The sequence below is a fragment of the Paenibacillus hemerocallicola genome (genome assembly GCF_006265175.1).
GTDB lineage: Bacteria > Bacillota > Bacilli > Paenibacillales > NBRC-103111 > Paenibacillus_AB > Paenibacillus_AB hemerocallicola.
In genome coordinates this window covers 1-177,407 of sequence record NZ_VDCQ01000011.1, presented here as the reverse complement: position 1 = coordinate 177,407, position 177,407 = coordinate 1, and the positions used below count along the sequence as shown (strand labels likewise).

Genomic DNA, 177,407 nt, shown 5'->3' with positions numbered 1-177,407 from the left:
ATGGCAGTGTCCGCTTGTGCAAGCTTCACCTCTAGATCGGCAGTATAGGAAACGGGCGCCCCCACCGCTTCGATCGCTTTTATCGCGGCTTCGATTGCTTCAGCCTTCTCGTTGTTAACGGGAGCTTGTGCTTTTACGCTCACGGTGAATGTACGAATTTCCGAGTACCCGTTCAAACTGACTTGGACCGTCAACGTTACGACTGCATCGGGCTCGCCCGCTACCGGCCTGACGACTACGCCGGTCAACGGATTAACGACCGCCGGTTTGTCGGGCGTCCATACAATGGAGTCTACGAGGCTGCTCGTCGTCCGCAGCGTCAATGTTTTTGTGACCGAGGCCGCGTCGTCTCCGCTTTGGTACCCGATCTCCAAGTTCAGACGCTCCTGAACGACTTTTTCCTTCCACCCGTTCACGGTTTCTTTGGCTGCGGTCAGCTTGTTCAGGTTCAAAATTTCCGAGTCCAGGACGCCATGCAATTTGGCTATTTCCATAGCAACGCCCGCTTGGACAAGCTTTTCTTCCAAGTCTGCGGAGTACGTTATTGGCCTTCCCACGGCTTCGATGGCTTCGACCGCGTTCGCCAATGCCTTGTATTTGACCTCTGATTGAATGTTCGGATCTACTTGAATCGAGCTGCTTCCTTCCGTCTTGACCTTGGCTATCGCGTCGGGCGAACCGCTTAGGGTGACGTCGGAATCCGCATTAATCGTGCTTACGTTCGTGTCCTCGCCAAGATTCAATTTTGTGCCGCTTGCCGAAGGATCCACATTCACACTTGACACGCTGCCTTGTCCGCTTAGATCAACTGTAGTGTTTTGTCCCGTCACGTTGACCGATGAAAGCTTCGTTCCGCTGCCTGTATTTACTTTTGCATTTTTGGCCAAAGAAAGCTTATTGATTACAGTGGGTAGCGGGTTGCCGTTCGACGGAGCTTGGATGCTCACTTGCGCTCCCGGCGCATCGACCGTTACTTCGTCGTCGATATTTCCTTTGAGAGTCAGACTTCGGCCCGATGCCGAAGAAGCAAGCTTTATTTTTCCGAGCTTCCCTGTCGTAGAAGACGACTCCAGCACCGCCTGCGATTCGACAGTCGTATTTTCCACCGACGTGCCGTCCCTTGTCTCGATTCGCACATCTCTTCCGCCGTTATTTACCGCATTAACTCTCAATTGCTTAATGACCGTCTGCTGCAGCTTGATCGTGTTGACGTCGCCGGAGAGTACCTCCAACACTTCGGGAACGATGTGCTGAATGGTCACTTCTCCTGTCGGACCGGGATCGATAATCAGACGCTTTACAGGTGTATCGGGGCCATTCTCTGAGCCGTATGTGCCTGATGCCGTTATGGTAACCGTCTCTTGCGCAACGCCGCTGGTCAGTTGACGTATTACCGTCTCGATCGTGTCGACGCCGCTTCCTGTGTCGTTTTCATTGCCGTCGGTTCCTTCGGTTGATCCGGAATAGCCCCCGCCAGAAAACATGCTGTCGATCAGAACGGATTTGCCGGTATCTCTTCCTTTATAGGCGAGCTTATATGTCGTACCCGGCAGCTGTCCGGCAATCGTAAGCACGACGATGTTCGAGGCGCCGCTTTTAAGCGCAGCGTCCGTGACGGTTAGCCCTTTGTCAAACGAATAATCGGACTTTCGTACCGTTTTGACGGCCGAACCGAATGTTACCTCAATCGCGGTCAAGCCGACCGCCCGGATGTCCATGATGTCCACATTTTCGGCTACTTCCTCGGCAGCCTCCGGTTTTACCGGTTTTGCGCCCGTTATAAGCGCCTTTGCCGCATTCACATAATTCTCTTTATGAAGTTGAAACTCGTAGGCTAATCGCGCCAATGCTTGACGCTCCGCGTTTTCCTTCGGATTAAAGGCAACGGTCCCATCCCCGTTGTCTATCCCATCGACAAATCCGATGCGATGCGCTAAAGCCACATGCGGTCTCGCCCATTCGGATACGATGGCCAAATCGGTCAGGCTTGATTCGGCGGGCAATTGCTTCGCCGTCGCTTCAAGACCCAGCCCTCGAATAAAAAATACGACGAGCTCCTCGCGTGTAACGAGCGAATCCGGAGAGAATGCCGTATGGGAATAGCCTTCGACAATCCCGGCTTCGGCGAGCGCCCCGACATACCCTCGATACCAGCTGTCAGCCCGTACGTCCAGATAAGAAGCCGCCTTATCCGGGCTTTCCTCCAGCCCCAATAATAGCGCAATAATTTTGGCGAGCTCGGCTCTTGTCATCGCTTTCGAAGGTTGAAATCGTTTGTCCTCATAGCCCAATAAAACGCCAGTCTTCGCCAGCTGGTTAATTTCTCGCGATGCATACGAATCCGCGATGTCCTTGAACCGCTCCTCCTCCCCGTGAGCGATCGCCGGCATAAGTACGCTGAATAGCATCGTCACAGCGAGAACTTTTCCGATGCTGCGCCGTTTGAAAAATGACATAAACTCTCCTCCGCTTGGTTCCATTGAACTAGGTATAATGACTCATATTAGGATTATATAACAGAAGCGGGATAACAGTTTGTGAAATCCGATACAATTTATAAAAAAAACGTAGATTTATCATCATCCGAGCGATGTACTGCCTCTTACCCATTGTCCAAACAAAAAAGCCCGGTGGCCGTCAGGTTGTTTGCAGCCTGTCGGTGACCGAGCCTTTTGTTAATTGTTTCGTACCGACTCCTATCTCAACTTATGCAAATACTGCATAAAAGTTAATATTCGACATTCGGAACCTGTAAAATTGTATGAAGTCGAAAGGAGACAACAAATGAAAAGTATCTTAGAAGAACTCTATCACGGAAAGATTAGACCTGATGAGAATATTATTTCTAGAGACCCACAATATCGCTCCATACACAGAAAAATATCCGAGTCATTGGATAAATGGAAGGGAATGCTTTCCGAAGAAGACTTCAATGAACTCGAAGCTTACTGGATTTATATCATCAAGCTAGCGGGATGAACATGACCGCTTCTTTTGCCTCCGGTTTTAAGCTTGGGACAGCAATCATGATCGAGGCGTTATCGGGGGATGACGGATGAGCATCTCTCCTCCTATATGAAAAACTTGCTTCAAAGCAATTCCTCTTCTTTCCAAAAAAATCATTGGAAATACGTGGGTGTTGACTTATACTTCGTATATTATTGATTTCATCAAGGAGGAGTCTTATGAACGTAATATTGCTCGGACTTCCAGGTGCCGGTAAAGGAACTCAGGCGAAATCGATTACCGATCATCTGCATGTACCGCATATTTCTACAGGCGATCTGTTTAGAAAAGCTTTGAAGGATCAGACGGAGCTTGGTTTACTTGCCAAAGAGTATATGAGCAAGGGAGAATTAGTGCCCGATGCGGTAACGATAGGATTAGCGCTTCAGCGCCTTAATCATACAGACAGTGATAGAGGTTTTCTCTTGGACGGATTTCCCCGGAACGTTGTGCAAGCAGATGCACTGGAGCAATATTTAAAAAGTCAAGCCAGACACGTCGACCACGTCATCTATGTTGAAGTTGATGAAAGCATCCTGCTGGACAGATTGACTGGACGAAGAGTCTGTTCGGGCTGCGGTGCTTCCTTTCATATGATTCATAACCCTTCTGCAGTCATAGACCGTTGTGACTCCTGCAATGGAATGCTGATCCACCGTGAAGACGATCAAGAAGCAACAGTAAAAGAACGACTTCGAATAAACAAAGAGCTAACAGACAGTTTGACGGAGTACTATACCGTGAAGGCGCTTTTGCGAACTATCGACGGTTCCCAGGATATTTCAGTGGTATCGAAGGAGATACTTGACTTGCTCACAAACTAACCAAATAAGACCTGAATTGGCCCCTGACCGAGAACCGATCCTTTGAATTCGAATGAGGAAGTAATGCTAGCCAAATAACATTGTGCCATACAGTTTCCCATCGTCGTGATCATGCTGAAAGTTTAAGTAAAATAAGCTCAGACAGGAGCCCGAAATGCAAACATGCATCAGACCGATCCAAGCGCACGAGCTTGACGATTTATTCAGATTAGTCGAGCAGTTTTCTACATCTTTTGAACCCGATAAAGTACAATTCCAGGAAAGCATGAGTCAGCTCTTATCCGATGAAGCCGCGTTCTTAAGAGTTGCCCTGCATGATAGCAAATTGATTGGATATTGCTTGGGTTTCGATCATTATACTTTATATGCGAATGGCCGTGTATCGTGGTTAGAAGAAATCATGGTCGACGAGACTTATCGAAATCAGGGAATCGGGAAACAGCTTATGGACTGTTTCGAAGAATGGACAAGACTCCGCAAATCGCAACTCATTGCGCTGGCAACCCGTAGAGCGGCAACATTTTATAAAGGACTCGGATACCAGGAGTCGGCCGTCTATTTTCGCAAGCTTCTATAATTGTTAGGACTGAAAAGACTGGCAGGATTGCCGCAGAAAAAGAAGATTTGCACAATGAGGAGGGCATGCATTGATTTACGTAATTCGACACGGACAAACGGATTTAAACAAAGAAGGAAGACTTCAAGGCAGACTGGGATTGCCGTTAAACGAAAATGGGATAAAACAAGCCGAATCTTTAAGAGACGACCTCAAACCTATAAAATTTGATCATGTATTTTCCTCACCACAAGAAAGAGCAATGCAAACAGCAGAGATCGCAACGGGTAAAAAAGCAATAATGGATATTAGACTTGATGTTTTTGATCTGGGCGAAGCTGACGGCCTGAAGAAAGCCGAAGTAAGAATGACCGGAGTCGTTCCGGATTCCAGTGTCTATAAAGGCGTTGAAGAAATCCGTGTCTACATGAAAAGAGTTTTTGGATTTATGCGCGAACTTGAGAATGAATATGGCGGAAGGGATTTAAACATTTTCCTATCCGGCCACAGGTGTACGACCGGTTGTATTGGCGCTTATTTCGAAGGTATGCCTGAAGATGGAAATATTTTAAGATTCTCTTCGAACAACGGAGAATATAAAGTATATCCCTTTTAACCTGACTCGTCATATATAAGCTGATCCGGGAACGAGAAAATGGCTATTCAATCGATTCATGCTCCAAAATCGAGTATTGCAAAGAATCATGCCACTTCCCTTTATGAAACATATGCTCTCGGAGGCGTCCTTCGTACGTCATTCCAATCTTTTTCATAACTCCTGACGAGCCGTCATTTTCGGGACGACAAGTTGCATATATGCGATGCAATCCCAGCTCCCTGAACCCGAAACGAATCATTTCCATGGCGGCTTCCGAGGCGTACCCTCTCCCCCAATAATCGGGGTTAAGGCAATAGCCGATTTCTCCCTGCAGATCCGATACGTGGATCCCGACACCGCCGATTAAGCCGCCTCCCGCTCGAAGCGTTACGGCCAATTCGAAATCGACGCGCGGTAATTGATTCTGCATCTCAATGGATCGTTGAATGAAGGCTCGCGTCTGCTCCTCCGTGTTAGGGCCCCAGATCATATACTTGGTGACCAAAGAGTTCGATGCATAAGCATGAACAGACTGACAGTCGGTATCGATGAAGTCTCGTATGATTAATCGCTCGGTCCGGAACTCCAAGAGAACATCCCCCTTCATAGCCAAAATAAAAACCTCCTCAGCCATATACTAGCCAAAGAGGTGTGTGATTGCTTTCTCGCTGAATCCTGCGTGTGTGGAGACGACTTCAACATGTCAAACCGCTTCACAGGATTCGCTTGAAAATGGGCTGTGATCCAGCGCTGTACTGCCGAGGACCGGACTCGAACCGGTACGGGGTCGCCCCCGCAGGATTTTAAGTCCTGTGCGTCTGCCATTCCGCCACCCCGGCATAACTTGTACAATCTATCAATCTAGGAAACAGATTGATGATGGGCCCTGAGGGACTCGAACCCCCGACCAATCGGTTATGAGCCGACCGCTCTAACCAACTGAGCTAAGGGCCCTTATTCGGGAAAAACTTATTGCGGGGGCAGGATTTGAACCTGCGGCCTTCGGGTTATGAGCCCGACGAGCTACCGGGCTGCTCCACCCCGCGTCGTTGGAAAAACCGTCCTTTGTGAACAGCGACAAAAATAAATATACACCATATCCGATTAGGATGTCAACAAATATTTAATTATTTTATTGCTCCGGTTAAAGCTGGTACCGGACTCCGAAGCGCCCCTTCCTGGACCGGTACACCTCCACGGATTGCGGGCACTCGTAACCGTAGATCCACCAGTCCTCCTCCATGCGCTTGGCCAGGCAGCCCGCTTGGAATTTGCTCTCATACAGTTTGACCCAATATACCCATCTCATGAGGTTCGATCGTTCCTTTCCTTTATGTTCTTCTTTTAATAGCATATCCCAACTTGCCGATTTTTTTACGGGCTTCCGCCCAAAACGACGAGAAAAAATCCCCGAACATCTCCGGGGATTGTATAGGATCTGCTATTATTTCAGAATCAGCCTGCGTTTTCTTCCGGCAGCAAAGGGGTTCTCCCTTCCTCCTCCGACCGTTCCTCCTCATCGCGCAATCGATGCGCGATCCGGCTTGCGGCGGAAGCCGCGATGCTTGCGACCAAGTCGTCCAGAAACGTGTGCACGTTTTTGCCTACCTTCGTATCGAGACGTTGGATGATGCCTATTTTATGCTTATCCAGATGACCGAACGTCGTAACCGCGATACTGCCATAGCCGAAAACGGAGCCGAGCGCAAGCGTCTCGTCGCAGCCGAACAGCCCTTCGTCCGTCTCCACGATCGATTGCAGCGGCTCGGAAAGCAACTTCTTCTCCGCCAGCTGATCCAGCTCGATCCCTACCAAGACGGCGTGCTGAATCTCGCGCTTCTCCAGCACCGCGCGTACGCTGTCCAGGCACGACTCCATCTTCAATCCTATATTGTAAGGAGATTGCATTTCGTAAACGATCAGCGCGATATCTTCCAATTGTACGCCGCGTTCCGCAAGCTTGCGCAGAGCGGCTTCCTTGACCTCTTTGCTATGAACCCGTTTTCGCACGGAAATCTCACCTTTCCTGTCATGTATATCCCATTATAGCATGAATCGTTCAGCCGCATGGGACAATTCGGATTTCCGCAGCAATGCCGAAAGCCGGCCCGCATAATCGCGACCCGGCTGTCTGCAACACGAATTTAGCCCATAGGTATTGCCATCGTTTTGCCGCCGCCCGGCATAACGTTGATCGGCGCGTCCGGATTTTCCTTCATCTGCTTCAGCGCCGCGTCGCCTGCTGTTTGCCATTCCTTCAGCGCCTCGCGTACCGTAGACGTACCCTCTATCGCTTTCTTGAAATATTGCATCCCCATCGAGTTGACTTGCCCGATGTTCTGGTATTGGCGGTACAGCTTGCTCATTTCGTTTTCCATCGGAACCGGCTTGAGCGAATAAAACGCCTTGATGTTATACTGCATGCCTTCGCGAGGTTGAATATATTTGGCGCGGGAAACGAGCTGATTGACGCTCTTCGATTTCAGCCTTGCCCAATCCTCGCCGTTGATGAATTTGATGAACTTCCAGGCATCGGCAGGGTTTTGCGCCTTGGCATTAATGCCCATCAAGCCGTTCAAATAAACGTTGCCGCCCACATCCTTCGCCTCCGGATGAGTCGGCATCGTAACGATGTCCCAATCGATCGGCGTGTAGCCTTTGATGCTGGCCGCGCTCTTATTGGCGCGAATGAGTTCGTTGATCGAGTATTGCTGACCGATCGTCATCGCCAGCTTGCCGTTCATGAACGTATTGTTCTGGAACGGGTTGTATTCCCCGCTGTCCATGGCGGCCCGTCTCACCGCATCCATCTTGCTGTAATCGACCGGCTCGGGGAAAATTTTCTCCTTGCTCAGCTGGATCATCGTATTCCATACCTTTTCCCAGCCATCGGAGTCGACCGTCATCTTCTCGGCATTGTCGCTGAACATGCGCAGCTGCAGCGGCGCCGAGTACGTACCCATTTCATAGAACAAATTTTCTTTCGAGCCGTAGCTGTACTGGTTGAACGAGAAGCCGTACACCCGGTTCTCGCCTTCGCCCTTGGAGACCCGACGCGCCAGATCGAACATTTCGTCCCACGTCATGCCGTCCTTCGGGTACTGTACGCCGGCGTCGTCGAACGGTTTTTTGTTATACAGCAGCACCTGCGAAGAGAACGTGGGGGCCAGTGCGAACAGCTTGCCGTCGCCGAGCGATTTGATGCCGTCGATTACGGCCGGAACGACATCGGACAAATCGAATTTATCCTTCGTAATATCCGTATCCAGCTGCTTGAGCATGTTGCCCGAGATCAAATCGGGAAGCTGATCGTAATTCATCAGGATCACGTCCGGCGGATTGGGCCCGTTGATGATCTCCTTCATTTTCTCGTTCGGATCTTCCCGCTTCTCCCCTTCCGGTCTTCCGCCGTACCGGTATTGATCCGGATTCATCGCCGAGACGATCTCGATTTTGATATTCGGATTGTTGTACTCGAAAATTTCCGTGAACTGCTGGCGGAAATACTCGTCTTCCTCTCCATAATATTGCGTAGCGATGCGGAGTACCCGCTCCGTCTTGTCGTCCGCTCCGCTTCCTTTATTACATGCTGCCAATATCGGCACGGTCAATGTAGCTATCATGGTCAGGCTGGCTACGGTTTTGAGCCACTTCGGTTTTGCTGTATTCACTTCTTGTTCCCCCCCAATTGATTTGGCGATTTGATCGTAATCGTCTTGCCGTCGAATTCCATCGTTGCCTTATTCGTTATGTCAAGCGCCTGCAAAAACTCTTTGGGGATTTGCAAGCGTCCCGCCCGGTCCAGTACGACGTATTCCTCGTGGCCTTCCTTGATGCCTTTACCGGATTCGTCGCCTTCTTCCCCTTCCGCGCCGAGATTCGGATTCCGCTTCACGAACTCCGTGCTCGTCAATCCGTCCCGAATGGCTACGACCCGGTCGACCTTGCCGGCAAGCGTCAGGTCATGCGTAACGATCACGATCGTTACCCCGAGCTCCTTCGTCAGCCTGCGGAAAATATTCATGATCAGATCCGACGTCTGCGTGTCGACGGAGCCTGTCGGTTCGTCGGCCAGCAACAGCGAAGGCCTGTTGGAAAGCGAGATGGCGATCGCCACGCGCTGCTGCTCGCCGCCTGACAGCTGATACAGCTTGTTGTGGAGACGTTCCTTCAATCCTACCCACTCGAGCAGCTGCTTGGCATATTCCCGGTCCACTTTTCCGTTCAGCATCATCGGCATTTCCACATTTTCCAGCGCCGTCAAATACGGAAGCAAGTTTCGCGCATTGTTTTGCCAGATGAATCCGACCGTCTTTCGTTTGTATTCGACCAGCTGATCGTCGGTAATTTTCAGCAAATCCCATTCGCCGACGCGTACTTGACCCGCGGAAGGGCGATCGAGGCCGCCCAATATGTTGAGCAGCGTCGACTTCCCGCTTCCGCTGTTGCCTATGATCGCCATCATCTCGCCGGACTCGACCGATATGTTCAGTCCCTGCAGCGCGACGACTTCGATTTCGTCGGTTTTGTAAATTTTGACGAGCCCTTCGCAATGAATCATCGGTTACCGCTCCTCCCCCAGCTTGACCGCTTGATGAACTCTCAACCGGCGAATGTGCAGCAGGAGCAGCGTCGCTCCCGTTACCATCATGAAGGCAACGACACCATACAGCTGATACATGTCCTTCGCTTCGAACACGACTCGGAAAGGCGGTACTTGCAACTTCGCGTTTTCCGCGGTTTGCAGAAACGGCAGGAACAGAACGCTCGTCAGCTTGCCTATGCCGAAGCCGAGCGCGATCGACAGCCCGGCAGTGAACGCCTGCTCGAGCAGAAGCATGCCGGTAAGCTGCTTGCGCGATAGCCCCATCGCCCGAAGCACGCCGAATTGAACGACCCGGCTCGACAAGTTGAAGAACCAGTACAGCACGTAACCGATCAGAGATACCAGCACCGACACGAGGAAGCCCAGGCTCAATATGCCGAATACGCCGCCGCGCGACGGATGCTTGCTCTGCGTGATCAGTTCGTTGCGCACGTCCTTGTAGCTTACGAGCTGGATGCCTTTCGCCTGCATCGACTCGATGATCGGAGCCAGCTTGGCGCCCGGTTCCATCTTGAGCCAGACGTCGTACGGCGTGATCGGAGCCTGATCGAATATGTAATCGAGATTGGCGATGAAAAACGGCGATTGGTCCGGATATTGCGACGGCCAGTACGGCACGATGCCGACCACGACGAATTCGACCATCTGCTGCTGGATGGCGATCGAGATCAAATCGCCGGCTTTGAGCTGATGCTTCTGCGCGAACGATTCCGGGATAATGACCGACTGCTCGTATGCTCCCAGCAGATTCAAATATTGACGCGGATTCGCCGGGAACAAATCGTTGCGGAACCAAGCCACCTCGGCGAAATCGATATTGTCGATGCCCATGACCGTACCTTGGCCCAGCGATTTGCCGGATACGACGATATTTCCTTTCGTTTGCAGAACCCGTGCGGCATGCTCTACGCCTTCCATAGTCCGGTACATCTCGAACGGAGGCTCGATAAACAATACCTTCGAGTTTTGCTCGCCTCCGCCGGAGCCTCCGCCCTGGCCTCCTTGACCGCCTTGGCCTCCTTGACCGCCTTGGCCTCCTTGGCCTCCCTGACCTCCCTGTCCCCCTTGACCTCCGCTTCCCTGGCCTTGACCCTGGCCTTGACCGCCTCCTTGCGAAGGTGCCGGAGCCTCCGAATAACCTTCCCATACGGTTTGCAGGATGACATCGGTGCCGTACTGGTACAGCGTCCGCTCCGTCGAGTTCAAATCGATCGTTCGGGCGGCGGAAGAGTTGTATACGCCGAGTCCCAAAGTCAAAATGAGCAGCAGCATAAGCGGATAATACGCCTTGGACGACCGCGACAGCTGCGTGAGCGTTAAATAGATCGGCACGGGCAGAAACGTTTTGCCTAGCCAGTTCGCAAGCTTCAGCAGCCAAGGAAACAGCCTAAGGAAAAACAGGCCGAGCGCGAAAATGGATAGCGCCGGAACGAAGAACAGCAAAGGATGCACTTGCAGCTGATCGTTCGTCAGCCCGGTTCTCGCCGCCAAAATCTGAACGTTTTGAAACGTATAATAGCCATACCCGGCCAAGGCGATGAGCAAAATATCGAGAAACCATCTTTGCCACACCGGCTTGCGGTCCGAACGGGCCAATTGCTGCTTGTAGCTGACGATGGACGATCTGGCGAACGAGACCGCTGGCACGACGCTGGCCACGATAGCGAGAGCTACCGCGGCGGCGCCGTACAGCAGAGCCTCCTTCGTTACCCCGACCGGTACCGCTTTTCGGTCCACGAAGGCGAGGAAGCCGTTGGAGGAGCCGATCCCCTTGGCCATCATCCAGCCCAGCATCGGTCCGATGACGAGCGCGATACCCCCGAGCAGCAAACCTTCCAGCAAATACACCCAGATGATTTGCCTCGTGCTTCCTCCCCGGCTCCGCAGCACCGCGATATCGCTCCGCTGACGATCGAGCGATTGGCGGGCGTTCATGACGATATAGTAAAAGACCATGGCAATCATCGGAGCCGCCAGCGTGAACAGCATCATCTGCATTTGCAAGCTTTGCTTCTTGAACTCGGAAAGCATATCTTTAAACGAAAAATCGATCTTCGTTTCCTTCAGCTTCTGATACAGCGTAATGTCGAGCCGGTCGAGCTTGCGCGACAGGTCGGACAATTGGCTTGTCTTGATCTCTCTCAAGTCGAAGGCGTAATACCAGTTCGCCAAGTTGAGCGGAATTTTTTTCTGCTGCAGCAAATCGTTCTGAAAAACTTCTTCGCTTATGATCAAGCTGTTCAACAAACCTTCGAAGCCTTGATACCAATACGGATCGTCCTCCTGCTTCGGCTTGAACGTCCCGACGACCTTCACCTTCAGAGGCGCGATCCCGAGTCCTCCCGTTAACGGGTAGTTGAATTCATCCCCGACACGGAAGTCGTTGCGGTACATCGCCTCCTCGAATACGATCGCTTCGATGACCCCGTTTTTCACTTGATCGGAGAACGGATTGCCGTTCGACATCTCGACATGGTCGGCCAAGCCGCTCCACGAGGAAATCGTCATTTGACGCCTTTTGCTCGGGTCCGTTTTCGTCGGGTCGACCGGGGTTACTTGAGAGCCTCTTATCGAGTACGTCTTGACGTACGTATTGACCGGAAACCCGATCTGGCTCGGAATATCTTCCTTGATATACGTATCGACATCTTTCAGCGATTCGAGGTCCGCCTTGTCGGAGCCGACCGCCTGATACCGGATAAGCGTCGAGCCGGGCGGCAAGCCGTCCGTATTTTCAAGCAGCGTATTGGCGACGACCCTCTTGAGCGAGCCGTCGGAGTACATCGGAATGCTGGTCGTGAACGAAACCGCGACAATGAGTCCGAGCAGCGTGCTCAGCGTCATCCAGCGGTTGTTCCACATCTTGCGGTACAAAAATCGGAGCATTGGCATTGGCGTTATCTCCCCACCACTTTTTGCCCCGGCTGCAGGCCTTTGACGATTTCCACTTCGGTGGACGTTTGTTGGCCGATCTCGACGTCGACCTCCCGTTTGTTCCCTTTCTCGTCTACGACCTGGACGTAATTTCGTCCGGAATAAGTGCGTAGTGCCGCGGCTGGAATGACGATGGCATTCTCTTTGCGCTGCGTAATGACCGAGATGCTGAGCGGCGTACCGCGGTTCAGTCCTTGCGGAAACGAATCAAGCTCCACGAGCAAATAATTGTCGATCGAATCGATGACCTTCTGCTGGCCTTGGCCTCCCGTGCCTTGGCCCTGACCCGTCTCTTTCTTCGGAAGCGGCAGCTGCTTCACCTTGCCCTTGTGCTGACCGGCCGAATTGATGTCGACGACGACCTCCATGCCGACGGCCGCTTTCTTCAGATCGTCGGCCGTCAATTCGGCGGCGACGGTAAGCACATTCAGGTCGGCAATGATGGCGATATCGTCGTAAGCCTGGATATTGTCGCCCTTCTTGACCGAGACGGAGACGATCGTTCCGTCAAACGGGGCAGTCAGCTTCGCCTTGAAAATCGATTGGTCGAGCTTGGCGAGCTCTTCCTTTTTCAGCTCGAATTGGATCTTGGCCTGCTCGAGCTCTTCGGCCGATTTGGAGCCGTCATTTTTGCGCAAAATTTCGATCATTTTCAGCTCTTCGCTGCGCTGCTGCAGTTTTTTCTGCCGCAAATCGCTTTCCAGCGTCGTCACATCCAGCTCCGCGATCAGTTGGCCGGCCTTCACGGCGTCGCCGGTCTTCACATAAATGTCCTTCAGCCTGCGGCTCTCTTCTTGCGTAAAATACAGCGTTTCTTCCTTCGTCGACATCAGCCTGCCGACGCCCCGCAGCTTCGTCTCCAGCGTCGTCGTCTTGACGGCGTATTCCGGCTTCGCGGAGAGCTTCGGCGGCGTGATCGCGGGGAGCGTCTCTTCCTCGGCTTCCTTCGGAAGCAGCGAACAGCCCGACACGGTCAACAGGGACGCGGCGAGTACGATGGATACAACCGTCTTGGACCGGATTCCGGACCGTTTATGTATGAATGAATTTTCCGTCAACCATTTGATAGACATGGTCGGCTACCTCCAAAATCGTAGGGTCGTGGGTCGTCATGCAAATGGTTACCTGCTCGGTCCGGATAATGTCCCGGAACACGGCCATAACCTGCGCCCCCATTTGCGAATCAAGCTCCGCGGTCGGTTCGTCCGCCAGCAGCAGCGTAGGCCGATGCGCGATCGCCTTGGCTATGGCGACACGCTGCTGCTCGCCGCCCGACAGCTCGAACGGGCGGTGGTGCATCCGTTTGCCGAGTCCGACGAGCTCCAAACAATGCTGCACTCTAGGCTTCCACTGGGAACGCGGCACTCCGGCCATGCGGAGCGACAGCTCGACGTTTTCCCAAGCGGACAATAGCGGCATGAGCGCAAACGATTGAAAAATAAATCCGATTCTTTTCCTTCTTACTTCCGTCCGCTTATCATCGTTCCATTCGTGGAACGGGTTGCCCATAAAATAAATTTCGCCTTTGTTCGGCTGGTCCAGCCCGCCGATCATATTGAGCAGCGTCGTTTTGCCCGAGCCCGAGCGTCCCCGAAGCATAACCAACCGGTTCGGCAATAGCTCCATGTCGATTCCTTTCAACACGTGGAGCTGCTGTCCGCCTACCTGAAACGATCTTTCAACCCGGCTTACGGTCAATATCGGCTCGCTCGCGACCGGCTCTCCCACGCCCGTCGGTACGTAATACGGTTGCGAATCGTCGCGGGCATGCGCCTCGGCAGCGGCCGCACTCTCCCGCAGCGCTTCCGGCCCATCTGCCGTCATGTCCCCGGCGTTTTCAGGCAGCGGATCGGTAGGCGTCGTTTCCCTTTTTGTATTTGCGGTGACACGCTTTAGCCAGCCCATCCCCTGACTCTCCCTCCTATCTGTCGTTCATATAGAGTTCATACAAAGGAATAGACGTCGCTCGGGCGAAAAAAGTTACATCGATTTCAATAATTTTGCAAAATCTACCTACACAAATTTTCAGCCCGGTTCGAAATGCCGCTCTGCAAGACGTGTTAGGTTTTTGCAAGCTCGTTATGTGCAATGGATTAAGCAACTTTCATTACGGGAATAGGAAGGAAAAACGTCATTGAGGAATAGAATCCGTCTCGTTAGCGAACAGTTGGGGGCCGTCGCGAAAGGACACAATGCCGCGCATGAGCTAGGGATTACCATATGGCACGGGGACAACAATCATCGGGGATACTGCGGCGATCGTTGGCGGCAAAAGAGCAACATCCTTGAACCGTTTGAACAGACCTCGAGATGGCGCCTTCTCTTTTGTCCCTCCGAGCATCCATGCATAACCTGTTTTGTCGCGCGGCATACTTTGGAGACACTTAGAAATAAATGAAGCGAAAATACCGCCCGAAAAAATCCCTAGTATTTCTGTAAGAAATACAGTACAATACCCGTATATAGGTTCATGCAGCGGAAGGGAGTCTGGCGCATATGATGAAGAAAAAATGGATAACGATTCCCGCTATCGCCATTGTAGCGGTTATTATAGCGGTATACGGGCAAAAGGATCGGGCAAACGTAGCCGAAGCCAAACCGTACGTGCCTCAGCCTCTTATCGTTCTGAGCGGCGATACCATTACGTATAATGCCGCGCCGGATTGCCACTGAATCAATACGCAGCGACAGGCGTCCTTCGGGGCGCCTTTTCATGTTGCCGGAAGGCCGGTAGCGCAAATACGACATATACGTCACATCGACCGCGAGCCGCTATTCAGCGACAACCTACTCGATGTAGTTCAAATAAACGGTACCATATATACGGAAAAGAGCCCCTTGTGCATATTCCGCACAAGAAACTCTTCCCGCCTTTCGCGATAATGACGCTTTCCACGCCATGCCGGCTCTCTCGTCTTACTCCGCCGCTATCCTCAAGCGGTAAAACCGCGCCGCATTCCCGCCCCACACGCCCGCTCTCTCCGCTTCATTCCAGCTTTCGGGCAACAATGCAGCTAGCGATTCATACACTTGCCCATAATTCGCTGACAACAGGCATACCGGCCAATCGCTTCCGTACATGACCCGTTCCGGCCCGAAGGCGTCCAGAACGGTCTCGACATACGGCTTCCATGCCTCGACGGTCCACGGAACCGCTTCGGCCTCCGGTACCATGCCGGACAGCTTGCACATCATATTCGGGTAGTCGGCCAGGCGCATAACGCCGTCTTTCCATGCTTGGAACGAGACGCCGTACACCGGCTTGGCGATATGATCGATGACCGCATGAAGCCCGGGGACCTGTTCCAGCAGCTTGACCGCACTTTCCAACAGATGGGGCCGAAGCTGCAAATCGATCGGGAACCGTTCCTTCTCCAGCAGGCGCATATGCCCGACTACTTGCTCCCGGAGCAGCCAATCGGCGGGCAAATCCTGAATCATCGGCCGGACGCCGATAAACCGCGGATGACGGCGCAGTTCGGTCAACTGCTCCCCGAACGACGGGGATTCGAAATCGAGCCATCCGACGACGCCGGCTATAGTCGGGTACATATCGCTCAGGGCCAGAAGGTATCGCGTCTCCTCGACCGTTGGCGCGGCCTGAACCGCTATCGAATATTCCATCCTATATTGACGGAGCAGCGGTTCCAACCTGGCCGGCAAATAGTTCTCGTACAAAATCCCTTTATCCGGCCGCAGCCAGCCATAGTCCCCGCGTACGGGTTCCCAGTAGTGCTGATGGGAATCGACTCTCATCGGGCTCCCCACAAGACGTCGGTGTAGAAATAGTGCGGTCCGGGAGAGGACGTATTGCGAACGGATATCGGCAGCACGTAAACCTCCAGCGGTTTGCCGGCTCTAACGGCTTCGATCTCCACTTCATGAATTCCGGCAGTCAACACGAGCTCGACCAGCTGCTTGCGCGGCGCGCGATGGTACGCCGGCATGAACTCCAAGGTGTCTCCGCACTCGATCACGGCTTGACCGTCCAATTTCATCGTCACCGGACCGTTTGCCGCGGCGATCAGCCGGATCTCTCTTTCGACCGGATTGTACAAGGTCGACTTCGCGCGGTATACCCCGTCCACTTCTTCTCCGACGGCGCTTTTCCAATCGAGACGGTTGCCCGCTATATAGGCATCGGTCCCTTCCCCGCCATCGGGGCCGGCCAAAGTCCAACGCGAAGCCCTGACAAGCGTAAAAGCGACCCGCTGTTCGGCCCATGGAGAGTTATCGTGGCTTCGCTTCCATACAAACTCGAGTCGGTTGACCGCTTCCACCGCGTCCGATGCGAGAATTTCCGCCTCCCAGCGGAAAGCTTCGCCGGGCTGAAGCGTAACCGAGCGTTCGCCTGGACCCGACCAGCCCTCAGGCAGCTCCAGCGCGACGCTGCCTTCCAGAGCGACTCCCGAACGGTTCGTGAACTCGAACCGAAGCACGGCGGATTCGCCCGTCCCGATCGCCGGTCCATTTTGCCCATAATCGATCACAAGCTCGGCATCGGGACTTTGAATCGACCCTTCCGGCAGCAAGTAACGGTTGGATGTCGCTTTGCTCTCCCATAGATCGCGCAGCGCGTAACCGTCCGTAATGCCCCGATTCCATGAGGTCGGCAGTTCCGAATGAACCACGATGTCCGTATCCCAAGCGGCCAAAATTTGCTTGCCCACGCGGATCGTACGGCGCGTAAGCTCGTCGAGATTTTTCGGCGCCGGAAATCCTTTGATCGGCGGACTGACGACTACACGGTCGCCGACCGGAGCGACCCATTTCTCGGGAAGTCCTTCAGGCCCGAGCAGCATGCCGAGTATCGCGCCGAGCGTAGCGGCCGTACAGTCCGTATCGTAACCGCAATTGACCGATTTCAATATCGCGTCCTCGAAATTATCGCCATACAGCCAGCCGAGCATCGTGAAGGCGATGTTTTGCGGAGCGTCGGTAAAATTGGGGTTGCCGTGGTGCTTCAGCACGAGCTCGCGCGCCTCGGTCCAGCCGTAGCCTTCCTTATGCCAAGCAATCAAATCTTTCAAGGCAAGCGCCGTCCGGCAATCGGCGGGTATATATTTCAAGCCGATCTCGATCAGCCGGTCCCGGTCCTTTTCCATGAAGATAGCGCTTTCCAACGCCGCAAAAAACATTTCCCCATAGACACCCTCGCCTCCGGCATGATCGACGATCGCATCCTCGTATGCATAGCGGGCGGCAACCTCGGGCGCGCCCGGCGCCGCCATCGCCCATATCTCGGAGCGGATCGGGGAACCCATGCAGTTCGTGAACGGGTTGTTGAACCAGCCGGCCACCGGCGGCAGCAGTCCCCTGCGCAAATTGGAAAGCGCATAACCGTATTCGTCGTAAGGGAAAAACACGTGCTCCACCCACTCTTGTCCCAGCTCGCGCGCGGTCAAGGCAGGCCCGTACTGCTCCAAAGCGTGAAGCCACACCAGCTGCAGATCCAGATCGTCGTTCTCGAGCGGCCCGTCCGGCAGCTTCGGATAGAAGGTCAGCTGCAGCAGCTCCTTCTTGCCTTCCACGGGCGCACCCAGCGTCCCCCCGATATTTTTGCCCAGCCAACCGCCGTATACGATCCGGTAATACTCTTGCTCGTTCAATACGCTCGTCATGTGCGTAAACCTCCTGCAACCGATTTGGAGATGTTATAATGATTCCATCACGACTTCATTATAGAAACGTTTGTCATGGCGATCCATGAACGAGATTGCGTTTTTTATACAAAAAACATCGGAGGAAGTCATTCCATGTACTATTCCATGTCCCGCTTGTCGATTCTGGACGTCAGATGGGCGGACCTGCTCGACACGCAAAAGAACGCCTCCTTTTACCGCGAGCATTACAACCCGTATTACGAGCTGATCGTAGTCGCGGAAGGCACTGTAAATTTGCGGGCCGGTGACGACCGGATGACGCTCTGCATGGGTGAATCTTATTTGTTGAAGCCTTGGGAGCCGCACGGAGGTTGGGAAAGCGACGGGGCGAACGGCAAATTTTATTGGGTGCAATTTTCGTGCACGCCGGGCATGAACGAATTCGTGTTGAATCGCGCATCCGATCTTAATATTGTCCATGCCGAACGTACGGAGCTGAGAACGGTTGAAGTCCGACACGAGGATCAACTGATTATCCCCCGACTCTATCGGAGCCGGCACCGCTACAAGCTGCTCGATCTGTTCGATCAGCTGCGCGAGACGATGGAGCGGCCGGAAGGCTACTTCCGGTTTCAGGCGACACTGCTGCTTGCCGAAATGCTTCGCGGGATCGCTACCGACTTTTTGGAGCATAGCCACCTGGATACCGCGTTCCCGATTTCCTATATTACGTTCCGCAAGCTGGTCAATCTGTTGAATAACTCGTACGAGCGAGAGATGACGAAGCAGGCGCTGGAGCGGCTGATGGACCGCAAATACGAGTATTTGTGCCAAGTGTTCAAGAAGTACGCGGGCACGACGATCAACCATTATATTCAGCAGTTGCGCGTTCAGCGTGCCAAACATTTGCTGAGGCATACGGACAAAAACGTCAAGACGATCGCCAAGGAAGTCGGGTACGAGGAGCCTTTTTACTTCAGCCGCATGTTCAAAAAGATCGAAGGCGTCTCGCCCCAGCATTACCGGGAGCAAGACGCGGCACCGGACAAACATACGGCCAAGTAGGCTCCGGGAATCGCGAGGAGTTAAGAGGGTTGATTCCTGTATTCCGGGGGCGTAAGCCCGGTCGCCTTCATGAAGCTCGAGCAAAAGTGGAAAAGGCTTGCATAACCGGCCTGCTGGGCGACCGCAGCCAGCTCGCTCCCTCCGTCCCTCAGGAGCGACTTCGCTTTCTCCATCCGGTAATCGGTCAAATAATCGAATAGCTTGCGGCCGGTTTTGTACTTGAAAATATAATTGGCATGGGCGAAGCTCAGGTGAACCCCGTCCGTAATATCGCGAATCGTGATCGGTTCGGTATACCGCTTCATGATTGTTCGCTTCATATCTTTCACGACCTGATCATAGAACGCTCTCTGCTCCTCGAGCAGCTGATTCCGGGCCAGAACGATCAACGAATCGATCGGCCCCACGATATCCTCGCGGCCGGTATCCGATTGCAGCTTGTTCCACAAGCTCAGGAAGAAGAGAAGCAGGCCGTTCACCGATATACCCGCTTCCACATAGAGCCGCTGGAGCGTAGCGGATAACAGGACCATAAATTCGCGGACTTCGCGGTCGGTCCACGGCGATGCCCGGCCGCTTAAATACCGCTCGATCAGAAGCAGGGCATCCGGGTTTTTCCCGGAATATATCATATCCCGGATGTCAAACAGCATTTTGTCCGAAGCCGTCAGCATCCCTTCCCTCCAATGCCGCTCCTCGCCGATCTCCTCATGCAACACGATCCGGGGCATTCTGTCGCTATATGGATTCTCCTCCAACAGCCGTTTCGTCTGCCCGTACAGCTCGGGCAATTCGGCAAACGTCCCTTCGCTGCTCACTCCGACCGACAACAGCCGAGACAAAGACAATTCCGTATCGTACACGGCCTGAAGCACCCGATCGATAGCCGGCATATCGAGATTCAGCGCCCCCCTCTCCGCACCGACGATAAGGGCAAGACATTGATCCGATAAGGAAACGATGCCGATGTAAAGCTCATGCCGATCCGGTCGCGGAGTCAACGAACGCTCCAATCGGTCCATGAACAGAAAGGAATCGGGAACGTCCGCATCCTTCGCTTGTCCGGCTGCCGAATGCACCAGAATAACGCGGAATTCGCCGTACTCGGGCGGACTTATTTCCAGCAGCTCCATCCGTTTATCGAGCGTCTCCTTGCCGCAATCGCGATAATCGCCTTGCAGCAGCCCGCGCAAAAACCGTTCCCGTTGAAGCGGAAGCGAATCCTTGATCGTTTGCAGATGCATCTCCCTCTCCTTCAGGACGGCACTTTCCCTGGCTACGTTTCCGAACGCGTTCATGATCGCCGCCGGCAGCTCCGGAATACGGATCGGTGCCCAACTCTCATCGCGTTCGTCCGGCCTCATGGCCGATTTTGCGGAATCGAAGTCGGCGCTGCGGCAGACAAAAATAAGCTGCACGCCAGGGATTCGCTCCCTCATTCTGCGTCCGAGCACATGGGCGTCCATCCCCGGCAAATGCACGTCGATCAGTACGATGTCGGGGCCGGTCCGCTCCGCTTCTTGAAGCGCTTCCAAACCGTTGGAGAACGTGCCCGCCAATTGTAGCCCGAGCGAGCTCCAGTCCGGCAAGCCGGCCGCTTCTTCGCGGTCGCGGGGGTTGTCGACGACGATAAATACTTTGTACATGCCGCACCTCTTCCCAAGGTAGATTTACAGAGTCCCCTGCAAGCGTGTGAAAGCTCCCATGTAACGATTCGACGCCGGCCGGCCGGTTTCCTTTTGATTTGGCGGAATAGCGCTGCGACAGATTAATCAAAAAAAAAGACGATTGAAAAATTCCAATCGTCATCAAGCGGTCGTTTCGGTATCGCCCACTCACCAAGTAACCTCGATCGTGCCCGTAATATGACTCAACCGTACGAAACCTTCTGCCGGATCGTAATCTAGCTCCAAATAGCGCCGTTCGCGGTGGGTATGGTTCACTTCCACTCTTTTGGACCGGAGTGCGTCAAGCGGAGGGAGCAAAGTTACTTCCGCATCCATCAAGCCGGTAATCACGATACTTCGCGCTGTATCCTTCTTGCGAGTGCGAATGGGGTGCCCTTCCTTACAGGCAACGATGCCGGAGCCGGATTGCTTGACGAATACGCGACATTCCCTGTGATAAGAAGTGTCCATTGCATAGAGGGAGCATCCGTCCTCGATTACGGCCGACAGACCCGTCACAATTGGCGCCCCTTGCGGGAACCTCAATCGGATCGTCGCAGTGGAATCCGGCTTGTACCCGCTGAACAAGTAGGCGTTATCCCTTCGCGAAACGTAGCAGTACATCGTCTTGGTCTGCTCGGCGTACATCGTACCGGCATATTGCGCGCTGTTGTCATCGAACCTGGTCTGCAGCAGCGCATATCCAAGTTCGGCGAGCATATACCGGGTCAATATGGACGCGTCCCTGTATTCCGGCCCTTGTCGGACCGGCAGATGGGAATTCGTTCCTTTTGCGAACGCCACTGTCCCCCGTACCCAAGCGATCGCCCCGCCTAGCCACTCCGGCAAGCTTCTGGATAACGCATACGCTCTCGTCTGCGTCTCCCGCTGTACGAACGCACCCGCCCTCGTATGGGGATCATCCGTCAATGCGACCGTCTCTCTGACCGACCCGCCGGACAGAAGCGGATCGTGCAGCAGCAACAAGCTCCCGGGATTATCCAGACGATCTTCCGATATGGCCGCCATATGGAGCCGCAGTTCGCCGTGTATGCCGTCATCGAGCTTGAGGTTGAGCATATCCAACAGCTCCGGGTCGGTGACGGGACCGTAGAGCAGCACTTTTCCGCCCGTTTTGACATGCCGAACGATTTCCTTTGCCCGTTCTTCCGCCATAAGCGAAGCGGCCGCGAATAGAACCGTGTCCCCTAATGTCGCCTCGCCCCGTTCTATCATCCGAGCGAAATCGGTGGTGCTGATTACCGTATTGAGCGGCAATCCCTGATTCATCGCATTCCGTACGAACCATTCGTCGAAAAAGACGAGACTCGCCTTATCCTGCCGTTCGGCGACAAGCCGGGCATTTTCTTCGAACGGATACAGCCAGGTCATGATGCCGGGTCGATCCGGAAAATCTTGAACCGCCCTGGCCAGATGCGGAATGATTTCCATCGGGCACGCTTCGTTCAATTCGCCCTTTTCCGTATCGATCGAAAGAATTTCGATTATGCCCGGGTTTTGGATCGTACCGTCCGCCCGGACCCGCCCTACCGCCATGGGACAATAAATGTCGTATGGCTCCCGGCCATAGGCGTCCCACCACGGATTTTGCCAAAACCAAGGATCGTTGGCATAGAAGCGGAACGGGAACGTCTCGCCGGGGAGCACCGCGATGCGCGACATGTACCCGGCCAGCTCCAGCCCGAAATCCCGGTTCAAGGCGCCCCATGGCGAATTTGGCGGAGGGAGCTCCACATATTTTTTGGCGTACAGCTCTCTTAACGGGACGAAGTCTTTGGCAAGCTCGATTCCCGTGCTGAAATTCGTGCCCCTTACCTCGGTCCGATAGTCCGGGCACTCTCTCTTGAAGTCGTCCCAAAACGACATCACGTTCGCCGTCATTTCCCGGTAATCCGTCCGGTCGAAGCCGTTGCCGTCGAAGTTGGCTCCGAGATACGTCCACGGGAAAAACGAAAAACCGAACCCGTTGGAAAACCAAATGTAGTCGAACTCCAGATCGGCCAAAAAATATTGGCATTGGCGTCCCAGAAACCGTCCGAATGACGTTCCCTCCGGAATGCCGTCCGGAAAACCGGCATAGTTGATTGCATCCCCCCGCAGCTTGGACCAGCAGCAGACGACCTTGTAATCGGGCCGCAACGAAACGAAATCTCCCCCGATGGGGGCCTCGTTGATTTCGCCATGCAGCTTGTATTTAAAGTCGGAATAGACGAATTCGGGCCCCGGATCGAAGGTAGCCCCCACTTGCATCGAGAACCCCTGCTCGCGTGCCAGCCGTTTAAAGGTGCGTACAACCATTTGCAAATCCCGGTATGTAACGCGCGCCGGCTGTTCCGTGTACAATCGCGCTTTTTTCGGATCGTCCGGATCCGAAATGCCGAAGCGCTCCTCGTTGGCCAACCCGATATAACGGGCCCATTCGATTTCCGAATCGTATCGGCCGTTCCAAGTCAATATTTCCGTTCCGTCGGCTACCCATAGCAGCATCGAGCCATGCTCCGCCATATGGAGAAGCGGCCGCCATTGACGGATCATTTCCGCGCATACTTGCTCCACATGCGCCGGCTCCATGCTCGCAAAAGGCTTTAACGTCGTTTCCAGCGTCACCCGGCGAAGCGAGGCCGGTTTGGTCGCTGCTCTCATGGCATGCATCTCCCCTCTGCTTATAGATTAGGATGAACGCTGCCGATTCACAAGGAGCGGTACAACGGTTTTTGGAGTAATTTTACGATTCCCGCGAAACGTGTCAATTCCCCCGGTTTTTTTGGCATATCGTCCAAGATTCCCCCCCGTGAAGCATTGTACAATGGTTGGCGATACAAACTGCCGTCGCGTCCGCCCGACGCGCGAAAGGGGATAAGACATACGTGGATAAACAATGGTCCGCTCGGTGGATTATGGACGAAGCGTTCTTCGGACTGAAGCCGATCGATTTATACCGCAAGGAGCTGGAGGCATACAGCGGTCCGAAGCATAGGGAAGATCTGAAAAACCGCCACATGCTGGCGCGCAAAACGTTCGTGCTGAAGGAACCTTTCGATAAAGCGATTCTGGACATAACGGCGGACGATACGTACAAGCTGTATATAAACGGTCAATTCGCAGGTCAGGGACCCGCTCAAGGAAATCATTATCACTATTATTACAACCGGCATGACGTTTCCCCGCTGCTGCGTCAAGGAGATAATGTCATTGCGGTTCATGTGTATTATCAAGGGCTCGTATGCCGGGCTTATAACAGCGGGGATTATCGGCAAGGACTGATCGCGGAATTGTCCGTTGACGGATCGATCGCCGTCCAAACCGACTCGAGCTGGAAGATCGAGCGTGCCCGCGAATACGAGAATGGCGGCATTATCGGCTATGACACGCAATATTTGGAACATATAGACAACCGACTCAAGCTGACGGGCTGGCGAAAAGCCGAATTCGACGATGATGCCTGGCAGCAGCCGTTCGTACATGAAGCGGACGATCACCGCTTGTTCGAACAGCCCACTCCGCCTTTGTCGGTGTACACGGTCAAGCCTGTGCGGATCGCGCCGATTGCGGGAGAAGCCGGTTACTCGATCGACTTCGGGGAAGAACGGACCGGGCAATTCACGATGAAAGCCCAAGGCAGTCCCGGGCAAACCGTTGAAATCCGCTGCGGCGAGGAGCTGCGGGACGACGGAAGCGTCCGGTACGATATGCGCTGCAATTGCACGTACAAGGAAACGTGGACGTTGTCCGGATCGGCGGATGACGAGCTGGAATTTTTCGATTACAAAGCGTTCCGTTACGTGGAGGTGCTGCCTGCCCCCGGCGTTCGTCTCGATCCCGCAAGCTTTGCCGCGATCGTGCGTCATTATCCGCTCGACGATGGGGCTTGCCGGTTCGATTCGTCCGACCCGATGCTGAATGCGATATGGTCCATTTGCAAAAACGGGGTCAAATACGGATCGCAGGAAAACTATGTCGACTGTCCGTCCAGGGAGAAAGGACAATATTTGGGAGACAACACGATCATCACCCACGCCCACGCGTATGTATCGGGAGATTTGCGCTTGTTCCGCAAATCGCTGCTCGATTTCGTGCTGCTGTCGTCGCGCGTCTGTCCCGGCTTCATGGCGGTCGCCCCCGGACACTATATGCAGGAGTTCGTCGACTACTCGCTGCAATGGCCGATCCAGCTGCTGGAATATTACCGGCAGAGCGGAGATGAACCGTTTCTGCGGGATATGCTGCCATATGCCGAGCGAATGCTCGCCTACTTTGCCCGATTCCGTAGGGATGACGGGATCCTCGTCGATGTGAAAGACAAGCCGAACCTCGTCGATTGGCCAGTCAATATGCGGGACGACTACGACTTCCGGCTCTCGAAGCCGATCGGGGACGGCTGCCACAACGTGGTCAACGCCTTCTATTACGGCGCCATGCGGGCGATACGCGATATTCGCCACATTTTGCGGCTGCCCGATACGCATACGTCCGGCATGGATAGCTTTAAGACCGCTTTCCGTCAGGCATTTCTCGATCCCGAAACGAAGTTGTTTTCGGATTCCGAGGTATCGAAGCATACGTCGCTGCATGCGAACGCCCTCCCCCTTCTGTTCGGATTGACAAATGAGGACGACCAGACGACCGTTATCGAGCTGATTCGGGAAAAACGATTAAGCTGCGGCGTCTACATGGCATACTTCGTATTGAAAGCTCTCGCCGCGGCGGGCGAGCATGGGCTCGTCTACGAGCTGATCCGCTCGGACGATCTTCATTCGTGGAGCACGATGGTAAAGGAAGGGGCCACCACTTGCTTCGAGGTGTGGGCGAAAGACTTGAAGTGGAATACGAGCCTGTGCCATCCTTGGGCCAGCGCCCCGATTCCGCTGTTCATCGAAGAAATCGCCGGCATCAAGCCAACTTCCCCCGGATGGACGGCCGTTTCATTCTCTCCCCGTATTCCGGAGGCACTCGATCGGGTGGAGCTGGAATTCCGGGTGCCTACGGGTAAGATCCGGTTCGCCTGTCATAACGGAATCTCGGAGTTAGTCGTACCCGAGGGTGTCACCGTTATTCGCAGTAGTATAACTTGAACTAAAGGTTAAACGTTCATTCCATTTTTCCCTTGCATTGGGGCTCTGAGTCGATTCTTTAGTTCATCGTAAATGGAAGAAAAAGCAGGTCGGAAGATCGGGCTCCGGCCTGCTCTGCATCTTATGATTTCACTGCGGGCTGTGCGAGCCGTTCTTCCTTTCCGCTCTTTTTTTGACGAAGCAGAAAAGTAAGCGGGATCGCAATGACGACCAACACGGTTCCGAGCATAAAAACATCCTGGATGCTTGAAGAAAGCGCCCGTACGGCGGTCTCGCCATCATTCCCGTAAGACAGTGTCCGGGATGACAAAATCGCGCTGAAAATGCTGACCGATAAAGCGGATGTCCCTTGACGGATCCAGTTCGTCACCGCGGATGCCTGGCCGGTAAGCTCGCTCGGGACGGAGGACATGCCCGCGTTCGTCACCGGCATGTGACTCATCGCGATTCCCACGTATCGGATAGCGATCCACGTCGTAATGAACAGCGTACCGGAGGTCAACGTCAGCCGGCTAAGCGCCCATGTAGAAACGCCCATCAGCACTACGCCGCTCAAGATGAGCCGGAAAGGTCCGACCTTGTTATACGCTTTGCCGACAAGCGAGGAAACGAGCGCCATCGCAAGCGTCCCCGGCAGCATGACCAGTCCGGTATGCAACGTGTTGGCGCCTTGAATTTTCTGCATATAAATGGGTACGAGGAACGTACCCGCATATAGGGAAATCGTGATCGCACAGTTCAGGATGAGGCTGTAAGTAAACCTGCGGATGTTGAACAGCCTCAAATTCAACAGCGGGGCGTTCACCTTCAGCGTGCGAACGACGAAATAAAAAATGACGCCAACTCCGATCGCGAGAAGAGATATCGTCTTCCACGAGGTCCATCCCCAGCTATGGCTTTGGCTGAAAGCCCCGAGCAGCGAGCTGGTGCCGATGATTACCGCGACGAAGCCGATACTATCCAGCGATACTCCTTTTCCGAGCCGGTATGATGGAATAAACCGCTGCGCCGCGAAAATAGCCATCAATCCGATCGGCACATTCATCAGGAAGAGCGCCTTCCAACCGAAATATTCCGCCAGCCATCCCCCGATCGTCGGGCCGAATGCCGGGGCCAGCATCGCCGATACGCTCCAAAAACCGATCCCGAGAGCCTGCTTTTCCTTGGGAATCACTTGATAGATGATGGTCATCGTAGTCGGCATAATCATGCCGCTGAACAGTCCCTGGACGATTCTGAATATAATGAGAGATTCCATGTTCCATGCCAATATACACAGCACGGAAGCCAGCGTAAAGCCGGCTAATGCAAGTACATACAGACGCTTGTAGCTCAGTCTGTCTCCCAAGAAGCCGATAATCGGCGCGATTACGCCGGTAGCCAGCATAAATCCCGACATCATCCACTGGACCCTATTCAAGGAGGCATCGAAATCGTCCATGAACACGGGCAGAGCCACGTTAATGGTCGTCGTGCTCAAGGTCGCCATGAAATTCCCGAAAAAGACGGCGAAAACAATGCTCCAAAACGGCGCCGCCCGCCGATCGCTGCTGCTCAATTGGTTACCTCCATCTTCGCTCTTCCTCCGTCCGCGCCTTACAAAAATCGTTTGAACGTGTGCCGTACGACATCGCCGCGGCTTATGATGCCGACCAGCACCCCGTTGCGTTCGACCGGCAGCTTCTTGATATGCTTTTTACCCAAAATGGCCGCGATTTGCTCGATCTCTTCATCCCACGAGACGGTGAGCACTTTCCTATGGGCGATTCTCATAACATTTAATTGAAGCAGACTGCGGGCCCGCTCTTCAAACTCCTCGGCATCCCCCTTTAGAACAGTCGAAAAGTATAAAACGTCAATTACAACATCCTCATGCTTGCCGATATATCGCATGATGTCCCCGTCACTCACATAGGCAACGATTTCATTCCTGTCGTTGACCACGGGAAGACCGCTTATCCTATGGTCTATAAATTTTTCGATCACGGCCCTTACGGTGTCGCTTTCCTTTACTTTGTACACGCGGCTGGTCATGATGTCATGAGCCTGCATGATAGCCCCCCGTTCATGAAACTGCTGCCGGAACCAACACGTTGTTGTATGATGAAAGTATATAATTGCATTATACAACCATGTGAAGGGATGTCAATAACAGATTCGCCCCCGTTCATTTTCCGCGGTCCATCAGGCTGCGTATCGTTTGCGCGATGGCTTGCTCGTGAGACGTCCATGAGATCGGCCCGATTTCACGTTCATATTTCTCGCCGCTCAGGACAAACGGCTCCTCCGTAAGGTACAGCATCTCCACAACCTCCTTCATCACCGGATTGAACAGCCCGATGAGCGAAAGTCCCAGACGTCCGAGCGGGAATACGGACTTGCGCTTTCCGCTGGCCTGCTGAGCGATACGCACCAAGTCGTGTCCGGAGATGACGCCCGGACCGGGAATATGCCAGTTTTGCCCATACGATTCGTCTCGCATCGCGATTTCCACAATCATATGTGCCGCGTCCGGCAAGTAGACGTACTCGCGCGGGATCGTCATGTTGCCGATAAAAGCCGTCGGCTTGCCCGATGCGATCGCCTCCATCGTTACGGATAGGTAGGACGCTTGTGCGGAAGGCCCGTAGTAGTCCGGGAGCCTCGCAATGAGCGGTTTCGCCTTGCGCCAGCGCGGGCTGAGCAGCAGCTCCTCGTAGGCCAACCGCGTCTTCCCTTTGCGGGTGTGGGGACGTTTCGGATGGTCCTCCGTCGCCTTGTCGACGGTCTTTCTGCCATAAGGATAAATGCCGTCGACGACAACGACCTTCGCTCCCATCCGCTCGGCGGCTTCCATCACGGCTTGCCCGAGCGGCAATAGCCGGGACTCCATTTCGTTATAAGGAATATTGGCGCTGTGAAAAATGACGTCAGCCCCTTCGGCCGCTCTGACGATATGGTCCGGGTTGAAGGCGTCCCCTGTCTCCAGATGCAAGCCGGACGGATTTCCGAGCTGCCGCGCCAAGCTTTCCAGCTTGCCCGTTGACCGGCCGAACGCTACGGTTTCGATGCCCCTTTTCACCAATTCCTCCGTGAGCGGATATCCTACGCCGCCAGTTGCTCCCAATACGATCGCTTTTCTCATGTTCATGTTTTTCCATCTCCTCATTTTTGTTATTGATTGATCAATTACAAATACTCAAAAAAATTTGTGTGCAATCGAGTCATAACCGGCGGCGAAATCGGGCAAAATAACATGCCGACCGCCGTCGTGGGAGCCGCTATTCCCGGCTATGAACTTATCTCTTTAGGAGCAAATCCGGCATATCCATCGCCATCGCCACGTTGCACAGCATCCCTCTTGCCAGAAAGTCGGATGTTCTCGCGTCCGCGTCGGCGATCCCGGCCCGTTCAAAAGCTTGTTGAACGAATTGCTTGATTTGGCTCATTCCCTGCTGCATCGCATTCCGGATCGAAGCATCTTGAATCGTCTGGGCCTGCATTTGAAGTAAAATCTCGTTGCGATGCGAGCCCATAATCTCCTCATAAGCCCGAATAAAGCCGGTCTCCAGCTGCTCCGGCGCCGCCGACTCGACCACTCGTTGAAAAGCTTCCAATATACGCTGATGCGATACGTCCAATGCCGCCACCAATAGCGACTCCTTGGTGAAGAAACGGTAAACGTAAGGCTGGGAAATGGAAGCGCGCTCCGCAACCTGCGCGGTGGTGGCCCGGAAATAGCCGATCTCCGCGAACACTTCGATTGCGGCCGAGACGATATCGGCACGACGACTGGCGGATGATGAAATTCCTTTGGCCATCTCGTGTACTCCTCTACTATATCTTATTATTGATTGACCAATCACAATCTTGGAGTCATTGTATTACATTCATTTGAAATTTGCAACATCCAATTTTCGAGTGTGTCCAATTTTCGAGTGGAAACCGAATTTCATCATTCGATTAAACGGACCATCCGTCCGTCTCTCTATACCTAATCAGCAACATTTTGGTCCACTATTATCGTCAACTCGTTCGTTATTGCCGCTCTCCTTCTCCCGATGCTTCCGGCAAGCATGGAGTAAAAGCATAGCAGGGGCAACGAAACGGAAAAAGGCCGCATCGGATGCGACCTTTACTATAACTGCCATTTGAAGTGCGAAGATGCAACGCTCACGCTCGGAAATTACTTCGCAACTTGAATCCGGACGGTCTCGCTCGACGTGACGCCTGCGGCGTTCGCCAGCTCGGCTCGGTACTCGTACCCGCCTGACGCCTTGCCCGCGATCGTCGTCGTCGCGGCTTGCGCATTAGGCGATGCCGCCGTCAGGCTCCGCTTGTCGATCAACTTCCCGTTCTCGTACAAGCGGTATTCGGTCGCGTTCGTCCCCCACCACATGTTCATGGACACTTTGTAGCTGCCGTCGCCGTCCCAGTTATCATGAGACAATACCGGCTTGCCGGGAGAGGCGTTCGTCACGTTTACGACCAACGGTCCGCACTTCGTCGTGCCGAAAGCGTTGATCAGCTCGCAAGTATAGGTGTAGGTTCCGTTCGGTTTCCCTTCGATCGCCGACTTTGCCAGCTGGGCGCCGGGCGATGCGTCGTTCAGCATTTGCGTGTCGATCAAGGCGCCGTTTTCATACAATTTATACACCGTACCGTTATTTCCCCACCACAAATTCATCGTCACGTTGATATTCCCGTCCTGCAGTCCGTTCGCGTGTCCGTTGTCAGCCGACAGCACCGGCTGGCCTGGAGCCCCGTTCGCGAGCGTCTGCTTCACAGTGACGGGTACGGGATTGGATTGTACCGATTTGCCGTCCATCGTCACGTTCGCGGTCAGGAGAGAGGTGCCCGCCCCCACCGCGGTAATGCCGCCTTGCTGGTTCACGGCAACCGCCGACGAATTGCTCGAGCCGAAAGTCACGACTGCTTCCGACATATCGACCGGCGAACCGTCGCTCGCATACACGCTCAAATTGACCGTGGAGGATTGGCCTGCATATAGTGTCGGTCGGTATACGGATAATGTAACTTGACTTATGCTCGGCGTAACGGTGACCGTAACATGATTCGTCTCTACCGCAGTCCCGTCCATCTCGATTTGTGCCCACACATCGGCGGTGCCGGCGTTTTTGGCCACGACTTTGCCATATACCACGTCGACTACCGAGGAATTGCTCACGAACCATTGCGGATCTCTTCTCTCCAGCTTTTGAATCGAGCGTCCTTTATCGAGCAGCCCGGTGATCGAGACGTCGGCCGTCTCGTTCTCGGCCAAAGTTGTCGACGAGACGTCAAGGCTCGCTCCCAACGGTTGGGCGATCAAGCCCGGAATTTCGATCTTCAGCAGATCCGCTTCCTCGGTCAAATAAAAGTAGCCGAAGTCGTCCTGCGCCAGCCGATTGTTTTTGCCCGCATTGCGGATGATTTGCTTTTCCTTGGTGACGGCGTCGATCCGGAAAAACTGGTTCGCCTGTGTCCCGTACACTTTGCCGTCCGTGCCGATCTCGAACTGGGTATCGCGCCATACCGCGCTGCTGTACGAACGCGAGACGAGATTTTTCCTTAAGACGACTTCACGCGTAACCGGATCGAAGATGAACAGATCGCCTTCCGCCGAGCCCCAAATGTTGCCGTCCGGTCCTACCATCAGCTCGGTAATGCCTTTCTTGCCCGGTACGGGAACCGTCTCGAATACTTTCTCCTTGTTGGCCACGTCCCAGATGAACAGCTTCGCCTCCGTCTCCGTCGGATTGATGCCGAGGCCGCCCCAAATATTGGAGCCTCCATAGACGAGTCCGTCCTTGTATGTGACCGCCGTCACGCTCTGCTGATCGACTACGTTCCAGTACACCTCGCGTTCGCTCGTCTCCAGATCGTAGATGACGAGCGCGCCGCCGAGGAAGCCGTACTTCGGCACCGTACCGATGACGAGCTTGCCTTCCTCCGGCATGACCGTCCCGGCCAAACCGCGATCCTGATGGCCGATATCCGACGCGGTAAACAAAAATTTCGGGTTTGGCTGAGTCGCCGATTGCCTGTCCCATGGCAGTGACTGGTCATATTCGTATACCCTCATCCCGGTATAGGTCACGTAATAAATTTTGTCCTTGTAGCTGTAGATACGGTCAGTCTGATTGCCCGGCACCGTCTGCTCGATGCCCACGGATTGCTTGGAATATTCCCGACGATCTCCGGTTACGGGATCGTACATCGCATTGCCGCCGACCACGAATGCGCTAGCATGGATAAGTCCGTCGTTCCCTTTGGCTACCGAATGCAAGCCGCTCGGCTCGCCATCGATCGGGATCAGCACCGACCGCGTCGCGCCCGTCGCCGGATTGTACTTGAATATTTTCCCTTCCGTAATCGCGACCAGCGAATTGCCCGGGAAGCCCGGCGTCGTAAGCTGCGCGAATGCGAATCCGTTTGCATCGACTCCCGTATCGATACCGAGGCCGGTATATTGCTTCGTGCTGAAATCGTAATGGCCGAGCTCGGAATAAGAGGTATAGTACACTTTGTCGTCATCCGGAGAAAGAGGCGAGATCAGTCTGGAAGTAACCGGCGTGCTCGTGGTGTCGAACGTGCCAGTAGCCAGATCCATCGCCAGCGTCGCTCCCGGAGAAAGGCGCATGAACAGCTTGTCTTCGACGACGCTCATGTCCCACACGAACTGGGCCGAGCCGTACTGGGACGGCAGCGCGATCTCCGTCTTCGTGCCCGTATCCCGATCGTAGCGGATCAGATGGGCATGGGAGCCTATTCCGAAATAATAGTCGTTTCTCAGCGCGTCGTAAGCGACCGAGTACAGGTAGAACTCGTCGGCCGTCGCTTTGCCCAGACTGACATAGTCGCCGGTAGCCGTATTGTATTCGAACCCTTCGTTCTTGTTGTATGTACCGCCAAAAATAATTCCGGCCGGTCCGTTTTTCAAGTCGTATACGGCGGCGCCGGGCAATTTCCTCACATAATGCACCTGATCCTCGCCGGGAACGTATTTGAACAAATTCGTCGGCGTTCCGGCCATGTAAACGGTACCATCCGGTTGTACGACAAGTCCTCTCAGATGCTCGCCCTTATAGTACGTTCCGTTCACCGTGTCTTCGACGGTTATTTGCTTGAGCACCGTTTCCGCATCCACGTCGATCACGAGCAGCTTGGACGGAATGCCCGACAACGTGGCGTAAGCGAGCGTTCTGCCTGTCGGCTCCTTGTAAAATACGGCCCGGGAAATGTCGATGTTGTGGATAAACGGTCCGAGGTTGGTCAACTCATGAGGTATCGTGCTAAGGTCGGCAATGCTCAAATGGAAATCGTCCACGAAAGTCGATCCCTTTCCTGTGTTTTGGGAGTACACCAATACACGCGCATAAGCCGCGGTGGACGGAACCGTGGATTCCACCGTAAATTCGGTCCATGCCGTCGAAGCCGACAGCGTCACGAATTTGTTGTTCAGAGCATTGTTGACCACGTCGTCTCCGGCCTGTTTGTACGTCCGGATTCCCACGTACACCGTTCCGGTCGTGTTCGTAGCCTTGAACCTGAGCTTCAGCGTGTCCCCGGCGGATACTTCGACCGGATCGCTGTAAGCGACGACGGCGGTAGCCGTGGAATTGTCCACGACCCTCATGCTGTTGCTTCCTTCATAGCTCACGCTGTCCGTAACCTCCATGACGATCCCGGACGCGCTAGATCGCAAATTCCACCCCGGTATAGCCTGCGTCTCCTCCGGCGGCAATTCGAAGCCCGGATTGGCCAGCAAATTCGGCCCTTCCGTCTGAGCGCCGGCAGTTAGCGGGCCCGCCAAGGCGGCTGCGGTCAACAGGCTCAACACCAGCATCAATCGAACCGAATAGCTCCATAGCTTGAACCTCATCATTCATCCCTCCCATTCATCTATGGACACGGGGGGGACGGTGCGTCCGCGAAGACCTGACCGTCCTCCTCCATTGCTCCCTTCATTGTCCGCTGCGTTCTTTTCGCATCGGCTGCACTTATTTGGCCTTCTGCTTGGCGACTTCCGCCTTCAGCTTCTCGTCCAGATCGCGCAGCGCGGAGTTGACGTCCGTCTTGCCTTGGGCGACATCCATGAAGCTTTGGCTAAGCAGGTTTTGCTGCGTTACGCCCGGAATATCGGTCAGCCCGGCTTGGCGTTTCTGCGTATAAGGGATAGGCGGATATACGTTGATCGCTTCCATATTCTTTTTGCCGTATACCGGATGTCCTTTGCCCAGCGCCTTCTGGATCTCCGTGTTGCTCAGCGTCGTCGTGATCCCTTTCTTGGAGTCCTCCATCTGCACCTCGTCGGACAGCATCGCCATGATCATCTCGAAGGCGTCTTCCTTATGCTTGCTCGTGCTCGTGATCGACCAGTAGGCCGGTCCCCGCTGCGGCATCAGCTTCGGCGCGCCTTCCATAATCGGATACGACACAAGATCCCAGTTCAATTCGGGCGGCAGCACCAGATAGACGCTGTGCTGGTTCGTCATCATGGCGACGTTCCCTTTGGCGAACGCTTGACTGTCGAGCGCGGCCGTACTCTCGATCGTATTGTTCGGGATTTCGTAGAAACGCTTCAAATTGTTGAACAACACCGTCCATCGAGCCGGATCGGCCAGCTTATCCTCTTTCGGATCGAGAATCGGCAGCGAGTAAGGATTGTCGCGCAGCAAATTGGTCGGATGCGAGCTGAAGCCGCGGTATACGGTGCCGCCGTCCACCCGGGTCATTTTCTTGGCCAGGTCGTACAGTTCATCCCATGTCATGCCGTTCTTCGGATACGCAACCCCGAATTTGTCGAACAAGTCCTTGTTGTAATACAGCGCCTGCGGAAAATAGGGCGGAACCGGCAAGCCGTACAGCGCCCCGGTCCGACCTACATCAAGAATTTCGTCGATAAACACTTTGTTGAACCGGTTCACGTCGTACTTCGCCTTCTTGACGAATTCGTTCAAATCGTAGCCCAAGCCCAGATCGATATAGCCGCTCACGAGCGTGGGCACATCGGTCCGGATCAGGTCCGGCGTGTTGCCCGATGCGATCAGGTCGTTGATCGTAGAGCCTTTGCCACCCGCAAAATATTCCACGGTAATGTGCGGAAATTTTTTCTTCAGCATCTCGCGGAAACGTTCGTCGAACTCCTCCGCCTTCACCCCGGCGGCCAAAATCTTCATCGTATACGGCTCTTTCGGCTTCTCCGCAACCTGTGCGCCGCCTTCGGCCGCTCCATCCTTCTTCGCGCCGCCGCAAGCGGTCGCGAGCAGCAGCACTGCCATCGACGACGCCAGACCGATCTTCATCCTTGTCTTCATATTCCCGTCTCCCCCTAATGATTGTTTCTTCATACCGTCCAGCTTCTCCCTCTCCACGTTACATCGGTGTCCTCCACCCGAAACGCCCGTTCAACGGGCCCCTATCCTCCTTTGCCGAAACCTCGCTTGCTCGAGGGTCAGCATCGCCGTTAACCCTATACTAACCCTATATTCAACATACGCCTTTTTGAAAGCGCAGTCAATCTACTTGGACTCGATTTTTGTCGTCTTTAAATTGTCTTAAAATTTTCGAGGACAAATGGAAAAAGCCGGCATCCGGGAAATCACTCCCCGAATACCGGCCTAACGGACGTTGCCAACGTTATGAGCCTATGCGATTCGTTTCATACAAAGCTTGCTCCATTCGCCTGCACATGGTCGTGCCGTCCTGCAATCCGGTCAAATAGAGCTCCAGCTCCTTCTGCAGCGCGAGCAGCTCCCGGCTGTCGAGTGGCAAATGCTCGATTAACCGGAATGACGGGATCATCTCCCGGAACATCCGGAAATGGGAAGGCTGCGGAACGGCCGCCTCCCCTTGCCATTCGGCCGCCTCTCTATGTGCGGGTATGCTCAGCGTTTGCCTGCGTATGGCGAGCTGCGCTTCGTACGAACCCAGGAAATCGGCCAACAGCGCGGCGGCTTCTTTGTTCCGCGACTTCCGATTGACGATCAGTCCGATAATGTTGAGCAAATTGCGGTTTTCGCGGACCGTGGGCAGCGGAGCCAAATCGTACGCGAAACCGGCCCGCTTCAGCTGGTTCAACGCAAAATAGGTCGTCATGATCATCGAAACTTTACCGTCCATAAACCATTCCACGGTCGTACCGTCCAGCCCCGACAGCATCGTCGGAAATACGTTCGGCTGTCCTATCAGTTCCCGGCATACCGACAAGCATTCGGTCAGCCTATCCTCCGGCAAATGAAAGAGGCCTTGCTCGTCCGGCGTAAAATCGATGCCGCTCTGCAGCAAAAAGACCGGCCAGCGGTTGCGGGACAGCAAATGGAAGCAGAACCCGAACCGCTCGTTCTCGACGGACAGCTTGCCCGCAAGTCCGATCAAATCGTCCCATGTCCAGCCCTCCGCCGGCTCCGGAATGTTCTGCTCCCGCATATGGTCCCGGTTGTAGCACAGAATGAGGGGCGAGAATATAAGCGGCCGGACGAGCAGCTGCCCGTCCATCCGAAACGGCTCGGTCGTAAACGGATAATAGTCGGGAACCGATTTCAGCGGCTCCAGCAGCTCCGTCTTCATGCTCCCGCTAAATTGCCGATACGTGTTATTGTTGATAAAAGCCGCGTCCAGCGAGCCCTCCGCCATATGCTGCTGTATGAACCCGGTATACGCGTTGGTCGGAATCATGACGGTTTGCACCCGGATATTCGGATGCCGAGCGTGGAACGTCTCGAGCAGACCGGACAGCTCGGTCTCGCGGTCGGTCGTATTGTATATGCCGAGCTTGATGACCGTATGCTCCGCAGACGGAACCCCGATCACCCGATTCCCTACGCGGGGGATTTTCTGGATCAACCCTTCCTCCACCAGCTGCTCGAGCCCTTTGCGTACCGAATTGTTGCCGAGCTTGAACCGCTTCTCCAGATCGCTTTCCGAAGGCAGATGAGTGCCGACGCCCAGCTCGCCCGTCCCGATTTCGCGCCGAAGCGCATTGACCATTTCGTCTACGCGGAATTGAGAGTTTTTCCGAACCACTTTTTTGTGCATTGCGCTACCTCGCCTCATGTTTGCGAATTGCCGCGAACCCGCCTGCTGCTATAAGGATACCGAAAACCGGTGTTGTCGACAAGACTGCTGCCATTATTTCCGAGATAAACTATAATAAGGGTTATCCGATGGGAGCGCGAACGGACATCGGTCGGCGATAAATAGTTTGTACAAAGGAGGATTACTCATGAAAATCGGGTCTGCACGAATGGCGGCTTTCGAGTGGGTCGAACGGTATGCCAGCCGGGAGGAAGGATTCATGGGGGCGTATTTCAGCGGCTCCACGGTGGGGAAGCCCGATGACGCGGAGATGCCCGTGGCCTCCGATCTCGATCTCGTTGTCGTCAACGAACGGGCCGAGCTCCCGCTCAAGCTCGGGAAGTTCGTGTACCGCGATACTTTGTTGGAGGTCACGAACGCAAGCTGGAGTCAACTCGCCTCGAAGGAGGAAGTTTTGACGTCCTATCATTTGGCCGGAAGCTTCCGCGAGGATACGATCTTCGCGGACCCTACCGGACAACTGCGCGGCATGCAAATACATGTTTCTCGACACTTTGCCGAAAAAGTCTGGGTACGCCGCCGATGCGAGAACGCCCTGCAAAAAATTTCGAATGGTCTGCGCTCCATCGACAGCTCCGCGCCGCTATGCGACCAGGTCACGGCATGGCTGTTCCCGACCGGCGTATCCGCGCACGTCATCCTGGTCGCGGCGCTCCGCAACCCCACGATTCGGCTCCGGTACATTGCCGCTCGCGAAGCGCTTCAGGGGCACGGACACGCCGACTTTTATCCGAAGCTGCTGCATTTGCTCGGCTGCGACACTATGACTCCTCCGTGCGTCGAGCATCATCTCGACGAACTCGCCCTGTTATTCGACACCGCGGCAGCCAATGCGAGGACCCCCTTCTTCTTCAGCTCGGACATCACCCCGGCGGCACGCCCGATTGCCATCGAAGGCAGTCGCGAACTCATCCATACCGGCTTCCACCGCGAAGCAATGTTCTGGATCGTCGCTACCTTCGCCCGCTGCCACAAAATATTGACCGCGGACGCCCCGGAATTGCAGCCCGCCTTCGCTCCGGCCTTCGACGCCGTCATCGCCGATCTGGGAATCCGTTCCGCAAGCGATATCCTGATACGCGCGGAAGAAAGCCTCCGATTTCTGCCCGGGCTGCTGGAAACCGCCGAAGCGGTCATGTCCGCCAACCCCGGCATCGTCGACCGATAAGCACACGATTGCTGCCGCAGTCGAAACGCCGCATAACGCAGCAGATCGCTCAAAAGAATCAAAGCGGGCTTGCGTTTCTCGTCACGAAGTACATGACTACGATAAATACGTAACACGCCAACAGAGTAGCGTTTAGAAACATGCCCGCATTGGCGGCGAATCGAACCGACCTTGATCTTCTTGCCATTATGCCGAGAATGAATCCGCAAAGACTGATCGGGCCGGACACGATCGCCAGAACGCTTTGAGTCAATATTCCCGCGATAAGCACCAGCGGGGCGGCGAAGCCTATGATTACGGAAGCCGCCGCTTGTCCGAATCGGTCCTTGGCCCCCTTATTTTTTTGGATATCCAACGCTTCTCCTCCTACATCCATACCTTCATCGTTCGTTTCGGCTGCCCGCCATGCTCCATCATAAGCTTATTTCGCACGGATGGGGAAATACAGGTCGATTTCGGAGATCGGATCATTCGGGTTCGTGTAGCGCTGGTCGTAAAACTCGAACTCATATTTTCCGGTGTGCGTACCGCCATCGTATTCGTACGGGCTGTTCGGCAGCCAATGTCCCCAAAAATGCTTGAAGCCGTCGCTAATCCCGTCCAACGGACCGCGAAGAGTCAGCACGATATAGCGCGCGGCCGGTACTTCGATTCGCGTCATGCCTTCGGGGACTTGACCTTCCTGCCGGACTTGCACCGCAGCCGTATATTCGAACGGAGCGCCGGGCGGATTATCGGGGTTTTGCAGCATAAGTCCGAAGCTGCGCCAGCCGAGCTGATCCGTAATTTCCGGGATGCGCTTGCCAAATCGGCCCCACAGCTCGGCAATGGCATTTTCCGACGGCGGCAAACTGGTGTCGAAGCGAATCGTTTCCGTAATGCCGACGGCGCTGAAGGAAGGTTTCTCGATTATTTTCGTTTCGATAATCATGGTCTCTCATCTCTCCTTATCATAATCGTCCGGGGTGACCCGGTTGCATTGCGCGAACCTGAGAACGTCAGACGTCGCCGCTTCGATATACGTGAGGCGACACGCCTTTTTGCTTGCGGAAAGCCGAATAAAACGCCTTGTAGTCGGAGAAGCCCACCTCCAGCGCGATGCCGCCTAGCGACCTGTCCGTCTCCCCCATCAGTCTGCACGCCTGCTCGATGCGCGCGTGCTGGACGTATTGATAGACGGAGATGCCGGTCGTTTCCTTGAAGAGGCTGGCAAAATAATTTTTACTGAGAAATGCCCTCCGCGCAAGCTCGCCAAGGCTGATCGTTTCATAATAACGATCGTCGAGATGCCGTACCGCGGCCTCGATGACCGAGGCATTGCGCCGCTGCTCGGGATCGGAAGCGCTTTTGCGCTGGAAGCCGCGCATGATTTTCACGATAAGCTCGATCATGAGGGCGCGGATGACCGCCTGGCAGCCGACCGGCCGGTTCGTATATTCCTGCATGATTTTGCCGATGAGCGTCTCGAATTCACGCTGCTCCTCGTAGGTCAGCCGCAAATCGGCGCGTAGCGGTTCGTCGTCCCATACGCTGCGGAACAAATAAGACATGGCCAGGCTGGAGAAATCGTGAAAGGGCAGCAGGCTGTCGTCGAGAAAACCGGGCTCGAACAGCAAATTGTACGTCACCAGCTCCCCATCCTCCTCCCCGCGGTAGAAGGCATGGGCGATGTCGTAATTGATCAGGAACAGGTCGCCTTTGCCCACCCGGTATTCCCGATCCTCCACCGCATGATAGCCGCCGCCCTCGCACACATAGCAAATTTCCACGAAATCGTGGGAATGAAACACGCGGTTCGCCATGCTCGCTTCGGAGAAACGTACTATGGCAAACGGCTCGCCATCGCGAAAAAAACGCTCTCCCCGGTATACCGTCTTCATTTCGGTTCCCCTTTCGGATGCTTCCGACCATCACACTTCATTATTTTACCACATTCGAGCCCATCGGAACTACGCGACGAACAGGATGGCGAGGATGGACACGACCGTGACGCCTTAGGTTTTTATCAGCCGTTTTGCGAGCTTTCGACGACGTCCAGCCGCGAGCAACTGATGAACGTTTCTACGAAGTCCGGCCATTTCACGCTGGACCGGGAAACGCCGAAAAGACGCATCCATTCCCGCTATGCGGCAGGTTGGACGCGTCTTCGGTTTATATGAGCATCGGCCGGAGACGAAAAAACGCTAATCCGGAAAGCGGTTGGGAGACCGGCCCGTTCCCCGCCGGATATTCGACTATTCGACTATTCGACGATTCCGGTCCGCTCCACGCCCTGCACGAACCACTTCTGGGCGATCAAATACAGCAGCAGCGGAGGGGCCACGAACCAGAACGAAGCCGCCATGTATACCTGCTCCGTAATGTTCGTATCCACATAACCCGGCACGTCCCCCATCGCCGACTGCAAATTGTCGAGCTGGAGCGGCAGCGTCGCGTATTCTTTGCCCAGAAACAGCGAAGGCAGATACGTATCGTTCCAGTGCCAGACGAACGAGAAGAGGAAGACGACCAAGATCGCCGGCCGCGCCAGCGGAAGCATGACTTTGACGAACAGGCGAAGGGCGCTTGCCCCGTCGATGCGGGCCGCCTCTTCCAGCTCCTTCGGCAGCGTGCGGAAAAACTGGCGGAAGATGATGACGAACAAGGCGCCCTTCAGCCCTTGCCCGAACAGTGCCGGTACGAGAAACGGCAGCGGCGTGCGCAGCATTTCCAATTTTTGATACAGCATATAGAGCGGGATCAGAATCGTTTGCGGCGGAATGAGAAACGTCAGCAGCACGAGGAAAAACCATAGCCCCCGCAGCGGAAAACGGAGCCGGGCCAGCGCGTAGCCGGTCAGGGAGCAGGACAGCACCTGGAGCACCGCCGCTCCGCCCGCGATCGTCAAGGAGTGCAGACCGGTCAGCGCATATTTCATAAATTCGAGACCGAACCATACGTTGGACGCATCCCATTCGATCGGAATCCATTGCACCGTCGGGTCGATCAGATCGGTCTTGCTCTTGAACATCGTGCTGACCATGTACAGGAAAGGCCGCATATACAGCACCGCGACGTTGGTCAAAATCCAATACAGAAAAAATTTGTATATGAGCCCTTCGCGGATGTCGCGCCCTAGAAGCAGCAGCTTCGCGCGCTTGCCGACGGTGCGGCCGATCGACGGCTCGCCGCCTCCGTGCCGCCTCACCGTCTGCATCAGCTCGGCCTTGTCGACGATCATTCGTGTTCCCCCTTTCCGTTATTCGGCCCGGTCGAACGCAAAACGCTTCCCGACGAGCAGCATGAACCCGATCCACACAAGCACGAAAGCGAAAAAAATCCAGCCGAGCGCGCTCGAGTAGCCGAAGCCCATAATCGGATTCGTCCGCACCTGGGCGATATAGGTCAGCAAATCGCTGAACGGCGACGTGAACTGGTCCACCGTCGTATAGATCAGATTGAGCATAATGAACGGCGCAAGCCCCGGCAGCGTAATTTTCCAGAAGCTTTCCCACGGCGTAGCGCCGTCGATTCGGGCCGCCTCGTACACCGAGGAGGATATCGTCTGTATACCCCCTACGAAGATCAGCACCTGTACGCCCGAGTACCATAGAATGAGCACGAAGTTGTTGAGCACGCCGATTAATGGCTCCGCAAGCCCGGCGGATAAATAAATCGTCAGCCAGCCGGCGACGTCGAACTGCTCCAGGATCGCCAGCTTGCCTCCTCCGCTTGCTTCAAGACGGTTCAGAATGCTGTTGCTGGACAGCACGACGGGAAGGAAGAAAATGACCCTGTAGATGGCGCGTCCGGGAAATTTCTGACTGACCAGTATAGCCACGATCAGAGCGAACAGGACGATCACGAACAAAATCAGCACGGTCTGCTTCATATACAGCGGAAGCAGCGTCGGAAACTTCTCGTCCTTCAGGAAAGCGTACTGGAAGTTGCGCAGCCCGACAAAGTCCATGCGAATTTCCGAGCCGAGAAAATTCACCTTATAGAAGCTGATGACGAAAGAATAGACGAGCGGGAACGCCATAAACACCAGAAACCCGACTATCCATACGGACATGAACATATACCCTTCCAACGCTTTGCGGGTATCCAGCCTGAGACGCTTGCGCCTGACGGGCATCATCGCGGTCCCCTCCCCTCTGCAGAGCCGGCGGCGACCACCGCATAGTCGCGCGCCGGAACGTCGACGGAGGCGTACCGGTACGGCCGGTCCGAATAGTTGACGACAACCTGCCGGCCGTCCTCGTACGTCGTCGCGTACACGCCCTCGGCGAGCTGCCGGTGATTCTCGATGAACAAATGCATGGCCGAGCCGATCGAATCGCGGTATTTGGCATACTCGCGCACGATCTCGTCCTGCCAAATATCGAACCGCGAGCTGACGAGCGTTGAGCGGACGCTCGTATATTGCAGGTCGGAGGCCGGAGCTTGCGTCACGATATAGGCCGGAATCGCCCCGTATTCGATCTGCCGGAGACGATCCGCCTGCGGGTCGGGGTGCAGGTTCGCCTCCTTGCCGGAGTAGCCGGCCAGCCCGTGAACGGCCATCGGATAAAAAGGAACCGTCTTGCCGGCGAAGACGTCATAGCCGGGGCCGATCTGGAAGCCTTGCATAAGCTGCGCGTGACCGACCGCATAAGCGTACGCCGTCTGAATGCCCGCGCGGCCCAGCTCCCCGCCGATCGCATCGAGCATCTGCTGCTGCGCGGCGATCGCTTGTCCGCGCGTGGAGACGCCGCTCTTGTTGAAATCGGAGTTCACCGTCTTCCCGCGGTACGCGGTCAGCACGAGACCGGATATGCCCCATTCTCCGTAGGCGGGGAGCGCATCGCGCAAATACCCGAGCGACGCTTCGGAACGCAGCCGGTACTGCCGGAACGACCCTATCTTCGCTTCGACGACGCCCGTGCGCAGATTGCGCAGCGCATCCTCTCTCGGGCGGAAGCCGGCGTTCCGCCCCGTGGCGTCGAAGTAGTTGTCGTACAGCAGCAGAGGCGCACCGATCGCCTCCGCATAATCCGACAGCGCCTTCAGTTCTTCGGGCTTGCCCAGGCTCGGCTCCGGCGGCAGGCGCTTCGGCCAGCCGCCCGGGAATTCGCCGCCGTTGTTCCACCCTCTCAAGGCCACGTTCATAGAGCGAACGCCCTTGTCGTAAAGCGTCCGAACGATACGCCTCGCCTCCTCAAAGGTCGTGACGGGGACCGCCTTGCGTCCCAGCATGCCGGACTCCTCGTTCGCCTGATATACCGTAATCGTGAACGGGTCTTCCTTTCCGGTCGGCGTCAGCTTCTTGGCCCCGCCGGTTTCCATCAAATAGGTGCGGTACGCTTTCGCCATGCCGACATAGTCGGCGTCCTCCCCGGCGAGGAACGAATAGACCATCCGCCGGTCCTCTCTCTTCATATAGTCGTCGATAAACTGCTTCGCCTGCGTCGAATAGGCGTTCTTCAAATAATCGTCCGGCAAGTACAGAAACTCTGCGGCCGCCCAGTTGAACGGCGTATTCAGCCCGCTCGGCGTGGCCGACAGCTTGCCGTATTCGCCGCCCCGGTCCAGCACGGCCAGGAACGCGTTGTCGTCCTGCTTGATGCCGAACACCGGATACAGTACCGGCATCGGGCTTCCGGAGCCAAGATTGACCCCCAGGTCCTCTCCGTAGACGATCTCGTTGAAGGCGCTGTCGTACGGATAATTGCGGTCGTAGAAATCGATCAGATAACCGGGACCGCTCGGAACGAGCATGTAGCCGGACTTGGTTTTGCCCCATACCGCCCCGAGGAACGGATAAGGCATAATGCTTTTCAATACGGCCGTCTTGGGGTTGTCGCGAATGCGCTCCCCGGGGATATCGACAACGAGGCTGGAGCCGGACAGTCCGAGAAGGAAGGAAAACCGCAAGTCGCCGTTCCTCAGATTGAAGGCGACCTCGATCCGCTCGCCATTCCGATACAGGCGCACCTCCGGCCGCTCGGACTGGACATTGCCCCGTTTGAACGTATTGGCTTTGGCCCCGACCTCCTGATATTCCACGATAAAGGGCGACTGGACGTGGCCTTTGTAGTCGCCGGCAACCTCCTGCGCCGCCGCTTGCTCCTTGCTCGCCGCCCCTTGCCATACGTGCCCGTTCCGTTTGTCCGTCACGGTGATCGTCCCGTTCTCCCCTTCGACCGCGAGCTTCAGCCGCTCGTTCTCCAGCACGGCCCCGCCTGTCAACGGCTCTCCCTGCGGAGGAACGAACTCCGGACCGTCGGCGCGCTTGACCGTGGCGATGCCGCAGCCGGCCAGCGCAATGAAGCAGCACGCCAGCAGGAGCAGTCCGGCCGTTCTCGCCGCAAAGCGAATGGCTTGATACCGTTCAGCCACGATAAATCAACTCCTCCCACAGCTTGGCGACGAAATCCCGCAAATCGAAGCTGAGCGTGACGTGTACGAAAATGGCGAACCAAAGCACGACAATCGTGGCCAGCGTAAGCAGCACATTGACGGCCGTTTCCTTCACGTCGTAGTTGTGAATAAGCTGCACCTTGAAAATCAGCAGCAGCGCCGTCCATACGAGCACCGCCTTTTGCACGAAATGGTAAATCACGCCTTCGCTGGCGGTCAGACCGTTGGAGAACAGCGCCAGCGGCAGCGTAAACAGCGCATAGGGGGCTAGCGCATACATCGTGCCCACGAATACGTCCTTGAACGTCCCTTCCCCGCGGTAAAGCGTGCTGACCAGATAGTTGCACAAGACCCAGCTCAGCAAAGGAACGAGCAGCACGGCTCCGATGCGAAGCGGGTCCGCCAGATGAGCCGGAACCGGGTGAAACACGAACCCGGTAAACCAGGCCTCCCCCAGCCTGGAAAGCAGGATGCCCGCCAGGACGAGGAAGCCGAACGTCCAGCTGCCGGTTTTGCCGTCCCGCAGCTCCTCGAATACGGCCAAGGGACGCTTCAGGACGCTGCCGAATCGGACCGCTTCCCGCCCGACGGACGCGACGCCGAAGCGGGAAAGACCCGGAAGGCGGGCGCCCTCGCTCGCCGCAGCAACGGGCAGGCGCCGCGCGAGCGCGCGTCGGACAAGCCACCATGCGGCGGCCAGCGACACTAGCGACACGGCTATGAGCGTAAACCGCTTTTGGAGCCAGAGCATCCGAACTTGCCAGAATGCGTCCGAATATCCTTGACCGTCCAGCGCCTGCTTGTATTCGGCCATGCTGACGTCCCAGTCGCCTCTCTTGAAGGATAGCTTGGCGAGCCCGAGATGCGCGCGGCTGTACGATTCGTTCAGCTGCAGCACGCGATTCCACGGCTCCTCGCTCTGCTCGTATTTCCCTTCCGCATACAAGGAAGTCGCTTCCAGCACCAGCTTCGAGAACGGTGTCGGGCGCAGCAGATGCACGAGATTGGTCGTATTGTCGGTGACGAGCAGGTCCCCCTCGGACGTCAGCGCCAGACCGGAGGGCGATTTCAGCTTGCCGATGCGCAGCACCCGGTCGTCCTCCCCTTCGAACGTATACAGCAATTTGCCTTGGGCGTCGTATTGCAAGATCGTATTCGTTTTCGCGTCGATGGCGGTAATCATCCCCTGCGCGCCGACGGCGACGTCGCGGAACATATACGAAGTGACGGCCGGACCGCTCTTCGAGGGTCTCGGCACGAAAAACTCCTTCTCGGGCAAAATATTCTGTCCGGCGTAATTCAGCTTTTTGATCTGCTCGGTGTCAATCGACATCGTCGTCGTGTACAAAAAACCTTGCGCATTGATCGTCACGTTCGTGATGGAGCCAGGCAGCACGTCGGACAGCCTCTCCCGCTGCTCCTTCGTATAAAACAGCCGCTGGAGCCGATCCACCGGGCTCAGCTTGACCCGGTTTTTGCCGTAGAAGCTTAAAAACTCGTTGTTTTGTCCCAATTGCAGCATCCCCTGATAAGAGCCCTTCGAGACGACGTACAGATTGTCCCTGCTGTCCACGACGAGCTTGGAAGGAACGAACCGGTAATCCTTGGGCAAATAAGCGGAATCCGGCGCCGTATAATCCCGCAGCGGCTCGCCCTCCGGCGAGTAGCGGACAATCCGGGAATTGCCGGTATCCGCCACATAGATCGAGCCCGTACGGTCGACGAACACGCCTTCTGGCGCCTTCAGCTTGCCTTTGCCCGGCAAATGCCCGATATATCGGCTGAAGGCGCCGTTCTCGTCGAGCTGGACGATCCGGTCGTTACCGCGATCGGCGATATAGATCCGGTCCTGCCCGTCCACGAACACGTCCTCGGGATTTTTGAACGTGTCCGGCCTGCCGTCCGCCTTGAGAGGCAGATCGTTCCCGAGCAGGCGCACGGGCAAGTAGGCCGGATTCAGGTTGATGACCGCGCCTTGCTCGTCGACGCTGTACGACGCGAACGGAACGGTATCCGCCGCCGCCGGCACCGGCTTCACGAACGCGGCCAGAACGGCGACGGCCAGCAGCGGCACGAAGCGTAAGGCATTCATAGTCCGTCCCCTTTCTACTTGATGCCCGAATGCGCCATCGTGTCGATGACTTTTTTCTGAAGCGTGAGGAATATGATGAAGTTGACCAAAAACATCAGCATCGTCGCCATGGCCGCCCGCCCTTGTCCGGCTACCGCATTGGCGAGCCCGTTGGTCAGCGAATCGATATAGAACGGCAGCGTCTTCAGCGTCTCGTCCTGCATGTACAGCGCGGACGGACCCGCGTCGCCCCACGTCGCCTGGAACGTCAGGATGGCTATCGTCGCTACGGCCGGCATGCACACCGGCATGACGATCCGCGCGAATATCGTAAATTCCCTCGCCCCGTCCAGCTTCGCCGCCTCGATCAGATCGTCGGGCACCTGATCCATGAACTGCTTCATCAGGAACACGCCGACCGGCATCGCCAGGCTGGGGACGATATGGCCGAGGAAATGGTTCATCAGCCCGAGCTTGCTGATCACCAGATAACGGGGGATGCCCACCGCTTCCGGCGCGAACATCAGCGACAGCACGATGGCCGAGAACAGCAGCTTCTTGCCCTTGAACCGGTGCTTCGACAGCGGGTAAGCGCTCATGCTGCTGATCAGCACCGTAGCCGCGACCATGCAGACGGCGACGACGATGCTGTTGAACAGGTAGCGGGTGAACGGCACGAACGATTGCTGCGCCGCGGCGATCAGATCGAACCAGTTGTCGAGCGTCGGCGTGCGCACCCAGAACGTCGGCGGATAGGCGAACAGCTCGTGGTACGGCTTGAATGCATGATTGAAAATGTAGACGATCGGCATCGCCATAAAAATGGCCAGCAGCGTCATGAACACAAGCAAAGTTTTTTGAAAACCGTCCATCCGCCGCATTACAGTTCCCCCTTGCTGTCGAACAATCTGGTGAACAGCCGGTTGACGGCGTACATCACGACGAGCAGCACGACCGAGATCGCGGCCGCGTAGCCCATCTCGTAGCGGATAAACCCGTAATCGTCGACATGATTCAGAATAAGATGGCCCGCATATTGCGGCGTCGGATTCATTTCCGACAGCTGGGCTCCAAGCCCTCCGGATTTCAGCGTCCCGACGATGGTCATCACCGCCGCGAACAGCATTTGCGGCTTGATGCTCGGAATCGTAATATAGCCGATCTCCTGCAGTCTGTTGCGGATTCCGTCTATTTTACCGGCCTCGTACAGCTCCTTGTTGACGTTGGAGATGCCGGCGAGCATCGCCAGAAAGCCGACCCCCATGCTGGACCACAGCGTAATGCCGATCATGATCGGCATTAGCATTTCCTTATCCTTCGTCCACAGCTTCGGGCTGTCCAGAATCCCCCATTCCAGCAGGACGCTGTTCAAATAGCCGAGCCGGTCCCCGCTGAAGATGATCATCCAGACGACCGCCATCGCCACGCCCATCGTCATCGAGGGCGAATACAGCACGAGCGTGTAAACCCCTTTCAGCCGGACGGGCAGCTGCGAGACGAGCCAGGCCAGCATAAAGCTCATCGCATACCCGCCGGGGCCGCATAGGAGCGCATAGATGAACGTGTTCGGGATGGCGTATTTGTAGAACACGTCGTCCTGGGTGAACAGGTCCCGGTAATTGGCCAGTCCCGCCCACTTCGGGAACTCGATTACGTTAAAGTGGGTCAAAGACAGCAGCATGGCCATCCCGACCGGAATGACGATAAACAGCATAAAGCAGATGACGAACGGGGCGAGGAACAAATACGAGTAGCGGTCCGCCCACAGCTCCCGCATATACGTGCGCAGCCGGCTATCGGTCGGGGCGGCCTGGGCCGCCCGTTTGCCGGTAATCGCGTTCAATTGGCTCATGGCTTGCTTCCGCCTCCTCCCGTGTACCCGTCCCATGGCTTGCTCAGCATCGGAACGTCCAGCTTCCTGACGACGCGTCCCTGCTCGTCGATAAACCCGAATTCCCGTTGCTTGCGGAACAGTTCCTTATTGATCTCGAACACCGCCGTCTCCAAGGCGTCGCGCGAGCTTGCCCCGTCGACGACCGTCTTGTTCCAGGCGAACTTGTACTGCCGGTCGGTGAAATATTCGCCCGGGACGCGCGGAACGTCCTTGTACCAGCGCAGCTGCTCCAATATTTGCGCCAGATCGTCCTTCGGCCACATCTGCTTTCGGAACGCGTTCATATTGGCCGTATTCCAGCGGTATTCCAGACCGTTGATCGTCTCCAAATCGACGCCGAACTGCGTTTGCACCGAATCGGACGTCCACCATTTCAGAAACTCCCAGCCGTCCGCCTGCCGTTCGCTCGACCGGAACAGCACCCCGGATTGCAGCCCTCCGCCTGCCCAGCGCACGATCTCGCCTTTGCTGTTCAACGTTCCGGGAATCGGCGCGATGCCCCATTGCCCGGTCAGCTCCGGTGCCGCTACCGTCAGCAGCAAATACGTATTCAGATCGGCGATGCCGACCGGCATCGTGCCGTAACGGAAATGCTGGTAAAAATTCGCCTGCCGGTCCAGGCCGTACACGACGAAATAATCGGTCAGCTGGCGGAACGCGTCGAACGCCTCGGGGCTGTCCAGACCGGACTTGAGGCCGTCCGGCGAATAATATTCCCCGCCGCGCTGGTACAGGAACGGGAGCAGATCTTCCGGCGGCAAGTAAAAGTTCATGCGGTTTTGCTGCAAAGTCGGAAGCATGGCGTATACGTCGTCCCACGTCTGCGGCACGGAAACGTTCAGCTTCGGCAAAATGTCCTTGCGGTAAAACATCATATTGAACGACTGCACTTCAGGCAAAGCGTAATCGCCCCCGTCGTAATGAAACGGCACGAGCGCACCCGGCAAAAACCGTTTCGCCGTCTGGGCGTAATCGGGAAAGCCGTTCAGGTTGACAAGCGCGTTCCGCATGGCAAAATCGATCGGCGTCCCTTCGCCGATGCCGAGCGCGACGTCCGGCTGGATGCCCGCGGCGTTGCCCAGTATCAAAATTTGCGGGTTGGGCATCAGATTGACATTCACCTTAATGCCGGTTTGCGGGGTAAAGTCCTGATCGACCATCTCCTGGATCAGGTTGACATAATCCCGGCCCCGCTGCACCCAGACGTTGATCGCATCCTTGTCCTTCCGCCCCTGCTCGGCAAAATTGTCCGTAAACGTCAACAAGAAGCGGGAAACCGAGTTTTTGATGCCGTTCCACCACGTTTCCCGAAAGGAAGGCAGCTTCTGCTGCGGGGTCGAGATCGCGATGCGATCCAGGTAGAGAGGCTGCTCGATCAGGCTCGTCACCATGCCGGACAGCTGCTCCTGGAGCGACCCGAACCGCTGCGGATTGTTGGCCAGCCGGTTCGGGTCCTGCTTGAACGATTGGAGGTCCCGGATGACGCTCGTAAAGCTGTAGCCGCTTTCCAGCTTATCCCCGTTGCGCTCCAGCAAATAGTCGCGGGTTTGCCGGAGCGCCGTCATAATGCCGTCCAGACGGTCGCCCAGATCGGGGATCGACTCGTTCAGCCGCCAGTTCATCCCTTTGTCGATCAGGCTTTCGTTCGCCACGCCGGTGGCCATCCGGACGTCGTCTCCGATGGCGCGCAGCTGCCTGACCGACGCTTCGATGGCGTCGATCGCCGGACGCTGCGGGGATACGTTGACCCGCATGCGCAGCGTATGCTCGCCTGCGGACAGCTTGAACAGGATAGGGTCTCCGTCTCCGTCGACAAGCGGGCCTCCCTGCCAGTCGCCATACTTGAACGGAACTTCCAGCAGCTCGCGGTACGGGACGACTCCGTCGATCGAGACGGTCCGGTATACGTTCCGTCCGCGTACGAACTTCTGCTCGTAAGCCGGCGAAACCCGGTAATATCCGTCCGCAGGAACGGTGAAGATCCATTCCGCCCACGCTCCCCGGCGGCCCCATTTCCATCCGCCCATCGTGTTGTAGACGACGGTGCTCTTGGCCTCCGGACTGACGATCGAGGAGGTGGACATGGCGATCTGCACGACCGGGTCCGACTTGCGCTCCATCCGCTCCGCTTCGATCATCGTCAGGGAAGGCTGCTGCTCTTGCGCTTCCCGCTCGTATCGCTCCTTTACCTCCGAGTAGCCGGGTATGCGCTCCGGCGATTTGAACACGAACCGGTCGAAGGCTACCGTTTCCTGCACGCCTTCCAGCCTCAGGACATGGTCGCCCTTCTCCAAATAAAACCGGTGCGGCTCGGGGTAGTCGTTCATATAATCGGAGACGTCCCACTGAATCCATTTGCGGATCTGCTCCTGCTTCGGACGTATCTCGTTGCCGTATTCGTCCTTCAGCGGCGGGTACGGGTCGTCCTCCCACAGCCGCTTCATCGTGATGAGCCGCGCTTCGTCGAACGGAAGCGCGCCGTCGATCGTCAGGCTGCGGATCATGTCGGACCGGTTGTCAGTATCTCCGGTCGCCAGCGGGTAATAGGACACGTTCAGTTGGTACAGTCCGCTTTCCGGAACGGTGAACCGGTACTCGGCGTATCCGCTGTCGCTGTCCCACCGGAGCGCCCGGGATACCCCGTCGATCGCCGCCGTCGACAGCGCCGCCTCCTGCGAGGCGGCTGCATAGTCCGCGGCCGGAATCGTCACGGCGATGCCCGGCGATACGTCGCGGTAGCCTTGCTTCTGCCAGTCGCGCAGCTTGGCGGCATAGGTGTTCGGCCCTCCGCCGTAATACAGGAACGCCTCGCCGTAGCGTTCCTCCGCGCTCAGGCCGGCGGAGCCGTCCTCTCCGGAAGCGGGCATCGCCTCGCCGGTGGCGAACCCGGCGACGAGCAGCAGGGCGAGCGCCGCTTTCCACAATCGTTTTCCATTCACCGGTTCCCAATCCTTTCTCCCGTGTCCGGATGAAAAAACAGCGCATAGTCCATATCGGCCGCAATCTCCACCCTTTCGCCCGGGTCGACCCGGTTGCGGGCGTCGGTACGCACCGTCAGCGTCAGCTCGCCGGTGTTCACATACAGGTAGCGGTCCGCCCCCATCAGCTCGGCGACGTCAACCGCACCGCTCATCAAGGCGGACGCATCCGACCGGGGACCTTTCAGGCCGAGATGCTCCGGCCGGAGTCCGAGCACGATATGCCGCAAGCTTGCGGCCTCCTGCCTCAGCTCGCGCGCAGTGGCCGCAGGGATCGGCATCTTGTGCCGTTTCGTATGAAAAAACAGCGCGCCGTGCTCCTCCTCGATTTTCCCCGGAATGACATTGATCGGCGGAGCGCCGATAAAACCGGCGACGAACAGATTGGCCGGGTAGTTGAACACCCGCTCCGGCGTATCAGCCTGCTGCACGACGCCGTCCTTCATGACCACAATGCGCGTTCCCATCGTCATCGCCTCCGTCTGGTCGTGGGTGACGTAGACGAATGTCGTTTCCAGGTCGCGGTGCAGCCTTATAATCTCCGCGCGCATATGAACGCGCAGCTTGGCGTCCAGATTGGACAGCGGTTCGTCCATTAAAAATACCTTCGGGCTGCGCACGATCGCCCTCCCGAGGGCGACCCGCTGCCGCTGGCCGCCGGACAGCTGCCGCGGCTTGCGTTCGAGGAACGGCTCGATATCGAGCGTACGGGCCGCTTTTTTCACCGCCGTTTCGATATCCGCCTTGCCCGTCTTGCGCAGCCGCAGTCCGAACGCCATATTTTCGAATACGTTCATGTTCGGATACAGAGCGTAGTTCTGAAACACCATGGCGATATCGCGAGCCTTGGGCGGCAGATCGTTGACCACTTCCCCGTCGATCGCGATCGCTCCCTCGCTCACGTCCTCCAGCCCGGCGATCATCCGCAGCGTCGTCGACTTCCCGCAGCCGGACGGGCCGACGAATACGACGAATTCTTTATTGCCGATTTCCAAATGAACGTCCTTCACTACGGCTTGGGAGCCGTGTGAATAACGTTTCCAGACATGATGGAGCAGCACGTTTGCCATAGAGAACCTCCTCTTCCGTCGTTGCCATTAAGAGGCGTAAGCCTTATCCCCATTATGGCAAACGGCGGAAGCCGGACGAATAGACGATTTTTTGAATAGCTTGAATCTGTTTACCGGATATTGATCGAATGGAGGAGAAGGACGCAGAGTGCCGCGGCGGGCAAGCGGAAGGGGTGGGAAAAGAAAGACAAAGACGCCCAGACGTCCGGCGGTCGCTCGGGAGAGCGCCAGCAGGCACGAACTGGACGTAAAGAGAAGCGGTCAGAGGCGGTAACTTGTCTGTGGGCGGGCGGTCCGCTCTATGCCGTCAAGCGGTGCCGTACGGCTCATCGACGGCCGTCGCCATCTCGCCGATGGCTGTCAGTGACTCTTTACCGCAGCCGGAGGCGCAATCTACCGCTTCGTAACGGTCCATTCCTTGAAATCCCATATCGTCGTATGCGCTCCATCCTTCAGCTCCATCAAGCCGCTGCCGACGGCGGAATGGAGAAACGGATTGCCGATCAGCGGCCAGCGCTCGAACCGGACGGGCTCGCCATTGACCGTGCGTTCCCCATCATACGTGATACGCAGCACGTCGCCCGACAAGGAAGTATAAGCGACCGTCGGCGCAGCCTCGGCGATGGCCGAGTCGTCCAGCCGCGTGCGAAGCAGCACCTGCCCGCGGAACCGCTCAAGCACGGCACGGATGGCCGCCTGTTCGTCAAGACCGGCATCCTCACGCTCCGCAAAGCCCGCAGGGTCGGCCGCCTCGACGACGACGCCGTTCTTCAGCCCTTCGCTGCGCAATCGGCGGTGACCGCTTCCGTCCTCCAGCCACCGGTAAGGCCGGAGCGGCCGGACGGCGATCAGCACGGAGCCTCCGTGGGCGAACAGCCAGCCGGAAGCGTCCTCCGCAAGCTGCAGAATGGCCGTCCCGGAGATGAAGCCGTCGATATAAGGATCGCGGTCGGACGGAAAAGGATCGCGAGGTCCGTACTGGTACGTCTCTCCCGACGGAATGTTCACCAGCGAGACAAGCGCTCCTTTGGCTTGAACGACCTGCTCGTAAGGCGAGGAGCCGATCCATTTCTCGACGTATCGCTCCTCCGCGCGGCCGAAATCGGGAAACGGATGATTGAAGAACAGCACGCTGGAAGGCTGTGCGGAATCCCAATCGAGCGACCACCGCCGCGTCTGCCCGGTCATGACCACATCGCCCTGCTTGCCGTCCGCCATGCTGCCGAGCGTAAATCCTTTGGCGACATAGTTGTACTTGTAGACGCCGGCGCGGCTGACATAACCGTAGCCTTTGATCCGCACGTCGGCCCCCGCCACATCGTTCGTGCGGTGATTGTCGTTTGTCGTCTCCCCGGTGCCGATGACATCGTGCGTTTCCCGGTGCTCGAACGGAGCGTCGCGGTCCTGCGCCAGCCGGACGATGCCCGCAGGCGCACGGTAGGCGGACAAGGCGTTGATGACGGCATAATGGCATTCTCCGCTCGGGAAGTCCGGCTCGCGGCCCCCGAAATAAAGCCACGCTCCCGTCGTTCCGGCCGCCGCGTTCGTAATCGTTTCCGTCGGATGGTAATCCCGCGAATGGGCTCCGGTGAATATGCCGTTCAGCCAATCGCCGGCCGTGTTCGCCAGCAGCCAGTCGATCGTCATGCCCGCCTTCCTCCGAAGCTGCGGATCAAGCGAGAAATCGTACAGCGTAGCAAGCGTGTTTATATAAAAGACGCTGTAAGTCGTCGAATCGAATTCGCCCTGCCCGTAATGCGTAATCCGCGTGAAATACCGGCCCAGGTATTCGGCGCAGCGGCTGCGGACGTCGGCTGCCCGCTCCCAGTCGGGCCAGACTTGCCCCGTCAAAAAGCCGGCCACGGCGTTCATGATGCGGTGATTCTCGGTGCCGCCCTGCAGGCTGTAATGGTCGGCCGCCGTCATGCTTTCCTTCACTTTCCCGCTCAGCGTACCGTCATACAAGTGACCGAATCGGAGCATCGCATCGATATTCGCATGGCGGAAAAACATCGCCGCATTCCCCGGATCATCGTTCGTTTCCGCTATGTGCTTCAAAGCCGTATCGGTCTCCGTGCCAAGCCCCAGCCGGGCTATGGCATGGAACATGCGTCTTCTCGGCACGTCGTCGTCCGGTACCGGGCACCGGATCGTCTGCTCCAGCAGCAGCCGGCCGCGGGCGGCAAAAGCTTCATCCTGTCCGTCAACGCCGGTGTGCGGCGTGAGGACAGCTTCTCTATCGTTGTTCATGGCTTCCGCTCATCGCTCCTCTATATCGGTATGGAATAGCGCTTTACGGGCTGTCCGGTCCTTCGTAAGCGACAATCATGTATGTTTCATTTCCCTCCAGCCCCGTAACCGTATAGCCGGTCTGGCCGCAGAGAGGCAGCGTCTGCCTGACGCCGTCCCAGCCGATCACTTCGAGCCGGAGGGCGCCGGGGGGAATCCCCGTAACCGTATAGGTAGTGCCGGGGTGGTTGGTCCAGTAAGGCCGGTTTTGCCATACCCACATTTTTTTGCCTGCGCCTTCCAGCACGTATTCTCCGCTTTGTTTCGGGTCGGCGGCCACAAGCGACATGCCCTGTGCGGCGGCAAGGGCCCGCTCCAGCGTTTGTCCGCGCTCCGTCGGCGTCCACGGGGTCAGACTCGTATTCAGACCGTACAAAGGGTCGGCCGCTTGCGATTTGAACAAGCTCCATGGAAAAACGAGCCGTGCCGCCGACGTATGGCCGTCGTTTTTCACCACGCCCACGCCGTCCCAGAATGCGGTCAGAAACCCTTTGGCCGCTTCCTCTTCGGTCACGCCGCGCTTCTTGTAGTTGAATTCCGACGTGTAAAAATGAATGTCCGCGGTAATGCCCGACACGCTTTTGATCGCATCGAAATTGCTCTGTGCGGAAAACTTGTACATCCCTTCCATAGGGGCGTATTGGTAATCGAAATACGTGTGCAGATCGATGCCGTCCAGCTTGCCGTCATTCCACAAATCGGCTATCGCCGGCCCGTAGCCTCTCAGCGTGTAATCGCTGTGGCTGTTCTGCCGGGCGAATCCGCCGGGGATCGCCTTCAGCGCCGGATCGACGGAATGGATGCCGTCCGCCAGGCCTTCCAGGGCATCGTGGTAATCCGCTTTCGGAATCAGGTTCTCGACGTCGGGCTCGTTCATCGCGGCGTACACCGTAATGCCCCAATCCGCGATGCCTTGCTCCTGCCCCCACGTGCCGTTCGGCCGGAACCGTTCCGCAAAGTCGCGTCCGATATCGTACCATTTGGCATAACCGCCGAGCGGCGTTCCCTGGCCCGCGTACGAGCCGTAATATTCGAACAGCAGCATCGGCGTAATGCCGTATTCATAAGCTTGAAGCATAAGGGCGTCGAGCCGCTCCGGCGTCGGAGCGTCGCCCGCGTAATAGTAATTCGGGTACATGTTGATTCGCGCCATGGACGCTCCGATGTCGTTCAGCGCCTGAAACTGGCTGGCGTAGGCCGTGCTTCCGTTGGCAAAGTTGCCTGCCCCGACAATGGAACCGATCTGCTGGCCGTCATCCAGGCCGTAAACGGTCGTCGCCGCGAGCCACGTGCCGGCCAGCAGCGCCAGTGCGATCGGCTTCGTCCTCCTCGTGAACGTTGACAAATCCCTTCCCCTCCTCGTCGCATCTCCTTCCCTTCTTGCCGCTTCTTGCTATTTCTTCATCTGCTTCTCCGCTTCTTTTTGCAGCTCGCTCCACTGCGCGTTGAATTCCTTCACCTTCGCCGGCACCTGGGTGTATACGTCGAAATTGTCGTTGAACAGATTTTGCCCGAGCCACGTTATGAAGCCTTCGTAAGCGACCTCGGTGCCCGGCATATTGTTCATCATGCCGACGCCCTCGTCGTTCGTTTTCTCGACCTGGTACAAGATCGCATCGGTGACGTCTTTCTTATTGATCGTTTTCTCCCACGCTTCAATATGCTCTTTTTCTTTGGGGAAAGCGGGAATCGTAATTTTTTGCTTGATCTGCTCCATCTGCCCTTCGCTGTCGTAGGCCAGGAATTTGATCAAATTCCACGCTTCCTCCTTGTTCTTGCTCGTGGAGGACAGCGCGATGCCGTCGAGCGCTCCGTAGCCCTGCTGCTTGCCCGGTCCGACCGGCGCGGGCACGACGCCGTAATTCAGGCCGGCCTCGTCGAACTGCTTCATTTTCAGCCAGGTGAACGACATGCCGGACGTTGCTTTGGCGAAGCTCGGTCCGCCGGCCAGCCCTTTCGCCTGCGTAACCTTGCCCGGAGATAACCCGTCCTTCACGACCATGTCTCGGAAAAACTCAAAACCTTTGAGCGCTCCCTGGCTGTCCAGCGTCATCAGGGTGCCATTGGCGTTGAACGTCGACCCGCCCCATGCGCCGCCGACGATATGCAGCATATTCGGCAGCGAAGCCTCGAAGGCGTGCACCTTGTTCTCGACCAGCTTGCGGCCGGCATTGAGCATATCCTCGTACGTCCAGTTCGTCTTCGGCTCCGGGATGCCGAATTTTTGAAACAAGTCCTTATTGTAAAAAATCATGAATTGCGAGTGAATCCACGGCAAGGCATAGCGCTTACCCCCGTATACGCCGCGGCTTTGCAGGGACGGGTAATATTTGGTCATGTCCACGCCGGTCTTCTTGATGTATTCGTCCAGCGGGGCGACCCAGCCTCTGGCCGCGTATTCCCCGGCGCCTACGTTGGGGCTTACGCGAAGAATGTCGATCTGCTCGCCGGAAGCGAACAGGGCGGTATTGGCGGTAATGATGTTCTCCCCTTGATTCGGCTTGACCATGTCCACCTTGACCGTCACGTGCGGGTTTTTCTCCTGGTACTTCTTGATCGCCGGCGCCAAGTCCTGATCGAACGTATCGTAAGTGGTATGCTTGATGACGAGCGTGATCGGGTCTTTCGGCTTATTCGTCTCCAGCTTGCTCTCTTTGCCCCCGTCGGCTCCCGACGAGCCCGATGAACATGCCGCCGCCGTTACCGCCAGCATGGATGCCAGCATAACCGCTGCCGGCTTTTTCAACATCTGCCCCTTACTCACATGGAATACCTCCCGTATTGGTGTTGCCCCCGAATTTGCCGGAATGCGCTGACTCCCGGCTGTTTCCAGCCTATCGCACCGGGAAGCGGTTTGGAATTGAAGCTGTTTACTTCTCCTTGAATTTGTTTACAAGTGTGATAGCGCTTACTCATAGCGTGCGGGGAAGCGGATCAGCACGGTTGTGCCCATCCCCTCCTCGGAGGAGTAGAACAACCCGAAGGCCGGACCGTACACGAGCTGGAGCCGTTCGTTCACGTTTTTGATGCCGTAGGAATGAGCCAGCTCCAACGACCGCCCGGAGCGGAAGCAGCAGTTAATCTCGTCCAGACGCTCCCGGGAGATCCCGCCGCCGTTGTCGATGACCCGGAGCACGATATCGTCGCCCTCCTTCCAGCCGTCAACCCGGATCCAGCCGTTGCCCTCCTTGTTCATGATCCCGTGATGAATGGCGTTCTCCACCAGCGGCTGAAGCAGCAGCTTCAGGCATTTATGGGCGTACACGGCCGGCTCGACGCTGATATCGTAGGCGAATTTCGTCCCGTACCGGATCTGCTCGATGGCCAAATAATTGCCGATATGCTCCAACTCGTGCCTGACGGTGACGACGTCCATGCCGCGCGACAAGCTTTGCCGGTAATATCGGCCGAGCTTGGAGACTAGATCCGTAATTTTGTCGTAATCGCGGTTTTCGGCCAGCCAGACGACCGAAGCGAGGGTATTGTACAAAAAATGGGGGTTGATCTGCGCTTGCAGGGCGCGGATTTCGGCGTTTTTTTCCTTGTAGTGGCTTTCCTGCAGCCGGTGCAGCAGCTCGTTCGTACGGGCGATCATCTCGTTGAAGCTTTCCCCCAGCATGCCGATCTCGTCGCGCGAGCGAATCTCCGCCTTGACGTCGAAGAAGCCGGAGCGGACTTTGCGCATGACTTCCGCCAGCCGTTTGATCGGACGGGATATCGAATACGCGATGCCGAGCGAGCCGACGAGCGACACCGCCAGCACCAGCAGCAGAATAACGCCGAGCCCCCTCATGATTCGGTCGCGGTCGCTCAGCAGCTCGCTGACCGGAATCGCGCCGATGATGACCCAGTCCACGCTCTCCAGCTTGTTGAATACGAACAAGTAAGGGATGCTCCGGTAGTCCCGGACGAAGCTTCCTTCCTTTTGCAGCACGGCCTGCATATACGTGTAGCTGTACTCGAACTTGCCGACCCCGCTGCGCTCCGTTCCGGAGATGACGATGCCGTTTTTGTCGATCACGTGGAAGATGGTGCCGGCCGGTACGTCGACGTTTTTCAGATACCGGTAAACGCTTTCCTCGGCGATATTGACGACTACGGTTCCGCGGTAGGCGCCGGCGGCGGAATCGAATATTTCCCGCGTCAGCTTGAGCACGTTCTCGCCGTTATGGCTCTCGCTCCCGTAATCGATCCGGTGCGTAGGCACCCAGGTCAAGCCTTTGGAGTACCGGTTGTTCGAGAAGCTTAAATATCGCCGCTTCGTTTCCTCGGCATCTTCGGCGTCCGAACGGAAATCGTCCGAAGGAATGAACAGCTCCCTTTCTTTGTTCAACAAAAACACGGAGACGATGCCCGGGTCGGACTCGATATATTTGCCGATGGCGCCCCGCATGCGCTCCTTGTCGCGGTCGTCCTGGAGAAGGCGCTCCGAAGCCAGCTCGCCGATCGCCGGATCGTTCAGAATCAGGTTCGAGATGCGCAGCAGCATATCCATGCGGGAATCGATCAGCTTGTTCGTCTGCTCCAAAATGTTGCGGATATTCTCCGTCCCTTTCTGCTCCATCTTCTCCGTAAACAGCGACAAAGAGAAGTAGGCTCCGACCGTCAGGGCGAACGTGACCATTACGGCTGTCATCAAAAAGATGCGAAAAAAGATGCGGGTGCCCAGCCAGCGGACGAACCAATTGTCCTTGCTCATGTTCATTGCTCCCGGTACTCGGTCGGATTGACGCCGGTCACCTTTTTAAACAAAGTACTGAAATAAAACGGGTCCTTCATGCCGACCTCGAAGGTGATCTCCGATACCCTCATCGTCGTGCCGCGCAGCAGGTGCTTGGCTTTCTCGATGCGCGTCCGGGTCAAGTATTCCGTGAAGGTGCAGCCCATCTCCTGCTTGAAGAGCCGGCTGAAATAGGACGTATTCATCTGCAGCTCCTCGCTTAACCGGTTAATGGACAGGTCCTCGATCCGGTAATGGACGTCTATGTATTCGACTGCCCGCTGGATGACGGAGCGCGTCTTGTTGCCCCTCTTGTCGCGCACGAAATCGGAAATTTCCGCGAACATCGTCCGCAGGCCCCGCTGCATGTCGTCCATCGTCCGGTAATGGTCGACCGCGGAATACGGATCGAACTCTTTGCCGTATATTTCTTTGAGGCGCACGCCGGATTGCAGCAGCTGCCGGAGGGCGACGGCCAGAAATTCCTTCATGTACAGCTTGATGTCGGAGATAGGCAGTCCGGCGCTGCCGCGAATGGCGGCGAATACCGCGTCCAGCTCGCCGCGGATGCCCGCCTTGTTGCCGAGCCTGACGGCTGTCGTCAGCTTCTCGATATGCTTCTCGGAGATCGTCACCCGGTCCGGCTCGTCTTCGAAATTGATGTAGTCGACCGGTATGACGCTGTTATCCCCGATCAGAAAGCGGTACTCGAGCGCCTCCAACGCTTCCCGGTATGATCCGGCTATGCCCTCCAGACCGTGCTTGACGCCTCCCAGGCCGATGGAAACCGGCATGTCCAGACTCGCGAATACGTGCGATTTCAAGCTTTCCGGCAAATCGAACAAATGGGTCTGTTCCCCGTCGTCCCCTTCGACAATGCACACAATATTGGCGTTCAGGCCGCTGAACACCAGAGCCCGCCTCCGGTTGCGCATAAAGGCTTCGATTTCGTCCCGCAGCATAAGCAGCAGCAGCTCTCCGGCATCCACGCCGTTCTGCGCGTCGGCGGATGGGATCGTGTCCGCTTCCGGCTCGACGACCCATACCGCAAACCGTTCGCCGGTCAAGGCGATCTCAAGCGATTCCAGCTTCTGTCTCGCCTCCCGCTCGTTCATGCGCCCTTCCACCAGCCGGGTCAGCACTTTCTCGCGCAGAAGCGGGAAGCTTTCCTGCAGACGCTTCATAGTCAGCTGGAGCGTCGATTCGGCCCGCCGGTGTCCGGTGACCTCCTGCTTCGCCTGGAGCACAATCTGCTCCAGCTCCCTGCTCGTAAACGGCTTCAGCATATACTTCATGGCGGAAAACTCTAGCGCCTGCTGGGCGAACTCGAATTCCTCGTAGCCGGACAGCACCACAATCTTGATATTGGGGTGAAGCTTGCGCGCCTCCCGGCACAGCTGAATGCCGTCCATGTACGGCATGTGAATATCGGTAAGCAGGATGTCGACCGGCCCGTTCTTCAGCATGTCGAGCGCAACTTTGCCGTTCTCGGCCGCCCCGACCAGCTCGATCCCCATGCCGGACCAATCCATCTTGTTCCGGATGCCGTCGCGAATAATCAATTCATCGTCGGCCAGCAGCAATTTGACGGTCATGGCCATTCCTCCGATCCATCACATTGTTTGCGGTAATGATACCGTTTTCATAAAAAACATCGGATCTGACTGCGTTCCTCCGGCGCCGCGACAACGACGCCGGAACGCCTAGCTCGATTGTACCAAATAGGGTTCTGCCGCCGGAATGGACATTTTTGCGTTTTCCTTTAAACCGTTTACACGTTCATCGGGCAGACTTTCCTTTCATTCCCGAAGAACCGTGGTTGAAGCGGCTTGATGGCCAATGAAGCCCGGATACATATCGGCGACTATGTAGCTACACAGCAGTCCCTGAACCGAATACTGCTTTTCGGTCCACATTTCTAACAAAAACCGTTCGGGAAAAAAACTGAAGTTGCTCCAATCCCCATTTCTGAGTCAAGAAAAAAACCGTTCCCGGCGTAGAACCGGAAACGGTATGCACAAGCTTACACATCACGGCGTAACGCCCGAAGCACGTCGACCTGGGTCGCCCGCTTCGCCGGACGGGCTCCGGACAGAACGGCGACTCCCAGCGAGATGACAGCGGCCAACACTGCCAATAGCGGCGGAATAAGCGAGAAGCGGAAGTCGCCGGGTACCTGTTCATTCAGAAAGGATTGAATAAGCATAGGCAGCGCTGCATTTACCGCAATCGAGAGCGCATAGGAGACGACAATGCCGATGATTGCCCCGAGCAGGCCGATGAATCCGCTCTCGAGCAGGAAAATGCGGCGAATTGTCGACGGATGCGCGCCGATCGCCTTCATAATCCCGATGTCCTGGGCCCGCTCGGTCACCGCCATCGTCATCGTGTTGAAAATGCCGATCGACGCGATCAGAACGGCGATCGTACCGACGAAGACGAGGCCGATCTTCATGATCAGAAACACCATATTGACCTGCTCCAGCTCATTTGCGATCGAATGGTTCAAATAACCTGCCGAACGAATTTGCTCGCCGATCGCCTTCACATTTTGGCCATTGTCGGCAATCGCCTGCACTCCGTTGTATGGCCGCGGCTCGTTCAGAGGCTTTGGCATCCCCTTGCCCGGCTCCTCTTTGGAGGCGTTCTGCGGGAATACGGCTCCGAGCCGCGTACCGGTGATGGACTCGATGCGCTGCAGCAGCCCCTCGTCGATGTAAATATTGTTGTCCTTGTTCCACTCGCGCGACGGCTTCTTGGCGACGCCGACTACGGTCGCGGTCAGCGGCGTCTTCTGTTCGACGCCGTTCACGCGCTGAACAACCTCCAACTGCATGCTCTTGCCGATCCACTCCTTGGCCGGGGCGGTCTGCCGCTTCGCTTGCGCAGTCGCGGCAGACACCTGCCCGGTTTCGTCGCTATCCGGTTCTGTTTCCCGAACATGGTAGCCGATCACGATTTCGTCGGCAGTGCGGGGCAGCCTACCCTCGCTGAGGCCAAAGCCCGCTTTCGTCTCGGCTTCGAAATCGACCGCTATCGTTGCGCCACCCGATACGACCGTCCCGTCAACGGTCGGCTTCAAATGTTGCTGTACGAAATTGCGATACGTTACCGCCTTGACATGCTCGACCGAGCGCAAGTATGCGATGTCCTCGGAGTTCAACACGCTGAGTGTTTTGCCGTTCGTTTCCTTGCCCCATACATCGACTGCCGTCACAAGCCGATCGCCGGTAATTTTATCGACAATGCTCTGCTGCAAGCCGAAGCCTACGGATGCGAGCACGATCAGAAAAGCGCACCCCATCGCGGTAGCGAGCACGGTCATGAACAGCCGCGATTTGTTCTTTTTCATATTTTGCCGGACGAACCGGACCTGATCTTTCCATTTCATCGTCTGCTCTCCTCATCGTTCAAGCTTGCTTGCCACACAGCCGGCGAATCGGCCTGACCGATACCGTTCGATAGAAACCCGCTGCCATGCGGCCGCGGACGAATCCGGCCGTCCTGAAGCAGAACGGTGCGATGGGCAACCTCGGCGACTTGTTCGTCATGCGTAATCATAAGGAAAGTAATGCCCTGCTCCCGGTTCAGCTCCCCGATGAGCGCAAGCAGCTGACGCTCGTTGTCGCTGTCCAGACTTCCGGTGGGCTCGTCCGCCAGCACGACGGGCGGGTTCAAGACGAGCGCGCGGGCGACCGATACGCGCTGCTGCTGTCCGCCCGACAACTCGCCCGGATAATGGCCGGCGCAATCGGACAAGCCGACCCGCTCGAGCAAATCGTTTACCCGCTTCCTCCGCTGAGCCAGTCCGACTCCTTTCAGCACAAGCGGCAGCTCGACGTTCTCGAAGGCGGTCATGCTCGGAATGAGCTGGAAGCTTTGGAATATGAAGCCGAAATGCTCCAGCCGAAAATCCGCCCACTGTCCTTCGCTAAACTTCGTTACCGTCCGCCCCCCGACCCGGATATCGCCGATAGTGGGCCGGATGTATCCGGAAATAAGATTGAGCAGCGTCGATTTCCCCGAGCCGCTCCGCCCGACGATCGCCACAATTTCTCCTTGCTTTACGTGCATGTCGATATGATGAAGGACGGGGACGATCCGTTCCCTTCCCTTTTTGCCGATTGCGAATTGATGGCTGACAGCCTGAACTTCTATCATCATGAAGCCTCCGTTTTTGAACGTTCTGCTTGCCGCAGCAGCGACCGCAAAAACTACTATAACGGAGAACACTTAAGCAATAAGAAACGAAACGTTAAAAATATCTTAAGATAATCTGTAGAATACTTATAAGATAAATGTCGCGTTTCTACAATACGAAGTTTTCAAAGTTAAATATAATTCTATACATCAGTTCCACGATTGCGTGTTTGTCCAATACTAGTATGAGGTGATTCTATGAGCAGAATCGGAATGTATGTGAAATTCACGGCCAAATCCGGTCAGAGAGACAATTTGGTGAACATCCTTTTGGAAGGCGCGGCCTCCGAGCAGCCGGTCAAGGAATGCGAGCTGTATATCGTCAATATTTCGGATACCGAGCCTGACGCCGTTTGGGTAACAGAAGTATGGAGCCATTCCGAAGCACAAGAGGCCTCCCTTGCCAAAGAAGAAACAAAAGCAGCTATACAACGCGCTATGCCGTTAATAGCAGGGGTCGAATCCATCAAGCTGACGCCTGTCGGCGGAAAAGGACTGTAATTTCTGAAGGGCTCCCACGCGGCAGCCTCTTCCGATTCGCGGCGGGCTTCTTCCTACCAAGCCCCGCCGCTTATTCGCGTTGCAATGCGTTCGGACGCGACGAACTCACTCCTTCGTCGGATTGGCTTGCAGGTTCTAATCGAACAAGCTCTCGTTCATGAGACCCAGCAGCAGCCCCGCCGAAGCGATTGCGCTCGTCCAGCCGCTCTCGATGCAATAAGGCCCCCAGCCCGTGTCTCCGTTGTTGCCGAAATATTCGTCGCGATCCATATCGTAAGCCCTCATCCATCCCCCGTTAAACCGCTGGTCCGAGCTGCGGATCTGGATTCTGCACATAAACTCCGACAAGGAACGATACAGCTCCGCGTATTTCTTGTCGCCTGTCGCCTTCCATGCTTCCCAACTGTTCATCAGCAAGAAATTGTTCGTATACAGCTGGTCGGCGATGCCTTCGCCATTGAACAGGAATACGCCTGCATCCTCTTTCCCGAACCGATTCGGGTCCGGATTGTCCGCTTCCTGGATTCCTCCGGCCGCATGCTTGTGCGACAGCAAGTAGGCGGTAATCCGTTCCAAGCCTGCAGCAATCTCGCCGGTACGGTCATGCTTTGCCAAAAAGCCGAGCGGCAGGACGAGCCTATTGAGCCCGGAAGTCCGGCTGTACATAAAGCGCAGCTCCCGGTCGTGCGCGAGCAAGTATAACGCGCCTTTCAAGGCGGTATCCAAATAGTCCCGCTCTCCCGTAACCAAGTAGGCTTGAATGAAAGCGGCATGGGCGATGCTCTCGAAGTGCGGGTTCATACTCGGCGGCAGCTCCCGCGAAGCGCGCTCGCGCCCGATAGCCGCAAGCTGCGAGCCCGTCAATACGTTCGGCCGCAGACCGGTATCGGGATTTTGCGTCGCAAGAAGCGCCTGTGCCGTCATCAGCCCGCGCCTTCCGTACTCCTCCACTCCTGTCTTGCGATACAAATAGAGCAGCACGAAGCATACCCACGCGTTATCGTCCGTGAACATCTGATCGGGCTGCTCCGCCGGGAAATCGTACCACTTGAAAAAGCCGTAGGACGGCGATTCCGGCGAAGTTTCCTGATAGCCGTTAGCGAACAAGTACTCCATCAAATTGCGGGAAACCTTCTCCCCGTATTCGTCGCCGCTATATTTGCCGTATAGATGAAAAAACAGCGCGGCGTGAGCATGGCAATCCGGCCTGCGGTCTCGCGACAAGGCGGCCGTAACGGAGTGAATATTTTCGTAAAGGCCCGCCGAGCCGTCCCGTTCAGGGAGCATGCCGGAATTCGCGAACCAGTCCACGCTTGCCGCGACGGCTTTGGCCGGCTCGGTCTCGCCGCTTGCCGCAATTTCCTGACCCCACATGCGAAACGGGATGCCGGTCTGCTCCGACAAAGCCGAGATCACGAGCGCCTATCGCCCGTAAGGTCTCAGCGCTCTTTTGCTGCGCACAGACAGCAGCGAGAACGCCGCATAGACGCATAAGCCTTGTCCAAGCTCTCTGATGAACAATCCGGGATGTGCTTGCTCGCCGCGGATGTCCGCGATATGAGTTTGACGATAAGGTCCGTATTCCAGCCATCTCTCGGTATAGATCGGGAATCCGGCCGCCATGCATCCTTCCCACTCGAGCAGCGAGCCGGCAGGCACCCCTTCCTTTGCTTCGCACACTCGCAATTTCTCCATCGTCCTGCGGTTTCTGGGAAAATCCTGCTTCCATCCGAACAGCCTGGAGCTTGGAAAATCGAACGCGCCGATCAATTCCGCATAAAGCTTTCCACCCGATTCCACATAGTTCCACAGCCTGCGAACATTCTCATGCGACAGAAACGTCTCCTCTTCGAGCCTTGGCGTACCTATCAGCATAACGGCTCCGTATAGCTCCAAGCTCTCGCTGTCCAACTGCTCCATCGAGAACGCTTTCATTCCACCGACCGCTTCATAATCGAGCGGCTCGGCCGAAAATACTGCTACCTTCATCGGCTTCTCCTCCTTGTGCTCCACTTCAGCGATATTTGTGGTTCATATGTAGTATATAAATTCCCGATTAAATAATAGCATAATTATTTTTTTTCGGTCAATTGGTTTTTTGTAGTTGAATAGAGACAAGAGAAAAGTATCGTCGCCTCCGCATGTTTATGGGTGCTGATGCGCATTTTGTTTGTAATCGAACCTACAAATAGCCCAGGCGACCTTAACCGTCACCCGGGCTTCTTGTTCTTGTATCGTATGCATGTTTGAGGCTCGGCGCCCCTTAAGGTTTCAACTGTTTATTGAACAAACGAATCAGACCGTCTTCGTCAACCAATCGGGAGAAATATTGCCCCAAGCACCCGCCCAACAGTTGTATCTCGTCAAAAGTCAGCTTTAGCCGATCCTGAGTCGCATAGTGTGGAATCAATTCCCTGTGCAGCTCCAAACGGGCGGGCTTATTAGGCAACTCGGGCTGGGCCGACTCCGTTATCCATTTATTCGCAGGCAGACTGAACGAATGGCGTCGGATGAATGATTGGCTTGGCTCGGACAACAAATAATCCGCGAAGCATCTTGCTTCATCCTTCCGGGCGGACATCGACCCTACGGCGATACCGGTGGTCAGAAGCTGCGTATCGTGGGTGCGGGACTTCGGAAGCTGAGCGATATCGAACGGGAAATCGGCGTCGATCAATTGATTCAGCCGGTAATAGGTCGTAAGAATGACCGAAACCTTCTGCTGCTTGAACAGCTTCTCGGCGTCATGCTCTCCGAATGACATCACAAGCGGGAAGAGGCCGTCTTCGTGAATGAGCTCGCGTATGAACCGCAGCAAGCCCAGCATGTCCGGATCCTCGATCGACAGGCGGCCGTTCTCGTCCCGCCGGAATTCCGCCCGGTTCTGGAGGAAGAAAATCGGCCAACGGGTATACGAGGACAAGTGGAAAAACAGGCCGAACCGGTCCGGAGAAGAGACTTTGGTCAACGCATCGCGCAAATCGTGCCAATCCCAGCTGCTGTCCGGCTCGAACAGACGGCGCTGCCGGAAATGCTCCTTATTGTAGCAAAGGATGACCGGTGAAAAAATAAACGGCCTGACCGCTACCGTCCCCTCTTCGGTCGCGAATAAATCGTTCAGGAAAGGATAAACTTCTTGCGGCTCGGGATAGTGCTCGAGCACGTGCAGGTTATCGTTTTCGCGGAAATGTGCATAGTCGATGTGGTTCAATGTAATGACGTCGACGATTCCGGATTGCAGCAGCTGCTTGACGCTTTCCGCTTGAAAGTAGGGCAGCTTCAACGGCTCGATCCGTATATGGGGATGCTCCTCCTGAAACCGTGCGATGAGCTGTCCAATATTCGCTTCCTCGTACAGGGACGGGTACACGCCGAAGCGGACTACCGTTTGCTGCGGCCGCGAGGCTACTTGGGTACCGACTCGGGGAATTTTGAGAATAAGGCCGTCATCCACCAGCTTCTCCAATACGAGGCGCACGGAGTTTTTACTCAGCAGAAATTGGTCCGCCAATGCCGTTTCCGCGGGCAAAAAATCGCCGGGCTTGTAAACTCCCTTCAGTATGTTTTGACGGATGGAGTTCATCATTTCGTTCAATCGATTCTGAAACGTATTGCGATCCGGTTTGGCCATCTGGCTTGCTCCTATAAGCTTGATTGGAATGTGCGTAGCGCCTAAAGAATCTGGTATATATAGAGTATACAAAAATGACAAAAAAATTACCATATCACTTATTATATAAACCAGATTCAATAGACGTCCATATTCCGCACCCGTGGATTTTCGCATAATCGTTTTCCAAAACAAGGGAGCGTGTTCTCTCCGGGCTCAACTTGCCAACACGTCTGTTGCCGTCACGCGAAGCCGCTAGCAGTCATCATGTTCTCACCCTTCTCAATAAATGGTTACCCAGTTTTACTTTCGTTTCTACCTCCTTATTTGGCAGCTTCACGCTAACGCGCGTTCTGACGCGTAACCCGGTTGAGAAAATTGTTCATCAACAGGGGAAGCGATATCAGGATGGGAGGATCGTCTTGACGCGGAGGGTAAAGCATCACTTCCTGATGCGGGACGGGAGTAAACGGTTTAACAACTATCGGTTCTCTCGAGCGGGTGCGCAGCGTCGTCTTCGGGAGCAGGATGTCGATCGCCTGCATTTCCCATGATACCGAGGTAGCCATCAAGTAATAGGTGCCCGGTTTGACGCCGGTAAAGCAAAAATCGCCCAATGAAGATAACAGCGTTCCGTACAAGGGGAGGCCTTCCGGTATCGGCTTGGCAAATAATCCGATCAGGATGACGCCCTCGAAAGGACTCGTCGCATGGATCGTTCCATGTAATCGGCCATGCTGATGGAACACGGGGAGTGATGTACGCCAATCGTCAAGTTGCTGCAGCGAACGGAAATAATGGTCCGCTTGTATCGTCGAGTTTCGAAATTGGGACGGCGTCATGCCTACCCGTTCGGTAAACCGGGTCGTAAAGGTTCCCAGGCTTTGCTGTCCGATCTCCAGTCCGATATCGCGAATACTCAAATTCGTGCTCAGCAGCAAATCTTTAGCCTTCTGCAGTCGGAGGGCAGATACGTAATATAAGGGCGAGAGGCCGATTCTTTCCTTGAAAATGCGCGTGAAATGATACGGACTGTAGGCTACATGTCTGGCCAGCCGGGCAAGCGGAAGCGGTTCATAGATGTTTTGATGAATATAGGCAATCACCTCGTCTATTTCGGTAACCAAGGTCGTCTCCATACTTACACCTTCCTTCATCCATAAACAGAACATGAGTTCGTATTCAGTCTACCATACTTTTGGTCCGGATGGAATCATGAAGTGTGTTGAGCTTTCCATATGCCTATCGTCGCCCCGTACTAATGGTCGCCTGCTTGCTGCAACGGTTTCGCGTTCCATTTCTCTCCCCAATGGCGCATTTTCAGCAAAATTTCGCCGTATTCCTTGCCGCTCTCCGTAAGAGAATATTCCACGCTGACCGGAACTGTCGGAAAAACTTGGCGGTTCAGAATCCCCCATTGCTCCAGGTGGCGCAGCGTGTCCGTCAGCGATTTGATGCTGACGCCGCTCAAGTTTCTCCGCAGCTGATTAAACCGCTGTGATCCTCGACACAGCTGGGCTATGACGAAATATGACCATTTGCCGCCGATTACTTGGATCGCCGCGCTGATCGGTCCGTAGCAGGGAAACTCCGCGTTATGCTCCAAATTCAAAACCCCTCCTTACTATTCGTAAGCTGGTCTGCAGGAATAAAGCATATATAAATGAAGTGCGCTCTTATGCAAGTATAGCATTTGACTTATGCTCGTGATAGGGCAACCGCGAAGCTATTCATCAAGCTTGCGTCCGCTCGACCTATCGATCATGGGAGGAACGACAAAATGAGCGCACGAAATAAAACGATTCTGGTGTTGGGAGCAACCGGCCAGCAAGGAGGATCGGCAGCCCGGCATCTGCTGCGGGACGGCTGGAACGTACGCGCCTTCACACGCGATTAGTCGAGCCGTGCGGCACAGGAACTTGCAAGAGAAGGCTGTATCCCGGTCTCACCCGCTTCGATGCCTGGCTGGAGAAAAAAGGCAAAGCCAAGTTTATCGCATTGGACGCAGACGGGGCTCAGTAGTGCGTGATCCTTGCAAATAAAAGGCTGAACCGGCACTATTTGCAATCAAAGAGGACCCGCTCCATTTTACGGATCGGGTCCTTCACCTCAAAGAAATGTCGCCGTAACGGTTATCGATCGTTTCCCGCATCAACCGCTTGATCCCTCGAATAGCCCGCTCCTCGGCTTGCTGCGCTTGAATGAGCAATGGAACGAGGGACGACGTATGCCCGTCCGACTCCAGCATCAATCGGAACAAGCGCGCAACCCGGGAATATCGTTCGGCGATCTCTCCGCTTTCCTGCCAACGGCTGCGGATTATACCGGCATACAGCCCGAGCTGGCGTTTCGCCGCGGCATAACACTGCAGCACTCCCCAAGCTCCTTCCGAATCGTATTCGCCAGACCGGAACGCTTGAATCAGAGCCTCATAGGCGTTGCGTCCGCAAGCGTACTCCGTCTCCGGGAGCATGAGATCGTGCGACTCCCATTTGTAAACGGCTTGAAGCAACGATTCCTTCATCATTTCGCGCTCGTCCAACTCGATGCGGTCTTCCAGCACCTGGTAATACCAGTATGGCGATTCGTTGAGCCCGAACTCGGCATATTCCAACGATTTATACCCGTCGCTACTCCCGTCGGAGTAGTACAAATGCCCGCTCTCGTCATTATAGCCGGTCGCGATGACGAAACCGTCTTTCCATATGACAGCCCCGATTCCGCGATCTATCGAATCCTTAATGACGGAAACCGCATGTTCCCGATACATGGGAAATGTAGCGTCAAAGCTGAAGCCGGCCTGCTGGGAAGACGTAATCCCGATAAAATCGGCGGCCAAAAAGTTTTCCGCGACCCAGTTATACGCCGTCGGAGATTCCGAAGTCAGCCTCCGGCTCACCACAAAGCGGAATGCCGTCGCCGTAAGGCCCGACAGCATCGGCTTGGACCAGGACATCCACCCTTTGTGCGACAAAATCCCGTGCAGGGCGTCCGTATAAGATTTCGCCTCAATGGTCATCCTCAAGCCGGTCAAAACCTTTGTCCCCATCCGCCATCACTCCCTTCTTACCTCGGCGAATGAACGCCCCATCTCGGCAAGGTCGAACGTTTCCGGTCCGGAAATCCGGTGGAAATGCTCCGGAACCGTTCGACCGCCTCTCCCTCCAACCGTTCGGCCGTTCTCAATATGCCGCACAGCTCTTCAATTCCGCTCCGCTTGATACGCACGGAACCGTCCCGGTCCTCCATGAAGCCGGGAATCGGAGAAACGAGCCGGACTAGCTCGCCATATAGAACGGCCGCCTCGTTCAATCGGGGCAGCGTTCCCCCTACATCTTGCAAGTAGCTCTCAATCTCATTTCGCGCGTACAGATAGGAATTCAATATATAAACGGCTCCACGCTCGTCGTATTCGCCTTTTTCCAACCCGTCGATCAAATAGGCGTAAGCAAGCTTGCCCGAAGCCATCTCCGTGTCCGGCAGCGTTTTGTGCGGAGTATCCCAGTCGCAGACCGCCATTCTCAGCGATTCGAGTACTCTGTCGCGCAGGTCGATCTGGACCCGATCGCCGAATAGCTGGACATACCAGAACGGCGTGCTGTTAATTCCGAAATTATCGTACAGCACGATCTGACTTTCCGCCGAACGTCCGTCCTGAATGAACAATACGCCATCCTCGTCATCGTAGCCGTGAATGACTCCGAATTCCGGAAGCCAGTACACGACGCCAAGCCCCCGGTCCAAACTGCGCTTCACCGATCGCAGCGCTTCCTGCCGGTAATAGCGGAATGTCGGATGTCTGACCCGCCCTCCGTCCGTTTCCGTAAAAACGCCCAGATTATCGACGGCCGGCCGATGCTCCGTGCCCCACTGCCCGTACGCCGAGACGGACATCGGCAGCAGCCGCTTGTGGACGGAGCATTTGAACGCCATGCCGCTCAATCCGGACAGTCTATATTTCGGACCTTCAAACAATCCTGCCGCGGTCAAAATCGCATGCAGACTGTCGGTAAACGACTTCGATTCCCGCTTCATCGAGATTTGCAGCATTGCACCCGACATCGTTCACTCCTCCGATTCGTTCGTGTTCAGCCGGTCCAGCGCGCTTCGGCACTTGACGCTCAGCCTCTCTTGCAGCCATTTCGGCGCCAGCAGCCTCCTCCATTCCGACACGAGCAGATGCTGGAGGAACGAGTCGGCATCATAAAACTCGACCGCATACACCAGCCCATCGACGGGGCGTATCGGAAATCCGTTCCACGACGCGCCTTTGCAGGGCTCAGCCAACAATACTTTGGCCACGAACGGTTTTTTTCCGGACGCCTTATTCTCTTCCGCCGCCTCGACGGCCGTATACTCGAACGTTTCCTCCGTAACGGCCGCCTGTCCGATCCCGTCCAACCGCAATACGAGTTCCTTACGCTGCCGCTCGCAATAGGAGACGACATAGTCGGCATTATAGCGCGAAACGAGCCTAAGCGGCCATATTCGCAGCCGGGCCGTTTCCGCCTGATCGTTGTAGGCGATGTGGACAACGCGTCGTTCGCGGATTGCCCGGGTCAACAGCTCGAAGTTTTGTAGCAGCAGCGGATTCGCTTCGAAAACGGGCAAGCGTCCGCAGCTATCGGAATCCTCCTCATCGGTAAACCGATCGAGCAGATGAGCGATGCGAGTGACGACCGGCGCATTCTCGTAATCGTATTGCCGGTAACGAAACGCGAGAAACTTTAGCACCTTCTTCTCTTCTTCCGTCATATATAGCAGAGGCAGCACGTACGTTTTGTCCTCGTAGCCGTAGCCTCGTTTTTGGGCGATATATTGCAGCGGCGCGCGCAAAGAATATTCCAAATATTCGATATCCCGCTGGGCTTGCCTTCTTGAAATCTCGAATTGCTCCGCAAGCCGGCTGCTGTTCGGATAGTTCCCCTCGCGGATTTGCTGGTCGAACCACCGGATCCGGTGCATATTGCTCATGCCTGGAACAGCTCCTCTCGACCGGAATGCATGCCATCACCTTGTGCAAGAACTATTACAACATTTGCAACCGCGAATAGGCAAGTCCTTCTTGAAAACAAAACGTCCCGTTCCTGGCAAGGAACGGGGGTCGCAGCTCCTTGCATGTCAGCCGCTAACGGCGTCTACTTTGTCCTGCGGGGCTCCCGAGCAGCGTTTGCACACTTTGACGGCTTCTCCACCCGATGTTGTGCGCGGATACAGCAGCTTGATTCGGGTATTGGCGCAAACGGGGCATGTCCCTCTTCCCCGCGAAGGCATATTCCAGAGGGCACGTCCCCTTTTCGTTTTCGGCATGGTCCAATCCTCGTTTCTCTATAGGGTTGTCGTGTTACAGCTCCAGTATAAATGAGCTGCTACGACATAAAATGTCGTAGCAGTATCGATTTGCATCCTAAATCCATATAAAATCAAATCGTTTTATTGCACAAAAAAGAGGCGGGCGGCACCCGCGCTCTCACCCGTAACTTATTTCATCATTCTGGTCCGGCGCGCGCCCGTGCCGCATTCCCGGACCTGCAAATTAAGAAACATCGCTTGCAGACGCAGCAAATCCATTCTTGCCTCATATTCCGTCCCCGGCTTCGTGAGCCTCTTCTTGTCATAATATACTGCGAACAAGCGCATCCTTCCTTCCATTATCGTATCGTTCACCGACCTTCTCCGAGCGTTGAATCGGACTTTCCCTTCGAGCCCTTTCCTTAAGCGGTTTCTCCGGCTGTTGGCGCTCTCGATAAGTACCGAAAAATGGCCTTTGCGACTTCAAGACCGAATATGGCGGCGGACTTTCCAGCGTGCAGAGCGGTGCATGCGGAGGTTCGATGCGATCCGGCGCGTATGTCTTTCCATGTCGTTTCGGGCTGCCGTACAGGCCGACCCTTTCAAGGATGGTCGGGGGTTGCGGATTCCTGCACCCTTTTTCTTTATCATTACGGGCATCGGATTCCGCGGTTTCATCTTCAGCCGTTCGGACCGACAGATCGTATTGGGGGAAATACGACGCCAGCGTCTCCGCTAAAGTTTTTCTTGCCCGGTACACCCATTGATCGACCTGATTGCCGGAGCAGTTCAAATGCACTGCCGTCTCCTTTGACGAATATCCTCTCCAATATCTCAGTATGATCGCTTTTCGCTGATTATGCGGAAGACGTTGCACCGCTTCTTCGATTTTTTCCAGCTGCACCTCGTTCAAACCGCTGCGAACGTCCCCTTTCATCTTATTCAGCAACGCTTCGACCATCGTCATATCGATCGGAATCGGATATTTTCGACGCAGCTTGTTTTTGCTTACATAGGCGATCGTCTGGCATATCCAGGCCCGATATGCTTCCCCTTCCTTGTCGCGGGGGGATTTTCGCAGGACGATCTCGAACGCCCTGTCCGCAATTTCTTCGTAATCGCCGAATTTCAATCGTCGGCCGATCCGGTCCGCTTCTTGCTTGGCTATGCGAAGTACCGCTCTCGGGAGCCACATGGTTCTGAAATGCTTCATACTTTCGTTCTCGTATCGTTGTTGCCGGATACTTTCGAGCAGGTCGTCGAAATCGATATGCCTCATCCTTTCATTGCCGGCTTCCGCGGCGGTTATTTCCCCTCACCTTATAAATGTGTTGAAAGGAACGAAATCTTATCGCTTTCCTGCAATTTTTCGAAAAAAACGTATAAACGTCTTCTTGCGCTTACCTTTGATAGTACCATAATACGAACTAATGTTCTATCAACCGATGTGAATTCCTTGTGCAAAATGCAGAATCGTTGGGTCGCCACTAAAACTAAGACAGAATAATTGGGAGGACTTTTGATGACGGGGGGCAGTTCGTTGCAGTAATAGAGGAACTGTATTCCTTTATTGTCCCGTATTCCGTTATACTCCCGAATATAACGGAGCAGGCTTCCGTTATTACAACCATTCGGGGTGATCATGATCGTGAACAGCGGTATAGCGGAACGGTTTTCCGTTATTTTGCTATCGACATTGATATTGGGATCCATAACATTCGCCGGTTCCGCTATTTGCTGAATCGCGGTCTCGCTAACGCCGGCAAAGGCCGTCAGGATGTAGCAAACGCCCTCCGTCTGCGGAACGCCTCATCTGTCGAACCATCCGCTTCTTTTCCAAACGTTCTTGTAAGCCGAGATCGATAGGACCGTCGAAAGCACTGCCCTGGAATGCGGATACGAGAACGGCTATTATTAAGCCGCGTTTTTTCCAACAAAATGAAGATGAGCCCGTCCGAATACCGGAGAACTCATCGTATTGGATCCTTTTGCAGCTCCTTTCGCTCTCATGTGGCCAGCAGCCTGACCATTTCATCCAAGTGGCTTTCCAGCGTGATCGGATCGTACAAGCCCCATTTGTGTTCCACGATATACGCGCGACCGTTCCGTACGGCCGGCAGACTGCGCCAAAGCTTGCTGTTCAGCATATTCCGGGCCCATTCCAGCGCCAGCTCGTCCGATGGCAGCGCGAGAAAAACGCGATCGCCCGCGTAATCCCCGATCGCTTCCAGCTCGATCGCCGTCCAACGGAACGTTTTATGCTTCCCGATCAGCGACTTGACCTTCTCGGGAGGCGCGAAGTGCAGCGCCCGGTACAAAGTATAGCCGAAGTTGTGGGCCCCGTATACGAACAGCTTGCGGTGGGAAGTGTCATAAATGAACGCCGTTGCCGTCTCCCCGGCCCGCACATGCGAAGCAAGCAGCTCTCTTGTCCGTTCCGCCTTCGCTTCATAACTCTCGATCCAACGTTTCGCTTCCTTCTGCCTGCCCAGCAGCTCGCCGATTTTCGTTAGCCGGTCATTAATGTCGTCGAACCAATCGAATTGGACAGCCGGCGCCACTTTGGCGAATTGCTTGAACTGCTGCCTCGGAATGAAACTTGGCAGGATAATCAGATCGGGCTTCAGCTTCAGCATCGTCTCCGTTTCGAACGGCTCCTCGATGCCTTGCACGCCGTCCGCCTCCGCTTGAAACCGGTCCAGCAATGCCTGGTACGTTCCGACCGGCTTGATCCCGAGCGACAGCACCTCGGCCAAATATTGCAGCGTAAGAATGCGGGGCTCGGACATATTGCTATGGGCGTAATGCTTGGGAGACATGCCGACCGTCTGTTTGAACCGGCGGCTGAAATAATACTCGTCCCGGAAGCCCGCTCTGGCGGCTATGTCCTTCAACTGTTGGCCGGGCATTACAAGAAGCGCTTTGGCGCGATTGATCCGCAGCTCGGTCAAATAATCGATCGGGGTCGTACCTGTCAACGATTTGAACAAAGCATTATACTGCCAGCGGCTGATCCCCGCATCCTGGGCCATTTGCTCGATCGAGATTTCTTCGTGATACGATCGGTGCATGTACGCGATCGTCCGGTTTACGGCCTGAGCCGCATCTTCCCGCGACACGCCGGGCCGGTTTTGCTCCAGCAAGCTCGCGACGATCTCCTGGAAGCGGACGTTCGACTTGAATGATTCCAACGCGCCATTATGATGTCGGTTCCGGTACAATTGCTCTACAAACTCGGCCATTCGCCAGAAAGGCTGAAACCGGACTTCTCCCGTACAAAGCAGCTCTTCTACGGTCCCTCTCGTACATGACGAATCTCCCGGCGTATCCGCTTCGAAATAAACCCGATAGGCATCCAAAACATTCGATTCGGCGGACTCCAGTTCGATGATCATGCCGGGGACGAGCACGAAGCATTGGCCCGGCAAGAGCGGACGCCGCACCCCGTCGATCGAAATCGTGCCTTGACCTTTCATAGTCGTCAGCAGACAATAAGTGCTCAGCAGCATTTTGTCGGTGCGCGCGCCGGAAAGGAGGCTCGTAAACTGGACGGCAGACAGATGGAATAAGAGCGGCCTATACGGAAACGGCGTCGGGTGCTGGTCAGTATGGTTCATCGAAAAGCCTCCGTAATTGAAAATCGTTCTCAACAAAGTATAAACGATAGGAACGTAAAAAAGAAGCCTGTCATGGATAGACAAGCTCCTACTTTGGTCGGTGAACTTTTTCCTCGGATGCCCCTGATCGGGTTGTTCCTTATTTCATGAGCAGCTTAGGCATTTCATCCAACAGCCAATCCAGCGTAATCGGATCGTAGAACGACCATTTATTGCCGACTACGTAAGCTTTGCCGTTTTTGACCGCGGGGAGGTTTTTCCAGACGGGCGAGCCGAGGAATTGTTCGGCCGCTTTCTTGACGTCGGGATTGCTGTCGTTTACGACGATAAAAATTCGATCGCCTGCATAGTCCGGCAAGGTCTCCTCCGAGATTGTCTGCCAGAGCGCATCTTTATTGCTCTCGAACAGTTTGGTCGCCTTTTCCGGACGGACGAATCCGAGCGCATCGTACATGGTCGAGCCGAGCCGCTGGTTTCCGTAAACGTACAGCTTTTTGTCCTGGAACAAGACGAACGCCGTAGCCGTTTCGCCCGGTTTGACATAAGGCTTAAGCTGGTCCCTCTTCTCTTGCGCTTTCTTGTTGTACTTGGCGATCCATTCTTCCGCTTCCTTCGTTTTCCCCGTAATGTCGCCCAACGTCCTGAGTCGTGTGAAAAGATCGACCGTGTAGCTGACGACTACGGTCGGGGCGATTTTCGACAATGCTTCCACGCCGTTCGGTTCCAAGAAGTCCGGCACCAGAATCAAATCCGGATTCAGCGACAATATCTTCTCCAGGTTTGGGTTCACGCCCTGCCCACCGATATCCTCTACGCCCTCCAGCTGTTCCTTGGAAAGAATCTGGGTCGCCGTGGCGTAATTCGTTCCGACCGCCTTAACGCCCAGCGCAGCCGTCTCGGCAGGAAAATAGTGCGAAACGATTCGCTGCGGCTTCGTCGGAATGGTAACGTCCCGACCTTTCGCATCTTTGATAACCCGAGTCGCCGGCTGAGCGGGAGCCGTCTCTTTGGGCGCGCTCGCCGCAGCCTTATTTTCTCCGGCTTCGCTCTTTGGCGCTTCGGACTTTGCTCCGCAGGCCGCCAGCAGCGAGCCCATGATTACGACGGCGCATAGCAAAGCAATAGCTTTTGTCAATCGTTGCAAGTATGTCCCCTCCGATATGATAGTGATTCTCATTTTCATCACTATTCCATAGTAAGCTACGCGCTACGGACGAGACAATGGATTTTTTGTTGGTTTTTTTGCATTCTTTTTGGTTTGCGGCGGCCGTGAGGGATCAAGAAAAAACCGGAGCGACCGCGGCTCCGGTTCAAGAACAGTCCATTTACGGTTGAAGCGCCGTTACGGATTGCAGAAACAGGCGGACATCTTCACGGGTGAACGAACCGTCCCCGTCCGCATCCAGCCTGGCGTTGGCAGCCGTTACGACATCGACGATATCGACTTTCCCGTTGCCATCCATATCAACGAAATAGATCGTTCTCGGGCTCTCGCTATTACCGGCCTCATCTTCGCTCCAATACGCGATCGTATGCATTCCGGTCATACCCAGCGGAACGGAATTCCCGGTTTGAATGATTCCGGCATCGATACGGTAATAGGTGCCCGTCAGAACTGATAGGGTGTCTTGACCTTGCAGACGCAACAACGTTCCGTCGGGCGACAAGCGAGCCGTCGTGACCGGCGGCGTTTTGTCGATGATGACCGAAATGGTGTGCGGCTGTTCGGCATTCCCTGCCGAGTCCACGCTCCAGTATTCCAGCGTATGGATTCCTTCGGTTGTCAGCTCGACCGTACGACCGATCCGCGCCTCGGAGCCGTTCAATCTATAGTAGGTTGCAATATCTTCTACCGATTGGTTGTCCTGCGAGGTCAACATTACCGTCACATCTTGATTGGACGGAACTGTCGGCGCATCATCAGTCGTCGCCGGCGGTATTTTATCGATCGTTACGGTTACTGACTGTGGTTCCTCGACATTGCCTGCACGATCCGCGCTCCAATACTCTACGGTATGGATTCCGCTCGTCAGAAGCGTGACGGTTGTTCCGGTTTGCTGAGCTCCGCCGTTTACTTTGTAGAATGTAACGGCAACCCCGGAGCGTTCATCGTTTGGCAAGAGCGTTATCGACACATCTTGGGATACGATGCCCAATGGAGCATTATCCGTAGTAACCGGCTTCGTCTTGTCGATGGTGATGGATCGGGTGTGCGGCTGCTCGGCATTCCCCACCACGTCCACGCTCCAATATACGAGACTATAAGTCCCTTCGGAAGAAAGCTGTAACGTGGTGCCGAGCTGCGCATTCGAACCGTCAACGGAATAATAGGTCGCGATTACCACGGAAGTCGAATCGTAAGTTACGAACGTTACCGTCACATCCTGGTTGACAGGAGACGCCGGAGCATTATCCGTTGTGACAGGCGGAGTCTTATCGATCGTAAACGAGATGGTGCGAGGCGCTTCGATATTGCCCGCCTGGTCGACGCTCCAATACTCGATATGATGCGCCCCTTGCTGCTGAACCGTGAAGGACCTGCCGGTCTGAGTCGCTCCGCCGTCGATCTTGTAGTGTGTAGTAATCGTCCCTGTAAAGTTGTCCGTCGGCGATAACGTTACCGATACATCCTGCGATACGATCCCCGATGGAGCATTGTCCGTTGTGACCGGCTTCGTCTTATCGATGACGACCGTCGCAGATCTAGGAGACTCTACGTTTCCCGCCGCGTCCTCGCTCCAATACGTAAGGCTATGCGATCCTTCGGATACCAATGTAATCGCGCTGCCAATCTGCGTTTCCGACCCGTTGGCCCTATAATAGGTGGAAAGGACACCGGAAAGAGAATCTGCTCCGGTCAGCGTTACCGTCACATCGCGATTGACCGGACTCGCAGGCGCATCATCACTCGTTACGGGAGCCGTACGGTCCACGCGAATACCCGTCACGCTAGCAACCGCACCGTTACCCGCGTTATCCGCGGCGCTTCCCGTAACGCTAATATTGCTGCCCTCGTCCTGGATAACGACACCCGGTTCGCAAGCGGCTACTCCGGACATAGCGTCCGCGCATTCGAAAGCGATCGAAACCGGCGAAGTATACCAGCCCCTGAGATTCGTTCCGCTTACGACGCTGCCGCTAATCGTTGGCGGGGTCGCATCCCGTTTCAGCGTTATCGACTTGGAGCCCATCCCTTCCGACGTAAACGCCGTACAAGTAAAGACAGCGCCGGCCGTATCGGTGCTTAGGGTCGAAGGATCGCAGCCCGTGTGGCTCAGGATCGGTCTGCTCGAGCTCCAATTCAAATGGACGTCCGACCGGTACCAATCGTTGTTCCCCATCATTCCCGTTACGGTCGGAGAGATCTGGATGTCATTCGAAACGAGCAGGGTTCCCCGCAAAAAATGATTGGAATCGAAATTTCGGCCGGAAATGCGGAAACCGTAAGAACGACCCTCGTATACGGGAAGAACGAACGCACCCGAACCGGCAAAATCGCCGCCGACCCCACTGTCAAACAGCGTGACGACTTGCTCCGTATTGTCGGGCTTTTGGGAGTAAGCTATCACCTTGGCTGATGCCATAAACCATGCATGAATACCGCTGTAGTTCCATTTGTAGTAAACCGACCCCGTTACCGTGGACATGGTGCTGTACGTCCACTCGCTTCCGCTCCATACCGCGCTGTTGTTATAATCGTAAGTGAATCGCATGTCGCCTGCCGGGCCTTCGACAGGTATGGCCGCAACGGTACCCGGGCCGGTTGCCGTCCAGCTTTGACCGCCGGAAAGCGCTAATCCGTCATAGGCTGCCCTTGCCGAACAGACCAGCAGCAGCGCGAAAAACAAAACCGTCGCGCCGGTCCTGGCTTTCCATATCAAAGTTATTCACCTCCTTTTGTATGATTTACTACAGGGATAATTCGACATTTATTACCAAAGTCCTATGGACGCTCAAAAAATATTTAAACAAAAATTGTGTTGACATTCCCTCAATTAGTCTTATGTAGCGGGCCAGTACAGTTATGAATCGGGTATGGCGCACCTCATTATTTTGATAGTCCATTGGTCCCCATTTGCCGCCATGCCGATTTTGTACGGAAACAAATAAAAACCGTCCAAATAAGGACGGTCACCAACCGATCGCGTTTCTTAAACGTTCTTTCGCTCGAACAAGTAAACGGACATCTTCCAAGATACGATCAGCAGCGTCAAGCAGCCGCCGACCGCCCACAGCAATATAATAGAAAGCTCTGCTTCCATAACGGTACGGATAAATGCACCGGCGTTCGCACCGCTCCATTCCATAATCCGGAGAGCGAGGACGCCGGCTCCGCCGACGGCAAAAATCACGATAAAATCGAGCACCTGCGAAATTTTGGAGCCGAAAGCGAAAAACAGCGGGAAATAGATGGAGTAAAACAAGAGCAGTACCGCAATCGCGACGGCCATCGATTTCAGATCGAACCAAGGCAATTCTCCCTCCGGAAGAACGAGACCGGCCAGCAATCGCCATATCGCCGTCAGACAAAACGCCAGCGCCATAAACATGAATATTCCCGCGTATTTCGAGGCGACTATATCTTTTCTGCGCAAAGGGAACGACACGAGCATGCGCCCGTTGTTGTTTCTCTCGTCCATCTTGCTTGCCACCACGATAAGAAAATGGCTGAAAATGGCCGCGGGGATCGACATCGGCAGCCCTTCGAAAGCACCGAGCAGGAAAAAGACAAATCCGACAAAAACGAATCCCAACCCGATAAACCGCTTCTGAATGCGGAGATCTTTAAGAAGCAGCTGGACCATTCCGGCTCCCCTCCTGCGTGTAAACGATAATGTCGTCCAGAGAAGGCTTCTCCACGATAAATGGACTTTCGAACGTATCGGCGGACACGTATTGCTTGGAGAGAAGCGCTTCGAAGCCGAGTGCGGTCTGCCGCAAGCCCTGGAAAGGAAATCGGTCCGCTTGCAGCAGAGCGAGCGGTCCTTTCACGAGCACGTACGATTCGAGCAGCTCCTCCTTCGTTCCGCAAAACTGCAGCCGCCCGCGCCCCATATAGAGGATGTAATCCGCGATCCGCTCCAGGTCCGTGCTGATGTGGGTGGAAAACAAAACCGATTTGCTGCCGTCGCGGATATACGCGCTTAAAATCGATAAAATTTCCCTGCGGAATACGGGATCGAGCCCCGAGGTCGGCTCATCCATGATCAACAGCTCAGGTTCATGAGCCAAAGCGGCGGCCAGCGCAAATTTCGTTTTCATCCCCTTCGACAGATCGCGGATTTTTTTTCGTTCGGGAAGTCCGAACTGCTGCAAATGCTGTTGAAAGACCGCATCGTTCCAAGTCGGATAAAACGACGCGATTATTTTTTTCATCTCCCGAATGGAAAGATGGTTGTAATAAAAATCTTCGTCGTAGACGAATCCGATACGCCGCTTAATCTCGCGTTCATGCTCGCGGTACGATTGGCCGAACAGAAGCACCTCCCCCGCCTTCGGACGAATCATGTTCATAATCGAGCGAATGAGCGTTGTCTTGCCCGCTCCGTTCGGACCGATCAGACCGGTTATATATCCGCTCTCCACATGGAAATTCAACTCCCGCAGCGCAAAATCCCCGCTGCTTACGCTGCATTGCCGGAATTCGACCACCCGCATCATTCGCGCTCCTCACCGTAAAATAGTTCGATCAAACTCGCCAATTCTTCCTTCCTTACACCCAGCGCCTTGCTCTCGGCAACGATACGGCGAATCCCCTCCTCCAGCTGCCTGTATTTCACTTCGCGGATCGACTCCTTGTTTTTCTCCGAAACGAACGTGCCCTTCCCCGCCACCGAGACGACGAGTCCTTCCTGCTCCAGCTCATCGTAAGCTCTCTTGGTCGTGATGACGCTGATTTGCAGGTCGTGCGCCAAATTGCGGATCGACGGCAGCGGCTCGCCTTCCCGGAGCTGACCGGACAAAATTTGCTTCTTGATCTGTTCCTTGATTTGCGCATAGATCGGCTCTCCCGATGCAAGCGATACGGAGAGGTTCATGGCATCTACTCTCTTTCAAAGGTGTTCATGTCTGTGTATATCGTATATGAACAGTATATATGATTATAATAACATGTCAAGGAGAGCTTTATTATGAATCCAAATTTTTTCCCTTTCTCCGGCTTACAATTGCGATAAGAAAAACGTCTATCGACGTATTCAAAGAGGAGCGACCGCGATTTAGAGGATGTTTTACTTGTTTTACTTGGTTCAGAAACTCGCACTTCGCTTTAACGCTTTAGCGAAGTTAAACTTTCCGAATCGATAAACCAAAACGGCAGCCTTGAACATGAATTCATGTCCGGGACTGCCGCGTTGTACTTTACTTTACATTTGAAAAGTGCACCTTTATCGACGATTACCGATTTGCTAAAAAAACGAAGGCGGGTACATCAACACGCCTCGAATCCGGCCGCCCGCTCCCTCCTTCAGCTCGTATACCATGAACACATCATCGGACACTTGAAATTGCTTCAGCTCGAATCCGTGCGCTCGCGCGGGCTTAAATCCGAATTTGGGATAATAAGTCGGGTGTCCGATCAGAAACACGAGTTCATAGCCCATTGCCGCACATCGTTTTAGTCCTTCTTGAATGAGTCTGCCGCCGATTCCTCTCTTTTGTTCGCTTGGCTTGACCGCAATAGGCGCAAGAACGATGACTTCATGATGCCGATCCCCGTCCACAACTTCGGCTTTGCTGAATAGGACATGTCCCACAAGACGTTGATGTTCCTCCGCCACGAGAGACAACTCGGGAATAAACTGCCCGGACAATCTGATGGTTTCGACCAGTCGGGCTTCGTCTTCCCTGTTCCCGAAAGCCGAGAAATTTAACTGAAACACTTGCTCGTGGTCACCGGCTCTTTCCGTTCTGATCTCCATATGCAATCCCCCCATTCATGACTTGCTTTCGTGTTTAGTGTACCTTGCAAGACAGAAAACCGCACGAAAAGCGCTCTACAGAATAGAACGCCATTATCATGCGGTTCGCTTCGGGCTATGCCCGAACAAGCCGGTTAATCGAGTATAATGCCGAAATAGGCTTTCAGCGCTTCGTCATACTCTTCTTTCGTTTGCGGCTTGAAAGCTTGTACGCCTTCGGACGTAAAAATGCGGAATTCGTCGCCGGCTATCGTATTGCGCCCTTCTTTCGTACGGATAGCCGCCATGGCGCCGCTGACGAATATCGAATCCGGAGCATGCTCGCACCAGTAGCTGGCCATCACATAATCCTGCGGCAGCTGCGGCTCTTCGGTGAAGGAGTACAGCCGGCTCCACTCGCCGTGCTTCCATTCGCACAGCATCCAGCCGAAGTAGGAATCGCGCTCCAGACGGTACAGCTCATTGCCCTGCGCATGCTCCAAACGTTCGACGATCCGGATCGGCCGACGAGGCACGATTCCGCCTACGCCGACGTCGCATAAATAGATATCCCCGCCCGCTTCGACGCCCAAGACATGATGCCGGCGTTTCGGAGGCGGATTCGGCTCGTCGCGCCAAAACCGGGCGAAATAGTCGGTAACCGCATAGCCCAGCTCTCTCAGCAGCCAGCCGAATAAGGCGTTAAGCTCGAAGCAGTAGCCGCCGCGGCGTCGAATGACGATTTTTTCATAGAGCTTCTCCACGTCCAGGGAAAGCGGGGTACGGCGCAAAATATCCAAGTTTTCATAAGGTACCGTATGCAGATGGCAATTTTGCAATTCGGCCAGAGCGTCGGCGCTTCCGTCCAGCGGACCGTTATAGCCGATGCGGTCGAGGTATGCCCGAACTTCGGGCTTTAAGTTTGCGCGATGATCATACATGCGTATATCCGCTCCTTCCCGGTCCGGAGTAAAACCGGAGGTATGTGTCCACATCATATCAAGATGCCGCGCATTCAACAAGACCGGAAAGACCGCCGTTCGGTTACGACAAATATTCCCCGACTTTCCTTCGCAAGAAGCGCACCGATTCGGCCATCTCCTCCAAGCCGTTGACTCCGTCCTCGACGGAGATCCAATTGCGGAAGCCTTTCTCGCGGAGCACGCCGAAAATGCGGTCATAGTCGTTCAAGCCTTTGCCGATAACGCCATGCGCAAGCGCCTCGGAATACCCTTTAAGCGTATAGCGCTTCAAGTCTTCCGTCGAATAGCCTTCCTTCAAGTAGCGATCGCTCGCATGCATCGTCAACAGACGGTCCTTGACGCGCTCCAAAAGCTCCAGTGGCTCCTCCCCCGCCACAAGCGCATTGGACGGATCGTAATTGACGCCGAACCAAGGGGACGAAATGCGACCGATGATGTCCAGAAACAGCTCGGATGCCTGCGCAAATTCCGGTTGCTCCCACAAGCCGTCCTTGTAATGGTTTTCCATGACGAGATGGACGCCGCGGCCCGCGGCATCAGGCAGCAGCGCTTCGATCGCCTGCACCGTCCAGCGGATTCCGTCCACCCTGCTCACGCCGGGCCGTTTCTGTCCGGACAATACCCGGCAGCTGCGGAATTCGGGCGGACCGAGAACCGCCATAACCCCGATCATCTTCTTCATCTTCTTCAGCTCGTTCTCCCGATAGGAGGAATCGGGATGCGTGAAATCGGGCGACGAGCACATCATCGGGATGTCCAGACCTTGGCGGTCGGCCGCTTCCTTGATCCGGAGCAAATAGGGCTCATCCGTCCGCTCCAGAAACAGCGGGTACAGCTCCAGACCGTCCGCTCCGAGCGTGCCGGCCTGCTCGATCCAGTCGAACAGGCTCAGCGAGCCGTCGACCAGCTCGTTCATGAACCCTTTCGGAAAAACCGCTATTTTCGCCTTTGCGCCTTGCCGTTCCGTCATCCCTTCTCCTCCTCTCCGGAATAGGGCAGCAAAATGGATTTGGCATGGACAAGCGAGTCCATCTCGTCGAACGCCCGCTTCCAATCGTCGATTTTGTACGACTTCGTCATCGGCAGCGGATCGATCTCCCCTCTATCCATGAGCAGCAGCACCTTTTCCCACATTGGCCAATTGTGGCTGAACGAGCCTTGCAGACGCGCCGCCTTCTGAATGAGCGGGTCGAGCGAGAAGCCGACGGGCGCCGGTCCCCAGCCGATTTTCGTAATTTGCCCGCCGGGCCGGACGAGCTCGACGCTCTGCTTCAAAGTAGCGGAAATACCGACCGCGTCAATAATGAGGTCGGGTCCGAAACCGTCGCCGTATCGGCGTATTTCGTCGACGACATCCGCTTCTTCCGCAACCAGCGTCCGGTCGGCTCCGAAACGCTTCGCGACATCCAGTCTGCCCCTGTCCTTGCCCGTGCCGACGACGGTTATCCGGCCCGGCGAGTACAGCTTCGCGATCTGAACGGCCATCAGCCCGATCGGCCCCGGGCCGAACACGACGACCTCGTCGCCCGGACGAATGTGCGAATGATGGGCGACTGCGTTGTACGCGACGCATGCCGGCTCGGTCATCGCCGCGGCCTCGAAGGAGACGCCGTCCGGGATGCGGTGGCAGATCGCTTCCCGGGAGCGTAAATATTCGGCCATCGCCCCGTTCTCCAGTACGCCGTAGCCGCGCCTGTCGGGACAAAGGTTGTACAGTCCGGTGCGGCAGTAGACGCAGCTTTCGCATACATAAGCCGGAGTCTCGCTGACGACTCGATCTCCTATGCGAAAGCGGGTCACCTCCGGCCCCGTTTCTGTGACAACACCGGAGTATTCGTGACCGAGCGTCACCGGACGGTTGACCGGAAAACCTTGCGAATCGTGATACATATGCAGATCGCTGCCGCAAATTCCGGCGGCCATTACCCGGATGATGATGTCCTTCGGACCTGCGATGCGCGGGGCCGGTACGTCGCGCAATTCTACCCGGCCCGGTCCGTCCGCATAATTGACAACCGCCTTCATGGCGTTCCCTCCGATTCGGCTTGACCTTTCACTTCGGCCACTACGCGACGCAAGATTTGCAGCAGCTCTTCGCGATTCGTGCTCGGCTTGAACTCCTTCTTGTCGATGACGAGAGGCGCGCCCAGAACGACAAGCGGCGCACCGCGCTTCGGCATTTCCGCCGCCTGCTTGATGGAAAGTCCGCCTACCGCCTGTACGGGAATACGAACCGCGCCTACGACCCGATCCAGATGATCGTACGGCGTCCGCTCCGGATCTTCCCCTCTCTCGTCGAAGCCGGTATGGACGATGATATAGTCCGCGCCGTTCGCCTCCAGCATTTGCGCGCATGCGACCGGATCGGGGGCGGCCATAATGTCGCCCATTACGGCAATGCCGTAATCGTTCGCCGCCCGAACGACAGCCCGTATCGTGGCCGGATGCGCTACGCCCATCACGACGACGTGCGTCGCTCCCGCCTTTGCCATCATCTCGGCTTCCAAGTACCCGCCGTCCATCGTCTTCAGATCGGCTACGATCGGGTGGTGCGGAAACGCCTTGCGCAAGGCGGCGACCGCATGAAGTCCCTCGCCCAGCAGCAGCGGGGTTCCGGCTTCCAGCCAGTCCACTCCTGCCTCCACGGCAATCTCGGCGATTTCGAGAGCTTCCTTTATGTTCGTCACATCAAGCGATATTTGTACGATCGGATTCATGGCGGCTCTCCTTTGCGGCCGTGGCCGTTATATTTCGACTATGCCTACCCATAGTCGGTTCTCTTCGTCAGCGAACGTGAACGACACTTTGCGGCTGTCCGGACTGAATGCAGGGTGCGGGTGACCGGGATGCTCCTCCCACCTGCGGACTTCGCACAATGGCCGCGATGTTCCGTTCTCCGCATCGACCAGTACGATTTTCGAACCCTGCTCATGGGTGTCGGCCACGACCCAACGGTCGTCAGGACTTGCAGCAGCGTGCCAGTACAAATAATCTCCGTTCAGGAAGCCTGAGTTTTCCCCCAATTTATCCACCCAATAAATACCGGTAGGCTTGAGCGGACTCGGATCATATTTGACGAAATAAAGCCGTTCCCCGCCGTACGCCCACATTTCGTGACCGACATACTCGACATGTGTGCCGTCATCCAATCTTTTTTGCCGGTACAAATTTTTCGCCTCGCCCGTACCGCTGTCGACCGCCCAGATCCGATCCGGAATATGCTCCGTCTTCCCTTCATGGGCGTAAAAAAGCAGATTCCGGTAAATCGGATTGATCATCGCATGGTTGGCGACATCGTACGGTTTGGCAAATCCGGGCGATATCGCTTGCCGGATGGCGCCTGTCGATACTTCGACGCTGCCGATCACCCATTCCCCGCCCCGCGACCAGTAGATACCGATCGTGGATCCGTCGTTCGTAATCGAAGGCGGCCCGTGGAATTCGCTTCCCTCCTCGAGCAAGGTTACGATTGAATGGCTCATCGTGGTCAAATCGACGCATCGGAGCGCTCTCCCATCGATGTAATACAGCTTGTCGTCCGAAGAGACGATGCCCGCTCCCCATCCCGCATCGTCTACGATCGATTGCGATCGGCCGCTATCCGTATCGAACAGCACGTACCGGCACCTTCTGCTCTCGTCGATATGCGCGCTGAGCACGAGACGACGGCTGTCCGACAGCCACGTATTGGCCGTAAAATAATGCTGACCCGTATCGCTCCCCGTTCGTCCGATCGCCTTAATCGTCCGACCGGTCCATTTGTCGCATAATGTTCGCACTTCAAGCATTTCGTCCAGACCTCCTTATTCGCGGCTGGCTGCGCTAGCGAAAATACCGGACAAGATGCTCGTAGGCTTGCCGGATTCCTTCCCGCTCCCGCTGCACGCTTCCTTTGAAATCGTGGTCCTCCAACTCGATGCAAATCGCGCCTTCGTAGCCGGCACGCTCCAGACCTTCGGCGACCCGCTCCCAGCTCACCTCCCCCCGTCCGGGTATCGCATATCGCCAAAAGCCGCCGGAGTGACTGTACTTGACACCGAACGCCGGGGACAAAATGCCGGATTCGTACCGTTCCTCCGCAAGAAGAACCGTATCTTTGCCATGACAGTGGAGCACCCGTTCACCGAATTCGGACAAAGCCCGCATATAGTCGATGCCGAGCCATACGAGATGGGAAGGATCGTAATTGAGACCGAAATGTCCGGACGGAACCGCCTCGAACATCGCCCGCCACAATTCGGGCGTACAGCCGATCGTCGGGTAGTGGGGGCCCGGCCCGGGCCAGCCTTCGATTACGATCGACACCCCTTTCCGTTCGGCGTGCCCGATCAGCCCGGGGAATGCATCCTTCCAGATGGCGAACGATTCCCGCTTTGGCATCGTCGAGTCATCCGGCACGAGACACATGAACATCAGCTTGGCGCCAAGTGCTGCGATATCGTCGATTTGACGCGTGAGCGACTGGAACGCCGCCTCGCGCTTCGCTTCATCCCGGGATAGCAAAAACCTCGTTTCCTTCGCATCGACGGAGCCGATCTGCAGCCCGTGAAGGTCGCATGCGCGCTTCATCTCATCCGTAACCGTTCCGACATCGAGCACCTCGAGTCCGAGCCCGGCCGACCATTCCACGGTATCGGGGAATGGCTGCCCGGCCATTTGACCGGGAATTCGCGTTCCGATTTTCCAGCTCATTGAACATCCTCCTCCCTCTTCTGCAGCTTTCGTTTCCAGCAAGTCCGTCCAGGATGCTTCACTCTCGGAACTGTCCTGAACGATGCGTCGACGGCTGCTCCGATATAGTACTGATACGCGGTGCCGATCTTGGATTAACTATATCGCGATTTAATTTAATCATAAAGTTATATGAGGACAATTGTAAAGATATTTCCATAAACTACGAAAGCATTAATCGCGTACAAGCTGGGGCGTTTTGGCTGGCATGGCAACACGCTGCCTGTTTATAGCGGCACTGGATTCCGTTATGGTTTCGATATTTGTTACATTTCTGAATATAACGGCAGAGGCTTCCGTTATTTCCATCTCTAGGGGGAAATTGGGCAGTGAACAGCATAATAGAGGAATGGTATTCCGTTATTTTTCGGTCGATGCTCGTTTGGAGCTTCATAACATACACCAGGTCCACTATTTTAATGAATAAGCGGTTTCGTACGTGCCGGCAATGGCGACGAGCCCTCACTCCTCATCTCAGATGCCATGTATGCGCATCCGTATCGAATAACACTGCCGTGAAAAAGTAGCCCGGGCACGACACCCGGGCAATAACCATCCGCGCCTCTGCGAACGTACGCCAAGCTCATTCGGCTATCGTTCCTGAAATATTTCTTCAATGAAAAGACCGTATGCGTTCGACTGTTCAAGTCGTTATCGCATACGGCCGATTTTCTGTTTCTATTAGATTAGCTTCCTACACCCCGTAACCGTCCGGATTCGTCCGCCACGATTGCAGCAGATCCACGTCTTCCGCCGGAATTTTGCCCAGCTTCACGGACACGTCGATTAGCGCAGAGTAGTTGGACAACGAATCGAATGCGAAGCCCGCCTCGTTGAAATTTTTGGACGCCTTGTCCAGCTGATAGCTGAAGATGGCGATAATGCCGAGCACCTCGGCTCCCGAGTCGCGCACCGCCTGAGCCGCTTTGACCGAGCTGCCGCCCGTGGAGAACAGGTCCTCGATCATGACGACCTTTTGTCCCGGCTTCACGACGCCTTCGATCACATTTTCTTTGCCATGCCCCTTCGCCTTGTCGCGGACGTAAATCATCGGCAAATTCAGCTTTTGCGCGACGAAAGCCGCGTGAGGAATCCCGCCGGTCGCGATGCCCGCAAGCACCTCAGCATCGGGATACTTCTCGCGGATCATTTCGGCGAAGCCGAGCGCGATCAAATCGCGGACCGAAGGGTGCGAGATCGTGATCCGATTGTCGCAATAAATGGGGGACTTCATACCCGACGTCCAAGTAAACGGCTGTCTCGGGCGCAGGCTGACCGCGCCGATTTCAAGCAAAGCTTCGGAAATTTGTTCGTCCAAATATCGCAATGTCATGGGAATGATCCTCTCCTTATACGGTTATCGATTCGACGATTTGTTCGAGCGCTTGCCGCGGATCTGCCGCCCCCGTAACCGGACGTCCGATCACGATGTAATCCGTCCCTTGGGCAAACGCCTCCTGCGGAGTCATGACGCGGGACTGGTCCCCGATCGCCGAGCCGGCCGGCCGGATACCCGGCGTGACGGTGGCGAACGAATCGCCGCAGCGTTCCTTGATGCGGGTCACTTCGAGCGGCGAGGCGACGACGCCGTCCAGCCCGGATTGCTTGGCCATCGCCGCATAACGAAGCACCGCTTCCTCGATCGGCCCGGCAATGCCGATCTCGTCGTTCAACACCGGCTGGCTCGTACTCGTCAGCTGCGTAACGCCGATCAAAAGCGGCTTGGCCGCGCCGGCACGTCCGGACATCGCCTGCTCGACGCCTTCGCGAGCCGCCTCCATCATCGCCCGTCCGCCCGCGGCGTGAACGTTGAACATGTCGACGCCAAGCCGTGTAACGCTGGCCGATCCGCCTTTCACCGTGTTCGGAATGTCGTGGAGCTTCAGATCGAGAAATACGTTGTAGCCCGCTTCCTTCAGCCTGACGACGAACTGCGGCCCTGCCGCATAGAATAGCTCCATTCCTACTTTCATGTAGCAGGGAATGCCTTCCAGCTGCTTGAGCAGTCGTTCCGCCCCTCGTGAATCGGGAAAATCGAGAGCGACGATGATCCGCTCTACCGGACTGCTTGTCGTTTTCATAAGCCGAAGCCCTCCTTGACGGATATGTGGTCAAATGACAGCCGGTCTCCGACAAGATTGCTTTGTCGGGAAACCGGCCACTTTGGATTACTATATTCGATTGCGATTACTTCCCTGCCGCGGTGAGAATACCGGACGGCATCGCGCGCGACGAGAAGTTGATCGTATTTAGCACGTGCAGCAGAGCTCGCACCGTATCGAGCGACGTCATACAAACGACGCCGTTTTCGACCGCCTCGCGGCGGATACGGAAGCCGTCGCGCTCCGGTGTCTTGCCCTTCGTCAGCGTGTTGACGACGAAGTGCGCCTCGCCGTTGCGGATCAGGTCGAGGATGTTCGGCGAGCCTTCGCTCAGCTTGTTGACCCGTTCCACGCGCAAGCCTGCTTTCTCGAGCGCATCTGCCGTACCGCCGGTAGCGACGATTTTGTAGCCGAGATCGAAAAATCCGCGGAACAGCTCGATCGCTTCCTCTTTGTCTTTGTCGGCTATCGTCGCGATCAGCGCGCCGGTCGGCGGAATTTTCATGCCGGAGCCGATAAAGCCTTTATACAACGCTTTGGCGAAAGTAAGATCGCGTCCCATTACCTCGCCCGTAGATTTCATTTCCGGACCGAGCGTAGGCTCGACGCGGCGCAGCTTGGCGAACGAGAACACCGGCACCTTGACGGAGACGTGGTCGTCCTCCGGCCACAAGCCGTTGTCGTAGCCCATATCCTTCAGCTTTTGTCCCATAATGACGCGGGTTGCGACATTGGCCATCGGCACGTTCGTTACTTTGCTCAGGAACGGAACCGTCCGGGACGAGCGCGGATTGACCTCGATTACGTACACTTCGTCCTTGTAGATGACGAATTGGATGTTCACGAGACCGACCACTTCGAGCGCACGAGCGATTTTCATCGTAATGTTGACGATTTTCTGCTTCAGCTCTTCGGATATCGTCTGCGGCGGGTAGACCGAGATCGAGTCGCCGGAGTGAACCCCTGCGCGCTCGACATGCTCCATAATGCCGGGGATAAGCACCGTTTCCTTATCGCAGATCGCGTCGACTTCCACTTCCTTGCCCAGCATGTAACGGTCGATCAGAACCGGGTGCTCCGGGTTGATTTTGACCGCATATTCCATGTAGCTGAGCAGTTCGGAATCGGAATATACGATTTCCATCGCACGGCCGCCCAGCACGTATGACGGGCGAACGAGAACCGGGTATCCGAATTGCGATGCCGTACCGACCGCTTGGTCTACCGAAGTGACGGTACCGCCCGGAGGCTGGGCTACGTCCAACTGGCGCAGCAGCGCTTCGAATTTTTTGCGGTCTTCGGCCATGTCGATGCTTTCCAGGCTGCTGCCGAGAATGCGCACGCCGGCTTTGGTCAGCGGAGCCGCCAGGTTGATGGCCGTTTGGCCGCCGAATTGTACGATGACTCCGATCGGCTTCTCGCGCTCGATCACGTTCATCACGTCTTCGAAGAACAACGGCTCGAAGTATAGACGATCGGACGTGCTGAAGTCGGTCGATACGGTTTCCGGGTTGTTGTTGATAATGACCGCTTCATAGCCGGCCGCTTGGATCGCCCAAACCGCATGGACCGTAGAGTAGTCGAACTCGATCCCTTGTCCGATCCGGATCGGACCGGAGCCCAGAACGACGACTTTCTCCTTCTTCGTTTCGAGCACTTCGTCTTCGGTTTCGTAGGTCGAGTAGTAGTAAGGCGTCGTAGCTTCGAACTCCGCGGCGCAAGTATCGACCATTTTATAAACCGGAACGACGTTTTGCTGCAAACGGTATGTGCGAATGTCGGCTTCCTTCGTAAAGGAGTCCGCTCCGGCCAGAGTACGCACTTCGGCGATGGCGCGGTCGGTGAATCCTTTGCGCTTCGCCTCGAGCAGCAGTTCCTTCGTCAGCTCGCCTTCCAGCTGCGATTCGAACTGAAGAAGTCCTTCCAGCTTGCCGAGGAACCACCAGTCGATGCTGGTCAAGTCCTGGATTTGCTGGAGGGTGTAGCCTCTGCGGTACGCTTCGGCGATCAGGAACAGCCGCTCGTCGTCCGGCTTGCGCAGACGCGATTCCAGCGTATCGGTATCCAGCAGGTCGGTGCCTTTCAGGAACAAGCGGTGCACGCCGATTTCCAGCGAGCGGATCGCTTTATGGATCGACTCTTCGAACGTACGGCCGATGGCCATGACTTCGCCGGTCGCTTTCATTTGCGTGCCGAGCTTGCGGTTGGCGCTCGTAAATTTATCGAACGGCCAGCGCGGAATTTTCGATACGATGTAGTCGAGCGTAGGCTCGAAGCAAGCATACGTTTGTCCGGTTACCGGGTTGACCAGCTCGTCGAGCGTGTAGCCGATGGCGATTTTGGCCGCCATTTTGGCGATCGGATAACCGGTCGCTTTCGAGGCGAGCGCCGAAGACCGGCTTACGCGCGGATTTACTTCAATTACGTAATATTGGAAGCTGTGCGGATCCAGTGCGAACTGTACGTTGCAGCCGCCCTCGATGTTCAGCGCACGGATAATTTTCAACGATGCGGAGCGGAGCATTTGATACTCGCGGTCGGACAACGTTTGGCTAGGCGCCACGACGATGCTGTCGCCCGTATGAACGCCTACCGGGTCGAAGTTCTCCATGTTGCAGACGACGATACAGTTGTCGTTGGCGTCGCGCATCACTTCGTACTCGACTTCCTTCATGCCGGCGATGCTGCGCTCTACCAGACATTGCCCGATCGGGCTGTAACGCAAGCCCGAAGCTACGATTTCGACCAGCTCTTCTTCGGTGTTGCAGATGCCGCCGCCCGTACCGCCAAGCGTGTAAGCCGGGCGGACGATGATCGGGTAGCCGATCTCATTGGCGAAATCCACCGCTTGCGGAACCGTCGTAACGATAACGCTCGCCGGTACCGGCTGCTCGAGCTCGCGCATCAAATCGCGGAACAGGTCGCGGTCTTCCGCTTTCTCGATCGAAGTGAGCTGCGTGCCTAGCAGCTTTACGTTCTCTTTCTCGAGCACGCCCGCTTTCGCCAAAGCGACCGCCATGTTCAGGCCGGTTTGACCGCCGAGCGTCGGCAGCAAGCCGTCGGGCTTTTCCTGGCGAATGATTTGCGAGACGAATTCCAGCGTAATCGGTTCGATGTATACTTTGTCGGCCATATTCGTGTCGGTCATAATGGTAGCCGGGTTGCTGTTGATCAGGACAACCTCCATGCCTTCCTCTTTCAAAGCCTCGCACGCTTGCGTTCCGGCATAGTCGAACTCTGCGGCCTGACCGATGACGATCGGTCCGGAGCCGATGACGAGTATTTTTTTCAGCGATTTATTTTTTGGCATATGCGAGTTCCCCTTTCCGTTGCGATGCGGACGAGCCTCCGCGCGCGGCTACGATTTCAGCCTGTCTCGGCGCGCGAGGATTTTGTTCCTTGAAGCTGTGGATCATCGTGATGAAGTCGTCGAACAAGTAGCTCGAGTCGAACGGTCCCGGAGCCGCCTCCGGATGGTACTGCACCGAGAATGCCGGGTGCGTCTTATGTTTCAGGCCTTCGATCGTTTTGTCGTTGTTGTTGATATGCGTCACGATCAGATCGGTACCGGAAATCGATTCTTCCTTCACCGTATAGCCGTGGTTTTGCGATGTAATGTAGCAGCGGTTGGAGATCAGGTCCTTGACCGGATGGTTGCCGCCGCGGTGGCCGAATTTCAGCTTCTCCGTATCCGCGCCGCAAGCGAGCGCGAACAGCTGGTGTCCTAGGCAAATTCCGAAGATCGGATATTCGCCGAGCAGTTCGGCAATGATGCCGGCCGCGTGCGGTACGTCTTTCGGATCCCCGGGTCCGTTGGACAGCAGAATACCGTCCGGATTGAGCCGGCGGATCTGGTCGGCGGTCGCATCGTGAGGGACGACGACGACGTCGCAGCCGCGTTTCGTCAAGTCGCGAATGATACCGCTCTTTGCGCCGTAATCGACGAGCACGACGCGCTCCTTCGTTCCCGGGCAGCCGAATACGCTTTTGGTGGAAACTCGGGATACCTGGTCGGTAATGAGGCGGGTCGCCTTCAATTGCTCCAGCATGTCTTCCACCGGCCGGTTCGAGGTGGTAAGCATCCCCTTCATAACGCCGTGGTGCCGGATAATCCGGGTCAGCATCCGGGTATCGATGCCGCTGATGCCCACGATTCCGTATTCTTTCAAAAGGCTGTCGATCGTATATTGGGTGCGCCAGTTGCTGGGCACCTCTTCATGCTCGCGCACGACGAACCCGTGAATGAACGGGCGGATCGATTCGAAATCGTCCCTCGTAATCCCGTAGTTGCCGATGAGCGGATAGGTCATCGTAACGATTTGCCCGCAGTAGGACGGATCGGACAATACTTCCTGATAACCGGTCATCCCGGTGTTGAACACGACTTCGCCGGTCGATTCGCCTTCGCTGCCGAACGCCTTGCCGGTGAAAAGCGTGCCGTCTTCCAATAATAATCTAGCTTGCATCCTCTTCATTCCTCCAATCGATTTGCTGCCGGTAGTCTTTGCTTCGGTGTCTGTCGCTTCTCTCGTGCTCTGCCATCTATACTTTCGGAGGTTATTCGCTCCAAACCGTCTTGCCCGCCACCATCGTAAGCGACGGCCAACCGTACAGCTTCCAGCCGGCGAAAGGCGTATTGCGTCCTTTGCTCAAAAACTGCGCCGGATCGACCGCTTTCTCGGTCTCCAGATCGACGAGCGTCAAATCGGCGGCGCGGCCGACCTCTAGTATGCCCCAAGGCAATCCGAACAGCTCCGCCGGCTTCGACGTCATCCGGTCGAGCAGGAACTCCAGCGTCCAGCGTCCGGTGCGTACGAATTTGGTGTACAGCAGAGGAAACGCGGTCTCGAATCCGACGATGCCGAACGGCGCCATCTGCAAGTCCCGGGCTTTTTCTTCCTCGCTATGGGGAGCGTGATCGGTCACGATAATGTCGATCGTGCCGTCCTCCAGCCCGGCGATGACCGCCTCGACGTCTTTCGGCGTCCGCAGCGGCGGATTCATTTTCCAGTTCGGGTCCATCCCCGGAATATCTTCATCGGACAACAGCAGGTGATGCGGGCAAACCTCGGAGGTGACCTTGATCCCGAACTGTTTGCCGTGCCGGATCAGCCGAACCGATTGCTCGGCGCTGACATGACAAACGTGGTAGTGTACGCCGGTCGCTTCCGCGAGCAGGATGTCCCGGCCGACGTGGATCGCCTCCGACTCGTTCGGGATGCCCTTCAGTCCGTTTTTGCGGGCGAACTCGCCTTCCGTAAACGAGCCCCCCTCGACGAGCGTGTTGTCTTCGCAATGCGCGATAACCGGCATATTCATCGAGGCGGCGAGCGCCATCGCGTCCTTCATCATCTGCGCGCTCTGCACGCCTACTCCGTCATCCGTAAAGCCGACGACGCCCGCTTCCTTCATCGCGGCGAAATCGGTCAGCTCGCGGCCGAGCTGGTTTTTCGTAATGCAGCCGTATGGCAGCACCCGTACGATTCCTTCCGTTTCCGCCTTGTCCAGCACGTAGTTGACGGTTTCGACCTTGTCGATGACCGGTCTCGTATTCGGCATGCAGGCGATCGTCGTGTACCCGCCTCTGGCGGCCGAACGCGTTCCCGTCGCAATCGTTTCTTTATATTCGAATCCCGGCTCGCGCAAATGCACGTGCATATCGATAAACCCCGCGGACAAGAGCTTGCCGGCTGCGTCGATGATCTCATGCCCGACGGTATCCGGAGCTCCTTCCGCAGCGTCGTCGAGGATAGCTGCGATTTTACCGTTCTCGACAAGCACGTGCTTTTTCTCCAGCCGGTTTTGCCCGCGTACCGGCACGCTTCCGTTAATGATCCAAGTTCCCATGGTTCGCCTCCTGATCCTGCTTACGTTTGATCTATGCCAGCGCCCGTTCGATAACCGCCATGCGGATCGGCACTCCATGACTCATTTGCGTAAATATTTTCGATTTCTCGTGCTCGACCAATTCGTCGTCGATTTCGACTCCGCGGTTGACCGGAGCGGGATGCATGATGATCGCATGCGGCTTCATCATGCCGGCGCGCTCTACGGTGAGCCCGTAATGCTCGCGGTAGTCTTCGGCCGACCGGATGAACCCTTTGTCATGCCGTTCCAGCTGAACCCTCAGCGTCATGACGACGTCCGCCTGCAGCGCCTCCTCGATGGCTACGTAAGGCGCGTGCTCTCCCAATTCCTCGGACCGCATATTGTCGGGCGCGCAGAACTTGACGTTCGCTCCGAGCTTCTGCAGCCCCCACAGGTTCGACCTGGCCACGCGGCTGTGCATGATGTCTCCGATAATCGAGACGGTCAGCCCTTTGATTTCGCCGAACGATTTGCGCATCGTATATAGATCGAGCAGTGCCTGGGTCGGATGCTCGTTGTTGCCGTCTCCCGCGTTGATCAGCGGCACCTTGATTTTCTCGGCCAGCTCGGCCAGCAGGCCGATCGGCTTCATCCGGATGACGCCCGCGTCGATTCCCATCGATTCCAGTGTCCGCACCGTATCGTAAATCGATTCGCCCTTCTCCACGCTGGAGGCGGCGGCCGAAAAGTTCAGAACCTGAGCGCCCAGCCGTTTCTCCGCTACCTCGAAGGAGAAGCGGGTCCGCGTGCTGTTCTCGAAAAACATGTTGGCGACGAATTTGCCTTCGAGCAAATGCGTTACTTTATTCGGCTGCCTCTCCCAGTGGGCGGCGCGGTCGAGGATGCTTACGATCTCTTCTTTGTCGAGCTGCTTCAGCCCGAGCAGGTGCCGGTCGCATGCCACGTTCGTTTGCGTCATATCGTTATCCCCTTTGCTGAATGATGACGACTTCGTCGTTTCGGTCCACTTCGTTCAATCTGACCTCGATCTGCTCCAATCTGGAGGTGGGCACGTTTTTCCCTACGTAATCCGGCCGGATCGGCAGCTCCCGGTGGCCCCGATCGACCAGCACGGCCAATTGGATCATTCTCGGGCGTCCCAGATCGATCAGCGCGTCCATCGCCGCCCGGACCGTCCTTCCCGTGAACAGCACATCGTCGCACAATATAACCCGTTTGTCCTGAATGTCCGGAGCATTGAGCGATTGGGCCTCGCTGCCCGGGCTTATGCGGACCCGATCGTCCCGGTACGAAGTAATGTCGAGCTCCCCTACCGGTACCGGGACCCCTTCGATTTCGCGGATTCGCTCCGCGATCCGGTTCGCAAAGTAAATGCCTCTCGTACGTATGCCGATCATGATGCTGTCGCCTACGCCTTTGTTTTTTTCGAGTATTTCGTGCGCGATGCGCGTCAGGGCGCGGCGGATTGCCGTTTCGTCCATGATGACGAGCTTTTCCGGATTCATATGTGAACCCTCCCCCTCATTACCCCAAAAAGTGAAGTCCATGCTTCGATGCTTATTCCGGGTACTTCTCGGGGACCCCATACTGCACCCCAAAAAGTGAAGTCCATGCTTTTTTGACACTTTCGTCGCTTGCAAGGGTACAAAAAAACTCCTTACCCATTGGCAAGGAGTACGATCCCGAATCGGAGCGCACGAAACTTCATCCGCGAAAATGGGGGACTATCCCCTGCTTCCGCGCATGCCAAGCTTCGTGAAACGCATGTCCGTCACGATCTTGCGACTTTCTCGTCGACCACCTTGCCAGCCTCACGGGACCAGCTTAAAGGTACTATTTAGTTCCTGATGATTATCTCACGTTCGACAAATGATGTCAATTCATTTCGATAGGATGTCGATTCGTCTTGTCTTACTACTATTCGCTTTTATCCGCCATTCTATTTGGCAAACGGGAATAGCCCGTCCGGCAATTTCTCCCTTTATAAGTTGCTCCCGGCATGTTTCCTTTGTCCGATTCGGCACCGTACCGCACCGGTCAGGATTGCTTGGCCCATTCTTTTATGCTATAAAAGGTTTATACGTTATTCGCAAAGGAGAATCAATCCTCATGTCCGAAATGAACACGATGGAAGTGATCAATTTTATTAAAAACAGCACGAAAAAAACGCCCGTGAAAGTATATGTGAAAGGCAAGCTCGAGCAAGCCGTATTCGGCTCCGATATCCGCGCCTTCGTATCCGGTACGAGCGGCGTCATCTTCGGGGAATGGCCGGCTATCGCCCAAGCGCTCGAATCGAACAAAGCGCTTATCGAAGATTTCGAAATCGAGAACGACCGCCGCAACTCCGCCATCCCGATGCTGGACCTTAAAGGCATCAACGCCCGCATCGAGCCGGGAGCGATCATCCGCGACAAAGTAACGATCGGCGACAATGCCGTTATTATGATGAATTCCACGATCAACATCGGCGCGTCGATCGGCGACGGTACGATGATCGATATGAACGTCGTAGTAGGCGGACGCGCGCAAATCGGCAAAATGTGCCACATCGGCGCAGGCTCGGTCGTAGCCGGCGTTATCGAACCGCCATCGGCGCAGCCTGTCGTCATCGAGGATGACGTGCTCGTGGGCGCGAATGCCGTTATTCTCGAAGGCGTCCGCATCGGCAAAGGCTCCGTCGTGGCAGCCGGCGCCGTTGTCACGCAGGAGGTTCCCGAATATACGGTCGTAGCCGGAACTCCTGCGCGCGAAATCAAAAAAGTCGACGCGAAAACGAAGTCGAAGACGGAAATTATGCAAGAGCTTCGCCAACTGTAAGCCAGCGATCGAACCGACGAGCCAGGGGCCTCCCCTGGCTTTCGTTTCGCGATCGGGATCATCACAAGCGAGCCGCTGCAGGCTTCATTATTAAGGAGGTCCTATGAGTACGGCCATTCAAACGTTTGTCGAGCTCCGCCGCCAGCTCCATCTCATTCCCGAGCCGGGCTTCCAGGAATTCAAAACGCAGCGCTTCCTGCTCGACCGCATTGCCGAGCTGCCGCAGCAAAGGATCGAGGTCCGCACTTGGCGAACAGGCATTCTCGTCAAGGTAAAGGGATCCGCTCCCGATCGCGTATTCGGCTATCGTGCCGATATGGACGGCTTACCGATCGAGGAAGACACCTCCTACGAATTTCGTTCGACGCATCCCGGCTTCATGCATGCGTGCGGTCATGATATGCATATGGCGATCGGCCTTGGCGTACTGACCCATTTCGTCGAGAACGAAATGAAAGACGATCTGGTCGTCATTTTCCAACCGGCCGAGGAAGGTCCCGGTGGAGCGAAGCCGATGCTGGAAAGCGAGGAGCTCCGGGACTGGATGCCCGACCAGATCGTAGCGCTGCATATCGCGCCCGAATATGAGGTCGGTACGATCGCGACACGGCCGGGCATTTTATTCGCGAATACGTCCGAGCTATTTATCGATTTGATCGGCAAGGGCGGCCATGCCGCTTATCCCCATCGGGCCAACGATATGGTCGTCGCCGCCGCCCACCTGCTCGTCCAGCTGCAGTCGATCGTCTCCCGCAACATCAACCCGCTCGATTCGGCAGTCGTTACGGTCGGCAAAATCGAAGGCGGCACGAAGCAAAACATCATCGCCGAGAAAGCCCGCCTCGAAGGCACGATCCGCACGTTGTCCGCGGACACGATGCATATCGTCAAGAAACGGATCGAAGCGCTGATTAGCGGAACGGAAGCGGCTTTCGAGTGCAAGGCCGTTATCGATTACGGCTCGAACTACAGGCAAGTGTACAATGACGAGGCGATTACCCGAGAATTCATGGACTGGCTTGACGAATCCGCGAGCGCCAAGCTTGTCGAATGTCCGGAAGCGATGACCGGCGAAGATTTCGGATATTTTCTCGAACGCATTCCAGGCTTCATGTTCTGGCTGGGGGTCGATACGCCGTTCGGCCTCCATCATGCCAAGCTTGAGCCGGACGAGCGGGCGATGCCGGTCGCCATCGATACGGTCACCCGGTACATCCGCTGGAAATCGGACCAAACCCATTCCGGAGGAGAGTCGATATGAGCCAAGCGGCACAAACGCAAGCAGCCGTGAATCGGGTAAGCATAATGGGCGTTCCCATATCCAAAATGACCTACGATGAAACGATTCATCACCTAAGCCGCATCGCAAACGGCGAGCGGCGCGACATGTATCATGTCGTAACCGCGAACCCCGAAATCGTCATGTCGGCTTCCAAGGACGAGCAGTTGAAGCGAATTTTGCTCGAAGCCGGCATCGTAACCGCCGACGGGATCGGGATCGTGCTTGCCGCGAAATGGAAGGGCGAGCCCATCTCGGGGCGCGTTACCGGCTACGACATGCTGGTGCGTCTATTGGAGCAGGGCAATCGGGACAAATGGTCGTTCTACTTCCTCGGTACCGATGAGGAGACGAGCCGCAAGGCGGTCGAAACGATAGCCGAACGTTACCCGGGCATCCGAATCGCCGGACGTCATAACGGTTTCTTCGACAAGGAACGCGAATCAACCATCGTGGAGGAAATAATGGCCGCAAGCCCCGATTTTTTGATCGTAGCGATGGGCGCCCCCCATGCCGAGCGATGGATATACCGCAATAAACCGCTGTTGAACGCCAAAATCGTGATGGGCGTCGGCGGGAGTCTGGACGTCATCGCGGGCAAAGTAAAGCGGGCTCCGGAATTTTGGATCAAGCTGAACATCGAATGGCTGTACAGGCTGTTGTCCAATCCTTCGCGCTGGCGGCGCCAGCTCATCTTACCGGTTTTTGCCGCAAAGGCGTTTTTTTTCAGAAACCGGATATAACGGACATTAAAAAGAAGCGTTCCGCCCCTAGCGGCGGAGGACGCTTCTTTTCTTATAGTACAGTTTTTTACCAGGAGTCGGAGCTGACCTTCATTTTAATCGTATCGAAGTGCGCTTTGCCGTTCGTTACGGTTGCGTTATCGTTCGTCAAGTAGGTGCGGAGCACGTGGGACGAATCGGACGGTGACGTGAACGTGAGCGTCTTCTGCGTCCAAGCCGTATCGTTGAAAGACAGACTGGCGACGATCGTTCCGGTCGTCTCGTTTTTCACGTACACTTTGCCGCCCGCGCCAGTTCCGTCCGTTTTGCCTGCGAACGTAAGCGTATACGAGGTCGACGGCAGCCATCCTTCCCACGTCTGGTTCGCCTGTTGGGCGGTTGAGCCTTGCGCCTTGATCGTCAAGCCGTATTTCCCTTCATAGGCGTTCGCCGTGTCCAAATATGCGGTAGCGGACGTCGAACCGACCCGGTTCCATTGAGCGGGCTGCGTCAAGTCCGTCGACGCAGTCATCTCGAAGCTCTGGTTGACGATTTTCGAACGGTCCCACTTCATGATGCGCGCCAAGGTTAGCAGATAGGCCGTATTCGTCGGTGCAAAGCCCCTGTACTGTTCGGACGCGATCGTAAATATACGTTTGTCGAACTGGGCCAGCTCCGTCCAATTGGACATATATTTGCTGAAATCGGTCGCGCCGGTTCCGTTTACGTAGTGCGTCAATGTCGGTGCCGTCGTGGAGCCGTTCCACATCACCTCGGTCAGCGCATCCGCGAACTTGTCCATATCCGCTCCCGCGAACATTTGACCGTTGCGGTACATGTCCAGCACGAAGCCCAGATCGACGTTCGCATGGGACGTATCCTCCACCGTCGAAGCGTAGTACGCATAGTTCCAATTATAGGCGGTGCCGCTAGTGGTCAATGCGTTTTTGAAATATTGGCCCGTCCGCTTCGCCCTGTCCAAGTACGTCGGGTTGCCGTTCGACTCGTACAGCACCATGAGCATGTTCACGTAAGCGAGAGCTTGATTGTAGGGTAAGTAAGTCCAAGTCGAACTGTGCGAGAAGGCGTCAAAGTTGGCCGACTGCTTATACATCCCCGTCGTGGAATTGATCGCGGTCCACGTGTTGCCGATATAGCTGCTGTTCTCCCAGCGCGGGACGATATGGTCCTCCAGAAAATCGAGGTAGCCGTTCGCTTTGGTCAAATATGCGCTTTGGAGCGCCGTATTGCCTCTAATCAGCTTGATGAACTTGGCGATCGGCGTGCCGATGACCCCGTCGTGCACCATAAAGGGCAGCTTGGCGTTGATTTTCACGTTATCGAAAAACGCTTTGCCGCCCGGCACCGTATAAGTTTGATGTCCGAGCCACACTTCCAGCACGTGACCGGTCGCGGCCGGGGTGCGGCATTCGGCGGTATGGAGCGCCCAGCTCGTATTCTCGAACGGAACCGAGCACAGAATCGTATTCGTCGTCTTGTCGCGCAAATAAGCGCGCCCTTTGGCGGCGGAGCCGTTCGTCTTGCCGTAAAATTGCAAAACGTACAACGTATCCGGCTCATAGGCGATCATCGGCTGGTACAGGCTTTGCCATTTCGTCCCCGTGGATTCGGTACGGACCTCTACCGCATAACTGCCGGCTGTCTGAGTCGGATGGTCGGTCGTCCGTAGAGCGGTGGAGCTTGTCGATTGAAAACGCAGCCAGCTCGCCGGCAATGTGCTGTCGCCGCTGGCGGCCGTTTCGAAGTCCCAATTGGCAAGCTCCGTCGGGCTGTACCTGGAGCTGCTCCAGCCCCGATAACCGTCATTGTCGATATCGTCCGCCGTAGCGATGACCGTATCCGCATGCGTCGCGAACTTATCGAGCCAAGCCGTATTTTTCGTCAGCCCGTACAAGTCGAGATAGCTTTCCAAAATATAGCTTTCCCCCCAGGCCAAGCTCCCTCCGTCGTCGCTCGTATAGTAGTTGCCGCCCAAACTGTTCTCCGCCGCGACGTAAGAATCGTACCATGCGTTGGAAGATGCGGATACAGCCGATGCGGGACCGAGCGACAGGCACGCGGCCAGTATGAGCGTTGTCCATTTGTTTCGCTTGCTTGATCGTTTCATGAGCTATTCCTCCTTTGATTTCCTTTCGCGTCCCTGCGATTGTTGATCCGTTAAAGGCATGGCCGAACGACACCGGATAAAATCATCTCCCTCCTTTCTCCATCACGTGGTCATGTAATCGCTGTCATTCCTTATTTTAACATAAATTAAAGCGCGGTAAATACCTATATTATACCTGTTACTAAATAAGCAACGATACTTATTCGCGCATATTTCTCTTATCGTTGACAATCGACAGCCGTAATAATGAATTACGTCTATCGAACTTATTTCAAAGATGAGCGACCGCGATAGAGGAAGTTTTTCTTGGTTCAGAAAAATAAGATAAGCGGAACAAAAAGTTCCGCTTTCCCTTCGGTGAGCCGCAAAATTGGGGGAGGAACAATATGTTCCTTTACCGGCAGTATGAGGACCGCTTTGAAGGTCATTTACTCAAATAGAGGAACTTTTCGTTCCGTTTGTGCCGTTCCTCCACCTGTCGCTGGCAATAGAGGAACTCGTAGTTCCCTTCTCAAAAAATAACGGAATTGCTTGTTCCGCACTGCCGAAAGGACGCGATCCCGGATCATTTCGGACGACAGCCCTTCCTTATACGAACAAGTGTCTTATTATTTGACTACGATATCGACTCGTTGTACGGTAACCTCTTCCTTAGGCTTGCTCATTTCGCCAAACTGGTTCTTCTCAACCGGAGTGGATGCAATCGTGCTGACGACATCCATCCCTCCGATTACTTTGCCGAAAATCGAATAATTCGGGGTGCTGTTCAGAAATTCGCATTCTTTTCCCGTGCAGATGAAAAATTGGCTCTCATTCGTATTCGGCCCGGCATTGGCCATCGCCACGATACCCGGTTCATATTTGTGGCCGTTGTTCAACTCGTCCTCGAACGTATAGCCAAGTTCTCCTCTCCAGGTTCCCGCCGGCGCTCCGGTCTGGGCTACGAAGCTTTCGATAATGCGGTGGAAAGGCGAGCCCTCATAATAGCGCTCGTTCGCCAAAAAGACAAAGTTGTTGACGGTTTTCGGCGCGTCTTTGGCAAACAGCTCGATCGTAAAGCTGCCCTTATTCGTCGTGACGATCGCCTGATACGACTTTTCCTTGTCGATCGTCATCGCGGGGGGAGCGGCATAACGCGCTCCGATGGAAATCGTACTGGTCCCCTCGTTGTAGTTGACCGGAATCCCGAGCGATTCGCTGACGAACCTGATCGGTACGTAAGTCGAGCCATTATAAATAAAGCTTTCCTGATCCGGCTTTTTCTCGACCCCGTCGAACTTGAATACCAAATCCTTGAAATACACCTCGATCTGCGTACCCGCCCCGGTCGCATATGCCGCCGTAATCGACAGCAGCACGCCGATGATCAATCCCATGACCATGCCTTGCAATTTGTTTTTCATTGCTTCCACCTTTTCTGTATAATAGATCCGAATCCACTATCCATAATTCTGCTTTTGTGCCGAAAAACCTTCTTTTTTGTCAAATCAACCGACTGCAAAGGACTGGAACATAATGACGGAACCGTGGACGGCGGAACGGCTCGTATCGGAGTCGTTAGCCCAAGAGCTTATTCAAATCCAATTCCCCGAGCTTCGACCGGCGCGGGCGCAACTGATCGGAGAAGGCTTCGACAACATGGTGTATCGCGTCAACGAGCGTTACGTTTTTCGCTTCCCGCGACGATCGATAGCCGTCCAATTGCTGGAACGCGAATGCACCCTCCTGCCGGAGCTGGGACGGTCGTCTCTCGCGCTCGATATTCCTTTGCCGATCTTCGAAGGAACTGCCTCGCCCGAGTTCCCTTGGCCTTTTGTCGGGTACGGATTCCTCAATGGTGTACCGGCGTATACGTTATCTCTCGAACAGCGGATGCTATCGGTGGAACGTCTGGCGGAATTCGTGAAGTCGCTTCATCGTTTTCCGCTGGACCAAGCCGCGAAGCTCGGAGCCTCGTACGATACAATCGGACGATTCGACTTCCCCGTCCGGTTGCCCAAAACGATGGAGAATCGGGATAAAGCGGTAGCGTTAGGCTTATGGGGGGACGCTGCCGCATTCAATCCCATTTTGGAGAATGTCAATCGTTGTCCGCTGCCTCCGCAAGCGGAAGCCCTCGTCCATGGAGATTTGCATTTCCGCAATTTATTGGCGGACGGGCATGGCGAGCTGTCGTCGGTTATAGACTGGGGAGATGTCCATATGGGCTATCGCGCGACGGATCTCGGATTCGTATACGGCTTTTTGCCTCCCGAAGGCCGGACCCGCTTCTTCTCGATCTATGGGAAAATCGATGAACCGACCCGCCTGCTCTCCCGCTACAGAAGTATCCATATCAACCTGTTCCAGCTTATATACGGTCACGACAAGGGAGATCGGCCATTGGTGGAGGCCGCCCGCCAATCGCTGCTTCTCGCGCTGGAGCCGTAAGCGAAAAAGCCTTGATCCGCGATTCGGACCAAGGCTCTTCTCGATTTTATCGTTTAAAACTCGTATTGAACCGTAACGTTCGTCGTCACTTTCAGCTCGCCGGTCGAGATGCTCGTTCCCCCGGCTGCATCCATGGCTGCCGACTTCTCCATCATGGCGATATTGCTGTATTGCACGGGAACGGCGACGCCGCCGCCTTGGTTGACCGCTACGATTCCTTTCAGCTCCTTGCCCGCGTACTTGGCGATCGCTTCGGCTTTCGCCTTCGCATTGTCCATCGCTTTCTCGATGACCTGAAGCTCGTATTCCTGACCTTTCTCCGTGCTGAAGCGGACGCCTTCGATTTGGTTGGCTCCGGCTGCGGATGCGGCGTCGAGGAACGTGCCGAGATTGTTAAGATCGCGGTACGTCACTTGCAGCGTTTGCGTGGCGCTGTAGCCTTTAATTTTCGGATCCCGCTCGGTGTACGAATATTCCGGCTGCACGCGGAAGCCGTTCGTTTGCACGTCCTTGGCCGCCAGCTTGTACTGGTTGAACAGCACGTCGCGCAGCTTCTCGTAAGCGGTTGCGTTGGCTGCCTGCGCATCCTTCGCCGTCTCGGCCTCGGTGCGGATTCCCAGCGTCACGTAGGCTACGTCCGGCGAAATCGTCATCTCGCCTTGTCCGGTAACGGTTACGACGTTTTTCTGAGCCGCAGCCGCTTGTTCGGCCGCATACACTTTACCGGGGCCTATACTCGGCAAGCTCTGCGCGTACAGCGCAGTCGTCAATGCCATTGCCGCTATTCCCGCAATCAGCCACTTCTTGCTCTTCACCATATTCATCGTTTCACTTCCCCTACTTCCATCAGAATGTGTTTTCAACTTATCGAACGTGGCATTCCGGGAAAATGTTGCAGGCAAAGGAAACTTTTTCGAAAAAAAATTAGCCGAGCCGTCCGACAAACGACTCCAGCTTATCCATCGCCTTCTCCAGCACTTCCATGGAGTATGCATAGGATATCCGGATATACCCTTCTCCGTAAACGGAGAAGGCGTCGCCCGGTACGACCGCGACCCGCTCTTCCTCCAACAGCTTCATCGTAAAATCGATCGAGCTCAAGCCGAAGCGTCGTATGGACGGAAACAAATAAAAAGCGCCTTCGGGCTTCTCGCCCTCCAGACCGATCCGCCCAAGCTTATCGTAGACGAAGTCTCTTCTCGCCTTATATTCCTTCTTCATCGTCTCCGCATCGTCTATACCCGCCGTCAACGCTTCAATTCCGGCATATTGGCTGATCGAGCTTGCACAAGTCACATTATACTGGTGCACCTTCACCATATGCTTCGTTATATGGGAAGGTGCGAACGTGAACCCGATTCGCCAGCCGGTCATCGAATGGGACTTCGATAACCCGTTGATTACGATCGTCTGTTCCTTCATGCCGGGCAATGCAGCGATGGAACGGTGAGGCGTATCGTATACGAGCTCGCTGTATATTTCGTCGGATATGACGAAAATCGGCATGCCTCGCAGCAGATCGGCAACCGCCTTCAGCTCTTCCTCGGCCATCACTCTCCCCGTCGGGTTGGACGGATAGCATAAAATAACAGCCCGTGTCCGATCGGTCAGCAGCGGCTTCAACAGCTCCGCAGTCAGCTTGAAGCCATTTCCCCTCGTGTCGGCGTATACCGGCGTTCCGCCGCATAACCGAACGATCGGCTCGTAGCCGGGATAGATCGGCCCCGGGATTATGACCTCGCTGCCCGGCGCGATAATCGTGCGCAGCGAGATGTCCAGCGCCTGGCTCGCTCCCGCCGTAACGATAACCTCTTGCTCCGGATCGTACGATAGCCCGTATTTGCTGCCGACAAAGCGGGCTGCGGCCTGGCGAAGCTCGAGCAGACCCGCATTCGGCGTATAAAGCGTCCTGTTTTGATCCAACGCCCTTTTTCCGGCTTCTACGATATGGGCGGGCGTCGGAAAATCCGGCTGGCCGATCGTCAGCGTAATCGCATCCTTATAGGTGGCGACAAGGTTCGAAATTTTGCGGATGCCGGAAATTTGAATATCGGTTACCGCGGAATTGACCAAATGCTCCACAAACGGTTCCTCCCCTTACAACGTCCTAAGCACGTCCAGCAAATGATTCATATCGTCCGGCAGGGCGGATTCAAATTCCATGTAAGCTCCGCTCGTCGGGTGAACGAAGCCCAAAACCCCAGCGTGCAGCGCCTGTCCGTCGATCGGATTGCCTTTGCTGCGACCGTACATCGGATCTCCGACAAGCGGATGGTCGATATATTTCATATGCACGCGGATCTGATGCGTTCTTCCCGTCTCCAGCTTCAATTGCATCACGGTATAGTCTGCGAGCCGGTCCAGCACCAGGAAGTGGGTTATGGCATGCTTGCTGTTTTTATCGGTGACCCTGTATTTTTTCCGGTCGCTCAAGTCCCGGCCGATCGGAGCATCGATCGTACCTTGATCGTGGGCCACAATGTCGTGCACGACGGCAATATATTTGCGCATTACGGTGTGGGCTTTCAACTGCGCCGCGAGCGACAGATGGGCTTTATCGTTTTTGGCGGCCATTAGCAGGCCGGAGGTGTCCTTGTCGATCCGATGGACGATACCCGGTCTGAGCGTGCCGTTAATGCCCGACAAATCTTTGCAATGGTGCAGCAGCGCGTTGACCAGTGTCCCGGAATAATGGCCGGGAGCCGGATGGACGACCATCCCCCGCGGCTTGTTTACGACAATGACGTCGGAATCCTCATATACGATATCAAGCGGAATCGCCTCCGGGGCGATGTTGACCTCGACAGGATCGGGTATGGCCAGCGCCACTTTATCGTCGGCCGCGAGCTTGTAGTTCGGCTTGACGACATTCCCGTTAACGGTCACATCTCCGTTCTTGATCCACAGCTGGATCTGGGAACGCGAGATGTCGTCCTCCACGGATTCGGTAACGTATTTATCGATCCGCTCCCCGGCTTCCTCCCGCTGCACGGTCCACTCCTGAATGCCTTCTTGCTCGTGCTCTTCAAATTCGTTCTCATTAGGCATGATCTTGCTCATGGATAACTCCTCTTCTTTCTTTGCGCCACGTCAGCAGCGAGTCCAGGAAAATAAGCCCGACTCCGATTACGATCCCGGAATCGGCAATATTGAATATGGCAAAATCGTAATCGACATCCCATCCGAAGATCGAGAATACGAAATTGAAATGCAGGAAATCCACTACTTCCCCGAAGAGCGCCCTGTCGAGAAAATTGCCTACCGCACCGCCGAGCAGCAAGCTTAGCGCCACTTTCAGCAACTTTTTGGACCGGTCGCCGCGCAGCTTCTGCAAATACCATACAATACCGATGAGGACGATCGAGGTGACGCTAATAAAAAACCACCTCTGGTCCTGCAAAATGCCGAAAGCCGCCCCCCGGTTCCGATGGGACGTCAATTGAAAAAACTCGCCGATAATCGACCGGGATTCGTACTCCTCCATGTTGATGACTATCAGTCTTTTGGTCACTTGATCGAGGATAAACACGATAAGCGCGTATACGTAATAAATCAATTGGAATCCTCCCTGACAATTGGTTCCGACAACTCGCATTGTAGCACAGCAGCCATATGCCCGTCCAATACGGAACGGGCTGCCGAACGTTTCGCCCGGCGGCGATATAAGGAAATTATGGCTCTCATAATTTTGCGCCCGTGGCAAACGATACAAGTACGACCTTATACGACTTCGCCTAACGGAAAGGAGCTTGCATTCGCGTGAACTCATTAACGAGCGAGCAACGAGCAGCGCTTCGCGACCAGTTGGAGCATGAGAAAAACTCCTTGGAGCGCAGATTGCAGCAGAACGACCATTTCGGCTCCGCCGACCCGCTCGGCGCTACGACCGGGGAGCTCTCCTCCTACGATAACCATCCCGCCGATCTGGGCTCCGAAGTATTCGAGCGCGGCAAAGACATTGCGCTAAACGAGCACGAGGAGCACCATTTGTCCGATGTGACGGAGGCGTTGGAAAGAATGAAGGAAGGAACGTACGGAACATGCGCAATTTGCGGTCGCAATATTCCGTTCGAACGATTGCAGGCGGTACCCGAAACGGAATATTGCTTCGACCATGTTCCCGACCGGGAAATTTCTCAACGCCGGCCTGTGGAAGAACAGCTGCTGGCACCGCCATTTGGCCGAACGAGCGTGGACGAGCTGACGGAGGAAACGGAATTCGACGGCGAAGACGCCTGGCAAATCGTAGAGAGCTGGGGCAACTCCGATAGTCCCGCCATGGCGGAAGACCGCGAAGTGCACGACTACGACTCCATGTACGTGGAAGCGGACGAGAACGAAGGCTTCGTGGAATCTTATGAAAGCTTCGTTGCCACCGATCTTTACGGTCAGCACGTAACCGTCGTCAGAAATCGCCAATACCGCGAATATATGGAGAAAAACGAAGGGGACCCGCTGTTGGAGCCGGATCCCTATCGAGATATGGAAGGCAACGATCAATAAGCCCGGCCTTCCAGCTGCACTTGTACGATTTTGACGATATCCGCGATAAAATCGCCGATAATGGGCAAATTGAGCGCTCCCAGCAATCGAAGAAAATAGACGATCGCTGCGGCAAAGACGGTAAAGCCGATAGCGATGCCGACGCCACGGGCAATGCCCGCGTACAGGTTCGTGAAAATGATTCTTCTGGGTCTATTCAACAGCTCGACATACTCGGCAATTTGCGTTTTTTCCAGCTTTTCGGCTATCGTTTTCAATTTTTCATTGATGCTTTCCATCACGCCCGCATCCGGGTTCTTCTGTTCGGGCATAGCGATTGCCCCCCTTTTGTTGGCAAATATGCAGTGCGCGGAGAGCCGTATCGATTCGCTGCGACTCTCCGGCTGCATGGCTGCCTGACGTTCGATTATATGACCGAAGCACAGCGGGCGCATAGCGTAGGACGGTTCTCATCTTGACCGACTTCAGGCGTTACGATCCAACACCTCTCGCATTTTTCCCCTTCCGCCACTTCGACCGATACAGACAAGCCTTTCAGTCTCATTGCCGTTTCGGGAATCGCTTCTCCCGGTTCCGCGACCGCTACCGCGGAAACGATGAACAAATGGTCCAAATCGTCGAATTCGCCAAGCAGCTTGGCCGTTTCCGCTTCCGGGTACAGACGGAGACTGGCTCCGAGCGAGTTGCCGATCACTTTGTCTTTTCTCGCCGCTTCAAGCGCCTTCAGCACTTCATCCCGCACCACCGTGAACCGTCCCCACTTGCGCTCCAACGCCTCGTCGAACAGGGATGTATCCGCCTCGGGCATTTCGGTCAGTTGGACGCTTATCGCGCCGGCCGCCGGCGTATATTTCCACACCTCGTCCGCCGTATGCGGCAAAATCGGCGCCATCAATTTAGTTATGACCGTAAGCGCCTCGTATAATACCGTCTGGCAAGCTTTGCGGCCAACATCGTTCGGAGCGCTGGCATATAGCCGGTCCTTGACGATGTCGAGATAGAACGCGCTCATCTCGACCGCGCAGAAATGATGAACCGCCTGGTACACCAAATGGAATTCATATCGCTCGTAAGCCTTCAGCACTTTTTCCGTCATACGATTCAGCCTGATTAGCGCGAATCGGTCGAGCTCGTTCATCCGGTCGCTCGACACGCGGTCGGCAAGCGGATCGTAACCGGTCAAGTTTCCCAGTAGGAAACGAAGCGTGTTTCGTATTTTGCGGTATACCTCGGTAATTTGCGTCAAGATGTTGTCGGAAATGCGCACGTCGGACTGATAGTCGACGGACGCGACCCACATTCTCAATATGTCGGCTCCCAGCCTGCCGCATACCTGATTGGGATCGACCGTGTTGCCAAGCGATTTGGACATTTTGCGTCCTTCCCCGTCCAAGGTGAAGCCATGGCTCAAAATGCCTTTGTACGGCGACCGGCCCCTTACGGCAACCCCGGTAATGAGCGAGGAATTATACCAGCCGCGATACTGGTCCGAGCCTTCCAGGTAAAGGTCCGCCGGCCATTGCAGCTCCTGCCGGGTTTCCAATACGGCCGCGTGACTGGAGCCGGAATCGAACCATACGTCCATAATGTCGGTTTCCTTGCGGAATTCGCCATGGCCGCATTGCGGACAAACCGTTCCTTCCGGCAGAAGCTCGTGCGCCTCTTTCGCAAACCAGGCGTCGAAGCCTTCCGTTTCGAACATGCCGGCGACTTTCTCGATCGTCGCATCGTTTACAAGCGGATGGCTGCAGCTGCGGCAATATACGATCGGAATCGGGACTCCCCATACCCGCTGCCGGGATATACACCAGTCTCCTCGGTCTGCAATCATATTATGCAGACGAATTTCGCCCCATTCCGGCGTCCAGTCGATCGTTTTGATTTCATCCAGCATCGATTGGCGGAATTTGTCTACCGAGGCGAACCATTGCTCCGTAGCCCGGTAAATGACCGGCTTCTTCGTACGCCAATCGTGCGCATACTGGTGCTGGATGAAGCTCAGCTTGAGCAGATGGCCGGACTGCTCCAGCTTCTCGGTGATCAGCTTGTTCGCTTTGTCATAGAAAATCCCTTCAAAGCCCGGCGCTTCGCTCGTCATGCAGCCTTGGTCGTCGACGGGGCACAGAACGCCCAGATTGTACTTCTGGCCAACGGCAAAGTCGTCCTCGCCGTGTCCCGGAGCCGTATGAACGCAGCCCGTACCGGCATCCAACGTTACGTGCTCGCCTAAAATTACGACGGAATCCCGATCATAGAACGGATGGCTGCAAGTTATATATTCCAGCTCGGCGCCTTTGAACGAAGCCTTCTTGGAAACATTGCGCCAGCCGATTTCCTTCGAGACGGCATCAAGCAATCCTTCGGCAACCAATACCGACTTTCCGTCCGCCTCAACCAGCGCATATTCGAAATCCGGATGAACGCTGATGCCCAAGTTGGCCGGCAGCGTCCAAGGCGTCGTCGTCCAAATCAGGATGGAGCTGCCGTCGGGCAGCTTGCCTTTGCCATTTTGGACCGGAAACGCCACATAGATCGATGCGGACGTTTTCTCCCGGTATTCGATCTCCGCCTCCGCCAGAGCGCTCTCCGACGACGGGGACCAGTAAACCGGCTTCAGTCCCTTGTATATATACCCTTTCTTGACCATCTCGCCGAACACGCGGATTTGCTGCGCCTCATACTGCGGGTGCAGCGTAATGTAAGGATCGTCCCAGTCGCCGAGTATGCCTAGCCGCCTGAATTGTCCCTTCTGCTTCTCCACCCAATCGAGCGCATATTGCTTGCAATAGTCGCGGAATTCCAGCACGCTCATCTTTTTGCGGTCGACTTTGCCGCTGTTGGCGATAGCCTGCTCGATCGGCAGTCCGTGCGTGTCCCAGCCCGGGACGTACGGAGCGTCGAAGCCTCGCATCGATTTATAGCGGACGATAAAATCTTTCAATACTTTGTTAAGCGCATGCCCGATATGAATGTCTCCGTTGGCATAGGGCGGGCCGTCGTGCAAAATAAACTTCGGTCGACCTTGCCGGCTTTCCCTGACTTTGCCGTACAAATCGATCTCGTCCCACCATTTTTGCATATTCGGCTCCGCCTGCGGCAAATTGCCTCTCATCGGAAAATCGGTTTGCAGCAAATTCAACGTTTTGCCGTAATCCATTTTGATCTCTCCTTCGGCGATTTTGGGATTGGTAAAATAAAAAAGCTTCTCGTCCACAAAGGGACGAGAAGCTGTTCTCGCGGTACCACCCTCATAAGCGTTATCGGATCCGTACAGCCGTACTGCCGGAAGCGGTTGCGCTCACTCGTATGATCTGTAACGGGATCTCCCGTTCTCTTTACTGGACGGCCGCCTTAGCCGCCGCGCTTTCGAGAGACGCTCTCGGGTGATGTTCGATCCGGCGCGGATATCGGGCTCGCACCGCTCCCCGACTCGCTGTTTCCTCGTACCCGAATGTACTTGTCCCGGTCATCGCTATCATCGTATTCTTCTACATGACGTTATCGTTAAAGGGCCAAGAAGAAAAACAACCGCCATTCAGCGGTCTGTTATACAACAGTATAGCCGAACGGACCAGACTGTGTCAACCGCGAAACGGGCTCGCGACTGCATCCAACCTATATTCGCGTAATTCGACCGGTTATGCTTGGTTTTCTTTCACTTCGAGCGAATCCCACTGATCGGTGCCGAGCAATTCAAGCTGCGCTTCGACAAGCGTCTTGAACCGGGTACGGTAAATCGAGGCCTGCTTCTTCAGCTCCTCGATCTCGAGGGCGATTTTGCGGGATTTCGAAAGCGACTCGTTAATGATCCGGTCCGCGTTTTTCTCCGCTTCCTTCACGATAAGCTGCGCCTCTTTCTTCGAGTTGTTGCGCACCTCGTCCGCCGCCTCCTGAGCCACGATAATCGTCTTGCTCAGCGTCTCCTCGATGTTGGCGAAATGATCGAGTCTCTCCTGAAGCGACGCAACCTGGCTTTGAAGCTCCTTATTTTCACGAATATACAGTTCGTAATCTTTAATAATCTGATCGAGAAACTCGTTGACATCGTCTTCATCGTATCCGCGAAGACGCCGACCGAATTCCTTGTTATGTATGTCCAATGGCGTTAAGGGCATTGGAGCACCTCCTGTGTGTAATGACGGCGAAATATCGTTACAGAACCCCCGATATACAACTTTCGACGGGAACGACGAAATTCCTGCAACGTCTTACACGAATTTGCCAACTTTGAGCCGGATTCTTCCTTTTTTCGTTTCGCCTTCCACCTCGATCAGTCTAAACCGGCCGAAGCCTTGAAAGGATACGACATCCCCTTCCTTCAAGGGCTTGGATGGATCCTCCTCGGGCTTCCAGTTTACTTTGCAGCGGCCGGATTTGATCGGCTGAAGCACCTTGGCCCGGCTAAGCCGGTATACGTCGCTGACGATCCCGTCAAGGCGAAGCGACGCCACGGATAAATTCAATTCTTCCAACGTCTGGTTCACCGCTTGCAGACGGTCGAGCGGAAGCGTCTCCGTAAGTACGTGCACCCGGTGAACCTGTTGCAGGTTCAGATGGACATAGTCGATTATTTCGCTCGCGATCAAGCAATGACAGCAGCCGTCCCCGACATGGATATCGCCGATCTTCTCTCGTTTGATCCCGACTCCGAGCAGCGACCCGAGAAAGTCGCCGTGGTCGAGCTGTGAAAATCTGGAATCGTCGGAAGTAACGGAAAGCAGGCCGATATCCGCCTCGTCCGCACCGATTTCCCGGTATGGCGGTGCGATAATCGCGCGTTTGCGCTCGGCCTGCCCGTATCCCCCTTCGAACCGAAGGTTGACATCTCCATGACGATTGGCGAGAGATTGTACGATGAACGCTTGCCGCGGATCCAAAAAATCGGTTTGTTTGACCGCATGATTCAAAGCGGCGCGCACGATCCATTCTTGCGCTTTATCGACAAACCGGTGCTCGTCGGGGTGAAAGTGCGAATACAGATCCGTCGCCACTTCGAATCACCCGAATGCGCTGAGCACGTATGCGATCACGGTCTGCAGACCGTAGATGACGAAACGAAGCGCGATCAAGGCTACGATCGGTGAAATGTCGATCATCCCGCCGATTGGCGGAATAAACCGGCGAAACAGCGATAAATAAGGCTCGACGAGCTTACCCAATATTTCGCCGATAAAGCTGTCGCGGGCGTTTGGCAGCCAGGAAAGTAGCACATACGCGATTACCAGGTACGTATAGACTGTTCCCAACTGTCCGATATACCCTAGAATGGAATCGATCGTTGCCGGACTCAATACTTATTCACCTCTATCGATTAAATTCGTCTTGGTCATGCATCATTTCCGAGATTGCTCCTTGAATTTCCACCGAGTCGGGCGTGCACAGAAATATGTTCGGCCCGATCTTCGTAATCCCTCCGTTCAAGGCATAGACGGTGCCGCTCAAAAAGTCGACGATACGGATCGCCTGCTCGGTCCGCACACGCTGCAGGTTGACCACAACCGGCCTCCGCGAGCGCAGATGGTCGGCGATCTCCTGCGTTTCTTCGTACGAGCGGGGTTCATTCAAAACAACCCTGACGTTGCGCTGGGAATGAATGCTGACGATGTTTCCCTTATTAGATTTACGCGCGTCGGCCGAAACGGTTTCATGATCTTCGGCTTCTTCCATCGGGCGAGTGTCGCGCTCCACTATTTCTTCTTCATCCTGCAAGCCGACAAAGTTCAAAAAACGGTTCATAACTCCCATCACGATATCCTCCTTCATGGTCGATTCCAGTCGTACCGGTAATTCCGCCGCACCGCTTTCGGAGCATGATCTTTGCCTAAGGGCACACGATATAAGTCGTACTAATGAATCATGAAGTCCGTTCCTTATATTGCCGTTTAGCCTTCCTTGCCGACCAGCACCGTACCGAGTCGGACCCAGGTGGCCCCTTCCTCGATCGCTACTTCGAAATCGCCCGACATGCCCATCGACAGATGCTCGACGGAATAACCCAGCACACCCGCCTCATTGAGCTTGTCCCGCAATTCCCGGAGTCCATGGAACACCGGTCTGGTCGCTTCCGCTTCCGCTTCGTACGGCGCCATGGTCATTAGCCCGACTATCCGAATACGCGGATAGTCGGCCAGTTTTTCCGCGAACGGCACAAGCTCGTCCGGCGGCAGTCCATACTTCGATTGCTCGCCGGATACGTTTACCTGGACGAAGCAGTCGACCGAAATGCCAAGCTTCGCGGCGTGCCGATCCAGCTCCTTTGCCAGAGAAAGCCGGTCAAGCGAGTGTATGTATGCGAACTTTCCGACAACATCCTTCACTTTGTTCGATTGCAAATGTCCGATAAAATGCCAAACGGCGTCGGACCCTATCGCTTCCCATTTGGCCTCCGCATCCTGCCACCGGTTCTCTCCGACGTGTCCGAGGCCGCACTCGACGGCCGTGCGGGCGGTTTCCGTCGATACATATTTGGTGACCGCGATGACATTCACGTCTTCGCGCTTCCGGCCGCTTCGCAAGCAAGCTTGCTCGATTCGTGATTCGACCTGGCGAATTCGTTCCTGCATACTCAAACTTGTCCAATCCTTTCCGTCATCGTCAGTCGTCCTTAACGATGGTAAGGTAATATCGCGCACGGGTTAGCGGCACCGGCGCCCGGACGCCCGGACCTTACAGGTCCAATCCGATCCACGACGCCATCCGGCCGGTCGATCCGTTCTCCTTCCGGTGGGAGAAGAACAAATCGGTTCTGCAGCCGGTGCACATCCCACATATTTCGATATGCATCGGCATTATTCCTGCTTTTATCATAATTTGTCTATTCAATTCTTGCAAGCCGAGCATGTATTTCCCCTGCTCTTCCCCCGGGCGGTACGTTTTACGGCGTTCCTCCGAGTTTGCGCCGAGCTCCGTCAAGCATTCATCGATACGTTCGATCACAATACCGTCGACCTCGTAGCAGCAGGATCCGATTGAAGGTCCTATGGCCGCCCTTACGTCCGCAGCCTCGGTTCCGTACGCTTCCGACATGGCCTCCACCGTGCTTCTCGCGATTTGCAATACCGTCCCTTTCCAGCCGGCATGGGCCAAGCCGACGACGCGACGGATCGGATCGAAGAAATACAGGGGGACGCAGTCGGCATAAAACGAAGAAAGCCAAACGCCGGATTCGTTCGTAATGAGCGCATCGGTATTCTGGATCGCGTCCTCCCTCGAAACCCGGCCTTTCCCGCGATCGTCCCGTTTCACTATTGCCACGTTCCGGCCATGGACCTGCTCCCCGCACGTCCAAGCTTCGAATGGAACGTTCAGCACGGCCGCGAGCCTTCTCCGGTTCTCCACGACGTGAACCGGGTCGTCCTGAATATGCAGCGCGCAATTCATCGACGAATAATCGCCGACGCTGGCTCCGCCTATCCGGGTCGTAAATCCCGCGCTCAGCCCTGGATAAGCTTGCTCCCATCGATCTATATGAAGTCTGGCCGGCAGCCCCGGCACACTCGTCAGTCGAAACGGTTCCATGCTTGTCCTCTCCCCTTTCGGATACAAGTATACCATAACGTTCTCCGGCCGCCGAAAAGTGCCGACACACCAAGCATCGGCACCACGGGGCTGTCTTCGAATGGTCGGACCTAGGGAGAGAGCTCAAGCCCGGTACGACGATCTTTGATCGCCGACGGAACTATCCCCGTCTTCGACGCGGTATGCTTTCGCGTCCTCCAGCTTTACCAGCACGACGTCCATTCCGATCTTCACGATATTCCTCCAAGGAATAACCACATCGGTTCCCCCGCCGAACATGCCGAAAAACTTGCTCTGGTTCGGCACCACGATCGATTCGATCCGGCCCTGGCGCAAATCGAGCTCCAAATCGCTAATTTGCCCCAGCTTTTTGCCGTCGACGATGTTGATTACGTCTTTCGATTGGAAATCCGATATTTTCAAGGCGAATCACCACATGTCTCAGAAGTTGGGAGCTCATTCGCTCTACTCCATTATATGTCGCATTCCGTCAAAATGTCCTGCTTCATCCGGCTGACAAGCCCGTAATTTTCCTCTTTCTTCCGCAAATACAAAAAAAGCCGTTGATTTCGTCTCCTTCAACGGCTTTCTTCAATCGAACCGCATCCGATACAGGCCGCGGTTATGCCATTACGTCTTCACATGCTTTTGCATTTGCGATATCGCCGATTTCTCCAACCGGGATACTTGCGCTTGTGAAATGCCGATCTCGTCCGCCACTTCCATTTGTGTTTTCCCTTCGAAAAAACGCATGGACAATATCATTTTCTCGCGGTCGTTCAGTTTTCGCATCGCTTCCCGCAGCGCGATTCCCTCGATCCACGACACGTCCTTGTTGCGATCGTCGCTGATTTGATCCATGACGTATATCGGATCTCCGCCGTCGTGATAGATCGGTTCGAATAACGAGACCGGATCCTGGATCGCATCCAATGCGAATACGACGTCCTCCTTCGGCACGTTGAGCGCTTCGGAAATTTCGTAAACGGTCGGCTCCCGCGAGTTGGCGTTCGTAAGCTGGTCGCGGATCTGCAGTGCTTTATAAGCGATATCGCGGAGCGAACGGGATACACGGATCGGATTGTTGTCGCGCAAATAGCGTCTGATCTCTCCGATTATCATCGGCACCGCGTAGGTCGAAAACTTCACGTTCTGGCTCAAATCGAAATTGTCGATCGCCTTCATGAGGCCGATACAGCCTACCTGAAACAAATCGTCAACGAATTCGCCGCGGTTGTTGAAACGCTGGATGACGCTTAATACGAGTCTTAAATTGCCGTTTACCAATTTCTCTCTTGCTGCACGTTCGTTTTTCGTCTGAAGTTGTACGAACAATTCCCGCATTTCCGCGTTGGACAGAACAGGCAGTTTCGAAGTATCAACACCACAGATCTCGACTTTGTTTCGGGTCAACGTGAATACCTCCCAAGGAGAAACATTACTGTTAATTATCTCCCTGGAAGTTTTTTTTATGCGCCTCCGAACGGGAACGCCCGTTCCGCTCAACGCTCCGAAATCGCTTACAGCTTACTCTCCGTAAAGCCGGCCGTTTCGATAAAACCCGTATAAACTTTTGAAACGTGCACGGCGCGTAAGGGCACGGCGAGAAAAAAGAGAAGCCAGTGTCGCGCTTCTCTCTACACCATTTTATTGAACTCCTTGCGCAGCCTCTTGATGATCCGCTTTTCCAGCCGGGATATGTACGATTGGGAAATGCCGAGCATGTCGGCCACATCCTTCTGCGTCTTCTCTTCGCCGTCCTGCAGGCCGAACCTGAGCTCCATAATAATCCGTTCCCGCTCCGAAAGCTTGTCAAGCGCTTTATGCAGCAGCTTCCGGTCCACTTGTTCTTCGATATTCCGGTAAATCGTATCGTTTTCGGTTCCGAGCACGTCCGACAGCAGCAGCTCGTTGCCGTCCCAATCGATATTGAGCGGCTCGTCGAACGACACCTCCGTACGAACCTTGCTGTTGCGCCGCAAATACATCAATATTTCGTTCTCGATACAGCGGGAGGCGTAAGTGGCCAGCTTGATCTTCTTTTCCGGATCGAACGTATTGACCGCTTTTATTAATCCGATAGCCCCGATCGATACCAAATCCTCGATGTTGATGCCCGTATTCTCGAATTTCCGGGCAATGTACACGACCAGCCGCAAGTTGCGTTCGATCAGCATCGCCCGAATAGCCGTATCTCCCGACGGCAGCTTCTCCAGCAAATACTCTTCCTCTTCGCGCGTGAGCGGCGGAGGCAACGCTTCGCTGCCGCCGATGTAATAGATTTCGTCGCTTTTCAAACCGAGCAGGAATAGAAGCCGGTAGTAGAGCAAATGAGCCATCAGTTTCCACTTGAGTAGCATCTTGTTTACCTCCTGAAGGCTTTTCGGAGAAAAGCCGGCATCGTATTTGCGCCCCCAAAAGTGAAGACTACCTTTGGAGCTTAGCGAAGCGGGTCCTCGTAGTTTTCGGCGCTCACGCCTCCATCTGCACGAGCGTCGGATGGATGATCGCCTGGTACGATCCATCGGCGCACAGCTTGCCGCCGTCGAGTCCGACCAACACTTTTCGGTTCACGATCTCCGTTTCGTTATGGACAATCACCACCTTGTCGGGCTTAAGCGCCAGCATAAATTGCGTTCCGCGATTCACCCCCCGGTAAGGAATAAGGCGGAGACGATCCTGCCATATGAACGTTTCCGTACCGATAGCCGCCACCAGCTGATCGACTTCGCATTGCCGGATCCGGTGCAGCCACGATTCAGGCAGCACCTCGTTCCACTGCGCGGCTTCGACCACCATGACAGGCGTTCGGGTCAACGGATCGTACAACTGATTGCCCGTATCGATCAAGCCGGTGCAAACCGCCTCGTAATCGTCGATGCGGATACGCACCTCGGCTAAATATTGGGTCATCTCCCGTCTGCGCTTCGCGCTTACGAATACCGTTTTGAACATCCAGACCAGCGGCACGAAAGTCAGGACAATAAACAGAAAACCGATTTGAAGCCGGTAAGCCAGCCCGCCGGACCTCGTGACAAGAATTCCGTTCATCACTTCGCCGGGCGATTGCATGAAGTAATGGATACCGAACATTCCGCCCGCTACGGCAAAGCTGATCAAGTAAAACGTCCCCAAATTGCGCAAAAACGTCTGAAGTCCGCCGAACCCGAAAGCGATTGCGATCATCGCCGCCGAAAATAAGCATTTCACGACGAAGGTAAACATAAATGATAAGGAGGGCACCAACATCAGGATGACGTAGGAAGCGCCTAGTAGGGCGGAGGCGCCTATGCGCCATGGACTTGGACGAATGTGACGAATACGTGCCGTGACGGACAATATGGCTCCGTCGATCAATAAATTGGCCAGGAAGATCAGATCCATATATACGACCACGAGCTCTCCTCCCAGCCTTTGGGACGAAGCGAAAGACGACGACGAAACACCGTAGCATGGAGAAGCCTGTACGCTCCGTAAAGCTGCGGCGATCCCGAACGTGTTTCGATTCGTGAAATCGATTTAAGTATATAGTAAGCATATTTCAAAGTCTGTCTAAACTTGTCACCCTGGAGCGTTTTTTTTAGCGAATATTTTACCGTATTTGCGCACCCTTTCACCATTTTTCGGGCAACAAAAAAGCAACCCGTCTACTCGAGGGTTGCTTATCGTATACATTTGGTTTTTATCGGCCGGTCGGATTATTTTTGCCGCGATTGCGCAAAAACGTAGGTATGTCGAGCTGGTCGCCGGAAGGCTGGCTGCCGAAAGGACGAACGCCTTGCGACTTGTCCACCGATTCGCCGGAAACTCCAGGAGTGCGACGCTGAGCCTGACCCGGAGACGGTTTGTGCTCGAAGCCTGTGGCGATAACCGTTACGACGATTTCGTCGGTCAGCTTATCGTCGATGCCTGCACCGAAAATCATATTTACTTCGGGGTCCGATGCGGTGGCGACAATGTCCGCGGCCTCATTTACTTCATAGAGGCTCAAGTTCGCGCCGCCCGTAATATTCATCAATACGCCGCGTGCGCCGTCGATCGACGTTTCCAGAAGCGGGCTCATAATCGCTTTCTTGGCCGCCTCCGCCGCACGGCTCTCACCCGTCGCAACGCCGATGCCCATGAGCGCGGAACCGCGTTCGGTCATGATCGTCTTCACGTCGGCGAAATCGAGGTTGATCAGGCCCGGAACCGCGATCAGGTCAGAAATCCCTTTAACCCCTTGACGAAGCACGTTGTCCGCCTCGCGGAACGCTTCGAGCATCGGCGTCTTTTTATCGATAATTTCGAGCAGCCGGTCATTCGGAATGACGATCAGCGTGTCGACTTTTTCTTTCAACGCCATAATGCCTTGATCGGCTTGTCCGGCGCGCTTGCGGCCCTCGAACGTGAATGGCCGCGTAACGACGCCGACGGTCAGCGCTCCGCATTCTTTGGCGATTTCCGCGATCACGGGCGCCGCTCCTGTTCCCGTGCCGCCGCCCATGCCTGCGGTTACGAATACCATATCCGCCCCGCGGAGGGCATTAATAATCAAATCGCGGGATTCTTCGGCCGCTTTTTTGCCTACTTCGGGATTCGCTCCCGCGCCGAGACCCCGGGTCAATTTCTCGCCGAGCTGCAGCTTAATCTCGGATTTTGCCGTTTGCAGCGCTTGCGCATCTGTATTTGCCGTAATGAACTCGACGCCTTTCAGGCCGAATTCGATCATTCGATTTACCGCGTTGCTCCCGCCGCCGCCAACGCCAATCACTTTGATTTTGGCCAGCGATTCCATTTCCACATCGATTTCAAACATACAAATATTATCCTCCCTCAAGTGCTCGTGTCGTTTGTCGCGAGAGCCTAGGGAACTGTTTGCGCACTAACGATACGTTAACAGCTCCTAAATGAATTCGCTCAAATAGTTTTTGATCCGCTCGAACAATCCTGTCTTGTTTTCTTTGGACGAAGCCTTTTTGTTCGGGATCGGAAGCTTTTTAACCGCGGTGCTGGTGCGCTGGCGTGCAAATTTGGATACATAGTGGATAATGCCGACGCCGCTCGTATACGCAGGATCGCGAACGCCGATAAAATCGGGAACGGCCATGCGTACCGAATTTTCCAACTCCGCCTGAGCGATTTCGAGCATGCCCGGCATCGACACGGCACCGCCCGTCAACACGTACCCGCCCGGTATGTCGGTAAAGCCGAGCCGCTGCACTTCGGACCGGATCAATTGAAAAATTTCTTGGACTCTGGGTTCGATAATTTGGGCCAAATCTACTTGGGAAAACTGCTTGTCGACGTTGCTGCCGATCCGGTTCACCTTGAAAACCTGATCGGGCGCGGCATCGTCCACGATCGCGCAGCCGAACTTGAGCTTGATCTTCTCGGCGATGTCCAATTGAGTACGAAGGCCGATGGAAATGTCGTTGGTAATGTATTCCCCGCCGATCGGCAACGTCGACGTCGCGGTCAAGCTGCTTTCTTCGTATATGGCGATCGTGATCGCGCCCGCGCCGATATCGACCAGCACGGTCCCTACCGTTTTCTCGTCCTTGGACAGACACAGCTGGCCGGCGGCAAGAGACATCAAAACGACGCCGGTTACGCGCACTCCCGACTTCTCGACGCAGCGCAGAAGGTTATGTATCGACGTCTTGGCTCCGGTGATGATCGTCGCTTCCACTTCCAGCCGCACGCCTATCATGCCTCTTGGATCCTGAATGCCTTCCAGACCGTCAACCACATACTGCTTCGGTACGACGCCGATAATCTCCCTTTCCGGCGGAAGGGCGATCACTCTGGACGCCTGCAGTACGCGGTCGATATCCTCTTCGCCGATTTCCCGGTCCTCGTTCGATACGGCCACCACACCGTGGCTTGACTGTAATGCGATATGATTACCGGCAATGCCGACGTACACTTCCGATATTTGTATGCCTACCATCCGTTCGGCGTGGTCGATCGCGTTCCGAATCGACTGCACCGTTTGATCGATGTCTACGATGGCTCCCTTGCGAATGCCTTCCGAGTCGGCAGAGCCGACTCCGATTATATTAATGGCGCCATTGTTCAATTCGCCGATAATCGCTCGCACTTTGGACGTACCGATGTCCAGACTCACAATGATGTCATTGCTGCTCAAGCCGTGGCACCTCCCAGTAATTCATATTGATTGGTGAACTTGCAAAAAACACCTTTGTACATATTCCACACGGCTTATGGTTTCCCTCTTTTTCAAACAATTTTTTATGTATTTTATCCCTTGAAATTATTGCCAGCCGTGATACGGAACGCCGGAAGCTTGCACGATCCCATAATTACAATTCTACCATTATTTAAAAAGATTGAGTAGCTTTTTTTAATAGGATTCAAGTCCCATGCGGCTGTCCCGGAATTGGAAAAGCGCCGTCCCGAGACGTCTCTCGACGAAGCGGCATTCGTCGGAAACGAAAACAAAAAAAGAGGCCCAAGTTCGCCTCCTTCCCATAACTTTCGAATCAATTTCCTTTTTTCTGGGTATCCTTGGCATCCGTTTTTTGCCCGTTCTTCTGAGCGTCCGGCTTTCCGTAGTACTGCTCGAAAGGAATGTGCGTATTCGCTTCCAGCAGCTCGAAGACGCCGGAGTCGACTTCCTTGTCCGCCATTTGCTCGATCATTTCCTCGAGATACAAAATTTTGTCCGGCAAATAGGTAACCGTCGTATACACCTCGAATTGGGAACGGGTATACATCTTGATTTTATCCTCGTATGTTTTGGTCGGAGAAGGCTTGATCTCCGAAATTTCCGATAACGTCTTATCCGGTATTTTGCGAAGCGTCTCGCAAAGCTTCAGCTTCCACGTATTGCCTTCGTCCCATCCCGACAAGATCGGCTTGTCCACGACGATGTTTTTGTCCGTGACGGGAACCGCCAAGCCGTTGGAGAGCAGCATTTCCTTCTCGCCCGTCGGCCGGATCTGGAACGCTACGCGGGGATATTCCCGAACCGTAATACGGATCGATCCGGGAAACTTTTTGCGCACTTCCACGCTTTCTACGGCCTGCAGCTGCTTGACCCGCTGTTCGACCGTGGCCGAGCGGAAACCGAAAAAGTTGTGGCCGTTGGAAATGCCGGAGGCTTGTCCGATTTCCTCGGCCGTTAAAGCCGTGTTTCCGGCTATTTCGATCTGCGCGATTTTACTCAAGGATGATCGAAAAAACAAGACGGCCAGAAGCGTTACGAAAAGCAGCAGCAGGAAGAAAAGCAGCTTGCGGCTGCCGCGGCTTCTCTTTCTTTCCTCCCGGAGTACGGGCATCCTTTCCTGCAAAGCCAAAACCTCCGATCGCGGGACGCGAAATCGTTAACGCCGTACATCCCCTTCTAGGTCAGAAGGGGACTTTCGGCCGATTATTTTCGTAGTTTAAGGGACTTTCAACTGCCGGACCGGGCTATAACGCTCGATCTTGGCGCCCAACCGGCCAAACATGTTCTCGATCCGGTCATAGCCCCGATCGATATGATGGACCTGCTCGACAATGGTCGTGCCGTTGGCGGCCAGACCGGCGATGACGAGCGCGGCTCCCGCGCGCAAATCGGTCGCTTCGACCGTCGCCCCGTACAATCTCGACACTCCGCGAATAAATGCGCTGCTCAAATCTACCCGGATGTCGGCTCCCATGCGCGTCAATTCGTCGACGTGCTTGAATCTGCCTTCGAATACCGTTTCCTTCATGACGCTAATTCCGTCGGCGAGCGACAGCAGCACCATCATCTGCGCCTGCAGATCGGTCGGGAACGACGGATGCGGCGAAGTGATGATTCTCTCTACGGCTTTCGGCCGCGACGAACAGCTTACGAACATTATATCATCGTCGATCGCGATTTGAACACCCGCGCGCTTGAGGACATGGATAACCGATGTCAGGTGAGCCGGACATACGTTCTCGAGCGTCACGTTGCCTCTTGTCACGGCAGCGGCCACCATTAGCGTACCCGTCACGATTCGGTCCGGGATGACCCGATATGCCCGTGGAGCGAGTCTGTCGACCCCCTCGATCGTTATCGTATCGGTACCGGCTCCTATCATCCTGGCGCCCATCGCATTCAAAAAGTTTTGCAAATCTTGAATCTCGGGCTCGCGGGCCGCATTCGAAATCGTCGTGACGCCTTCCGCCAGCGCCGCGGCCATCATGATGTTCTCCGTGGCTCCGACGCTCGGGAAATCTAGCGTTATATCGGCTCCTGCGAGCCGGTCGGCGCGACACGTTATCGTGTTGCCCGATTCTTCGATCGTCGCTCCAAGCGCCTGGAGCCCCTTCAAATGCAAATCGATTTTGCGTTCCCCGATAGCGCAGCCGCCCGGCTGGTACACCTGCACATGCCCGAATCTGGACAACAGCGGTCCCATCAGGAAGATCGAGGACCTCATTTGCGTCATCAATTCCTCGGGCACGTGAGACGAATGGGCCGTTGACGTTTCCAGAGACACGACGTCGTCCTTCAGCTCCGCTTTGCAGCCGAGCGCGCGCAAAATGTCCAGCATGACATGAATATCGAGCAAATCCGGCACGTTTCCGATCCGGTGAACGCCTGACGCCATCATGCATGCCGCCAGGACCGGCAGCGCCGCGTTTTTGGCGCCATGAATCCGGACGTTGCCGGACAATGGTTTTCCGCCTTCGATAACCAGCTTCTCCAATGTTATACCCTCCCGAAAGCCTGCCTTGCAAGCCGGGAACCGGAATAACCGCTTTATCGATCGCCTACGACCAGCACTTCGGGCGTGAGCGTGATGCCGAACGTTTCATAGACGGTGCGTTGAATATGGTCCATCAATTGCAGGACGTCGTCCGCTTTCGCGCCACCCGTGTTGATGATGAAGTTGGCATGCTGCTTGGATACTTCCGCACCGCCGACGCGAAATCCTTTCAGGCCGGCTTCCTCGATCAGCTTCGCCGCATAATGACCGTCGGGGTTGCGGAACGTACTGCCGGCGCATGCCAAAGTGAGCGGTTGCGTTTGAATCCGGCGCTCCTTGTATGTCGCATTCGTCGCGGCGATTTCCTTCCGGTCTCCGTGCGCGAGCTCGAGCACGGCTTCCGTCACGATTCCGGCGCGGCCGTGCAGCCAAGAATGCCGGTAAGCAAACTCCATCTCGTCATTCCGCAGGCGTACCGTTTCTCCGGTTTCCAGCACAATCTCGGCTTCTTTGAGAATACGTGACATATCCGAACCGTGAGCCCCCGCATTCATGTAGACGGCTCCCCCCACTGTGCCGGGGATGCCCCCGGCGAACTCCAGCCCGGTCAATCCTTCCTTCGCGGCCTTGACGGAGAGCGTAATGAGCGATACCGCTCCTCCCGCCGTCACGACATTGCCGTCGAACCGGATATAGTTCAGTCCTCTGCCCAAATGCACAACGACGCCTCGCACGCCCTTATCGGCAATGAGCATATTGGAGCCCCTGCCGATCGTCTGGAACGACTGTCCATGACGATGCAAAATGCGGATCGTTTCCGCCAGCTCGCGGGTTCCGTCAGGAATGACCAGAACGTCGGCGGGACCTCCAATTTTCCATGTCGTGTACTCGGCGAGCGTCTCGTCAAGCAGAACCTTACCCACCCGGGCTGAAAGCAATTGTTGTATAACCTGTTGCATGGGGAAACCTCCTTCACGAAAATCGGGGACAATCGTCGACGCCAGACGCCTGCAGACGCTGATTGGCGAGGACGCATAAGTCCGAACACTTGAGAAAAACGGCCATTTTTCCGCAGGGTGCTTTCCGCGGTATCCCGGTGTCTGTCACGGTTATAGTGTATAGTATGTAAGAGGGCGGGATGTGTGACAAACGCCTAGACGGACAAAATCTCCTTGCGGCCCTGACGCGAAAGCGGCGATCGGTCGCTTCTATTACTATTTTCTATTTTTTCCCTTTTATTTGGTCCCGGCAACCTGACCGATAAGCCCGAGAATGCTAGTAATGCTGTCCTGATTCGAATGGCCTTTCATCCGTTCGACGTATTCCCCTCGACGTTCGTATAGCCGAGATACTTGCTCCGCAAGAATGTCGGCGGTCATCCGCTCCTCTTCAAGCACTTCGCAATACCCTTGGGAGCGAAACGATTCGGCGTTCAAAATTTGATCGCCGCGCGAAGCGTTTTTCGAAAGCGGCACGAGCAGCATCGGCTTGCGCATGTACAAAAACTCGAAGATCGATGTCGACCCGGAGCGGGATACGACGACGTCGGCCATCGCCAGCAGGTCCGGCAGCTCGGTCGTCACGTATTCGAATTGACAGTACCCGCGAACGGCGGACAGAGAGGGATCGAGATTGCCTTTGCCGCACAGATGCACGATCTGAAATTGCTCCAGCAGCCGTTCCAGACCGCCGCGTACCGCACCGTTGATGACCCTCGAGCCGAGACTGCCTCCCATGACGAACAGCACGGGCTTCTGCTTGTGAAAATCGCAGAGGCTCAGTCCTTTGGCTGCGCTGCCGCGCAGCATTTCATCCCGGATCGGCAGGCCTGTGCATTCCGCTTTATCGCCGGAAAATTGGCGAACCGTCTCGGGAAACGTCACGCAAACTTTGGAGGCGAACGGAAACGACAGCTTGTTCGCCAGACCCGGTGTCATGTCCGATTCATGAATAAGAACCGGCACCCGATTCATCCAAGCGGCGAAAACGACCGGAACGGACACGAAGCCGCCTTTGGAAAAGACGGCGTTCGGCTTCAGCTTGCGTATGATCCGGTAGGCGTCGCCTACGCCTTTTATCACTTTGAACGGGTCTTTGAAGTTTTGCAAATCAAAGTAACGGCGGAGTTTTCCCGAAGAAATCGGATGAAACCGGATCCCGGCTTCCTCGGTAATTTTTCTCTCGATGCCATCGGCCGAACCGACGTAATCGACGCTCCAGCCTTGATCCTTCAGCCTGGCGATCAGCGCCAGATTCGGGGTCACATGCCCCGCCGAGCCGCCGCCGGTGAAAACGATCGATTTCAATGTGATTCACCTCGCATAGCGGGAAATATTCAGCAATACGCCGATCGCGGTCAGCATGAGCGTCAAGGACGAGCCGCCGGCACTAATGAGCGGAAGCGTAATGCCCGTAACGGGAAACATGCCGATGACGACGCCGATGTTAATGACGACCTGTACGGCGATCATCCCCACGATGCCTACCGCGAGCAGGCTGCCGAACGTGTCGGGAGCCGTAATTGCCGTCCGCATCCCTCTCCAGACGAGAAGGGCGAACAGCAGCAGGACGGTAGCGCCGCCGATAAAGCCGAGCTCCTCGGCGATAATCGAGAAGATGAAGTCGGTTTGCGGCTCCGGCAAATAGCTGTACTTTTGCCGGCTCATGCCGAGACCGAGTCCGGCCAAGCCTCCTGGGCCTATCGCATACAGCGATTGAATCGACTGGTACCCCGCCCCCAGCGGATCTTGCCACGGATCGAGAAAGGCGGTTATCCGTTTGAGCCGGTAGGGCGCCGCGGCGATGAGACCGACAAACCCGACCAGTCCGATCAGACCCAAGTAAGTCAAATGGGAAATCCTGGCTCCAGCCGTATAAATAATAAGGAGCGATGCGCCTACCAAAACGGCGCCTGTCCCCAAATCGGGCTGGAGCATGATCATGCCGAAGGCGAATCCCATTATGCCTAACGGCGGCAGCAGCCCTTTCGCAAACCCGGTTATTTTCGACTGCTCCTCGGAGAGCAGCTTGGCGAGAAACACGATCATGCCGAGCTTCATGAACTCCGAGGGCTGGATGCCGAGCGAGCCGATGCCGAGCCAGCTGCGGGCGCCGCCGCGCACGACTCCGATTCCGGGAATCAGCACGATGACAAGAAGCGCGAAGCAGACGATCAGGCCGACTTTGGCGTACTTTTTCCATACCCAGTAATCGACGTTCATCGTCACGTACATGGCCGCGATGCCCAGCACCGCAAAAATGAGCTGCCGTTTCAAATAGTAATAGTAGTCGCCATGCTCATGAAAGGCGAGAACCGCGCTGGCGCTGTACACCATCACAACGCCGATCGATAAAATGAGCAGCGTGGATACCAGTATCCACGGATCGGGGAACGAACGCATCTTCGACATCGCCGCATAACCTCCATAGACGGGGAAGCTTGCACAACGGCCGCAACGCTCGCAACATGACCGAACCTCGCGGCAAGCGGTCCGAATCTCTCGGAACGCATCCGTTGTGCTGCCTCCCGCTCCCGGGCTTGTTCGCAGCGACTGAGCCGCCGACAGCGGCTCGGCTGCAGCTGCGGTTTGCTCGCAAAGCTTCCATGGCGAAACTTGGGTCTTGATTATTCCGTTTCCCATATTTCGCACTGAATGCCTTAAACGCAAACCGATGCCGCAACCGGAGCCTTCGCCGGCGAACGGTCGATGTAAACAAGCCTCTACTACAATTTATGCACCGACTCTTTAAACATGCGTCCCCGAATCTCAAAGGATTCGAACATATCCCAGCTGGCGCAAGCCGGCGAGAGCAGCACGACGTCGCCCGATTCGGCGAACGCCCTTGCGGCGCGCACCGCTTCGTCCAGCGTCTCGGCTGCACTGTTCCCAGTATCGACCGTTTTGACCGCGCTGATTCCCGCTTTCTCCGCCAGCCCGGCAAATTTATGCCGCGTTTCGCCCAAGGAGACGACCGCTTTTACGTTCCGTTCCAAATAAGGCAGCAGGTCCTGGAACTCCGACTTGCGATCCTGCCCGCCCGCGATCAGCACGATCGGCTGCCCGAACGACTCGAGCGCCTTCATCGTGGCAAGCGAATTGGTAGCTTTCGAATTGTTGTAGTAGACGATCCCGTCCCGCTCGAGAACAAACTCGAGACGATGCTCCACGCCGCGAAACGTACGCAGCGCTTGCACGATCGAGTCGAGGTCCGCTCCGGCAGCGAGGGCGACCGCTACCGCAGCCATGGCGTTCTCGGCATTATGCTTGCCGGGAATGCCGAGCTGCTTCGCAGGCAACACAACCGTTTCACGCCCCGCGGCATCTTTATGTACGATGTGATGCGCATCGGTCAATGGTTCGTCGGGCGACTGCAGCGGCGGCTCCAAATATACGCCCCGTTCCAGCCGCTCCCGCATCGAAAAAGGAACGAGCTGCGCCTTCACCGTGCCGGCGATGCGCCGGCATTCCGGATCATCCCAATTCAGTACGGCCACATCGTCCTGCCGCTGGCTTGCAAACAGCTTTGCCTTGGAGGCGATATAGTCCTCCATCGTGCCGTGATAATCGAGATGAGTCTCGCATACATTCAACAGACAAGCAATGCGCGGCCGGAAGTTCACCGTCCCCTTCAATTGAAAGCTGCTCAGCTCCACGACCATGTGGTTCGTCCCGGTCGCTTCTGCTGCGGCTTCGCACAAAGCGCGGCCGATGTTCCCGGCAATGATCGGATGAAGTCCGGCATTCTCCAGTATGCGTCCGATCCACGTAGTCGTGGTCGTCTTGCCGTTCGATCCGGTTATTCCGATAATCGGCGCTTTGCATATATAGTTCGCCACCTCTACCTCGGTGACGATTTCGATGCCGAGACGCTCCGCGTCCCGAACGGGCGGGATCGAATAAGGAATGCCCGGATTTTTGACGACGAGCGCCACGCCAGCATGAATGAGCGTCTCCGGATGACCGCCGCAAAGAACAGAAATACCCAGAGCCGTCAATTCGTCGGCCTCAGGGCATAAAGTACGGTCTTTCTTATCGTTTACGGTGACGGCGGCGCCATATTCGTGAAACAGCTTCGCCACCGCCACTCCGCTTCTCGCAAGGCCCAGAACGACAACTTCCTTGCCCCGGTAAAACTCGGGATGATTCATAGCTACGCAATCCCACCTTTACAGATTAAACAATGCCAATCCCGCACAGACGAGACCGGCGAACCAAAACGTGACGACGATACGCCATTCCGACCATCCGACCAGCTCGTAGTGGTGATGGATCGGACTCATCCGGAACACGCGTTTGCCGCGCGTTTTGAAGGAAACGACCTGAATGACGACGGACAACATCTCGATGACGAAGACGGCGCCGACTATGAGAATGAGCAGCTCCGATTTCGTCAGTATCGCTACGGCCGCAAGTCCGCCGCCGATGCCGAGCGAGCCGGTATCTCCCATGAATACTTTGGCCGGATGGGCATTGAACACGAGAAAGCCGAGTACGGCCCCTACCATCGATGCCGAGAAAACGGCCGCTTCCATCTCCGAGTGGACGAGCGCGATGATCGTGTACGTCCCGAACGCGATGGCGCTCGTACCGGCTAGCAGACCGTCCAAGCCATCGGTGAAATTCACCGCGTTGGACATGCCCAGCATCATGATCACGACAAACGGCACGTACAGCCACCAGCCGATCTCTAGCGTATAATCGGTGAAAGGGACGGACAAATCGGTGCTGTGTCCGCTCCGATATAAAAGGTAACATACGACACCGGAGAAAAACAACTGTCCGAAAAGCTTCTGTTTCGCCGTCAGCCCGAGCGAGCGCTTGAACAAAATCTTGATATAATCGTCCAGAAAACCTATCAATCCGTATCCAAGCGAGGCTATCAGCAGGATGACGGCATCGGCCGTGCCATCGGAAAACCGCAAAAACGCGATCGACAATGCGAGCAAGATGATCGTGCCGCCCATGGTGGGGGTTCCCGCTTTTTTCAAATGCCCTTGCGGACCGTCTGTGCGTATTTGCTGGCCGAACTTGAGACGCCGCAGTATGGGGATGCAGATCGGCCCCAATATAATCGCTAGCAGAAAAGCGGCTCCCATCGTAAATAAAATCACTTTCATATCCATGACGGTCGGTTCCCCCTCCCTTCTACAGTTGTACGTCCACTAGTCGTTGGACGGCTTCCTCGAGCCGCATTCCTCTGGAGCCTTTCACCAATACGATATCTTGCGACCGGGCAACCGAAGCGATGTCCCGCACCATTTCCTCTTTATTATCGAACCAACGGACCCGCCCTTGCGGAAAAGAAGGCATCGCCTCATCCGCGGTATGCCTGGAAAGCGGGCCGAACGCGTACACGTAATCGAACTGATCCGGAGAAAGCGCGGAGCCGATATTCCGGTGAAACCGCTCCTCCTCGTCGCCGAGCTCCAGCATATCGCCCAGCACCACGATTTTCCGTCCGAAACCGATAAGCTCCTTCAGCAGCTCGAGCGATGCGAGCGTAGACGCCGGGCTGGCATTGTAGGCGTCATTGAGCACCGTCAGTCCCGTAGCGCCCCGCATCCGTTCGATGCGCATCCCCGTCGGCTTCATCGCGCCCAGTCCGGACGCGATTTCCTCATCGCTCAGTCCGAAGTGTCTTCCGACCGCGACGGCCGCCATCGCGTTGACCGCATTGTGACGGCCCGGCAGCGGGATCCTAAACTCCGGCTTCTTAGCACCATTAAGCGTAAACGCCGCACCGTCGGCTTCCACGGAAACATGGCTCGGCCATAGATCGTTATCCGCTCCCGAACCGAACCGGACGCCAATTATGGATTCCGGCTTGCTCGCTTGCGAAAGCAGCGACTCGAGCAGCGGTTCATCGCCGTTATAGGCGAACAGTCCGCCTTCCTTCAAGCCGGCCAATATTTCCAGCTTCGCCCGGGCAATGCCGGTTCGCGAGCCGAGTCGCTCCAGGTGCGCTTCCCCGATCATCGTAATAACGGCCGCTTCCGGCTTGGCGATCCGGGTCAGCAATTCGATTTCGCCGAAGCCCCGCATGCCCATTTCGAGCACCGCCAGCTCGGTCCCCTCATCCATCTGCAAAATCATGAGCGGCAGTCCGATATCGCCGTTCAAATTGCCTTCCGTTTTGCGGACGTTGTATTTCACCGCCAGTACGGCGGCGATCATATCCTTGGTCGTCGTCTTGCCGTTGCTGCCGGTAACGCCCACGATCTTAACCGGCAACTGCTCCCGGTAACGGGCGGCCAACCGCTGCAGCGCAGACAAAGCATCGTCGACCACGATAGCCGGAACGCCTTCCGGCGGTTCGCCGCGGTCTTGTTGCCATAGCGTGGCGGTTGCCCCCAGCCGAAACGCTTCTTTCGCGTAATCATGGCCGTCGAACCGTTCTCCGATAATCGGAATATATAAATTTCCGGCGCCAATCGTCCGCGTATCTTTGGACACGCCGCGGATAACGAGCGATTCGTCGCCGTTCCGCACCGTTCCGGATACCATCGCGGCGACTTCGCCGAATGTGCGAATCATCACTTCGATCTACCCCTTATCGCTTCCTGGGCGACAAGCCGGTCGTCGAAATGATGCTGGACGCCGCCCACGATTTGGTATGGTTCATGCCCTTTTCCCGCAATTAATACTACATCGTTGGAGCTTGCCATTTCAACTGCTTTATAGATCGCCTCTCGACGATCCGCCACCAGCTCGTAACGGTCCCGCCCCATGCCTTCCGCTTCGATTCCCGGCTCGATTTCCCGCAATATCGCTTCCGGATTTTCCGATCTGGGGTTGTCGGAGGTCGCTATAGCGTAATCGCTGCCGCGGGCGGCGATCGCACCCATCAGCGGCCGCTTCGACCTGTCCCTGTCTCCGCCGCAGCCGAAAACGGTAATAATCCGTCCTTCGCAAAATTCGCGAATCGCCGCGAGCGCGTTCTCCAAGCCGTCCGGCGTATGGGCGTAATCGACGACGACAAGATAGTCGGAATCGGTCTCCACCGTCTCCATCCGCCCGGGAACGCCGCTCATCCTCTCTAAACTATTCGCGATCTCCGAAAGTGGAATCCGCTCGATCAAAGTTGATGAAATGGCCCCAAGCGCATTGTATACGTTGAATTTGCCTACAAGTCTCATCGAAATTTCAGCCTCTTCCCCGAACGCCGACACGGTAAACCGGGTGCCTCTCGACGACATCCGGATATCGGTGGCGCGCACGTCCGCGTCCGGTCCGAATCCGTAACGGATAATTTGGGCGCTCGTCTGTTTGGCGAAATAGGCGGAAGCTTCATCGTCCCCATTGAGCACGGCGTAAACGGTCGCATCCGGCTCGTCGGTAAATTCGTTGCCGAGCCGGGAGAAGAACAATCCTTTGGCCTCCCGATACTGCTCCATCGTTTTATGAAAATCGAGATGATCCTGGGTCAAGTTCGTGAACAAGGCGGTCCGGAACCGGCAGCCCTTCACCCGGCCGAGCTCCAGCGCATGGCTGGACACTTCCATAACCGCGTAATCCGCTCCGGCGTCGCGCATTTTGCGCAAATTCATTTGGAGATCGGACGCTTCCTGCGTCGTCCGCTCGGCCTCGAACCATTGCTCGCCGATCTTCATGCTGATCGTCCCCATCAGCCCCGTACGGAACTTCCTGTCCCGCAAAATATGCTCGATAAGCGCCGTCGTCGTCGTTTTGCCGTTCGTTCCGGTTACGCCGATCAGCTTCATTTCCCGGCTCGGATACCCGTAAAACTTGCAGGCGATGACGGCCATCGCGTATCTGGCATCATTCACGAACAGCTTCGGCAGCGATACGGGAACGTCCCGCTCCAGAACGAGCGCGGCCGCCCCCGCCTCTTGCGCCTTCGCGGCATAATCGTGGCCGTCGCTGACCAGTCCCGGGATGCACAAGAACAGATCGCCCGGACGTACTTTGCGCGAATCCGTCTGAATGCCGGTGACGGCCGTATGCGGATCTCCCGACACCCTGGACGCGACGAAAAGTGATGCTAGCTGCTCAAGCCGCATGGAGTAGCCTCCTTAACCGATAAGTAGTATTACGGTAAGCCTTATCTATTATAGACCAAATCGAATGAAGAGCAATCAGGATTCGGGATGTTTTCCCATATAAATGCGGATCGTGGACCCTTGCTCTACCCGTTCGCCGGCCTTGGGCGCCTGGCTGATCACCTCGTCGCCGCTGCCGAACTTCTCCAAGCGGAAGTTCATGTTCATATCCTCGTAAATGTCGCTGACCGTATGACCGACCAAGTCGGGCACCTCGACGACGCGGGTTTCCCCGTACCGGTATTCGCGCTCCAATTGATCCTTGCGCGGCTCGACTCCCATATACCGCAGCGCGTCGGCCATTACGTTTTTGACGATAGGAGCCGCGACTAGCCCGCCGAACTGGATGCCGGCCGGATCGTCCACGGCGACATAAACTACGATTTTCGGATCGTCCGCCGGGGCGAACCCGATGAATGATACGATATGCTCGTCGGGCGAATAGCGGCCGCCGATAACTTTTTGCGCCGTACCCGTTTTGCCGCCCACCCGGTAACCGTCAATGAAGGCTGGGCGCCCCGTCCCTTTCGCCACGACGCTCTCGAGCGCCTCCCGCACCTGCTTGGAAGTCGATTCCGATATCACTTGCCGAACGAGCTTGGGCTCGACGGACTTTACTTTCTCGCCGGTATCCGGGTTGTACCACGCTTTGGCCACATGGGGCTCGAACAGCTTCCCGCCGTTTACGGCAGCCGATACGGCCGTAATTTGCTGGATCGGCGTCACCGATACGCCTTGGCCGAATGCGGTGGTGGCAAGCTCGACCGGTCCGACTCTGGACAGCTTGAACATAATGCCGTTCTCTTCGCCTCCGAGATCGATACCCGTCTTCTGCCCGAAGCCGAACCTGCGAATGTAGTCGAACAAGCTTTCCTTCCCGAGCCTCTGCCCCAGCGCGACGAATCCGGGGTTGCACGAATTTTCAACGACCTGCAAAAACGTCTGGCTGCCGTGCCCGCCCTTTTTCCAGCAGCGGAGCCTGGCGCCGCCCACTTCGATAAAACCTGGATCGAAAAACGTATCCCGCTTCAGATTGACCTTCTTTTCTTCCAGCGCGGCGGCGAGCGTAATAATCTTGAATGTCGATCCGGGCTCGTAGGTCATCCAGATCGGCAGGTTGCGGTTGTATACTTCGCTCGGATATTCGCGAAAATGGGTCGGATCGAACGTAGGTCTGGCCGACATGGCCAATATTTCGCCGGTGTTCGGATCCATGGCGATGCCGATCGCGTTCTTCGCCTGGTGCTGAACCATTGCTTGATCGAGCTCGCGCTCCAAATACGATTGGATGTTTTTGTCGATCGTCAGCTGAAGGTTAAGGCCGTCCTTGGGCGGCTGGTATTGCTCGGACGTGTTCGGCATCTCCCTGCCGGCGGCATCGCTCAAGTACGACACGCTTCCGTTGATGCCGCGCAGCTCGCTGTTGTAAGAAGCCTCCACGCCGGTCAGCCCCTGGTTGTCGATACCCGTAAATCCCAAAATATGCGATGCGAACGAGCCGAAAGGATAATACCGCTTATTGTCTTCGGCCACCTCGATGCCCGGCAAATTCAGATTGCGCACTTCCGCCGCTTTTTCTTCGGTAATTTTACGGCCGCCCGGCCGGATATAGACGCTCGATTCCCGCTTCGTCAGCGATTTATAAATGTCTTCCTCGCTCATCTGCAGCACCCTGGCCAGTTCCCCTGCCGTTGCCCGGGCATCCTTGATTTGCGCCGGTATGGCCATGATGGAAGGCGAGCTGACGTTGTAAGTAAGCCGAACGCCGCTTCGATCCCATATTTCGCCTCTTTTGGCGGCAAACGGGATGTTGCGGCGCCATAAATCTTCGGCTTTTTGCGCCAGGTCTCCCCCGATCCACAACTGGACATAGGCAAGTCGAACCGTAAGCGCGGCGAACAAAATTCCGCTGACGACGAGTGCGGCAAACAACCGTCGTCTGACCGTTACGCTGGACACTTTCACGATGGGTCCCCCTCCCGACAATTCGAAGAAAGCATTCTTCGAAAGCATACGTCCGGCTTTCGAAGAATGCCGCTCCGAAAGCCGTACTCTACGTTTCGAAGAGAAGCAATCTTTGAAAGCGTACCCTATGACGATAGCTAGAACGTTTCATATCATAGCTATTCAAAACGGGGAGGGGTTAGAACAAGCTTTCAGGCAATCGGATTACGGCTTCGTCTTGGTCGTCGTTCCCGACTTCGAGCCGGTTCCGGTCGACGACTGCGTCGTTTTGCCGGATGTCGCGGCTTGGTTGGCGGCGGCCAATTTGGCCGCTTCGACCTTCGCCTTCTCCAATTCGTTCCACGGCACCAATTGAAGCGCCACGGCTTGCCTTTCGCCGCCGGATACGACCGTTTGCGAGGCGACATAGCCTTCGCCGCTCACCTGGCAGTCCACCTTCATGAACGAACAGACGGCGAGCGCATCGCGCATCGATTTGCCCTGCATATTCGGCAGGTCGACACCTTCCGATTCTTCGGTCAACAAATATATTCGCTCGTTCGGGCTGATTTCCGTACTGCCCGCAGGAAATTGGGCGATAACCGAGGCGCCTTTGCCCAATACGTCATATTTGATCTTGCTGTCTCCCAATTGCTTCTTGGCGTCGACGAGCGGCTTGCCGCTCGTATCCGGCGTGGCGATTTTCTTCTCGACGCCCGACAGCTCCTGGGAGACGTGGGCCGTTACGTTCATATATCTCAAGCTTTGCGACATGATTTCCTTGAATACGACCGGGGCGACCAGTCCGCCGTTATGGTAGTTCCCATGCAGATCGGGCTGGTCGGCCAGAACGAGCACGACGATTTTCGGATCTTCCACGGGAGCGTATCCCACGAACGTAATGACCCATTGGTCGTCGGCATATTTGCCATTGATTACGATATTTGCCGTTCCCGTCTTCCCGGCTACCCGATACCCGTCGATATTAGCGTTGCGGCCTGTTCCGATCTCTTTATCCGACACGACCTGCTCCAAATATTCGGTGACTTTGCTTGCCGTCTCGGGCGAAACGACCTGACGCACGGTCTTCGGCTCGATTTGTTGAATCACTTCGTTCGTCTTCGGGTCGAGCACCGCCTTTACAACATGCGGCTGCATCATCTTTCCGCCGTTTGCGATAGCGCCGTAAGCCGCGATCTGCTGAATCGCCGTAACCGAGACCCCGCCTTGGCCGTACGTTGCCGTCGCATAGTCGACCGGATAGCGGAAACGGTCTCCCCAGCCTTGAACTTCTCCGGGGAGGTCGATTCCCGTCTTTTGACCGAAGCCGAATTTGGCGATATACTGCTTGAACTTCTCTTCCTTCAGCTTCTCATAGCCGAGCTTGACGAACGCCACGTTGCTCGAACGCTTCAGCCCTTCCAAATAAGAGATCGTTCCCCAGCCTTTCAAGTTATGGTCATTCAGCGTCCGGTCATAAATTTTGATCGAGCCCGACTTGAACTTCTCGTTCGGATCGAACAACCCTTCTTCCACGGTGCCCGCCAGCGTCACGAGCTTGAAGGTCGAGCCGGGTTCGAACTGCGACGCGATCGCATTGTTTCTGAAATCTTCCGGCTTCGCCTCCCAATACTTGGCGGGGTTGAAGGTAGGCATATTGGCCAGCCCCAAAATTTCGCCGGTTTTCGGATCCATCGCGATCGCCGTCATGCTTTTCGGCTTAAATTCGGCATACGACCGTTCCATGGCCGTTTCGATATACGATTGGATGTTGCGGTCGATCGTCAATTGAAGCGTCTTGCCGTCTTCCGCCGGCTCATAGCTCGCTTTCGCGTCAGGGAGCTCATAGCCCATGCGGTCCTTCTCGGTGACGATATGTCCCGCTTTCCCTTTGAGCATATCGTTGTATGCAGCTTCGAGCCCCATGACCGCCTTGCCGTTTTTATCGAAATAACCGAGTACGTGAGCGGCTAGGCTGCCCCCCGGATAATAACGCTTCGGGGATTCCTCCAAATAGACGCCATGCGTGTACAAATTGCTCTGGCTGCTGATCGGCATGTTGAGTTTTAGCGCCGCGGCGATTTTGTCGGCCATCTCGACGTCGACCTTCCAGCCCTCGCTCCGGACCTCCACCCATGTGAGAAGCGTGCCGTCCTCTTTCTTCTTCGTCACTTGATCGAGCAGCTCGGATTCCGGCTTGCCCAATATCACGGACAATTCCTTGACGATTTCGGCACCGTTCTTGAGAGTCGCTATTATTTTCGGATTGACGATAATCGTATAAGAAGGTCCGTCTTCGGCCAGCACTTGTTTGTTGCGGTCCACGATCGAGCCTCGCACGGGCTGTATCGTTTTGTTGCGCTCCCACATATCCTGCGCTTTCTTCAGCAGCTCCGACGCGTCTACTACTTGAACCCAATACACTTTGCCGATCAGGACAACAAAAAATAGGGTGAACAATCCCCCTATCAGCAACGTGCGCAGTTTTACTTTCTTGGTCATATGTAAGGCCCTTTCCTACTCTTTTTTCATAGCGACCGAGTCGCCGCCCGCGGCGCCCCTCTTATCCGTCACTTGATTCAGGACTTCATTCGGGACGAGACCGAGCTGTTTCGCCTGATCGAGCAGTTTTTTCGGGTCCTGATATTTCGTAATTTCCAGCTTCAGCTTGTTGTTCTCGATCTGCAGCGCTTTGATCTGGCTCTCGATCTGCTGCATTCTCGTGTTCAGCTCATAGATTTGCGCATACCGCCATATTATGGCACCCGCCACCAAGACGCATACGATGACGGTAAACAAATACAACAGCTTCTCCTGGACCGGAATCGATTTCCGTTTGACGACGACCTTTTTTTGCTCTTGCACCTTCGCTTTTTTGGCTGGCTTTTGTTCGATCGCCAGGTTTCCGTTGATGTATGCCGACACTCGATGTCATCCTCCTTCGGGTGATTTCCCCATTTCGATTTGTTCTTACGCTTCCAGCTTCTCCGCAGCCCGCAGCTTGGCCGAGCGCGCTCTGGGGTTTCGCTCCAATTCTTCGTCGGACGGCAAGACCGGCTTCCGGTGCACCAGACGGACGATCCCCTTTTTCTGGCAGACGCACATCGGAAAATCGGGCGGACACGTGCACTTTTCCACAAGCTTGGCAAACGTTTGCTTGCAGATCCGGTCCTCTAGCGAATGAAAAGTAATCACCGCAACCCTTCCACCCGGCGCCAAGCATTGAATGGACTGTTTGAGCGCCTCCTCGAACGCCCCGAGCTCGTCGTTGACCGCGATGCGCAGCGCCTGGAAGCTGCGCTTTGCCGGGTGAGGCCCCGTACGCCTGGCGGCGGCCGGTATCGACTCCTTGATCAGCTCGACCAATTGGCCGGTCGATTCGATTTTGCCGGCTTTGCGCGCCTCGACAATCGTCTTGGCAATTTTCCGCGAAAACTTTTCTTCGCCGTACTCGAACAAAATGCGGGCAATGTCCTCCGCGCTCCATTCGTTCACGATCGTCGCGGCCGTCAGCTCCATATCGCGATCCATCCGCATATCCAGCTCCGCGTCATGATTGTAGCTGAAGCCGCGCTCCGCTTCGTCCAATTGCGGCGAGGATACGCCCAGATCGAACAAAATCCCGTTAACATGCGGGACGCCGTCCCGTTTGGGTACGAAATCCAAGCTATCCAGGACGCTGCGCAAGTAGCGGAAATTGCTCTTCACCAAATGAACCCGTTCCCCGAAAGGCGCCATCCGCTCCCTGCCATTGGCAAGAGCGACATCGTCCTGATCGAATGCGATCAGCTTCCCGTTCGGCCCAAGCTTCGAGGCGATTAACGAGCTATGGCCCGCCCCTCCCATCGTACAATCCACGTATATGCCGTCAGGCTGAATGTGCAACGCATCAACGGACTCTTCCTTCAAAACCGTCACGTGCTCGAACAAGTCTTGTCCTCCTGTAATAGCTCATTATGTTTTTATAGATCGAAGTTGAAGTCGACGAGTTTCTCGGCAATTTCATTAAACGACTCTTCCGACTGCTGGAAGTAGTTTTCCCAAACATGCTTGCTCCAAATCTCTACCCGGTTCGAAACGCCCAGCACGACGCAATCTTTATCCAGCTTGGCGTACTCGCACAAATTGTTCGGAATGTTGATCCGGCCCTGCTTGTCCAGCTCGCACTCGGTAGCTCCGGAGAAGAAGAAACGGGTAAAGGCGCGTGCATCGGCTTTCATGAGCGGCAAGCTTTTCAGCTTCTGCTCCAGTACGGCCCATTCTTCCTTCGGGTATACGAACAAGCAGTTGTCGAGTCCGCGGGTGACGACAAATTGGGCTCCCAGAGCGTCACGGAATTTGGCGGGAACGATCATCCGACCCTTATCGTCGATCGCGTGCTGATATTCCCCCATGAACATGCTCCGGTCTCCCCCTTTCCTCCACTTTCACCCACTTTTCACCACTCGATAGTTTGTAATTCGTTGTCGACAAAAAAAATCCTGCCTTGTACAGGCAAGATTTTTAAAAAGTTGACCGATTGTCCGACTATGTTCACAAGTTAGCAAGCGCAAACAGAGGATAATTGTCAGAATGCTCCAATTGTACATTCGGATCGATATCATGAGTTGCTCTCAATTTCCTCCCTGAGGATGGCTGCTTTCGTCTGACGCCTTGTTGAGACTGCGAATTTCCCTCGCCCGTTCCTCCAGCTTCTTGTTGCGCTTTTGCCGATTCCGGTATATGAAATAGGCCGGCACGGCAATGACGAGCACAACCGCCAACACGGGGAGCGCCGCCGCCAGGACAATAAGCAAACCTTTGAAGAAACCGAGCACGACGCCCGCGCTGCCGTTCAGGGCGCCCGAAAGCTTGCTTGCAAAACCGCCTTCCTGTTGGTCCTGTCCGCCGTTCGCTTTGACGACTTTTTGATACAAGCGAATTTCTACGGTCGAGAAGGATACGTTTTGTTCCAAGTAGCGCATTCTTCCTTTGATTTGTTCGATCTGGGTCTGCACGTTTCCGATTTGGCTCGAAAACGCGACCAGCTCCTCGCTTTTCGTCGCTTTGCCCATAAAGTCCAGCAACCGCGCCTCTTCCGCCTGCTTCGATTTCAGCCGCGCTTCCAAATCGACGAACTCCTCGGTTACATCCTGTCCTTGAACGCTGCGTTGGATCGTTTTCGGCTTCATCTTCTCCAAATCGGCAAGGAACGCCGAGAAGCCGTTCGAAGGCACTTTGACGACAAGGGTACCGCTTTGCTCGTAATCGGTACGGTTTTCCGAAAATTGCAGCAAATAGCCTCCTGATAAATGAATCAAATTGTTGATTTCCGTATGCGCCAGACCGTAGTCCGCCACTTCCATCGCCACGTTCGCCTTATAAATGATTTTCCGTTCCGCGGCGGCATCCGTTTGGCCCGCGAGGGACGATCCTTGCTGGGGAGGCGCTCCCGCCCCTATCCCCGAGCTCGGTTTCTCCGCACTTGAAGCCGAATTTTGCGACTGGTTTTTCACCATGTTCAAGTCGGCGGCTGCAGCCTGCGGTGCGGATTCGGTTCCTTTGCCGACGCTGCCGGTACTTTCATCTTTGGCCGATCCGCAGCCCGTCAAAAAGGCCAGCAGCAGCAAACAACCGGTAAGCGCCAAGCTCAGTCTTTTTCTTTTCATTGTCCCGTACATGCTCCAATCCCCCGTTTCGATTGCCGTGTCAAGAGGACAGCAAACGTTGCATAGTAAACGCTGTCATATCCCAAACGAAGCGAAGCCGCGAATGGTTGCAATATTTTGGAACGCGGACGAAATTTTTCCCAATTTCTATCCTGCACGGAGCCTATTCGACCATGCATGCATAAATCATCGGAGGAATGGGGGATAACAACAAGGAAATCCGGTTTTTACCTTGAGGAGGTTTGGGCGTGACAACATATTTGGTCTGGTTCATCGTGATCGTATCGGCATTCGGCTTAATCGCCTCCCTCATGATGAACAAGCGGCTCCAGCATCGCGAGTATGACGACGGCACGAATAGGGCGACTGCCAAACATCCTTTTTTGGCCAACCCGATTGTAATCGCTTATGTGGTGTTTCCCGTAGTTCTGCTGATCGGCGTAGCCATCTTGATGATGTTGTATTATTGAGTCGGGAGGAACGATGCTTATGGAGAAGAAAACGTACTACGTATCCGTACAAGCCGGGTCCGTGCTGGAAAATGAAGGCGATGCCGCCTACGAATTCGAAATCGTCGCCACCGAGCCGGAGGTCGAGGACTTGATGGAGCAGTTCGGGATGCTGAGCGATGCGGATAATTCCTCGGCATTCCGCGCCCACCTTCCCGGGGTGCCGTATCATCAGGACTCCGAGCATGACGGCTACGATTATACGCTGACGCAGATCTATCGGAAGCTGTACGATTTGGGGACGGAAGAGACGAAGCATACGATCGCGAAAATGGGATCGATCGGCGAGCAGGAGCCGCCGGTTTCCTAATGGAATAAGGTATGGCAAAAAATCCTCCCGGTCCGCATAGTCGCGATATGGGAGAATTTTTTATTTCATCTTGATACCGCTTTCTTTTTTATATATAATAATTAATAATTATATATAATTTGTCGAAGGAGAATCCGGTCCTATGAGATTGATCAAGCGAGCGGTCCATATCGATTTTCACACGATGCCCGACATTCCCGATTTCGGCGCGAATTTCGACGCCAAGCAGTTTGCCCGCACCTTGAAGGAAGCGCGGGTCGAATACATTAACGCTTTTGCCAAATGCAACATCGGGTTCGCTTATTATGCGACGGACATAGGCGTGATGCATCCCCATCTGCATTTCGACATGTTCGGTCAAATCGTCGAAGAATGCGGCAAGCTGGATATCGGCGTCACCGCCTACTTCAATGTCGGTCTCGATCATGAAATGGCCCGCAAGCATCGGGAATGGACGGTAGTCAACAAGAACGGTCAAATCATCTATGGAGACAGAACGGCCAACTTTTTCCGCAATATGTGCTTCAACTCCGGCTATCGCGACTATGTGCTCGGCATGATCCGCGAGGTGGCCGAACGTTATCCGGTCGAAGGCTTTTTTCTCGATTGCATGGTTGTCAACCCGTGCTACGGCAATGAATGCTTGGAATCGATGCGCGATCTCGGCATGAATCCGCTCGATGATGCGGATGTTTTGGCGTTTGCCAAAGAGACGCTGCTCGATTTCAGCCGGGACGTTAAAAAAATCGTCGGTCCGGACAAATTTCTGTACTTGAACGGACTTCCTCCCGCCGATACGGAAGGGCTGCGCACGCATATCGAGATCGAATGCCTGCCGAGCGGCTGGAGCTATGATTTCTTCCCCGCGCAAGTCGCCTACGCCCGCAATCTGGGACAACAGACGTTCTATATGACCGGCCGTTTCAATGTGAACTGGGGCGATTTCGGAGGACTAAAGAGCAAGGCATCGCTGCTCAACGATTGTTGGGATGCGCTGAGCAACGGGGTTCCTACCTCGATCGGCGACCATATGCATCCCCGCGACGGTCTCGACCCGGCGGTCTATCGGGTGATCGGAGATATTTACAGGGAGCTCGAGCGTCTCGAGCCGTGGACCGATCATGCGCGCACTGCGGCGGATATCGGTATATTGACCTGGGCGGGAGGCAAAATCGGCGATGCGCATAACGGAGCCGTGCGCATGCTCGGCGAGCTTCACTACACGTACGATATCATCGATGAATCGCATGACCTGACGAAGTATAAAGTCATTATTTTACCGGACAACGTCCGGATTACGCCGGTATTGGGGCCTAAATTGAAAGCCTATATTGCGGCAGGCGGCGGAGTGATCAGCTCCGGACATTCCGGATTAAACGTCGAGGGCACGTCATTCGCGCTAGACGAATGGAACATGGCTTATGACGGCGAAGATCCTTGGAACAGCTCCTATTACCGCATGCTTGAGCATACGAACGGAGCTGTGCCCGACATGCTGTCCGGGATATACAAGCAGGGCATCCTGCTGCAGACGGAAACGGGGGCGACATCTGTCGCTGACTACTACCAGCCTTATTTCAACCGGAAATGGGACGGTTTTCACGGGACATTCTATACGCCGCCGGAGCGGCATGCAGGCAGACCGGCCGTTGCCAGGTCCGGCCGCATTTTTCAATTCTGCTTCCGCGTGTTTGCCTCCTATATCGAATATGCGCCGAATGTCCACAAGTACACGGTGGCGTATTGTTTGCAGCAGCTGCTGCCCGAGCCGACGGTCAAAAGCGAAGGTATCCCGACAACCGCCCGCGTAACGGTGACAACCAAGGAACATATGAACATGATCCATATCAAGCTGACCCATCCCGAGCCGCGCGGCAAATACAATGTAATCGAAGACCGGCAGACGTTGTCGGACGCCTTCATTCTTATTCGGGACGGCGGTGACGTAGAAGCGGTTTATTCCGCGCCGGAACGATTGCCGCTTGCCTATGAACGGCAAAACGGCTATATCCGCGTCGCGATGCCCAAAATTGACGGTTACGCTATGATCGTGGTCGAGCGCAAGCGGGAATTGACATCTTCGGCAAAACCAATATAATAGAACAGAATTATATATGATCCATCCTTGCGGATGGAGGATTGAGTAAAGGTGACGAATGATGTTGCAAACTTTCGGCAAAGAAGCTGCAGACAAACATAATGTAAGCTCGAATATCGCTTCATACATCAAAGAGAAAATATTGTGCGGCGAATGGAATCCGGGCGACCGGATCGTCGAAACGAAGCTGGCGCGGGAGCTTGAAATGAGCCAGACTCCAATCCGCGAAGCGGTGCGCCAGTTGGCCGGAGAAGGCGTCGTGACGATTGTCCCGAATAAGGGACCGTTCGTCCGAACGTTCAGCGCCAAAGATATTTTTGAAATTTACTCGTACCGGGCCGTGCTGGAGGGAATGGCGATCCGGCTCGCCGTCGGCAATGCTTCCCTTACCGACATACGCCATCTGGAGCAGTTTTACGAGGAGATGAAGAAGAAGCTGCCCGACGACGCCGTCGAGTCTTTGTCCGAGGACTCGGGGTACATCCACAACTATATTTTCAAGCTGGCCAAACACGCCGTTCTGCTCGAAATGTTTGCCTTCATCTCGTTCCGCGTCCGTTTGGTCAACCGGATCGTAGGCAAAAAATACAGCAAGGAGCGCGAAGTATCGGAACACTGGGAGCTGATCGAGGCGCTCAAGCAGGGGAATCCGGACGAAGCGGAGCGGGTGATGCGGGCGCACATCCAGCGCGCTTATCTGGAATTCGTCGACACCGGAAAGTTCGATCGCTCGGAGCTCGCCAAAAACGAATGGCTCTAGTACGCGGTCGGCGCGCATAATGCAAGAAGCCCCTTCCGAAGAAGGGGCTTTCTTGCATTCGAATGCACGATTAATGCTCGACCCAGCTTTCCAAATACGCTTTTTGCTCAGCGCTAAGCGAATCGATGCCGAGTCCGAGCGATTCCAGCTTGAACCGGGCGACTTGCTCGTCGAGCTCGTACGGTACGTTGACGACTTTGCTGCCGATTTCTTTATACAAATCGTTCACATATTTAAGCGACATGGCTTGCAGCGCAAACGTCATGTCCATAATTTCCGCAGGATGACCGTCGCCTGCCGCCAAATTGACGAGACGGCCTTCGGCCAAAATGTACACCTTGCGCCCGTCCTTCAGCTCGTATTCCTCGATATTGCGGCGAACGGTCCGTTTCGATACGGACAATGCCTCGAGCTCCGGCTTGTTGACTTCGACGTCGAAATGGCCGGCGTTGGACAATATCGCTCCATCCTTCATCACTTCATAGTGCTCCCCGCGGATTACGTCCCGATTGCCCGTTACCGTAACGAAGAAGTCGCCTACCTTGGCCGCTTCGACCATCGGCATGACGGCAAAACCGTCCATGTACGCCTCTACGCCTTTGATAGCGTCTATTTCCGTAACGATCACGTTCGCGCCGAGACCTTTGGCGCGCATAGCTACTCCTTTGCCGCACCAGCCGTAGCCGACGACTACGACGGTTTTGCCGGCAACGACGAGGTTTGTCGTCCGGTTGATTCCATCCCATACCGATTGTCCGGTTCCGTAACGGTTATCGAACAAATATTTGCAGAAAGCGTCGTTAACGGCAACCATCGGGAACTTCAGCTGGCCTTCCTTCTCCATCGCCTTCAGACGGAGAATACCGGTCGTCGTCTCCTCCGCGCCTCCGCGCACTTGCGGCAGCAAATCTTGACGCTCGGAGTGCAGAATCGTGACCAGATCGCCGCCGTCGTCGATGATCAGATCGGGCTTCGTCTCGAGAGTATGAATAAGGAGCTGCTTGTATTCTTCAGGCGACGGGTTGTACTTGGCGAAAACGGTGATGCCGTCTTCGACGAGAGCCGCGCAAACATCGTCCTGGGTAGAAAGCGGATTGCTGCCGGTAATCGTTACCTCGGCGCCTCCGGCCTGAACGACTTTGGCCAAATAGGCCGTTTTCGCCTCCAAATGAAGCGAGATCGCTACCTTCAGCCCTTTGAACGGCTGTTCTTTCTCAAAACGGTCGCGGATCCGGTTCAATACCGGCATATGGGCCCGCACCCAATCGATCTTCAAATGTCCGTCCTTCGCCAACGCAGGATCGGCGATAATGCTTGTTGCTTTCGCGTTTGCATTCATCTTCAAAAAGCCTCCTCGACCGTTTGTTCAAAAATATACTATTCGGTGACTGCCGTCGCGGGACAATGGCATATCCATCAATTCGCGAAGCCAGCCGCCGCCGTATTTCACCCAATATTGAAATGCGTTGTATACGCGTTCCTGCGGTTTGCCGTTCGGGAGTACCGACATGCGGATGCGCTCCCAATGACGCAATGCCGATTCGTGCTGCGATCGGAACGCATCGGCCGCCCGCGATTCCAAAAAGTCGATCTGTTCGACGATTTTGTTCATGTTCGTCTCGCCCAGCTTGCGCAGCCCCGGATTAATCCCCGAAACCGCCTCGACGATCGGTCCGTACAGCTGCTCGAATTTCGCTTTCGCCTCCGCGAACAGCTCCTCCACTTGAAGCGAGCCCTGGGCTTCCAGCCAAGCGGTTTGCTTCTCGTCCAGCCTGCGGATCACATCTTCGAACTCGAGTTCGAACTTGGCCATTTGCTTCTGCACGGTTCCTTCGAGCAGCGTGAATTCGTACCTCGGCACGAGAACCGGCATTTGCTGACCGAACAGGCCGAACGCCTCGCGCAGCAAGCCCCAATAAGCAATCTCGGAAGGCCCGAGCACGACGGATAGCACGGGGAATAAATAGTCCTGCATGATCGGGCGGGTCATTACGTTGTTGCTGAGCATCTCGGGCGTATCCGCGGCCAAGTCGGCCAATTCCCGTTCCGTGAACGATACCGTCCCTTTCCGGTCCGTGAAGGAATCGCCTTGCTTGCCGAGCAACAGCCTCTCCCCTTCATGGTAGACGAATAAATGAGCCTGTGCCTCATGCAGCTCCACCTGTGCCGTATAGCCCGATTGCTCCAACCGGCTTTTGGCTTTCAGTAGCGATGCGCTCAATTCGCTTTGGCGGGATACGATCGCCCCGAACATATCCGCTTCCAGCTTCCGCAAATCCGGATCGTCCGAATCCACGAGCACGAGCCCATACTCGCCGAATAGCCAGGCGATCGTCCTGGCGAACTGATCCGTCAAAGTCGCCGAGGCTGCCAAAATCGAATTCAGCCTCTCGATGAGTTCGGACTTGAACTCCGTATTCATCAGAGTTTGCTCCAACTGGGAAATCGCGTCTTCCCATGCTTCTGGAGCGATACTCCATTGGCTCACGGACGACTTTTTGTCGGAGCTTGCATTCAGCTTGATTTTCTGCACCGCAAGCGAGTCGGACAGGACGAACGTATGGTTCGCCTCTTCCAGATCGTGATCCTCTCCGGCTATCCAGAATACCGGCACTACGGTCCGGCCCAAACGCTGGGAAGCTTGTCGCGCTTCCGTAATAACCGTGATCGCCTTGTACAGGACGAGGAGCGGTCCCGTGAACAATCCGGCCTGCTGGCCGCCCGTCACGACAAGCGTTCCCGGCTCCCGAAGCGCTTCGATGTGATCGATCGCACGTTCGGAATTTCCGATTCTCCCGTTAAAGGCTAGAAGAGCGCGAACAAGCCCTTCCCGGTCCGCCTGCGGTCTGCCTACTTGATCCAGCCAAGCCGCCCGTTCCCGGTCGCCGGATTCGTTCCACGGATTATGCTCGTAAAGGGACGCCACGGAAGCAAAATCGTATATATAATCCCGCGTGATCGGCTGTGCGGGTTCCCACCGGTATTGCTCCACTCTCATACGGCAACCCCTTTTCGTTGTCTTGGCCTTGTTATCGCTCGGATCGCTGCGACAAAACTAATTCGATTGTACACGGAAGGACAAGATTCGTCAAAGCGCGATCTCCGCGCCGGGCACCGCAAAAAGCCGCCCGTGCAATCCGTCAGGATTGCGAGGCGACTCGGACGTTCCTTGATATCGATCAATCATAAGCCAGTACTTTGTCAATGGCGTGCGTCAACTCGCGGTAAACATCGGTTTCGACCTGGGCCCGCAGTTGGGTTTTGGCGAACATTTCACCCTTCAGGGTAGATACGTATTTTGGCGGAAGCTTGTTCAGGGCCAGCGCCATAACGTCGCTTTGCTCCTTCTCGCTTAGTGCGGCCAGCTTCGACTGGTGTGCCATGAGCTCCTTCAAACAATTGCGCACGATTTCTTCCATCATGTTATGTACGTTCATTTCCAGCACTTCCCCCGGTTCTCTATAGTCATACCGATAATATGGATTTGCCCAGACCTATTATTACGAACAGCAAGTAGATCGCGCTGAGCGTTAGAAAGCCGACCCTCCAAAGCAATCGGACGATCCGGGCGTGGTTGATTTTTCCTTTGACCCTATACTGAAAATTGCCGAGCAAGCCGTAGCCGATCAGGAAAAAGAGCAAAATGAGAAAAAAACCGAAGCTGCTGCCGAATATTTGTTTAAACAAAACGGAAACGCAGCCGATCAATAGCAGCGTCGTAACGTCCATTGCCAGCTTCGTCGCGCGTTTGCCGTCCCTATGCCAGAAGTAAGCCCCGATCCACAGCACGAAAAACCATAAGAAGGGGACCGCAGCCGTAAATGCGTATATATGTATCAATATGTTAAAAAGTCCGTTCAACCTGCACCACCCGCGATTCAGCTTCGTCCACAACAAATACTGCTTTAACCCTTCCGGCTATTCCTCCGGCTCGGCGGCCTTTACAAGCTTATAGATCGTTTCATGGACCGGCATCGGGATGCCGTATTTACGCGCCTCATCCAGCATTGCGCCATTAATCCAATCGATCTCGGTCCGTCTGCCCTCCGACACGTCCTGCAGCATCGAAGAGGTATTGCCTGCCGTCTTGGAGCAAACGTCGAGAATCTGCTCCCATAAATGATCCCGCGTCGTCACCCCGCTGCCTTCCGCAACCGCAATGCCTTCCATCAGAAGCTCCCGCATCAAAGTTCTGCGCCGATCCGTGGCAGGAAGCTCGCCATTGGGTATACGCAGCAGCGCGGTCAAAGGATTGATCACGGAATTGATAAGCAGCTTGTTCCATACGATCTCTTTCATTTGGTTCGACAGGTGAGTGCGGAATCCTGCTTCATTCATCATATTCTCCATCAATTTTTGCGCTTTTTCCGCTACGGACTGCGAAATTTGTCCCGCTTGCGCCGGTTCGGCCGTTCCGAGCCATGTCGTACCCCATCCGGTATGGGCGACCTTGACGGCCGACTGTTTTCTCGCCCCCTCCGTCGTCACCGCCAAATCTACGCTCGCTATCGGCACGCAAGAAGCGATTTTCTCGACATGGCCGATGCCGTTCTGGAAGCAAAGCAATCTGCCGCGTTTCCCCATCAGCCTGTTTACGGTCGCGAGCAGGCGCTCTGTCAGATGCTTTTGCTTTACGGTGAGCAGCACCCAGTCGGGATCGAAGTCCAGCCAACGCCTATCGCCTCGGGTATCGATATATTCGAATGAAGCGGTCGGCACGTCGTGCACGCTTTCGTTTTCTCCCTCCACCAGCGCAAGCCCGCTGGCATTCAGATGAACGGCTTGCTGTTCCGTGCGCGTAATCAGGGCGATATCCGCGCCTGCGGCGGCCAGCTTCGCCGTTACGAGCATGCCGATCGATCCGGCGCCTACGCATATGATTCTCATTCCGGCCGTCACCTTCCTTTGCCGCTACTATATCATATTTTCGCCGCATGCAAAAAAGCCCGCCGTATTTTGGATCCGGCAAGCTTTTTCTACCTTTCGACCGCACTGACGCACACGCTCTACTCGATGCGCTCCAAATTTCCGTTCGCGTCCATTTTGAAGCGCGGCTTTTGCTCGTCTTCCTCTTCTGCAAGAAACGCAAGCTTCCGGGCACGGTCCATGATTTGTATAAGCGCTTTATAGTCGTCGTTGACGACGCGGTAATCCGTCTGAACGTGGTTCATCTGCTTGTCGAGCTGGTCCTTGACCCGCCGCAGCTCGCCTAATTCCTCGTCTTTGTCCTTCAGTTCCTTTTCCAAAGCTTTAATATGCCGGTTCATTTCCTGATAGGTTCCCTTCCATTGGCGCAAAAACCGGATGACGGCGTCGATCGAGATCGATTCCTCGCTAAACGCCTCATGCTTGCCCGCCGAACCTGCAGCTTCTCCGGATTCCAGTGTGGCCACGGATGAAACGGACGAGCCGACGGCGGAATGTTTGCGGTACTGGCTTCTTTTTTGCCGCTGCGCTTTGGCGATCGATATGGCGGCATCGTATTTTTTGCGGACGCAGCTGTTCCAGCGGAAGCCGCACGCAGCCGCGGTTCTTCCTATCTTTTCCCCTACCTCTTCGAATGCCGCGAGCTGTGTGCCGCCTTCGCGTATATGACGAAGCGTTACCTCGGCCAAAATGAGATCGTCTTCCTCGCTCCAAGCGTCTTGTCTAACTGCAGTCATGTACAAAAACCTCCCAACAAACTGAAATCGCCACTACTTATCTCTATGCCCAAACTAGATTTCATAGAATCTATTTGATACTACTTGGTATTACCATTTTTTTGATTGCTCATACATGATTTTCGGACAACAGGTTACGCTAGTACTATGGACAACAAAAAGTTTGCTAATTCGTCACGGATATCCGTTTACAATTTGAAAAGTTAACGGGTATAATGGACAATAGGATTTTGTGTACACGCATCGTTCAACAGAGAGGGGGAGTAATGGTGGCTCGCATGTTCAGAGTGCTCGGTTTTTGGACGCTGGCGATCGGTCTGATGGCGCTGGCCGGCGACATGAAGGAAATGGCACTGCTGTTCTTTTTCCAAACCGCCGCTTTCGTCGTCTTGGGTTATATGAACTTGTCCGAACGTACGTATATTATGATTTTCTGGGGATACATGTTTCTCTCCTTCTTGGGCTTCACGTACTGGTCCTTTTTCCAAATGGATCTTTGATCCTCCCGCAGCGAACAGGAATACACAAAAAAAAAGGTGACCTTCCGGCGTTTGTTCTACATAACCGGTCGGTTCACCTTTTTTTCGTTTGCACCAGCACCTTGAACAGCTCGCTCATCTGGTCGCTGACGAGCAGCTGCCTCACCGCGCGATTGCGCTTCGCCTGCGGACTGAACGGGTCACGGCCGTCATGGGAGACGAGCATATCCATCACGCCCTCATCGAGCAGAAATTGCTTCTGCGTCCTCAGCGACCATTCGGTAAAGCCCGCTTCCTCCCCTGCCCTGATGCAGGCCGTAAAGTCCACGTGGGCGGTCATATCCTGCTCTCCCGGATACGCGAACGGATCGTCATGCGCTTGGTGGTTCCGGTAGCACATAAATGTGCCCCTCATCCGATGCGCTGCATACAGTTCCTCCGCCGTATCGCCGTAATCGATCGTTACGAGCGTACCCCGCTCCAAACGCTCTCCGGCGCGTTTGATCCACTCGGCTGCCGCCGGGTTGGCTTCGATCACTTGACCTTCGCGGACCGCAATTCCCTCTCTTACGATATAAGAGGCTGCGAGACCGCCGTTCTCCAACGGGAGAAGCACCTTGTCAAACTTTCCTTCCCCATCGTTCCAGCATACATGCCATTCGTACAAAACGCCTTCCTTGCGTTCGATCCGGTGCACCGGAAACGCGTCCAGCAGCTCGTTCGAGAATACGATGACAGGCCCTCGAGGATGCTCGTCGATCGAATGATCCGGCTCGACATGCCGGACGTTCGGATGTCTTGCCAGCTCCTGCAGCTGCACCTTCCGGTGGTATGGGCTGATCTCGACCATCCTGTAATCCAGCCGTCCGTACAGCCCGGGAGAGCGCTCGGCAATCGTATCGAGAACGAGTCCGGCCATCCGTCCGGTCCCGCCCCCCCATTCGACGATCGTTAGCGGTTCTTCCGCGCCGTATTGCCTCGCCATGTTCGCGAAGCAAGCACCGAGCACTTCGCCCATGATCGTTCCGATTGACGCGCTCGTATAGAAGTCCCCTTCTTTTCCGACCTTGACCGTCTCACGGTTGTAGTAACCGAGCTGCTCGTGGTATAAGCATAAATCCATATAATCGCGGAACGATATCGTCCCGTTCGGGCTGCGCGCGATTTCGGCGCGAATAACTTCGGTCATCGTAGAATACTGTGCGTCACAGCTGTTCATCGGGGTCGATCTCCTTCGGTTGGGCGGATTGCTACTATCAAGGATAACAAAATGCATGCCCGGTTTCCACCCGTCCATGAATCGGCGAATTCGGCAAGCATAAATCGCCCCATCCGTCGATACATTTAGTACGGATAGGACAGGGGGACAACCGATGCAGAGACGACTGCTTGGCCCGATTATCGTCGGACTGTGCTGCCTGCTGCTCCATTTCGGCACGACAGCGGCCGCGGCGCAGCCCGATGCCGAAGAGAAGCGCCGCCTTCTCGTGCAAGGCTTGACCGTATACGAGCTGGACCGGGAAATCGTCCGGTTGACGGAAGAGGAGAAACGGCTGAACGAAAAGCTCGCGGAAACGGCTTCCCAAGTCGAACAAGCCGCCAAGCAGGTCGAGTTGCGGCAGCGGAAAACCGAGAAAGTAATCCGCTCGTATTATTCCGGCGAACGGAACTCGATATTGCTCGCCGCGCTGCACGTCCGCTCGATTCAAGACGCCCTCTATGTCTGGGATCAGCTTCAATTCATTCTGGAGAGCGACCGGAAATCGATCGACGATTATTTGCAGAGGTACCAATCCTATAAAACGATGAAGGCGAAACTGGAGGCGGACCGTCGTCAGCTCGCGGACACAAGGATCTCTTTTACGGCGGAGAAGGAAAAGCGGCTGCAGGCGCAAAGGGAAGTCGAACGATTACTCGCCTCCAACTCGGATCGCATCAAGCTGGAGAAAGAGCTGGAGCAGCTCCGCATGCAATGGGAGGAACGCGGTCTTCCCTTATTCCAGCGTTATTTTACCGCTTTGTCCGCCGCGATGGTCAAGCTGCCGGAAATGCTCGGGCAGAACGGTAAAATGTTGTCCATCAAAGGTTTGTCGCCTAAAGTTACGATCGGGGACGATGAGCTGAACCGTTTTTTACAGCAAAAAAACAAAGAGCTGGAAGGCTTTTCATTTTTATTCGAGAAAGGCGTCATTTCGGCGGGAGGTAATGTGGATAGCGCCTCCATCTCGCTGAAGGGCCGCTATGTGGTCGAGAATAAGCCGACCAATGCCGTCCGCTTCGTCATCGACAGCTTATCCTTCAACGGCTATCCGATGCCGACAAGCACCGCCAAGACACTGGAAAGGCAGTTCGATCTCGCATTTTATCCGAACAAGGTCGCGCCGTTCGTACATGCCACCGACGTGGCGATCGAAAACGGATCGATGACGATTTTTCTTAAAATCGCGCTGTAGGTATTAGAAAAACAGACGCAACCGGAATAAACGATTCCGCTTGCGTCTGTTCTATATCTTCGAAACGGGCCGGCTACTTGGCCGGCGGACGGATCGCATTCCATTCCGCGACGGTGCGATCGGCGAATGTCTTGAAGGATGCTTCCCCTTTCCACATCTGCTCCAGCTGCTCCTGTAGGGCGGTCATTTGCTTCGCCCTTTGCGGTACGGACGGTACCGCATCGTCCTGATCGATCTGGAAGGCCGCGTTTTTGAACGCGGCATCGTTTCGGATGCCCGAAGCATAGACGTTCGCTTGGGTCGGCAGCACGCCCGCGGCGTTCCAAAATTTGAGAGCGGACGAGGCGGACGCCAGCTCGCGGATCAGCTCGAACGCCTCCTTGCTCGATTCGGATCGGGCGGAAATGGAAAAGCTTTTGCCTGAGAGCCATGGACCTTTCCAAGGCTCCTCTCCGCCCGGCAGCGGAATTTTGCTCATTGTAACGGCAGCCGATTCATTTTGTTTCCAATCGGAGAACGTCGTCAAATAGCCGACCAGCTTCCCTTGAGCCAGCTGTTCCCATGGCTTCCAAGTCGCGCTTTCGGGCGGGAACGATTTCGCCAGCGGCTTCGCTTCATCCTTGGCCCCTTCCCCAACGGGAAACAGGAAGGATTCCAGCGATTTCAGAACGTTCGGATCGGTCAGCTCGACAGGGGCCGTTTTGGAGACGGTTTTGGCGCCCCCCAATATCCGGGCCAGCGTCACGAACGAACGCCCGTCCGGCGCGTCGAAATAAATGCCGTACTTGCCTTCCTCCACCTTATGCGATTGCTTATGTAACGCAACGAGCTCTTCCGTGGTTCCCGGCGGCTTCTCGCCCCATTCGCCCAGCTTCTTCGTATTGTAGACGATGACATAAGCGTCCAATTGTTTGGGCACGCCCCATAAATAGCCGTTCCACTTCACTTGGGCCAAAGCTTGTTCCATTTGCTCGGCCTGCAGTCCTCCCGTGAGCATCGAATCGACGGGCAGCAAATAGCCGAGAGCGGCGAATTCGCTCACCCAGTTATTGTCAAGCAGCATAATATCGGGAGCTTCCCCGAGCTGCGCGGCTTTTTTCAATTTGGAATATGCCGTTTCGTCCGGTATGTTCTCCAACCGGATATTAAGGCCCGGGTGCACGGCCTGGAACTGGTCTTTCAGCTGCTGAAGCTGTACGAATTCTTTGGACTGCATGGAGACGGCCATTCTCAGCTGCTTCTCGGCTTGACCTTCCGCCGGAGCCGGCTCGACGATCGCGCTTCCGTCCGCCCCGCTCGGCTTGGTCCGATGGGTGGAGCCGGTGAACAGAGCGGGGATGAGAACGATGGCGAAGCAGGCGGCGGCGGCCAGCAGCAGCCAGTTTTTATGGCGAAACAAAGCTTCCCCTCCTCCGTTTTGCGATGCGTGAAAAGGTTGCTAGTGCAAAAGACTTATTTTTATCTATACTATATCAAAAAAGCGCTTTCGTGAACCCTTTTTTGCGCGAACGAATTCATCGGCACCCTCATCAGCTCCGTCTCGCGGCAAAGCAGCGGCAAGTCGACATCCATAATTCGAATTGGTACAATGGGAGAAACATGCGGCAAAACGGAGGAAAACATGCTTAAATACGGCGTGGACATGCAGCTGCCCGAAGGCAAACGCCCGGGCTATTACGCTCAATTCGTCAAAGCGCTTGCGACGAAGGTGAAAATCGAGGATCGGGATAAAGAGCTGCTCATCGTAAATGACGAAGCCGACCGGGCTTCCGTACTGGAACTGATGAACGAATACCGATTCGACTGCGAAGAGTTCGAACTGCTGCTGCTGCCTGAGGGTGCGGAAACAACGCCGTTATTCGATGATTACGGTTTCGTCTCGGTATCGGATAACGCCTACTTGTACGGGCACCTGTGCGCCGTGTTCAAGTTCGTCCCGTCCGGGACCGATGCGGAGCCGACTCAAGCGCTGGAGCAGATGGAGGAGCATTTGCTCGCCCGTTTTGCTGCCGAGGATAGCAGCCGCTACGCCGTTGACAAGGCGCTTGGCGAATTGATGCACGGCATCGCCAGAGCTTACCGTTGCAAGCTGGAATTCGTATACGGCGGCTAAGAGGATTTACACGGCAAAGCTAATGATATGCCAAAGGACGACGGGAGCGCGCGTGCCCCTGTCGTCCTTCTATTCGTTGCCTAGGGAAGACCGTTCAATCATTGCAATCGTACATCGTCCTGCCATCGGCCTCGAGCCTGTATTCGGTCGGAGACATGTCGTACCACTTCTTGAACTGCTTCGAGAAATAGAGCGGATCGGTAAAACCGACTGATGCCGCCACCTGCTCTACCGTCAGCCGTTCCCGGAGCAGCAGCTTCGCCCGCTCCATGCGGATTTTCAGCAGAAAATGCATAGGCGTCATTCCCGTGTACTGCTTGAACATTTTGGACAAATGAGTCCGATTGTATCCGAGCGAACGGGACATTTCCTCGATCGAGATCGGCTGCGAATATTGCACGCTCAGCCAGCGGATCGTCCGTTCCACCTGCTGCTCGATCGGGCTCTGCTTGCCGCCCGACCCTTCCGCGCGCTGCGTACTCTCCCGCTCGTATTCAGCCAGCAGCATCCGCATCATGCCTCCGCTCCGCATATCGCAGCCAGGCCCCCCATTGGAGAGCAGCCGCTGTATCTGATGAAACAATACGGCCGCCCTATTGTGGCGAATCGGCTTCGCCACGGGCTTGAACGGGGTAATGTCCAAGCCGGCCAGCAGCTCGTCCGCACGGTCGCCGCGGAAGCCGACCCAACGGTAGCTCCAAGGATCGTCCTTGTCGGCCGTATACCGGCTCAGCTCTCCCGGAAAAATGAAGAAGCTGTCCCCTTTCCCCAGCCCATACGTTTTGCCCATATATTGAAACGTCCCTTTTCCCGACATGACATGGTGAACGAGGAAATAATCGGGCACCTTCGGACCGACGTTGTGGCCGGGCATTGTACGCTCCCGACCGCTGAATAAGACGACCAGCTCGCCCTTGCCCGGCTGGGGATTGACAGAAATCGAGAAACGATCCTCCATGCAATAAAGCGTCCTTTCGTCATAAGGTATGGTTGCCAACGCTTCTATCCTTATTGAATACGATGCGGCCGGACAAATCAAGAGCATTTGTATCGCCCTCGAAGGAAGCCGCATTGTTCCATGCGGAACACGCTTTTCTCCATATTCATTTTACCCGCATGACTTTATAGTTTCTAGTAGAACAAGTTCAAGGGAGGAAATAATCCAATGTCTAAAATTACATTTATCGGAGCCGGCAGCTCCGTATTCGCCAAAAACGTACTCGGTGACGTCATGATGACCCCGGCGCTGCAAGATTTCGAACTCGCGCTCCACGACATCGATCCGGTTCGCCTGAAGGATTCGGAGAACATGCTGAACAACCTGAAGGCGACCGCCGGCAGCACATGCCGCATCGTCACTTACGCGGACCGCAAGGAAGCGCTTCGCGGCGCGAAATATATCGTCAACGCCATTCAAGTGGGCGGATATGATCCTTGTACGATTACGGACTTCGAAGTTCCGAAAAAATACGGGCTGCGCCAAACGATCGCCGATACGCTCGGAATCGGCGGCATTTTCCGCAACCTGCGCACGATCCCGGTCATGCTCGATTTTGCCAAGGATATTCAGGAAGTATGTCCCGACGCCTGGTTCCTCAACTATACGAATCCGATGGCCGTGCTCACGAATGCGATGAATACGGACGGCGGAGTCAAGACGGTCGGTCTGTGCCATAGCGTACAAGTATGCGTCCCGCATCTGTTCAAGCCGCTCGGTATCGACATGGAAGGGGTTCAAGCGAAAATTGCGGGCATCAACCATATGGCTTGGCTGCTCGAAGTCACGAAGGACGGCGTCGACCTGTATCCGGAAATCAAGCGTCTCGCCAAGGAAAGACAAAAAGAAAAACACAACGATATGGTCCGCTACGAGCTCATGTTCCGTTTCGGCTATTATGTGACCGAATCGTCGGAGCATAATGCGGAATACCATCCGTACTTCATCAAGCGCAATTATCCGGAGCTGATCGAGCGCTACAACATCCCGCTGGACGAATATCCGCGCCGCTGCATCCGCCAGATCGACAGATGGAAAACGATGCGCGAGGAGCTCGTCAACAACAAAGACCTGGTGCACAACCGGTCCCACGAGTACGCTTCCCACATGATGGAAGCGATGGAGACGAACAACCCGTTCCGGATCGGCGGAAACGTCATGAATACCGGTCTCATTACGAACCTTCCGAGGGAAGCATGCGTCGAAGTGACCTGTCTCGTCGATCGCAACGGAATCACCCCGACCTATGTCGGCGATTTGCCGCCGCAGCTGGCCGCACTGAACCGGACGAACATCAATACGCAGCTGCTGACGCTCGAAGCAGCCCGTACGCTCAAGAAAGAACATATTTATCACGCGGCGATGCTGGACCCCCATACGTCCGCGGAGCTTTCGATCGACGATATCGTGGCGCTTTGCGACGATTTGATCGAAGCCCATGGCGATTGGCTGCCGAAGTTCCAATAAGAATCGGTTGCATGACAACAAAGGCCATATCCGTCGTCTCTCGACGGGAATGGCCTTTTTGCTTGCACTCATTTTTTCGATTGCGGTACGATGGAAAATACCAAAGCCGACGAATCCGGCGAGGACGCCTCCACCGTATAATTGCCGATCGTGACAGATTGCGCTTCAAACGGACTTTCCGTATCCATCTTGTCGTACATCGCATGGAACCAGTCGTCGAATTTGGCCGCATCATAGCCGAAGATCCGGTTGACGAACAGCTTGATCGGCTCCCGGTTGCGGGCCAGCGCCCCTTCCTGCATACGTATCGTGATGCCGTATGTATCGTATTTCGGCTCCAGCCATAACGAAGCTTCGTTCCATGTATCCCGGGAGCCGGTATTCGGGGAGAGCGCCTTCGCCTTCGCGTCCGCATCCTTGAACAGCCGCAGCGTCGTTTCCTCCAAATCGTAATTCGTGCCGCGCAGCTTGCCCGCTTCTTCCATAACGGCGTATGCCTGCTTCATCGCCTCATTCGGGAACAGCAGCCGCTTATAGCTTCCGTCCTTCGTAGGCACTACGACCGAAAATTGCTCCGAAGCGAGACCGGTCTGTACGATCCGTTTGCTTTTATCGGTCAGCCTTTCCACGATAGTCAGCGACTCCGCTCGCGTTACCGTAACGCCGACGCCGAAATATCCGTTCGGGTACCCTTCCATGATTCCTTTGGCAAACGACTCGGCTATAAATTTTTGCTGACGTCCGCTTGCGCTGCGCAAATCGCCGATCGTCGCGGACAGTCTGCGGCTGTAATCCTCATCCTCCAAAAATTCGGTTTCCTTAAGCGAATAATACAGCAGCTCGGCTACCTGCTCGCGATTCAGCTTCTGCTTGAAGTCCGGAAATTCGCTCGTATCCATCAAATGCAAATCGCCGGCCAAATCGATGTAAGGCTTCGCCCAGTATCCAACCGTATTCGGGGCAAACGAAAAATCGCGGTAATCTTGACGCAGTATGCTCTGGTTCGAAGGGCTCAAGCTCGAAACGAACGATTCCTTCCAGCTTCGTTCCCCGTTCTGATGCTTCTCCGAGAAAGACAGCAGCAGCAGCTTCAAAAACTGGTCTGCCGTTACCGGCTCGTTCGGACGGAACGTACCGTCCGGATATCCGTCCAAAATGCCTTGATCGACCAGCCGGTTGATCGTCGTTTCCGCCCAATGACCGTTCGTGTCGGAAAAGCGCGATAACGCCGGAGCCTCGGCCGCCGAGACAGGTCCCGTCCCTTGCACGGCATAAGCGCACGCAGTCAGCGTAAGCGCCAGCAACAATGTTTTCAATCGATTCATCTGTAAGCCCCTCCGGTTGTCGATTCGAGTATAAGCACAACTAGAATCATATCGGGAATACGGACAAGTTGAAAACGGTCGAACGGCCTAAAACGGCAAGGATCCCGATCCCGACTCGCCTGCTTCTAAATTCTCACCTCCTTCGCTTTCATTCGACATCGTTCGACTTTAAGTGCAAATAAGAAAAACTCTATCGACGTCATCCCGCATAGCGTATAATCGCGTACAGAAGTACGCGTACCGCATGATCGGGACCGCATAACCAACTCATAGCGGAGCTGGAGGACGCTAATGACCTGTGTACTTGTGTTGATTGCAAAATAACGGAAAACCATTCCTCTATTCCGCAGTTCACGATCATTTCCCCCCTCGATAGATCAATATAGCGGAAGCCTATTCCGATATATTGAAAAGGGTAACGGAATTGGGGACGATAACGGAATACAGTTCCTCTGTTTACGGGCAACGTCATGTCACGCCCATCAAAACCTCACCAGGCTGAATGCGGATTATGCTCTCATAGGAAAAAAGACAGCGTATCAAGGACATTGTCCTTACGCTGTCTTTTATTTCCTGGTTTTTTACAGCAAATCCGCCGCCAGTTGGGCCAGATGCGACCGCTCTCCGCGTTCCAGATTAATGTGGCCGCTGATCGCCTGGCCTTTGAACCGTTCGACGACGTACGTGAGCCCGTTGCTGTATGCGTCCAGGTACGGATGATCGATCTGTTCCGGGTCTCCCATCAAGACGATTTTACTGCCCTCGCCGACACGCGAGACGATCGTTTTCACCTCATGCTTGGATAAGTTTTGCGCTTCATCGATAATGATAAACTGTCCGGGGATGGAACGGCCGCGAATATAGGTGAGCGCCTCCACCTGGATGCTGCCCATGCCCGCCAATATTTTCTCGATGTCCCCCGATTTTTTCGTATCGAACAAAAACTCCAAATTATCGTAAATCGGCTGCATCCACGGACGCAGCTTCTCGTCTTTCTCTCCGGGTAAATAGCCGATATCTTTGCCCATCGGAACGACCGGGCGGGCGATCAGCAGCTTCTTGTACTTGCGCTCGTCTTCGATCTTCATCAGACCCGCCGCGAGAGTGAGCAGCGTCTTGCCCGTCCCCGCCTTGCCGGTCAGCGTAACGAGCGGGATATCGTCGTTCAGCAGCAGCTCCAGCGCCATCCGCTGCTGTACGTTGCGGGCTCCGATGCCCCATACCGGCTCGTTGCTCAAAAATAACGGGTCCAGCCGTTTCGCGTCCGCATTCGCCTTGAGCAGCGCAGACTTGGATGTTCCCAGTTCGTCTTTCAAAATGATAAATTCATGCGGATGGAACTTGTACGGGTAGTGCTGGTTCAGCTCGGATACCGGCAAAAACCGGTTGTTATAGAAGCTGTCGATAAGGCCTGGATGAACGTGTAGGGTCAAATAACCCGGATACAGATCGGTCGTCGACACGACCCGGTCCGTCAAATAATCTTCCGCCGTTATGCCGAGCACGTCGGCTTTGATTCTCACCAGCGTATCTTTGCTAACCAGCACGACCGGGCGGGGCTCGGCGGTTTGCTGTTCTTCCAAATGATAATTCAAGGCGACCGCCAATATACGGTTGTCGTTCGTAATTTCTCCGAATACGTCCTGCAATTTCTGAAAGCTGCGATGATTCAGCTCCACCTTGATGCTGCCTCCGCGCTCCAGCTCGATTCCGTCATGAAGCCTTCCTTTTTCGCGTAGTCCGTCCAACAAACGCGAGACTGTTCTGGCGTTGCGTCCCAGTTCGTCGGCGTTCCGTTTTTTCGCGTCGATTTCTTCCAGCACCACTGCGGGAATGATCACTTCGTTGTCTTCGAAAGCGAAGACTGCGTTAGGATCCTGTAACAGGACATTCGTATCCAATACATACACTTTTTTCATGAGCGTCCCCTCCCGGCTTGTCGTCTGGCGATCGTTGTACATATTCGATGTCGAAACGGACAAACTAACCATGGCGAATTCAGGTACAGATAGGAGCGATTCAGATGCGAAAAGTTGTTGTCCTCGCGCTGGCGATTGCGATCATGGGCGGCTGCAGTCGTGCACCGCGCAATGAAGCTTCCCCCTCTCCGGATGGGCAAAGCGGAATCAAAGTGCAGCAGACGGTACCGGAAAAACCGGAAATCCGCAACAAGAAGGAAGTAACCGAAAGGCTCGAAGGGCTTGCGGCAAGTATCCCCCAAGTAAGAAGCGCGAGATGCGTCGTTATCGGCAATACGGCCATCGTCGGCATCAATGTCGATCCCGAGCTCGAACGCAGCCGCGTCGACGTGATCAAGTATTCCGTCTCCGAGGCTCTGCGCAAAGATCCGTACGGCGTTCATGCGTTCGTTACGGCCGACATCGACATGGCGGGACGGATCGCGGAAATCCGCGAAGATATTCGTCAAGGGCGTCCGATCGCCGGATTTGCGGAAGAGCTGGCCGATATGCTGGGCCGCATCGTGCCGCAAATTCCGAAAGACATTACGCCGCAAGGCAATCCGCCGGCCAAAACAGACAATGCCGATCAGATGGGCGGCAAACAGCTGTAACAGCGGCCCATGCGCCGAAAAAGACACAAAAGCCCGGTTCCAATGGAACTAGGCTTTTTTCATTGCGGCAAAAACTTGTCCGTCCAGCTTCTCCGCCGCACGCTTGTCGTACGTTTTCTCGTATTCGGGCTCGACGGATATGCGGGAGCCGTAGAACATCGCATCCCGAACCGCCTCGACGCGCACGTCGAAGCATGCCAGCTTGAATGGAACGCCTTCGAGGGCGTCCGTCACTACGGAGGCATTGCCGTACACGGCATTCACTTTGCCCTCTCCGAAAAACGTGAGCGTAACTTGCGGATGAGCTTTGACATTGACCACGATACGGGATCTTTGGTCGATCGCAAACCGGATGTTCGTCTCGCTGTCGGCGTAAACCCACGAAATGGCGCTTACGCTCGGAAATCCGCTTTCCGCATCGACGGTGGCGAGAAGTACGAGCTTCTCTTTCTGCAGCTGGGACAATTGTTGCTCCGACAAAGCGGTAATCGTTTCGGCCATACATTCATCCTCCTGAAGTGCGGCTTGCTTCCAGTATAGCATAAGGCGCAGCCTGTCAGCCATAGCCGATTGTGCGGACGGATCAGGCGTGGGAAGCTTGACATTATTTGAGCTGTTTCTGCAAGGCGGCCTGCGCTGTCTTCAATTCGTCCGGGCGGACGATTATATAGGGACTGTGCCATTCGCCTTCCAGATGAACATAGTTTATTTTATCGCGATCGATGCCCATATATGTCCGAATGAAGCTTTTGATCTGCGAGGACGGGATATCGGTCTCGACGTTTTTCCCCGCGGCTTCGATTACGGCTCCGAGCTTGAGCAATCCGTCGAACGATTTCAGCTTGCCGATCATTTCGCCGATGACGTGCTGCTGGCGCTCATTGCGTTCGATATCGTTGGAGTCTGCGGCATTTTGACAGTTGCCCTTCCGGTAACGGACGAAGTCGAGCGTCTCGCTTCCGCTCAGAAGATGGGTGCCTTTCGTAAGCCGGATCGCCGTTCCGTCCTGCTTGTCCGTGTAGCACATGTTCATATCGACGTCGAGCGTCAGACCGCCGAGCTCGTCCACGACCTCCTCGAACCCTTTGAAATCGATTCTGGCCACGTAGTCGATCGTGACGTTCAAATATTTGCCGAACAACGTCTTCGTCTTGGCGTCGGCCGTTTTCTTGTCGTTGTGAAGGAACGCCGCATAGTACGAATTCGCTTTGCCTTGCGAGTAGCCGCTTAACTTGACGAGCGTGTCCCTCGGAATCGAGACGACGGATGCCGTTTTGCGCTGCGGATTGAGCGAGGCGACCATAATGACGTCGGTGTTCAGGCTTGCGCTCTTCGGTCTCGTATCGACCCCGAGCAGCAGCACCGTGACCGGATTGGCATTTACCGGATTCGTAACCGGCGCCGCATCGGAAGCGCCAGCGTGATCGAGCGCGGAATCGATTTTGAAATACAAGTAAGCGGCATATCCGATTGCGGCGATCAAGATCAGAATAACGATAAAAAGCAATGCTTTCAGCAGCGGCCGTTTATTTTTGCTGCTGCGGCGGCGGCGGGACTGCGGCGGCGTCACAGGGGCGGACGGCATCGGAGAATCACCACCTTCAGTTGTATTTCGGGTTGGCGTTAATGTCGCTCAGCAGCTGCTCCGCATGCTCCTTGTCGTACATTTGCATCTTCGTCTTGCCTTCCTGCTCGTAACGGACGTGAACCATCGTATCGTCGGTCTTTGCTATATGTACATGTCCAAGCTTATGGTCGTCCCGCAATATTTCCGCAAAAAACGATTCGGTCTCCTTCGCTGCATTGTCGTCCGGTCTGGCATCGGCGACAAGTCGGATTTGCACCCAATTGAACAAGGCATCCTCCAGCTTCATGTTACGGTTCCTCCTTAAGCAATGTGACGCTCCATCCCCGTCCGAGCCATTGGCGAATGGCGTCCAGCCAGGAGCGGGCCGCTTTCGGCGCACGGCCGGAAGCAAGCGCGGCTTCGATCGCTTCCAGCCACTCGTCTGCCTGCTCTTGCGAGCCGGACTGTTTGTCCAGCAACGCTTCGGCGCAGCCGGACAAACGCAAAGGATCCCCGTCGAATACGATATCCCCCGGGGATGATAAAGAAAATAAGCCTTCATCGGCTCCGCAAACGCCGTCTTCCTCATCCGCCGGAAGCAAGTGTGCCTTGAAGGGGAGCAGCAGCGGGGGACGAACGCGGACCGCCGCTTGCAAAAAATCCGAAAGGTCTTGTTCGGGGGCGCATATAAACCTGTCGCCGCCCAGCGTAAACGGATTCCGGTTGGTTACCGGAGCCAGCCAATATCGGGCCATCCATATGCCTCCCCTCTGGCAGACGCACCGACGGATAAGAGGAAATACGCGGAGTTCACTCCGAATCCCCCGTTGAGCCGTGCTTACTGCATTTGCGAGTTTTCCGTTTGTCCCGGCTTCGTGTCGACTTCGGTCGCCTTTTCAGCCGCCTGGACGTTCGCCCCTTTTTTGCGGGCTTCCCGATCGAGCTGCCAATACCGGATCCGGACCGTCAGCATGAGCGCTACCGCCACGCCGAGACTGATCACGATCGGCAGCTTCAGGTCGAGCTGAAACAGCCACAATATGCCCGCACCGACCGCCATCGTGAAGTAGATGACCGCATCCTTCAGAAGCGGAAGCTTTCGCATGCGGAATACTTTGTTATAAACATATACGAGAAAGACGAAAATCAGAATATACGTGATCAAAGGATGATTTTCGAGCCACTGCTGCACCTGCAATGCGCCTCCTTTGCCCGAACGGGCCGAATGGCCGAACGAACGTTATACGTTCGATTCGGCCACTTTACGGGTTTTTTCCGATCTCTCCCGTTCACTTTTATTCAATATTTTTTTGCGGAGACGGATCGACTTCGGCGTTACTTCGCAATATTCGTCGTCATTCAAATATTCGAGCGCTTGCTCGAGCGAGAAGATGCGAGGTGTTTTCATTCTTACCGTGTCGTCTTTGCTGGCAGCCCGCACGTTCGTCATTTGCTTCTCTTTGCACACGTTGACGACAAGATCCGTATCCCGGGTATGCTCGCCGATAATCATTCCTTCGTACACATCGATGCCCGGGTGCATGAACAAGGTGCCTCGGTCTTCAATGGACAACATGCCGTAAGCCGTGGCCACGCCCGTTTCGAAAGAAATGAGCACGCCTTGATGACGTCCGCCGAGATTGGCTCCGGCATAAGGCCCGTAGCTATCGAATGCATGGTTCATGACGCCATACCCGCGCGTCAGCGTCAGGAAATAAGTGCTATAGCCGATCAGGCCGCGCGCCGGAATGAGAAATTCCAGACGTACCGTTCCCGTTCCGTTGTTGATCATGTTGACCATTTCCGCTTTGCGCATTCCAAGACTTTCCATAACCGCGCCCATGCTGTCCTCCGGCACGTCTATGAGCAGCCGTTCGATCGGCTCCATTCGGACTCCGTCGATTTCCTTGATGATGACTTCCGGTTTGGATACTTGGAGTTCAAAGCCTTCTCTGCGCATATTTTCGATCAAAATGCCGAGATGCAGCTCGCCGCGTCCCGAAACGATGAATGCGTCCGGGCTGTCCGTTTCGTCAACCCGCAGCGAAACATCCGTTTCCAATTCTTTAAACAGCCGTTCGCGCAGCTTGCGGGACGTTACCCACTTGCCTTCTTTGCCCGCAAACGGGCTGTTGTTGACAACGAACGTCATCTGCAAGGTCGGTTCGTCGATTTTCAATACCGGCAGCGCCTCCGGTTTTGCCGGGTCGGCAATCGTTTCTCCGATGTTGATATCCTTAATGCCCGACAGCGCTACGATGTCGCCGGCGCCGGCCTGCTCGATCTCGATCCGTTTCAAGCCTTGGAAGCCGAACAGCTTCTCGATGCGCGCTTGCTTCACAGCGCCTTCGCGCGTCATGACCGCTACGGATTGGCCTTGTTGAATGATTCCCCGGTTAATCCGTCCTATTGCGATACGACCCAAATAATCGTTATAGTCCATCAACGTTACGAGAAACTGGAGCGGCAGAGTCGGATCTTCCGTCGGATGCGGAATATGGTTGACGATCGTCTCGTACAGCGTCTCCATATCGCTTTCCTGCTGATCCGGGTTTAAACTTGAAGTGCCTTGAAGCGCGGAAGCATACACAACCGGAAAATCGAGCTGCTCGTCATTGGCCCCGAGCTCGATAAACAAATCCAGTACTTCATCGACTACTTCCGACGGACGAGCGTTCGGGCGGTCAATTTTGTTCAACACGACGATCGGCGTCAAATTTTGCTCGAGCGCTTTGCGCAGCACGAATTTCGTCTGCGGCATGCAGCCTTCGAAGGCGTCGACTACGAGCAGAACGCCGTCGACCATTTTCATGATCCGTTCCACTTCTCCGCCGAAGTCGGCATGTCCCGGCGTATCGACGATATTGATGAAATAGTCTTTATACGTTATAGCGGTGTTTTTGGCCAAAATGGTAATGCCGCGCTCGCGCTCCAAATCGTTGGAATCCATGGCGCGTTCCTGCACCGTCTCGTTGTCGCGGTACGTGCCGGACTGTTGAAGCAGTTTGTCGACGAGCGTAGTTTTGCCGTGGTCGACGTGAGCGATAATGGCGATGTTGCGTATTTTGTCTCTTGCGTGCATAAAGTCTGTGTTCATCCTTTCTTTTCCCCAAAAAGTGTAGTAATTGGTTACGAAGCCGATTCCGGTACTTTCCGGAGAAACCCGGAATTATCCCATAAACCGAAGCGATGCTTCGACATTGATTCCGCAATCATGAAATAAGCGTCGGACTATGGCGCCGACGCTTGACACACTATAAATTATATCGATTATGGCGTGAAAATGCAAGAAAACGGGCTTGCAAACTTTTTCATGAATACAAACGCCGCTCACCAGGAGCGGCGTTTGTTGAAAATCATATAAGCTCCGACGATGATCAGAACGAATGCGATAAAATAGATGCCTACCGTAAACAGGATCGTCATACTGAAGCAAACGCCTGATACGACGGCCAAAATGACGGCCGCTACCAATGTCCCGCGCGGGCTGTACTTATCGAACAAATAAAATTCGTACAAGCCGACGGCAACGGCAAAAATGAATCCGGGCCATAAGTAAGCCATCAAGTTCCAGCTGAAAATCGTACAAAGGAAAAATATGATCGAATTCGTCACGAGGATGCCTCCCGGAATGAGCACACCCGACGGCAATACGCGGCTGAAGTATAAGGCATGAAGCAATAGACCGGGAGCCAGGACGAATACGGGCCAAAATACATCCCAAAAAAATCCGAACACGCCCAGCTTGCCGAGCAGCAGGACGACGCCGACTGCTACGATGATGAGGCCTATGGAGTAGCGATTGTTGGTCAAATGGCTTTCCCTCCCGTTAATACGATGGAGACGCGGCTCATCCGCAAGCTCCTTGCCTACATTGTAACGAAAACAGACAAAAAATGCTAGTATTCGCGGAAAACAGGTGTTCGCCAGCTCTCAATCGGCCGAAAGCTCCACATATCGAACGCTTACTCCCGCAGCATGTCGAACAAACGATTACCGGCCCCGCCGCTTCTTGGCGGCGAGCAGCCGGTTCAGCCGGTCGTCTTGGCCGGAGGGCGCTTCGCCGTCGCTCTCGGGAGACGCGGAGCGCCCGAAGGCAGCGGGTGCCGGAGGCGCCGGAGCGCCGACGGGGTGCGGCGGGTCCGCGGCCGCTCGCGTGACGGCGGACGATGCCGGCGGCGGAGTAGCGGCGGGCGGCTGCCCGCGGCCCGCGACGCGGGAGCGGAGCCGCTCGAGCGTGGCGGAGCCGGCGTCGCCGACAGGCGAACGGCGACCGCCGCGCAAGGGCGCGAGCGCGGCGGCGAGCCTGTGCCACGGCACGTGGAGGCGGCGGACGGCGATGTCCGCGAGCCAGAGCGCGAGCGCGCAGACGAGCAACGCGCGAGTCAGCTCGCGGACGCGCTTCTTCGGCACGGTGTCGCCGCCGAATGCGTCCCCGGGCTTATCGAGCGCGAGGACGCGGCCTCCCGTGAGCTCCGCCAGCTGCCTCAGCTTCTGCTCGCCGTCGTCCGCCCCGATCCGGTATTCGGGCGAATACGGGATTACGAAGCCGGTCGTTACTCCGCCTTTTGCCGTATCGCCTTCGCCGCCAACCGGTGCTATGTTCGTCAAATAAACGCCTGGCTTCATGATGTCCAGTTGGCCGGTATATTCGCCGGGCATTGTCGGCTCGAGCGTCACTTCCGTTTGGTTCAAGTCCTCGTCGGTTACGATCGCCTTCAAATCGCCCTCGAAGCCGCTATCGCCGCTTCGTACGTCAAGCGTCGCCGAGCTCCCGCTCAATCGGCTCGTCAGCTCGAGCGGCGACGACTGGTATTGCGGAAACGTCCATTTGACGATCCGGCTGAATACGTCCTTGAACCGGTCCCACGAGGTCCAGTCTCCCGACCATTTCCCGGACAGGTCGCTGGTCCATGCGACCGCTTTGCCCGCCCCGTACTGCCATCTGGCGAGAAGTGGATCGGGCTCGTGACTCGTCAGCGCCACTTCGGCCGTCTCTTTGGGCGTCGTCGCGATATAAGCGTTGATCCGGGGAACTCCCGAGACAAACATTTCATTCCATTCCGCCGCCTGGCCGATCGCCGGCACGAACGGCTGGTCCACGATATAGGTGCGCGATATCAATATCGCTTCCCTGCTGAAAATGGCCGGGACCGTGCTTTGGTCGTTCGTGAAGTAATATCTTCCTTTGGCCAATTGCGCGAGTCTCTCCAAGAGCTGAGTATCCGCGCCGTCCCCGATCGCCACGGACGACAGCGTAATATTGTCCTTCGTCATATTGGCGGCCAGCGTCTCATAGCTTTGGTTGGTCGAGGATTGTCCGTCCGTAAGCAATATAATATGTTTGCGTTGGGCATCTACATTGCGCAGCTTGGCATATGCCTGGTCGACGGCTGAATAAATTTCCGTCCCGCCGTCGGCCGTTATCGAGTTGACTTGCTCCGTCACCTTTTTCGGGTCTTTCATCAGTTGCGGCTCAACGACCCACCAGGGGGAAGAATCGAAGGCGAGCACGCCGATCGTATCTTTTTCCCGCATCAATTGAATCGTGCGCGACGCCGCTTCCTGCGCCAGCTGAATTTTATCACCCGCCATACTGCCCGATTTGTCGATTACAAGCATAAGCGCAAGGGAAGGAATTTCCCGTTTGCCGCGCAAATCCATATAAACCGGCAGCGCCCGTTCGATCGGCGTCTTGAAATAGCCCCCCAACCCGAAGCTGTCTTCTCCTCCGGTCATGACGAGACCGGCTCCGTAATCCCGGACCGCCTGCTCGATCATCAGCATTTGCTTCTCCGACAGGCGGGTGGCCGCTACGTTGGCCAGCACGATCGAATCGTAGGCCGAGTAGTCGGTCATTTCCTTCGGAAGAAGCTCCGGGACGACGAGATCGTAAGGAATAAGGCCGGAATCGAGAACGCCCGACAAATTTAGGGCCGCTCCCTCGCTTCCTTCCACGAGCAATACTTTTGGTGGGCCGGATACGCGACTGAACGCGTAGGCGGCGTTGTTCGCCGATACTTCGTCCCCGTTGGCGTACAGCTCCGCGCGGTACCGGTGCAGCCCCTGCTCCTTGGCCAATCCCCGCAGCGCGTACCGGTTTTGGCCTTTTTCCAGCGTCACCTGCTGACTCGAGATTTCGCGGTTGTCTTCATATATCCGGAGCTCGGCCGTCGTGGCAAAGGTGCTGGACACGGTCACCTCGAGCGCGTACTGCTCCGCCTGGTACAGCTTCTCCGGCAAACCGAGAGCGTCCACCGATGCGTCTTTGCGTTCCTTCGACGGCAGAGGCAGAACATCGACCGGGATACCCTTGTCCCGCAGCAGCTTGCCCTGACGGAGCATGTCGCCGACATTTTCCCGACCGTCCGACATCAGCACGATACGCGGCGAAGCGTCTGCCGGCAACAGCGTTTCAGCCAGCTGCAAAGCTTCATCCAGCCGGGTAAACTGCGTATTCACCTTGCTGCTGAACGAGAAGGATTGAATGTCGGAGCCGTCGGGATTTTTCTCGATAGCCGCATCCAATCCGGCCGAAATGACGCCGGCCGCATCGTCCTCCGATTTGGCCGCGGCGGTCTGGCGGATCCAAGATTCGATTCCCGCGTCGTCGGTCATGCTATCCGATCGGTCCGCGACAAATACAATAGCCTTCCTCTCGATCGTGACATAGCTCTGCAGGCCCGAAAGCGACAAAATGAGCAGCAGCAGGATCAAGCAGCGAAGTCCGACGGCTATCCTTTTGCGCCAACCGGATAGCCTGGAAGCGGTTCTCCATATCCATGCGACGTATACCGCCGCCGGTACGAGCAGCAGCAGCACGATAGCCGATTCAAACTGAAGTCCCACGACGGTATACCCCCCATTCCCATACGAGTACCGCGAGTATCAATACAACGATCCATCGCCATAGGGCGAGCGGAGCACCCCGCTCTTCCCCGGTTTGCGCCGATTCCCCGGCATCCCCGGACGCTGCGGATGTGTGCGTAAAGCGAAGCTCGCTTTGGCCCGGACCCGATTCCCGCGAATCTGCGGCCGCGCCGAGCCATCGCACCCGGATCGTTTTGCCGGACTCGTCTTGTTCCTCCAGCCTGTAAAGCCCCGGCAGCGAAGGCACCGTCTGCATAGAAGCGATCATGCCGGACGACTTCTCCGCTTCGGAATCCGTATGACCGCTTTCAGCGCTGATCCATTTCGCGGAAAAGGCGTCCGGCGACATCGCGATCTCTTTGCGTTCACCCGCGACGGCTTTTCCCAAGCTCCCGCCTTGTGCGGCGGTCAACCAACCGAGAGCGTTTTGCACGAGCACCGGAAATTCGGAACGTAGAGGCAAGTCGCTCTGCTGAAGCGAAAACGCGATCAGCAGCCGAGGCTGGCCGTTCTCGGCCCCGGCGTAGATGAGCGGTACGTCTTTAGCCGAAACGATCGGCTTGCCCCAATCGACCTTGCCCGGCTGGTATACGTTGGCGACGTGCGTGTCCTGAAGCTTCACATAGCGGGAGACCGGATGCTCTTCGATCGAATACGTCCCTGCCGGAACCGCGGTCTCCTTCCCCTCGTATCCGGAGCGGATGTACCATACCGGCTTGGAGGAGAGCCATTTCCCCCATTCCGCCGAGGCAAGAACCGGATCCGCCACGGAATCGACGACGACGACATCGGGGCTGTTGTCCGCTTTTTGCGACCGGATCCAGGCCGCCGCGCCGTCGGGCGACAATTGGGTCACTTCCGCCCCTGCCAGCTGCAGCGCCTTCTCCAAAAACAGATTGCCGCTTCCTACAAGCAATACTTTTTTCGGACGGTCTCCTTCCAAAAAGGCATAGGATACATTGTCCATGAGCAGCGAATCTCCGCGGCCGATATCGAGCTTGTACCAATCCGCCGAGGCGAGCCGCTCGAAATAGACGGATGCTTGCTTGCCCGGCTCTACCGCGACGGTCCTGACGTCGGCCAACTCGCCGCCGGCGTACAACGAAACCTCGATTTGCTTCGGCGTGTCTCCCCAGTTTTTGACCGACGCGACTGCCGTGACCGTTCCTCCGGCATCCCGGGCGCTTTTCACGCCGAATTGGGATACGCTCACATTTCCGCTGCTCGCTGCTCCATCCGCCGCTTCCACCCGTTCCACGGTAACCGGGACGGCAAAGGACAGGTCGGACACCGGCTCGGCGAATTGCCCGTCCGTGAACAGCCTGATTTCCGAGTCCGGGTCGCTTCGCGTCATTGCGGCGGCGAGGGACATCGCTTCCTTGTACGCCGTTTTTCCATAAGCGGGCTGTATCGGATCCAGCGCAGCGCGAAGTTTGTCCGGAGAGGATTCGCGAGACAGCAGCACCTCTGCTTGCTCGCCCATCGTCAGCAGCGTAATGGCGCTGTCCGGAGCTTCGTCCTTCGCCCAGTCCGCAATCATCCGCTTCGCCCGCTCGAATCGGCTTTCCGTCGCTCCGTCCGGCGCTAGGATACTCGCCGTCATGCTCGCCGAACGGTCGAGCACAATGACGACATGGGCTTTCGCCGACCGCTGCGACCACATCCAAGGCTGCATTAAAGCCAGCACGAGCAGTGCCGCCGCGAGCAGTTGAATGATCATAAGCAACCGATTGCGCAGCTTCTGCCACGGCCGGTTCGCTTCCATATCTTTCAGTACGCGGTTCCAGAGCATATGGCTTGATACCCGCGTGTCCACATATTTGCGCTTGAACAAATACAACAGCACGATGGCCGGAAGCGATAGGCCAAACCAAAGGCTCGGGAGCGAATCGAAATGCATGACCAACACCTCCTCGCAAACGTTTCACTGGCCGCCCTTTTTTTCGTTACGCGTAAAGCATGATGGACTAGCTTGTTTATTGAAGCACCCCGGTTTGGCGCATTGTCGTAGCGATCCATTCGAGAACGGGCACATTCGTCGGCGCCATAGCATAGGCAATGCCTCTTTCATGACAGAAGGCACGCAGTCCGACCGTGTATGCATCCAGAGCTTCTTTGTACGCTTTCAGCACTTTGCCGGACATCGCCACTTCCTTGCCGGCCCCCGTCTCGACATCGACCAGCCGCAAATCTCCATTGTAAGCCGGATTTAGTTCTTCCGGCGACAGCACTTGAACGACTACGACTTCCTGCCTCGCGGCGAGCAATACGTTCAACGTTTCCGATACCCCGGTTTCGTATAAAAAGTCGGAAAAAATCCATGTCATGCCGGGCTGTCTCGGAAGTGCCCCCGGCTGGGCCAGCGCCTTCTCCATATCTCCCGCCGCGACGGGTTCGGCTTCCTCCAAAAAACGGAACAGCCGCCGTGCCGATGCCTTGCCCCGCATGACCGGCAGAACGGACGTAATGCGATCCCCGAAAATACCCGCGCCTACCCGGTCATAGCCGGCCAGAGCCATATACCCGATGCTTGCGGCCAGCTTTTTCGCATGATCGAGCTTGGTCGAACCGCCGGCCGTTTCTCCCCCGGTATTCATCGAGGCCGATACGTCGACCCACAGTCTCACCTGGAGCTCTCGTTCGTCATGGAACAGTTTGACGAAAGGCTTTCCGCTTCTCCCATAAGCGTTCCAATCGATTTGTCGGATATCGTCGCCGGGAGCGTACAGCCGGTAATCGGCGAAATCGAGCGAAGCTCCCGTCTGCCTTGATTTCCGCTTGCCCTGCATCGTTCCGCGAATGCGGTTTTTCGCCGCGACGGACATCCGTTCCAGACGAAGCAGCGTTGCCGTATCGAGCGCCAGACGGTCGCCGCTCATCGACTTCTCTCCATGGCAGCCAGTATGTCACGCAATATTTCGTCGGTGGACATCCCGGTTGCCTGGCCTTCGAAATTGAGGAAAATACGGTGCCGCAGTGCGGGAATCGCCACCTGCTCCACATCGTGGAACGATACGTTCAGACGCCCGGCGCAGAAGGCGCGCACTTTGGCAAGCGATACGATCGCCTGAATGCCGCGCGGACCCGAGCCGAACTGGACGTAGCGCTTAACCGATTCCGGGGCGTCCGGCTCGGCGGGATGCGTGGACATGAGCAACCCGATCGCATAATCGAGTACGTCGTCGGCGACAAGAATCTGCTTCGCCGTTTCTTGGATTCGTGCAATCGCTTCTCCGTCCGCCGCTTTGGAAGCCTGAATAGTCGTTGGCGCCGTCGTGCGCAGTACGATTTCCTTCAATTCCTCTTTCGTCGGGTAAGTGACCAGTATTTTCACGAGAAACCGGTCCAGCTGCGCCTCCGGAAGCGGGTACGTGCCTTCGTTTTCAAGCGGATTTTGCGTCGCCAATACGAAAAAAGGCTTAGGAAGCACATGCGTTTCCGCCCCGACGGTAACCGTCTTCTCTTGCATCGCCTCCAGCAGCGCGCTTTGCGTTTTCGGAGTCGCCCGATTGATTTCGTCCGCCAGAACGAGATGACCGAACAACGGTCCTCGCTGGAACCGGTATGACGTCTCCCCTTGGCCGCCGAACTGGATAATGTTCGTTCCGGTAATATCGGCCGGCATCAGGTCCGGCGTGAACTGGATGCGCGAGAAGCTGAGGTCTACCGTGTCCGCTATCGTTTTCACGAGCATCGTCTTCCCAAGTCCGGGAATCCCTTCTAGCAGCGCATGCCCGCCCGCGAACAAACACCATAGCATCTGCTCGACGATATCCTTTTGGCCTACGATAACTCGGCCGATCTGCTCGCGGATTGCCGCTACGACGGCAAGCTGCTCCTCCAGCTGCTCTTTGGACTCGATCATGAAAATCCCTCCTCTGCATGCTGCACCGCAACAAATACTAGCCTCTTGCTGAACGGCAAATTCCTCCGTCTAATTGTAGGAAATTGGAATAATTCACGATTAACCTGCAAGTACAATAAAATCCGGTTCACTAGTCGCCGAATCCTCGCGTCCGGCAAGAGGTTAGCGAAATCAGGTCTACTAATAGCGAAGCTTGGTTACTCTACCTATCGCGAAACTATGACGAGGCACAGAAGCTGGCGGGTTTAACGCTCAAATCGACGCTATTTCGGCG

General features: G+C 55.4%; 149 protein-coding genes, 3 tRNA genes, 1 pseudogene and 1 other annotated feature. Of the genes and pseudogenes, 24 read left to right on the top strand and 129 right to left on the bottom strand.

Going from position 1 to position 177,407, the window contains the following annotated elements; translation table 11 throughout:
• A partial coding sequence (locus FE784_RS10745) for an S-layer homology domain-containing protein (protein ID WP_176706112.1) occupies window positions 1–2,456 on the bottom strand: 2,456 nt, incomplete at its 3' end.
• Between the two features lie 328 nt (window positions 2,457–2,784).
• Between FE784_RS10745 and FE784_RS10740 the strand changes: the two are divergent.
• From FE784_RS10740 to FE784_RS10725, 4 genes and pseudogenes are all read left to right on the top strand, one after another.
• Window positions 2,785–3,059: pseudogene (locus FE784_RS10740) on the top strand (DUF6809 family protein).
• 126 nt (window positions 3,060–3,185) lie between these two features.
• Window positions 3,186–3,830, top strand: a complete 645-nt coding sequence (locus FE784_RS10735; RefSeq protein ID WP_139602192.1) for an adenylate kinase — start codon at window positions 3,186–3,188, stop codon at window positions 3,828–3,830.
• Between the two features lie 154 nt (window positions 3,831–3,984).
• The gene (locus FE784_RS10730; protein ID WP_139602191.1) at window positions 3,985–4,407 is read left to right on the top strand and encodes a GNAT family N-acetyltransferase; all 423 of its coding nucleotides are present in this window, start codon (window positions 3,985–3,987) and stop codon (window positions 4,405–4,407) included.
• A 70-nt stretch (window positions 4,408–4,477) separates the two neighbouring features.
• Window positions 4,478–5,002 carry a histidine phosphatase family protein gene (locus tag FE784_RS10725; RefSeq protein ID WP_139602190.1) on the top strand — a complete coding sequence of 175 codons (525 nt, stop codon included), beginning with the start codon at window positions 4,478–4,480 and terminating at the stop codon, window positions 5,000–5,002.
• A 43-nt stretch (window positions 5,003–5,045) separates the two neighbouring features.
• Here the strand turns inward: FE784_RS10725 and FE784_RS10720 are convergent, their stop codons facing one another.
• From FE784_RS10720 to FE784_RS10675, 11 genes are all read right to left on the bottom strand, one after another.
• Window positions 5,046–5,591, bottom strand: a complete 546-nt coding sequence (locus FE784_RS10720) for a GNAT family N-acetyltransferase (protein WP_342779091.1) — start codon at window positions 5,589–5,591, stop codon at window positions 5,046–5,048.
• Between the two features lie 149 nt (window positions 5,592–5,740).
• Window positions 5,741–5,823: transfer RNA gene (locus FE784_RS10715), tRNA-Leu, on the bottom strand.
• 41 nt (window positions 5,824–5,864) lie between these two features.
• Window positions 5,865–5,938: transfer RNA gene (locus tag FE784_RS10710), tRNA-Ile, on the bottom strand.
• Window positions 5,939–5,956: 18 nt separating this feature from the next.
• Window positions 5,957–6,030, bottom strand: a tRNA-Met gene (locus FE784_RS10705).
• A 98-nt stretch (window positions 6,031–6,128) separates the two neighbouring features.
• The gene (locus FE784_RS40780; RefSeq protein WP_176706111.1) at window positions 6,129–6,293 is read right to left on the bottom strand and encodes a hypothetical protein; all 165 of its coding nucleotides are present in this window, start codon (window positions 6,291–6,293) and stop codon (window positions 6,129–6,131) included.
• Window positions 6,294–6,439: 146 nt separating this feature from the next.
• The gene (locus tag FE784_RS10700) at window positions 6,440–6,994 is read right to left on the bottom strand and encodes a phosphatidylglycerophosphatase A family protein (protein ID WP_139602189.1); all 555 of its coding nucleotides are present in this window, start codon (window positions 6,992–6,994) and stop codon (window positions 6,440–6,442) included.
• Between the two features lie 134 nt (window positions 6,995–7,128).
• Entirely contained in the window at window positions 7,129–8,655 is a 1,527-nt protein-coding gene (locus tag FE784_RS10695) for an ABC transporter substrate-binding protein (RefSeq protein ID WP_246131978.1), read from the bottom strand.
• The gene (locus FE784_RS10690) at window positions 8,652–9,545 is read right to left on the bottom strand and encodes an ABC transporter ATP-binding protein (protein WP_139602188.1); all 894 of its coding nucleotides are present in this window, start codon (window positions 9,543–9,545) and stop codon (window positions 8,652–8,654) included. Before FE784_RS10690 ends, FE784_RS10695 begins: the two co-directional genes overlap by 4 nt.
• A 3-nt stretch (window positions 9,546–9,548) precedes the next feature.
• Complete coding sequence (locus FE784_RS10685) at window positions 9,549–12,482, bottom strand: ABC transporter permease (RefSeq protein WP_139602187.1); 2,934 nt, start codon at window positions 12,480–12,482, stop codon at window positions 9,549–9,551.
• A gap of 5 nt (window positions 12,483–12,487) precedes the next feature.
• Complete coding sequence (locus tag FE784_RS10680) at window positions 12,488–13,597, bottom strand: efflux RND transporter periplasmic adaptor subunit (protein WP_139602186.1); 1,110 nt, start codon at window positions 13,595–13,597, stop codon at window positions 12,488–12,490.
• On the bottom strand, window positions 13,557–14,429 hold the full coding sequence (locus FE784_RS10675) for an ABC transporter ATP-binding protein (RefSeq protein ID WP_246131977.1): 873 nt from the start codon (window positions 14,427–14,429) through the stop codon (window positions 13,557–13,559). Before FE784_RS10675 ends, FE784_RS10680 begins: the two co-directional genes overlap by 41 nt.
• 591 nt (window positions 14,430–15,020) lie before the next feature.
• On the opposite strand from FE784_RS10675, the gene FE784_RS40775 reads away from it, so the two are divergent.
• Window positions 15,021–15,197 carry a hypothetical protein gene (locus FE784_RS40775; RefSeq protein WP_176706110.1) on the top strand — a complete coding sequence of 59 codons (177 nt, stop codon included), beginning with the start codon at window positions 15,021–15,023 and terminating at the stop codon, window positions 15,195–15,197.
• Window positions 15,198–15,440: 243 nt separating this feature from the next.
• On the opposite strand, the gene FE784_RS10670 is transcribed toward FE784_RS40775, so the two are convergent.
• Both FE784_RS10670 and FE784_RS10665 read right to left on the bottom strand, forming a co-directional pair.
• A complete protein-coding gene (locus tag FE784_RS10670) occupies window positions 15,441–16,280 on the bottom strand; it encodes an amidohydrolase family protein (RefSeq protein WP_139602185.1) in 840 nt (279 codons plus the stop codon).
• Window positions 16,277–18,145, bottom strand: coding sequence for an ADP-ribosylglycohydrolase family protein (locus tag FE784_RS10665; RefSeq protein ID WP_139602184.1), 1,869 nt, complete (start codon window positions 18,143–18,145; stop codon window positions 16,277–16,279). The genes FE784_RS10670 and FE784_RS10665 overlap by 4 nt, the downstream gene beginning before the upstream one ends.
• Window positions 18,146–18,280: 135 nt before the next feature.
• Here FE784_RS10665 and FE784_RS10660 point away from each other — a divergent pair, with 135 nt between their 5' ends.
• Window positions 18,281–19,192, top strand: a complete 912-nt coding sequence (locus tag FE784_RS10660; RefSeq protein WP_176706109.1) for an AraC family transcriptional regulator — start codon at window positions 18,281–18,283, stop codon at window positions 19,190–19,192.
• Between the two features lie 20 nt (window positions 19,193–19,212).
• Here the strand turns inward: FE784_RS10660 and FE784_RS10655 are convergent, their stop codons facing one another.
• Window positions 19,213–20,838: a helix-turn-helix domain-containing protein gene (locus tag FE784_RS10655; RefSeq protein ID WP_139602182.1), complete on the bottom strand. Its 1,626-nt coding sequence runs from the start codon at window positions 20,836–20,838 to the stop codon at window positions 19,213–19,215.
• Window positions 20,839–21,027: 189 nt separating this feature from the next.
• Window positions 21,028–23,523, bottom strand: coding sequence for a hypothetical protein (locus tag FE784_RS10650; protein ID WP_139602181.1), 2,496 nt, complete (start codon window positions 23,521–23,523; stop codon window positions 21,028–21,030).
• 224 nt (window positions 23,524–23,747) lie between these two features.
• On the opposite strand from FE784_RS10650, the gene FE784_RS10645 reads away from it, so the two are divergent.
• Window positions 23,748–25,952, top strand: a complete 2,205-nt coding sequence (locus tag FE784_RS10645; RefSeq protein ID WP_139602180.1) for a family 78 glycoside hydrolase catalytic domain — start codon at window positions 23,748–23,750, stop codon at window positions 25,950–25,952.
• A 121-nt stretch (window positions 25,953–26,073) separates the two neighbouring features.
• Here FE784_RS10645 and FE784_RS10640 read toward each other — a convergent pair whose 3' ends face one another.
• The 7 genes from FE784_RS10640 to FE784_RS10610 all read right to left on the bottom strand — a co-directional run bounded on the left by FE784_RS10640 (window position 26,074) and on the right by FE784_RS10610 (window position 36,971).
• Window positions 26,074–27,510 carry an MDR family MFS transporter gene (locus tag FE784_RS10640; protein WP_246131976.1) on the bottom strand — a complete coding sequence of 479 codons (1,437 nt, stop codon included), beginning with the start codon at window positions 27,508–27,510 and terminating at the stop codon, window positions 26,074–26,076.
• A gap of 38 nt (window positions 27,511–27,548) precedes the next feature.
• Window positions 27,549–28,004 (bottom strand): CBS domain-containing protein, encoded by a 456-nt coding sequence (locus FE784_RS10635; RefSeq protein ID WP_139602179.1) that lies wholly within the window; start codon window positions 28,002–28,004, stop codon window positions 27,549–27,551.
• A 115-nt stretch (window positions 28,005–28,119) separates the two neighbouring features.
• Complete coding sequence (locus tag FE784_RS10630; protein ID WP_139602200.1) at window positions 28,120–29,076, bottom strand: NAD-dependent epimerase/dehydratase family protein; 957 nt, start codon at window positions 29,074–29,076, stop codon at window positions 28,120–28,122.
• 154 nt (window positions 29,077–29,230) lie between these two features.
• A complete protein-coding gene (locus tag FE784_RS10625) occupies window positions 29,231–29,752 on the bottom strand; it encodes a TetR/AcrR family transcriptional regulator (RefSeq protein WP_139602178.1) in 522 nt (173 codons plus the stop codon).
• Window positions 29,753–30,117: 365 nt separating this feature from the next.
• A complete protein-coding gene (locus tag FE784_RS10620; RefSeq protein ID WP_139602177.1) occupies window positions 30,118–33,819 on the bottom strand; it encodes a chitinase N-terminal domain-containing protein in 3,702 nt (1,233 codons plus the stop codon).
• Between the two features lie 115 nt (window positions 33,820–33,934).
• A complete protein-coding gene (locus FE784_RS10615; RefSeq protein WP_176706108.1) occupies window positions 33,935–35,251 on the bottom strand; it encodes an ABC transporter substrate-binding protein in 1,317 nt (438 codons plus the stop codon).
• A 322-nt stretch (window positions 35,252–35,573) separates the two neighbouring features.
• Window positions 35,574–36,971 (bottom strand): extracellular solute-binding protein, encoded by a 1,398-nt coding sequence (locus FE784_RS10610; RefSeq protein WP_176706107.1) that lies wholly within the window; start codon window positions 36,969–36,971, stop codon window positions 35,574–35,576.
• Window positions 36,972–37,158: 187 nt separating this feature from the next.
• Between FE784_RS10610 and FE784_RS10605 the strand changes: the two genes are divergently transcribed.
• On the top strand, window positions 37,159–38,199 hold the full coding sequence (locus tag FE784_RS10605) for a hypothetical protein (RefSeq protein ID WP_139602174.1): 1,041 nt from the start codon (window positions 37,159–37,161) through the stop codon (window positions 38,197–38,199).
• Between the two features lie 58 nt (window positions 38,200–38,257).
• Here FE784_RS10605 and FE784_RS10600 read toward each other — a convergent pair whose 3' ends face one another.
• The 18 genes from FE784_RS10600 to FE784_RS10515 form a co-directional block, all read right to left on the bottom strand.
• Window positions 38,258–38,554: a hypothetical protein gene (locus FE784_RS10600; RefSeq protein WP_139602173.1), complete on the bottom strand. Its 297-nt coding sequence runs from the start codon at window positions 38,552–38,554 to the stop codon at window positions 38,258–38,260.
• Between the two features lie 66 nt (window positions 38,555–38,620).
• Window positions 38,621–39,130: a GyrI-like domain-containing protein gene (locus FE784_RS10595; protein ID WP_139602172.1), complete on the bottom strand. Its 510-nt coding sequence runs from the start codon at window positions 39,128–39,130 to the stop codon at window positions 38,621–38,623.
• Between the two features lie 67 nt (window positions 39,131–39,197).
• Complete coding sequence (locus FE784_RS10590) at window positions 39,198–40,079, bottom strand: AraC family transcriptional regulator (RefSeq protein WP_139602171.1); 882 nt, start codon at window positions 40,077–40,079, stop codon at window positions 39,198–39,200.
• 362 nt (window positions 40,080–40,441) lie between these two features.
• A complete protein-coding gene (locus tag FE784_RS10585) occupies window positions 40,442–41,419 on the bottom strand; it encodes a carbohydrate ABC transporter permease (RefSeq protein ID WP_139602170.1) in 978 nt (325 codons plus the stop codon).
• An 18-nt stretch (window positions 41,420–41,437) separates the two neighbouring features.
• A complete protein-coding gene (locus FE784_RS10580) occupies window positions 41,438–42,319 on the bottom strand; it encodes a carbohydrate ABC transporter permease (protein ID WP_246131975.1) in 882 nt (293 codons plus the stop codon).
• A complete protein-coding gene (locus FE784_RS10575; protein WP_139602169.1) occupies window positions 42,316–44,559 on the bottom strand; it encodes a DUF5696 domain-containing protein in 2,244 nt (747 codons plus the stop codon). The genes FE784_RS10580 and FE784_RS10575 overlap by 4 nt, the downstream gene beginning before the upstream one ends.
• Window positions 44,552–46,672 (bottom strand): YIP1 family protein, encoded by a 2,121-nt coding sequence (locus tag FE784_RS10570; RefSeq protein ID WP_139602168.1) that lies wholly within the window; start codon window positions 46,670–46,672, stop codon window positions 44,552–44,554. Before FE784_RS10570 ends, FE784_RS10575 begins: the two co-directional genes overlap by 8 nt.
• 14 nt (window positions 46,673–46,686) lie before the next feature.
• On the bottom strand, window positions 46,687–47,532 hold the full coding sequence (locus tag FE784_RS10565; RefSeq protein WP_139602167.1) for a carbohydrate ABC transporter permease: 846 nt from the start codon (window positions 47,530–47,532) through the stop codon (window positions 46,687–46,689).
• Window positions 47,532–48,503, bottom strand: coding sequence for a carbohydrate ABC transporter permease (locus FE784_RS10560; protein WP_139602166.1), 972 nt, complete (start codon window positions 48,501–48,503; stop codon window positions 47,532–47,534). The genes FE784_RS10565 and FE784_RS10560 overlap by 1 nt, the downstream gene beginning before the upstream one ends.
• Entirely contained in the window at window positions 48,500–51,484 is a 2,985-nt protein-coding gene (locus tag FE784_RS10555; RefSeq protein WP_139602165.1) for an extracellular solute-binding protein, read from the bottom strand. The genes FE784_RS10560 and FE784_RS10555 overlap by 4 nt, the downstream gene beginning before the upstream one ends.
• Window positions 51,481–52,593 carry an ABC transporter ATP-binding protein gene (locus tag FE784_RS10550; RefSeq protein WP_139602164.1) on the bottom strand — a complete coding sequence of 371 codons (1,113 nt, stop codon included), beginning with the start codon at window positions 52,591–52,593 and terminating at the stop codon, window positions 51,481–51,483. Before FE784_RS10550 ends, FE784_RS10555 begins: the two co-directional genes overlap by 4 nt.
• Before the next feature lie 393 nt (window positions 52,594–52,986).
• Window positions 52,987–54,843 carry a hypothetical protein gene (locus FE784_RS10545; RefSeq protein WP_139602163.1) on the bottom strand — a complete coding sequence of 619 codons (1,857 nt, stop codon included), beginning with the start codon at window positions 54,841–54,843 and terminating at the stop codon, window positions 52,987–52,989.
• 43 nt (window positions 54,844–54,886) lie between these two features.
• Window positions 54,887–56,227 (bottom strand): hypothetical protein, encoded by a 1,341-nt coding sequence (locus tag FE784_RS10540; protein WP_139602162.1) that lies wholly within the window; start codon window positions 56,225–56,227, stop codon window positions 54,887–54,889.
• A gap of 48 nt (window positions 56,228–56,275) precedes the next feature.
• Window positions 56,276–57,646, bottom strand: coding sequence for an ABC transporter substrate-binding protein (locus FE784_RS10535; RefSeq protein WP_139602161.1), 1,371 nt, complete (start codon window positions 57,644–57,646; stop codon window positions 56,276–56,278).
• A gap of 144 nt (window positions 57,647–57,790) precedes the next feature.
• Window positions 57,791–59,581: a sensor histidine kinase gene (locus tag FE784_RS10530; RefSeq protein ID WP_176706106.1), complete on the bottom strand. Its 1,791-nt coding sequence runs from the start codon at window positions 59,579–59,581 to the stop codon at window positions 57,791–57,793.
• Window positions 59,582–59,583: 2 nt separating this feature from the next.
• Window positions 59,584–61,197, bottom strand: a complete 1,614-nt coding sequence (locus tag FE784_RS10525) for a helix-turn-helix domain-containing protein (protein WP_176706105.1) — start codon at window positions 61,195–61,197, stop codon at window positions 59,584–59,586.
• A 428-nt stretch (window positions 61,198–61,625) separates the two neighbouring features.
• Window positions 61,626–62,993: an ABC transporter permease gene (locus tag FE784_RS10520; RefSeq protein WP_139602158.1), complete on the bottom strand. Its 1,368-nt coding sequence runs from the start codon at window positions 62,991–62,993 to the stop codon at window positions 61,626–61,628.
• Window positions 62,990–63,763, bottom strand: coding sequence for an ABC transporter ATP-binding protein (locus tag FE784_RS10515; protein ID WP_139602198.1), 774 nt, complete (start codon window positions 63,761–63,763; stop codon window positions 62,990–62,992). The genes FE784_RS10520 and FE784_RS10515 overlap by 4 nt, the downstream gene beginning before the upstream one ends.
• 237 nt (window positions 63,764–64,000) lie before the next feature.
• Here FE784_RS10515 and FE784_RS10510 point away from each other — a divergent pair, with 237 nt between their 5' ends.
• The gene (locus FE784_RS10510) at window positions 64,001–64,303 is read left to right on the top strand and encodes a putative quinol monooxygenase (RefSeq protein ID WP_139602157.1); all 303 of its coding nucleotides are present in this window, start codon (window positions 64,001–64,003) and stop codon (window positions 64,301–64,303) included.
• Window positions 64,304–64,438: 135 nt separating this feature from the next.
• On the opposite strand, the gene FE784_RS10505 is transcribed toward FE784_RS10510, so the two are convergent.
• The 5 genes from FE784_RS10505 to FE784_RS10485 form a co-directional block, all read right to left on the bottom strand.
• On the bottom strand, window positions 64,439–65,719 hold the full coding sequence (locus FE784_RS10505) for a hypothetical protein (RefSeq protein WP_139602156.1): 1,281 nt from the start codon (window positions 65,717–65,719) through the stop codon (window positions 64,439–64,441).
• A 6-nt stretch (window positions 65,720–65,725) separates the two neighbouring features.
• Window positions 65,726–66,292 carry a hypothetical protein gene (locus FE784_RS10500; RefSeq protein ID WP_139602155.1) on the bottom strand — a complete coding sequence of 189 codons (567 nt, stop codon included), beginning with the start codon at window positions 66,290–66,292 and terminating at the stop codon, window positions 65,726–65,728.
• A gap of 274 nt (window positions 66,293–66,566) precedes the next feature.
• The gene (locus FE784_RS10495; RefSeq protein ID WP_176706104.1) at window positions 66,567–67,934 is read right to left on the bottom strand and encodes an extracellular solute-binding protein; all 1,368 of its coding nucleotides are present in this window, start codon (window positions 67,932–67,934) and stop codon (window positions 66,567–66,569) included.
• A gap of 320 nt (window positions 67,935–68,254) precedes the next feature.
• On the bottom strand, window positions 68,255–69,052 hold the full coding sequence (locus FE784_RS10490; RefSeq protein ID WP_139602153.1) for a helix-turn-helix domain-containing protein: 798 nt from the start codon (window positions 69,050–69,052) through the stop codon (window positions 68,255–68,257).
• Between the two features lie 119 nt (window positions 69,053–69,171).
• Entirely contained in the window at window positions 69,172–69,519 is a 348-nt protein-coding gene (locus FE784_RS10485) for a winged helix-turn-helix transcriptional regulator (RefSeq protein WP_139602152.1), read from the bottom strand.
• Between the two features lie 174 nt (window positions 69,520–69,693).
• Between FE784_RS10485 and FE784_RS10480 the strand changes: the two genes are divergently transcribed.
• Window positions 69,694–69,810: an NmrA family NAD(P)-binding protein gene (locus tag FE784_RS10480; RefSeq protein WP_139602151.1), complete on the top strand. Its 117-nt coding sequence runs from the start codon at window positions 69,694–69,696 to the stop codon at window positions 69,808–69,810.
• A gap of 207 nt (window positions 69,811–70,017) precedes the next feature.
• On the opposite strand, the gene FE784_RS10475 is transcribed toward FE784_RS10480, so the two are convergent.
• The 26 genes from FE784_RS10475 to pyrR all read right to left on the bottom strand — a co-directional run bounded on the left by FE784_RS10475 (window position 70,018) and on the right by pyrR (window position 98,871).
• On the bottom strand, window positions 70,018–70,962 hold the full coding sequence (locus FE784_RS10475) for a cytidine/deoxycytidylate deaminase family protein (RefSeq protein WP_139602150.1): 945 nt from the start codon (window positions 70,960–70,962) through the stop codon (window positions 70,018–70,020).
• Between the two features lie 17 nt (window positions 70,963–70,979).
• Window positions 70,980–71,975, bottom strand: a complete 996-nt coding sequence (locus tag FE784_RS10470; RefSeq protein WP_139602149.1) for a cysteine peptidase family C39 domain-containing protein — start codon at window positions 71,973–71,975, stop codon at window positions 70,980–70,982.
• 3 nt (window positions 71,976–71,978) lie between these two features.
• A complete protein-coding gene (locus FE784_RS10465; protein WP_139602148.1) occupies window positions 71,979–72,887 on the bottom strand; it encodes a helix-turn-helix transcriptional regulator in 909 nt (302 codons plus the stop codon).
• Between the two features lie 147 nt (window positions 72,888–73,034).
• A complete protein-coding gene (locus tag FE784_RS10460) occupies window positions 73,035–73,223 on the bottom strand; it encodes a hypothetical protein (protein WP_139602147.1) in 189 nt (62 codons plus the stop codon).
• A gap of 171 nt (window positions 73,224–73,394) precedes the next feature.
• The gene (locus tag FE784_RS40770; RefSeq protein WP_176706103.1) at window positions 73,395–73,547 is read right to left on the bottom strand and encodes a hypothetical protein; all 153 of its coding nucleotides are present in this window, start codon (window positions 73,545–73,547) and stop codon (window positions 73,395–73,397) included.
• Entirely contained in the window at window positions 73,528–74,418 is an 891-nt protein-coding gene (locus FE784_RS10455; protein WP_176706102.1) for an RNA polymerase sigma factor, read from the bottom strand. The genes FE784_RS40770 and FE784_RS10455 overlap by 20 nt, the downstream gene beginning before the upstream one ends.
• A 793-nt stretch (window positions 74,419–75,211) precedes the next feature.
• Complete coding sequence (locus FE784_RS10450; protein ID WP_139602145.1) at window positions 75,212–76,822, bottom strand: AraC family transcriptional regulator; 1,611 nt, start codon at window positions 76,820–76,822, stop codon at window positions 75,212–75,214.
• 139 nt (window positions 76,823–76,961) lie between these two features.
• The gene (locus FE784_RS10445; RefSeq protein ID WP_176706101.1) at window positions 76,962–77,966 is read right to left on the bottom strand and encodes an ABC transporter substrate-binding protein; all 1,005 of its coding nucleotides are present in this window, start codon (window positions 77,964–77,966) and stop codon (window positions 76,962–76,964) included.
• Window positions 77,967–78,147: 181 nt separating this feature from the next.
• Window positions 78,148–80,703, bottom strand: coding sequence for an OmpL47-type beta-barrel domain-containing protein (locus tag FE784_RS10440; protein ID WP_139602143.1), 2,556 nt, complete (start codon window positions 80,701–80,703; stop codon window positions 78,148–78,150).
• Window positions 80,704–80,973: 270 nt separating this feature from the next.
• The gene (locus FE784_RS10435) at window positions 80,974–81,627 is read right to left on the bottom strand and encodes an ABC-2 transporter permease (protein ID WP_139602142.1); all 654 of its coding nucleotides are present in this window, start codon (window positions 81,625–81,627) and stop codon (window positions 80,974–80,976) included.
• Window positions 81,608–82,480, bottom strand: a complete 873-nt coding sequence (locus tag FE784_RS10430; protein ID WP_218103764.1) for an ABC transporter ATP-binding protein — start codon at window positions 82,478–82,480, stop codon at window positions 81,608–81,610. The genes FE784_RS10435 and FE784_RS10430 overlap by 20 nt, the downstream gene beginning before the upstream one ends.
• Window positions 82,480–82,860 carry a GntR family transcriptional regulator gene (locus FE784_RS10425; RefSeq protein WP_139602140.1) on the bottom strand — a complete coding sequence of 127 codons (381 nt, stop codon included), beginning with the start codon at window positions 82,858–82,860 and terminating at the stop codon, window positions 82,480–82,482. Before FE784_RS10425 ends, FE784_RS10430 begins: the two co-directional genes overlap by 1 nt.
• A gap of 369 nt (window positions 82,861–83,229) precedes the next feature.
• Window positions 83,230–83,742 carry a GNAT family N-acetyltransferase gene (locus FE784_RS10420; RefSeq protein ID WP_139602139.1) on the bottom strand — a complete coding sequence of 171 codons (513 nt, stop codon included), beginning with the start codon at window positions 83,740–83,742 and terminating at the stop codon, window positions 83,230–83,232.
• 134 nt (window positions 83,743–83,876) lie between these two features.
• Complete coding sequence (locus tag FE784_RS10415; protein ID WP_139602138.1) at window positions 83,877–84,662, bottom strand: arylamine N-acetyltransferase family protein; 786 nt, start codon at window positions 84,660–84,662, stop codon at window positions 83,877–83,879.
• Between the two features lie 103 nt (window positions 84,663–84,765).
• A complete protein-coding gene (locus tag FE784_RS10410; RefSeq protein ID WP_139602137.1) occupies window positions 84,766–85,674 on the bottom strand; it encodes a sugar phosphate isomerase/epimerase family protein in 909 nt (302 codons plus the stop codon).
• Window positions 85,671–86,729 (bottom strand): zinc-binding dehydrogenase, encoded by a 1,059-nt coding sequence (locus tag FE784_RS10405; protein ID WP_139602136.1) that lies wholly within the window; start codon window positions 86,727–86,729, stop codon window positions 85,671–85,673. The genes FE784_RS10410 and FE784_RS10405 overlap by 4 nt, the downstream gene beginning before the upstream one ends.
• On the bottom strand, window positions 86,726–87,421 hold the full coding sequence (locus tag FE784_RS10400) for an orotidine 5'-phosphate decarboxylase / HUMPS family protein (RefSeq protein WP_139602135.1): 696 nt from the start codon (window positions 87,419–87,421) through the stop codon (window positions 86,726–86,728). Before FE784_RS10400 ends, FE784_RS10405 begins: the two co-directional genes overlap by 4 nt.
• 27 nt (window positions 87,422–87,448) lie before the next feature.
• Window positions 87,449–88,492, bottom strand: coding sequence for a TolB family protein (locus FE784_RS10395; RefSeq protein WP_139602134.1), 1,044 nt, complete (start codon window positions 88,490–88,492; stop codon window positions 87,449–87,451).
• A gap of 34 nt (window positions 88,493–88,526) precedes the next feature.
• Window positions 88,527–89,396, bottom strand: coding sequence for a sugar phosphate isomerase/epimerase family protein (locus FE784_RS10390; protein WP_139602133.1), 870 nt, complete (start codon window positions 89,394–89,396; stop codon window positions 88,527–88,529).
• A 733-nt stretch (window positions 89,397–90,129) separates the two neighbouring features.
• Window positions 90,130–90,768 (bottom strand): orotate phosphoribosyltransferase, encoded by a 639-nt coding sequence (gene pyrE / locus FE784_RS10385; protein WP_139602132.1) that lies wholly within the window; start codon window positions 90,766–90,768, stop codon window positions 90,130–90,132.
• 16 nt (window positions 90,769–90,784) lie between these two features.
• Window positions 90,785–91,516, bottom strand: coding sequence for an orotidine-5'-phosphate decarboxylase (gene pyrF / locus FE784_RS10380; RefSeq protein WP_139602131.1), 732 nt, complete (start codon window positions 91,514–91,516; stop codon window positions 90,785–90,787).
• Window positions 91,517–91,622: 106 nt separating this feature from the next.
• Entirely contained in the window at window positions 91,623–94,847 is a 3,225-nt protein-coding gene (gene carB / locus FE784_RS10375; RefSeq protein WP_139602130.1) for a carbamoyl-phosphate synthase large subunit, read from the bottom strand.
• Window positions 94,834–96,003, bottom strand: coding sequence for a carbamoyl phosphate synthase small subunit (locus FE784_RS10370; RefSeq protein ID WP_139602129.1), 1,170 nt, complete (start codon window positions 96,001–96,003; stop codon window positions 94,834–94,836). Before FE784_RS10370 ends, carB begins: the two co-directional genes overlap by 14 nt.
• Window positions 96,004–96,094: 91 nt before the next feature.
• Window positions 96,095–97,384: a dihydroorotase gene (locus FE784_RS10365; RefSeq protein ID WP_139602128.1), complete on the bottom strand. Its 1,290-nt coding sequence runs from the start codon at window positions 97,382–97,384 to the stop codon at window positions 96,095–96,097.
• Window positions 97,385–97,415: 31 nt separating this feature from the next.
• A complete protein-coding gene (locus FE784_RS10360) occupies window positions 97,416–98,324 on the bottom strand; it encodes an aspartate carbamoyltransferase catalytic subunit (RefSeq protein WP_139602127.1) in 909 nt (302 codons plus the stop codon).
• A gap of 4 nt (window positions 98,325–98,328) precedes the next feature.
• Window positions 98,329–98,871: a bifunctional pyr operon transcriptional regulator/uracil phosphoribosyltransferase PyrR gene (pyrR, locus tag FE784_RS10355; RefSeq protein ID WP_139602126.1), complete on the bottom strand. Its 543-nt coding sequence runs from the start codon at window positions 98,869–98,871 to the stop codon at window positions 98,329–98,331.
• Window positions 98,872–99,475: 604 nt separating this feature from the next.
• On the opposite strand from pyrR, the gene dapD reads away from it, so the two are divergent.
• From dapD to FE784_RS10340, 3 genes are all read left to right on the top strand, one after another.
• The gene (gene dapD / locus FE784_RS10350; protein WP_139602125.1) at window positions 99,476–100,186 is read left to right on the top strand and encodes a 2,3,4,5-tetrahydropyridine-2,6-dicarboxylate N-acetyltransferase; all 711 of its coding nucleotides are present in this window, start codon (window positions 99,476–99,478) and stop codon (window positions 100,184–100,186) included.
• Window positions 100,187–100,289: 103 nt separating this feature from the next.
• Window positions 100,290–101,447, top strand: a complete 1,158-nt coding sequence (locus FE784_RS10345) for an N-acetyldiaminopimelate deacetylase (RefSeq protein WP_139602124.1) — start codon at window positions 100,290–100,292, stop codon at window positions 101,445–101,447.
• Complete coding sequence (locus FE784_RS10340; protein ID WP_139602123.1) at window positions 101,444–102,208, top strand: WecB/TagA/CpsF family glycosyltransferase; 765 nt, start codon at window positions 101,444–101,446, stop codon at window positions 102,206–102,208. The genes FE784_RS10345 and FE784_RS10340 overlap by 4 nt, the downstream gene beginning before the upstream one ends.
• 67 nt (window positions 102,209–102,275) lie before the next feature.
• Here FE784_RS10340 and FE784_RS10335 read toward each other — a convergent pair whose 3' ends face one another.
• Both FE784_RS10335 and FE784_RS10330 read right to left on the bottom strand, forming a co-directional pair.
• Window positions 102,276–104,315 carry a hypothetical protein gene (locus tag FE784_RS10335; protein ID WP_139602122.1) on the bottom strand — a complete coding sequence of 680 codons (2,040 nt, stop codon included), beginning with the start codon at window positions 104,313–104,315 and terminating at the stop codon, window positions 102,276–102,278.
• A 608-nt stretch (window positions 104,316–104,923) separates the two neighbouring features.
• Complete coding sequence (locus tag FE784_RS10330; RefSeq protein ID WP_139602121.1) at window positions 104,924–105,718, bottom strand: peptidylprolyl isomerase; 795 nt, start codon at window positions 105,716–105,718, stop codon at window positions 104,924–104,926.
• 112 nt (window positions 105,719–105,830) lie between these two features.
• Here FE784_RS10330 and FE784_RS10325 point away from each other — a divergent pair, with 112 nt between their 5' ends.
• The gene (locus FE784_RS10325; RefSeq protein ID WP_139602120.1) at window positions 105,831–106,745 is read left to right on the top strand and encodes a phosphotransferase; all 915 of its coding nucleotides are present in this window, start codon (window positions 105,831–105,833) and stop codon (window positions 106,743–106,745) included.
• Between the two features lie 53 nt (window positions 106,746–106,798).
• Here the strand turns inward: FE784_RS10325 and FE784_RS10320 are convergent, their stop codons facing one another.
• The 4 genes from FE784_RS10320 to lspA form a co-directional block, all read right to left on the bottom strand.
• A complete protein-coding gene (locus tag FE784_RS10320; protein ID WP_176706100.1) occupies window positions 106,799–107,569 on the bottom strand; it encodes an SIMPL domain-containing protein in 771 nt (256 codons plus the stop codon).
• A gap of 100 nt (window positions 107,570–107,669) precedes the next feature.
• Window positions 107,670–108,827 carry an aminotransferase A gene (locus FE784_RS10315; RefSeq protein ID WP_139602118.1) on the bottom strand — a complete coding sequence of 386 codons (1,158 nt, stop codon included), beginning with the start codon at window positions 108,825–108,827 and terminating at the stop codon, window positions 107,670–107,672.
• A 15-nt stretch (window positions 108,828–108,842) separates the two neighbouring features.
• A complete protein-coding gene (locus tag FE784_RS10310; protein WP_139602117.1) occupies window positions 108,843–109,805 on the bottom strand; it encodes an RluA family pseudouridine synthase in 963 nt (320 codons plus the stop codon).
• A complete protein-coding gene (gene lspA / locus FE784_RS10305) occupies window positions 109,786–110,301 on the bottom strand; it encodes a signal peptidase II (RefSeq protein WP_139602116.1) in 516 nt (171 codons plus the stop codon). Before lspA ends, FE784_RS10310 begins: the two co-directional genes overlap by 20 nt.
• Window positions 110,302–110,504: 203 nt before the next feature.
• On the opposite strand from lspA, the gene FE784_RS10300 reads away from it, so the two are divergent.
• Window positions 110,505–111,248 carry a TraR/DksA C4-type zinc finger protein gene (locus tag FE784_RS10300; protein ID WP_139602115.1) on the top strand — a complete coding sequence of 248 codons (744 nt, stop codon included), beginning with the start codon at window positions 110,505–110,507 and terminating at the stop codon, window positions 111,246–111,248.
• Here the strand turns inward: FE784_RS10300 and FE784_RS10295 are convergent.
• The 29 genes from FE784_RS10295 to FE784_RS10155 form a co-directional block, all read right to left on the bottom strand.
• Window positions 111,242–111,526, bottom strand: coding sequence for a DUF5665 domain-containing protein (locus FE784_RS10295; RefSeq protein ID WP_246131980.1), 285 nt, complete (start codon window positions 111,524–111,526; stop codon window positions 111,242–111,244). The two genes, FE784_RS10300 and FE784_RS10295, sit on opposite strands and share 7 nt — an antisense overlap.
• Before the next feature lie 128 nt (window positions 111,527–111,654).
• Window positions 111,655–114,405 carry an isoleucine--tRNA ligase gene (gene ileS, locus FE784_RS10290; RefSeq protein WP_139602113.1) on the bottom strand — a complete coding sequence of 917 codons (2,751 nt, stop codon included), beginning with the start codon at window positions 114,403–114,405 and terminating at the stop codon, window positions 111,655–111,657.
• Window positions 114,406–114,461: 56 nt separating this feature from the next.
• Window positions 114,462–114,727, bottom strand: a binding site (T-box leader).
• 159 nt (window positions 114,728–114,886) lie between these two features.
• A complete protein-coding gene (locus FE784_RS10285) occupies window positions 114,887–115,363 on the bottom strand; it encodes a DivIVA domain-containing protein (RefSeq protein ID WP_139602112.1) in 477 nt (158 codons plus the stop codon).
• Between the two features lie 93 nt (window positions 115,364–115,456).
• The gene (locus FE784_RS10280; RefSeq protein ID WP_139602111.1) at window positions 115,457–116,239 is read right to left on the bottom strand and encodes a YlmH family RNA-binding protein; all 783 of its coding nucleotides are present in this window, start codon (window positions 116,237–116,239) and stop codon (window positions 115,457–115,459) included.
• A gap of 6 nt (window positions 116,240–116,245) precedes the next feature.
• Entirely contained in the window at window positions 116,246–116,539 is a 294-nt protein-coding gene (locus FE784_RS10275) for a YggT family protein (protein WP_246131974.1), read from the bottom strand.
• A gap of 13 nt (window positions 116,540–116,552) precedes the next feature.
• Entirely contained in the window at window positions 116,553–116,993 is a 441-nt protein-coding gene (locus FE784_RS10270; RefSeq protein WP_139602110.1) for a cell division protein SepF, read from the bottom strand.
• A gap of 137 nt (window positions 116,994–117,130) precedes the next feature.
• On the bottom strand, window positions 117,131–117,817 hold the full coding sequence (locus tag FE784_RS10265) for a YggS family pyridoxal phosphate-dependent enzyme (RefSeq protein WP_139602109.1): 687 nt from the start codon (window positions 117,815–117,817) through the stop codon (window positions 117,131–117,133).
• 97 nt (window positions 117,818–117,914) lie between these two features.
• Window positions 117,915–118,766, bottom strand: a complete 852-nt coding sequence (gene pgeF, locus FE784_RS10260; RefSeq protein ID WP_139602108.1) for a peptidoglycan editing factor PgeF — start codon at window positions 118,764–118,766, stop codon at window positions 117,915–117,917.
• 123 nt (window positions 118,767–118,889) lie between these two features.
• A complete protein-coding gene (locus FE784_RS10255; protein WP_139602107.1) occupies window positions 118,890–119,189 on the bottom strand; it encodes a YlmC/YmxH family sporulation protein in 300 nt (99 codons plus the stop codon).
• A gap of 207 nt (window positions 119,190–119,396) precedes the next feature.
• On the bottom strand, window positions 119,397–120,179 hold the full coding sequence (gene sigG, locus FE784_RS10250; protein WP_139602106.1) for an RNA polymerase sporulation sigma factor SigG: 783 nt from the start codon (window positions 120,177–120,179) through the stop codon (window positions 119,397–119,399).
• Between the two features lie 224 nt (window positions 120,180–120,403).
• Window positions 120,404–121,126 (bottom strand): RNA polymerase sporulation sigma factor SigE, encoded by a 723-nt coding sequence (sigE, locus tag FE784_RS10245; RefSeq protein ID WP_139602105.1) that lies wholly within the window; start codon window positions 121,124–121,126, stop codon window positions 120,404–120,406.
• A 112-nt stretch (window positions 121,127–121,238) separates the two neighbouring features.
• A complete protein-coding gene (spoIIGA, locus tag FE784_RS10240) occupies window positions 121,239–122,162 on the bottom strand; it encodes a sigma-E processing peptidase SpoIIGA (RefSeq protein WP_139602104.1) in 924 nt (307 codons plus the stop codon).
• A gap of 286 nt (window positions 122,163–122,448) precedes the next feature.
• Window positions 122,449–123,564 carry a cell division protein FtsZ gene (gene ftsZ, locus FE784_RS10235; RefSeq protein WP_139602103.1) on the bottom strand — a complete coding sequence of 372 codons (1,116 nt, stop codon included), beginning with the start codon at window positions 123,562–123,564 and terminating at the stop codon, window positions 122,449–122,451.
• 87 nt (window positions 123,565–123,651) lie between these two features.
• Window positions 123,652–124,896, bottom strand: coding sequence for a cell division protein FtsA (ftsA, locus tag FE784_RS10230; RefSeq protein WP_139602102.1), 1,245 nt, complete (start codon window positions 124,894–124,896; stop codon window positions 123,652–123,654).
• Window positions 124,897–125,251: 355 nt separating this feature from the next.
• Entirely contained in the window at window positions 125,252–126,061 is an 810-nt protein-coding gene (locus FE784_RS10225; RefSeq protein WP_246131973.1) for a cell division protein FtsQ/DivIB, read from the bottom strand.
• A gap of 93 nt (window positions 126,062–126,154) precedes the next feature.
• A complete protein-coding gene (gene murA / locus FE784_RS10220; RefSeq protein ID WP_139602101.1) occupies window positions 126,155–127,432 on the bottom strand; it encodes a UDP-N-acetylglucosamine 1-carboxyvinyltransferase in 1,278 nt (425 codons plus the stop codon).
• 53 nt (window positions 127,433–127,485) lie between these two features.
• Window positions 127,486–128,391 carry a UDP-N-acetylmuramate dehydrogenase gene (gene murB, locus FE784_RS10215; RefSeq protein WP_139602100.1) on the bottom strand — a complete coding sequence of 302 codons (906 nt, stop codon included), beginning with the start codon at window positions 128,389–128,391 and terminating at the stop codon, window positions 127,486–127,488.
• Window positions 128,392–128,667: 276 nt separating this feature from the next.
• Window positions 128,668–129,738, bottom strand: coding sequence for an undecaprenyldiphospho-muramoylpentapeptide beta-N-acetylglucosaminyltransferase (locus tag FE784_RS10210; protein ID WP_139602099.1), 1,071 nt, complete (start codon window positions 129,736–129,738; stop codon window positions 128,668–128,670).
• A 6-nt stretch (window positions 129,739–129,744) separates the two neighbouring features.
• Window positions 129,745–130,842, bottom strand: a complete 1,098-nt coding sequence (spoVE, locus tag FE784_RS10205) for a stage V sporulation protein E (RefSeq protein ID WP_139602098.1) — start codon at window positions 130,840–130,842, stop codon at window positions 129,745–129,747.
• 314 nt (window positions 130,843–131,156) lie between these two features.
• Window positions 131,157–132,581, bottom strand: a complete 1,425-nt coding sequence (gene murD / locus FE784_RS10200; protein ID WP_139602097.1) for a UDP-N-acetylmuramoyl-L-alanine--D-glutamate ligase — start codon at window positions 132,579–132,581, stop codon at window positions 131,157–131,159.
• Between the two features lie 18 nt (window positions 132,582–132,599).
• Entirely contained in the window at window positions 132,600–133,556 is a 957-nt protein-coding gene (gene mraY, locus FE784_RS10195; protein WP_139602096.1) for a phospho-N-acetylmuramoyl-pentapeptide-transferase, read from the bottom strand.
• Between the two features lie 22 nt (window positions 133,557–133,578).
• Window positions 133,579–134,970, bottom strand: a complete 1,392-nt coding sequence (locus FE784_RS10190; protein WP_139602095.1) for a UDP-N-acetylmuramoyl-tripeptide--D-alanyl-D-alanine ligase — start codon at window positions 134,968–134,970, stop codon at window positions 133,579–133,581.
• The gene (locus FE784_RS10185; protein WP_139602094.1) at window positions 134,967–136,454 is read right to left on the bottom strand and encodes a UDP-N-acetylmuramoyl-L-alanyl-D-glutamate--2,6-diaminopimelate ligase; all 1,488 of its coding nucleotides are present in this window, start codon (window positions 136,452–136,454) and stop codon (window positions 134,967–134,969) included. The genes FE784_RS10190 and FE784_RS10185 overlap by 4 nt, the downstream gene beginning before the upstream one ends.
• Before the next feature lie 75 nt (window positions 136,455–136,529).
• Window positions 136,530–138,458 (bottom strand): stage V sporulation protein D, encoded by a 1,929-nt coding sequence (locus FE784_RS10180; protein WP_139602093.1) that lies wholly within the window; start codon window positions 138,456–138,458, stop codon window positions 136,530–136,532.
• 204 nt (window positions 138,459–138,662) lie between these two features.
• Window positions 138,663–140,939 carry a penicillin-binding transpeptidase domain-containing protein gene (locus FE784_RS10175; protein ID WP_139602092.1) on the bottom strand — a complete coding sequence of 759 codons (2,277 nt, stop codon included), beginning with the start codon at window positions 140,937–140,939 and terminating at the stop codon, window positions 138,663–138,665.
• Window positions 140,940–140,954: 15 nt separating this feature from the next.
• Window positions 140,955–141,362, bottom strand: coding sequence for a cell division protein FtsL (gene ftsL, locus FE784_RS10170; protein WP_139602091.1), 408 nt, complete (start codon window positions 141,360–141,362; stop codon window positions 140,955–140,957).
• Between the two features lie 45 nt (window positions 141,363–141,407).
• Window positions 141,408–142,367 (bottom strand): 16S rRNA (cytosine(1402)-N(4))-methyltransferase RsmH, encoded by a 960-nt coding sequence (rsmH, locus tag FE784_RS10165; protein WP_139602090.1) that lies wholly within the window; start codon window positions 142,365–142,367, stop codon window positions 141,408–141,410.
• Between the two features lie 32 nt (window positions 142,368–142,399).
• The gene (gene mraZ, locus FE784_RS10160; protein WP_139602089.1) at window positions 142,400–142,837 is read right to left on the bottom strand and encodes a division/cell wall cluster transcriptional repressor MraZ; all 438 of its coding nucleotides are present in this window, start codon (window positions 142,835–142,837) and stop codon (window positions 142,400–142,402) included.
• A gap of 213 nt (window positions 142,838–143,050) precedes the next feature.
• On the bottom strand, window positions 143,051–144,085 hold the full coding sequence (locus FE784_RS10155) for a DUF4349 domain-containing protein (protein ID WP_176706099.1): 1,035 nt from the start codon (window positions 144,083–144,085) through the stop codon (window positions 143,051–143,053).
• A 248-nt stretch (window positions 144,086–144,333) separates the two neighbouring features.
• Here FE784_RS10155 and FE784_RS10150 point away from each other — a divergent pair, with 248 nt between their 5' ends.
• The 4 genes from FE784_RS10150 (at window position 144,334) to FE784_RS10135 (ending at window position 147,762) form a co-directional block, all read left to right on the top strand.
• A complete protein-coding gene (locus tag FE784_RS10150) occupies window positions 144,334–144,555 on the top strand; it encodes a hypothetical protein (RefSeq protein WP_139602087.1) in 222 nt (73 codons plus the stop codon).
• A 19-nt stretch (window positions 144,556–144,574) separates the two neighbouring features.
• Window positions 144,575–144,904, top strand: coding sequence for a hypothetical protein (locus FE784_RS10145; RefSeq protein WP_139602086.1), 330 nt, complete (start codon window positions 144,575–144,577; stop codon window positions 144,902–144,904).
• A 142-nt stretch (window positions 144,905–145,046) separates the two neighbouring features.
• A complete protein-coding gene (locus FE784_RS10140) occupies window positions 145,047–147,002 on the top strand; it encodes an alpha-amylase family protein (RefSeq protein ID WP_139602085.1) in 1,956 nt (651 codons plus the stop codon).
• A 61-nt stretch (window positions 147,003–147,063) separates the two neighbouring features.
• Window positions 147,064–147,762, top strand: a complete 699-nt coding sequence (locus FE784_RS10135; RefSeq protein WP_218103763.1) for a GntR family transcriptional regulator — start codon at window positions 147,064–147,066, stop codon at window positions 147,760–147,762.
• A gap of 70 nt (window positions 147,763–147,832) precedes the next feature.
• Here the strand turns inward: FE784_RS10135 and FE784_RS10130 are convergent, their stop codons facing one another.
• From FE784_RS10130 to FE784_RS10105, 6 genes are all read right to left on the bottom strand, one after another.
• Window positions 147,833–149,101 (bottom strand): adenosylhomocysteinase, encoded by a 1,269-nt coding sequence (locus tag FE784_RS10130; RefSeq protein WP_139602083.1) that lies wholly within the window; start codon window positions 149,099–149,101, stop codon window positions 147,833–147,835.
• 27 nt (window positions 149,102–149,128) lie between these two features.
• Complete coding sequence (gene bshC, locus FE784_RS10125) at window positions 149,129–150,760, bottom strand: bacillithiol biosynthesis cysteine-adding enzyme BshC (protein ID WP_139602082.1); 1,632 nt, start codon at window positions 150,758–150,760, stop codon at window positions 149,129–149,131.
• Window positions 150,761–150,941: 181 nt separating this feature from the next.
• Window positions 150,942–151,199, bottom strand: a complete 258-nt coding sequence (locus tag FE784_RS10120; protein ID WP_139602081.1) for a late competence development ComFB family protein — start codon at window positions 151,197–151,199, stop codon at window positions 150,942–150,944.
• Window positions 151,200–151,227: 28 nt separating this feature from the next.
• Window positions 151,228–151,623, bottom strand: a complete 396-nt coding sequence (locus FE784_RS10115; RefSeq protein ID WP_139602080.1) for a DUF3397 domain-containing protein — start codon at window positions 151,621–151,623, stop codon at window positions 151,228–151,230.
• 57 nt (window positions 151,624–151,680) lie between these two features.
• Complete coding sequence (locus tag FE784_RS10110; protein WP_139602079.1) at window positions 151,681–152,649, bottom strand: ketopantoate reductase family protein; 969 nt, start codon at window positions 152,647–152,649, stop codon at window positions 151,681–151,683.
• Between the two features lie 119 nt (window positions 152,650–152,768).
• Window positions 152,769–153,425, bottom strand: a complete 657-nt coding sequence (locus FE784_RS10105; RefSeq protein WP_139602078.1) for an RsfA family transcriptional regulator — start codon at window positions 153,423–153,425, stop codon at window positions 152,769–152,771.
• Between the two features lie 269 nt (window positions 153,426–153,694).
• On the opposite strand from FE784_RS10105, the gene FE784_RS10100 reads away from it, so the two are divergent.
• Window positions 153,695–153,925, top strand: a complete 231-nt coding sequence (locus tag FE784_RS10100; RefSeq protein WP_139602195.1) for a DUF2626 domain-containing protein — start codon at window positions 153,695–153,697, stop codon at window positions 153,923–153,925.
• Between the two features lie 73 nt (window positions 153,926–153,998).
• On the opposite strand, the gene FE784_RS10095 is transcribed toward FE784_RS10100, so the two are convergent.
• Window positions 153,999–155,123 carry a class I SAM-dependent methyltransferase gene (locus FE784_RS10095; protein ID WP_176706098.1) on the bottom strand — a complete coding sequence of 375 codons (1,125 nt, stop codon included), beginning with the start codon at window positions 155,121–155,123 and terminating at the stop codon, window positions 153,999–154,001.
• 154 nt (window positions 155,124–155,277) lie between these two features.
• Between FE784_RS10095 and FE784_RS10090 the strand changes: the two genes are divergently transcribed.
• Entirely contained in the window at window positions 155,278–156,357 is a 1,080-nt protein-coding gene (locus FE784_RS10090) for a coiled-coil domain-containing protein (protein WP_139602076.1), read from the top strand.
• Window positions 156,358–156,430: 73 nt separating this feature from the next.
• Here FE784_RS10090 and FE784_RS10085 read toward each other — a convergent pair whose 3' ends face one another.
• Window positions 156,431–157,756, bottom strand: coding sequence for an extracellular solute-binding protein (locus FE784_RS10085; RefSeq protein WP_139602075.1), 1,326 nt, complete (start codon window positions 157,754–157,756; stop codon window positions 156,431–156,433).
• A 222-nt stretch (window positions 157,757–157,978) separates the two neighbouring features.
• Between FE784_RS10085 and FE784_RS10080 the strand changes: the two genes are divergently transcribed.
• Window positions 157,979–158,470, top strand: coding sequence for a hypothetical protein (locus tag FE784_RS10080; protein ID WP_139602074.1), 492 nt, complete (start codon window positions 157,979–157,981; stop codon window positions 158,468–158,470).
• Window positions 158,471–158,564: 94 nt separating this feature from the next.
• Here FE784_RS10080 and FE784_RS10075 read toward each other — a convergent pair whose 3' ends face one another.
• On the bottom strand, window positions 158,565–159,428 hold the full coding sequence (locus tag FE784_RS10075; protein ID WP_139602073.1) for an AraC family transcriptional regulator: 864 nt from the start codon (window positions 159,426–159,428) through the stop codon (window positions 158,565–158,567).
• Between the two features lie 207 nt (window positions 159,429–159,635).
• Here FE784_RS10075 and melA point away from each other — a divergent pair, with 207 nt between their 5' ends.
• Entirely contained in the window at window positions 159,636–160,934 is a 1,299-nt protein-coding gene (gene melA / locus FE784_RS10070; RefSeq protein WP_139602072.1) for an alpha-glucosidase/alpha-galactosidase, read from the top strand.
• Between the two features lie 68 nt (window positions 160,935–161,002).
• Here the strand turns inward: melA and FE784_RS10065 are convergent, their stop codons facing one another.
• Together FE784_RS10065 and FE784_RS10060 are read right to left on the bottom strand one after the other, a co-directional pair.
• On the bottom strand, window positions 161,003–162,259 hold the full coding sequence (locus FE784_RS10065; protein ID WP_139602071.1) for an S-layer homology domain-containing protein: 1,257 nt from the start codon (window positions 162,257–162,259) through the stop codon (window positions 161,003–161,005).
• Window positions 162,260–162,840: 581 nt separating this feature from the next.
• Window positions 162,841–164,178: a PhoH family protein gene (locus FE784_RS10060; protein WP_139602070.1), complete on the bottom strand. Its 1,338-nt coding sequence runs from the start codon at window positions 164,176–164,178 to the stop codon at window positions 162,841–162,843.
• A 104-nt stretch (window positions 164,179–164,282) separates the two neighbouring features.
• On the opposite strand from FE784_RS10060, the gene FE784_RS10055 reads away from it, so the two are divergent.
• Complete coding sequence (locus FE784_RS10055; protein WP_139602069.1) at window positions 164,283–164,831, top strand: YhcN/YlaJ family sporulation lipoprotein; 549 nt, start codon at window positions 164,283–164,285, stop codon at window positions 164,829–164,831.
• Between the two features lie 48 nt (window positions 164,832–164,879).
• Here FE784_RS10055 and FE784_RS10050 read toward each other — a convergent pair whose 3' ends face one another.
• The 11 genes from FE784_RS10050 to FE784_RS10000 form a co-directional block, all read right to left on the bottom strand.
• A complete protein-coding gene (locus FE784_RS10050; protein ID WP_139602068.1) occupies window positions 164,880–165,332 on the bottom strand; it encodes a pyridoxamine 5'-phosphate oxidase family protein in 453 nt (150 codons plus the stop codon).
• A 103-nt stretch (window positions 165,333–165,435) separates the two neighbouring features.
• A complete protein-coding gene (locus FE784_RS10045; protein ID WP_139602067.1) occupies window positions 165,436–166,416 on the bottom strand; it encodes an LCP family protein in 981 nt (326 codons plus the stop codon).
• A gap of 16 nt (window positions 166,417–166,432) precedes the next feature.
• Window positions 166,433–166,705, bottom strand: a complete 273-nt coding sequence (locus FE784_RS10040; RefSeq protein WP_139602066.1) for a hypothetical protein — start codon at window positions 166,703–166,705, stop codon at window positions 166,433–166,435.
• A 1-nt stretch (window position 166,706) separates the two neighbouring features.
• Complete coding sequence (locus FE784_RS10035; RefSeq protein ID WP_139602065.1) at window positions 166,707–167,153, bottom strand: hypothetical protein; 447 nt, start codon at window positions 167,151–167,153, stop codon at window positions 166,707–166,709.
• An 83-nt stretch (window positions 167,154–167,236) separates the two neighbouring features.
• Window positions 167,237–167,590 (bottom strand): YlaH-like family protein, encoded by a 354-nt coding sequence (locus tag FE784_RS10030; RefSeq protein WP_139602064.1) that lies wholly within the window; start codon window positions 167,588–167,590, stop codon window positions 167,237–167,239.
• Window positions 167,591–167,638: 48 nt separating this feature from the next.
• The gene (typA, locus tag FE784_RS10025) at window positions 167,639–169,480 is read right to left on the bottom strand and encodes a translational GTPase TypA (RefSeq protein ID WP_139602194.1); all 1,842 of its coding nucleotides are present in this window, start codon (window positions 169,478–169,480) and stop codon (window positions 167,639–167,641) included.
• A 248-nt stretch (window positions 169,481–169,728) separates the two neighbouring features.
• Window positions 169,729–170,211, bottom strand: a complete 483-nt coding sequence (locus FE784_RS10020; RefSeq protein WP_139602063.1) for a LiaF transmembrane domain-containing protein — start codon at window positions 170,209–170,211, stop codon at window positions 169,729–169,731.
• A gap of 180 nt (window positions 170,212–170,391) precedes the next feature.
• On the bottom strand, window positions 170,392–173,247 hold the full coding sequence (locus FE784_RS10015) for a VWA domain-containing protein (RefSeq protein WP_139602062.1): 2,856 nt from the start codon (window positions 173,245–173,247) through the stop codon (window positions 170,392–170,394).
• The gene (locus FE784_RS10010; protein WP_139602061.1) at window positions 173,231–175,168 is read right to left on the bottom strand and encodes a vWA domain-containing protein; all 1,938 of its coding nucleotides are present in this window, start codon (window positions 175,166–175,168) and stop codon (window positions 173,231–173,233) included. Before FE784_RS10010 ends, FE784_RS10015 begins: the two co-directional genes overlap by 17 nt.
• A 76-nt stretch (window positions 175,169–175,244) precedes the next feature.
• The gene (locus FE784_RS10005) at window positions 175,245–176,147 is read right to left on the bottom strand and encodes a DUF58 domain-containing protein (RefSeq protein WP_139602060.1); all 903 of its coding nucleotides are present in this window, start codon (window positions 176,145–176,147) and stop codon (window positions 175,245–175,247) included.
• Complete coding sequence (locus FE784_RS10000; protein ID WP_139602059.1) at window positions 176,144–177,133, bottom strand: AAA family ATPase; 990 nt, start codon at window positions 177,131–177,133, stop codon at window positions 176,144–176,146. The genes FE784_RS10005 and FE784_RS10000 overlap by 4 nt, the downstream gene beginning before the upstream one ends.
• Window positions 177,134–177,407 lie beyond the last annotated feature (274 nt).

Bases quoted from the DNA above. Each gene is read 5' to 3' on its own strand.
- FE784_RS10405 (WP_139602136.1), bottom strand. From the start codon at position 86,729: ATGAAGGCGGTTGTCAATTATGCGGACGGACCGGGCCGGGTAGAATTG.
- FE784_RS10545 (WP_139602163.1), bottom strand. From the start codon at position 54,843: ATGAACAACGATAGAGAAGCTGTCCTCACGCCGCACACCGGCGTTGAC.
- FE784_RS10620 (WP_139602177.1), bottom strand. From the start codon at position 33,819: ATGATGAGGTTCAAGCTATGGAGCTATTCGGTTCGATTGATGCTGGTG.
- FE784_RS10340 (WP_139602123.1), top strand. From the start codon at position 101,444: ATGAGCCAAGCGGCACAAACGCAAGCAGCCGTGAATCGGGTAAGCATA.
- FE784_RS10105 (WP_139602078.1), bottom strand. From the start codon at position 153,425: ATGACTGCAGTTAGACAAGACGCTTGGAGCGAGGAAGACGATCTCATT.
- FE784_RS10625 (WP_139602178.1), bottom strand. From the start codon at position 29,752: ATGGCCAAAGGAATTTCATCATCCGCCAGTCGTCGTGCCGATATCGTC.
- FE784_RS10430 (WP_218103764.1), bottom strand. From the start codon at position 82,480: ATGCGGGTGGTCGAATTCCGGCAATGCAGCGTAAGCAGCGGGGATTTT.
- FE784_RS10495 (WP_176706104.1), bottom strand. From the start codon at position 67,934: ATGGCCAAACCGGATCGCAATACGTTTCAGAATCGATTGAACGAAATG.
- FE784_RS10050 (WP_139602068.1), bottom strand. From the start codon at position 165,332: ATGGCCGAAACGATTACCGCTTTGTCGGAGCAACAATTGTCCCAGCTG.
- FE784_RS10465 (WP_139602148.1), bottom strand. From the start codon at position 72,887: ATGAGCAATATGCACCGGATCCGGTGGTTCGACCAGCAAATCCGCGAG.
- FE784_RS10720 (WP_342779091.1), bottom strand. From the start codon at position 5,591: ATGAAGGGGGATGTTCTCTTGGAGTTCCGGACCGAGCGATTAATCATA.
- FE784_RS10500 (WP_139602155.1), bottom strand. From the start codon at position 66,292: ATGAAGGTAGCAGTATTTTCGGCCGAGCCGCTCGATTATGAAGCGGTC.
- murD (WP_139602097.1), bottom strand. From the start codon at position 132,581: ATGAATCATCCCGAGTTTTACCGGGGCAAGGAAGTTGTCGTTCTGGGC.
- FE784_RS10035 (WP_139602065.1), bottom strand. From the start codon at position 167,153: ATGGCCCGATATTGGCTGGCTCCGGTAACCAACCGGAATCCGTTTACG.
- FE784_RS10565 (WP_139602167.1), bottom strand. From the start codon at position 47,532: ATGCGGCGGATGGACGGTTTTCAAAAAACTTTGCTTGTGTTCATGACG.
- spoVE (WP_139602098.1), bottom strand. From the start codon at position 130,842: ATGTCGAAGATGCGTTCGTTCCCCGATCCGTGGATACTGGTATCCACG.
- FE784_RS10175 (WP_139602092.1), bottom strand. From the start codon at position 140,939: ATGACCAAGAAAGTAAAACTGCGCACGTTGCTGATAGGGGGATTGTTC.
- FE784_RS10060 (WP_139602070.1), bottom strand. From the start codon at position 164,178: ATGAAAAAAGTGTATGTATTGGATACGAATGTCCTGTTACAGGATCCT.
- FE784_RS10460 (WP_139602147.1), bottom strand. From the start codon at position 73,223: ATGCCGAAAACGAAAAGGGGACGTGCCCTCTGGAATATGCCTTCGCGG.
- FE784_RS10615 (WP_176706108.1), bottom strand. From the start codon at position 35,251: ATGAAGACAAGGATGAAGATCGGTCTGGCGTCGTCGATGGCAGTGCTG.
- FE784_RS10090 (WP_139602076.1), top strand. From the start codon at position 155,278: ATGCAGAGACGACTGCTTGGCCCGATTATCGTCGGACTGTGCTGCCTG.
- FE784_RS40775 (WP_176706110.1), top strand. From the start codon at position 15,021: ATGATGAAGAAAAAATGGATAACGATTCCCGCTATCGCCATTGTAGCG.
- FE784_RS40780 (WP_176706111.1), bottom strand. From the start codon at position 6,293: ATGAGATGGGTATATTGGGTCAAACTGTATGAGAGCAAATTCCAAGCG.
- FE784_RS10605 (WP_139602174.1), top strand. From the start codon at position 37,159: ATGAAAATCGGGTCTGCACGAATGGCGGCTTTCGAGTGGGTCGAACGG.
- FE784_RS10065 (WP_139602071.1), bottom strand. From the start codon at position 162,259: ATGAATCGATTGAAAACATTGTTGCTGGCGCTTACGCTGACTGCGTGC.
- FE784_RS10610 (WP_176706107.1), bottom strand. From the start codon at position 36,971: ATGCACAAAAAAGTGGTTCGGAAAAACTCTCAATTCCGCGTAGACGAA.
- pyrE (WP_139602132.1), bottom strand. From the start codon at position 90,768: ATGACATTGCGATATTTGGACGAACAAATTTCCGAAGCTTTGCTTGAA.
- FE784_RS10730 (WP_139602191.1), top strand. From the start codon at position 3,985: ATGCAAACATGCATCAGACCGATCCAAGCGCACGAGCTTGACGATTTA.
- FE784_RS10145 (WP_139602086.1), top strand. From the start codon at position 144,575: ATGGAGAAGAAAACGTACTACGTATCCGTACAAGCCGGGTCCGTGCTG.
- FE784_RS10135 (WP_218103763.1), top strand. From the start codon at position 147,064: ATGTTGCAAACTTTCGGCAAAGAAGCTGCAGACAAACATAATGTAAGC.
- FE784_RS10185 (WP_139602094.1), bottom strand. From the start codon at position 136,454: ATGCGGCTTGAGCAGCTAGCATCACTTTTCGTCGCGTCCAGGGTGTCG.
- FE784_RS10420 (WP_139602139.1), bottom strand. From the start codon at position 83,742: ATGGAGATCAGAACGGAAAGAGCCGGTGACCACGAGCAAGTGTTTCAG.
- FE784_RS10005 (WP_139602060.1), bottom strand. From the start codon at position 176,147: ATGAGCGGCGACCGTCTGGCGCTCGATACGGCAACGCTGCTTCGTCTG.
- FE784_RS10735 (WP_139602192.1), top strand. From the start codon at position 3,186: ATGAACGTAATATTGCTCGGACTTCCAGGTGCCGGTAAAGGAACTCAG.
- FE784_RS10530 (WP_176706106.1), bottom strand. From the start codon at position 59,581: ATGAGCAAGGACAATTGGTTCGTCCGCTGGCTGGGCACCCGCATCTTT.
- FE784_RS10560 (WP_139602166.1), bottom strand. From the start codon at position 48,503: ATGAGCCAATTGAACGCGATTACCGGCAAACGGGCGGCCCAGGCCGCC.
- FE784_RS10335 (WP_139602122.1), bottom strand. From the start codon at position 104,315: ATGAAACGATCAAGCAAGCGAAACAAATGGACAACGCTCATACTGGCC.
- FE784_RS10345 (WP_139602124.1), top strand. From the start codon at position 100,290: ATGAGTACGGCCATTCAAACGTTTGTCGAGCTCCGCCGCCAGCTCCAT.
- mraY (WP_139602096.1), bottom strand. From the start codon at position 133,556: ATGGATATGAAAGTGATTTTATTTACGATGGGAGCCGCTTTTCTGCTA.
- FE784_RS10515 (WP_139602198.1), bottom strand. From the start codon at position 63,763: ATGATAGAAGTTCAGGCTGTCAGCCATCAATTCGCAATCGGCAAAAAG.
- FE784_RS10665 (WP_139602184.1), bottom strand. From the start codon at position 18,145: ATGACGAGCGTATTGAACGAGCAAGAGTATTACCGGATCGTATACGGC.
- FE784_RS10580 (WP_246131975.1), bottom strand. From the start codon at position 42,319: ATGATGCCCGTCAGGCGCAAGCGTCTCAGGCTGGATACCCGCAAAGCG.
- FE784_RS10330 (WP_139602121.1), bottom strand. From the start codon at position 105,718: ATGAAAAACAAATTGCAAGGCATGGTCATGGGATTGATCATCGGCGTG.
- pyrF (WP_139602131.1), bottom strand. From the start codon at position 91,516: ATGAAAACGACAAGCAGTCCGGTAGAGCGGATCATCGTCGCTCTCGAT.
- FE784_RS10410 (WP_139602137.1), bottom strand. From the start codon at position 85,674: ATGACGGAACGGCAAGGCGCAAAGGCGAAAATAGCGGTTTTTCCGAAA.
- FE784_RS10450 (WP_139602145.1), bottom strand. From the start codon at position 76,822: ATGAACCATACTGACCAGCACCCGACGCCGTTTCCGTATAGGCCGCTC.
- mraZ (WP_139602089.1), bottom strand. From the start codon at position 142,837: ATGTTCATGGGGGAATATCAGCACGCGATCGACGATAAGGGTCGGATG.
- FE784_RS10685 (WP_139602187.1), bottom strand. From the start codon at position 12,482: ATGCCAATGCTCCGATTTTTGTACCGCAAGATGTGGAACAACCGCTGG.
- FE784_RS10095 (WP_176706098.1), bottom strand. From the start codon at position 155,123: ATGAACAGCTGTGACGCACAGTATTCTACGATGACCGAAGTTATTCGC.
- typA (WP_139602194.1), bottom strand. From the start codon at position 169,480: ATGCACGCAAGAGACAAAATACGCAACATCGCCATTATCGCTCACGTC.
- FE784_RS10040 (WP_139602066.1), bottom strand. From the start codon at position 166,705: ATGAAGCTGGAGGATGCCTTGTTCAATTGGGTGCAAATCCGACTTGTC.
- sigE (WP_139602105.1), bottom strand. From the start codon at position 121,126: ATGCTACTCAAGTGGAAACTGATGGCTCATTTGCTCTACTACCGGCTT.
- FE784_RS10680 (WP_139602186.1), bottom strand. From the start codon at position 13,597: ATGTCTATCAAATGGTTGACGGAAAATTCATTCATACATAAACGGTCC.
- FE784_RS10055 (WP_139602069.1), top strand. From the start codon at position 164,283: ATGCGAAAAGTTGTTGTCCTCGCGCTGGCGATTGCGATCATGGGCGGC.
- FE784_RS10570 (WP_139602168.1), bottom strand. From the start codon at position 46,672: ATGAATGCCTTACGCTTCGTGCCGCTGCTGGCCGTCGCCGTTCTGGCC.
- FE784_RS10475 (WP_139602150.1), bottom strand. From the start codon at position 70,962: ATGGGGACAAAGGTTTTGACCGGCTTGAGGATGACCATTGAGGCGAAA.
- FE784_RS10360 (WP_139602127.1), bottom strand. From the start codon at position 98,324: ATGACGCAAACGAACGTGGCATGCGACCGGCACCTGCTCGGGCTGAAG.
- FE784_RS10140 (WP_139602085.1), top strand. From the start codon at position 145,047: ATGAGATTGATCAAGCGAGCGGTCCATATCGATTTTCACACGATGCCC.
- FE784_RS10550 (WP_139602164.1), bottom strand. From the start codon at position 52,593: ATGGCAAACGTGCTGCTCCATCATGTCTGGAAACGTTATTCACACGGC.
- FE784_RS10045 (WP_139602067.1), bottom strand. From the start codon at position 166,416: ATGCCGTCCGCCCCTGTGACGCCGCCGCAGTCCCGCCGCCGCCGCAGC.
- dapD (WP_139602125.1), top strand. From the start codon at position 99,476: ATGTCCGAAATGAACACGATGGAAGTGATCAATTTTATTAAAAACAGC.
- FE784_RS10415 (WP_139602138.1), bottom strand. From the start codon at position 84,662: ATGTATGATCATCGCGCAAACTTAAAGCCCGAAGTTCGGGCATACCTC.
- bshC (WP_139602082.1), bottom strand. From the start codon at position 150,760: ATGAGAGTGGAGCAATACCGGTGGGAACCCGCACAGCCGATCACGCGG.
- FE784_RS10390 (WP_139602133.1), bottom strand. From the start codon at position 89,396: ATGAGCTGGAAAATCGGAACGCGAATTCCCGGTCAAATGGCCGGGCAG.
- FE784_RS10455 (WP_176706102.1), bottom strand. From the start codon at position 74,418: ATGAAGCATTTCAGAACCATGTGGCTCCCGAGAGCGGTACTTCGCATA.
- FE784_RS10425 (WP_139602140.1), bottom strand. From the start codon at position 82,860: ATGAACCTCTCCGTATCGCTTGCATCGGGAGAGCCGATCTATGCGCAA.
- FE784_RS10690 (WP_139602188.1), bottom strand. From the start codon at position 9,545: ATGATTCATTGCGAAGGGCTCGTCAAAATTTACAAAACCGACGAAATC.
- FE784_RS10270 (WP_139602110.1), bottom strand. From the start codon at position 116,993: ATGGGAGTTATGAACCGTTTTTTGAACTTTGTCGGCTTGCAGGATGAA.
- FE784_RS10285 (WP_139602112.1), bottom strand. From the start codon at position 115,363: ATGCCCTTAACGCCATTGGACATACATAACAAGGAATTCGGTCGGCGT.
- FE784_RS10630 (WP_139602200.1), bottom strand. From the start codon at position 29,076: ATGAGAAAAGCGATCGTATTGGGAGCAACTGGCGGCGTAGGATATCCG.
- pgeF (WP_139602108.1), bottom strand. From the start codon at position 118,766: ATGGAACCGTTTCGACTGACGAGTGTGCCGGGGCTGCCGGCCAGACTT.
- FE784_RS10110 (WP_139602079.1), bottom strand. From the start codon at position 152,649: ATGAGAATCATATGCGTAGGCGCCGGATCGATCGGCATGCTCGTAACG.
- FE784_RS10435 (WP_139602142.1), bottom strand. From the start codon at position 81,627: ATGGTCCAGCTGCTTCTTAAAGATCTCCGCATTCAGAAGCGGTTTATC.
- FE784_RS10310 (WP_139602117.1), bottom strand. From the start codon at position 109,805: ATGAGCAAGATCATGCCTAATGAGAACGAATTTGAAGAGCACGAGCAA.
- FE784_RS10325 (WP_139602120.1), top strand. From the start codon at position 105,831: ATGACGGAACCGTGGACGGCGGAACGGCTCGTATCGGAGTCGTTAGCC.
- FE784_RS10080 (WP_139602074.1), top strand. From the start codon at position 157,979: ATGCTTAAATACGGCGTGGACATGCAGCTGCCCGAAGGCAAACGCCCG.
- FE784_RS10295 (WP_246131980.1), bottom strand. From the start codon at position 111,526: ATGGAAAGCATCAATGAAAAATTGAAAACGATAGCCGAAAAGCTGGAA.
- FE784_RS10490 (WP_139602153.1), bottom strand. From the start codon at position 69,052: ATGGAGACGACCTTGGTTACCGAAATAGACGAGGTGATTGCCTATATT.
- ftsZ (WP_139602103.1), bottom strand. From the start codon at position 123,564: ATGTTTGAAATCGATGTGGAAATGGAATCGCTGGCCAAAATCAAAGTG.
- ileS (WP_139602113.1), bottom strand. From the start codon at position 114,405: ATGGATTACGGCAAAACGTTGAATTTGCTGCAAACCGATTTTCCGATG.
- FE784_RS10660 (WP_176706109.1), top strand. From the start codon at position 18,281: ATGTACTATTCCATGTCCCGCTTGTCGATTCTGGACGTCAGATGGGCG.
- FE784_RS10370 (WP_139602129.1), bottom strand. From the start codon at position 96,003: ATGCAAGCTAGATTATTATTGGAAGACGGCACGCTTTTCACCGGCAAG.
- pyrR (WP_139602126.1), bottom strand. From the start codon at position 98,871: ATGAATCCGGAAAAGCTCGTCATCATGGACGAAACGGCAATCCGCCGC.
- FE784_RS10595 (WP_139602172.1), bottom strand. From the start codon at position 39,130: ATGATTATCGAAACGAAAATAATCGAGAAACCTTCCTTCAGCGCCGTC.
- FE784_RS10655 (WP_139602182.1), bottom strand. From the start codon at position 20,838: ATGTACAAAGTATTTATCGTCGTCGACAACCCCCGCGACCGCGAAGAA.
- FE784_RS10525 (WP_176706105.1), bottom strand. From the start codon at position 61,197: ATGACCGTCAAATTGCTGCTGGCCGACGATGAATTGATTATTCGCGAC.
- murB (WP_139602100.1), bottom strand. From the start codon at position 128,391: ATGCAACAGGTTATACAACAATTGCTTTCAGCCCGGGTGGGTAAGGTT.
- carB (WP_139602130.1), bottom strand. From the start codon at position 94,847: ATGCCAAAAAATAAATCGCTGAAAAAAATACTCGTCATCGGCTCCGGA.
- FE784_RS10470 (WP_139602149.1), bottom strand. From the start codon at position 71,975: ATGTCGGGTGCAATGCTGCAAATCTCGATGAAGCGGGAATCGAAGTCG.
- FE784_RS10155 (WP_176706099.1), bottom strand. From the start codon at position 144,085: ATGAAAAGAAAAAGACTGAGCTTGGCGCTTACCGGTTGTTTGCTGCTG.
- melA (WP_139602072.1), top strand. From the start codon at position 159,636: ATGTCTAAAATTACATTTATCGGAGCCGGCAGCTCCGTATTCGCCAAA.
- FE784_RS10590 (WP_139602171.1), bottom strand. From the start codon at position 40,079: ATGAAGACGGTATACCGGGGAGAGCGTTTTTTTCGCGATGGCGAGCCG.
- FE784_RS10510 (WP_139602157.1), top strand. From the start codon at position 64,001: ATGAGCAGAATCGGAATGTATGTGAAATTCACGGCCAAATCCGGTCAG.
- FE784_RS10635 (WP_139602179.1), bottom strand. From the start codon at position 28,004: ATGCAGGCTCATGACATCATGACCAGCCGCGTGTACAAAGTAAAGGAA.
- FE784_RS10670 (WP_139602185.1), bottom strand. From the start codon at position 16,280: ATGAGAGTCGATTCCCATCAGCACTACTGGGAACCCGTACGCGGGGAC.
- FE784_RS10650 (WP_139602181.1), bottom strand. From the start codon at position 23,523: ATGAGAGCAGCGACCAAACCGGCCTCGCTTCGCCGGGTGACGCTGGAA.
- FE784_RS10000 (WP_139602059.1), bottom strand. From the start codon at position 177,133: ATGATCGAGTCCAAAGAGCAGCTGGAGGAGCAGCTTGCCGTCGTAGCG.
- FE784_RS10400 (WP_139602135.1), bottom strand. From the start codon at position 87,421: ATGAATCCGATCGTACAAATATCGCTTGATGTGACGAACATAAAGGAA.
- FE784_RS10120 (WP_139602081.1), bottom strand. From the start codon at position 151,199: ATGAACGTACATAACATGATGGAAGAAATCGTGCGCAATTGTTTGAAG.
- FE784_RS10365 (WP_139602128.1), bottom strand. From the start codon at position 97,384: ATGGGAACTTGGATCATTAACGGAAGCGTGCCGGTACGCGGGCAAAAC.
- FE784_RS10585 (WP_139602170.1), bottom strand. From the start codon at position 41,419: ATGATCGTCGACAAGGCCGAGCTGATGCAGACGGTGAGGCGGCACGGA.
- FE784_RS10395 (WP_139602134.1), bottom strand. From the start codon at position 88,492: ATGCTTGAAGTGCGAACATTATGCGACAAATGGACCGGTCGGACGATT.
- FE784_RS10520 (WP_139602158.1), bottom strand. From the start codon at position 62,993: ATGAAATGGAAAGATCAGGTCCGGTTCGTCCGGCAAAATATGAAAAAG.
- FE784_RS10675 (WP_246131977.1), bottom strand. From the start codon at position 14,429: ATGGGCTGGCTAAAGCGTGTCACCGCAAATACAAAAAGGGAAACGACG.
- FE784_RS10320 (WP_176706100.1), bottom strand. From the start codon at position 107,569: ATGAATATGGTGAAGAGCAAGAAGTGGCTGATTGCGGGAATAGCGGCA.
- FE784_RS10075 (WP_139602073.1), bottom strand. From the start codon at position 159,428: ATGGAGGATCGTTTCTCGATTTCTGTCAATCCCCAGCCGGGCAAGGGC.
- FE784_RS10480 (WP_139602151.1), top strand. From the start codon at position 69,694: ATGAGCGCACGAAATAAAACGATTCTGGTGTTGGGAGCAACCGGCCAG.
- FE784_RS10130 (WP_139602083.1), bottom strand. From the start codon at position 149,101: ATGAATGCAAACGCGAAAGCAACAAGCATTATCGCCGATCCTGCGTTG.
- FE784_RS10010 (WP_139602061.1), bottom strand. From the start codon at position 175,168: ATGCATTTCGATTCGCTCCCGAGCCTTTGGTTTGGCCTATCGCTTCCG.